The following is a 230,686-nucleotide window of genomic DNA, read 5'->3' on the forward strand; positions in this document are numbered from 1 at the left end:
CTTTTTAGAAGAAGAAAATCTGACAAAGGAAGAATTGAAACAACAATTTGCAGAAGCAAGTAAGATCGATGAATTCCTTGAAGACCTTGACCAAGAAGACCAGGAAGATAACCTAGAGACAGACTTAGAAGATGACTCAAACTTGGAAGTCGAGGATGCCACAGAAGAAATGGAAGAGGATGAAGACCAAACCATTGATTCAGAAGATGAATAAGAAAATGACAAATTGGTAATGTTTAGGGAGGATCATGGCAAAGTTAAAAAAAACACCCATGCGACAATGCATCGGTTGTCATGAAAATAAAGAAAAGAAAGAATTAATACGCATTGTTAAAACCAATACCGGAGAAATCTTTGTAGATAAAAGCAATAAGAGCAATGGTAGGGGAGCGTATTTGTGTAATGACATTAATTGTTTAGAGAAAGCAATTCGTTCAAAGGCTCTGAATCGGTCTTTAAAGATTGAAGTGCCAGAAGAAATATTACACGAGTTGGAGGATTCAATGAAAGAGTAATGTCCTAGTTTAAAGGAGGTGCGTCCAATGGCGAAAATTAGAGTTCATGCATTGGCAAAAGAATTGGGTATCAGTAGTTCAGACTTGTTGAAGGTACTTGAAAAGATAAATATACAAGCAAAGAGTAATTTAAGTTCTTTAGATGAAGAAGAAGTAAGCAAGGTAAAGAAGGCAATAAAATCGGAAAAACAACCGACTAAGTCTAAGTCGACTCAAGGTAAAAAGACTTCGGCTAAAGACGGTCAGGCAAAAAAAACTATTGATCAACCAAAAAAGAACAAAGAAAAGTCCTCCCATCATCAAAACACGCCAAAAAAACAAAGGGATCTAGACGACAAAACTTCAGGTGATGGTAAGAAAAAGGAGTCTAAAAAGTCTCCACAAAAGCCCCACCAACAAAATGAAGCTAAAAAAAATAAGCCAGTAGACAATAAAAAGCAAGATAAAGCAACAAACCAAGCGCATAAAAAAGCAGGAAACAATGGCAAGCAAGCTACTGGAGAGACGAATAATGTAAACGACCAACGTCGCAAAAAAAGAAGACCCCATAAAACCGGGAAAACTGCTAGAGAAAAACAAAAACAAAAAGAAAAAGAATTGAGAGAAAAGGAAAATACGGAAATTAAAATTCAAGCACCAATTTCAGTAAAAGACTTTGCTGAGGAAATCAAAACACCAGTAGCTCAAGTAATTACAAAACTTATGGGTCTTGGACTCATGATGACTCAAAACGAATCTTTAGATGAAGATTTAGTTATCTTACTAGGCGATGAGCTGGGCAAAGAAATTACAATTGAAGAACCGGAAGAAGCTGAAAGCATCGAAGAAAGTTATAATTTAGACTATGAGGACAATCCAAACTTCTTAAAGTCAAGACCTCCTGTTGTAACGGTTATGGGACACGTTGACCATGGTAAGACTTCCCTGTTGGATGTCATTAAGAAAAGCCGGGTTACTGAAGGTGAAGCAGGTGGAATTACCCAACATATTGGTGCCTATATGGTTAATGTAGGCAATAAAAAGGTAACTTTCTTAGATACTCCAGGCCACGAAGCCTTTACTGCCATGCGGTTAAGAGGAGCTCAATCAACAGATATTGCTATTTTAGTAGTAGCCGCTGATGATGGGGTTATGCCTCAAACAGTAGAAGCGATTAACCATGCTAGGGCTGCCAATGTACCGATTATAGTAGCTGTTACAAAAATCGATAAGGATACAGCCAATCCGGAAAGAGTCTACCAAGAATTATCTGAATATGAGTTAATTCCAGAGGCTTGGGGCGGAGACACCATTATGGTTCCCGTTAGCTCCAAAACCAAGGAAGGGATTCAAGAGTTACTTGAAATGATTCTTTTAGTTGCGGAAATGCAAGAGTTAAAGGCAAATCCAAACCGTAAGGCCGTAGGCACAGTCGTAGAAGCTCAATTGGATAAGGGGAAGGGCCCCATGGCCACTATTTTGGTCCAAAAGGGGACCCTACGTTTTGGCGACAGCATTGTTTCAGGACAGGCTCATGGTCGGATTCGAGCCATGCTAGATGATAAGCATCGAAATGTTAAAAAAGCAGGCCCATCTACTCCGGTAGTTGTACTGGGCTTAAATGAAGTTCCTAATGCTGGGGACCAAATTTATGCAGTGGAAGATGACAAGCTTGCAAGGGAAATTGCTGAAAAGAATATTGCCCAAAATCGGGAAGAAAAACTTTCTGCCTCCAATAAAGTTTCCTTAGACAATCTTTTTGACCGGATTAAAGAGGGTGAACTTAAGGATCTGAATATTATTGTTAAGGCAGACGTTAAAGGGTCTGTGGAAGCAGTTTGTCAATCCTTATTAAAATTATCCAACGAAGAAGTTAAGATTAATATTATCCACCAAGGAGCCGGTGGAATTAATGAGGGGGATATTAACCTAGCCAGTGCATCCAACGCCTTGGTTATAGGCTTTAATGTAAGGCCCAATATCAATGCCTTAGACCTGGCAAAAGAAGAGGAAGTTGATGTAAGAACTTACCGGGTTATTTATGATATTATCAACGACGTCAAGGCAGCTGTAAGCGGTATGTTGGATCCAGACATTGTGGAAGAGATAACTGGTAGGGCAGAAGTTCGTCAAACCTTTAAACTTCCAGGCCGCATTATTGTTGCGGGAATTTATGTAGTAAAGGGCAAGATGGTTCGCAACGGTCGTGTGAAGATCCTAAGGGATGACATAGTCATCCATGAAGGAGATATTGCATCCCTGAAAAGATTCAAAGACGACGCCAAGGAAATAGCAACAGGCTTTGAAGGTGGATTGGGTATAGAAAACTTCAATGATATCAAAGAAGGCGATGTTTTGGAATGTTATATCTTAAAAGAAATTAAGAAAGAGTTATAATATGAAAGAAAAGCGTTTAAATCGCATTACAGAAGAAATTAAAAGGGAGCTATCCGATATCATACAAAATAAGCTTAAGGATCCACGAGTCCATTCTATTGTCAGTGTCAACCAAGTTGACCTGGCGGGAGACCTATCTCAGGCGAGAATTGGGATTTCAACTCTAGGTACTCCAGACCAACAAAAAGAGACTCTAGAGGGGATTCAAAGTGCCAAGGGATTCATCAAAAAAGAATTGGGAAGGCAAACAAAGTTAAGAGCTATTCCGGAATTAATTTTTTACAATGATACCTCTATTGAAAAATCCATCGAAATGTTTGAACTAATCCAAGAGGTAAACCATGGAAAAAATGAATGAATTAAAGAAAGAAATTTTAGAAGCTACATCGATTGGTGTAGCTTCACACATTGACCCGGATGGGGATAACCTAGGTTCCATTTGTGCCTTAAAAAGGTCTTTGGAATTGTTTGGCAAGGATGTTTGCCTATACATTGATGATAAGATTCCTAGGTCTTACCAATTTTTACCGGGGGTAAAGGAAAGCTCGGAAATAGAACCAGGGAAGGTCCATGATTTATTTTTCGCCTTAGATTGTGCTGACCAAGGACGCTTGGGAGAAAGAGTGGGCAAACTCTTTGAAGGTGCGAAAACAAGGGTTGTTATTGACCACCACCTAACCAATCAAGGCTATGGAGACTTGAACTTTATCGAAATAATTTCAAGCACAGGAGAATTGTTATATGAACTCTTAAGTGCTATGGAGCTTCCTATAGATAAACAAGTTGCTACTTGTTTATACACAGCCATATCCAGTGACACAGGATCCTTTAAATATGACTCAACCAGTCCCAGGACCCATGAGATTGCAGCAGATCTTTTAAGTCACCACATCGACTTGAATGAAATTACAATCAACCTCTATCAAAGAAGGTCTTTGGCCAAAACCAACCTGCTTATGAGGGCCATGGAAAATTTAAAGATTTTAGAGGATGGGAAAATAGCCTTAACCCGGATTTCTTTAGATGACCTTAACAATGTCAAAGCGGAACACTCAGATACAGATGGAATTGTCGAATTTATTCGGGATATTGACGGAGTGGACTTGGCCATTTTCTTAAAAGATAGTAAGCGGTCTGGTAGTAAGATTAGCATGAGGAGTAAGGGCGATATCGATGCCAGTAAAATTGCTATGAAATTTGGTGGAGGGGGCCATAAACGCGCTGCTGGAGCAAGTTTTAATGGGAATTTAGACCAATGTCAAGAAGCGATTTTAAAGGCGGTAAATGATGAAATCAATGCAGGGAATTCTATTAATTAATAAAGACAAGGGATTTACAAGTCACGATGTCGTAGCTCTATGTCGTAAGCATTTAGGCCTGAAAAAAATTGGTCACACAGGCACCCTGGACCCTATGGCTAGGGGAGTTTTGCCTATCTTAGTTGGGAAAGCAACTAAGATATCAAACTATCTAATGGGGCAAGACAAGGTTTATGAAGGCACCATGCAGTTTGGCTATCGAACAGACACCTTGGATGCAGATGGAGAAATCTTAGAAGTATCTCCCAATAAAATTTTTACCGAAAAAAACCTTTTAGAAGCCATGAAACTTTTTACAGGGACAATAGACCAAGTTCCACCCATGTATTCTGCCATTAAAATAAAAGGGAAAAAGCTTTACGAATATGCCAGGCAGGGGCAGGAGGTCGAAAGAAAAACAAGACAAGTTGAAATTTATTCTTTCGATTTATTAGACCTATCTGGGGACCAGATATCCTTTCGGGTGTCTTGCTCCAGTGGAACCTATATCCGGTCTTTAGTAGATGACCTGGCCAGGGAATTAAAAAGTTTGGCTACGCTGGTTGACTTAAACAGGGTGCAAGTTGGCAATTTTAGCCTAGACCAATGTCACAGTATCTCAGATTTGAAAGAAGGAAAATTAAGTGCCGGGGATTTAATTCCCATGGATCAAGGCCTGGACTTACAAAAAATAGAAGTACAAGAGGACTATTTTAATGCCCTGATGTTTGGTCAATCCGTTCCCTGTTCCCAGTCCCTGGATAAAGAATTTAAGGTTTATTGCAAGAATCAATTTGTTGGAATTGGGATTTCTCCCTACCCCGGATTCATTCGTATAAATAAGTGCCTACTGGAAGTGTAAACTGGAGGTTTCATGGAGATTATACAAATACATCCACAAGATAAAATAGATAAGGAAATTGTTGTTGCTTTGGGGAATTTTGATGGGATTCATTTAGCCCACCAAGAGCTTATCCGGCAGGCTATAAAAATTGCCAAGAAAAAAAAGCTAACAGCAAGCGTGTTGATGTTTACTGAACACACAAAAAAAGCCCTCCTTCATACAGAGCAAAATCTTTTAATGAGTCGCAGGCAAAAATTAGATCTTCTAGAAAAGCTAGGAATAGAGCTTGTTGTAGAAATTGAATTTTCTGAAATCATGAAGATGAGTCCGGAATATTTTGTCAATGAATTTTTAGCTAAACACTTAAAGGCCAGGGCGATTGTTGTAGGTTATGACTACCGCTTTGGCTACAAGGCCAAGGGAAATATAGACCTACTTCTTGCATATGCAGAAGATTTGGGCCTGGATGTAAAGGTTGTTGAAGCTATTAAAAAGAAAAAAAATATTATTTCCAGCACTCGAATTCGAGATGGAATTCAAAAGGGAAAGATGGGCCTGGCTAACGCTTTGCTAGGAAGACCCTTTACCATCCAGGGACGAGTGGTTCATGGGAAGAGTCTTGGCAAGAAAATGGGATATCCAACAGCTAATCTACAGCCCCTGGCCCACTATGTTGTTCCTAAATATGGAGTTTATGATACCAATGTCTTGGTAAATGGACATTTATACAAGGCTGCGACTAGCGTTGGAACCAATCCCACCTTAAAAGAATCGGGTTTAAAAATCGAAGCCCATATCCTAGATTTTGACCAAGATATTTATAATCAAGAAGTGGACTTACAATTTTTAACTTTTTTGAGAAAAGAGAAAAGCTTTAAAAATGTAGATGAACTATTTAAACAAATCGAGAAGGACACCAACCGGGTCCGAGCTAGAAAATAAGCTTGTAAAAATTCTCTATCTATGGTAAAATCAATATGTTCCACAACTAGGTAAAACGATCCTCGACGTCTACTCAGTTGTGGTGGATAAAAATTTTAGGAGGAAATTATGATTTCAAAAGAAGTAAAAGAAAAAATTATTAATGATTACAAGTTATCTGAAAAGGATACTGGTTCACCAGAAGTTCAAATTGCTATTTTAACACATAGAATCAATAGCCTAAATGAACATTTAAAAGATCATAAAAAAGACCACCACTCACGCAGAGGTCTGTTGAAGATGGTTGGTACACGTAGAAATCTTTTAAGATACTTACAAAAGAAAGATATTGAAAGATATCGTTCATTAATTGAAAGATTAAATATCAGAGGTTAGTAAGAGCGGGGAATCCGCTCTTTTATTTTATACAAAGGAGGTAAGAATGGAAAAAACATTTGAGTATAACTTGGCTGGTCGCCCATTCAAAGTTGTTATTGGAAAGGTAGCTGAACAAGCCAATGGGGAATGTTTCATCTACTATGGGGATACAGTAGTTTTGGTTACAGCTACAGCATCAAAAGAAGCAAAAGATGGGATTGACTTCTTCCCATTAAGTGTTGATTATGAAGAAAAAATGTATGCTGTGGGAAAATTACCAGGAGGCTTTATAAAAAGAGAGGGAAGACCTAGTGAAAAGGCCACTCTAACAGCTAGGCTCATTGACCGCCCTATTCGACCCTTGTTTCCAGAAGGATTTCGAAACAGCGTACAAGTGATAGCAACAGTATTTTCTGTAGAACAAGACTGTCCGCCAGAAATAGCTGCTATGATTGGTTCATCCATTGCCCTGTCCATTTCGAACATTCCCTTCAATGGACCGACAGCTTCTGTTCATGTTGGCTATATTGACGGAAACTATATTATTAACCCAGATGTTGAACAAAGGGCCAAGTCAAAAATTGACTTAACGGTATCCGGAACCAAGGATGCCATTATGATGGTAGAAGCAGGATCCGATATTGTCAGTGAAGATGAAATGTTGGGGGCTATTTTATTTGCCCATGAAGAAATTAAAAAAATCTGCCAATTTATTGAGGGCATTATAGCAGAGTTTGGTCAAGAAAAAATGACCTATACTGTGGCTGAACCCAACCAAGAAATCTATAATAAAGTTTATAATTTTGCAAATGAGCTTTTGACGGATGCTATCCACCAAAAGACAAAAACAGAAAGAGAAGAAGCCCAAGAAGCTGCCAAAGAAAAAATATACGAAGAATTTAAGGATGACCTGGAAGAATATGAAAAAGACATCAACGAAGTCATTGATGAGATTATCCGAAAAGAAGTTAGGGTAGGAATTTTAAATGACAGACGGCCGGATGACCGAGCCATGGATGAAATTAGACCCTTAAGTGCTGAAGTTGGTATCCTTCCAAGAACTCATGGTTCAGGTTTATTCAAAAGAGGCCAAACTCAAGTCCTATCTGTGGCAACTCTAGCAGGACTTTCTGAAGTTCAAATTATTGATGGTCTGGGGGATGATACGCCAAAACGTTATATCCACCATTATAATTTCCCACCCTACTGTGTAGGGGATACAAGACCCATGCGGAGTCCTGGACGAAGGGAAATTGGCCATGGAGCCTTGGCAGAAAGAGCCCTAATTCCTGTTCTACCTACAGAAGATGAATTTCCTTATACTATCCGGGTTGTGAGTGAAGTTTTAAGTTCCAATGGATCATCTTCACAAGCAAGTATTTGCGGGTCTACTCTCTCCCTTATGGATGCAGGGGTTCCCATTAAGGCGCCTGTTGCAGGGATTGCCATGGGACTCATTAAGGAAGGGCAAGACGTAAAAATCTTAACAGATATTCAAGGCTTGGAAGATCACCTTGGAGATATGGATTTTAAAGTGGCAGGAACAAAAGAAGGAATCACTGCCTTGCAAATGGATATAAAAATTGATGGAATCAATAAAGAAATCTTAGAGGAAGCCCTATTAAAGGCAAAAAAAGCAAGAATGACCATTCTTGAGACCTTAACAAATACAATAGATAAACCAAGAGAGGACCTTTCTCCCTATGCACCCTTGATTTATACAATTAAGATTAAGCCTGAGAAAATTGGTGAAGTTATAGGGTCTGGTGGTAAGGTGATCAACAGTATTATTGAGGAAACCAATGTTAAAATTGACATTGAGGATGACGGAAGAGTTTCCATCCTAAGCCAAGATAAAGACTGTGCCCTAGCAGCCATTAGCCGGATAGAAGAAATTGTCAAAGATGTTGAAGTGGGCGAAACCTACAAGGGCAAGGTCAAAAAAATTGTTAAATTTGGTGCCTTTGTAGAAGTTTTAAAGGGCCGTGAAGGTCTCCTCCACATTTCCAACATATCCAAAGACCATGTGAAAAATGTGGAAGATGTATTAAAAGAAGGCCAAGAAGTAGAAGTCAAGGTCATAGGCATTGATCAACAAGGGAAAATAAGTTTAAGTCGAAAAGAGTTACTCAAGGATTCTGAGGATCAAAGCGAGCACCAATAAAGATTGATAAAGCATGAACCCTTGGTTCATGCTTTTTTAAGGAGAGATAAAATGGAAATTAAGATTTTAAATAAATCTAAACACCCCCTGCCGACCTATAAGACCAAGGGGGCCAGCGGCGTTGATTTACATGCAAATCTTGATAAAGCAGTTTGTTTAAAGTCATTAGATCGGGCCTTAATTCCCACAGGCTTATATGTTGAAATACCCCAAGGGTATGAGGCACAAGTACGGGCCAGGTCAGGTTTAGCCCTAAAAAAAGGTTTGAGCCTGCCTAATGGAATTGGAACAATTGATTCAGACTATCGGGGAGAATTAAAAGTTATTGTGGTGAACCTGGGTAGAGAAGATCTGGTCATTGAAGATGGGGACCGTATAGCTCAAATGGTTATAATGAAAATTGAACAAGCTGATTTTATAGAAGTCAAAGAACTTTCAGACAGCGAAAGAGGAGAAGGTGGATTCGGACATACAGGTGTATAAAAACATGTGTTTGTGTTATAATAATTTTAGAAATTTTGTGAGGATGAAATTATGGCAAGGAAAAGCAATAAAAAGGCTCCAAAAAGGAAAAATAAAAAGAATAGACAAGTAGATTTTTCTTTTACTAAATCAGACCTTGAGATGCTAGGTCTATTTCTAATTGTGCTGTCAATCTTGAGCATCATTAGTCTTTTTAGTGAAAATATGGGGATTTTTGGCGATATTTTGAATCGAATCCTAATTGTTTTAGGAGGGAGAGGCCGAGCCCTTCTAGCCATTTATCTTGGAGTCATTGGGCTTATGTTAGCTATTAATGAATACGGCTTTTCCAAGCGAAGATTAATTCTCTTGATTTCTTGGTTCATTATGTCCCTTTTAATTTATTATGAAGCCAAGGATGTTAGCACATTTTCAATGCTGGAAAAAGCACAATTTATTTTAGGTCAAAGCGCACCGATCTATGGTGGATTAATTGGTGTATTTTTTGGTTCTTTCTTCTATAAAATTTTTGGCAGCACAGGAACAGCTATTGTCTTAAGTATCGTTTTTATTGTTCTTTTCCTTTATTTCTTGCCGTTTTCTCTGAAAAGCCTCTTTACTTATCTTAAACTAAAAAGTGATCAAAGGAATCAAGACAGGGCCATAAGGAAAAAAGAAAAAGAGAAAAGAGACAAGATAAAAGCAAATAAGATTAAAAAGCAAGCTAAAATAGAACCTGAAAAGAAAGAGTTTACGTTAAAAAGGGATACAGAATTAGAAATTAATGATTATGCAAAAAAAGAAGAAGAGGAAGTTGTACAGAAGGTCAGTCCTTTGACAAAAAGTGAAATCAAAGATTTTGAAAAAGAAGTGGCCTTGAATGAGACGATGACCCAGTACACCTTTCCCCCAAAAAGTCTTTTGAATCCCCCCAAGAAAAGTAAGGGGATTGGTCAAAATGCCATGCGACACCAGGCCCAAGTCATTGAAGAAACCATGAATGAATTTAACATTGAATGCCAGGTTGTGGCTATTAATCGGGGGCCGGTAATTACCTGTTATGAATTACAGATTGCGCCGGGGGTGAAGCTCAATAAAATTGTTAGCCTACAGGACAACTTGGCCCTAGCCTTAGCTTCTTCGGATATTCGTATCGAAGCTCCTATTCCAGGCAAGTCTGCAGTGGGTATAGAGGTGCCCAATGAAGAAAAGGACAGTGTATCTTTCAGTGAGATTCTGGATAGTCCTGGCTTTAAAAAGTCTACAACTACTCCCTTGGCCTTAGGAAAGGATGTAAGTGGAGAAATTGTCGTTTCTTCTATTGATAAAATGCCCCACCTCCTTATTGCAGGAGCAACAGGGTCAGGGAAAAGCGTCTGTATTAATACTATTATTACCAGTATTTTATATCGGTCTAGGCCAGATGAAGTAAAGCTGATCTTAATTGACCCCAAGGTTGTAGAATTGAGTGTATATAATGGAATTCCACATCTACTGATTCCGGTGGTAACAGACCCTAAAAAAGCCGCCTTTGCCTTAAAGTGGGCTGTAGATGAAATGGAAAAAAGATATAAGCTCTTTGCCCAGGAAAAAGCTCGTGATATGAAGTCTTACAATTTAAAAATGCAAGAAGAAAACAGGCTATCTGAAATTATGCCTAAAATTATTGTTATTGTAGATGAGTTGGCTGACTTAATGATGGTGGCAGCCAATGAGATTGAAGATTATATTGCCCGACTGGCCCAAATGGCCAGGGCGGCAGGAATTCATATGATTTTGGCAACCCAAAGGCCCTCTGTAGATGTTATTACAGGGACGATTAAGGCAAATATTCCTTCAAGGATTGCCTTTGCTGTTTCATCAGGTGTAGACTCTAGAACAATTCTTGATTCTAATGGAGCCGAGGCCTTATTGGGACAAGGGGATATGCTTTTCTATCCTAGCTTTTATAGTAAACCTCGGAGACTGCAAGGGGCTTTCATTAGCGACAAAGAAGTAGAGGCGGTTATTAGTTTTATCCGAGATAGCTCAGGGAAAGATTATGACCAAGAAGCCGTTGAGGCCATTGAAAAAACAATTAACACTAGCGTAGAGAATCAAGATGATCTTTATGTCCAGGCAGTTGAATATGTATTGAATGATGGGCAGGCCAGTATCTCCTATCTTCAAAGGAAATTAAAGATTGGCTATTCAAGAGCTGCCCGAATTATTGACATGATGGAAGAACAGGGAATTATAGGCCCTCACGAAGGGACAAAACCCAGGAAGTTGGCCATGAGTGAAGAAGAAATAAAGGAGTTTTTACAGATTGATCAATAAAATATATTTCCATACCCTGGGGTGTGCCAAAAATGATGTGGATACCCAGGTTATGGAAGGCATATTGGAAAAAAACAAGTATGAAATAGTTTCTAAACCTGATCAAGCAGATGCTATATTTGTCAACACCTGTGGTTTCATTGAGTCGGCAAAAGAAGAATCTATTGATTGGATTTTAAACCTGGCCCAGTATAAAAAGCACGGTAGGTTGCAGAAACTCTACTTAACAGGATGTCTGGCTCAACGGTATCCAGATGAGTTGCGTGCCGAAATTCCGGAAATTGATGGGATATTAGGGCCGGGCTATATACAGGATATTGCCAGCTATATTCAGTCGGATGACGCTAGGTCTTTAACAGAGACCGTGTCTATGGACTATATTGAAAATTCCAGACGAATAGAGGGAACTAAAACGGCCTATGTTAAAATTTCAGAAGGTTGCAACAACCGATGTAGTTACTGTATTATTCCCTATTTAAGGGGAAATAATCGGTCTAGAAAAATTGAAGACATTGTGGATGAGGTAAAAAGATTAGCAGAAGCTGGTACAGAAGAAGTTATTTTAGTGGCTCAAAACACAACAGATTATGGGATTGATTTATATAAAGAGTATTCCTTGGCTGCCTTGTTAAAAGAGCTAGTAAAGATAAGACAGATTAAATGGATTCGCCTCCTATATGCTTATCCAGACCACTTTACAGATGAGTTGATTGACCTTATGGCCGGGGACAACAACCTAATTCCCTATATCGACATGCCTCTTCAACATGCATCCGATAGAGTTTTGGAAAGAATGAATCGGACATCCAGGCAAGAAGATATTCTTAAATTAATCACGAAACTTAGGAAAAAGATAAAAAATTTAGTCCTTCGGTCAACCTTCATTGTAGGCTTTCCTGGGGAAGAGGAAGAAGACTTTCAAGAACTACTTTCCTTTATTGAAAGGGTTAAGTTCGACCGTCTAGGAGTCTTCACTTATTCTAAGGAAGAAAATACAAGGGCCTACAGCATGGATGGTCAAGTAAGTGAAAGCTTAAAAATCGATCGCTATAATAAACTTATGATGAAGCAACAAAAGATATCGGAAGAAAAGCTCAGAGAGAAAATTTCTTCCAAGCTGGATATTTTAGTAGAGGATAGGTTAGAAAAAGGCCTCTATTTAGGAAGATCCTATATGGATGCACCGGATGTAGATGGCCTAGTATACTTATCCAGTCAAGAGCCGTTAGAAATCGGAAAATTTTATCTTTCCGAAATTACAGATTCTACAGAATATGATCTACAAGGAGTTGTCCTATGAATATCGCCAATAAATTAACCCTATTAAGAATTTTACTCGTTCCTTTTTTTGTTGTTTTTGTCCTAGCTGAAGCAAGGGGGCTCAAATTGCTTGGCAGCTTGATTTTTGTAGGGGCAGCCTTAACAGATATGCTGGATGGCCATCTGGCAAGATCCAGGAACCTAGTGACAACCTTCGGCAAGTTCTTAGACCCCCTGGCGGATAAGATATTAACGTCAGCAGCTATGATTTTATTGGTAGAATTAGGTGTCATTAAAGGCTGGCTTGTTATTATCGTAATTTTTCGAGAATTTGCCATTACTGGACTTCGTGTAGTGGCTGCCAGTGAGCAAATTACTATAGCAGCAGGGACTTTAGGGAAAATAAAAACAATTTTTCAACTGGTTTCTCTCACAATTATTCTATTTGCCTTGCCCCTATCTATAGCTTGGATGCTTAGTTTGGGGAAAATTTTATTTTATATTTCCGTCTTTTTCACGGTATTATCCGGAATTGAATATATAGCTAAAAACATTAAAGTTTTCGATTTAAGCAATATATAGGTGAGACAATGAGAGCGATGATTATCAGTGTTGGCAAGGAGCTTTTATTAGGCGACATAGAAAATACCAATGAGGTTTATATTGCCAGAGAACTAAGGAAAAGAGGGGTAGAAGTTATCAAGGAAATTACTCTAAATGATAACTTCAGCCAGTTAAGAAGAGAATTTCAGCAAGCGGTTCAGAAAATAGATTTGTTGATTATATCCGGGGGCCTTGGACCAACAGAGGATGACCTAACAAAGGAAGCCTTGGCTGGGGCCTTGAACCTAGACTTGGTATTCAATGAAGACTTATATACTTCTTTTGTAGGTGAGAGAATAAAACTTGGGAGGAAAATAACCTCCAACTTAAAAAAACAGTTTTACACCATTGAAGGATCAGAGATTCTTTCAAATCAATGGGGAACAGCCCCAGGTGAGTATCTTACTTTTTTAAATTGTCATATTTTCTTGCTCCCTGGTCCGCCTTACGAACTAAGGAATATGTTTTCAAATTATGTTAAAGACTTTGTTAGGACAAGGGATTATATAGGACTACGGTCTTTATCTGTTGTAAATATGGGAGAAAGCCAGGTTGAGACTCTCCTTCGACAAAAACTTAATCTACCTGAGCTGGAAGTAAACACCTATGTTCATGACAAACTTGTAGAAATCAAACTTCTTTCCAAGGGGCAAGATGAAAACAAGGTCAACAAGCGATTAGACCTGGCAGAAGAACAGCTATTGGAACTGTTTAGGGGAAATATTTATTCTTTTAAAATAGAAAATTTGCAAGAAAGAGTCGTGAAACTTTGTAGGGAAAAGAATCTTTTGATTTCTTTTGCAGAGTCAATAACAGGAGGCTTTCTGGCAAAGACAATTACAAGTTGCAGCGGAGCCAGCCATATCTTAAAATATAGTATAGTAAGCTATTCCAATGAAGTGAAACATGAAGAATTAAAGGTAGATCAAGACACTCTGGACCAACATGGTGCTGTCAGTTATGAGACAGCCTTGGAAATGGCAAGGGGGCTATACCAAAAAGGCTATTGCGACATTGCCATTGCAACAACGGGAGAGGCAGGCCCTTGCCCTGCAGAAAAAGAGGTTGGGAAGGTCTTCGCTGCTTTTTATTCGAAGGAAAAACAATTAATTCAGGAGTTTAATTTTTCAGGGAACCGGGAAGAAATCCAGGAGCAAACAGTTAGACAAGTCTTATTTTTATTAGTAAAAGAATTTTTGGAGGGATAAAAATGGATGAACAAAAAAAAGCTGCTTTAGAGAAAGCTTTAGCGTCAATTGAAAGACAGTATGGAAAAGGATCTGTTATGAGGTTGGGAGAACAAAAACACCTGGATATTGATGTAATACCAACAGGAAGTTTAGCTCTTGATTTAGCCCTTGGGATTGGAGGAATTCCAAGAGGACGCATTATTGAAATCTATGGTCCTGAGTCTTCTGGGAAGACAACCCTGGCCCTTCATATCTTGGCAGAAGCTCAAAAAAAAGGTGGGATTGCCGCCTTTGTTGATGCAGAGCATGCCTTGGATCCAGTTTATGCTAAAAATCTAGGGGTAGATACAGAAGAGTTGATTATTTCTCAACCGGACACTGGGGAACAAGCCTTGGAAATTACGGAGTCTCTTGTCCGCAGTAATGCCCTGGATGTTATTGTGGTGGACTCAGTAGCGGCCTTGGTTCCAAAGGCTGAAATCGAAGGCGAAATGGGTGACTCTCATATGGGATTACAGGCCAGACTCATGAGCCAAGGACTTAGAAAGCTCACAGGGGCCATTAATAAATCTAAGGCATCCGTTATTTTCATAAACCAACTAAGAGAAAAAATAGGTGTTATGTTTGGAAATCCTGAAACGACTACTGGGGGACGTGCCTTAAAATTCTTCACTTCTGTTCGTATGGATATTCGGCGAATTGAAATCATTAAACGCGGGGATGAAATGATTGGGAACCGAGTTCGGGTTAAGGTAGTGAAAAATAAGGTGGCTCCGCCTTTCAAACAAGCAGAGTTTGACATTATGTATGGGAAGGGAATTTCTAAGCTTGGAAACCTTCTGGACGTGGGAACGGACTTAGATATTATCAATAAGGCTGGTGCCTGGTATAGCTATAATGGAGAAAAGTTAGGACAAGGACGGGAAAATTCCAAAGAATTTTTAGCCCAAAATCCAGAACTGGCCAAAGAAATTGAAGATAAAATACGGGAGACCTTCCATTTAAATCAAGAAGGTCCAGCCGATAATCCCCAAGAAGAGACAGACAAGTGAAATTTCTATATCTGACAGACTCTCATTTACGGGCGACATCTCCCAAGAGTCGCCTGGATAATTTTTTTGAAAGCTCCCTCTTAAAGCACAAGGAAGTATTTGATCTAGCTAATAAATATGAAGTTGATGCAGTCCTTCACGGGGGAGACTTGTTTGATCGCCCGGATGTATCTATTGCAGTTGTTAGTGAGTTCTCAAAACTCCTAATGGATTTAAAGGCACCTTTTTATATTGTCAGTGGCAACCATGATATCTATGGACACAATCCTGAAACGATTCCAAGAACCATGTTGGGCCTATTGGATAGCATAGGTCTGGTTCATTTAATTAAGGATAAGCCGGTGGTCATAGAAAAAGATAAGAAGGTAAAAATATATGGGACTCCCTATATCTATGGTATGGATCGAGATGACCATAAGGACGCTTACATTGTTCAAAACCGGTCAGATGAAGACTATATACTTCATATTATTCATGGGTTTTTAATCGATAAACCCATAAATGAGGTAATTTCCCATACCTTGATTTCTGATATTGTTGAAACAAAGGCCGATATAACCTTAGCAGGTCATTATCACACTGGCTTTAAAACACAGTGTATCCAGGGAAAATACTTTATAAATCCTGGGGCCATTGTTCGGATTTCCAACAATCTGGTGGAAATGAAAAGACGCCCCAAGGTAGTCCTAATTAACTTGGAAGATGGAATACAACTGGAAGAAATTTATCTTAAGTCCGCCAAACCTGGGCCGGAAGTTTTGGACCGGTCAGAAATTGAACAACATCAATTTAAAAAGGCAAAGCTCCATGAGTTTCAAGAGCTCATTGAAGCAACGACAGACTTTTCAAAAACAGATGTCTTTGAATTAATTGATGAAATTTCTTCTACCAATGAAATCAGCCAAGAGATTCGAGAAGAAGCCTTAAAAAGAGTAAGTCAAGTTCAAGAGTCAGAAAGTAGCCAATAAAATGAAAAAACAAATTAAGAGCCTACATTTAAAAAATTTTCAATCTCATGAGGATACCGTGCTTGAATTTTTACCAGGTTTGAATGTTATATTAGGCAATTCTGACTCTGGGAAATCAGCTATCGTGCGAGGTTTACGTTGGTTATTCTATAACGAACCAATGGGAGCAGACTTTCTACAAAGAGGCAAGACCCAGGTAGAGGTAACAGCAGAATTTTATGATGGGACTATCCTAAAAAGATCTAGGCATAAGGGAACCAATGCCTATGATTTAACCTTGTCCACGGGAGAAGCGATGCATTTTGAAGGCTTTGGGCGGACAGTCCCTAAAGAAATTGTAGATTATTTAAATTTAAAAAAATTTCCCTTGTCGCCGACGGATGACTTAACCTTGAATATTGCAGACCAGCTGGAAGGGCCCTTTCTATTACAGGAAAAGGATTCAAATAAGGCCAATGCAATAGGTAGGCTGGTAGGAATCCACTATATCGACCAAGCCCAGAGAAATGTCAATAGAGATATAAAATCTCTAAACCAGGACCTAAAATATGAAGAAAATTCGCTAGAAGAATTACTGGAAAAGAAAAAAGAATATGACTTTATTGAGGACAAGACAAGACTTTTAAAGAATCTTCAAGAAATTATTGAAAAAGGCAAAAAGGCAGAAGAAAAAAAGGAATGCATTGAAAGCCATCTAAAAACCTATCAAGCCATAAGGGAAGATATTGACCAGTGTCAGAAAAGGCTTATTGACTACAAGGGAATCGACCAATTAAAAGCCCACCTCCTGGACTTGAAAGAAGCAAAAAAAAGGCATAGTCACTTACTAAGGATATACACTAGTTATGGGCTCATACAAGATAAAATGAGTCAATGCAAAGGTCTTTTAGACCAAGTAAAAGATTTGGACCGCGCAAAGGATAGCCTAAAGAAAACCCAACTTTTGGACAAAGACTATAAGCAAATAATGACCCTAACAAGACTTTACCAATCCAATCAAGAGTCCCTAGAAGAGGTTCAAGGTCAATTAAAAGAGGCTAAAGAATTAAAAAAGGCGAAAAAGTATTTGGAAGAAGGGAAGGGGACCTATGAAGGATTGGTCCGGCTAAAGGGATATGCAGAGACCCTAAGGGACCTCAACCAAAGATTTTCTATAGCAGACCAATACTTTAAGAAGTTTGCTGATTTTGATAAGGCAATAACATTGACAGAAACAATTAAGTTAAATGTAGGCAAACTGGAACAGTTGAAAAATCTCGAAGCTTCTTTAGTCAAATTAGGGGCAGAAAAACAAACAAATTTAATCCAATTGAAGTCCATGGAAAAATCTATTACAGGGGATAAGGCAAAATTAGAAAATATCCTAACCGAGTTAAAAATATGTCCCATCTGTAAACGACCAATGGATCAACACACGATAGAGACAATTATTTCGAATTAAAATGAAAGGGCTTAGCTATGAATTATGAAGAACAAATCAGTGCTTTAGAACAAAAAATTTCTTATGCAACAGAACAGAAGAATAAGGCAGAAGCTCGCTTGGAAAGCTTACAAATTCAAGAAAAGGACTTGCTAAACCAGCTAGATGAAATTGGTTTAAAACCAGAAGACCTGGAAGGAGAAATCCAAAGACTGGAAAATGAAATTAAGATGAATTTAGAGGCAGCAAACCAATATTTACCCAAGGAAATTTAGCCATGTCCAGTGCTTTTAAGTTTCTTGAAGACTTTAAAGAAAAAGAACAATCCAGCCTGGACCAAGCCATTGGTCAAAGGAAATATATTGAAGATAGGATTGATCTTGTTCAAAAGAAGATTGATGATATTGATAAAAAAATTGTCCTCTATTCCAATGTTGTTCTTTTGTTGCAAAAGACAGCTACATATGCCAGGACTCAAGCCAAGGCTCAAGTAGAAGATATGGTTACCAAGTGCTTGCAATATGTATTTGAAAAAGATATTGAGTTTGTAATAGATTTTCAAGAATTAAGAAACAATCCCAGTGCAGAATTTTACATTTCTTCCATATTTGATGAAGAAAAGATACTAACAGATCCCCAATCAGCCCATGGAGGCGGAGTTGTGGATGTTTTAAGTCTAGCCTTAAGGACAGCCTTTTTAGAACTTCAAGATCCGCCCTTTGAAGGCCCCTTAATCTTAGATGAACCTGGCAAACATGTTAGTAGCGATTATATTTTTAATCTGGGAGAATTTATTCAACAGTCAACAATAAGTTTTGGACGACAAGTTATCATGGTTACCCACAACAACCACCTGGCTCAAATGGGAGATTGTACCTATTTAGTGGATATACGTAACGGAAAAAGTATCGTTAAATTAAAGGAAGAGGACCAGGCAGAAGCCAAGTCTAGCCTGACAAATATGGTGAGTGAATGAGGAGTCTTTAAAGGGAGAATTCTAACAATATATTTTTCAAGAAAGCTTGAATTAGTCCTCAGTCACTGCAATGACTAAAATTATAAAACAAACAAATAGGATAAAGAATAGAAATGCCTAACTAAGCTTCTTGACTAATCTTGTTAAAAACGATACAATTTAATTGTATGATTTTTACAATGTATAATGAAAACTAAATAGGAGGTGCATGCTTTTGCCAGCTATTTTACAATGGGTACTCTATATTTTAGGCATATTATTAGCCTGCTTTGCCGGCTACTTAATCCGAAAACATATAGGGGAAGGTAAAATAAACCAAGCGGAAGAGCAAGCAAAAAATATCCTCATTGATGCACAAAGGGATGCTGAAACTACAAAAAAAGATCTTTTAAATGAAGCAAAAGATGAAATTCATCGTTTACGAAATAAAGTTACCGATGAAAACAATCGGCGGCAACAATCTTTAGAAGATATGGAAAAACGTCTTCTTAAAAAAGAAGAAACCATTGATAGGAAAAGTATTTCTTTAGAAAAAAAGGAAGAGCATTTAATTAAAGAAATTGAACAAACCAATACTTTGAAAGAGGAAGCAGAAGAGCTTATATCTCAACGATTAAAAGAGTTGGAGCGAATTTCTGGACTTACTCAAGATGAAGGGAAACAGCTTTTATTAAATGAGCTGGAAAGCGAAATTACCCAAGAATCTGCCTTGATTATTAAGGAAAAAGAGCAAGAAGTTAAAGATGAAGTTCAAAAGTATGCAAAAAATGCCATTGCTCTAGCAATTCAACGAATTGCAGCGGATACAGTAACAGAAGCTACTGTATCTGTAGTGAACCTTCCTAATGAGGAGATGAAAGGCCGAATTATTGGTCGAGAAGGCCGGAATATTCGTGCCATTGAGTCACTGACTGGTGTAGATTTAATTATAGATGATACGCCGGAAGCAGTTGTTTTATCTTGCTTTGACCCGATAAGACGTGAAGTTGCTAAGATTGCTTTAGAAAGACTTGTAACAGATGGTAGAATCCATCCTACAAAGATTGAAGAAGCGACAGAAAAAGCAAAACAAGAGGTAGATGCAACCATTAAAGAAAGTGGGGAACAGGCTGCTTATGATACAGGTATTCACGGTCTTCATCCAGAACTTATTAAGTATTTGGGAAGATTAAAATACCGTACAAGTTATGGCCAAAATGTTCTAAAGCATTCTGTAGAAGTTGCACATATTGCAGGCCTTTTGGCAGAACAAATTGGTGCTGATGTTAAGACGGCAAAACGTGGCGGACTACTGCATGATATTGGCAAGTCCATAGACCATGAAGTAGAGGGGCCCCATGTTGAATTAGGTGTAAATCTAGCTCGTAAGTATCGTGAAAACGAGGCTGTGATTCATTGTATTGAAGCCCACCACTATGATGTTGAATTCCATTCAGTAGAAGCCATCCTAGTCCAAGCAGCAGATGCAATTTCTGCAGCAAGACCTGGGGCACGGAGAGAAACAGTGGAATCCTATATCAAACGTCTTGAACAATTAGAAGCAATCGCCAATAGCTTTGATGGAATTGAAAAATCTTTTGCTGTACAAGCAGGGCGTGAAGTCAGGATTATTGTTAAACCTGAACAAACCAGTGAAGCCGAAACTATATTAATGGCTCGAAATATCAAAAAGAAAATTGAAACTGAATTAGATTATCCGGGACAAATAAAGGTTAATGTAATCAGAGAAACAAGAGCTGTTGAATATGCAAAATAAAACCTGCTAAGCAGGTTTTATTTTTTTATCCATAGTGGTAAGGTCCTAAAGCTAAAGGAAGATCTTTTATTTGAAAAAAACTATGTGATTATTATTAAGAGGGGTTTTTGTGAAACTATCATATATTGATGAATTTATCAGCTATTTAAAGTCCATCAAGGGACATAGTCCCTTGACCATCAAAGAATATTATTATGATATTCAAGGCTTCTATAAATTTATTTATCCCAAACTATATCCTGACTTTGATATGGAAGACTTTACAGCGGACCAGGTAACAAGCCAGGACTTAAATGCGGTAGATAAGCAAATGGTCTATTCCTACATATCTTATTTAGATATTGTTAAGAAGAATTCCAACAGAACAAAATATCGGAAGATATCCAGCTTAAGGGCTTTTTATAAATACCTATCTACAGTCATTGATGTTTGCAGTTACAATCCTGCTGAAACCATCGATATGCCCAAGATCGAAAAGTCTCTTCCGGTTTATTTGACCCTAGAAGAAGCCAAGAGACTTTTACAGACCATTTTATCCTCTAAACAAAAGGATATCTATAAGTATAGGGACTATGCCATGGTAACCCTCTTTCTAAATTGTGGAATGCGGTTGTCGGAATTAACAGCAATTGATCGCAAAGATATCACAGATGATGCTCGACTGAGGGTTGTGGGTAAGGGCAATAAAGAACGTATGATTTATTTAAATGAAGCCTGTATGGATGCCGTAAATAGATATTTAAGCTATCGAAATGGGATTCTTTCCGATAATGATGCACTCTTCTTAAGCATGCGAAGAAATCGGATGAGTCATTCCGCTACACAAAGAACCATTGAAAAGCATTTAAAAAATGCCGGTTTCGATACCGATAAGTATACGGTCCATAAATTGAGGCATACAGCTGCTACCTTAATGTACAAGTACGGATCTGGAGACCTAAGAGCCCTACAAGAAGTTTTAGGCCATGAGTCTGTTACTACTACACAAATCTATACCCATGTAGATAATGAAGAAATTCGTCAAACAACTTTGGACAATCCCTTGTCTCATGAAAAAGCTGATTAAATTTTCAATATCTCTTATATAAAGAAAGAGAGAGGGAGTTAAAAGGCATAAAAATAATAAAAGAAAGCATACAAAAATAGCAACAAAATAATAATTTTGTTGCTATTTTTATGTTTCGTTTGGAATAAGAGAATAGGCTATTTAGCAAGCTTTTAATGATAAAATATAATTTAAATTTTATTTCATCTTATTTTTTATCTAGATTTTAAAGTCTACTGGCATGGTTTTTATGAATGAATTCTTTACTTAAACTTTTGAATCATAGTTTTAAGATTTTAAAATAATTTCAGCTGGTATGTCGTGGATATTTTTTATTCTTTGAATCTTTATTTTTATTTTGGCTTCATTTATTGATATGCTTCTAGATTAGGACGTCTCTGTTTTTTAATTAACTCAAAGAATTTTTATACTCACCAATTTTTATCTAATAAATGGACTTAAATAAACATTAAAAGATCCAATACACCTAAATCAGACCACTATAGAGAAATTTACCTACAAATAAAGGCCTAAAATCCACGTTTTCTGATTTAAGGCCTTTATTTGTCGAAATTAGGTAGATATATACATATTTAATAGATTTGTATTAATAGATAGAAATGAGGCCCTTAAAATCGATTTTGAGGCCTCAAATTTATCATTACTATTTATCCGAAGTTAAATCACTAATAAGTTCACTGGGTATTAAAATTTCATCTCCAGGATAAATAGTTTTTGAATCTAGGTTATTATAGGTTTTTATTTTATCTAAGGTAACAAGGGTACTTTCATTTTCCATGGAGGAGTTCAGGGCGATGGACCACAAGGTATCTCCGCTGGTCACTGTATAGGGCACCCAGACTTCGAATTTATTTTCTTGGGCAATTAGGCCTCCAGATAATAAAAATCCCAGTAAAATAACAGCTGCAATACTTTTTATTTTTTTTAGCTTCATTTGAAATCACCTCAAAAAATATTTTTATGTTCTAAACAATATAGAACATATATTCAGAATATTTGTTCTATATATAGAATATACGAACACAACTTAATTGTCAAGAGAAAAAGAATATTTGTTTGAAATGTTTGTTCTTTTTTGATATAATACAAACATAAAGCTATGAGGTGATAATGATGTATGAAGATTTAAAGCAGCGAGAGATCGATATTTTATTTTTTATAAAAAAACAAATTGAACAAAATGGTTACCCTCCTACTGTTCGTGAAATTGCAGATGGAGTTAATGTGAAGAGTACATCTACGGTTCATAGCGCTTTAAGCAGTCTGGAGGAAAAAGACTATATTCGAAGAAATCCTACAAAGCCCAGAGCTATTGAACTTTTAGACCAGGAAGATGACTTATTAATGTCTAAAAAAAGGACAGTGGATGTCCCTATTTTAGGTCAAGTTACGGCTGGTGCCCCCATACTAGCTGTAGAAAACATAGATGATACTATTCCCCTACCTATAGACTATACACAAGATCGGGACTTATTTGTTCTAAAAGTAAGAGGAGAGAGTATGATTAATATTGGGATTATGGATGGAGACTATGTCATTATAGAACGTAGAAATTTCGCCAAAAATGGAGATCATGTTCTAGCCTTGTTAGATGATGAAGCGACAATAAAGACATTCTACAAAGAAGATGGCTGCGTTCGCCTTCAACCTGAGAACGACTTTATGGAGCCTATTTATGCACAAGAAGTAGCTGTTCTAGGCGTTATTGTGGGCCTGTATCGGTGGATGTAATATCACAAGCATTATTTTTAAAAATCAGGGTGGAGCTGGACTCCACCTTTTTTAAGAGTTTCTTCTAAAATTAATTAATTTTAAATATAGCTTTACATTTATCTCATTCTTTTATAGTTACTTAGTTTTATTGGGGCAAGTGTATTTTTATTCGAAAAAAATAAATGCCAGGGTTTAGGACAACTCTGGCATTTATTGATGTTTTTTACGCTTTGTACTTGTGTAGATGAAGGATTAAATTTTTTCCCTAGGAGTGTAAGTTGTATGCAATAATTCATGTGCTTTGGCTCCATAAACTTCACCCAAAAAGTCTTTATAAATCTTTTGAATCATTGGGTTTTCATGACTTTTACGGATAGGTTTATTTTTATCGATTTCATACAGCGCTTCTTGGCGTCGCTTGATAATCTCTGAATTACCATGATGGTAGGGCTGGCCAGCTCCTCCGATACAACCACCTGGACAGGCCATGATTTCGATGGCGTCGTATTTATTTTGGTCCTCTTCTACTTCTTCTAATAATTTTCGTGCATTACCGAGTCCGTGGGCAATTCCAATGGTAAAGTCTCGATTGCCTAGTTTTATGGTAGCACTACGAATTCCTTTAAGTCCCCGTAATTCTTTAAAGTCGACATTTTCCAATTCCTTGCCAGTTAATAATTCGTAGGCTGTACGTACGGCTGCTTCAATAACACCACCGGTTGTTCCAAATATGGTTCCTGCACCTGTGGATTCACCCATCAGGTTGTCAAATTCAGATTCTTCTAAATTATCAAAATCAATTCCATAATAACGAATCATTTGACCTAATTCCCGGGTGCTGATTACGTAGTCTACATCGCGGAAGCCGTCATTGGATAATTCGCTTCTCCTTGCTTCGGCCTTTTTAGCTGTACAGGGCATGACGGAAACAGTAACGATATTTGCAGGATCAATTCCCGTTTGCTTGGCATAGTAGGTTTTAACCATTGCCCCCATCATAATTTGGGGAGATTTACAGGATGAAGGAATATCTAATAGATTAGGAAAGTTTGTTTCAATGAATCGAACCCATGCGGGGCAACAACTGGTTAAGATGGGCATTGTTTTGTTGTTAACCACTCGATCGACAAGTTCAGAGGCCTCTTCCATAATAGTCAGGTCTGCTGAAAAATCGGTATCAAAAACAGTATCAAAGCCAATGTCTCTCAAGGCGGTAACGAGTTTTCCTGTAGTAATGCTTCCGGGGGCCTTATTAAATAATTCCCCTATAGCTACACGGATAGCTGGAGCTATTTGGACTACGACATGTTTATTTTCATCTCGGATGGCCTTAAGAACTTCATGGGTTTCATCAACCTCTACAATAGCTCCTGTGGGACAAACAGCAGCACATTGGCCACAAAATGTACAGGAGGATTCATTTAATTTCATTTGAAAGGCTGGAGCCACAATGGCATCAAAACCTCTATTTAAAGCAGATAGAGTTCCTACCGTTTGAACTTCATTACACATAGTTTCACAACGACGGCACATTACGCACTTTTCGGGAGTTCTAAGCAGAGAGGCACTTGACTTGTCAATTCGATGAGTCATTCTTTCTCCAGGATACTCTACCATGCGGATACCTAAGCGATTGGCTAATTCCTGCAACTCACATTCTAGGTTTTTAGGGCAGACCAGACAATCTTTAGGATGGTTTGATAGGAGTAATTCCAGATTTGTTTTTCGAGCTTCAACAGCACGAGGGGTATTGGTTTTTATAACCATACCCTCAGTAATTTCTTCTGAACATGCGGTACAAAGAGTTTTTCTCCCCTCCACTTCAACCATGCAAAGACGACAGCTGGAAGGTTTATTTTCATAACAAAAGTTATCCAGCTTCATATGGCATAGGGTAGGAATTTCAATACCTATTTCTCTAGCAAGGTCCAGAATCGTTGTTTTTGGCTTTACTTCTCTTTCTATACCATTAATATAACATTTCATGACAACCTCCTAAAGTTTTGATATGGCATTGACTGGACAGTTGTGATAGCATGTCCCACAAGCAATGCACTTATCTAGATTAATAGAATGGGGCTTTTTAATTGATCCAGAAATGCAATTTACAGGACAGAATCGGGCACATTTTGTACACCCAATACACTTGTCCGGATCAATAATATATCCCTTTTTCACAAGATGGTTGGCATAATTTACATACTCATCTTCAAAAAATTCAAGAGTAGATAAGACCGGATTGGGTGCTGTTTGTCCAAGACCACAAGCGGCGGTATCCTTAATGGTTTGAGACAAGACCTTAATTTTTTGGACCAGGTCTATACTCCCCTTTTGATCCATTAATTTTGTTAACATTTCAAGTAAGCGCTTGGTACCAATTCGGCATGGTGTACACTTACCACAACTTTCATCTTGCGTGAATTCCAAGTAAAATTTTGCAATTCCTACCATGTCGTTGTCTTCGTCCATTACAATTAGGCCGCCAGACCCCATCATAGCATTGATTTTTTTTAAATTTTCATAGTCAATGGGGGTGTCGAGGTTTTCTTTTGTAATCATAGCCCCGGAAGGACCACCAATTTGTACAGCTTTTAGTTCTTTGTCATCGGGGATTCCTCCTCCAATATCATAGACAATTTCCCGGATGGTAATTCCCATGGGGACTTCCACCAGGCCTACATTATTCACATTTCCAGCTAGGGCAAAAACTTTGGTTCCACTGGAGGATTCAGTGCCAATGGAATTAAACCATTTTGCACCTTTTAAAATAATTTGAGGGATATTGGCATAAGTTTCTACGTTATTAACTGTTGTCGGGTAGCCTAGGTAACCGGATACACTCGGAAAAGGAGGCTTACGGGTTGGCTCTCCACGCTTTCCTTCAACAGAGTGAATCAAAGCAGTTTCTTCCCCGCAAACAAAGGCTCCTGCACCAAGACGAATTTGGATGTCAAAGTCAAAGCCGCTGTTGAAAATATTTTTTCCAATAAAACCATATTTTTCTGCTTGAGAAATAGCGCGTTTTAGTCGGTTGATAGCTAGAGGATATTCTGCACGAATATAAATTTTGCCGTGGTTGGCTCCTGTAGCATAACCTCCAATAGCCATAGCTTCCAGAACACTATGGGGGTCCCCTTCTAAGATTGAACGGTCCATAAAGGCACCGGGGTCTCCTTCGTCAGCATTACAGAAGATAAATTTTTCTTTTGATTTGGATTTGGCTGTATTTTCCCACTTAATTCCTGTTGGGAAACCTCCACCACCACGGCCTCGAAGACCTGAATCTTTGATGACTTGGACAACTTCTTCTGGAGTCATAGATTCTAAAGCTTTTGCCAATGCTTGGTAACCGTCTTGAGCAATATACTCATCGATATTTTCAGGGTCAATGAGTCCACAGTTTTTCAAGACAATCCGCATTTGTTTTTTGTAGAAATTCATGTCGTCCTGGTCCGGTATATAACCTCCAGCATTGGACTTGTATAGTAACCGCTTAACAGGACGGCCATGCATAATGTGTTCATCTAAAATTTCTTCTACATCTTCAGGTTGAACTTTTACATAAAAGACATTGTCCGGATAAACTTTTACAATGGGTCCTTGTCCACAAAAACCCAGACAGCCTGTGCGTTTTGCTTCAACATCGCTGATAAACCGTTTTTTTAGGCCAACTTGAAACTCATCAAGTATTTCAATACTCCGAGCAGATGTACATCCTGTATCTTGGCAAACTAAAATTTGTTGTCGTATGTTAGAGGTCATTTTTATCACCTACTTGTCTCTGGCTGTCCTTTGCAGAAGTTTTGTTTGAAAGGGTCTCTGGTTTATCTGCTTTTTTCTTGTTTTCTTTTTGTGAAGGGGATTTTTTTTCATTTTTTGAATCAACAAGGTCATTATCTGTAAGATTGGGGTCTTGTTTTAAAGCGTTTTTAACAGAGCTGTCTTTGGAGCGCAGAGTATAAATTTCTTGAATTAAATCTCTAATTTTTTTGCTATAGATACTTGTTGAGTCTACATCAATGGAAAATTTATAAGTAATATGAAAATTAAAATTTTCTTTTTGCTTAGGATCATCTTCATATAATATTTTTGCTCGATCCCCATTTAAACTATTTACATATTTCCGCAATTCATAGATTGCACGAGATACCTCTGTGTAATCAGCCTTTTCGTTGCCTTTAATGCAGATAGTTACAACTTCATCATTAGCCATATTGCCAATACTTCTAGGGGCCATCAAATCTTGGTACTTATCCTTAAGCTCAAGTAAATGTTTTCCACTATTAACTTTCATCAGCCTTCTCCTTTTCTCGATATTCCACAATAATATCGTCTACCATATCATTGGTAACGTGGCTAAAGATTTTATCATTAATTTTAACAACCGGCCCTAGGCCACAGGCGCCTAGACAGCGGATACTGTTTAGAGTAAATAAGCCATCTTCGCTAATTCCCTCTTCATTGACCTTGAGTCTTTCGCTAAAGATATCGTAAAGATTTTGAGATCCCTTAACGAAGCAAGCAGTACCTCTGCAAACGTCTACAATATACTTAGTTACCTGCTTTTCACTAAAAAAAGAATAAAAGGATACAATTCCGTTGATTTTTACTGCAGGCATATCAATTTTTCGAGCAATGTGCAGTTGCAATTCTTTAGGCAGATATTCAAAAACACTTTGGGCATAGTGTAAAATAGTAATGATGTTTAGTTGCTTATCTTCAAAAGTGTCAATATAGGCATCTAACATGTCAAGTTTCTTCTTTTCTAAGATGCTCATGTCTAAATCAGACATCAAATCACCCCTCTCTACTATTAGGATACACCATAATTATAAAAAGTATAGTATATTAAGAATAAAATGCACAAACTAAGACTATTTTTTTACATATATTTGACAAAATTAAATATAATTGGGCATATTAAAAATAAAAGACGAAAAATGGACTAAGAAATCCAGTTTTCGTCCTTAAATCTTTTAAGGACATTTCTTAAACTAATTCGACAATGAGCATAGGTTAATCCGCCTTGGAAGTAGGCAATATAGGGTTGACGCATTGGGCCGTCAGCTGACAATTCAATAGAGCTACCTTCAATAAAACCACCTGCTGCCATAATGACAGGATCTTCGTATCCAGGCATATCCCAGGGTGTTGGGATGAAGTGGGCGTCAACAGGTGAACTTTTTTGAATCTCTTCACAAAAAGCTTTTAATTTTTCGGGATCCTTAAAGACAATGGATTGGATAATATCGGACCTTGGATCCTTGGCTTGAGGAATACATGGATAGGATAAGGATTCAAAACATTTGGCAAACAACAAGGCTCCCTTTAAGGCTTCAGAAACAACATGGGGGGCCATAAACAAGCCTTGGAGAATTTGCCGGGTCATGCCAAAGGAAAGGCCACATTCTTTACCAATTCCTGGTGCAGTTAGGAGGTTGGCTATATGGTCAATGTACTTGGCCTTACCTACAATGTATCCTCCGCAATATGCCAAACCACCACCTGGATTTTTAATAAGAGAGCCAGCCATAATATCCACACCAAGGTCAGTTGGCTCCAGAATTTCTGTAAATTCACCATAGCAGTTATCTACAAAAATCGGAAGCTTAGAATTGATTGATCGAATCCGGTCGACAGCTTCTTTTATTTCCTGAATTGTGAAGGCTCTTCTTTGGCTATAGCCTGTGGATCGTTGAATGACAACCAAACTTGTTTTTTCGCTAATAAAGTCTTTGAACAGATTAAGATTCATTTGACCATCTTTTAAGGGGACTTCTTGATAGGAAACACCTCTGCTAAGCAAGTTTCCACTTTCCTCCCCTGTTAATCCAATAGCCTTTTGCATGGTGTCATAGAGGGGGCCACACAGGCTTAAAAGCTCGGAACCTTGTCTTAGAAAGGATGAAACAGCTAGGAAGATGGCATGGGTACCAGAGACGATATTGGGCCTTACAAGGGCATCTTCTGTATGAAAGACATCCTTATAAATGGCCTCCACCTTATCCCGGCCACCATCTCCATATCCATAGCCTGTAGTCCAATGAAAATCAGATGCAGCCAACTTATTTTTCTGCATGGCTTTTAGGATTTTTTCTTGATTCAGAAGGGTAATTTTTTCTCTTAACTGAAAAAAATCCTTAGCTTCTTCTTCCATCCTATCTATTAACTTGTCTATTTCTTTATTCATGTTCCCTCCAATGTGAAATAATTTGGTCTAAAGCGTCTCCTTGATTCAGATTGCTTAAATTAAGCCAAAATCCATTTTCATAGCGCCGGAACCAGGTTAATTGTCTTTTTGCATAGCGTCTAGAATTTCTCTTAATGAGGTCTATGGTTTCTTCATAGCTTGTATGGCCTAGAAAATACTGGTAAATTTCTTTGTAGCCAATGGCTTTCATGGCTTGGTTTTTGTTATTTAAGCCACGGTCTATCAAAGCCTTGACCTCATCAAATAAGCCTTCTTGAACCATTCCATCTACTCTTTGGTTGATTCGCTCATATAGTTCTTCCCGGTTGCGGTTTAGGATAATTAAACAGGGATCATAAAAGAGACTCTCCACATTTAAACCGGCAGAAGCTTGTTTAGGGTTTTGGATTTCAATTTCTAAGGCCCGCATTAATCGCTGGGGATTTTTTTTATCCAAGCTTTCTAACTTTAAGGGATTGAGCTCTTTTAATAAATCAGACAGACCTTGACTTCCCTTGGTTTCATAAATTTTTTCTAAATTTTGTCTTAAGGACTGGTCTTTTTTTGTCTTAAAGAAATCCAATTGGCACATGATACTGTGTAAATATAAACCAGTCCCCCCAACTAAGATGGGAAGCTTGCCCTCTTTTTCAATTATCTCAATATAGGACCCCACGTCTTCAGAAAATTCTGCAACACTATATTCAGCAAAGGGGTCTACATGGCTTAAACCGTAATGAGGAATACCGTCTGTTTCATCTAGTTTAATTTTCCCAGTTCCAATATTAAAATCTTTGTAGATTTGCATGGAATCTGCAGAAATGATTTCTCCATTTAAAGCCTTGGCCAGGTCTATGGATAGGTGGCTTTTCCCAACTCCTGTAGGCCCAGTTAGAATGAGTATTTTCTTTTTCATGATTCGACCCTTAAAAATAACTTTTCCAATTCTCGTTGGCTTATTTTTAATACGCTAGGACGACCATGGGGGCAGGTATAGGGATCATCACAAGCAATCAATTGTTGAATGAGGGCTTCTACTTCGATACCTATTAGGGGGTCATGGGCCTTTATAGCACTTCTGCAGGCCTTGCGCATAATGTCATAGCGATTAAAGTCGTATTTATTAGAAACAGTGGATAAATGGTCAATCAGGTTTTGAATAAAGGAAATAGAACCTGGCTCTCCAAAGATAAAGGGAACCTCTCTAAGTAGGATACTATCTTCGCCAAAAAAGTCATAGACAAATCCCAGCTCTTGGAAGGAAGTTTGGTAGTTTTCTAAGAGAGTTCGGGCATATTGCGAAGTCTTAATAAGCTCAGGCGTTAAAAGAATTTGCCGGTCTATAGCCTCGTTAGAAAATTCATAAAGATACTTTTCGTAGAGAATACGTTCATGGGCAGCATGTTGGTCAATTAGATAAATATCTGTTTTTCCTTGGAAAAGCAAATAAGTTTTAAAAATTTGTCCAATATATTTTGTTTCCAAGAGGGATTGGATCCATGTTTTTTCCGGATCAAGCCTAGAATAGTCATCCTCTTCTTCTGAGGCGTAGTCCAGATATTCAGCCTGGTCAGTTAGGTCTTGGTCCGAAGGTGGAAGGAGGTCCACTTTATTTAAAGAGTCATCTCTAACAAAGTTAATCTCTTCTATATCTTCTTTTTTTAGAGTAGGGTCTTCTTTTTTAGACTGACCATATAGGCTCAAAATGTCCAAAGGATCCTTTTGAGGCATGGTGTTTTTAATATTTTGGACATCGGGAATTTTAGATCCATTAAAGCTTTGACTTAAAAGTTCTTGAAGAATAGGGATTAACTTATTTTCGTTAGATAACTTGACCTCGTGTTTTTTTGGATGAATATTCACATCAACAAGTTGGGGGTCAATTTCAATATATAAGACAAAGATTGGAAATTTCTGCAGGGGAATTTTTGACCGATAAACTCCCTCAATGGCCTTGGATATTTGTAAATTACGAACATATCGGCCATTAATATAGATATATTCATGGATTCGGGAAGACCGATAGAGTTGGTTGTCTCCAAAAAATCCTTGGATTTTATAGGAGGAAGATTTAAAGGAAATTGCCTGCAAGTGTTGGACAATTTGTTTCCCTAGGATGGAATAGAGGTGGTTTTCATGGTTCTGGCTATTAGAACTTTTAAAAACCTGACGATGGTCCTTGCTTAAGGAAATAGAAACACCGGGGACACCTAAGGAGATTTTTTCTACAACCTCTACGATATTTGCCCATTGTATTTTACTGGCTTTTAAAAATTTTTTACGAACAGGCAAATTTTCGAAAATATTTTTTACTTTTATCGTGGTTCCGATAGGAGCTCCTATTTTCTCCCGTAAAACTTTTTTTCCAAATTGATAAACCAAGCGGATAGCATAGTCCTGGTCACAAGACCTGCTGATTATTTCCAGTTCGCTGACCTGGTTTATACTTGGTAGGGCCTCGCCACGGAAGCCGAGAGTTTTTGAATTATTCAAATCTTCGATAGATTGAATTTTTGATGTTGCATGCCGTAAGACTGAAAGTTCAATTTCTTCTTGGCTCATGCCTATGCCGTTGTCTGTAATTCGAATATAGCTGGCAGGACTGTTTAAAATTTCAATTTGAATTTGACTACTTTGGGCATCAATGGAATTTTCTAAAAGCTCTTTGACAACACTGGCAGGTTCTTCAATGATTTCGCCAGCAGCTATTTTTGAAATTGTATCACTTGTCAGTTGATGTATCATTCAAGACCTCTTTTACTTCTATTTGCAAGTTTTGTACTTGGGTTAAAGTTTCCAATGGTGTTTGGCTCAACAAGTCAATTCTAGCTAATTTTTTTAAAATATTCTTATAATCCTCTTCCCTGTCAAAAACCTTGTCCTCCTTCTTTTCATAAAGAGGAGGAAGACTTGGAGTTTTTTCTTTTTCGTCAGCTTTTAATTTTAAGAAGATTTCCTTGGCTCTTTGGATGAGTCTTGGGTCAATACCAGCCAGTTGGGCTACATCAATCCCAAAAGATTGGTTGGAATACCCATGACTTATCTTGCGCAAGAAACTAATACCATGTTCATTTTCTTCCGTTAAGACCGTTAGGTTCACAAGCCCCGGAATTCGATCCGCCAGGGGAATTAATTCAAGATAGTGGGTTGCGAACAGGGTTTTAGCCTTAATTTCCTTAGCAATATATTCGATTAAAGCCCAGGCAATACTTAGGCCATCAAAGGTTCCTGTTCCCCGCCCTACCTCATCTAAAATAACCAGAGATTGGCTGGTGGCTTCCTTGGTAATGGTAGCCACTTCCTTCATTTCTACCATGAAAGTACTTTCTCCTCCACTTAGGTTATCAGAAGCGCCAATTCGGGTGAAAATTCGGTCTATGGGTGGAATTTTTGCCTGGCTTGCAGGAACAAAAGATCCTATATGGGCTAGAATGCAAATTAAGGCCACTTGACGCATGTAGGTGGATTTTCCGGCCATATTGGGCCCTGTAATGAGGGCAATCATCTCATCATCCTGGTTTAAATAGGTATCATTAGGAACAAAGAGTTCAAAGGCCTGGTTGGCTTCCACCATGGGGTGGCGGCCTTCTTTTATTTCTAAAACCTGGTCCTCTTGAATAAGAGGTCTTACATAGCCATAACTATGGGCAAGGCTGGCAAAGGAAGAGTAGATGTCCAATTCTGCTATTTTTTGTGCTGTATATTGAATGCGAGACAAATAGTCCTTGGTCTTGTTTTTTAAGTTTAAGAAGATAGAGCTTTGAAGACTCAGAGATTCATCTTTAGACCCAAGAATTTGAGACTCCATCTCCTTTAATTCAATAGTAAAAAATCGTTCACTTCCAACAAGGGTTTGCTTTCTTAAATAATAATCCGGAACAGCATCGGCATTGGACTTGGTTACTTCAATAAAATAGCCCAAAATTTTATTATATTTTATCCGGAGGTTTTTGATGCCTGTTTTTTCCTTTTCCTTTTTTTCTAAGTCAATGAGCCATTTTTTCCCATGGGTTCTGGCATCAATGAGTTGGTCCAGCTGTTCATCGACTCCTTGTTTGATAAAGATTGTATCTGTTATTAGAACAGGAGCATCTTCAATTAAGGTATTTTCAATAAGGTTAATTAGGTCTGATAAATCAGGGAAATTGGAAACGAACTTGAGGCATTCGGGCTTTTGCGAGGCAAGGAGCTTTTCTTCAAGATCCTTGCTGGTAAGAAGGGTATTTTTCAAGCAAATTAAGTCCCGGGGACTAATAGACCCTGTAGCGATTTTTACAGATAGTCTTTTTAAATCATAGACGTCCTTTAAAGAGGTCTTTATTTGGTCTAAAAAGATTAAATCATTGAATAAGAGTTCAACAAAATCCAGTCTTTGGTTGATTTTAACGGGATCTCTCAAGGGATGGTTAATCCAGTATCGCAGGAGTCTGGATCCCATGGAGGTTTGGTTCTTGTTTAAAACATGGTAGAGAGAACCTTCTTGATCTCCACGACCTAGAGTTTCAAAAAGCTCCAGGTTTTTTTTTGCTGTTTCATCCAAAACAAGCTCTTCCCCACTATCTACAGAGATAATCTCTAAAATATGATCCATATTGGTTTTTTGAGTTAGGCTAATGTAGTTTAAGAGAAAAATTGCCGTAGAATAGGATAGAGGATGACGCATGTTTAGTTTTAAAAAAGATTCCTCAAGTTCTTTAGTAATGGAAAGCTTTTTTTGAACCATAAAATCATCCACAACTTGGATGGATATCTTTTCGTTCATAAATTCCAATTTTTCTAAAAGGTCTGGGTGGATCAAAATTTCCTTAGGGTCGTAGGTAGCAATTTGGTCTTGAATCCATAAAATGGCCTGGTCTTCGTCTTGGAAAAAATTCTCCAAACTAAAGAATTCTCCTGTTGAATAGTCTAAAAAAACCAAAGCTGTACTGGATTCTATAAATTGGATGGCACAAATATACCGGTTTTCATCCTTTTTCAAATAGGCTTCATTGGTAAAGGTTCCAGGAGTTACAACACGGATGACTTCTCTTTTTACAATACCTTGAGCTTCTTTAGGGTCTTCAACCTGGTCACAGATGGCAACCCGGTAGCCCTTAGCAACTAATTTAGCCAGGTATTGATCGGCTACATGATAGGGCACCCCACACATGGGGATATTTGTATCCTCCGTTTTGCCACGTTTTGTCAGGGTAATATCTAGTTCTCTGGAGGCAATTTTTGCATCCTCAAAAAATAATTCAAAAAAGTCCCCTAGCCGGAAAAATAATAGACAATCCGGATAAGCATCCTTTGTTTTTAAATACTGTTGCATCATAGGGGTGTATTTTGTGTAATCTTTATGAACCAATAAACTCACCTTCTAAATTAAAGGAATTTGCAGAAGTAATCGTTATAGGAAGAATCTTTCCAATAAGTCTATCCCCTCCTCTAAAATGGGTTAATTTAAAGCCTTCTGTACGGCCTGTCAGCATGGACTTATCATGCTTAGAATGATCTTCTACTAGAACCTCAAGGGTTTTCCCAACCAAAGCCTTATTTTTTTTCTCAAAGATAGGATAAAGAGTGTCTGTCAAGCGATTAAAGCGGTCTTGCTTGATTTCCTTTGGAATTTGGTGGATATTATTAGCTGCAGGAGTCCCCTCTCTAGGAGAGTACAAAAAGGTAAAGGCACTATCGTATTGAACATACTTAACTAGGTCTAGGGTATCTTGAAAGTCATCTTCACTTTCTTCAGGAAAGCCAACCATAATATCTGTACATAGGGCAATATCAGGAACCAAGTTTTTAACCTTGTCTATTTTTCTCATATAGTCCTCCCGACTATAGCGTCGGTTCATCTTCCTTAAAACAGAATTAGACCCGGCTTGGACGGGCAAATGTAAAAAGTTACACAGGGAGTCCAAATCTTTAAAAGCCATTAGGAGGTCGTCTGAAATATCTTTAGGATGGGAAGTCATAAAACGAATTCGTTTTAAACCCTGAATTTTTGCCAAATCATAGATTAAGTGGGTAAAACTGTACCCATTTTCCAGAGCTGGTGCATAGCTATTTACATTTTGTCCCAGGAGGGTAATTTCCAGAACGCCACTAGCAACCAGGGCTCGAACTTCATTTAGGATGTCTTGTGAAGGACGACTTACTTCCCTTCCCCGGGTGTAGGGAACGATGCAATAGCTACAGAAATTATTACATCCGTACATAATATTAACGAAAGATTTGTAGGGGTAGTAACGATTTGCCAAAAGCTTATCATCAATGGATTGGAAGGGCTCATCAATGTCAATGGTTCTTTTCTTAGTTTCATAGTGGTCTAGGAGCAAGGCCGGGAGCTTATGAATATTATTTGTTCCAAAAATAATATCTACGTGCTTACATTTCTCCAGGACCTTGTTCCTAGATTCTTCCCTTTGCATCATGCAGCCGCAGACGGCAATGGTTAAGTCTCTTTGCTTTTTTTGGTGTTTGAGCTCTCCTAACTTACCATAGACTTTATCTTCTGCAGAATGACGGATTGAACAGGTATTTAGTAAAATTAAATCCGCTTCTTGAGGGTCTGGAGTAGCATGAAAGCCCACTTGCTCCAGAATCCAAGAAATTTTTTCAGAATCATGCTCATTCATTTGGCAGCCATAAGTCATAATGTGATATTTAGCCTGGCTGGGTAATTTATCTTTTAATATATGGATAACTTGTTCTTCTTGATCTATAAAATTCAAAAATATACTCCTTTAAAATATTAGAATATCTAACTTAATATTATACCATAATTGCCGGGGGAAAACTAAAGAAGAGAAAAACATAGCCTAATCCAGATAAAATTTTATGTATAAGAAAAGAGTAAGTCTTTAAGACTTACTCTTCATAAATATAATCCTTCATATTGTTTCCTGCAATCATTACTGTCGATGTATTATGCAAGAAAGAGGACGTAGTGTTGGATATAATATTAAAGGCTCCTAGGGCAATTAAAGAAGAATTAACCAACATAATTTCTTGATGATCGGCCTTCATCCGCTTTAACATAGACCGGCCTAGTTTCACAACATTAACTAGACTGTACAATTCATCAGTTCCAATTGCAATGTCAGAGATTTCTTTTGCAATATCTGCACCCTTATGCATGCTAATACCCACATCTGCCATAGAAAGAGCAACAGAATCGTTAATTCCATCCCCAATCATAACAACAGTATGTCCCTTGGCCTTCATAGACTTAATATAGTTAGCCTTATCCTCCGGAAGAACTTGAGACTGATATTCATCAAGTGATAGCTGTTGAGCTATACTTCGAGCAGCATTTTCTGCATCTCCCGTTAACATGACAATGTGCTTAAATCCAAGGTCCCTAAGTTGGTCTACTGTTTCCTTAGCATCACTTCTTAGAGGATCTGAAATACATAGAACAGAAATTAATTCGTTGTCAAGGGCCAAGTAAAGTAGAGAATATTCTTCCTTGAGTTCATCAATTAAAGACTGGTCTTCAGCATTTAATCGGACTCCCTCATCGTCAAAAATGAAATGAGCAGAACCAATTAGGGCCTTTTGTTTCCCAATATAGGCTGAAATGCCATGGGCTACAATATATTCAGGCTCTGAATGCATCTCTTCGTGCTTGACATTTTCTTCATGAGCCTTATTAACTACCGCATTGGCAATGGAATGGGGGAAATGTTCTTCAAGGCAAGCAGCTATTTTTAAACAATCTCTTTCATCATAGTCAGGATTGAAGGTGATAATTTTTTCAACCATAGGCTCACTTTTTGTTAGAGTGCCTGTTTTATCAAAAATAATGGTGTCTGCCTTGGCTAGATCTTCTAGATACTTTCCGCCCTTAACCAGGACATTGTTGTCTGAAGCTTGGTTCATAGCCTTCATAACAGCAATAGGCATGGTTAGTTTTAAGGCACAAGAGAAGTCTACCATTAAAAAGGCCTTGGCCGCTGTAAAGTTTCTTGTCAAAAGATAGGTAATTCCAGCGCCTAAAAAAGAGTATTTCACAAGACCATCTGCCTTGTTTTCGGCATTTAACTGAGCTAAAGCCTTATTTTCTTCAGAAGAATTAATCAAGTCAATGATATAGTTCAATCGAGTTTCATTGTGTTTTTTCGTCGTTTCAATAAGCAGTTGGCCTTCTTCCAAGACAGTTCCGGCAAATACTGTTTTATTTTTAGTCACCTTGACAGGCTCGCTCTCTCCAGTAAAACTGGATTGGTTGACTAAGCCTAAGCCGTCAATGACTTTTCCATCTACAGGAATAACCGATCCCATATTTACATAAACGGCATCGCCTATTTCGACGTCATCTAAAGATTTAATTATTTTTTCATGGCCATCTTTAACAAAGACCTTATCCACTTGAATAGCCAATGATTTGGTTAAATTTTGCTTGGACTTTTTCAGGGTCCATTCTTCTAAGTCTTCACCCAAGCCTAATAAAAACATAATGGATGAAGCTGTAGCAAAGTCACCAGAAAGCATAGATACACTTATGGCTGTCATATCCAAGACATCAACACTTAAGCGTCGATTCCACAGGGATTTTAATCCACTCTTTATGAAAGCTCCACTCTTATACAGGGTTAAGACAGTCCGGATAGGCATAGGTAACAAGCGGATTAAAAGTCTTGTTTCAAAAGAGTCCCTTACAATATCAAACAGGTCATTTTCTTCCAAAGATAAGAAATTTTGGTCGTCAATTACTGTTTGATCAATTGTTTCTTCTTTTAGGGACAAGAGATATCGACAAATGCTTGGAAAGTCTTCTTCCTTATATTCTAGACTGATGCTAGAATTTTTTTTGTAAATTTTATAAGTGAGGATTTGGTCGTTTTTATCCAATAAATAGCTTAGTTTATCCAAAAAATCAATGGAATACAACTTATTGGATATTAGACGACACCTTCCCGGTATTCTATGGGCTATTGAAATATCCATTTTAAAACTCTTAGTCTTCTAGATCTGCTTCACTAGCAACTTCTTCTATGTCGTTTTCTTTTTCTTCTTCTTCTCTTTCGATGTCTTTTTCCATCTTTAATACTTTTGCTTCAGCAACGATGTCGTCTGCATTTTCTTTTACTTTTTCTACAGCCTTATCAACATCGTCTTTAATTTTTAAACCGCCGGCAACTGCACCTACAGCTAAATCCTTAATCTTTTGAGATTGAATAATTTTACTACCGATAGCACCTGCTAATACACCAAGTCCGATTCTAATTAATTGTTTGTTCATTTTGTTTCTCCTCTCATAAAATGATACAGTTTCTCAATTTCATTATATAACCCTGTTGCCTTAAAAGCAACAATAAAGATTGATGCCAGAGGTACTCATTCCAAGCATCTCTGGCCTAAATAATACAGTCTTTTAATTTATAAGGACAGCAAAAGCTTGATCTTAGAAATTAGTAAGCAATAAATGCCTTTGCCTTAGTATGACAAATTGGGCATGCTTCTTCTGTCTTATCAAAGGTGATGTAACCACATACTGGGCAAAGTAAAATATCTTCTTTGTCTAAATCTTTTCCAGCATCGACACATTTTTTAGCTTCTTCATAACGTTCAGCATGAACCTTTTCAGCTTCAATGGCATATCTCATTGCTTTAACAGCTTCTTTTTCACCTTGTTCTTCAGCTACACAAATAAAAGCTGGATACATTTGAGTAAATTCAAAAGTTTCTCCATCGATTGCAGCTTGAAGATTTTCAGAAGTCTTATTGATGCCAAAACCAGCCATGCTAGTTACAGCAAAGTCGCCGTTTACATCTTTAAGGGCTTTAAAGTGTAAGCGAGCGTGAACTTCTTCAGCGTCAGCAGTACAATCAAAAAGTCTTTTAACATTTTCAAATCCTTCTTTTTTAGCAGCGTCTCCCCAAACTCGATAGCGCATGTGAGCTTGGCTTTCGCCACCAAAAGCTGATTGTAAATTTGTTTGAGTCATTGCATTCATAATCATTTTCCTCCTTAAAAATCTTACTATTGATTAACTATCTTTAGTATAAGATATAATTTATAAATTTTCAAGAAATCCAGATAATATTAATAAAGCAAAATACCCCACCGGGTAAGATGAAAGGCTTTATCATAATTAAATGGCTATTTTTCAATATCTTCATTGATTTTAAGAATAAAGAAAGCTTAGGTTTCCCTAAGCTTTTTAAATATTTTTTACTTTTTCTGCCTGATCATAAGCTGTTAGAGCATCAATTAACTCATCTAAATCCCCATCGTTAATGGCGTCAATTTGATGGGAGGTAAAATTAATTCTGTGGTCTGTAACACGACCCTGAGGATAATTATAGGTTCGTATTCTTTCAGATCGGTCCCCACTTCCAATTTGAGACTTCTTTTCAGCTGAAATTTCCTTATTTTGTTCAGCCTGCATTTGGTCATAGATCCTAGACTTTAAAATAGTCATGGCCTTAGCCTTGTTTTTAATCTGACTTTTTTCGTCTTGACAGGAAACCACAATGCCTGTAGGAATGTGGGTTAAACGGACGGCCGAATCTGTGGTGTTAACGGATTGGCCCCCATGACCGGAAGATCTAAAATAGTCTACACGAATTTCTGTTTCGTCAATCTCTACTTCAATATCTTCAACTTCAGGTAAGACAACAACTGTAGCTGTAGAAGTGTGAATTCGTCCAGAGCTTTCTGTTTCAGGAACACGTTGCACCCTATGAACTCCAGACTCATACTTTAACCTTGAGTAGGCGCCCTTCCCTTGGACCATAAAAATGACTTCCTTATAGCCACCGATTCCTATTTCATTGGTATTTAAGACGTCTGTTTGCCAGTTGTGTTTTTCTGCATAGCGTAAATATTGTCGAAATAAGACACCTGCAAATAGGGCTGCCTCATCCCCTCCTGCCCCGGCTCGGATTTCAATAATAACATTTTTATCGTCATTCTTATCCTTAGGAACCAGCAAAATTTTTAATTCATTTTCCACCCTGGCTAGGTCTTCTTCATTTTGTGTGATTTCCTCTTTAACCAGTTCCTTCATTTCTTCGTCAAGAGGTTCGTTAAAGAGACTTTTCGCAGAAGCAAGGTCTTCTGAAAGCTTGCGGTATTGCCTGTACTTTTCTACGACAGGCAATAGTTCCCCGTGTTCAATGGCATATTTTTGAAAACTTTGAGAATCGCTAATGACGGCAGGGTCTATCATTAAGCCTTCAAGCTCTTTTAAACGATCTTCAAAAACAGATAATTTATCGTACATTTATTTCCTCCTAGTTGCTATAATTACCCGGTCATGACCACCATAGTCTTGGATGCATTTGCCGGTAAAATGAATGGCATCAAGTAAAGCAAATATTTCTTCTTTTTGATTATAGCCAATTTCCAACACCAAGTAGCCAGTTTTATTTAGGTAGTCAGGGGTGTCTTTAATAATTTTTTTATAAAAGTCCAGGCCGTCTTCTCCCCCATTTAAGGCAAGGTGAGGCTCATATTTTTTTACTTCATCTTCTAAATCATCCATATCTTTTGCCTTAATATAGGGAGGATTTGAATAAATTAAGTCATAGGAAGGGGCGACTTTTTCGAAAAGGTTGCTTTTGAAAAAATGAACTTGTGCCAAATGCTTTTTAGCATTCAATTCAGCAACTTGAATGGCTTGGTCGCTAATATCTACACCATCCACAGATAAACTGGGCCTTTCAAGTTTCATTGTAATGGAGACGCAACCAGATCCGATACCAAGTTCCAAAAAGCTATTTCCAGGCAATTTTAATAGCTCCTGAATGGAGAATTCCGTCTCAAGCCTGGGAATAAGCACGGAGGAGTTTACAAAAAAATCTCGGCCATAAAAGCTTCTTTTATTAAAAATATAGGCCAGGGGTTGGCCCAATTTTCGCGCTTCTATTACTTCCTCTAGTCTCTTAAGAATATTTTGGTCTACTGGCAAATCATCGTGGGCATATAAATAAGAAATATCCCTCTTAAATAGGTTTTCGAGAATTTCTCGACTCTCATGTTCATGGCCAATGGATTCAAGTTCTTTACGTAGATGGTGAAGCAATGTTTTTACATCCAACGGTCATTTTCTCCTTCTCTGGGAAGAACTGCCTTTAGAGAGGCGATGGCCACTTCAATTTGATCCGGGTCTGGTTCCTTAACTGTGGCAATTTTTTGGATGTAGAGTCCTGGCCGTCTTAATAATTTACTCAGGGCGGAGTCACTTTTTCCAATCCAGCGATTGATTTCATAGGCAATTCCCGCAATAACTGGGAACATTAAAATACGAATAAGGACCCTTAAGATGGGGTTGGGCCATCCAAAAAAAGATAGGACCACAATGCTAATGGCCAGGACCATAAACAAAAAGCTGGTCCCGCACCGGGGGTGTTCACAGGGATATTTTTGAACATTTTCTACAGTGAGTTCGTCTCCATGTTCATAGCAATGAATGGACTTGTGCTCAGATCCATGGTATTGGAAAACTCGGTAAATATCGTCAATTTTTGAAATATAAACTAGATAGATAAAAAAGACCACAATTCTTAAGATTCCCTCTAAAAGATTTAGGGCAAAAACAGAATCTGTAAATTTTTGAAGGCCACTGGCAATTAAATTTGGCAATAAAATAAAGAAAACAATAGCCATGGCTACAGAAAGGGACAGGGTTAGAAAAATCTCTTTATTGGATAAGAAAGTTCCTTCGTCATCGTCCCAAAAAGAAGCCGAATAGGTCATGGCTTTTAAACCTATCACCATAGCTTCGATTAGTTTAACTGCCCCTCTTAGGATGGGGAGATTAAAAATTGGGAACTTATCAGCAATAGAAAAGTTTTTATTTATTTTTAATTCAATTTCTCCATTAGGCTTCCGAACGGCAATGGCTGTTTTTGAAGGGCCCTTCATCATGACGCCTTCAATGAGTGCCTGGCCACCAATAGAGGTTTTAAATGTATTATTCATAGATTCTCCATATGAAAATTGGTTAGTGTAAACACTAACCAATTTCTTAATCTCTTTTGTACTTGCGATTGAATTTTTCAATACGTCCACCTTGGTCTGAGAATTTTTGTTTCCCAGTGAAGAATGGATGGCATTGTGAGCACACTTCAACTTTTAAATTTTCCTTGACAGAACCTGTTTTAAAGGTATTCCCACAAGCACAAGTGACTGTAGCTTCCTTATATTCTGGTTGAATATCAGTCTTCATCACTTATCACTCCTTTATTTAAATTACTTAGGCTCATACTTAACTTCTATAGTATACCATAGGGACAAGCCGATTTCAATAAAAACTTATGAGGATTTATTGAGCGTAGTCAGGCTTTTGATCCAGTTTATGGGTACTGGAAATTTTACGGATAGTTCCACTGGGTAATCTTAAAACCAAGGTGTCGGTATCTGCAATATTATTGGCGTGGTAGCTTACACCTCGTAAAAGCTCTCCGTTGCTGACTCCTGTTGCAGAAAATAAGACCTCATCTCCCTTAACCAGGTTATCAATGTGATAAATTTTGTCTAAATCACTTTTTAATTCTTTACAGCGAGCCAATTGGGCTTCATCAGATGGCATTAATTTTCCTTGGAAGTCGCCACCCAAACATTTTAAAGCAGCGGCGGCAATAACCCCTTCTGGAGCTCCACCAATCCCCATAATTAAATCAACACCAGAATCTTCAAAGCAAGAAGCAATGGCAGTAACAATATCTCCGTCATTGACAAATTTAATTCTTGCTCCTTCTGCCCGAATTTCATTGACTAATTTTTCGTGGCGTTCACGTTTTAAAACGGAAACAGTTAGGTCGCTAATATCTTTTCCCAAAGCTTTGGCTACATTTCTTAGATTTTCTGCAGTACTGGCATCCAGTCGAATGGCTCCTTTTGCTTTAGGGCCACAAGCAATTTTATCCATGTAGCAGTCAGGGGCATTTAAAAGGCATCCCTTGGGAGCTACAGCAACTACGGCTATGGCGTTTGGCATACCTCCAGCAATGGAGGTTGTTCCATCGAGAGGGTCTACAGCAATATCTACTTGGTTTTCGTGGTTGGCGCGACCAATGTTTTCCCCAATATAAAGCATGGGGGCTTCATCGATTTCCCCTTCTCCAATAACTACTGTTCCATCAATATCTATGGTATCAAACATACGACGCATAGCATCAACAGCTGCACCATCTGCCGCGTTTTTATCACCCTTCCCCATCCATTTTCCAGCTGCTAAGGCAGCAGCTTCTGTAACACGTGCTAAATTTAAACCTAAATCACGATTCACTTTGTATCCCCCTTTAAGTATTTGTTCCAATCCTTATTAAAACCCTCTAGACCACTATCTGTCAAGGGGTGTTTTAGCATTTGTTTAAAAACCTTGTATGGTATTGTTGCAATATCGGCACCATTGATTGCAGCATCTAGAACGTGTTTAGGGTGTCGAATACTGGCAGCTATAATTTTTGTAGGTATATTTCCTTGGGTAAAAATTTTCTTTATATTTTTAATTAAGTCTGCCCCATCATAAGAAATATCATCAATCCGTCCAATAAAAGGACTGACATATTGGGCACCTGCCTGAGAGGCTAATAAGGCCTGGTTTGGAGAAAAAATTAGGGTCATATTCACTTGAATTTTTTCTCTTGTTAAAATCGAAGTGGCCTTGATTCCCTCTTCTGTCATAGGTAGCTTAATAACAATATTTTTATCTAAACAAGCAAGCTTGCGGGCATCTACAACCATCTTTTCAGCAGTATCTGATGGGACTTCTGCACTGACAGGACCATCCACCAAAGCAGCAATTTTTTGAATAATCTCTTCAAAATTTTCCTTGGATCGATAAATCAAGGATGGATTTGTAGTTACCCCGGAAAGAATTCCCCAGGTATGAATTTCTTCTATTTCTTCATATAAAGCGCTATCAATAAATAAATCCATGATTACCTCATTTTCTACTTTCTATCAGGCAGACACATTGGCTGGTGATGCCTTCTTTACGACCCTCATAACCAAGTCGCTCTGTGGTTGTAGCCTTAATTGAAATTTGACCAGTTGAAATTTTTAAGTGCTTACTCAGGATTTCTTTCATTTCTGGTATATATGGAGCAAGTTTTGGCTCTTGGGCAGAAATAACGCAGTCAATATTTCCAATCCGATAGGCGTGTTTTTCAAGTAATGCAATAACCCTATCTAAGAGGACCAAACTGTTAATATCCTTATAGGCGGGGTCTGTATCCGGAAAGTGTTGGCCAATGTCGCCCAAGGCCATAGCCCCCAAGAGAGCGTCCATAATACTGTGAACCAGAACATCTGCATCGGAATGGCCTAAAAGACCCCTGTCATATGGAATTTTCACTCCTCCCAGGATTAAAGCTCTCTGGTCTGCAAAAGCATGTACATCAAATCCAAATCCTATTCTCATAAATTTTCTCCATATCCATATTTCTTTAAAATTCTTCCAGGTTCTTCTTGTAATATTTCAGCAAAAAGCAGGTCTTCAGGGGTTGTAATTTTTATATTAGTGTATTCCCCTTGGACGATTTTAACCTTGTATCCAGCCTTTTCCACCAAGGAGCAGTCATCTGTTCCCTGGTAGTCTTCATCATAGGCTTGTTTATAAGCAGACTCTATAATATCTCGATAAAAGACCTGGGGAGTTTGAACTGCCCATAAAAGTTTTCGAGCGGGAGTATACGATACATATTGACCATTGGCTGAAAATTTGATGGTATCTTTTACTGGATGGGCCAAAACACTGGCTCCTGTGTCTTCAACAGCTGCAATGACTTCATCAATAGCGTGAACAGATACAAAGGGTCTAGCTCCATCATGACTTGCAACGATATCTACCGATTGGTCAAGGGCCCTTAAACCATTTAAGATGGAATCTTGCCTGGTCTCTCCTCCAGCTACCAGCTGATAGGGAATGTTAATTTCCTTGAGAAGGTCATGAATCAAGTCCAGCTCTTGTTCTTGCCCAATAACCAGGATGCAATCTACATATTTACTGGACGATACTTGTTTAATTGTTCGAGATAGGACAGATTGTTCCCCTAAAGAAATAAACTGCTTATTCATCTTTAGTTGCATTCGAGAACCACTACCTGCAGCTGCAATCAGCATTGCAACTTTTTTATTCTTTAACATTTAGGCCTCTTTCTAATTTACGATAACATGTTTATTTGCATATCTAAGCAAATCTCTGGCAATAGGTGCTGCAACTGTTCCTCCGTAGCCCTCTGTTTGCTCAACAATCACAGCAATGGCAAATTTAGGGTCTGAGGCAGGTGCAAAACCAACAAACCATGCGTGATCTTTACCAGAAGAGTTTTCGGCAGTTCCTGTTTTTCCAGCAATTTTTAAGCCCTTGGAATAGGCCTTAGATCCATTTCCGTTTCGAACGACATTAATCATTAGGTCCTTGACTTGGTCCGAAACTTCTTTTTTCGTTACCTCTGATAGGACCTTGGGTTCATGTTTGTCAATGGTGACACCATCAGCAGATTCAACTTCTGCTACCAGATAGGGTTCCATCATCTTGCCATCGTTGGCAATGGCAGCAGAAACTAGGGCCATTTCCAGAGGAGTTGCTAGGACCTTTCCTTGGCCAATGCTGGATGCAGCTAGCTGGGTGTTGTCAAGAGAATTAGAATAATTAAACACTGATTTTTTTACAGGCAGGTCAAAGTCTATTGTCTTATTAAACATAAAGCGGTCGGCAACATTTCCTAACGTGTTGGCTCCAAGTTTTACTCCCTTACTGACAAAATAGGTATTTAAGGATTGAGAGAAGGCGGTTTTTAGGTTGATTTTTCCATATTTTCGGTCTGGAACAGCATTTTTAAAGACCCGGCCATTGATGGTTTGAGTTCCCTCATCAACGTAACTTTGGTCAATATTTGGATTTTCCAAAAGCCCCACACTGGTTAAAATCTTAAAGGTGGATCCGGGAGGATATAGACCCTGAGTTACCCTGTTGACCAAGGGACCGTCTGCCCGACTGGAAATATCCGACCAGTCTTCCACAATGGTCGAAGCATCAAAATCAGGTAGACTAACCATGGAATAAATTTCACCTGTCTTGGGATTTAAAATAACAGCTGCACACTTGCGGTCTGTTTCCTCCAAGACCTTATGGGCATAGTTTTGTAGGTTTGTATCAATGGTTAAATTTAAATTATTACCTAATTTATTATTGCTTAAAAAGTTCTTAAGACTATTAAAACGCATAAAGGAACCCTTGTTTAAAAGTTGGTCATTGTAAGATAATTCCAGTCCCCCCTTTCCTAAAGAAGGATTGGCATAACCAACAATATGGGAATAGATTCGAGGGTAGTTGTAAAAACGACGATAGTCGCCCTCATGCCCTTTAGAGTAGGCAATAACTTCGGCATTTCGATCGCGGATAATTCCCCTTTGAATTTTTGCTTCTTCAATCCAACTTCGACGGTTGGCCGAATGTTTTTTTACTGCATCGGCTTGGAAAAACATGAAGTATGTTAGATAGAGAATTAAAGATAGGCTTAAAAAGGTTAATCCTGATAGAAGGACTAAAATCCTACGATGTTCTTTAGGATTCATTGCTGTTCCCTCCCTCATATTTAAAGGATAAATCTTCGCTCGTTACTTGAAGAATACCTAGGCAGATAAAGCTTGACAACATAGAGCTTCCTCCATAACTAATAAAGGGTAAAGTTAATCCAGTTAAAGGAATCAGCTTGGTTACACCTCCGATATGGACAAAAGCCTGGCAACAAAACAAGACGCTAACACATAGGGCTAAGATTCGATAAAAAGTATATTCTTGGTCCAAGGCAATCTTAATGCCACGATATACTAAAATCATATAGAGCATAATAATTGCAATCCCCATGGCAGTGCCCATTTCTTCACAAATTAAGGGGAAGATAAAGTCGCTATAGCTATATGGGATTAAATTTGGATATCCCATGCCAATCCCGCTGCCAAAAAATCCACCTTCTGCAATGGCAAAGAAAGATTGAACAATTTGCCGACCTGTACTATAGGCATCGCTCCAGGGGTCCAGCCAAATATGAACTCGGGTCTGAACGTGAGTAAACAATTTAAAACCTAAAAAAGCACCTATAGCAATCAAGACAAGGTTGAGAATAATCATTTTTCTATTTTTTTCGTAGACAAATTGAATGGCCAAATACATGGCCAAAAATAAAACGGCTGTTCCCAAGTCTTTTTGAATAAACATACATAAGATAAAGAAGTAGATAATCCCCATAATAATAAAGGGAGCATATTTTAGATTCTTGTACTTATTGTAATTTGCATAAAAACTGGCCAAGATAAACATGATTAAGATCTTAGACAACTCCGAAGGTTGGACAAAAATATTTGAGGATATTTGAAGCCAGTTTCTAGCTCCGTGCCGGGTTGTTCCAAAAATTAGGGTGGTCAGGGTGAAAATGGCGGCTAATAAAACATATAGGTTTCCAAACTTGTCTAACTTGGGAAAATACTTTATAAAAAAATAAGTAGCATAAAAAAGCAAGATACCTGCAATGGACCAGACCATTTGCAAAATACCATAGCTTGGTTTAATGCGAAATTCCATGACAATTCCAATGGTTAAAAGCATAGAAATAATCAAAAAGATGTAATTATCCCCACTGGAAATTTTCCCTAGGATGAAGTTAGAAACATAAATAATAGCTATTAGACCAATGGCCTTATAGGCAATGGCTGCATCAAAGTTAGAATTTGTGCGGTAAAAAAAGAAAAGTAGAACGATACAGAGAATTTGAAAAACCAGTAAAAGATCTCTTGGCCGTCTACTTTTCGTTAAGCTAGTAAACATTTTGACAAGTCTCCTATTCTACAAACAAAAACTGGATAAAGCCAATCCCAATCCGATCACCATTTCTTAATTCGATGATATCATGGATAAGCTCTCCATTTAAATAGGTTCCATTGGCGCTGTTTAAGTCTTCAATAAAATAGGTTCCATTCTGATCTGTAATTTGAAGATGTTTTTTTGAAACAAAATTGTCCTTAATGACAATATCATTTCTAGATGACCGTCCAATGGTGATGGTTCCCTTTAAAGTATAGTATTCTTGCATTTTAAAATTTAATGTATCCAGGCGGTTGACAACCTTTAAGTAGGCTCCATCCTTCATCATAGTCATTTTACTCATAGATTTAATATCTAAATAAATCATACGGATAATACTAAATATAAAGAGATAGATAATTAAAGTTGCAATGTATTTTACACCTTGAGAAATTATTATAAACATATTGCACCTCATAAATTTACTGCATTTATACTATCATATTAATAGCTTATTTTCAATAAAAACAGCCTTTACCCCCCCCTGATAAATTATTGAGTCTGGTCTCTATTTCTGATACAATTCAGATAGGAGGAAGCATGAAGAAAATAGAATCAATTTCCTTTCTCAAGGGGACCTATAAAATTACTACAAAAGACCAAGCCTTTCTCTATTTAAATGAGGAGACCTTTATACATAGTGGCCTTTACAAGGGCTGTGAGATTTCCGAGGATGCTTGGACTCAACTGGAAGAGGAAAATCAATTTTATGAAGCTAGAGATTTGAGCTTGAACTATTTGAGACGGAGACGGACTAGTGGTGAAATTAAGCACCTTTTAAGCCAGAAGGGTTTCAACCAGACCTGCTTAGATCGAATTATTAAATACCTAAAAGACTATCAATTGATTAGTGATGAGGATTACATTAAAGACTTTATCCATGACCAATTTTATTTAGAAAAAAATGGGCCACGGAAAATTAAATTCAAACTAATGAATAAGTTTCTTGATCCAAGTTTAATTGATTGTTATCTGGCCGACCTTCCCCGAGAGGATTTAGAGGCTATGGTCAAGGAGTTAATTGAAAAGAAATATGGCCAAGGCCCCTTTTCTCTAGTAGAAAAACAAAAAATAAACCGCTACTTACAAAATAAAGGCTATCCCTACTCTTCTATTTCAAAGGAGCTATTCTAATGGACTATGTCTATATTGTCCAATGCCGAGATAAGACCCTATACACGGGCTATACCACGGACCTTAAAAAGAGAATCCAGGTCCATAATGCCGGAAAAGGAGCCAAATATACCCGGGGACGCGGACCGGTAACTCTTGTATATTGGGAAGAATGCGAAAATAAGTCCCTGGCCCTTTCAAGAGAAGCGAAAATTAAGAAGTTACCCAGGAATAAAAAATTAGAACTGGTGGAATCAAATGTTGAAAAAGTCAATAAATTATTGCAAGGATAAGGCTTATGCCCAAAAGGTTATGGCCATGGCCCTGTATTTAGGCCAGCTTTTAGTTAAATATGGTGCAGAAATTTACCGGACGGAAGATACGATATCTAGAATTTGTGAAAGCTATGAAAACTTAACTGCCATTGATGTATTTGGTCTAAGTAATGGTTTGTTTATTTCCTTGGAATATAACAATGAAGTCATTACCATGTATAAGAATGCCAGTGTAGGAAATTTAAATTTAGAAAAGATTAACCTCTTAAATACTTTTAGTCGAAAATTTGTAAAAGATCCTCAAGATGTTCAAGCGGCCATCCAAGACTTAAGAGCTATTGAGGATAAGGACGAGTACAGTTTCCCTCTTAAGTTTTTGGCTTCGGGCCTGGCAGCATCCTTTTTTGCCCTCTTATTTGGAGCCGATACCATGGATGCAGTATGTACTTTCTTTGTGGGAAGCTTAAGCTATGGGGGCGTTTTTCTCCTGTCCAAGTATGACTTGACCTTTTTTATAGAAAGTTTTTTAGGCGCCTTCTTCTCTTCTTTTTTTGCTATGATTTGCATCCTTTTGGGAGCGGGGCATAATATCGACCATATTATTATTGGATCTATTATGTTATTTGTGCCGGGGGTTGTTATGACGAATGCAGTACGAGATATTATGTCAGATGATTTTTTATCGGGACTAATAGGTCTTGTTAAGGCTATTTTCATTGCCCTGGCCATAGCAATCGGGGTTGGTATTGTTTTAAGTTTCCATTTAAAATAGGGAGGAATTTATGATTTATCTCAAGGCCTTCATTTATTCTTTCATAGCAAGCCTGGGTTTTGCCCTAATCTTTAATGCGCCCAAGAGGTCCATTTTACCTGCTTGTCTAGTTGGAGGAATTAGCTGGGTTGTTTATGAATTTTTGCAGGTTCAAAATTGTAACTATATATTTTCAGCCTTTTTAGCAGCTTTTATCATTGGTATTTTGGGAGAGGTTTTTTCCAGGTGGCTAAAAAATCCGGCAACTCTTTTTATCCTTCCGGGGTTAATCCCCCTGGTACCGGGGGCGGGAATGTACTACTCTATGAACCATTTAATTGCTCAAAATTATAATTCTTTTATCGCTGTTGGAGCGAAAACTTTTTTCACTGCTGTTGCCCTGTCCATAGGTATTGTTGCCTCATCAATCTTTTCAAAAAGCCTAAGGCGGGTAAGGATTCGGAAGCAAGACAACGGCCTTTAAACCTTATTGCGTAAAAAAATGAAGCGAAACTTCTCTCGCTTTATAAATCAGATAATCATAACCACCGGCTTAGCCGGTGGTTTGTTCTGCCCCTATAAGGGGCTGTTACCGGCAGCATTCCATGCTTTGAATTTTCTTACTCGTGCACCCTTCTCTCAGCGAGTGCTAAAGCACTTTATTTCTTGCTTTTGTTTACCGGCTCACCCGTAAACGGGTCTATAAATTCTTTCATACTGATTTGATCTGCCATATAATCTTCTTTCAACTGATTTTTTATATAGTCTTGTATTTTTTTCGCATTTTTCCCGGCTGTATCTACATAGTACCCGCGACACCAGAAATGTCTATTCCCGTACTTATACTTTAGATTTGCATGGCGATCAAAAATAATCAAGCTGCTTTTTCCTTTTAAATACCCCATAATTTGGGATATGCTATATTTGGGTGGAATCTCCAACAACATATGGATGTGATCTGGACAACACTCTGCTTCAATAATGTTGATCTCTTTTCTTTCGCATAAATCTCGTAATATCTTTCCTATATCTTGCTTTAGTTTCCCATAGATTATTTGTCTTCTGTATTTCGGAGCAAATACTATATGATACTTACAATTCCAAGATGTATGTGATAAACTATTTTTATCCATGTGGATGCCTCCCTTTTCTAAATATGCTACTGCCAGTAACTTATTTAGTATATCATGGGAGGCTTTTTTACTTGAAGCTAAAGCTTATTTTCCTACCACCAGCATAGCTGGTGGTTTTTTCATGCTAAAGCGTACAAAAAATAGAAAGCCTTTTTTATTGGCCTTCTATTTTTTTATCATTTTTGATTAGTTGATAGCCCAGATTTGCCACCTGAGCCCAGTGGTTTTCTGTATTGGATATATCTCGCAAATAGTAATTTTCAGAGCTTTCCTTGTCGATAACGCTCATTAAAATTCCAGATGGTGTAAAGTATGAAAATGCAGTCCTATCTCCCATTTCACATGTGATAAAGTAGATTTTAGAATTTTCAAGATAGGCTTTAAACATCCCCTTGGAACTATCTGTAGAAAAAGCCTTGGCTACAATAGACAGGTGGTCTAAGCCATAACTATAGGTATCCCATAAGAAGCTTCCCTTTAAACTAATGTCATTCATAGCCTGCTTGGTATCGCTGTGCATTTGAGCCTTTTCGTCTTTCAGCCAGACACCTTTCTTAAGCTCTAAGTCTGGATTCTTAATGGGAGATTCGATAGATAGAATGTCGTTTATATAGTCCTTTAAGGTAGCTGTAACTTCCATTTGATTCCCCATGGATTCTAGGACTTGACTCAACTGGGGATTTTTATTGTAGTGACCATTCATAATGGCGTACCAAGACCCGGGGTTTTTAGTATTACAAAAATATTCAATTGCCCCCATCCTTCTTAAAATTGCACTGTTGGCAGCAAGGGTGGTTTCTAGGTCTATTTTTTTTAAAGATCCCAGAGTTTGGTAGATGGCAAGAGATTGGGATAGGCCATCCATTTCTCCAAGGCTATAAAAGGGCGAATCCTTATCTGCCTTAATTTGCCGGCTAGCCAAGACAGGATAATGGGCCAAAGAGGTATCGAACAGATAGGAATTAAGTTGAGAGGAGCTAAAATTGGGTAATTTAATTTTTTGCCAGGTGTTTTCCAAATGAACCAGTTGGTCAATAGCCTCCTGTCCCTGGTGAATTTCTTCTAGGAGAGAGGTTGTTTCAATTTTTTTGTAATTCAAATCTCTTTCTAGTTGTTTGACACTCTTCTTTAACTGGCCATAGTTCCCTTCTTTAGGATAGAGATAGACTCCAAAGACCAGTATAAAGAGACTGAATAAAAAAAGAACAAGCTGGATCCCCTTTTCCTTACTTTTCTTCTTCATTGTTTCTTAACTCCTCTAATTGGTTTAAAATTCCTTCATATTTCAAATATTGACTATAGAGTTTTTCAAATTGGTCTTGATAATTTTTAAGCTTACTTGGGTTAAAGGCTTCAATATTGTAGCCCCTCTTTCGCAAAGACTCAACCCCATCAAGATATAAATCAAAGGCTACCCGGCTATCATCGAGATTTTTCAAATTAATTTCAGATAACTTATAGAGGTCATAACCTAGAGAAACTTGGTGGAGTATGCCTACCCTTAAGTCAGGGTTGTCTGTGGGATTTTTTTGGTAAAAAGAATGATAGAGTGGGTCCTCTAAGACAAGATTTAAAATATTATTGGCTTTAAGGTCTTGCCAAAGATTCGGATTTAGTTTATTATTTTCCGTTTGATTTGATATATCTGAGTATTTTCCTAAGAAAATAAGAAGGTCATCATTTTCATAAAAGTTCCTTCTAAAGTCTTGGTCCATTAAAATTGTATGTACTTGTTGAATAATTTCTTCTTGCTTTCGCCTAAAGGAGTCGATTTCTTTTTTTATGGACATGCTATTTAGGTCAGTTACCGGAAAACCATGCTGAGCCAGGAAGTTTTGAGATAAGGCTTCCTGGCTCTTTTTTATTTTTACATTGTCTGCTTGCAAAGAGGCAAGTTTTTGATCCTGGTCCCTTACAAGTTCCTTATATTTTTTATAATCACTTAATAGTTGTTTTTGGCTCAAGTTCAATAGGTAGGAATAGGCCAAAAAACAAGTGGATACTACCAGCATGAATATAAGGATAATCCTTGTGTATTTTTTCCAATCAGTTTCCATAAACCACCTACAGAATCTTCACCATTTGAATTGGACTATGGCTTAATTGTGATTTGCGGTCCAGTCTTGAAATGTATAGGTAGCTTGCTAGTAAAGTAACTAGACCTATAAAAAAGCCAAAAAGCTCGTATGATGGTACATTTAAGGCTTTGAAGACATAGGTTCCTATCAGAGATCCTACCAGCAATCCAAGTAAAGGAAGTCCATACACTAAAAATATATAGGATAAGACACGCTTGGCGTCTGCTTCCAATTGAACATAATCCCCTACCTTGGCATTTAAATTATTAATGATTTGAATATGTTCTACCTTTTCTTCACAACTAGCATGACATGATTCACAGCTGGCTCCACAAGCTCCAACACGTCTTACTTCTAAATCAGCTAAACCATCTTGAACAGCTGTAACATAACCAACTTGTTCCATTTATTTCACCTCAATATTTAATTCATCTAGTTGTTTGTCAGAAACTTCAACAGGAGCTCCTGTCATGAGGCAAGTGGCAGATTGAGTTTTCGGAAAGGCAATGACGTCGCGGATATTGTCAGCACCAGTAAAAATCATGGTAAGACGGTCTAGTCCATAGGCAATGCCTCCGTGAGGAGGGGCTCCATATTTAAAGGCATCTAAAAGAAAACCAAATTTTTCTTCTGCATCTTCCTTGCTAAATCCGAGAGCCTTAAACATTTTTTCTTGAAGGTCACTGTTGTTAATCCGAATACTTCCTCCCCCGACTTCATCTCCGTTAATAACCAAGTCATAGGCCTTGGCTCGGACTTCTGATGGATCTTCTTCCAATTTTGGAATATCTTCTTCAAGTGGATGGGTAAAGGGGTGGTGCATGGCTACATAGCGATTTTCTTCTTGGCTGTATTCAAATTGAGGAAAGTCAGTAATCCATAAAATTTCATCATGATTTTCATCAATTAAGTTAAATTCTCTAGCAAGGTGGAGGCGTAAAGCACCTAAAGCAGCCAATACAGTAGAGTCTTCATCGGCAACAATTAAAATGATGTCCCCTACTTCTGCTTCTAGACTTTCAATAATGGCGTCTAATTCTTTGTCTAAAAATTTTGCAATGGGAGATTGAATTCCATCCTTATTGATTTTAATCCAGGCAAGGCCCTTGGCCCCATAAGTTTTGACAAAGTCTTCCAACTTATCAATCTTCTTACGACTTAGGTCCTTACCCAAACCCTTGGCTAAAAGGCAGCGAACAGACTTCCCGTCTTTTGTTGCTTCCGAAAACACCTTAAAGGATGAATCTTTTACAAGCTGGGATATATTTTGAATTTCCATAGCAAATCTTAAATCAGGCTTATCGGATCCAAAACGGTCCATAGCTTCATTATAAGGTAGCTTTTTAAAGGGACGAGACAGTTCAACTCCCTTTATTTCCCGATAGAGCATTTGGATAAATTCTTCGTTTAAGTCCATAATCTCTTCTCGGCTCATAAAGCTCATTTCCATATCGATTTGGGTGAATTCAGGTTGTCGGTTGGCTCTTAAATCTTCATCTCGGAAGCACTTGGTAATTTGAATATAACGGTCAAATCCCCCAACCATTAAAAGCTGTTTCATAAGTTGAGGAGACTGGGGCAAGGCATAAAACTTGCCCTTATTTATACGGCTTGGAACCAAGTAATCCCGAGCCCCTTCTGGAGTAGGCTTGGTTAGCATAGGAGTTTCAATTTCAACAAAATTGTGGTCGATAAAGAAATTACGAGTAAGCTGACTAATTTTGGATCTTAAACGCAAATTTCTTTGCATTTCAGGCTTTCTAAGGTCCAAGGTACGATACTTCAAACGCATGGTTTCATCGACATTATCTCCATCTTTAACATAAATGGGTGGAACCTCAGATGTATTTAAAATTTTAAGTTCATCTACAAGAACTTCAATATTTCCTGTAGGAATATTAGGATTTTTATTTGAACGTTCTCTAGGCTTACCCTTTACAGCAATAACAAATTCAGACCGCAAACCTTGGGCCGTTTCATAAAGGGCGGAATCTGTATCATTATTAAAGACAAGTTGAACGATTCCAGAAAAATCTCTCAAGTCAACAAAGATTAGGGAACCCAAGTCCCTTTCTTTTTGGACCCACCCCATTAAACAAACACTTTCACCTATATTTTTTTCGCGCAAGACACCACAATAGTGACTTCTTGACCAATTACCTAAATGATCTAACATATTTACCTCCTAGTTCTGTCTAAGTCTATTATAATCTTCTATAAAAGCCATTTCAAGCTAACAGGACCGGTCTTGGACTCTTTGAGTCAGTTCTTCCTGGTTTAAACGCGGATTTTGATTTTTCGTCAATAGAAAACCAGCGTGGTCCATTCCTTGGCAACCAGCTAGAAGGAGTAGGTCCCCATCTTCAACAAATTCAAGTCCTCGGTTTAAGGCATCCTCTAAATGGTCCATTAATTCTACCTGGATTTTTTCTTCCTCCATAACTTTTAAAAAGACCTGGCGTTCTTCATCATGGACCCAATCTTTTTGAGACACACAATCTTGACTTAGGCTGGCAATAAATTTTTTTAATTTTGCCTTCTTTAAAAATTTACTCATGGTTTGGGAAACTTCTTCATTTAAATGGACTCCTCGATTTCCCCGAATGGCATAAACCATCACTAGAGACTTATAGTCCATTTTCATTAGAGTTTCCATGGTAATTTCAATATTTCGACTGTTTGCAAAGTGGTCATCAATAATTTTAAAGGGGCTTGTTTGAATCATTTCAAAGCGTCTTTCCACTCCAGTAAAATCTTCAATTCCCTTTTTAATGATGTCTTTTTCAATGCCCAATAAAAGAGCCAGACTAATGGCTACAAGGCTATTCATGACAGATGAGTAACCTGATGATGAAAGCTGGATATCCATTTCAAATGGCTCAAGAGTCTTATTCTTTAGCTTGATTTCTTTATTTAGGACATAGGTGTAGGATCCAAACCCTGTCGATAGGTCTAAATTTTTGAGGTAAATATCCGCCTTATCTTGGTAGGAAAGATGGAGCACCTTCCCTTGTGTTTCTTCTTCCAACTTAGCAATGAGGGGTTCATCTTGGTTTAGGAGGACAAAAGAATCCTCTTTTGCTTGGGTAATCAGTTTTTTCTTTTGCTTGTAGTAATTTTCAAAAGACCCATGCTGGTCAATATGCTCTCTTGAAAGATTATGAAAGCTAACCAGGTCAAAATCACAGTCAACAACTCGATCAAGCTCTTGGGCTGAAGAAGAAACTTCCATAATGCAAGCATCAATCCCCTCTTGATCCATATGGTAAAAGTGCTCTTGCAGGTCATAGGATTGGGGGGTCGTTAGGATGCTGGCTTTTTCATAGCCTGGATACTTAACTTTTACAGTACCAATTAGGCCCGTTTTCATTCCCTTTTCTTCCAAGATATGATTCAACATAAAGGATGTTGATGTTTTTCCGTTGGTTGCTGTAATCCCCACAAGGGGAAATTTCTTTGAAGGAGAAAGAAAGAACTTGGAGGACAACATGGCCAGAGCCCTCCTAGGATTCTCCACTTTAATTTGGGGAATATTATCTTCTGTAAATTTTGAACAGACAACGACACTAGCTCCATTTTTTATCGCATCCGGAATATACTTGTGGCCATCTACCAGCTCTCCCGGTATGGCTACAAATAAATTTCCCGGTTGAACCATTTGGGAGTGATAGTGGATGCCAGTAATTTCTGTCGGAAGAACTCCCCTGGAATCTAAAACATCAATAGCTCCCAGTAATTCCTTTAAATTTTTATTTACCATTTAAAATCCTCCATATAGGCTTGCTTTAATGAGTTTTTATCTTGCCAATGCTCTTGGTAGTCTCTAAGGTTTTTATACTGCAATACTTTTTCCAGTCTATTTGACTCCGGATAATAAAATTTTGAACTACTGCTCATTCCAAAACCCAATATACTTTGTTGTTCATCCATCATAAGCATATTATAAATAGATTCTCTACCCTCTTTACTGTACCCTGCATTAAACCCATTTCCCAAGGTTCTTTTTTGGCGGTACATATAATAGGGCTTATAGCCCTTATTCCCCAAGCTTTGATAAACATGGTTAATTAGCTTGGAAATTATTTCTGAATTTGTATAATATTCTTGCTCTTGAAAGAGGCGAGATCCATTTTTTAAAGATAGGGTATGGACTGTAATATTATCAGTATCCAAGGCCATAACACGATTTAAAGAATCCATCATCTCCAAGGAATTTTCACCTGGTAGACCTAAAATTAAATCGACATTAATGGAAAAATCTAATTGTTTTGCTTCATAAAAGGCCTTTAAAAATTCCTCCACACTATGCCTTCGATTTAGGCGAGATAGGGTTTTATCCTGCATAGTTTGAGGGTTGATACTTATCCGGGTGACCCCATACTCTTTCAGGCAAGAAAAAATTGGCCCTGTTAGGGTGTCTGGACGTCCCGCTTCAACAGTAAATTCCATTCCTTGGCCAAATACTTGCCTGCTAGTCTTTAGTATTCTTTCTAACTGGCTTTCTCCTATGGAAGTTGGCGTTCCTCCACCTATGTAGATGCTGGTGGGGGGTTTTTTTAAATGCCTATAACTTTTTATTTCACTTAGAAGAGTATCCACATAGGCCTGTAGCTTGTCCTTATTTGAACTTTTGATAATGGGATAGGAGCAATAGTCGCATCGGCTAGGACAAAAAGGAATATGGATATAGACAGAATACCCCTTGGGATCAATGGAATCAAAATAGGACTTTTCCTTTAAAGCGACGGAAATTAAAAAGCGAGCCATTAAGTCTTCTATGCAATAATAGTCTTTTAGATAATTTAAAAGTTGATCAGGAGAGAATCTGTCCAATAAGCCTATAATGAGCTTAATGGGCCGTACTCCTGTTAAGATTCCAAATTTTGAACTTACTCTTTCTTGTATTTGCAAGGAATTTAAGATATAGCTTTTAATCCTCCGTCTTCTTTCTTGAAAATCTATGCCTTCCGGTAGATGGCATACCTGATTTAAACCCTGGCTTAAAAAAGTTATTTTCCCAGAGCTATTGATGACTTCTATATCTTTTCCGCTGACAAATTGAGGATAAAGCATACGGATTAATTCAAAATAATCATGGGCTTCGGCCTCACTAAAATTCTTAAATCTTATCATCTTAGGCCAAAAATGGGTTCATCATTTTTTCTTGGGAAACAAGACTTCTAGGACCATGACCAGGCAAAATGATGGTGTCCGCTGGATAACTAATCAATTTGTGGCAGGAGGCGATAATTTCTGGATAGTTGCCACCTGGGAAATCCGTCCGTCCAATAGACCCATAAAACAAGGTGTCTCCCGTGAATAAATAGGGTTTGATATAAATACTCATGCCTCCCGGTGTATGTCCAGGACAATGGATAAAGCGAATTGTCTCTTGACCAAAAGTTATTTCCTGGCCATCTTCCACTGGAACAAGCTGGGAGGATTTTTCTGGTATATTGGTATTCATTAAAGAGCTTAGGCTCATTCTTTGGTCATAAAGGGTAGTTAGTTCATTTTGATGGAGATAGACCGGTACCGGATAGGCCTCCATCAGCTCAGCTAAGGCACCAATATGATCTCCATGGGCATGGGTAAGGACCATAAATTTCAAATCTAAATTATGGGAATCTAGGCTTTCTTTTATCTTGTCCGCATTGGTTGCAGGATCAATAATAAAGGCCCCCTTATCTTCATTGTAAACAATATAGCAGTTGGTTTCATATAGCCCTAGGACCAGAGTTTCAATCTTCAAAGTGCCGCCTCCTAACTTTCCATTAAAATAGTGACAGGACCATCATTAATGAGAGATACAGCCATATCCGCACCAAATTCTCCTGTTTGTACAGGAATATTCATTTCCTTGACTTTAGTGATAAATTTTTGATAGAGGGGTTCAGCTACATCTCCCTTAGCAGCCAATTGATAACTGGGTCGATTTCCTTTTTTTGTCTCTGCGTATAGGGTAAATTGGCTAACCACTAAAAGCTCTTTCTCTTGGTCAATTAAGGATTCATTCATGACTCCATTAGAATCATCAAAAATTCGACAATTCACAATCTTTTTTACTAGATAATCGATATCTTTCTCACTGTCATCTGTTTTGATGCCCAGAAAAATCAATAGGCCACTTTTTATAGATGAAATTTTTTCTCCAGCTACAGAAACTTCTGCAGATTTTACTCGTTGAATTAATGCACGCATTTTTTAACTCCCTACTCGATAGGCATTGTAAATCGACTTTAGCTTTTTAAGCCGTTTAATTAGTAAGTCCAATTCGTCGATATTGTGTAACTCTACTTTAACATTGATGAATAAAATATGGTCCTTGGTATTTTTTGCAGTAAGACTGACAAGATTAAGCCTGGAATCATTGATTCGATTGGCTACATCTCCAATAACCGTCGATTTATCCATGGCTTGGATTTCTATTTGAGCTGTATACTGGCCATTTTCTCCAGTATCCCACTTAACTTCTAAATATCTGGACTTGTCATCGTTTTGAGCAATATTTAGACAGTCCATCCGGTGGATGCTAACACCTCGCCCCATGGTAACATAGCCGATAATATCATCCCCTGGAACGGGATTGCAACATTTGGCAAAGCGAATTTTAGCATTGTCCAGCCCCTTAACAATAACACCGGAGTTGTTTTTCGGTTTTTTATTTAGGGTTTTACCTTCACTTAAGTTTAAGCTAGAGAGGTCAATGGGCTCCTTGTGCTCTTTATGGTAGAGGTCTACCAGTTTAGCCATAACTTGGTTGATTGTAACAGATCCATAGCCTACAGCAGCATACATATCCTCTAAATTGGGAATTTTTAGCTTATCTAAGGTTTCATTTAACCAGTCATCTCGCAAGATATCTCCAACCCTATAGCCTAATTTTTTGGCTTCTCTTTCAAGGCTTTCTCGACCGCGCTCGATATTTTTATCTCGGTCTTTCACTTTGAAGTATTGCCTAATTTTTGACTTTGCTTGGGAAGACTTTACAATATTGAGCCAATCCAAGGATGGCTCTGCATTAGACCCGGTAATAATTTCTACAATATCTCCATTCTTTAAATGATGATGTAGAGGGACGATTCGCCCATTTATTTTTGCTCCCATACAGGTGTTTCCTACACCGGTATGGACCCTGTAAGCAAAGTCAATGGGTGTGGATCCTTCAGGAAGATTAATGACATCTCCATTAGGAGTAAAGACATAAACTTCATCTGCTAAGAAGTCAATCTTTAGGGTTTCCATAAAATCATTGGGGTCATTTACATCTTTTTGCCATTCCAAGAGTTGTCTTAACCAGGTTAGGTTTTCATCAAAACTTGTGGCCTTGTTGACGCCTTCCTTGTACTTCCAGTGGGCGGCAATCCCGTATTCAGCAGTCCTATGCATGTCATAGGTTCGAATTTGTACTTCAAAGGTCTCCCCTTGGTCGTCCATAACTGTTGTATGGAGGGATTGGTACTTGTTGGGCTTAGGCATGGCAATATAGTCTTTAAAGCGTCCAGGAATCGGTTTAAAAAGAGTATGAACAACACCTAGGACTGCGTAGCAGTCATTGATGGATTCCACTAGAACACGGATGGCACTCAAGTCATAGATTTCATCAAAAGCCCTTCCCTTAAAGTGCATTTTTTTATAGATACTATAAAAGTTTTTGGGACGGCCATGAATATCTGCCTTAATATTGACATCGATTAGGGCGATTTGCAAGCGGTCAATCATGCGATTAATAAAGTCCATTCTCTCTGTTCGCCGTTTGTTGACCATATCTACCAGCTTGTAGTAATTATCTGGATCCAAATAGCGTAGAGATAAATCTTCCAATTCCCATTTGATCCGGCTCATACCAAGTCGATCTGCTAAGGGTGCATAAATTTCTATAGTTTCTAAGGCCTTTTCCTTCTTTTTGGCTTCATTCATATATTCCAATGTTCGTAAGTTGTGAAGTCGGTCCGCCAATTTCACAATAATAACTCGAATATCTTTCGCCATGGCCAAGACCATCTTACGAATGTTTTCAGCTTGTTTTTCTTGCTTTGTTTGATAGGATAATTTTTTTAACTTAGTGACCCCATCAACTAGGTTGGCTACTTCTTCACCGAAAAGTTCCTTAACATCCTCATAGGTAACATCAGTATCCTCTACTACATCATGGAGCAAGCCTGCAACAATTGTGGCAGGGTCCATGTTCATTTCAGCTAAAATTAAGGCCACATGGTAGGGATGAATAATGTAGTCTTCACCTGAATTTCTCTTTTGACCACGATGCTTTTCTTCGGCAAATTCAAACCCCTTGCGGATAAAAGCTTCATCAATATTTGGATTGTAGGATTTTATTTTTTCAAGTAAGGTCTCTAGCATTTTACACCCCTTTAAATCGGTAGGATTCGACAACCAGCTGAATTGTTTTTTTCTGGTTAAATTCGTTGATACTTGGTTTATAGACCAGGTCAATTAAAATATTATTTTCTCTATTATAGTACAAATTTTCAACCTCTTGTGGAGGATAGGATTCATTGAGTCGATTAAAAAATTTTTTATAATCTTCAAATAGAATTGCTTCCTGATAAGAATTCTCCTTGTGGACAAAGAATTTGATAACATTTTTATTTTTACCCAATATCTTTAAATTTGAAATCTTTAAATTCAAGTCTCCAAAAGAAGGCTGTGGGTTGGCTACACCAAAGGGCTCTAGTTTTGTTAAAGAGTCAATAAGCTCCATAGAAATCATTTGAATGGGTACCTGGGCATCTAAATAAACTTTTTTTGTAAAGTCTTCCTGGGTTAAAGGGCACTTGTCTAAAATTTTTTTGTAAAAGACATCAAAATTCTCTGACTTTAAAGACAGGCCACAAGCCATAGCATGGCCTCCAAAACTTAAAAGGTCTTGGCGAAATTTTGAAAATTCCTCGGACATGTTATAGGTCTCAATGCTCCTACCAGATCCCTTCAAGCCCTGGTCTGTCTTGGTTAAAACAACAGTTGGATGGTTGGTACTTTCCTTAATACGGCCTGCGATAATTCCTGCAATACTTTCGTGGAGGTCTTCTTGAACCAGCATAAGAACCTTGGGAAGTTCAGGGTAGCTTTTCAACTTTTCTTCAATCTTTGCAAGGCCTTGGTTGGTTAATTCCTGCCGGTAGCTGTTCAGTTCTTTGAAGCTTTGGGCTAAGGACCTTGCCTGGTCCCAATCACTGGTTAAAAAAAGCTCTACAGCCTGGTTGGCATCTTCAAGGCGGCCCACAGAGTTAATACTGGGACCTAGAATGAAACCTAAGTGGTAGGGTTCAATCTCCCTGCCTTTCAAGTTGCAGGCTTCAATTAGGGCTTTTAGACCCAGGTGACTTGTTCGGTTGATTTCTTCCAGTCCTTCTTTAACCAAAACCCTATTTTCATCAATTAAGGGCATGACGTCACAAACTGTAGCCAGGGCCACATAGGCTAAAAAGTCCTCCTTGAGATAACTTTCCAAACCGTGAATGGTATAAAGGGAATGCATGAGTTTATAGGCTACTGCTCCACCACAAAGACCTTGAAAGGGATATTTATCCTTTTCTTGTTTTGGGTTCACCACAGCATTGGCTGTGGGAATTTTATCCCTATCCCCTTCTTTAACAAGATCGTGGTGGTCTGTAATAATAAGGTCAATATCTAGTTCATTTGCTTTTTCTACAGCATCAAAGGCTGCAACCCCATTGTCACAAGTAATAATTAAGTCAACACCATCTTCATGGGCTTTTTGGACAATGGAGGCATTGATTCCATAGCCATCACGAACACGGTGGGGAATAATATAGTCAACATTTCCCTTCAAGCGCTGCAAACCACGCATTAAAATAGTTGTGGACATGATTCCGTCTACATCATAGTCTCCAACAATCCGTATTTTTGAGTTTTTAGACAAGTGTTTGGAAAGGATGTTACCACTTTGAATAATATCCTTCATTAAAAAAGGTGAGTATAGGTCATCAAAGCCAGCATTTAAAAAATATTTTATTGCTTTAAGGCTGGAAATTTTTCGATTCAATAAAATACGATATTCCAGCTCTGTTAAGCCTAGACTTTGATAATTTATTTCTTCTGTAGGTAAATTACTGCGAATATACCACTGCATCTTCTCACCTGCCTTCAGATTTATCCTTCATTTGCCAGAATCGATATGGCCGCTTCTAATCGTTTCTTTTCCATTTCACAACCTACCTTATAGGGTTCTAAAATAGACCCATTGGCGTAGTAGGCATTGGCATGGCAACCACCAGAGCAATAATATTTCGCCCAGCATTCTTGACAAGCTTCCTTGGTAAATACATTTGAACACTTAAAATTCTCAATGACTTCCGTATTGGTCAAGCCGGTGTGGACATTGCCCAAACGAAATTTTGTCTCTCCAACAAATTGGTGGCAAGGATATATATCGCCAGTTGGAGTAATGGCCACATATTCAGAGCCAGCCCCGCAACCAATGGACCTTTTAATGGCACAGGGTCCTTGTTCCAGGTCTACCATAAAGTGGAAAAATAGAAAGTTGGGGTCTTCTTCTCGTATTTTTAAATAGATCTCACTTAAAACTTCATATTCTTTTAAGATTTGATCTAGGTGTTCTTCTCGAATAGCATACTCTTGTGTACTTTCTGCCACAACAGGTTCCATAGAGGTTTTCTCAAATCCTAAATCATGGAAGAGTTTAACATCCTTGGAAAAATCTAAGTTGTGGTTGGTAAAAGTTCCCCGAATATAGTAGTCTTTATCCTTTCTCTTTGCAACTAGTTTTTGAAAGTTTTCTACAACTAGTTCAAAGCTTCCTTTTCCATTTGAGGTCGGTCTCATTTCATCATGGATTTTTTTACGACCATCAAGGCTTAACACCACATTATCCATATGGGTATTTATGAAGTCAATATTTTCGTCATTGAGTAATACCCCGTTAGTTGTAATGGTAAAGCGAAAATGCTTATTGTACTTTTTCTCTAAGTCTCGACCATAAAAGACTAATTTTTTGACTAGACCGAAGTTCATAAGAGGTTCTCCACCAAAAAAGTCTACTTCCAGGTTCTTTCGATTGTTTGAATGAAGGCATAAAAATTCCAAGGCCTTTTTTCCTGTTTCTTCATCCATTAGAAGCCTTTGGTCATCATAGTCCCCTTGAGAGGCAAAACAGTACTTACAACGTAAGTTACAATCATGAGCGACATGAAGGCACATGGCTTTAATGGTATTGTCGGGATTATAAGGAGCCTTTAGCTCGATATCATCTTCTGAAAATAACAATTCTTGGTCGATTAAAAGTTGAATTTCATCAATTGCCCTGGACAGGTCTTCCTGGGGATATTGGTCTTTATATTTATTTATAATTTCTGATTTGTTTTTCTTTGGGATATCATCAATAATTTCATAAATCATAGGATCTACCACATGGACAGAGCCACTTGGTCGATCTAAGAGGACATATTGATTATTTAAATGAAATTTATGAATTGAAGTCATGCAGAATTTACTCCTTTAAAAAATAAAAGGCGTGGAGCACCACCGCCTTTTACCTGTTTTTTTGTTCACATTTTTGATTTCCGACTGTACAAGATGTCTTACAAGCAGATTGGCAAGATGTTTGGCATTCGCCACATCCACCATATTTCAAGCTTTGCTTTAAATTTCTTTTTGTCATGGTTTTTATGTATTTCATAAAAATCCTCCTATTTATTTACTTTTTGTTACAGAATGGACGCCCCACTTCATGACGTCGATTCGAGTGTTTAATCCAGAGCTTTCAATAACAACATAATCTTCCTTAACCATGATAATCTTACCCATAAGACCACCAATTGTAAGAATTTCATCTCCAACTTTTAAGTTGTTTCTCATGTCGTCCACTGTTTTTTCACGTTTCTTTTGTGGTCTCACCAAAACGAAATAGAAAAAAGCCAGCATAACGACCATGGGAATGATGCTACGGATAAATGGAGATTGCAAACTACCTATTAAGTCCATATGTCCTCCCTTCAAATAATACTACTATTATTATAACCGTATTTCTTATAAAAGTCACTCTTAAATTCAAGAAAATAGTCATTTGCAATACTTTTCCGAATTTCTTCCATCAAGTGAATTAAAAAGTGTAGGTTGTGAATGGTGGCCAAGCGTAAGCCTAAAATTTCGTCTACATTGAATAAATGTCTTAAATAGGCCCTGGAATAGTTTTGGCAAACCTCACAATCGCACTCATCATCCGGTTTAGAAAAGTCGTCCTTGTATTTTGCATTCTTAATAACCAAACGACCCTTACTTGTCATTAGGGTTCCGTTTCTGGCAATTCTAGTGGGAAGGACGCAGTCAGCCATGTCAATCCCTCTTTCTATCGCTTCAAATAAATAGTCCGGAGTTCCCACTCCCATTAAATAGCGGGGCTTATTTTCAGGTAAGTAGTCACTGGTATAATCCAGGATTTCATTCATTAAATCCAGGGGTTCCCCTACACTTAAACCACCAACAGCATAGCCCGGAAAATCTAGACTCACAAGATCTTGGGCACTAATTTTTCTTAAATCCTTGTACATCCCTCCTTGGACAATTCCAAAAAGAGCCTGGTCTTCTTTATCATTGTGATATTCCTTACACCGTTCAGCCCAGCGACTGGTTCTTTCCATTGAATTCTTGATATAGTCATAGCTGGAAGGATAGGGTGCACATTCATCAAAACACATCATAATATCTGACCCTAAAACATGCTGGATTTCCATAGATTTTTCGGGAGTCAAAAATTGCTTTGATCCATCAATATGGGAGCGAAACTCTACCCCTTCTTCCACAATATTTCGAATGTTGGCCAGAGAAAAAACCTGGAAGCCACCACTGTCGGTTAGAATCGGTCTATCCCAGTTCATAAATTTGTGGAGACCGCCTGCTTTTTCAATGACTTCTGTTCCCGGACGCAAATAAAGATGGTAGGTATTCCCTAAGATAATTTGAGCCTCTAGATTCTTTAATTCGTCCGTTTTCATCGTTTTAACAGTGGCCTTAGTCCCAACAGGCATAAAAATTGGCGTTTGGATTTCTCCATGGTCTGTTGTAATTTTTCCCAATCTTGCCTTAGTGCGGCTGTCTTTTTTTATAAGTTCAAAAGAAAACATTAGTCATCCTTCCTGATAAACATGGCATCACCAAAGCTAAAAAACCGATAGTTGTTTTTCTTGGCTTCCTCGTATGCATGTAAAATTATTTCTTTGCTGGAAAATGCAGAAACCAACATTAAAAGGGTAGATTGAGGCAGGTGAAAGTTTGTAATAAGTCCATCCACAATTTGAAAGTGAAAGCCTGGATAGATAAAGATATCCGTCCACTTGTGCCCGCTGGTTAATTTTCCGTCATCTGCCATGCTTTCTAAAGTCCGCATGGAAGTGGTACCTACAGCGATGACCCTTCTCCCCTCTGCCTTGGCCTTGTTGATTTCTTCTGCAGCCTGGTCGCTTACCAAGCATAATTCTGAATGCATGTGGTGGTTTTCCACATTATCCACAGAAACAGGACGGAAGGTTCCTAGCCCAACATGGAGGGTTATGGGGACTATTTTTACCCCCTTCTCTCCTATTTTTTTCAAGAGGTCTTGGGTAAAGTGTAGGCCTGCTGTGGGTGCAGCAGCTGACCCAATATATTTTGAATAGACTGTTTGATACTCTTCTTGTCGGTCTAACTTTTCCTTTATATAAGGTGGAAGAGGCATTTGACCAATTTCTTCAAATACCTTTTCAATGTCTTTCTCGGTCCCCTTAATTTCAAAAGAAATATGCCTAGACCCATCTTCTGTAATTCCTACAACAGTTCCCTTTAAGATATCTTGAAAATAAATTTCCGTATCAAGCTTCATTTTTTTTCCAGGCTTAACTAGGCATTCCCAGACCTTTGCATTTAAGGGTTTTAAAAGTAGAACCTCAATCTCTTCTTCTTTTCCCTTTCGGTGGCCATAGAGCCTAGCCGGCCGGACCCTGGTATCATTAACAACCATGACATCTCCAGGGCGTAATTCATCAAGAATATCATAAAAAATCTTATGTTGTATTTCTTTACTATTTCGAGATACCAGCATTAATTTTGCATGGTCCCGGGGAGAAATTGGACGTTGGGCAATAAAGCTTTCATCCAGGTCATAATTAAAATCAGATGTTTTCATAGTCAGTAGTTCCTTAATTCAATGGCCGGATAGTAATACAATAAAATATCTCGATAATTTTTTCCTTGTTTGGCCATTTCTACAGCTCCGTATTGGCTCATGCCAACACCATGTCCATAGCCTCTTCCTTGGACAACAAAGTCATCCTTTGAAGAAAGGGATCCAAGTTGATTCTTGGCTTCCTTGTGAATCCATTCCTTGGCCGTTGTATAGATGGAGGCTTGTTTTTTCACTCCTTGGGCAGATAGGACATAAAAATTGCTATCTTCGTTGGATAAATCGGAAGAGTTAAGGGTGAACCAGGTGCTTTTTACCTTGGTATTTCCTAAAATAGACCGAAATTCACTGGCCTTAATGGTTTTTGAAGAGCGACTCCCCATCAAAGATAGGGTTTTTACCCTGCGGTTATTATAGGTGTCCTGAATTTGGATGTCTTCCAGGCTACCAATTTCTGGGTAGGCTTTTTCAAAAAGACTTTTTACTTTATCGCGACTTATTTTATAGGTCCACTTTGCAGCTCGAGTATTAACGGAATAGGGGTCTTCTATGGCAACTAAATAGGGAACCATCCTTCCACCCCAGGCTTCATTTGCCGCAACAGTATAGCCACCACTTGTGGCATGAAAGATTGTTTCAGCATAGTTGTTCATATAAAAGGGCACAATACCCCTAGTTTCATCCACTGCTTGGTTAGTACGACTTGTTTCAGACTTCATACCTTTATAGACTTGAGAGTTTGTTGTGTCATCTAAATTGTAGCCGTACTTCATATATTTATTTTTATTGGACAAGGCAAAACCTCTGGAAGCAACAGCTTGAGCCTTGAGGGCTTCAAGAGGAAAAGAGGCACTCATTTCATAGGGGATAACCCCTCGTATATAGTCCTCTAAGTTAATTCGATTGCAAACAAAGACATCTGTGCCAGAGTTTAAAAAAACGAAGTCTCCCCGGTACTTATTGTCCTTATATCCAATAAAGCTTCCTTGGGTGGATATTTGGTTAATGGCCTGGCCATTTACCTTGATTTGTCCATAGTCATTAGTCAATCGGACTGAATTAGATAGGTCTGTCCAGTCATTGTACAAAGATCTGTCAGAAGTCATTTGAATTTCCTGACCGTTTCTAATTGTAGGACCAATCTTTATAAGTAAGTCTTCACTTGCTCCATAGTAGCTTGTTGGAAGCAAGATTCCACAAAGTAAAATGAGTAAAAAAAGATATTTTTTCATAGCTTCTCCTTAATTTTCCTGGAAGGGAATATTGAAATGGTCGTAGGCTTTTTTGGTAGGGATTCTTCCCCGAGGGGTTCTTTGTAAAAAGCCTATTTGCATCAAGTAAGGCTCATAAACGTCTTCGATGGTTATTTTTTCTTCTCCCACACTGGCAGCAATGGTGTCGATGCCAACCGGACGGCCCGCAAATTGTAAAATCATGGTTTCTATGATTCTTCGATCTAGGCGGTCTAGGCCGTAGTTGTCAATTTCCAATAGTCTTAGAGCCTCATCTGCCTTTTCTCGGGTGATGATTCCCTTGCCTAGGACCTGGGCATAGTCTCTAACTCTTTTTAAAAGACGGTTGGCAATTCTAGGCGTTCCTCTAGACCTTTTGGCAATTTCCAAGGCTCCCTCTTCATCAATAGGAACATTTAAAATTCTAGCTGACCGGTGGATGATTTCCAGAAGACTTTCTACGCTATAGAGCTCCAAATTAATGGGAACTCCAAAGCGATCTCTTAGGGGAGAGCTAAGCTGTCCAGCTCGAGTGGTGGCTCCAATTAAGGTAAAATGATTGATGTCCAAACGGATGCTTTGGGCAGAAGGCCCCTTGCCAATCATTAAATCCAAGGCAAAATCTTCCATAGCTGAGTAGAGAATTTCCTCAACCGTTCGATGAATTCTATGAATTTCATCAATAAACAAGACATCATTTTCATTTAAATTCGTCAAAATAGAGGCTAAGTCTCCTGCCCTTTCAATGGCAGGGCCAGAGGTAACCTTCATTTGAACTCCCATTTCATTGGCCACGATACCAGCCAAGGTAGTCTTCCCTAATCCTGGCGGCCCATGCAGTAAAACATGGTCCAGGGGTTCATTTCTCAACTTGGCTGCTTGGATAAAAATATCTAATTTTTTCTTGGCCTTGTCCTGCCCTATGTATTCATAGAGCCAGCGGGGTCTTAAATTTGATTGTTCCTTATCTTCCAGTAATTCTCCTGAATCGACGATTCGTTCCATATGAACTCCTATCTATTCTTTAAGGCTTGTCGTAAAATCAATTCGATGGGTTGGTCTTTATCAATTCCTTGTAACATTTTATTAGCTTCTTTTTCTTGATAACCCAATTGAATCAAGGCTTCAAGGGCAGGATTATCTAGGCTGTGGATTTGTTGAACTTCTACATCCGATGGAACAAATGAATCCATCTTAGATAGCTTGTCTTTTAATTCTACAACTATCCTTTGGGCTGTTTTTTTCCCCACTCCAGGAGCCTGGGTTAATATGGAAAGATCTTCCAGTAAAATGCTCTTTTGGAGGAGGTTAGAATTCATTCCTCCTAAGATATTCATGGCCACTTTGGGACCAATCCCAGATACCGTAATTAAAAGTTGGTACATTTGTCTTTCGTGGAGGTCAATAAAACCATAGAGGGAGATGTCATCTTCCCTAACCACAAGGTCGGTATAAATTGTGGTTTCTTGACCCTCAGAGAGTTTTTTTAAAGAAGTGGATGGCATCAAGACCTTAATGCCAATTCCGCCCTTGTCTATGACCACAGCATCATTTGTAATTTGATAAATACTTCCCTTTATATAATCAATCATTCTTTACTCCATTAAATACTGTGACTTAAACTTATCCGTATGACCATGGGTTAAGGCAATGGCCAAGGCATCTGCTACATCATCAGGCTTAGGTATTTCCGGCAAATTTAATAAAATTTTTACCATGTGTTGGATTTGCTTTTTATCGGCCCGACCATAACCCACTAAGCCTTGCTTAACCTGCAAGGGTGTATATTCATATATGGGAATATTTTTGATTTGAGCAGAGAGAATCTCCACCCCCCTAGCCTGGGCAACGGAAATAGCCGTTTTTACATTCTTGTTAAAAAAGAGTTCTTCAATAGCCAATTCATCGGGCTGATAAAGATCAATCAACCTAGTCATTTCCCTATAAATATGCTCTAACCGTTGACTACTAGGCATTCCTGCCGGTGTTGTAATCGCATCATAGTCAATAACCTTATATGAATTGCCAATTTTTTCGATAAATCCATAGCCAACAATGGCTAAACCTGGATCCAAACCCATTATAATCATTTTATCATACTCCTTGCTATTTACCAGTCTAAAGAAGATTTTTAAGGCAAGAAATTGCCCGCCTTAAGGATTTATTCTTTTCTAATAAAAAAACTAAGTTATCCCAGGATAACTTAGTCAATGATATCTCTTCATTACTTGATTGTTCATTCCATCCCAGTAGGCCTTTTGATAGACCCGCATACAGTCACGGGCCAAAAATTTAAGCAGCCTTTTATACATACAGGAAATATCACGAAACCTTAAGGGTAAATGAGCTTCTATAAAGGATATTTCGTCAGAATCATAGTCAATCATAAGTTGACGATCCAAGTATTTATTAATGTGGAATATTTTTGACCTTAAGACCTTTTTAGAATAAACGTGGACCAGGTCAAATAAAAATTTTTGAACCTTTTCATCATTTTCAACAATGTCGTCTAACTTCTTACGGAAAAGGTAAATTTCTTTGCATTGGTCTAAATATTTGGGACCAAAGGCTGATTTATAAATATCCTCAACTGAAACATGGTTAAAGGTTAAAATTTCAAGCTGGTTGGGCCATTTTTTAGACTTGTAGCCCATTCGATAGCCTTCTAAGTAAACACAAAGCTCCAGTCTTGTAATATCTCCATGGATTAGGTTTGTTACATTTTGCGCTACAAGCTCCCGACCTTGGTTGGGATTTAGATAGCGAATAATGTCGGACTTTAGGTTTTTCATGGAAATATAGCTTGGCAAGACATTTTCAATGGAATCTTCGATATTGTACAGATTCAAGAGGATTTGTAAGCAAGTACTATCATCTTCAAAGAGAAATTTATTTAATAAAGTTGCTTTAATGTCTTTGTTTTTTTGAACAGTATGTAAATTTACTTGTTCTTTTTTTTGAACAGAAAACATAAATTCCTCCTTGCTGATGTGATTGAAAATATTATACCAAAAATATCTTAGCTTTTGGTAAAGGATTCAAAGGCAAATAATTCTCACAGAGAATGAAAAGCCTTAATGCTGGTAATAGGACAAGGCTCCCTTTATTGCTTATGGATAAGCCCAATAATCAAGGCAAATAGGAGGCTGCAAATCCCTGCAGTTAGGCAAATAACAGTAACAAGAATGTTGTTTAAACTTGCTGAATCAAAGAGATGGTTGAGAACACTTAAGAGAGAAACGACTCCTATAAGGATAAAGACCAAGGAGGGTAGGTATTTTAAAAAGGTCAAATCCTTGGAAAATAAATTCATAATAAAGGTAATGAATATTGCAAGAAGGATTGTAATAATACAAATAACAATAAACTCATAATGGCCACTAAGGGCAGTTAATATTTTGTCCATTTTAACTCCTTTTCATTTTTACTATAGAAACTGGGCTTGCAGAACTGCTAGGAAAAGTTTTCGATGTCCTTATCTGTTACCTGGTCAGAGGTTTTCTTTATTTGCATAAATATCCCATTGATATTGATATAGGCCAGGTCATCTTTTTCTCTGTAAACTTCAAAGCACTTGTTTTCATTGTCATAGATGTCAATGATGTATAAATAGTCCCCCTTAATCCCCATGGATTCCTTTGTGGTATTGAATTCCCTTTCTAAGAGGAGGTTGCTATTGACTCTTCGAATTTGAAAGGACGGTTTATGGATTACAGCCTTGTCGATGATAACAGCCTTGGAACTAATGATTAGGTCATTGCCGATGTATTTTTTATAGGAAAAATCATCCAGGCGGTTTTCTGGGGTAAAAATTGTCTTAATGATTGTCCACTTTCCTTCAATGGGAGCGCGAGTAATTCTTGGAGGATCGTAGGCATTGTTAACCTGTAAGGTGACGTCCTTGCAGCCGGTTAATAGTAAGATTAAAGCCAGTGCCATGAATCTTTTAATCTTCATTTTTCACCTCTACATTCTTATCATAGGGAAGGGATATTTTAATGGTTGTACCTACATTTTCTTCTGAAAAGATATCCATATGGCCGCCATGTAATTTGACAATTTCATCAGCTATGGATAAACCAATGCCGCTGTGGCTCTTGGAATGTTTCCCCTTGTAGAATTTTTCTTTTACATGGTCCAACTCGTCCTTAGACATACCAACTCCATTGTCCGATACGAGGATGATATAGTTATCTTCATCAACGTAACTTGTCAATTTAATCCATCCATTTTCTTCTGTAAACTTAATGGCATTATCTAAAAGGTTGATAAGAAGTTGCTTAATCCTGTTTTCATCCCCAATATAAACCATAACAGAATTTTGTATTTCTAGGCTCAATTGAACATGGGCAATATCTGCCTTGGGCTCCATTTGCATACAGACATTGCTACAGGTTGTGGCCAGGTTAAAGATATCCTTGTCTAGGGTAATTCGACCGGAAATATATCTGGAAAAATCCAACAATTCTTCCACCATTTTTGCTAGGCGGTCTGATTCATTTTGAATGATATCCAGCCCCTCAATATAAAGTTGTTTTTCATCTTCATTTAAGTTCATTAAAATAGATGCCCAGCCCTTAATAGAGGTTAAGGGGGTTCTAAGTTCATGAGATATGGATGAAATAAAGTCATTCTTAATTTGATCTTTTTTTAAAATCTCTTCTGCCAGAGTGTTTAAAGTAAAGCCCAACTTACCCAATTCGTCATTGCTGTCCAAGTTGGCCCGAACCTTATAATGACCATTGGCCATCTCTTCCGCTACAGAAGTAAGCTCTTCAATCGGGCGAACAATGGATTTGGCCAAGACAACACCCACCAACAAGGAAATGCTGATAATTAACAAGCTAATGATTACTAAGAAAAAGGCCACATAGCGAATTTGGCTATTTACTCTTGCCAAAGAAACGTTGAGCCGGACTAAGCCGCTAATATCTCCATTTTGGTCTTTCAGGGGAGCAGAAAGACTCATGACGGAATCATCGGAATACTCCACCGTTCCAACCCTGGAAGTAATTTTTCCATTTAAGGCCTTCTGTACATCTGTGTATAGAAGTACATTGTCTTGAAAGACGCCTAAGGAATCTGACAGAACATTTCCCCTGGTATCTATGATTTGTACTTCTGCCTTCACATAATCTGGAAGCAGGTTGATATTTTCCAGGGCAAAGTCTTCAATAGAGTATTGCTTATAATTTTCTTGGTAAATTCCTTGGGCATTATCAATGCGGTATCTGAGATTATTTTCGATGGTATTGTAGTAGTATTGCCGGTAACCAGTAATTAAGAGAATATCAATAATGGATACAGTCAGGAGGATAATAATTAAAAAACTATTAATAATCCGACTTCCGATAGACTTTTTCACTGTTCATCCTCTGCAATAAACCACCGATAGCCCATTCCCCAAACCGTTTCGATAAAACGAGGTTTTGCAGGATTTTGTTCGATTTTTGACCGTAAGCGCCGAATGTTTACGTCCACAATCTTACTATCTCCTAAATATTCATTGCCCCAAACCCTAGTAAGGATCTCTTCCCTTTTTAGAGCTTTTCCTGGATTTTCCATAAAGAGTTTCATAATAATATACTCCGTAGGAGTTAATTCTACTTCTTTAGATTGATAGTAAAATTTTCTTGCATAGGTATCTAATTCAAAGGGCGGATGGTTTATAACACTTGCCTGGGGTATTTTTGTATTCTTGGCATCCAGACGTCTTTCCAAACTTTTGATTCGGAGGCTTAACTCTGTCGGGTTAAATGGTTTTGTCATATAGTCATCACTGCCAAATTGTAGGCCCATAATCTTATCCAGGTCTTCAGCCTTGGCAGTTAACATAATAATCCCCAAGTCTGGGAATTCTTGACGCAAAATTCGACAAACTTCAAAGCCGTCAATACCAGGTAGCATAATATCTAAAACCACGATTTCAGGATGTTCCTTTTTTGCTAGATCTATCCCATCTTCTCCGCTACCAGCTTCAAAAACCTGGTAGCCTTCTCTTTCCAAGTTTATTTTTACAAACTTACGAATTGCATCCTCATCTTCAACTAATAAAATTTTTCGAGCCATCTTATCACAATCCTTTATGTTTATTAAAATAATCGTCCACGATATTGCAAGCGTAGGTCCAAAGTTGATTAGAAATCTCCTTTATGGGCCCCAATCTCTTATAAACCATCTCTCGATTAATGGGATATAGGGCCCAGGTTGCAATTTTTCCATAATAATTCATCATAATGGGTTGCAGGCGGTCCATAGCATTGGCGTAAAGGGAATCATTTGTTTTCATTTCCTCAAATTCAAGCCAGAGGTCAAAAAATTCTTTTCCCTGGTCTTCTTTTAAAAGACCATAGAGCCTTTTTGCCGCCTTTAGCTCCCTTTCATTTTTATCCTCATAGCCCTTGGCATCATAGGCAAAAGTATCTCCTGCATCAATTTCCACCAAATCGTGGGCCAAGAGCATTTTACAAACTCGATCTACATCAATGGGCCTATCGGCATAATCCTTTAATAGGTGGGCCATTAGGGCAATGTGGAAGCTGTGCTCCGCATCATTTTCTCTGCGATCTCCAGATAGGATATAGGTCCGGCGGTAGACAGACTTCATCTTATCCAGTTCAAGTATGAATTTAATTTCTTCTTCTAACATGGCCCCTCCTATACGGCAAAATTATAAAAATTAGTCTGGTCAGCCTTGTAGCCATCCAAGGCATCTGGTAAAAAAGCTCCTTGGTCTGTAATAATTTCGCTAACTAGACTTGGGGGTGTAATATCAAAAGCCGGATAGTAACCCTTTACTCCTTCTAGGGTATGCTTGATATGGTGGGCTGATAGGGTTTCTTCAGGATCTCTAAACTCGATATCTACACTCTTAGCATCAGGATGGTTTAAATCAGGGATTCCCGTGCAATAGTAGGGGATGTTGAAATATTTAGCACAAATAGCAATTTGTAGAGTTCCAACCTTGTTTATAATGCTTCCATCCATACAGATGACATCTGCTGCCGAAGTAAATAAGTCGACCTTTTCGTGCGCCATATAAAAAGCCGGCATATTATCTGTTATTACGGTGACGTCAACGCCCATGTCTGTTGCACAAGACGCAGTAAAGCGAGCTCCTTGTAAAAAGGGTCTAGTTTCCGGACAAACCATCTTCAAATTAATTCCATTTTTTTGTGCCTGACGAATCATCATCCCAATAATGGTTTCTCCAAAACATTGGGTCATAACCCGAGCATCTTTTGGCATCTTTTTGATGAGTTCACAGGCCACCCTGTCAATTCTCGCATAGCGATTGTTCATAGCTTGCAGGGTATATTGAAAAATTGCCTGGTCACAATTTTTTCCCAAATTGTCTTTGGCGACAGATAAACAACCCGTAACCACTTGTTTTAATCGGTCTTTGGTGGTGGGCCGAGCCGAAAAAATGCATTCTGCTGCATTTAGCAAAAACTGATATTGGCCTTTTTCATTAAGAAGTCTTGCCTCATAGGCTGCCAGAGCCATGCCCATTCCTGCAGCGGTATAGGGGCCAGCACTTTGGGTCACCATGTCGGAAATAGCCTGGGCCACTTCTGTATAGTGGTGACATGTTACAAATTTCACTTCAATTGGATAGATTCTACGATCTAATATTTTAACGCAACCTTTTTCATACCAGGCCACATTTTCATATTGCAACATCCTGGCAAGGCCTTCATCCATTCGTTTTATATTCATGAAACCCTCCTATTGCTTCTATTATAACTGAAAAATCTTGACATTTAAATAAAGAGTCCATTTTTAATCCTCTTTTGTTATAATTAATTTCAGGAGGTTGATCTTATGTTAGCTTTAATTGCAGGAACCGGTTTTGATCGATTTTTAAAACCTGAGGAAGAAAAAATAGTTGAAACACCCTTTGGATCCAGGGCTATTTATAAAATACAGGCCCAGGATCAAAGTTTTTACTACCTGCCCAGACATGGTCTGGACCATTCTGTAGCCCCCCATTTGATTAATTATCGGGCCAACTTGTGGGCTCTGAAAGACTTGGGGGTAGATAAGGTTCTAAGCCTATGTGCAGTAGGTTCTCTAAATAAAGACTTTAAACCAGGAAACTTTGTTGCCGTCAAGGATATTTTAGATTTCACCAAAGGACGAACCAGCACTTTTTATGATGGACAGGACCGTGACTTAAAGCACTTAGACGTCTCAAACCTTTATAGCAAGTCCATGGTCCAAGAAATTAAAAACTTCTTTAGCCAAAGACCAGAATCCTTCCAGGAAGGAATTTATGTTTGTACGGAAGGTCCTCGCTTTGAAACGGCAGCTGAAATTAAATTTTATCAAATGATTGGAGGCGATCTTGTGGGCATGACCGGGTCTCCCGAAGTCTTCCTTGCCCGGGAGCTCTCTATGAACTATGCCAGCCTGGCCCTGGTAACTAACTTTTGCACAGGGGTCGCCAGTGACTCCATTGAATTTGTTTCCTCTTTTGACCAATATCAAGACCTCATAGAAAGTCTTTTAAACTATTTAAGTCGGAAAAACATTTCAAAGCAAGAATCGATTTTTGTTTAATAGACAAGAAAGAACCTCTCACATTGCTCGGTGAGAGGTTCTTTAATAGGGGTAATTAAATATGTTTTTATTTACAGCCTCTTCCTCTGAAATGGGAGGTAGACCGTCATTTCAGAACTGTAAATTGAGCAATAAAAAAATTCCTCGCTACAGTAGGAATTCTCGGTGTTACTATTGACGTTTTTTAATAGTAGCATTTCCCACCGAAAGCTTAACTTAATGTCCATAGGTAGGTCTCCTGACTTATGATCACTTTACTTTCAACGTCTTCCCGATTTCTCAGTGACTTTCTTGTTGATTTCATCTCAATTACAGTAGCGGGGGCTGTATTGGATTTTCACCAATTTCCCTTTTCCTAAGACAACTATTAAGTTATGGATACATTATATCATTGTTAATTCTTTATTTCAATCTTATTTTTCCATAATCTTATCAAAATATTCTGGACGAGGCCTTTGAACCATAATAAGATGATGACTTCTAGGATGAACGAAAGACATTTGTGTTGCCGCCAAGGCTTGAGAGTCCAATCCATAAAAGGGTGGATGTGAATAAGTTTGGTCTCCGATTATGCTGTGTCCAATGGATTTTAGGTGGACGCGTATCTGGTGGGTCCTTCCTGTAACAATAGAAACTTCCAATAGACTTTTATTCTTGCCCCAACCAAGGGGGCGAATATGGCTGATAGCTTTTTTCCCCCTAGAATCGGTGGTCATTTTTTTCCGATCTATTTTGCTACGGGCAATGGGATTGTCAATAGTTAAGGGTTCTTTTATTAAGCCGTGAACAATGCATTGATATATTTTTTTTACCCTTCTGCTCTTAAAGTCTTTCATCAAGGCAGTCATGGCAAATTCATTTTTAGCTACAAGTAAAAGACCTTCTGTATCCTTGTCTAAGCGATGAACAATTCCGGGACGCAAGGAATCATCTAAAACAGGCAAGTCCGGATACTTATATAAAAGCCTGTGGACTAAACTATCTTCTTCCTCCCCTGCTCCAGGATGGACAACCAAATTTTTTGGTTTATTGACAACCAAAAGGTCTTCATCTTCATAGTAAATATCAACTTGCTTGTTTACCGGGAGAATTTGATAGGACTCCTTTAGAAAAACATGAATTTCATCTGTGGCGGATAAAAGAAACCCTGCCTTGACCTCTTGATGATTAACAAGAATCCTCTTTTCCTTGTTCATTTTTTTGATTTGGGATCGAGTTAACCCCAGCTTTTCTGATAAATAGATATCCAGGCGAAGGCCCTCTCGGCCCTGAATTATTTTTTCCATGAAGCTTCCTTGTCATCACTTTTTAAAATAGTAAAGCATAGGAAAATGGCCCCAACAACAATCATACTATCTGCCAGGTTAAAGACGGCAAAATGATAGCTTTTAAATTTTAAGCTAATGAAGTCCACAACATAACCCAATCGAACCCGGTCAATAAAATTTCCTATGGTTCCCGCTAAAATTAAAACCAAGGACCAATAGGCTAAGGAAAATTTTTTAAGCCTGGGTAGATTATAGATAATGGCAGCAACCACCACTAGGGTGATGGCTACAAATAAAAGAAATTTATTTTGTAAAATACCAAATGCAGCACCTGAATTTTCTAAGTACATTAACTTAAAAAAGCCTGGTACAAGAACCAGATCCCTGGATAGAAGATATTTTACCACTAAAAGCTTTGAAAGCTGATCCAATAGTGTAAGTAATAATACAAGTAAAAATGTCATATAGATCCTTTCCTATTTTTGGTATAGAATTCTGACCCTGTAGCGTTCTTTTTTGGTCTTTTTTATCATTCCATCAAAAATAAACCGTCCCTTTCTACGAACGGAAACCATATCTCCTTGGTTTAGAAGAACAGACGGCTTGGTCTCAAGACAAAAGTTCACCTTAACAAGCTCTTTTTGCAATAAGAGACTACTTTGCTTCCTGGATAGGTGGAAATATTCGCTAATAACTGCATCTAACCTCAAGGAAGAGACAGTTAATTCTCTAACTTCATAGTTAATTTCATCTAGAACGATATTTTCTGCACTAGTCCTTTTCAAGGCAACAGGATTTCTTCTTATCTTTTTTAGATTAAACTCTAAAAAGTCTGCCAGCTCATTTTTTACAGCAAAATAAAAGGCATCTCCAGAGAAAAAAATATCACCAATCTTTTTTCTTTCAATGCCTAGAGATAGGAGACTGCCCAATACATCTCGATGGGAAAACTGTCCATCCCAAGGGCCCCGGATTAACTGTAGGCCTGAATAATCTTCTAGGTTGAAAAAATCAGGCGCAATTAAAATAATCTTTTGTTCACTGGGTTCAAACCCACCGTCAAGGCGAAAATGAAGGTCATGAAATTGGGAGACTAAACTAGCGGCAAGTTTTTGTTCATGGGGATTTAGAAAATCAGAACTATAGATAGACTTATGTTTTAGGGCCCCTTCAACATAGTCTAAAATTCTCCGTGCAGTTTTCTCGTCTTCAGGATTCTTTAAGTGGGATATATACTTAGCCTTATCAAGCATTACCAGGGAAAAACGCCTGAATTTTGAAGTTCTTCTTTCAAGCCATCAATTTCAACAGATGGAGGTGCTAGGATAAAGATGTCCTTATTTACTTTTTGAATTTTACCTTCAATAGCGTAAAGGGCTCCATTAACGAAGTCAAAGATTTCTCTCTTTACATCCAAGTCTAATTGTTCAAAATTTAAAACAACTGCCTTGTGGGCCTTAAGGTCATCTACGATGCTTGGAGATTCATCATAGTTTAGGGGTTCATGAACAGAAATAACCATGTTTCCTGAAGTGTGCATATGAATGTTTCCATTTCTACCCATAGTTTTGCGGGTTTTTAAACTTCTTTGTTGGTCTCTTTCTGGCACAATAGAATTTTCTTCTTCGTATTGGTCATCATGAAGTTCTTCTTCATAATCTTCGTAGTCATCTTCATCATAACCAAAACCAAAAGCTCGCATAAATTTTGAAAACATATTACTCATAACTTTCCTCCTAATAATATCTTTTACTATAGTCTCGCTGACCAAACAGGGATCGTCCAACGCGAACAATATTGGCGCCCTCTTCAATCGCTATTGTATAGTCATTTGTCATACCCATTGACAAATATTTCATATCTAATTCATTATACCCTTTTTTTGAAATCTTTTCTCGCAAATTTGATAATTCTCTAAAAATTTTTCGGATATAGTCCCTATCGTCGGTATGAGGAGCCATGGTCATGAGTCCTTGAATTGAAATATTGGGGTATTCTAAACACTTTTCTAGAAAAGCTTCAACTTCTTCCAGATAAAGTCCAGACTTGCTATCTTCTTTAGATACATTGACTTGGATTAAGCAAGGCATTTTTTGGTCAATGGCCTTGGCTCTTTTATTTATTTCCTTGGCCAGGCTCAGCCGGTCAAGAGAATGAATCAAGTCTACCTTATCTATAATATATTTAACCTTATTGCTTTGTAAAGACCCTATTAAGTGATATTCCAACTTGTCCGTTCGGTCTTTATAGGCATTGTACTTGGTCAAGAATTCTTGCACCCTATTTTCTCCAATGCAATACTCCCCATTGTCTAAAACAGCTTGAACAATGGATGGATCGTGATTTTTTGTGACGCATACCAGCTTGACTTCTTGCTGGTAGGGGCTTTTTTCTTTTGCTTTCTGTATGTTTTCCTGAACACGTTTAAACTGGTCTGAATAATTCATAAGTCACTACCTTCTAATTAATTAACTGTTTTTCTTGGACTGAAGCGGGATCTAGGACGATATTATCTTCATAGGTAATCGTCTGTACCTGTTTTTCTCCATTTTTTTCATCAAGAGTGATTTTATTTTTCATATCTCCCTTTTCCAAATAGGCCCAGTCGTCGTTTTGAGCAAGAATTTTTACTGGGACAAAGCGAACTAGGTTATGGATATCCTGAACATAGACCCCCGTCTTCTTCTTTTGTTCTACAATAGCCTTGGCTGGCACTGTGTAGGCATCTTCTTGTTTCAGGATAATTTCTGCATTTTGCTTGGCTTTTGTATAGTTTTCTTCAAAGCCCTCTTCCATGGAGATGATAATTACGCCTTCCTTGTCCTGACTTTCTTTGATTTCTTTTATAATCCCCTTAATGGCTTCTTTTTTATTAAGAACTAGGCTGACTTCCTGACCAGCTTCCAGGTCTTTTAATTTTGAATTATTGTGGACACTCACAGCTATATACCACTGGAGGTTGTCAATAATTCGAAAAATGGGCTTGCCTTTCTTAACCCTGACGCCAGATTGCTGGATGGGGTTAAAATGTAGTTGATCTAAGTAAGCTAGGCTAAACTTGTCAAAAGAGCCTTTGTAGTTCAGACTTTTCCCTGCCGGGAAGATATAGGAAATTACTCCTGGAACAGTGGAGATATATCTTGATCTGGTTTGGGATAGGGCCTTTGATAGGGCCTCTTTTTTTTCTTCTAAGGCTTCCAGAGGCTCATTCAATAGTTCACTTAATTCTGAAATATTCACATTATGAGGCGTAATCAAGTCTAAATTATTGATGTCAGAAACCATAGATTGAAAGTCATTGTCTTTAATCGAGGTTTGGATTTTCTCAATAGTCTTTTTTATTTCCGGAGTTTCTTGGTAGCTATCTTTCCCGGCCGCCTTTTTATTACTCTTATAGTCAATAGCTGCTTGGATACGGATTAAATCATCCTTTTGCGAGGAAAAGTCATCTTGAAAGTTAACTGTAGCAATTTCATAATCAACAGGGACCCTTTCTCCTTCCTGGGCTCCATAGACCACAATGCCATCATTTTTTGCATAAAATTGGCTTTGACTTAAAATAGTATATCCCTGTCCCCGAATTACATTTTTATAAGTCGTCATTTTTGGACGGGCAGTGGTTAATTTTTTATAACCAATTGTAAAAATGGGGCGAATCAAAAAAAACAAGACTAGGATGAAAAGCAGGAAAGCTAGGAACCCCTTTAGGGGTTTTCTTTTTGACCTTTTATTTTTTCTAACCACAATAGCACCTATAAGAAAAAGACTTCTTCAATTTCGTCTTTGGAATCTCTTGCCATTAAGATTTTAACTGCCTCTAAGGGGTTCTTTCCTTCATATAAGACCCCATACAACTTGTTGGTAATGGGCATGTCCACAGATAATTTTTTGGCCAAATCATAAGCAGACTTGGTGGTCTTAATCCCTTCAACAACCATGCCAACTTCATGACTGGCTTCTTCAACGCTTAAACCTTGACCAATCAAAATTCCGCATCTTCGATTCCTCGAGTGCATACTGGTACATGTTACAATCAAGTCCCCCATACCGGCCAAACCGTGAAAAGTTTGAGGGTTCCCTCCCATTTCAATGGCAAGCTTGCTAATTTCGTACATTCCTCGAGTCATGAGAGCAGCCTTGGTATTGTCGCCAAATTGAAGACCATCACTGATGCCTGCCGCCAAGGCGATAATATTTTTTAAAGCCCCACCTAATTCCACACCTACCAGGTCATGGTTTGTGTAGACTCGAAAATTCTTGGTTGAAAAGATATTTTGTATCTTATAAGCATAGGACATATCCTGACAAGCTACGGTTACACAGGTTGGAATATCTTTGGCTACTTCTTCCGCATGGGATGGACCCGATAGACAAACAAAAGGAAGGTCTCCTAAAATTTCCTTTGAAATTTCAGATACTCTCTTAAGGCTCTTGTTTTCAATTCCCTTGGCCAAATTTACTAGAATAGCATCTTCTTTTAAAGAATATTCTTTGATTTTGCCCAAGACTTCTCGGCAGGCTGATGTGGGCACTGCTAGGACAATCACTTCTGCTTCTTCAACACAAGCTAAATTAAGCGTATAGGATAAGTTTTGGGGTAGAGAAATACCCGGTAAATAATCAGGATTTTCCTTAGATTCTTGCAAAACTTTATATTGGTCTTTGGAATTGGTGTACATGACCAGGTCATGGCCCTTGTTTGCCAGGAGTCTTGCAATGGCCGTACCCCAACTTCCAGCACCGAGAACTGCTATTTTCATAATCATCCTCCAAGTTTCTTTTCTTCGCCGTGGAGCAACCTCTTAATATTTTCTTTATGGCGATATATTCCCAAAAGACAGGTTAAAAATAAAAAGACAAATTGGACATCATTGAAGAGTCCCTTGCCCAGGAAAAAATAAAGTACAGGCAGCAGACAATATAAAATAACCGACCACAAACTAATTAGACGAGTGGCTAAGGCTCCAATTCCCCAAATCAAAATACTAAGTATAGTGGGAAGAAAGCCAATTAACAAGCTAGAACCCATCGTTGTCGCAACCCCCTTGCCTCCTTTGAAGTGCATATAAAAGGGGAAATCATGACCTATAACGCAAAAAAACATGGAAAGATAGATATAGGATGGGCCGAAAGTATGCTTTACCAGGTAAATAGTTAAGACTCCCTTTAAAAAATCAATGAGAAAGGTTAAAAAACCAAACTTAATACCCATAACCCGGATGGCATTTGTCGTTCCTGCATTTCCACTTCCTTTTGTCCGGATATCCATATTAAAATGGTATTTCCCGATCAAAAAGGACCCAGAAATAGTTCCCATTAAGTAAGAAAATATTACCACAAATAGTGTTGCCATCTTAGTCGGAGTCCTTTCCTCTGGATTTATAATTAAAGGTCAAGGGGACTCCATCAAAAGAAAAGGACTTGCGAATTTGATTTTCTAAAAACCTACGGTAGGTAAAGTGAAATAATTCAGGGTCATTGACGTAAAAATTAAATTTAGGAGGCCTTGTGGAAACTTGAGATCCATAAAACAGCTTCCCTCTTCTTCCCTTGTCTGATGGCGGTTGATTCATCAATACCGCTTGATTTAAGAGGTCATTTAAGACCCCTGTAGGAATTCTCAAACTATAATTATTGTTGACAATATTAATAAGGTCTAAAAGTTGTGTAACTCTTTGGCCTGTTTTGGCAGAAATAAAAACAAGAGGGGCATAATTGGCAAAGGACAACTTTTCCCTAATTTCCTTTTCATAGGCCCGCATGGTATTTGTTTCTTTTTCAACAGCATCCCATTTGTTCACTGCAATAATCAAACCCTTATTTTGGTCATGGGCATAGCCCATAATTTTGGTGTCCTGTTCTGAAATGCCTTCTGTTGCATCTACCATCAAGACACAAATATGGGACCGATCAATGGCGGACAGGGTTCGAACAGCAGAATACCTTTCGATTTTCTCTTCAATCTTCTTCCTTTTCCTAAGACCTGCCGTGTCTACAAAGATGTAGTCTGTGTCCCTGTAAGTGAAATAGGAATCAATAGAATCCCTTGTCGTTCCCGGAATATTAGTTACAATATTTCTATTTTCTCCAAGAATATGATTAATCAAGGACGACTTCCCAACATTGGGCTTGCCTATAAAGCTGACACGAATTTTGGGGTCATCTTCATCGGGATCCACGATAGGAAAGTCTTCAATTACCTGGTCTAGGAGGTCCCCAATTCCTTGTCCTTGCTCTGCGCTGACAAAGACAGGTTCGCCAAAACCCAACTCATAAAAGTCATACATATTTTCTTTTGTTTTTTTAGAGTCTAGTTTATTAACAGCCAAGATCACTTTTTTATTGGTTTGTCTCAAGCGGTTTGCCAGGTCTCGATCCATGGCAGTAACTGATTCTACACCATCCACTAGAAAGATAATCACATTTGAAGTTTCCAGGGCAATATCGGCTTGAAGGCGGATATTTTTCATAAAGGTATCGTCGGATTTGACATCCAAGCCACCGGTATCTATTAAGATGAATTCCCGCCCCAACCAGGAAGCCCGTCCATAAATCCGGTCTCTAGTTACACCTGGGGTATCCTCTGTAATGGATATTCTTTGCCCCACAATTTTATTAAATAAAGAAGACTTCCCTACATTAGGCTTTCCTACTATACATACAATTTGATCACTCATTATCGATCACCTTTTCTAATTCATTTATAAATTTAAACCCATCCCATGGTCCTAGATAGATTTCTTGTTTTAACTGTTTTGATAAAGATTCATCTGTTTGGTCATCCAAAGTAATGAGCATATCTTCACGAAACATATTCCTGGGTAACATTATAGCATCTGCCTGGACCCCTTTCAATTGGTCCAAGACATCATAGCCGGTTAACAAGCCCGAAACATTTACAGACTGGCCAAAAAAGTTATTTTTCACCGGATAGACTTCTATGGATAAGTTTGAAATGGCCGATTCCAGCCAGGCCTTCACCTTTAGCATGGTTTCCTTGGACAGGGTGGAAGTTACAAAGGCTATTGTTACTTTTTTTCCGGAAATTTTCTTGTTGAGTTTGTTTTTGTGCTTTTGAATTCCTTGATAGACTTCTTCTAAAAAAGATCTTGTCATCCCAACGCCATTTTCTATTTGGGGGTAGCCCTCATAGGCTTCCTCACTGGGAAGAGGTCTTTTGGCCTTTAAATAAAATTCATCTGACAAGAAAAAAAGCCTTGTTCCAATGGTTTCCAAGCATTTTTTTTGCATCTTTTCAACTTGATCAATGACTTTTAAAAGTTCATTCTCTCTAAATTCCCTCAAGGAGAATAAATTTTTCCGATGCCTTGTAAGGCCTACAGGGACAATGGCAACAGATTGGAGGGTTGGGTAAAGATTATAGAGGTCCTCCATGGTCCTGTCCAACTCTTCCCCATCATTCATCTCCGGAATCAAAACAATTTGTCCATTTATTTCAAGATTGACTTCATGAAATCTTTTTAAGGTATCTAAAATCTTACCTGCTTCCCGATGTCCCAACATTCTCCTTCTGAGATTGGGATTTGTTGTGTGAATGGACACATTTACTGGGCTAATCCGGTATTGGATCATCCGGTTTATTTCATCTTGGGACATGTTTGTCAGAGTGATGAAGTTCCCTTGTAAAAAGGATAGGCGAGAATCGTCATCTTTAAAGTAGAGGGTTGACCTTAAGTTTTTGGGAAGTTGGTCGATAAAGCAAAATACACAATGGTTGGAGCAAGACTTGGCATGGTCGATTAAGGGGTTGGAAAAATCCAGACCCAGGTCTTCGTCATAGTCTTTCTCGATGTCAAAAATAATGGCTTCTCCAGATTTTTTCTCAATTTCCAGCTCAATCTGTTCATCGTGAATTAAAAATCTATAGTCAATAACATCCTTTATCTTTTGACCATTAATGGATATGAGTTGGTCTCCTTCTTCTAATCCAATTTCAGAGGCAATGGTATCTGGAAGAACTGTTTGAATTGTGTTTTGAAAATTATAGCTGTTTTTTATTTCCATTCATTGTCTCCTAAACTTTTTATTTATAGAGAGGGTGTTTTTGACACAAGTCTTTGACCATCTTTAGGGATTCTTGACAAGACAAGCGATCCTTTAAGAGGCCCGAGATAATTTGACCTACCACGGTAAAGTCTTCTTCATCAAATCCCCGACTTGTCATGGCTGCTGTTCCAATCCGGATACCACTGGTTACAAAGGGAGATTGGGTTTCGTTAGGAATGGTGTTTTTATTGACAGCCAGGCCACCCTTACCCAAGAGAGCTTCTGCATCTTTACCTGTAATTCCCAAAGAGGTTAAATTCATTAAGATTAAATGGTTGTCTGTTCCCTTAGTACAAAGGTCAATGCCATCATCCATGAGGCTTTTGGCCAGGGCCTTAGCATTTTTTATCACTTGTTCTTGGTAGTCCTTAAAGGATGGATCTAAGGCCTCTTTAAAACTAACAGCCTTGGCAGCAATAATATGCATCAAGGGCCCTCCTTGAAGACCTGGAAAAACCGCCTTGTCAATGGCCTTGGCAAATTCTTCCTTGCACAGGATAGCCCCACCTCTTGGCCCTCTCAAGGTCTTGTGAGTGGTTGTTGTTACAACATCTGCATAGGGAACGGGGCTCATGTGGTGCCCCGTAGCAACAAGGCCTGCAATATGGGCCATGTCAACCATTAAAAGAGCACCTGTTTCATGGGCAATTTCGCCAAATTTTTCAAAATCAATTTTTCGTGGATAAGCAGAAGCTCCAGCTACGATTAATTTTGGCTTATGCTTTTTAGCTGCGGCATAAACTTGGTCGTAGTCAATTCTTTCTGTTTTTTCATCTACCCCGTAGTCAACAAAGTTAAAATATTTCCCGGAGATATTTACAGGACTTCCATGGGTTAAGTGACCTCCGTGAGATAGGTTCATGCCCAAAACAGTATCTCCCGGATTTAACAGGGCCACATAAACAGCCAAGTTTGCATTTGCTCCAGAATGGGGTTGGACGTTGACGTGGTCTGCTTGGTAGAGTTTTTTCAACCGATCTCGAGCCAATTCCTCTGCCAGATCAACTACCTCGCAGCCCCCATAGTATCTTTTACCGGGGTAACCTTCTGCATATTTATTCGTTAAGGCACTTCCCATAGCTTCTAAAACGGCCTTGGATACAAAATTTTCAGATGCAATTAATTCAATATGGTTTTCTTGTCGGTCAACTTCTTTTTGAATAATTTCATATATTTCCTTGTCTACCAATTGTAAATTTTGGGTATTCATGCTTAATCCTCTCTTCCATTAATATGTATCATTGATGTATTTAGAAATTAGTGAAGGGCGTTTATTGATATCAAATAGGCCCTTGTCGCATAAAATCTTGCGTATCTTTGGAGACATTGAGTGAAAAATAGCTTCCTTCTGTCTAAGCGCAACAATTTCAAAGAGTTTATTATCCAGCCTCTTAGAATCCGTCCTTATGGGATAGGCCTGAATAAATTCATAATTTAAAAGTTCTAAAATCCGGCAGACAACACCATCTTTTTTTTCATAAAAAGAATTCCCTAAAGAGGAATAATGGTTGTAGGACCTTTTGTTTTTCTTATTTTTTTTGCATTGGCCAGCAAGCATGGAGTAGTGCTTGGCCATGCAATTATAATATTGGTAATTAAAAAGCGCTTTTTCAAAACTGTCGACCCTTACATAGGGACCACTCATTTGATGGGCCAGTTGAAAGTTATTAAGGATGAATTCTCGTTTTGACATTTCGCCCCTGGTATAGTCTGCAATTAACTTAGACCTTCTCTTATAAAATTTTAAGGCCTGTCTATTCTCTGTATCCATAGTTTCCCCAATTAATAAATTGTTAAAAGTATCGGCACAATCATACTTAAGGCAATTAACACTGCCAAAATACGAACAATTAACTTATGGTTGCTCATCATCCACCCCCCCTGCATATAAAACCGAAAGACCGGGATAACCCGGTCTTGATTAATCTTCTAAAGTTACCTCTTCAGAACATGCTTGTAATTTTTCAGGCAGGTCTTTTGTCAAGCAATCCACGTTAATGAATATTCGTCTTTCTTTAATCTCTTCGATGGAAGAAAGTTTGTCATAAAGTGTTTCAAGATTGTCCTTGTTTAAGTCAATAATCTTATAGACGCTATCAATATAAATTTTTTCCAAGTCAAAGTCCATTGCCATTAAACCACATATAAACCCACAAAGGGAGTCAATATTGGTTAACTTATAGTCTTGGGCGTTAATTAAGCGAATTTGATAGTCAAGGCTGAAGATGTGGTCATCATCAACATCTACAAAAGCAATGTTTCCATTGCCAGACTTTAAGTCTTCATTTGCATTATCAATGAGCCATTTTGTTTTTCCTGATCCTTTTGCACCTACAATAAATTTTATCATGGTTATCCTTCCTTTCAATCCATTCTATCTAATAGAACTTCCCTGTTCTATAGATTGCATATTCATTTGATCGATAATTTCATCTCGAATCTTCCACCAAGATTCTCCAAAATTACAAAAGCGACTTGCTTCCTTTGGAGCCCGACCAATAATCCTTTGGACAACAATATTCGGGTCCAAATGAGACAAAAATAGAATCACCCTCTTTTGAAAGGTCTCCTTGTTTAAAAGGGCAACCTCCCCGTTTAAAAGCATTTTTTCCAAAGTAGTATTTTTTAGTACATAAAGTGAATGCAACTTCACCTCATCTACTTGCAAGGCATTTAAGATTTTAGCAGCCTCGATAATATCCAATTCATCATCCCAAGGCAAGTCCATAATTAAATGAACCCCTATGCGAAAGGGATACTTTTTCAATCTTAGAACTCCTTCAATGAAATCAGATAGGTAGTGGCCTCGGTTGAGGATTTTTAAGGTGTGGTTATTTACACTTTGTAGGCCCAGTTCAAAACAAACGTCCAAGCCTTGACAAGTCTCTTCAGTTGCCAACAAATACTCCTCCCCTAAAAAGTCGGGACGGGTGGATATATTGACTCCAACAATATTTTCCAGACGACAATCGGCTAAAGCTCTCTGGTAAGAAGCTAAGGGTTGGTAGGTATTTGTAAAATTTTGAAAATAGGCGATAAACTTATTAGCATGATACTTCTTGCCAATGTAAGCCATATTTGTAAGAAGCTGGTCCCGGACACTTAATTGCTCTAGGTTTTCAAAGGACCCACCTTCTTCCCCGCAAAAGATACAGCCCCCATAGGCGCAAGTTCCATCTCTATTGGGACAAGTCAAATTTAGCTTAACTGGTAACTTATAAACCTTTTGACCATACTTTTCTTTTAGGTAGTCACTATATTGTCTATAGGGTACCTTATTCTTCTTCAATTGGGAATTGTCTTTCAAACTCATCCGCTACTGAATCAAAGTCCTCTTCGTCAATTAATCTCAGGTCAATTTCGTCATCATCTAATTCCTCATATTCATATAAAAGAAGACCTTCTTCTTCCTCCATATCATCTTCAGGAACCAAAGCGATGTAAGATTTTCCGTTAAAATCAAAGGTTGCATAAACAATGCAATCTAGACTTTCCCCATCTTCTAAATCTAAATGAATAACAGGATATTCTTCTTCATGGTGGTTGTGGCCACCACAGCATTCATGGTTATGATCGTGGTCATGGTCATGGTGACAGTTTTCGTGATTTGCCATAAAATTCTCCTTTAAATATACTAAATTTGTTTGAAATTAGATAGCTCCTATAACTATCTCTTATTTTTATTATACTAAAAATAGAGCAAATTATATAGCTATTTCAGTAAAATATTCAGGGGATTAATAATAAGTTACTGTGTATTCTTTTTTCAGGTCTTCGATTTTGTTCAAATAAGCCTCTTTTTGCTTTAACCTCAAGGCCTCTTGCATGCAAAGATCTTTCACTTCATCGAATTCTTTTTGACGACCGTCTTTACGGTCATGTAATTGAATGATATGGTAGCCAAATTCAGTTTTAATTGGCTCAGAAATGGTCCCAACTTCCATGGAAAAGACCGCTTCATCAAAAGGTTTCACCATTTGACCCGGTCTAAAAGTGCCTAAATTCCCACCATTTTCCTTAGAAGGACAAGTTGAATATTCTTTGGCCAATTTTTCAAAGTTTTCTCCCTTATCCAAGGCCGCCTTAATTTCCTTAGCCTTTTCTTCTGTTTCCACTAGAATATGGCTAGCTGTAGCCGAAGCATCTTGATTGAATAGTTTTTTATTCTTCTCATAATAATCCCTTGCTTCTTCTTCGGTTACATGAATCCCTTCTAATACTTTTGAAAAAGAATAGGATTTCAATAAATTGTCCTTTGTAAGTTCAAGGGCGTCCTTGAATTCTTTTTCTTCTTCATAGTTGTGTTTTTTTGCATCTAAAAGCAAGAGTTCTTGGTGGACGAGTTCCCCAATAACATTTGCAATTCCATCTGTATTTTTAAACTGTTGAACCAGGTTAGAGTCCATCCGTTTTATAAATTCCACTACTTGGTCTTCATAAATACAAGCATCTTCTACCTTAGCCAATAATTTTCTTTCTTCAGCCATAGAACCTCCTTAAATAAAAACCTCTTAGAATAGTCTAAGAGGCAAGTATTACAAAATTTCGATATTTTCAGCTTGAAGGCCTTTTTCGCTATCAACAACATCAAAGCGAACACTTTGTCCTTCTTCTAAGGTTTTGAATCCTTCTTTTTGAATTTGACTAAAGTGGGCAAACACATCTGTTCCCTCTTCTGTTGTAATAAATCCAAAACCCTTTTCAGCGTTAAACCATTTAACAGTTCCGTTCATTTGATTCCTCCAAATTTTATTTCCTAAATGTTAAAATTTGAAGTGCTTCAAAAATAACTGTCAAATTTCATTGATTTAGGCTATTCATATCATAACATGGATAAAACATTTTCACAAGTTGATTTTGAGAATTTATCAGGACTTGGCCCGGAGAGAATCCCCTAATTTTAGCCTAAAATTTACAATCATTGTTGAATATGATATAATTTTATGTCTAGAGATAAAAATCATTATAAAGCGCCAGAACCAAATGGTTGACGAGGGATGGAGTGATCGAAAATTCGGCGGATGCTCCAAGGGTATCACAGCCCCAGCACTTAACAAAACTTTTACAGACAAAAATAGTGCAGTGAGTCTCTAAATAATTATTTTGGAGGTAGCCTATGTGTGGTATAGTAGGATACTGCGGCCTTGAAAATGCAGAAGAAAGAATCATCCAAGGCCTAGAAAAACTGGAATATCGTGGATACGATTCTGCAGGAATTTCTGTCATTAATTCAAATAAAGAGATAACGACCGTTAAGCGAGTTGGGAAATTAAAGGCTTTAAAAGAAGCCCTAAAGGATATTCCTCTAGATGGGAAAGTTGGTGTAGGTCATACTCGTTGGGCAACCCATGGTGTACCCAGCAATGTCAATAGCCATCCCCAATTGAGCCAAAACGGCAAGTTTGCTGTTGTTCATAATGGAATTATCGAGAACTTTTTAGACTTGAAAAAGAAATTACAAGATCAAGGATACCAATTTAAATCCGATACGGATACAGAGGTCATTTCTAACCTATTTGAATTTTATCAAGAAGATGACTTCTTGGCAACGGCTTTAAAGGTATCAAGGGCTCTTGAAGGGGCCTATGCTATTGGTGTTATTTGCCAAGACCACCCCGACCAACTCATTGCGATTCGTCATGAAAGTCCTTTGGTTATTGGAGTTGAAAATAACGGATATATTATTGCATCCGATATTCCAGCCCTTTTAAATTACACCCGTGAGGTCATTAGTTTAAAAAATGGAGAACTTGCCTTAGTGGAAAAAGACTCCATCCACTTCTATGACTTTGAGGGCCATACCCTTAAAAAAGAAACAGAACATATAGACATAGATATTGAGGCTGCAAGCAAGGATGGCTATGACCATTTCATGCTTAAAGAAATCTATGAGCAACCCGATGTGATAAAAAAATCTTTGGATAATAAATTTCCCCATGGCAAGTTGAACCTTACGGACCAAAGCTTCAGCAAGGAAGAACTTTTATCTATAGAAACCATCTACTTTACCGCTTGTGGTACAGCCTACCATGCAGCTGAAGTAGGTATGCGGGCTATGGAAAAATTACTTCACAAAAAGTGTCAAAGTGAAATTGCATCTGAATTAAAGTACTACCAACCCTTCATTGATGAAAAGACTCTGCTAATTGTTGTTTCTCAATCCGGTGAAACGGGTGATACCTTGGCTGCCATGAGAGAAGCCAAGGAAAAAGGAGCAAAAATCTTAGCAGTTACAAATGTAGTAGGGTCCTCTATTGCCCGAGAAGCGGACAAGGTTATCTACTGCAATGCCGGACCAGAAATTAGTGTTGCCTCTACCAAGGCCTATACGACCCAATTAATCTCCCTTTATGCCTTGGCCATTGATTTTGCACAAAAACTCAACTGTATCTCCGACCAAGACGTGGAAAAATATATCAAAGAGCTCTATACTCTTCCCTCCAAGGTCCAAGAACTTCTAGACCATAGGGAAAAATATAAAGACCTTGCCGAAAAAATAAAGGGAGCAAAAAGTATCTTTTATTTAGGCAGAGGAATTGACTATTTAAGTGCCAAGGAGGGGGCTTTAAAGTTAAAGGAAATTTCCTATATCAATGCTGTTGCCTTCCAATCTGGTGAATTAAAACATGGATCCATTGCTCTTTTGGAAGATGGCCTGCCGGTAGTTTGTATTATTAGCCAAGAAAACCTAGTGGACAAGTCCATTTCAAACGTAAAAGAAGTCAAGGCTCGTGGAGCCTATGCCTTGGCCATTGCTCAAAAAAACTTTAAAAATGTCCAAGAGGTTAGTGACGACACTATTTTTATCCCTGAGACCTTGGATATCTTTACTCCCGTTTTATCTGTCCTTCCCCAACAACTTCTGGCCTATGAAACCAGTCTAGCCTTGGGTAATGACGTCGACAAACCAAGAAACCTAGCAAAATCTGTTACGGTAGAATAAAAATGTATAAAAAAATGTCTTAGAAAATCAGGATTCTAAGACATTTTTTTATACATTTATTTAAGATTTACAATCCCATAAGCAACAATTAAAGCTTCTTCCCTAGAGGATGTTTTTTGGGGTAAAAATTGACCCTTATATCCCTTGATGAGACCTAGGGATTCCACCTTGTAAACACCTTCTTTAGCCCAAGAAGAAATGGATTCATCATCTTTGAACTTTTCTTGGGGCTCTTGAGCTTCTTTTCCTAAAGTTTGACATAACTTGGCCACCATTGTAGCCATTTCTTCCCGAGTAATCTTTCCCTTGGGATTAAAACGATTGTCACCAACACCTTGGATAAAGCCTAATTCTTTAGCCTTTAAGATATAGGATTGCTTTGCATCCGAAAATCCATTACTACTTAAACTGGCAACCTTACCGGCTTTTTTTTCATAGGCTAAGACTAAAGCATTGGCGAATTCTTCCCGACTAATGGGTGCCTTGAGGTCACTTTTCACGCTATTGGGTACCAGGCCTAATTTATTGGCCTTATTTAAATTTTCCAAAGCCCAAGAGCTTACATTTTGTAAGTTGGGCCTCAGTCCTACACTTACATAGGATGAAAAATCCGATTGGTCTTTTCCCAACCGGTAACGGACCCTAAAGGAGTAGTTGGATAAGAATACATTGAATTCCTTAACTGTGGCAAAGCTATTTTCATCCAAGATAATTTGGCTTTTAGCTCCCTTTTCCAAGGGAATTTGCACCAAGGGTTTTTTAGCTTCCGAGTGCCAAGAATCTCCATTATTCTTTAAGTCAATTTCTGCCACAATGGGAAGTCCCTTGTTTATCTTGTCCTGAATTGACTTGGGATTGGACCAGGATAGGGTAAAGTGACTATATTCTTCCATTTCATTCTTTTGTATGAATATGTTTAAATGCGTTGGCTTTTCATAGGCCCCTTTAGCATAACTAGTCATGGGGATACAAATTAAAATACACAAAAATAAAATAAGTATTTTGCTTAACTTTTTCAAAATATCAACCTCCTTGACTATTGTAGCAGATATTTGGGAAAAGTATCATTTTGTTACTTATTTGTAATTAATTTGTAAGATTTGAGTAAAGCCGCCTTCTACCCTTAGGCTACTTAGGCTAGCATTCTCTATAAAAAAATTAAAATAGCTTTCTCTCTTTCCTACTGCCAAGGCTAAAAAGGCCCGAATAACTCCTTCATGAGTGACTGCAACAACATCATGATCCTTCTGGATCCAAGAATGCAATAAGCCTTCTACACGGTCTAATAGTTGCTTGATACTTTCCCCTTGAGGCGGACCATTGTCAAAAGGGTTTTCCAGCCAAGTTTTTACTTCCTGAGGATAGGAGTCCTGACTTTGAGAAAAAGTAAGCCCTTCTAGGGCCCCATAGGAAATTTCCAAAAGTCGATATTCAATTTTTCCGGGTCTGGAAAAAATTCCCTCTGCTGTTTGAATTGCTCTTTTAGCCGGGCTAACATACAGGTCTCCTTGGGGAGGTTTTTGAGCTAAAAACTTTAAACTTTCTTGGCCCAAACTGGTTAATGGAGTATCTATACTTGCATAGACCCCCTCTACATTTGCCTGGCTTTGGCCATGCCTTATTAAAGATATTTTCATCTTAAATCAACCCCAATACCAGCAAAGCAAATGCTTCTGCTAATTCTACATTGGCTCCATAGATGTCCCCGGTAACTCCCTGGATTTTTTTTAAGGAAACAAGAGAGGTTAAGCCCACAACAAGAAGTTGGATAAGCAAAACGAAAATCAACTTCTTATCTGTTAAAACCAAATAAACTAGGAATAAAATCCCTGAGACAAGGATATAGGGAAGAGGTTTTGTTTTTTGGAACATTTCCCCCATTCCCCCGGGCCGAGCAGATGGAAAAGTCCCGACAACTAGAGCATTAGCCAGCCTGGCGCCTGCTAGAATACCAGGTAATGAATATAGGGTCAGTTGAACCTTACTAAGTAAAACATATTTTGCTAATAAAACCAGAATCAGAGAGATAACACCAAAAGCCCCCACCCTGGAGTCTTTCATAATTTCTAAAATTCTGTCCCTGTCTCTATTTGAAAAAAATCCATCTGCCGTATCGCTTAAGCCATCTAAATGCATGCCCCCAGTAAAAGAAATCCAGAGAACTAAAATGACCAAACCTGAAATGTCCTGGTTAGGAATGACCTTTAAGGGAATGGTTAAGAGGTAACCCAAGAGCAGACCAACCCATGGAAAGAAAAATAAACTATGGCGTAAATTTTTATCCGAAAAATCTACCTGGATTGGAATATAAAAGCGGGTTAAAAATTGTAAAGCCAGTATAAATGCCTTCATCCCTTAATCAGAACTCCTTGTCCACAAATTACGATATAGGCCCTATCTGCCAGTTCAGCTGCATATTGGTTAATCCGTCCCTGGATATCCCGGAAAACTCTAGATAGGTGGTTTTCTGGAACAATGCTATATCCCACCTCATTGGTTACCATAATCAAATGACTGGAAGTTTTACGGACATCTTGACAGAGGGCAAAAATTTCCGCCTTAATCTTTTTTTCAATCTCTTCTTGCATTTCAGGGCTGATATGATCTCCATCCTTTAAAATGTCAAAGGTGTGGTTTGTCGTAAGCAAGGTTAGACAGTCCAATAGGTAATAGGAAGCCTTGTAGGGGCAGTCTCTTAATTTTAAGGGACTTTCCCAGGTATTCCACTCTTGTGGCCGTCTAAGTTTATGTTGCCTAACCCGCTCTTTCATTTCATCATCATAGACCTGGGAAGTGGCAATGTAGGTAACATTACTTTTCCCTTCTAGTAAATTTTCCGCAAAAGAGGACTTTCCGCTCCGGGCCCCGCCGGTAATAAGAGTAATCATTCCTTAACTCCATCTCTAATATTAACTAAAAGGGTGTTTTCAATAGCATTTGAATCAAAGGTCCCCATGTTCTTCATGGCATAGAGGGCATGGTCAAAAATTGTAAAGGTAAAGGGACACCCCGACCCTTCTCCCAACCGCATATGAAGGGAGACAAGGGCTTCTTTCCCTAAAAGATCCAAAGACCTAGCCATGGCTTTTTCCATAGATAGGTGGGATGCAAAGAAAAACTCTTTGGCCCCAGGGGCAATATGGTCGGCGCAGAGAGCCGCTACAACGCTGATAATTCCATCAATAACCACCGGCACACCATGCCTTGCTCCAGCCAGGAAAACTCCTACTAGGCCACAAATATCCAGACCTCCAACGCAAGAAAGAATGGTAAAAACATCTTGATTGTATAAGTCATATTTTTCAATGGCCCTTTTTATGACATTTACCTTGTTAACCAGTTGCTGGTTGGTAATTCCTCCTCCAAGTCCTACGCAATCTTCCACTTTATACTTGGATAAGGCCGCTAGAACAGCAGAAGATGTCGTCGTATTGGCAATGCCAAGTTCTCCGGTGCCCAAGATCTTATAACCCTTTTGAATGTAATCTTCTGCAACATCAATCCCTGCTTGAATGGCCTTATAAACATCTTCCATAGGAATTGCTGGTTCCTTCATAAAGTTTTTCGTGCCCTGACTTACCAGTTTTTGAATAACATTGTCTTCGTAGGGTCCTTGATTGATAATCCCAATATTAACAACAGCCACATCACTGCCTTGACATTTACACAAGGCCGCCACGCCAGTTTCTCCCCTGGCCATAGCGTTGGTCAACATATGGGTAAAGACTTGCGGGGAAGAGCTGACATCCTCTTCGTAAATTCCATTATCGGAAGCCATGACAATAACCACTTTTTTGTCCAAATTATTGGTGGGGTTTCCGGTTATTTTAGCTAGTTGGATGGTCATTTCTTCCAAGCTACCTAGACTACCTATGGGATGGGTCCTGGAATCCCAAATTTCTCTAGCTTTTTTGCCAGCTTCTTCATCAAGAGGATGTAGCGGAAAATTTTCGAATTGATTCAAAATTTTTCTCCTTTCAATTACTTAAAAGATCTTTAATAAGCCTATTTAAATCATGGTAGCCGTCTTCTTCAGTTTGTCTTTTGATAATAATCGGACAGACATCTGCTTGTTTACAAGCAAGAATTTTTTCTTCTTGTCCTCCTTCTTTCCCACTTTCCTTCATAACGCAATATTTAACCTGATATTGCTTAAAGAGGGCTATATTTAAGTCCAGGGAAAAGGGGCCCAACATGGCGACAATATCCCTATAGGACACCTCTGCATCAAAGGCAAGTTGTAAGCTTTCCAGGGTTGGTAAAATCCGATAAATAAATTGCTTGTCCCCTCGTACCGGTTCAAAATCCTTGATATTTTTGCTTCCTGTTGTAAAGAAAACAGGTCCCCCATCGATTTTTTGTAAAAGTCTACAGCACTCCTCTATGGATCCTACAATATATCCATTTTCCATGTGAATCTCAGGGCGAATATACCTATAATAGGGAATCTTCATCTCCCTTGCTACTTGTCTTGCCTGGTCGGTGACAATAGTTGCATAGGGATGGGTTAAATCTACAATCTTATCTATCTTGTTTTCTCTAGCAAAATCTACCATTTGCTCTTTCGTTAATCGGCCCACATGAACGTGTTTTGAGTGGGTACTTTCCGCTCCACTTTCTGTAGCTACAGTAATGATATGGTCGTCATCACCTAATGATTCTAAAAGCTTATTGACCTCGGTGGTCCCTCCTAAAATCCAAATCATTTGTTTTCATACCCTCTAGGAGTCACCATCCAACCATCTTTAATATAGGTGTTTGAATTCCCAATAATAAGACAGGTCAACATATCTACTTTTTCATAATCTATTGAATCCAGTTGAGTGATGGTTCTTTCTGTTCCAGGTCGTCCTGCATTTTTTACAATACCTACAGGTGTTTTGGAGTCCTTCACTTCCAATAGAATATTTACTATTTTTTCAAGATGGTCAGGACGCCCCTTGGACCTTGGATTGTAAATAGTAATGACAAAATCCCCTTCAGCGGCCTTTCTAACTCTCTTTAGAATCGTTTCCCAAGGGGTCAAAAGGTCGGAAAGACTAATACAGGCATAGTCATGCATTATGGGAGCACCCAGTTCAGCCGCTGCTGCAAAATTAGCAGAAACTCCAGGAATAACCTCTATATCTTGACCCGTGCTTAATTCGAAAATGGGTCCTGCCATTCCATATAGGCCTGCATCTCCTGTAGAGATAATGGATGTTGTCTTACCTTCATCCACTTGTTGAATAGCCTCTTTGCAACGGTCTATCTCACTTTTCATTCCTGTTGAATAGAGAGTCTTCCCTTCAATTAGAGAACCCAAATAGTCCAAATAAGGACCATAGCCAATAATAACCTCTGATTCATGAATTGCGTCAATCATTTTCTTGGTAAAAAGCCCCTCTCCTCCGGGACCAATTCCAATTACATATAGTTTTGCCATTTATACCTCCCTTGATATAGATACTGTGAATCCCTTATAAGCTTCTTTTTCAAGGATTAACTCTCCGCCCAGTTTTAAGGCAGATGTTGCTGACACTGAGGATACCCCCACTGTCTTTTTAACAAAATCTGACCCTTGAACCTTGTCTTCAAAGGGACTCAATTCTTCAGCCTTAAAACAGAAAAAGTCAATTCCTAAGTCTTTAGATAGCTGGTTAAAGGCAACTTCATCTTTCTTTATGTCAATACTAGCCATATCTTTTATACTGGCTAGACTCAGATTAAGTTTCTTTAAGATGCTTTTTAATAAAAGCTTTAATTCTTCATAGTTTGCACCCTTTTTACAGCCCAAGCCCAGATGCAAGATTTGGGGCCTGAGATAAACGGTATATCCCGGTAAGTCCAGCGACTCTTCATCTGTAATAGCCAGGCTATAGCCTATTTCCGAATCCATATCCTGTGTAAAATTTGGATATTTTGGCTCCTGAAAATTGTAGGGATTGTAAAGAAAAATTTTCTTATCATCCACCATGGCTCCCGTTAAAGGGGTTAAATCATGGATGGATTGGTAGTTAAAGTGCATTTTTTTCGCATAGAGGTCCAGTCCCTCATAACCCCTTCCATCTGTAGCTGTAGTGATTACCGGAACTGCCCCAATTTTTTCCGCAATACTTCGAGCTAGGTCGTTCGCTCCTCCCAGATGCCCTGAGCAAAGACTAATAACAAAACGTCCCTGGTCATCAATAACAAGAACGGCCGGGTCTTGCTCCTTATTGTTTAAAAAAGGCGCGATAAAGCGAACAGCAATACCTGTAGCTGAAATAAAAATCAAGTCTTCATTTTCTTTAAAGGCAGCTTGAACAACCTCTTGGGTCTTAAAGGCCTCCTTGTATTTTGAATAAATACTGATGGGAAGACTTTCTTCCAGCTTCAAAGCTAGATCATAAGCTTTTTTTGAATAGCATAAGACCTTCAACGCTTTATCCCTTCGCGGTATTCCGTTGTAAAATACTTGTCATATAGTTTGGACAATTCATAGTCCGTATCTATAAAGTCTCCCACTAAAATTTGGGCTTGCTTGATGATATTTTCATCTTGAACTTTTTGGCAAATATCCTTTAAAGTTCCGAAAATTTTCTTTTCGTCCTTCCAAGTGGCCCGGTAAACCACTGCCACTGGCACATCATCTCGACCATATCCCTTAATTAGGGATTCAATAACTTTTTCAATGTGACCTACACTTAAAAATAAGGCCATACTGGCTCCATGGGCAGCCAAGGATTCAAGATTTTCCGATTCAGGAACTCCAGTCCGCCCCTTAACCCTGGTTAAGATAACTGTTTGTGATACATTTGGTAGGGTAAATTCCTTTTTAATGGCTGCAGCCGCTGCCACAAAGGAGCTTACTCCAGGAATAACTTCAAATTCTATTCCCAACTTTTCCAAGGGATCCATTTGCTCTTGAATGGCTCCGTAAATTGATGGATCACCTGTATGGAGGCGGACAATTTCCTTGCCTGCCCGGTGTCCTTCCACCATAACATCCAGAACTTCATCTAAGTGCATTTTTGCAGAATTATAGATTCCACAGCCCTCTTTGGCATGAGCTAAATGTTCCGGACTAACCAAGGATCCAGCATAAATAATAATATCTGCTTTCTCAAGGGCCTTGCGCCCCTTAATCGTAATTAAATCCGGATCCCCAGGACCGGCTCCAACAAAAGTTATCATTCTTTAACTCCCTTCATGATATAAATAGGATTTTCACCCTTCATCAATCCTAAATGATCCAGTTTTGCAGTTTGTACCAGTTCAACATCAATATCTTGGTAGTTATGTTCTTTTAAAAGTTCATACATTTTCCAAGTATTTTTTAGGGTGATATAGTTTCCCACTAAAATTCCACCCTTTTTTAGGTGTTTATCCAAGTAGGCAAAAATCTCTGCTAAATTTCCGGCACTTCCTCCGATAAAAACTCGGTCGAACTCTTGGTCCGGAAGGTCTCCCGGAGCTAGTCCATGGATTGGCTTAAGGTCTACTCCATGCCGCTTGGCATTTTCCCTTAGTAGCTGAACCCCTTCCTCTTTACGCTCGATAGACGTTACCTTAGCACCTAAAAGAGCCGCTTGAACTGAAATACTTCCCGTTCCGCTGCCTATATCCAATAAGGATAGTCCTTCTTCTAGGTCCAGGTAGGATACAGACAAGACCCGGATGGCCTTTTTTGTCATTGGGACTTTTGCCCGGATAAAATCTTCATCATTTAACCATTTCAATTTCTATCACCGCCACTGCAAGGGCATCCACATCTGATGCCTCTTGTCCTATTTCTATTTCTTCAATCATTTCATCATCATAACTCAACCGATAGCCAACAATTAGTTTTCCTGAAAAGCCCTGGTTTTTCAACTCTTTGGAAAGCCAACCCGGGCTATGGTCCTTGTCTAAAAGACTAATGGCTAAGGGATTTTTCTTAAACTCATGAAAATTAAAATCTCTCCCGTGAAGAGAAATCAACCTATAATCATTCCAGGGTTTTTTCAAGCGACAAGCAAAATATTGTAGACTGGAAATCCCTGGATAAACTTCTTTCACCGGGATTCCAATGGACATCAAGTACTTGGTCACCCCATAAAATAGGGGGTCTCCACTAGCCAAGACCAAAACCTGGTCCTTGCCTTCAATCTCATCCTTTAAATCACTAACTCGAGTCACCTCAATAATATCTGGTCGAATGGACGCCAAAGATTGACTCACTCTGCCAAAGGCAATAACATGTTGAAAGGATTCAATAGCTTCTTTAACTTGAACTGTTAAAAGCTTTGGATTCCCTGGTCCGACACCTGCCACAACAATCATAACTTCACCCCGTGGTTCATAGAATAGATATGGGTCGAAACCTCAACAGAGTCATCTCGAAGGTACTTGATAATTCTTTGGTTACAACCTTCTTCCATGTTTTTTATAATTTCTTCATACCCCTCTTCAATACAAAGATCTAGGGCTTTTTCAGCTGTCAATAAATTATTGATTCTTTCTAGGAAGCTTTTTTCCACACCCATCAAGGCTAAATAGTAGACAAAGGCCTCCATACGGGTGTCTGCCGTAGATGAATGGGTTTGGAATATTCCTACTGCCAACTTACAAAATTTACCAATATGGCCAATTAGGTGAAATTTTCTAAAGCCTAAAGAATAAGCATACTTTAGGGCCTGACCAACATAGTTTGACACTTCTACAACTGGAAGATCTAGACCTGATTTTTTCACAGCTTCTTTGCCATAATTTCCTGGGGTTAAGAGAATTTCCTTGGTGGATTCTGCTGCCACCATGTCCATCTCCATATAAATGCTCTTTAATAGGGCTTCGGCACTCATGGGGTAGACAATTCCCTTCGTTCCTAAAACAGAAAGACCACCTTCAATACCAATGTACCGATTAAAGGTTCTTTTAGCAACTTCTTGGCCACCAGGAATGGAAATATAGCAGGTTAGACCGGTTTCAGAATATTTTTCCAGACTTTCCAACAAAAGTTTTTTGGGTACGGGATTAATGGCTGGATCTCCAATCTCTCCAAAGAGTCCCTTGCGTTGAATCCTGCCTACTCCTTCTTTTGCATCCAAAACAATACGGCCATCTTGCCTTTTATAAACTTCTGCATAAATGGACAGGCCATCTGTGGCATCCGGATCATCTCCGGCATCTTTGACAATACAGCACTTAACCCAGTCCTTTCCCCTGGTAATATCACATACATCCAGCTGGAGTTCTATCCCTGCAGGAGTAAGAATATTGACCTGCTCAACTTCTTGACCAGATTTTAACATAAGACAAGCAGCTGTTGTTGCACCAACTGCACAGCTGCCTGTCGTATATCCGAGACGTAATTTTTGTCCATCTTGAATAATATATTCATCTAATTTCATCGTGGGTAAACCATATACAGAAGTGCATTAATAATAGATGCCGCAACATTGGAGCCACCCTTTGTTCCAACAGTTGAAACACTAGGCACTTCTACCTCTCTTAAGGCTTCCTTGGACTCAGCCGCACCTACAAAGCCCACAGGAACTCCTACAACAAAATCAGGATCTACCTTGCCTTCTTTAATAAGTTCTAACAAGCGGAAGAGGGCTGTGGGTGCATTGCCGATAACAAAGCCCTTAACACCATTTTCTACAGCCTTTTCTAAGGCACAAGCTGACCTTGTGGTTCCCTTGGCCTTGGCTGCCTCTCTTACATCTTCATCGTCAATATAGTAGACCAATTCACAAGAACTTTTTTTCAATGCAGGCTTGTTGATTCCTTGATAGGCCATTTTTGTATCTGTAAAGATTTTAACGCCCTTTTCAATAGAAGCCTTGGCTTCTTCTAAGAAATTATCCTTAAAGACAATGATCTTTCGATACTCAAAATCTCCTGTCGTATGAATCATCCGTTTTGCCACTAGCATTTCTTCATCAGAAAAGTCTACATCTCCCATTACTGAATCTATAATATCCATACTTTTGTCTTCGATTTTCATAGGTTCCTTAATGTACATCTTCATCCTCCTTTAAAAAGTCTTTAAAGACTTGAACTAACTGACTGTTTTCTTCATGGCTTTTTACGGCGACTCGAATATGAGCCCCGTCTAGGCCTGAAAAACTATCACACGTTCTTATTAAAATTCCCTGGGCCAAGAAATATTGCAAGGCCTGGTTTTCTGTTTTATCGAATAGCTTGACCAATATAAAATTTGCATGGCTTGGATAGACGTAAAGCCCCTGGATGCCTCCTAATTCCTTGAGTAAATAGTCCCGCTCATTGGAGATATATTCTTTTGATTTTTCAATATATTCAAAATCTTTAAAAATATAGTTTCCTGCAATTTCAGCAAAGCAATTAATGGACCAAGGATTTAGTTGCCCTCGAATGGCTTCTGCTCGTTTTTTGTTACCACAGGCATAGCCCAGGCGAATTCCCGGCAGGCCGAAAAACTTTGTAGCCGCTCGAATGATTAAAATATTTTCATATTCATAGGGCTTAAAAAGCTCAATGGAATCATAGTCTTGCGGGCAAAATTCATAAAAGGCTTCATCCAAGACCAAAAGGCCCTTCTTGTCCCGGATTATTTGATAGAGCTTAAGAAGTTTATCCTTGGCCAGGCGTAGGCCTGTAGGATTGTTGGGATTTCCCACTATAAGAAGACTCTCTTCTTTTAAGCTTTCTTCTAAAATATCAAAATCAATGGTCATGGATTCATCCGTGGCTATAGAAATAATGCTTTTATTCCGAATTTTCGCCCTTTCTTCATATTCGCTAAAGGAAGGAACAAAAAATTGTACTATGGAATAATTACAAATCACTGCATCAATAATCTCCATAGACCCATTCCCTACGATTACTTCATCTGGCCCACAACCTAGATAGTCTCCTATGGATTCTCTGAGCCGACTGTATTTAATGTCCGGATAGACATTGGTCAGTTTAAAGTCCTTAATCCATTCAAATTCCAGGCCCTTTGGATAGCCTAGGGGGTTGATATTGCTGGAAAAATCAATTAAATTTTTTTCATATAATTTAGAATAGGTATAGGTATCTCCACCATGTTTCATCGTCATATTTTGGACTTCCTCGCTAGTAATAGACTCATATAGGTTTTTTCCTTTAAAATGTCTTGACGTTTAGTTAGGACTAGCTCTTGGTCAAAACTTACATATTTAATATAGTAATACTTAAATCGGTGGGCTTCCAACTTATCCAGAGTTGCCTCTAAATTTTTTGAGGTCTTTAAAATTGCTACAGAATCCACATCAGTTAGGTTCATCTTTTCTGCATCATCAACTAGTAAAAACCTCTCCCCCTTTTCAACGACATTCTTTAAAATTGAGTTGGCTCCAGCTAGAAATGCTGGAATACCCGGAATGCATTCAACCTCTATGTGGTCATGGACTTCTGCATTAATCATATTCATAAAGGTTGAATAAATCATAGAATCTCCAATCGTTAAAAAGACTCCTGTTTGTCCATCCTTTATATTTTCATCAATCTGGTCCATAGCTTCTATATAAGTCTGTCGGGTGGTCTTCCCCATAGGGAAATCCAAGAGGACAACTTTTTGCTTCTTGATATAGGGTTGGGCACTATCCAAGGCCATGTTCCGACCCTTGTTGTTAGGGGCAAAAATTACATCCGCTGATTCAATTAGGCGGACAGCCTTTACTGTTAATAGTTCCGAATCCCCTGGTCCAGTTCCAATTCCATACAATTTTTTCAAACTTAATCTCCCAATAGTCCTTCGACTCGCTCTATAAATTCTTCGACAATTCCTGGCTCTTCCCCAAGACCTTTCATGACAACTTCTGTCTCAAGACCAGCCCTTTCTAAAATGGACTTTAAAGACTCAGGATCATCTGAAGCCATATCATTTTTTGCATGGTCTCCAGCCACAATCATAAAGGGTTTTAAAATAACCTTTTTCCCGCTGGCGACCAATTCATCTAGAATATCTTCGATGGTCACAGATCCTTCAACTGTTACGACATAGACATTGTCATGGCCTGTAGAGTCTAAAATTTCTTGGGCCTTTTGGTAAAAGTCATCACTTTTATGGTAAGACCCGTGGCCAAATAAGACGAGGTTCCCCTCCTCTTTATCCGGAAAACTTAGTCTAGTTAAAACTTTTCTTATACTTTCCTCATCATATAATAAGGGTTCACCTAAGTGGCCAATCTTTAGGGCTGCAAGTTTCTCGTACTCAACACCTGGAATCATATGGAGGGGTTGGATATAAATATCTTCCTCTTGAATTCCACTATCTAAAAGAGCTTGAATTGCTTCCTTTTCGTTGAAAATGGAAATCCCTTCATTTTCTTTAATCCGCTTTACAACAATCCTGGATGTAAAACACCTTAGGCAGTTTACATCCGGAAAATGGTCTGCAATCGACTTTTCAATATTTTCAATGGCCTTTTCCCGAGTGTCTATATGGGTAGTGCCAAAGCTTGCTAAAATTAATCCCTTCTTCACAAAAACCTCCTCTTTTACAGTCCCTAGGACTCCTTCCCTCCGAAGTTAACTCAAGACAGGTTTCCTGACTCACACCTTTAAAGCCAAACCTTCCCAATTTCTCAGTGGTCTTTATGGCCGACATGTTTACAGTAGCGGGGGCTGTATTGGATTTTCACCAATTTCCCTACATCTTGATAGATAGTATGAAAAGGATGCAATAAATTGCAATAAACAAAACTTCCGTCCCATACATTACGCGAATTGTTTGATCAATATCGCTAGGAGAGATTTCTTTCTTGGAATCACCTATCATGGGCTTATCAATATATTGGCCAAAATAATAGTGACCACCCCCTAAAGAGACATCTAAAATGCCTGCAATAGCAGCCTCTGGATAGCCTGCATTGGGGCTCAGATGGGCATACTTATACTTTTTAATTGAGGCCATTGTCTCCTGATAGCGGCCATAAAAAATGGCCATAATTCCCATTAGTAATCCTGTAATTCTGGCAGGTAAATAATTCATCACATCATCTACTTGGGCTGCAACCTTGCCTAAATATTCATATTTCTCTGTATGGTAACCAATCATGGAATCCATGGTATTGATGGTTTTATACAGGTAGCCACCAATGGGTCCCAGAAGAAAAATATAAAATAAGGGAGCGATAATTCCATCGGATGTATTTTCTGCAACTGTTTCAATGGTTGCCTTGTAGACTTCACTTTCATCCAATTGACTTGTTTCTCTTCCCACAATATAAGACAGTCTCTTCCGACCTTCCTCAAGGCTTCTTGCCGTTGCTTTTTTTACTTGAATAGCCTCATAGTGCAACATTCTAGCACTAATGGCTTGGTAGATACTGTAGGTGAAAAACACCCAGTAAGCCCAGCCCCTTAAAAAATATAAAATAAGGCCGGGTACAGAGACAGCCAAGATACAATTTATTAAAACCATAAATGTCCCAGCTAGATACTGTCCTTGACTTGTCTTAAAATGCTTAAAAACAAGTCTCTCTTCCAAGCTTATAATGTTGCCCATTAAGACGACAGGATGGGGAAAAAAATAAGGATCTCCTAATATCCAGTCCAATAAAATTGCAAAAATTAAACAGCTTAAGACCATTCTTTCCACCTACCTTACTATACCTTTTAAGTTTATCAAAATATGGCCTATATTTCAATCATATATGAATAAAAATCAATTTCAAATCCACCATAAGATATACAAAATCTTGATTTTAGGATATAATGGCAAAAAGATTTTAAAATTTCTCATTGAAGAATTGGACCTAAGATAATGAAGTCTCACATAGGAGGTTTGCATGAAAAAATTTAAACGTATTTTAGTGGCTAACCGTGGTGAAATAGCTATTCGTGTTTTTAGAGCTTGCCGGGAACTCGGAATTCGATCTGTGGCAATTTATTCTGAAGAAGACCAACTGTCTCTTTTTAGGACCAAGGCGGATGAATCCTACTTAATTGGTAAGGATAAAACACCCCTGGATGCCTATTTGGATATTGATGAAATTATTGCCCTGGCAAAAAATAAGGGGGTAGATGCCATCCATCCTGGCTATGGATTTTTATCTGAAAATCCTGAATTTGCTCGCAAATGTCAAGAAGCCGACATCACCTTTATTGGGCCCCACCCCAATGTTATGGAAAAGCTAGGGGATAAAATTTCATCAAAAATTGTCGCCCAAGAAGCAAAGGTTCCTACCATCCCCGGCATTGAAAAGCCAATCCACTCTGACCTTGAAGCCAAAGAATTTGCCGATAAGGCAGGCTATCCTGTCATGGTAAAGGCTGCTGCTGGTGGAGGCGGTCGAGGTATGCGTATTGTCCGGTCTGAAAAAGACCTGCTGAATGAATTCCACTCTGCAAGAAGTGAAGCGAAAAAAGCTTTCGGCAACGACTCCATGTTTATTGAAAAGTATTTAGAAAAGCCCAAGCACATTGAGGTACAAATCCTGGGAGACGAACATGGAAATGTAGTCCACCTTTATGAAAGAGATTGCTCAATTCAACGGCGCCACCAAAAAGTTGTTGAATTTACACCAGCCTTCTCTCTTCCCGAAAAAGTGCGCGAAGATATTTGTGCTGATGCCCTAAAAATTGCAAATTCCATTGGATATTCCAATGCCGGGACTGTTGAGTTTTTAGTAGACAAGGACTTAAACCACTACTTTATTGAAGTGAATCCCAGAATTCAAGTGGAACATACCGTCACAGAAATGTGCACGGATATTGATATCGTTCAAGCTCAAATCCTAATTGCCATGGGCTATCCCCTAGACAGTCCTGAAATTGGCATCAAGGGACAAGATAGCATTGAACACAAGGGCTTTGCCATCCAATGCCGGGTGACAACAGAAGATCCCTTAAATAATTTTGCTCCCGACACAGGTCACATCAACCTCTACCGGTCCAGCTCCGGTTTCGGAGTTCGACTCGATGGTGGAAACGGCTTTGCAGGAGCTGTTATCTCACCCTACTATGACTCTCTTTTAGTTAAGGTTATTACCCATGGTCGTACCTGGAAGGATACCATCGCCAAGTCTGTTCGTTCTCTGAGGGAGTTACAAATTGGTGGCGTAAAAACCAATACTGGCTTCCTGCTCAATGTTTTAAATACTAAAGAATTTTCTGAAGGGTCCTGCGATACCAGCTTTATCGAAGAGCATCCAGAGTTGTTTGAAATTGTTACTAAGCCTGACCAAGAAATGCGGCTAATGCACTTTATCGGCGACAAGGTTGTCAACGACCCCAATGCTCTCCAAAAACATTTTGATGTACCTCAAATTCCAACTTTTGATAAAATACCCTTTAAAGGAAGCAAGCAAATCTTAGAGGAAAAGGGCCCCGAGGGTTTAAAAAATTGGATTCTTGACCAAAAAAGTCTCCTCTTGACAGATACTACCATGCGAGATGCCCACCAGTCCCTAATGGCTACCCGGGTTCGAACAGTAGACCTAATTAAAATTGCTGAAGCCCTAAACTACAATATGCAAAAGCTATTTTCCGTAGAAATGTGGGGCGGAGCCACCTTTGATGTCTGCTACCGTTTCTTACAAGAAGACCCCTGGGACCGACTGGAGCGTTTGAGAGCCCTTATGCCCAACCTCCTTACCCAAATGCTCATTCGTGGAAACAATACTGTAGGCTATAAAAACTATCCTGACAATGTCGTTAAGCGCTTTATACGTCAATCTGCAGAAAGTGGCATTGATATCTTCCGTATTTTTGACGCCTTAAACTGGCTTCCTGGTATGGAATTATCCATTGATGAAGTTCTATCCAATGGAAAAATTGCCGAAGGAACCATGTGCTACACTGGAGATATCTTAGACGAAAAAAGAGATAAGTACTCTCTGAAATACTATGTGGACCTGGCCAAAAAATTGGAAAAAACCGGTATTCAAATCCTGGGGATTAAAGACATGTCCGGCTTGTTGAAGCCCTATGCTGCCCGGAAGTTGATTTCTGCCCTTAAGGATGAAATTACTATCCCTATCCATCTCCACACTCATGATACAACTGGAAATGGTGTGGCTACCATCTTAATGGCCACCCAAGCAGGGGTAGATATTGTGGATACTGCTGTAAACTCCATGAGTGGACTCACCTCCCAACCTGCCCTGAACTCTGTTGTCGCCGCCTTAGAAAATACGGAAAGGGAAACAGGTATTGACCTTGAAAAAGCCGATGAAATTTCCAGGTATTGGGATGCCGTACGGCCAGTTTACCAAAATTTTGAATCTGATTTAAAATCTGGAACTACAGAAATCTACCGCTATGAAATTCCCGGAGGCCAATACTCCAACTTAAAACCTCAAGTCGAAAGTTTTGGTTTAGGCCATAAGTTTAAGGAAGTTAAGGAAATGTACAAAAAGGTCAATGAGATGGTTGGCGACATCATCAAGGTAACCCCTTCTTCCAAAATGGTTGGAGACCTATCCATCTTTATGGTTCAAAACAACCTAACTCCAGATAACATCCTAACAGAAGGATTAAACTACGACTTCCCAGATTCTTCCATTAGCTACTTTAAGGGTATGATGGGCCAACCCTATGGAGGTTTCCCAAAAGACCTACAAAAAGTTATCTTGAAAGACGAAGAAGCGATTACCTGCCGCCCTGGTGACTTACTTGAAGACGAAGATTTTGATGCCATTTATGACCACTTGAAATCTCTAGATATTGAACCCACAGAAAAAGATGCCCTGGCCTATGCCCTCTACCCCAAAGTTTTTGAAGACTACCTTAAAAATTTGAAGAAACATGGTGAGGTTTGGCGGATTGGCTCAGATGTCTTCTTCCACGGTCTCATGGAGGGTGAAACCGCTGAAATTTCCATTGATGAAGGGAAAAACTTAATTGTTACCTTGGTTGAAGTTGGTAAACTTCTGGAAGATGGAACCCGTAATCTAACCTTTGATATCAACGGATCTCGTCGAACCATCAATATCGAAGACTCCACCATCCCACAAGCTGCTTCTCATAAGAAGGCTCTAGTACTAGCTGACCCAGATAATCCTATGGAAATTGGATCCTCCATTCCCGGTCAAATTGTAAAGATTAACGTAAAGGTTGGAGACCCAGTAAAAACTGGTGACATCCTCTTTATTGCTGAAGCTATGAAGATGGAAACAAATATCCTATCTACTGCAGACGGAGTTGTAGATAGCATTTATGTAGAAGAAAAAGAATTTGTTGAAAGCTCTCAATTACTTTTAACCTTAAAAGAATCCTAAAAGGACATAAAAAAAGGTTCTATAATAAATGTTGGGGTCCCCCTAGACTCCAACATTTATTTTTTGCCATAAAAAATGCACTTATCTCTTTTTTCCTTTACAATAAAGTTACCACAACAAAATGAAAGGGTGAGATAAGTGCATAACTATACTAACACAAATCTATTGAATTTAAAAGGTGTCTCTATTGACGAGGTGGTCTCTTTTGATGATCACATTGATGTAAAACTCCATTCTTTATACAAGGAGGGACTTTGTCCTGTTTGTGGTCATAAGACCTCTCGCATCCATGATTATCGTCTGCAAAGGATCCAACACACGCCTATTGGCTTACGGAAGGTCTTTCTTTTTCTTCGGAAGAAGCGCTTTGTTTGTCCTCATTGTCAGAAGCGCTTTTATGAGTCTTTGGATTTCTTAGCTCCTTATTCTAGACGGACTAAGGATCTCCACTTCTTTATCCAAGACCAATTAAAACAGGTCCGGTCTTTATCTTCTATTGCCAAGGACTTGGGTTTATCTTCCTCTTGTCTCACAAGCTATCTAAAGTTGGCTCCAAGGAGGCGGCCAAATCTTCCTCGGGTCTTAAGTATGGATGAGTTTAAGGGAAATGCTGGTGGGGATAAATACCAATGTATTTTAGTGGATCCAATCCATCACCAGGTACTGGATATTTTACCCTCTCGACGAAAAAAAGCTTTAATGGACTACTTTTCTTCTTTTCCCAAGGAAGAACGAAGAAGGGTGAAGTATGTGGTTATGGATATGAGTCATCTTTTCTACGCCGTCTTAAAGGAATTCTTCCCTCAGGCAACCTTCATTGCGGATAAGTTTCATTTTGCCAGACAAGTCTTTTGGGCCTTAGAGAATGTCCGCAAGACACGACAAAAGACAAGGGATGCAAAGTATCGCCTCTACTTTAAACGGTCCAAGTCCATCCTACGGAAAAAAGGCAGTCGGCTAAGCCCCGAAGAAAAAGAAAAATTGGAGCTAATGCTTTGGCAAGACAAGGAAATCAAAGAAGCTTATCTTTTAAAAGAACGCTTTTATGACGTCTTAGATGCCTCCAGCAAAGAAGAAGCAAGACAGGCCTTAGACAAGTGGCTGTGGGTTGCTAAAGAAAGTGGATTAAAGGAATTTAAAGCCAGTATTCGGGCCTATGAAAACTGGAAAGAAGAAATCCTAAACGCCTTTTCCACAGGCATCACCAATGGACAAACAGAAGGCTTTAACAACAAAATCAAAGTGATTAAACGGGTTTCCTATGGGTATCGGAATTTTGAGAACTTTAAGAGTCGTATTTTAATGGTCTTTCGGGCATAAGAAAGGGGCGAGAACGAATCTCACCCCAACATTTGACAAAGAACCTAAAAAAATAGACCAAATTTTCATTTGGTCTATTTTTTTATGTCCTTAAAGACTGGAGCCTTAAAATAGAAACAGCTTCCTTCATTTACTTTGGACTCTACTCCATAGCTAAAGCCATGGAGGTCCAGAATACTTTTTACAATAAACAAGCCTAGACCTGTACCAACGATAAACCTGGAATGGTTTTTTTGGACCCGGTAGTAGCGGTCCCATATATACTTTTGCTGGTCCTCAGGAATCCCCTTGCCGTGGTCAATAACCTGACAAAGAACCTGGTCGCCAGTTTCTGTAATTTTAATCAGAACTTGCTTATCCAATCCGGCATAATTTACAGCATTTGCTATGAAGTTGTATAGGACCTGCCTCATTTTACTTTCATCGGCCAATATCACCACGGTTCCCTTAACCTCCAGGTCAAAGTGGTAGCCGTTATATTGCTCCATCATTTTAAAACGATTTAAAACTGATCGGGCAAGTTTTTCCAAGTCCAGGGGATATTTTTGCAAGTGGCTGAGTTCTGATTCTACCTTGGATAGGTCCAATAAATCATTTACCAGCAGGGTCAAATTATCTGCTTCCTGAATAATGGTATTGACATGTTCTTTCCTTAGTTCAGGATTGTCCCCGGAAATATCTCGAATCATTTCCCCATAAGATTTAATCACTGTCAGAGGAGTTTTTAAATCGTGGCTAACATTGGCAATTAAGTCCTTCCTCATTTCTAGGGTCTTACTTAATTCATCCGTTGCATGGTTTAGGGTGTCGGCCAGTTCGTCAGCTTCCGTATAGTCTCCCTTTGTAAATTCCACATCAAAGTGTCCATCCCCTAATTTTTTAGCAGATTTTGCCATCCTAACTAAGGGCTTGGCCAGGTGGTTGGACATAAAAAAAGAAAGAACTAGGGCCAAGGCCAAGGATAGGCCCGAAATAATAATCAACTGATTTTTCAAGATGTCAATGGTAGATTCCACAGGCTCCAAGGGCGTGGTCATGAGTAAGTACTCTATCTTGCCATTTTTTTCACCTAAAATACTGCTATAACTTAGCTGAATTTCATCCGATCCCAAAAAACTCTGGGTGAAGATTTTTGACGGCCTGGTCTTTTTATCTAACTTGGCAAAATACTGGTTAAAGTACTCCCTAGGTAGAGACTTGGGCTGGGAAAATACATTGTTATCTGATTTCGGAAAGGTAATATAGCGGTCTTCATTGACGATGCTAATGTCAATCCCCTTGGTAAAGGCTGTTAGTAGGACTGTTTGTTTAAAGTGTTTACTGTTATATTGTTTGGTTAGGCTGTAGCCTATCTTTTCAATTTCTCTTACCTTCATGGACTCGTAAAATTGGTTTAAAAAAACAATCTGTAAGAGCCATAGGATCAGCAAGAGAATTGTAGCAAAGCCAATAAAGCTCAACCAATATTTAAATCGAATGCTTTTAAAGTCAATAAAAAACTTACTATGGTCTTTCTTCTGAGTCTTGTGCTCTTGTGTCAAACTTATATCCTACCCCCCTTACCGTTACGATAAATTTTCGATAGTCCCCTAGGCTATTCCTCAGCATTTTAATGTGGGTATCCACTGTCCGGTCGTCTCCATAAAAATCATAACCCCAGATTTGGTTTAAGAGCTTTTCCCTAGATAGGGCAATCCCGTCATTTTTAGCTAAAAATAAAAGAATTTCATATTCTTTCGGTGTTAGCTCAATCCGGTTATGGTCTACATAGACCTCCCGACCATCTTGGTCAATTTCCAAGCCTTCAAACTTGAGTTCATGACTTGGCCTAAGTTTTTGATGCCTGGAAACAATGACATTTAAACGAGCCAATAACTCCTTGGGAGAAAAGGGCTTGACCACATAGTCATCAATACCAATTTCAAAACCAAAGAGTTTGTCATACTCCTCATCCCTTGCTGATAGCATTAAAACCGGAATATCTTTGGTCTTTTTAATTTCCTTATAGGCAGAAAATCCATCTAGGTGGGGCATCATAATATCCATAACAATAACATCAAAGTCATTTTCCTTACAGAGCTGGATGGCCTCCAAACCATCCTTGGCCTCCATAACTTCATGACCTTCGAATTCAGCATAAGTCTTAATAACCTCCCGAATCCTCTTCTCATCATCCACAATTAAAAGTTTAAACATCTTAGTCTATATTCCCCTTTAATCCAGCCTTTTCAGCCTGGTCTTGTAGGGCCTTTATGGTGAGTTCCATGACTTCATCGGCACTATAGTCCAAGTGCTCAATCCCATTTTCAATAATGGCCCGGTCACAACCTGCAGCAAACTTTTTATCCTTGTACTTTTTCTTTAAAGACTTCAGCTTCAAGTCCAAAACCGACCGGCTTGGTCGTAAGAGACAAGCTGCATTGATAATTCCTGTAAGTTCATCAATGGTATATAAAATTTTTTCCATCTTACTTTCCGGTTTCACATCACAACACATGCCATAGCCATGGGATTGGATGGCCCGAATGATTTCTTCAGGGTAATCGTGAGCCTCTAGGATTTCCCTTACCTTAATGCAATGTTGATCAGGATATTTTTCATAGTCCAAGTCATGTAAAAGACCTACAGTTCCCCAACGATCTACATCCTCATCATTTATCTTTGCAAAATACTCCATGACCACTTCTACTTGGTGGCCATGTTGTCTTAGGGCTTCTGATTCCGTATACTCATACAATAATTTTTCAGCATCTTGTCTTGTGGGCATTATAAGTCTCCTCCACTTTTTTCCATAATTTTTAATTTCAAGTTAACTTTCTCTGCCAGATAGGCAATATCCACATCTGTCGGATAGTCCTTGGTCAGGTCATAACGCATAAGACTGGCCTTGGTCAAGGGATGCTTCAGGGGTCTTTTAGCCTGCTTTTTTGCCTCCACTCTAGCCTGGTCTAAACCTCCCATGGTAATAAAGCTTCCAATACACCGTGCTCCATGATCTTCTACAGCCTGGATGGCATTGGTCCGGACCCTATATGCGTGGTCCGAATCATCATAATAGGCCAAGGTCCCAAATACATAGACATCTTTACCCTTTAGCTTGTCCAAAATTTTTTCAACACTAGGGTCAATGGTGGCCTTATAGGCCCAAAAACCTAAGAAAATTGTATCGTAGGCCTCTATATTAGGCTTGTCTTTAATATCTTGGATATCTACGTCCCAGTCCTTTAAATTCTCGTAAAGGCCCCGGGCTAATTTTCTTGTTCTCCCTGTTCGACTTGAATATAAGACTAAACCTTTCATCTCTCACCTCTTTTACTCAATAATACCACATAATTGATTCTTCTTATAGGGAAGTCTTCAATTTGTCAATCGATTTGTCATTTGCTATAATAAATTTAACTTAAAGTTAAAGGAGGAGCTATGAAATTTTTATTCGATGGCCAAGCTGCCATTCAAGTTTATTTAACCAGCAAGGATCACCCTTGTGACTCTTTTATTGAAAAACACTATTCAAACCAGGTATTTAAAGGAGATGTGGGAGAAATTTACTCCTGCTTGGATCTGGAAAATCCTAAAATCTATTTAGGCCTTGGAGACTTAAGCAAGGCAAGCTACAACCAACTGAGAGATTCTTTGGCTGAACTAAGCAACTTTGCCAATAAACACAAGATTGAAGCCTTAAATATCGATCTTTTAAATGTAGATGGCCTATGTAGCCGCAGAACAGTTCATGCCTATGTCGAAGGTCTAAGAGCCGGAGAATATAAATTCGACCGTTACCTAAGTGAAAAGCACACCACCAGCCTAAAAGAAATCTACCTTAAAGTCCCTGAAAATAAAAAAATGACTGTAGTGGAAGATGCCATTGACGAAGCCAATACCCTGGTTGATAAAATCTTTGTTACTAGAGACCTGGTAAACACTCCAGCTATGGATATGTATCCAAAAATCATTGCCCAAACAGCCAAGGACCTCTTAGAAAAAGATGGGGTTCAAGTCAGTATTTTAGGAAAAAAAGAAATTGAAGACTTGGGAATGACTGCCTTTTTATCTGTAGCTCGTGGTTCTGCCAAGGAACCCCAACTTCTAATCATGAACTACCAAGGAGATCCCTCTTCTAAAAAGACCATTGCCTATGTTGGTAAAGGTCTTGCCTATGACTCCGGTGGATACTGCATTAAAACCCCTGATGGCATGAAGACCATGCAATGTGATATGGGTGGATCTGCCACAGTTATCGGGGCTATTTCTGCCATTGCAAAAAGAAAGTTAAAGGCCAATGTCGTAGGGGTTTGTGCCCTTTGCGAAAATATGATTTCTGGAGATGCCTATAAGACAGGAGATATTATTGGATCCCTTCGAGGTCTTTCCATTGAAGTTGGCAACACCGATGCAGAAGGTCGTATTACTCTGGCTGATGCCTTGGCTTATGCTGTAGATACCTTCCATCCAGAATTTGTTGTAGACTTAGCTACTTTAACCGGCGCTTGTATCGTAGCCCTAGGAGACCTTGCAGCTGGTGCAGTCACAAACTGTCCGGATACCATGGCCTTGGTTAAAAGAGCCAGCGAAATTGCCGATGAACAAGTTTGGGAACTTCCCAACCTCCCGGGCTACCAAGAATATATTAAATCTGATGTAGCAGATGTTTACAATACTGGTAAAATCAAAGGTGCCGGAACCATTACCGCTGGTCTCTTCTTAGAAAAATTCGTTGACCAAACTCCCTGGGTCCACTTGGACATTGCAGGAACTGCTTGGTTAGATCGGCCTGTTGGAGCCCTTCCCAAGGGAGCTACTGGATCTCATGTAAAAACTCTTTACCACCTAGCCAAAAGATTTTCTAAAACTAAGGAAGATGATGAATAAAATTTCCTAACATAAACAGATTTTATTTCTTTTGTAGATTTTAAAAAAGGAACTCTTAGATGAGTTCCTTTTTTCGTCTTATTTTATTTCTTCCCTTTCCAAAAGTCTGGCCAGGCCATAAAAAACAAGACCCGCCCCTAATAAAAGAAAAATATTAAAAATTAAATTAATAACGACTCCAACTACAACATTTTTTCCCAGCATACCTCCTTGCCCTGAAAAGACCATTTGATACTCTGGTTGGTAAAATTTTCCTATTAAAACTAAAATCGTCATAGGAATAGATAAATAAGCAAAAATTTTTAAGGTTTTCGATAGAACGTTCATTTTATCCCCTCCATACCTTAGCAACTACCAGGAAATATAACTTACAAGCGTCAAGGGCTCCGTCTTGACTTTAAAATCCATGGGATAGGAAATAATATCTCCTCCCACTAAAAAACTCGGCTTGCTAATAATAAATTGACCTCTAGCTGAAAATCGCGCAGATTTTGGAGAGGTCCGATCAATGCTAAAACCACCATGTTGGAATTCTGATTGGCAATCAGAAATACTGACATAGGGAGACCCAAAATCTTTAACCTCTAAAATCTTTCCTGTATCCTTGCTGCGAAGGACCCTAGCTTCTGTTGTAACCCTAAAAGATACTTGCCCCATTTTACTAGAAATTTTTTCTAGCGGGCTTGATTTTGTAACATAGTCGGAATATTGATTTTGATCTTCCAATGAGGAAGCTTTAGCTAAACTTGTCCTTGCTAGAACAAGACAAAAACATAAAATAAGTACACTTACTAAAATTTTTTTCATTTTATATTCTCCTTCTAGGAGCTTTATTTAACGTTTCCAAGTCAATATTCTTTTAAAAAAATATTCTTGTCCCCATTTTTATACCTGGCAGGATAAAATATTGTACTCTTCATATTCGCCTCCACATATTCATCTCTTTATATTTCTATTTATAGTTACCCATATATATGTGTTAAATAAAATATTTTTTAGGCAGAACCCTTATTTTTTACTCACTATACATAGTAAAAGGCCCTATTCTTGACTTGTTAGGAATAGGGGCTTTTAGTATTTTTAGGCTGTTTTTAAGGATTGGTTGATGGTTTCATAATAGAGCTCTTCCAATTCTACTTCTGTCAAACCCTGGGTCTTTAGGTCAAACATAAGCTGGCCATGGTTCAGCATAATAACCCGGTCTGCAAACTGGACTGCATTTCTTAAGCTATGGGTGATCATTAGGGTCATCATCTTTTCTCTTTCTATGAGCTCCACTGTCTTTTCCATAATGACTTGACTCGTTTTAGGGTCTAGGGCTGCAGTATGTTCATCAAGAAGTAGGAGGTCTGGCTTCACAAGGGTTGCCATGAGAAGGGATAGGCTTTGTCTTTGACCCCCAGACAGGTATTTCACCTTGGTGTTTAATTTATTTTCCAAGCCTAGATTTAGGGTCTTTAGCTCTTCAATAACAACTTCCTTGTCCTGATTTTTTAAGAGGGATTTTAGGGTAAATTTTTGTCCTTTTTTCCTGGCAATGGTCATGTTTTCTAAGACCGTTAAGTTGGGACTGACTCCCTTGCTGGGATCTTGCATGACCTTACCGATATAGCGGGCCCTATTTTCTTCGTTTAAGTCGCTTAAATTTACATTTTCCAATTGGATGCTCCCTTGGTCCTCTTGAATTTTTCCAGAAATCAGGTTAAACAAGGTAGACTTTCCACATCCATTGGGTCCCAAGATTGCTGTACATTCTTCTCCCCTTATGTCCAGGGAAAATTCATTGAACACTTGATTTTCTTCTTCGGTTCCAGGATAGAAGGTTTTGGATAAGCGGTTGATTTTTAACATACTTTGACTCCTTTTTTTAAGACCTGCTTGCTAAGATTATTATAAGCAATAAAGACAATAACCAAGAGGCCCGTAACGGCCTTTAAATCATCTGGAGCTAGCCCAATATAAAGGGCTAGACCATAAATAATTCGGTAGACAATGGCTCCTAAAATACACCGGCTAGTTCCACGGATGGGAAGCCTTTGAAAACTGGTTTCTCCAATAATCAAGCTGGCAAGAGCTGTAACAATCATGGATTGTCCCATGGAAATATCTACATAACCTTGGTATTGAGCTGCCAAACATCCAGCCAGAGCTGCCAGGCCATTGGATAAAACGAGGCCCAGGCAGTAGAACTTATCTGGCTTTTGACCCAAGGACTTCACCAGGTCCTCATTGTCCCCTGTCACCAAGAGTAAATAACCCTTTTCTGTTTTGAAAAACCAATCCAGGGCCACTTTAATGATTAAGGCAATCAAGGCTAGAGAGATTAATTTACCCCAAGTACCACTAAAAAAGTTAAACATGGAAGGGGCATCCATTAGGGGAACATTGCTTTGTCCTGTTAGTCTTAAGTTCACCGTATAGAGGATGGTCATGGTTAAAATTCCTGCCAGGATTGGTGCGATTTTTACTTTTTTATAGAGAAAGTAGGTAAAATAACCGGCCAAACAACCTGCAACAAATGAGAGCACCATGGATACTGGAGGCAAAAAAACATGGGCAAACTTTGCAAAGACAAAGGCTCCTAGGGGAAAGGTCCCTTCAACAGACAAGTCTGCGATATCCAATATTCTAAACGTCAACATAACTCCTATAGCTAAAAGGGAAAAGATAAACCCTTGCTCTATGGAGATTAAAATCATTGCTCCCATTTTTTACTCCTTTTAATCCGCTAATTCTTATTCGTTAATGACGACCACATTGTCCCCTTGGGGATATTGGTCTTTAGACAGTTTTAACATGCTTGCTGTTTTTTCATTAAAGACTGTGTGCATACTTGCCGGCTTTTCGATGGGCAAGTCTTCAATTTTAGATCCTTGCAATAGCTTGTCCACCAAGTCTGCTGCTTGCTTTCCACTTTCCAAATAGTCAACTCCTGAGGCCATTAAAAGGCCCTTTTTAGCCTGACCTTCTTCTGAAGAAAAGCTGGGCAATTGACTTTCGTTTAATGACTTAACCAAGAGGGGGACACCAGAGGCAACATAGTTGTCTGACAAAGCAAAGTAGCCATCAATTTTTTTAGACAAGATGGTCATGGCTTGTGGGATGTCGTTGATGTTGTTAATCCCCATGGCCTCTAGTTTTAAGTTCTTGCTGGCACAAGCTTTTTCTAGTCGTTCTACTTGGACCCTGGAATTTTGTTCCCCAGTATTATAGAGGGTCCCTATGGTTTTTATGTTGGGGAACAATTTGATGTACTGGTCAATTTGTTGGCCAGGGTCTACCTCATCGGTGACTCCTGTGCATTTCCCTTCCAATCCAGCCCCCTTTGGATCTGTTACTGCCGCAAAGACCAGGGGAATGTCCCCCTTAGTGGTCAAGGCCCCTTGGGCAGCAGGTGTGGCAATGGCCAAGATAACATCTACCTTTTCTTGGACCATTTTTTGCGTGATTTGTGGAATATTTCCAGCTTCTCCTTGGGCATTTTGGACGATAATTTCTGCCCCTGGATACTTGCTTTTAATTTCCTTTTCAAAGCCTTCTCTTACTGCATCCAGACTAATTTGATCAATAAATTGGATGATACCAATTTTAGGAGAAGTTCCCTCTTGACTCATTTTCGTATTTTCTTGAGCTGCTTCTTCTTTCTTGTCATTGGTCGGTGCTTGTTGGCAGGCGACTAGGGCCAAGACCAAGCACAGGGTTAAAATAATTCTTTTCATCTTTTCTCCTTTCAAAATAAAAAAATCTTTCATCCAATAGGACGAAAGATTCGCGGTACCACCTAAATTATAGTATAATTACTATCTCTTATCAGGATCAAATTAATCCATAGCCTAAGATAACGGTGGCTTCCGAAATTGTCTACATTTTCAACAACCCTACTCCAGAGTGAATATTACATACCTTATTTCTTCCTGGCTTTCACCACATCCAGGTCTCTGTAAAGAACATCCAGTATCTTTCTCTCCATCGAAGTATTTAAGTATATGGATATATTACACTAGTTCCTGAATAAGTGCAAGAACTTTTTTTCAAAAAATTTCATTTCTCCCAAAGAAGATTCTCAAAACAGTTTTAACTAAAAGAAAGATGCCCTTGTGGGCACCCTTCTTTTTTTACTTATTCATTGTCATAATTTTCTGACAGTCTCTTATAGTGTTCATATCGGTCTTTAGCTTGCTCTTCTGCCATACCAAAGAGGTTTTCTGCTCTTTCTGGGAAGAGTTTTTTCAAGGAAGTATAGCGAACTTCTCCATCCAGGAATTCCCGATAGGGTCTGGAAGGTTCTTTAGAATCTAGGATAAATGGATTCTTGCCTTCTTTCTTCAGGCTTGGGTTGTAGCGATAGAGGTTCCAATATCCTGTTTCAACAGCCTTCTTTTCTTCTTCAATAGAAGTTCCCATTCCTGTCCGGATTCCATGGTTGATACATGGAGCATAGGCAATGATTAGGGATGGCCCTGGATAGGCTTCTGCTTCCTTAATGGCCTTAAGGGCTTGGTTTTTATCTGCACCCATGGCAATGGAAGCTACATAAATATATCCATAGCTGGTCATCATTAAGCCTAAGTCTTTTTTCTTAGTGGTCTTTCCGGCAGCTGCAAATTGAGCTACAGCTCCTGTTGGGGTTGCCTTAGAAGATTGACCTCCTGTATTGGAATACACTTCTGTATCTACAACAAAGATGTTAATATCTTCTCCTGAAGCCAAAACATGGTCTACCCCGCCAAAGCCAATATCATAGGCCCAGCCGTCACCACCAATAATCCATTGGCTTCTCTTGATAAAGTAGTCCTTAAGGCCCTTCAGTTCTTCTAATTCTTTTTGGCAATGACCACCATAGGATTGGTCCAAGAGAGGAAGAATTTTAGCTGTAGCAGCCTTGGATTCTTTGTAGTCATCCTTACCTTGGATCCATTGGCCTAGAGCATCTGAAAGTTCTTGGTCCACCTTGGCTTCAATCACTTCTTCTGCCAAGAGTTTGATTCGGTCTCTGACTTGGTTGGAACCAACCTTCATTCCATAGCCATATTCTGCATTATCTTCAAATAGGGAGTTGGCCCAAGAGGGTCCATTTCCACATGCATCTGTGCAATAGGGCATACTTGGAGCAGATCCACCCCAGATAGAGGTACATCCTGTTGCATTGGCGATCATCATGTGGTCTCCAAAGAGTTGAGTAATTAATTTAATATAGGGAGTTTCTCCACAACCAGCACATGCTCCTGAGAATTCCAGGTGAGGCATGAAGAATTGTGAGTTTTTAACATTATTTGCTTCGAATTGGTCTTGTTTAGAGGCCACTTCGTCAGAAGCATAATCCCAGTTGACACTTTGTTCTTCAAATTCTGATTCAAAAGGAACCATAAGCAAAGCTTTTTCCTTAGCAGGGCAAACTTGGGCACAGTTTCCACATCCCGTACAGTCTAGGGGAGAGATTTGAATTCTAAAGTCTAGTCCTTCTGTTCCCTTGCCTCTAGCCGGAATTGTTTCAAACCCTTCCGGTGCCTTCTTGGCCTCTTCTTCATTTAACAAGAAGGGACGAATAACAGCATGGGGGCAGACATAAGAACATTGGTTACATTGGATACACTTATCCTTTTGCCATTGGGGAACATTAACGGCAATACCACGCTTTTCAAAGCGACTGGTTCCATTGGGGAAGGTCCCATCTTCACGGCCTACAAAAGCAGATACAGGCAGGTCGTTTCCTTCTTGCCGGGTCATTGGAATGACAATGTCATTGATAAAGTCTGGAGCTCCTGGAATTGTATAATCTTCTGGCTCATCTGCTGTCTTCCAGCTTTCCGGTACTTCAATTTTAACAATGGCATCCATACCTCGATCGACAGCCTTATTGTTCATTGCAACAATATCGTCGCCCTTGTGACCATAGTCCTTCACAATGGCTTCTTTTAGTTTTTCCCGAGCTTCTTCAATGGGAAGAACTCCGGAAAGTTTAAAGAAGGCTGCCTGCATAACCATATTGGTCCGGCCACCTAGGCCTACTTCTGCTGCAATTTTAGTTGCATTGATGGTATAAAATTCAATATCATTTTGAGCAATGGCTCTTTTTAAAGAAGATGGCAGGTGGTTCCCCAATTCTTCCTCGGTCCAGATGGTATTTAATAGGAACTTACCACCCTTTTTAATCCCTCTTAGAAGGTCATATTGGTGGACATAGGATTGCTTAGAACAGGAAATAAAGTTGGCTTCAGTAATTAAATAGGTTGAAGTTATCTTCTTATGTCCAAATCTCAAGTGACTCATGGTGACGCCACCAGATTTTTTTGAATCGTAGTCAAAATAACCTTGAGCGTACATGTCAGTTCCATCACCGATAATTTTAATGGCACTCTTGTTGGCCCCAACAGTTCCGTCTGACCCAAATCCCCAGAATTTACAAGCAATGGTTCCTTCGGGTTCTGTGTGGACAATTTCATCCAAGGGCAGGGACAAATGAGTTACATCATCTTCAATGCCGATGGTAAAGTTGTGGCTGGGTTGGTCTTGGTCCAGGTGTTTGTAAACAGCTAGGATTTGTGATGGAGTCGTATCTTTTGAACCCAGGCCGTAGCGACCACCAATAATAAGAGGTCTATCTTCGAGATCATAATAAATATCTCTTACGTCCAAGTATAGGGGTTCTCCCATGGCTCCTTTTTCTTTTGTCCGATCCAAGACAGCAATTTTTTCAACTGTCTTTGGCATATTTTCTAGGAAAACTTCTCTGCTAAAGGGTCGATAGAGGTGGACTTTTAAGAGACCTACCTTTTCTCCCTTTTTATTTAAGTAGTCAACAACTTCTTCAATGGTTTCAGTGACAGATCCCATGGCAACAATGACCTTTTTGGCATCTTCTGCCCCATAGTAGTTAAAGAGGTCATAATGGCGACCTGTCAAATCACTTATCTTCTTCATGTAGTCTCTAGTAATACCTACAATGTCTGTGTAGAAGTGGTTTGAGGCTTCCATGGATTGGAAATAGATGTCAGGATTTTGTGCTGTCCCACGAATCTTTGGATTTGAAGGACTTAAGGCCCTTTGCTTGAAGGCAAGAATCGCTTCATGATCCACTAATTTATCTAGGTCTTCATAGTCCAAAACTTCAATTTTTTGAATTTCATGACTTGTGCGGAAACCATCAAAAAAATGTACAAAAGGAACCCTGCCCTTGATGGCAGACAAGTGAGCTATTCCGGCTAAATCCATAACTTCTTGTACCGATCCCGATGCCAAAAGCGCAAAGCCTGTAGCCCGAGTGGCCATAACATCTTGGTGGTCGCCGAAAATGCTTAGGGCCTGGGTTGCCAAAGATCGTGCAGCAACATGGAAGACTCCCGGCAATAATTCCCCGGAAATTTTATACATATTTGGAATCATTAAAAGCAAACCTTGAGAAGCAGTAAAGGTTGATGTCAGCGCTCCTCCTTGTAAAGATCCATGGACCGCTCCGGATGCACCACCTTCTGCTTGCATTTCTTTTACAAGAACTTCTTGTCCAAATATGTTTTTCCTCTCTTTTGCAGCCCAAGCATCAATATGTTCGGCCATTGGAGAGGACGGCGTAATGGGGTAAATACATGCCACATCTGAAAATGCATAGGCTACATGGGCAGCCGCTTCATTTCCATCCATGGTTTTCATGAATTTTGCCATAAGAATACCTCCTTATTCTCTATATCTATGATTTAACGTAGGTCTGAATACCTTTAAATTTATGATATCAAATGGATTTTTATAAAGCAATAAGTTTCCCCTAAAGATTTAAAATATTGCCCTTAATATTTTGAAAAGATCAGGCTCTTTTCTTGGATAATGGACATCCCACCAGCCCTTCCCGCCTGCCTTATCATTAGGTTACGCTAACTTTTTTAGCTATTTTTCTTCCGTCGACTTATTTCATTCATAACCCTGTCATTTAAAGCCACAGCTGCATTATAACCCAGGTCTTTTAACTTAAAGTTTTTAGTGGCCACCTCGATAACCATGGAAGTGTTTCTTCCGCTCTTTACCGGAATGGTCATCATGGGAACCTCAATGCCCAAGTATTGGCCATACTGACTTTTTTCTCCCAAGCGATCATAGGAAATATTTTCGTTCCAGGGCTCCAGGTGGACAATGAGGTCAATTTCTTTTTCCTCCATAACACAACCCACGCCAAAAATCCTTTGAACATCAATGATTCCCACGCCCCGAATTTCCATAAAGTGTTGGGTCACCTTGGGGCTCGTTCCATGTAATTGCTCGTCCAAACGACGGATAATTACAGAGTCGTCACTGATTAACTTGTGTCCGTTAACCAATAAGTCCAGGGCAGTTTCACTCTTTCCTACCCCGGAAGGTCCGGTAAGTAGGACACCAACGCCGTAAATATCCATTAATATCCCATGGACCCGCATGCTGGGAGCCAGCAAAACATCCGTATAGTTAATAAGCTGGTTAACTAAACGACTGGTGGTGGCCTTGGTGGTTAAAATGGTTCGATCATATTTTTTTGCAAGGTCGACGGCCTCTTTAAAGACTGCATTTCCTCTAGAAAAAATCATAACAGGAATATGGCTGGCAAAAATAGGCTCCAAAACTTGACAGCGCTTTTCATGGGTCAAGTCATTGCAAAATTGCCACTCTGCCCCTCCAATAATTTGAATTCGTTCCGAAACGTATTTTCGAAAATAACCAAACAATTGGAGACCTGGACGATTTAGTTCATTTGATTCAATTTCTACTTCTTCATAATCCTTAGCCAGATAAACAACCTCAAAACCCATATCATCAATCAGTTGTTTTAGAGAGAAAGATCCATTCATTAGCTGTTCTCCTTCCAATAATTCTTTAAGCTTTCTGCTGCCTTACTGTTCATGCCATCCACTTCTTTTAGCTCTTCAATAGAGGCTTCCTTAATTTTTTGAATACTCTTAAAGTGCTTCATCAAGGCCTGCTTCCTCTTGGGACCTATGCCGGGGATATCATCCAGTTGAGACTTGAACATGGACTTTGTGTGTAAACTCTTGTGGTAGTTCAAGGCAAAGCGGTGGGCCTCTTCCTGGATGGAAAATAAGAGCCTATAGAGCCTTGAAGCAACCTTGAGACGGATTTCCTTTCCCTGGTAGACTAGCCCTCTTGTTTTATGGAAGTCATCTTTTACTAGACCCACAATGGGAATTTGTATCCCCAACTTGTCCAAGGCCCTTGTTACCACATTGACTTGGCCCAGGCCCCCGTCAATCAAAAGTACATCTGGATAAATGTAAAAAGAATTGATTTTGCCATCTTTTTTATCTGCCTGTCCCCGTAAAAAACGTCGGGTTAAGACTTCCTCCATACTCTTGTAGTCATCCGGCCCCTGGACTGTCTTGATTTTAAATTTCCGATAGTCACTTTTCTTGGCTAGACCATCTTCATAAACCACCATAGACCCTACAGATTCCACTCCGGAAATATTGGAAATATCATAACATTCCAGGCGGTGGGGAAAATCTTTTAAATCCAAGATATCCTGCAGATCCTCCAAGGCCATCTTGCGTTCATTCTTCTTCCTCTTATACTTGTCTGAGTTTTTACTCAACATATCTATGGCATTTTGCTTGGCCAGGCGAACCAGGTCTCTTTTTTCTCCAATTTTAGGAGACTGGATATGGACCCGGCTCTTTCTTTTTTGGCTCAGCCAATCTTCAATGGTGGAGTCACTTAGGTCTTTTTCAACGAGGATCTCCTTGGGAATATGGGCTGTTCCACTATAAAATTGCTTGATAAAGGTCTCGGTAATTTCCTCTGTAGACTCTTGGTTAAAGTGGTCCAACAAAAAGTGCTCCCGGCCAATGATTTTTCCGTTCCGAATGAAAAAGATTTGCACCAAAACATCATTGACATCTCGAGCAATAGCAATGACATCTTGTTCCTTGTCCGAATTTGCCTCGGTAATCTTCTGTTTCTCACTTAGAATCTCCAAGGACCTTAGAGAATCTCGATATTTAGCCGCCTGTTCAAATTCTAAGTTTTCAGAAGCCTTTTCCATGGCTTCCCTTACTTTTTCATAGAGGTCTGTCTTCTTTCCGTCCAAAAAATTTTGAATATCCTCTATGTGCTGCTTGTAGTCTTGAGAAGAAACCTCTCCAGTACAAGGGCCCATACAGCGATGGATAAAGTAGTTTAAACAAGGTCTCACCTTGCCTATGGACTTTTCAATATTTAAATGACAGTCCCTAATGGGATAGAATTCATGGATCCGATCAATGGCTTCATTCACCGCTGTGGTATTGGGAAAGGGGCCATAATATTTAGATCCATCCTTGCCCAGACGTCTTGTTTTTAAAACGCGAGGAAATTCTTCCCCGCGAGTTATTTTAATATATGGGTATTGTTTATCATCCCTGAGGAGGACATTGTACTTGGGCCGCTTTTCCTTAATCAAGTTTTGTTCTAGGACCAAGGACTCAATTTCATTTTCAACAATGATATATTCATAGTCTTCAATGTGGGATACCATAGCCCGCACTTTTGAAGAGCTTTGACCATAGGATCCAAAATATTGGCGGACTCTCTTTCTTAAATTTTTGGCCTTACCAACATAAATTACCGTATCCGAAGCATCCTTCATCAAATAGACTCCCGGATTGTTGGGAAGTAGGTCTAATTGTTCCTTACTAACCATTATTTTTCCGAAAAAGGTTCCGTTTGGATGGAAAGGTAGGCTTCTTCTTCCTTGTTTAAATTAGGAGCCAACAAGTCATAAACTTGTTCATTGTAACGATTTAACCATTGTCTTTCTTCCCGGGTTAAGAGGTCTGGATTGATACACTTCCGATCAAAGGGAATATAGCTTAGCATGTCGAAAGAGTAAAAAGTTCCATCAGGAGCTGTTCCATCTAATTTTACAGCCACGTCATTTTCCAGGCGGATGCCGTACATGTCTTCTTTATAAATGCCCGGCTCAATGGTAACAATATACCCTTCTTCCAAGGGACAATCCTCTGTCCAGCGACTAATCCTATGGGGACCTTCATGGACATTTAAAAGATAGCCCACCCCGTGACCTGTTCCACACTTATAGTCCATATGATATTGCCAAATAGGTCTTCTGGCGATGGCATCCAATTGACTTCCCTTGGTCCCTTCCAAAAAGATGGTGTTGGCTAGGCCGATATGACTCTTTAAAACCAGGGTGTAGTCTCTTTTTTCTTCTTCTGTAGGTTGACCAAAGTGTAGGGTCCGTGTAATATCTGTGGTTCCCCGTAAATATTGGCCACCACTGTCGATTAAATAGAAAGAATCTTTTCCAATGACTGCACTTTCCTTTTGGGCTGAATAGTGCATCATAGCCCCATTGGATCCATAGGCAGAAATCGGTGTAAAGGAATCTTCAATATAATCTACAATATTTTTCCTAAAAGAAATCAGCTTGTTTTGCGCTTCAAATTCAGTAATGGTTTTTCCTGCCAACACTTCTTGGTTTAACCAGGAAAAATATTTAACCAAGGCCACCCCATCATCAACATAAGCCGCCTTTACATTATTCAACTCTACCTTGTTTTTTACGGCCTTTAACATGGTTGTAGGGTTAATAGCCTCAATCAGCTGGTTCTTTTCCTTGATGTTTTTATAGACCAAGGCATTTGTCTTGCTGGGGTCCAACAAGATCTTCTTACCCTTAAGTTTTTTAATGTCTTGGTAAAAATCATGGTATTCCTTGACGACAATCTTTTGTTGTTCAAAATACTCTACGATTTCTTGGTCAATTTTCTTTAGGTCAATATAAAGGACCAGGTGCTTCTTGTCTAAGGTTAAAAAGCTCAAGAAAACAGGGTTGTTTGGAATATCTCTTCCCCGAAGATTGGTGAACCAGGCAATGTCATCCAAAGAAGACAAAACCAGAGTATCTGCCTCGTGTTTTTTTAATTCCTCCATAACCTGGTCTCTTTTTTCCAGGGTGGAAAATTTGGTATAGGCGTTTTTCAAAATAAACATGGGTTCTTGGGGCAGGCCGGGTCGGTTTTCCCACAAGTCTGTCATTAGGTCCACAGCCTTAAAGTTTAGGTCTGGTCTTTGACTTTCCAACTTTTGCAGGTCCTTCATCATTAAAAGTTCCCCATGGAAGCCAACTGTGTCCCCCTCTTTGGCCATTTTAATCACATAATCATAGGGAGATAAAATCTCTGGTTGACCATCCTTTTGTAGGGCAAAACCGGAACCTTCCAATTGTTTCCCAGCTTGAATATAGTAACGACCATCCGTCCAGCAATAAGCTTCATCCTTAAAAGCCACTGCGACCCCAGCAGATCCGGTAAATCCAGTTAAAAATGTCCGATACTTATAGGCGTCTGGTGGATATTCACTACCATGAGGGTCCCCAGTAGGAACCAAGTAAATATCTATTTTGTTTTCTTGCATTTTATTTCTTAATTTTTTTAAAACTTCCATCATACACGACCTTTCTTTATATGTTTATTTTACAATAAAGAGGGAAAAAAAGCACCTATTGCCGCGACTTTTCCCTGGCTTTTATTTTCCCAAGCCTGACCTGCAAGCAAGCTTTCTAATTCTTGCCAGTTTGATATTTCCCTGCACAAGAAAAGCCACTAGTATGGCTAAAAGCTTACTAGTGGCCTTTGTTTACCCTAAACAGACTGCTTTAATTTGTATTCATCCATGACTTGAGCCATAGTTTTTAATTTAATCGCATCGTATTGGGCAAAAATTTTTTTAGAGAAATCGACATTTTGATAAACGCACCAATAGCCCTTAAACTTACATTTCTTCCCTCCCAGGGTGGAAAAACCTAGAACATCACAGGTTGGATAACCTAGGAAAATTCCAACTTCATGGGGACAGGAATTTTGAAAATGTCTTTTTAGCGTCTTTAGGGCCTCGGATAGGTTTGCGGGATCTTTATACTTGTACTTTTTTAAAAACAATTGAATTTCTTCTTGCCCCAAATGGGCTTCCAATGATTCTTTTTTATAAAAGTAAACCAAAACCCCCTGCTGGGACTCTTTTAAAATAAAAGATTGCACTCCAAGAGCCTCTTCAAAGTATTTTTTCTTGGCTAGAAAAATTTTATGTAGGGGCAAGTGGGTCATGGATAAATTTAAGAGGGTCCCAGCCTTGTTGCAATAGAGGGTTGGGGCCAGCTGGACCCTTAAATATCCGTAGAGATAGGAAAATTCGTCCAGCTGACCCAACTTTTCAAAAAAAGACAGGAGACTTTCCTTGGGCATCTTAAGACCGCGCCAAGTCTCGTCCCAATAATTTGCAGTCATAAAGGGCATCTTCGTCTGGATCATCATAAGCAATTAAACCGTCTGCAACCAGTCTTGCTCCACAATCTTCCATTTCTTCCACCCATTCTTTCATCCATTGACCGTCAGCCCACTCATAGGATCCAAATAAGGCTGTAGCCTTGCCAGACAAGAGGGGTTTGATTTCATCAACAAAGGGTCGGAAGCAAGTTTCTTCCAATTCTTCAGCTCCCATAGCTGGGCAACCAAGAGCTACAGCATCAGCAGACTTTACATCTTCTGCTGTGGCATCTGTTACAAAGAGTAGGTCTACATTTGCTCCCTCTTCCTTGGCTCCTTCAACAACAGCATGGGCCATTTTTTCAGTGTTTCCTGTTCCGGTCCAATAGATTACTTTAATGGTTTTCATAATTCCTCCTAAATTTCATTGATATTTGCTATCATTTATATTATTATTATAGTAGCTTTGATAATTCATTGCTTTTCATTTATCGCCTATTTATCATATAAAAAAAGGAGTTCTTATGTACGATTATCTTAATTTAGTTAAAAAATTAAAAAATTCCACTTTAAAAAATGCAAAAGATACCCTCTACCGGGAACTTATGCCCTATAGTGAAGACCTAGCCTCTCTTCAAAAGTATCTGGACCATTTAAATGTTTATTTATGTACATATTTTTTACTTAGATACAAACTACATTTAGAAAAAATTGCCGAGATTTTTGACCAAAAAATCCAAGAAGTAGAAACCTTTGAACAAGCTTTTCTTCTTGGCGAAGACATCTTAAATGAGTATAAAAACCGCTTTGGAACCGTCCTCCTATCTGTGGACCATCAACTGATTAAACAAGCCTTAACCTATATTCAACAACACTTCCATGAAAAAATCACCCTGGATACTGTATCCAAAAAGCTCCATCTTTCTAAAAACTACCTCTGCCACCTCTTTCAAGAGGAAACCGGCCACAAGTTTTGTGAATATATTTCTCTTCTTCGGATCCAACATGCCAAAAAGTTAATTGAAGAAGGAAAAGATTCCTTTACCTCGATTTCTTATACTTGCGGCTTTTCAAGTCAAAGTCATTTCTCTACAACCTTTAAAAAATATGCCGGTTGTACCCCTAAGGAATACCAGAAAATAATTCTAGCCAAGTAAGTTTTATAGATAAAAAAGGAGGACAGGTTAACCTGTCCTCCTTTTTTATCTACTTATAGCTATTTTGAATGGCTTGTCTATAAAGCTTAATTCAATTCTTGACCATCTACCACATCTTCTTCAATAAAACTTTCTTCTGTGGCATCTTCTTCTGCCGCTACTCTTTGAAATTCATTGATAACGGCTTCTTCAAGCTCATTTCTTGTTTTTGAATTAATTGGGTGTGCAATGTCTCTAAAGGATCCTGATGGAATGCGACGACTTGGCATTGCTAAAAAAAGTCCATCCGTTCCTTCAATCACTTTCATATCATGAACGACAAAATCTCCATCAAATGTTACGGAAGCAATTGCCTTCATTCTGCCCCCATCTTTAATTTGCCGAATACGAATATCCGTAATGTTCATGGTGTCACCATCCTTTCCTTTTACCATTATACTATATTATAAGAATAAAAGTAAACACTTATGAACTTTCTTCGATATAAATAGAAATTTCTTTTCCCTCAGACTTTGTGCTATAATTATCCTATATGAGGAGGACCGTCTATTGATTGCATTTGATTTTAAAAATAATAAGCGCCATGTCCATTTTATCGGCATTGGCGGTATTTCTATGAGTGGCCTGGCAGAGATACTCCACCACAATCACTTTATCGTTTCCGGTTCTGATATGAAAGAATCCAAAATTACCCAACATCTAAGAGAAATTGGAATTCCTGTAACGATTGGACATAGCAAGGAAAACATCCAGGGGGCTGATGTGGTGATTTTTACCGATGCCATTAGTCTGGATAATGAAGAGCTTCGAGGGGCCATTGAAGCCAAGGTTGACCTAATTGACCGGGCCAGTTTTTTAGGCATGCTCATGAAAAACTATAAAAAATCCATTGCCGTTTCTGGAACCCATGGCAAGACCACTACGACTTCCATGATTTCCTGTATGATTCGAAATCTAAAAGAAGACCCTACCATCTTGCTAGGCGGCGAATTGGATGAAATAAAGGGAAATGTCCGTTTTGGCAAGAAAGAACTCTTTTTAACCGAAGCTTGTGAATACAAGGCCAATATTGTCAAATACTTCCCCACTACAGCCATTATTTTAAATATGGACGAAGACCACCTGGATTATTTTGACAATATGGACCACATTTACCGTACCTTTCTCCAATATGGTCAAAATATCCCCCCGGAAGGTTATCTTGTTTTAAATATGGACAATGCCTATGTTCAAAAATTAATTCCGGAAGTACAGGCTCATGTTGTGACCTTTTCCATCCAGCAAGAAGCCGACTACCAGGCAAAAAATATTCGCTTTTCCGAAGCCGGTCTGGCCAGCTTTGACCTCTACTATCACGGAGACTTTATCCGTCCCATTCATTTAAAGGTCATGGGCCTGCACAATATTTATAATGCTCTGGCAGCCATTGCCAGCGTCCATGAAAATGGTCTGGACTTTGATCTTGCTATCCAAGGCCTGGAATCCTATCGAGGCGTCCACCGTCGTTTGGAATACAAGGGAAGTAAAAACGGCATTAGCGTTATTGACGACTATGCCCACCACCCTACAGAAATCCAATCCACCCTCCACGCCTTAAGACAGGCGGCCCAAGGAAAGATTTATTGTGTCTTCCAACCCCACACCTTTACTCGGACCAAATTGCTCTTAGATGGCTTTGCCCATAGCTTCCATGAAGCCGATTCTGTTATTATTACAGACATCTATGCCGCCCGAGAAAAAGACTACGGAGACATCCACTCCAAGACCCTGGTAGATGCCATTAATAAGATTGGAGACCATGCCCAATACCTTGCCGACTTTGATGAAATTGTAGATTTTTGTAAAAAGAAACTTCAACCCGGAGATACCCTTCTAACCATGGGAGCTGGAGATGTTTACCTTATTGGCGAAAAGTTTTTAGAAAATTAAAAAATCCTAGAAGATGAAAAATCTTCTAGGATTTTTTATTGGATTTTTAATTTTTCCACTTTCCTTCCCGCATATTTTAAGGTTCTATAATAAATGTTGGGGTCCCCCTAGACTCCAACATTTATTTTTTGCCATAAAAAATGCACTTATCTCTTTTTTCCTTTACAATAAAGTTACCACAACAAAATGAAAGGGTGAGATAAGTGCATAACTATACTAACACAAATCTATTGAATTTAAAAGGTGTCTCTATTGACGAGGTGGTCTCTTTTGATGATCACATTGATGTAAAACTCCATTCTTTATACAAGGAGGGACTTTGTCCTGTTTGTGGTCATAAGACCTCTCGCATCCATGATTATCGTCTGCAAAGGATCCAACACACGCCTATTGGCTTGCGGAAGGTCTTTCTTTTTCTTCGGAAGAAGCGCTTTGTTTGTCCTCATTGTCAGAAGCGTTTTTATGAGTCTTTGGATTTCTTAGCTCCCTATTCTAGACGGACTAAGGATCTCCACTTCTTTATCCAAGACCAATTAAAACAGGTCCGGTCTTTATCTTCTATTGCCAAGGACTTGGGTTTATCTTCCTCTTGTCTCACAAGCTATCTAAAGTTGGCTCCAAGGAGGCGGCCAAATCTTCCTCGGGTCTTAAGTATGGATGAGTTTAAGGGAAATGCTGGTGGGGATAAATACCAATGTATTTTAGTGGATCCAATCCATCACCAGGTACTGGATATTTTACCCTCTCGACGAAAAAAGGCTTTAATGGACTACTTTTCTTCTTTTCCCAAGGAAGAACGAAGAAGGGTGAAGTATGTGGTTATGGATATGAGTCATCTTTTCTACGCCGTCTTAAAGGAATTCTTCCCTCAGGCAACCTTCATTGCGGATAAGTTTCATTTTGCCAGACAAGTCTTTTGGGCCTTAGAGAATGTCCGCAAGACACGACAAAAGACAAGGGATGCAAAGTATCGTCTCTACTTTAAACGGTCCAAGTCCATCCTACGGAAAAAAGGCAGTCGGCTAAGCCCCGAAGAAAAAGAAAAGCTGGAACTAATGCTTTGGCAAGACAAGGAAATCAAAGAAGCTTATTTCTTAAAAGAACGCTTTTATGACGTCTTAGATGCCTCCAGCAAAGAAGAAGCAAGACAGGCCTTAGACAAGTGGCTGTGGGTTGCTAAAGAAAGTGGATTAAAGGAATTTAAAGCCAGTATTCGGGCCTATGAAAACTGGAAAGAAGAAATCCTAAACGCCTTTTCCACAGGCATCACCAATGGACAAACAGAAGGCTTTAACAACAAAATCAAAGTGATTAAACGGGTTTCCTATGGGTATCGGAATTTTGAGAACTTTAAGAGTCGCATTTTAATGGTCTTTCGAGCATAAGAAAGGGGCGAGAATGAATCTCACCCCAACATTTGACAAAGAGCCTATTTTAATGATAAACCGCTTCAAATTTAGGATAGGTCTCTCCCTTTAACAGTAGCTCTCGCGTTTTCTTATCCCTTATCTGAGCATCTAGGTTTTCCCTCAACCATAGAATCTGATCCTCTTTTACATTCAGTCCCTTGAAGACCTTGTCTCCTTCCTCTTCTAAAAGTTTGTCTACTAGCTCATGGCCATTGGAAAACTTATAGTAATTGTCCACTTGGGTAAGCCACATGGCCATGGTTAGGTTAATTTCATCCTCTTGTTTTGAGTCTGGAAAGACTTTTTTAAAGGCTTCTTTATCGTAACTTAATTCTGCACTCCTTACTTCCATTCCAAGAGTAATGGGTTTAAAGAATTTAAAAGTTTCCGTGTCTTCCGCCTCAACCTGATAGACATGTTTTCCCATTCCTGCAAGCTTCATTCCCCAATAGGACCTGCCTGTGTAAATATTTGTGATTAAAAGTAGGACAATTAACAAATAAAGAAACTTTCGACTTTTAAAAAATTCTTTCATTTTCTTCCCTCCTATATGGAAATCTTGACCACCCTAAACATTGGTCTCAAGAACTCCTTTGACTAAATATTTTTCCTTTCCATCTCCCAGTAAAAATCTAGAAAGAATTTACCCTTCTCCCATAAGTCCATTCTACTCCTTTTTTCTCTTAAATGTAAAAAGATGTAGAACTTACATTTTACATGTAGATTTAGCAAGAATCTTCCTTTAATAGGGAATTTGAATACATACTGTAAACAAGTTATCGTCCACAGAGGTATCCATTTTCCCCTTGAGCTTTTGAACTTCTTCCTGGGTAATTACCAGGCCCAATCCCCTAGCAACTTTTTTATCCCGTCGATAAAACCGTCCTCTTCTAGTTAGAGGTTTTTCCTTAAAAGAATTTTCAATTTTGATCTCCAAGCCTTGGTTCTTTGAAATTTCTAAGGATAAATACTTATTCTCTGCTCCTTCTAAGGCTTCCAGGGCATTTTTTAAAAGATTTTCTAAAATAGTATAGAGGGAAAAGTTAATGGACTCTCTTTTTCCGATGGGTTCAACATCCCAAATAAGTTCTGTCCCCAGGTCCAAAAAGGCCTGTCTTTTTTCCTCTAAAAGATAGTCTAAAAGAGGGTCTCCTAGCCATATTTTTTTAGAAGTCTTTTCTAAATTATTAAGATGGCTTCCAATAGCTTCCCGAGCTAAATCACAATCTCCCTCTTCCAGAAGGTATTGGAGTTTAGTTAAATCATTAATATACTCATGGCGAAACTTTCGTATCTCCATTTCGCTACGCTCCTTTTCTTCTAAGATTTTCTCCAGACCATCTCTTTGATTTTTAATCCGGTCTTTTTGTCTAGTCTCTTCTATGTATTTTCCTATGCCTTCATAGAAAAAGAGCAAGGCCATATTTATAACTAACAGAGCCAGTAAAAAGGAATCAAAATTATAATAAGATACTGCTTGTTTATTATATAGGTAGTTATATAGTAAACAAAATATAGAGATCCCTGGAATTAAAATAAACGCAAAAATATATCTATGAGGTAAGTTTTTCCATTTAATATCAATATATTTTTTTATAAAGTTTATCCAGAAGAAATCCCAAAGAACAGAAATTGCAAATAAGTACACAATTTTTATTCCTGTTCTTTTAAAGACTGCGTAACTCAAAACATCTGTTATCATTAGAAAAGAAAGTATTAAGAAATTAGAAAGAATTATTTTCTTTATACTTCCTCCATAAATTTTACTAGATAGGATAAAAAAGATAGATATATTTACTATTAAAGTAAGGCCTGGAGATGTTTCAAGAAAAATCATCGTCATTTCTATGAACCATACTACTATACCCAATGCAAGTAAGATATTTTCTTTATAGTCATTTCTTCCTAAAAAAAGTCCAAAAAAGGAAAATATGCAGTAAACGTAAATAATCTCACTTACTCCAAATAAAATAAGTTCTCCTTTAGTCATTTACCCACACCCCAATAATCCTTTTGATAAGACCTGCCTACTGTAAAAACTTTTCCATCCTGCATTTTCACCCTATAATTCCCCAAATCTTTAGCATAAAACCGTTGAATGACAAGATCCTGGCGAATTTGCAAAAACCTATCTCCCAAGTCCTGGGTGACTGTTTTTAAATTTCCAGAAATCCATAGGACCTGGTAGCCTTCAGGGCTTATGGTTTGGATACCAACCTTTCTCCCCTCTTTAAAAAAGTAGAGGATTTTTTCTTTGTCAATAGATCTTTTTTGCCTATTTTGAAAAAATTCATAGTATTCTGGGGTTTTTTCCAACTTTTTAAGTGCCCTTTTTAAAACAAGCTCTACATCTTCTTTGCAATAGGATGCCTTGTCTATAAATCCAATCACTTCATTGTTGATGGCCTTATAGGCCAGGTCTGGAAAGGCAGAAACATAAACCATCTTTACCCGATTATCTCCTAAACTCCGAATTTTTTCTCCTAACTGAATCCCGTCTAAGTCCTTCATTTGGATGTCTATAAATAATAGGTCAAAATAATAGCCATCTTGGTACTCTTCCAATAGGGTGGAAGCCTTGGTCATGGATTGAATTTTTCCTTCTTTTCCTAAGCTTAAAAGAATCTCTTGGAGGTCTTTTTCTAATTTTTGAAGCCAAATTTCCTGGTCATCTATAAGAGCTATTCGAATCATATCTTTCCCTTTCTTTTTAGGACTGTGAATTTCAGGGTTTTATCTTCCAATAGTTTAAAAAAAATATTGGGACTTTTCAGGGCCCCAATATCTTCAAGTCGATTTTTATTTTTGTGATTCATAGGGTTTTCCATTGGCTGTTGGGCCATTTGCTTCTCCTACAAACAAGATTAAGACGATAATTGTTAAAACATAGGGGAGCATATTTAATAAGTCTGGTGGAATATTGTAGCCGGAATAGCCCAAGTAAACTACAAGGCCTTCTGCCGCTCCAAAAAGAAGACAGGCAACCAAGGCTCCAATTGGTTTCCAACCACCGAAAATAACGGCTGCCAAGGCGATAAACCCTTGACCAGATACCAGGGTTTCTTTAAAGTTGGCTACAATGGCTAGGGAAAGACTGGCTCCTCCCAATCCAGCTAAAAAGCCTGATGTCAAGACCCCAATGTATTTCATCTTATAGACATTAATCCCCACAGTTTCTGCGGCTCTGGGGTGTTCTCCAACAGATCTTAAACGCAAGCCTGACCGGGTCTTATTTAAATAGATATAGACCATGGCTACTAGGATAAAGGCCAGGTAGACTGTAGCGTATTGTTTGAAGATTAAAGATAAGGGATTTGTTGGCTCAAAGGTATTTGAAAATAATTGAGGTAGTTTCTTGTCAAAGGGGATGGGCTTGGTCATAGCGGCTCCGTCAAAAAAGATTCGTGCAATAAAGACGCTAAGACCGGGGCCGATTAGGTTAATGGCTGTCCCTGAAACTACATGGTCGGCGCCAAATTGAATGGTGGCAATCCCATGCAAGAGGGCCAGGGCCATTCCTGCTAAGCCAGCACAGAAAAAGGCTATCCAGGGGTTTTGGACATAGTAACCAACAGTGGCCGCAACAACAGCTCCTATGGTCATCATGCCTTCTAGGCCGATATTTACAACGCCTGAATTTTCACTAATTAAGCCCCCCATAGCTGTGTAGATTAGTGGGGTGGAATACATTAATGTAATTCCTAAGATTCCTGCAATATCATTCATTGACTTTGACCTCCCCAGTTTTTTTCATGCCCTTGCTTTTATTTAGATAATTTTTAATCAGCTGGAAGAGTTTTGGCATGGCTATAAAGAATACAATAATTCCAATGATTATGTTGACAATTTCTGATGGTGTATTAAGTTGGGAATTCAGTTTTCCACCACCATAGGTCAGGGCTGCAAAGAGGATTCCTGCCGGTATACAAGCCAAGGGAGCATTAGCTCCAATTAAGGAAACGGCAATCCCATTAAATCCGTAGTTTTGTTGGCCTGATAGCATGGCGATATTTTCATTAACCCCTAAGACCATAACGGCTCCAGCCAGCCCACTTAAGGCTCCGGCTATGGCCATGGATACGATAATACTTTTTTTAATATTAATCCCGCCATATTCTGCGGCATCCTTGTTAAAGCCAACAGCCTTTAATTCATAGCCCAGGCTTGTACGTTTTAAAATATACCAGGCAGCAATAGCACAGATAATGGCTAGGACCAAGCCCCAGTTAAGGGGAGGGGTCATAAAGTCTTTTAGAATTTTATGGGCCCTTAAAAAGGACCTTCCTGCTTCGGATATCTTCCATTGGCCTAGGAATTTTATACTAGCAGATTCCAAAATGTCATAGGAGTTATCACTTTCAGGTTTTCTAATAAAAGGATAGGCCATACAAAGATTGCTTAAGTAAAGGGCCACCCAGTTTAACATAATGGAACTTACTACTTCATTGATGCCAAATTTAGCCTTGAAAAGGCCTACTAGACCGCCCCAAATAATTCCAGCCAACATCCCTGCCAAGATAGCTACAATAGGATGGATCACAGGTGGCAAGGGTACAAGGGCCCCCACAATAACAGCAGCTAAGGACCCTACAACAAATTGTCCTTCTCCTCCAATATTGAAGAGACCTGTGTTAAAGGCAAAGGCCACACTTAAACCTGTTAGGATTAAGGGGGTAGCTTGGACTAGAGTCCAGGAAATATATTTGGGTTTTTCAACAGCTCCTAGGATAATGACCTTTAAGGCAGCAAGAGGATTTACCCCAATGGCCAGTAGGAGGATTCCCCCTACCAAAAGGCCCATTAAAATACTCAGGACGGTGTTAAATAAATGACTTCTCCTATTCAGCTTCATCTCTTCCACCTCCTGCCATATAATGGCCTAGTTCTCTCTCATTGGTATCTTGTCTTTTGGTTAGGAAGTTAATCTTTCCTTCGTAAATAACCCCTATCCGGTCCGACAGGTTCATAATTTCATCTAATTCAAAACTCACTAGTAAAACCGCCTTGCCCTTGTCTCTTTGCTCTACCAAAAATTGGTGGATGTATTCAATGGCTCCTACATCCAGTCCCCTGGTAGGTTGGGCTGCAATTAAAACATCAGGATCGTTGGTTATTTCCCGAGCAATAATAAGTTTTTGTTGGTTACCTCCGGATAAGTCTCCTGCAATGTAGTTGGCATTGTTGGGGCGAACATCGAACTTGGTCATGAGTTGGTCTGCATGGTCTCGAATGACTTCTTCTTGCAAGATACCCTTTTTACAATAGGGAGCATGACGGTACTGTTCCAAAACTAGGTTTTCCGCCGTTGTAAACTCCAGGACCAAGCCTCTTTTTTGCCGGTCTTCCGGAATGCAATTCATACCACTTTCCTGTATTTCTCTGGGAGATTTATTGGTAATGTCCTTGTCTTTCAAGTAAATTTTACCGGAATCTGTCTTTCTTAAACCAGTCAAAATATCTAGGAGTTCTGATTGCCCGTTTCCATCAACTCCAGCAATTCCTAAAATTTCTCCATAGTGGAGGTCCAGGGAAAAATCATTTAAAATCTTGACCTTCCGTTTATCGGTATAGTTTAACTGGTCGACTTTTAAGACCACATCTCCAGTTTCTGCCGGTTTTTTTGCAATACAAAAGTCCACATTTCGACCAACCATCTTACTGGCCAGTTCTTCCGGAGAAACTGTGGCAACATCTACTGTATCAATTTTTTGACCCCGCCGAATGATGGTGCACCGATCGGCCATGGCCTTGATTTCCTTTAACTTGTGGGTGATGATAATAATGCTTTTACCTTGGGTGGCAAGGTTACGCACAATTTCGATAAATTCATCAATTTCTTGGGGAGTTAAAACAGCTGTGGGTTCATCAAAAATTAAAATTTCCGCTCCCCGATAAAGGGCCTTTAAAATTTCCACTCTTTGCTGCATACCGACACTAATATCTCTGATATAGCTGTCCACATTAATGGAAAGTCCATATTTTTCAGATAGGTCCTTTACCTTTTCTCTTGCCTTTTTTCGATGAATAAACATACCTTGCATGGGTTCAACCCCCAATATAATATTTTCATAAACCTTAAAGGGTTCAATGAGCATAAAATGTTGGTGGACCATACCCAGACCGTGGGCAATGGCATCGTTTGGATTAGAGATGTTTGTTTTTTCTCCATTGATGAAAATCTCGCCCTCTGTGGGTGTATACAGGCCATAAAGTATATTCATTAAAGTTGATTTGCCGGCGCCATTTTCTCCCAAAAGGGCATGAATTTCTCCCTTTCTTAAATCGAAATTAATGGAGTCATTGGCCGTAAAGTTGCCAAATTTTTTTGTTATTTGCCGCATTTCAACTGCTAAGTCATGATCTAAATTAACCAAAAGATACCTCCTTATGTAAATATACTATACCATAAAATAGTCCCTATGGACACATGTTTAATGGCCTTTCTTCCCTCTTTCTTTTATGTAAAAAGAGGCAGGTTCCCCTGCCTCAAATCCTAATTTATTAAAGAGTTTTTTCGAATTCTTTATAAGTTTCTGCATTGTAAGGAACTTTGATTTCGTCTTTAATAATTTTTTCTTTCAATTTAGGAATTTCTTGCAAAATTTCTGGTTTAACATTTTTGTCTGAAGATGGAGCAATATCTACTGCATCGCCATCTTTTAAGCTGTAGGTAATGGTTTGACCGCCTGGGAATGGTTTACCATCTGCCATGTCTTTTAATATATTATAAACGGCAACATCTGCACGTTTCATGGCAGAAGTTAGTACGTTTTCAGGTGCCAAGCTGTATTGGTCTTTATCAACACCAATAGCCCATTTTCCAGCTTCTTTAGCTGCTTCAATAACTCCGGCTCCTGCATCTCCTGCTGCATGGAAGACAACATCGCATCCACCATTAAACATGGTTTGTGCAATGGATTTACCCTTTGGCACGTCTTTAAAGTTTCCAACATATTGTTTGGTTACTTCAATTTCTTTACCAAGTTCTTTTGCTGCATATTTAACTCCAGCTTCATAGCCATAGTCAAATCCCCAGATTACATTTCCTTCTTGACCTCCAACGAAACCAACTTTATTGGTTTGGGTTGTACGTCCGGCAATATAGCCCACTAGGAAGGATGGTTGTTCTGCTTGGAAAACAATTCCCACTAAGTTTTTGGGGGCCTTTTCATAGGCAAAGTCTACAATGGCAAAATTAACATCAGGATTTTCTTTGGCTTTCTTTTCTACGTCGTCAGCCAACTTAAATCCTGCTGCAACGATTAGGTTGTTGTCTGCATCAAGTAGGGTGTCAATATTTTTTGCATAGTCTGCAGCAACATTGGATTCTTGGTAGCTTTGTTTGATTCCAAGATCTTTTTCTGCCTTGATTAGACCTTCGTGAACGCCTTGGTTAAAGGATTCGTCATTGACTCCACCTTCATCTGTAACAAATCCTACAGAGATGTCTACCGCTTTTGTGTCTCCTTCTCCTGCCCCATCGTTGGCTCCCTTGTTGTTTGTTCCTCCACAGGCAACCAGCAAGGTGGAAAGTACCATGATTAAAGCAAGTACAAGTGATGTTTTCTTCATAATTTTCCTCCATTTCTTTTTATATTCTTATTATACTTTATCCATAATTAATTAACAAGCATGTAAAGGTTTTCTATTTTGGCCATAAGGCCCTTCTTTTTTGTAACATGAAAAACCTCCCAAAATTCCACTTGGAATAGAGTGACCCCATAAAGTTGGACCTAATCGAGTAAGCATTTCGCTTGCTCGATTTTGTTTTTACATAATATTCGTTCTATGCGGATTGCATGCGTTCACGGTATTGTTTTGGACTTAGACCTCCTAACTTTTCTTTGATTCGATCTTCGTTGTAATAACGGATATATTGCTCAATTGCCTGCACCAGTTCTTTACGACTACGGTAATTGTGGCCATAGTAGATTTCTCTTTTCAATAAGCTAAAGAAGTTTTCCATAGGTGCATTGTCATAGCAGTTGCCTTTTCTTGACATACTTTGGAAAATATGATGTTTTTCTAACATGGCTTGGTATGTGGTCATTTGGTATCCCCAACCACGATCGGAGTGAAAGGTCCGTCGATAAGGACAGGCCTTTGTTCGCTCAATGGCTACTTCTAAACCTTGCAGCATGGTGACTCCATTGGGCTGATCGGATAGGACGTAACTGATGATTTCCAGGTTGTACATGTCCATGTAGGGATCGAGATAGAGTTTCTTTGTTTGAAGTTTCCCGGTCTTATCTTCTTCATAGTATTTGAATTCCGTGGTGTCGGTGGTGATTTTTTGCAAGGGGATGCAGGTATTGAACCGGCGGTTGATTCGGTTCTTCTTGATTTTGCCCACGACTCCTTTGTAGGAGTTGTATTTTTTGTATTTCCTGCCATAGGAGTGGACTTGAAGGCCCATGATTTGAACTAGTCGTTGTACTTTCTTTTTGTTCACCACCCGACCCTGGTTCTTTAATTCCAGATGAATGCGGCGATAACCATAGTCTTTGTGTTGGCTCCGAATGGCAAGGATTTCGTCTTTTAAGGATTGATTCTTGTCTTCTTCGGACCATTTTTTCTGCCAATACATAAAGGTGGACTTTGGGAAATGGATGGCGGCAAGAATCTCTGTTAGTTGGAATTGTTCTCGGAGTTTGGAGACAATCTTCGCCTTTTGTTCATTGCTTCTTCTTTCTCCAAACTCCTGAGCTGTTCCCAGAACATCTTTTGAATGGTAAGTTTCCGATTTTCTGTCTCTAATTCTTTGATGCGATTTTCCAATGCTTCGCGTGTGGAGGCGTCGATAGATTCGCTTTTCTTTACAGTTTTTGGTGGTTGGTTGTGGTCATTTTTCTTTGTCACAGGTCTCCCTCGCTTGTGCGGGAGCAGCCCCTCGATGCCCTTCTCTCGGTACTGTCTTCGCCAATTGACAATCATGGACGGATTCGTCAAACCGAGTTCGAGGGCAAGTTGTCGGTAGCTGCATTCGCTCGTTTCATAGCGTGTAATGGCTTCTAACTTAAACTCTACACTATACGCACGATTATTTCTAGAGCGCATTAAGCCTTCATCGCCATAATTTTTGTAATTGCTAATCCATAGCCTGAGAACGGACTTCTCGATTTGGTATTTCATTGCTAAGGCTTGATAACTTGTTTTACCACACAAGTACTCCTCGACGATTTTCTTCTTCAATTCGTAACTGTATTTTGCCATTAAAAGACCCCCAAAGGTTGGATTTCTTGGTCCAACTTTTGGGGGTCAGTGCAGAATTCTTAGGAGGTTTTTCAAATCTTTAAATTAAAAGGCTCTGGGTAAAATAAAAATCACCATGTTTAAAATAAAGAATACTATTGTAAAGGCAAAAGATTGTTTTAAATCATTGGTGGTTAATTTGACCTGATCATAATGCATTAACTTAGATGCCAAGGCTGCAATAAAGGCCAATAGAGGATATAGCAACAACATGGCCAGGGTCGATACCCCTACATCCATTAGAGGATAGAAGGACGGAATCATAATCATCATAAAAATCATGGCTCCGTAGAATAGTTTATTCTTGTCCAACCAAATAAACAGGGCAGAGGCAATTAGAGAAACAATAAATAATACTGTGCAGATATTCTTTCTTAGGGAAATATTATTTAACTTTCCTTCATCGATTCTTTCCAAGTGGTTTACATAGGTTCCAGCTTGAGAATCTGCCTTGGTATTTACCTTTAGGCTAGATCCCTTTTTGGCTATATTGGAATCTGTAAAGCGGTCCATCCGAGCATTGGTAATGAAAACACTCAAGTCGGCAAGCTTATCGTAATTCCTGGAATATAGAGGAATTGGTTTCTCATAAACTGTAAAAGCATAGTCTGCCACCTTGCTGGATAGGGGGACTCTCATTTGAGAAATAGCCTTAAAACTTGAAATCCCTTCTTTTTTTAAGAGGTTGTTGGTGGAAAGTTTTTCAAATAAATTTTGATTAATCTTGTCATATTCGCCCTTAAGGGTAACATTGCTCCTGTGGGCTTGGACCCCTTCCGGTAAATAAACATGCCGGTTGGGTACTCCCAAAATCCGCATATTGGAATTATCCCCAGCATAGGTGAATTGAATATCATAGCGCACCAAGGGGTCTTTTTCGTTTTGATCAATGGACCGAACAACATTTAAATTACTGACATTTGTCGGGGCATCAAAAATCAATCCGTGAAAATTTCCCTGGTCTTTATCAAGTTGTGGCCATTCATACTGGTGGCCAAAGGCGCCGGTAAAAGTACTCACAAATAATATTACTAAAAATAATGCGAGAACTACCAAGTTTTTTAGTTTTCTATTCATTGCACAATCCTCCATCTTCTTTCAATGGTTTTACTTTAACTTATCATACCATGAATGAAAGAAAATAAAAAGCATCAAGCTTTTAAATTTGGAAATTCCTTTTTAAATTCGTCAATAGAAATATGGTTAAAGACAGCATTTTTTAACTTTGTTTTTTCTTTGGTATTTCCTGAAAGGATTCCCCCCACTAGTTGGCGGTCTTGGACAAAGACCCTAAGTTCATATTCAGGCGTGTCTTCTCCGTAAACTACCAGTTCATCACCAGTTTGCCCCACACTAAAGACCTTGATATCTCCAACGGATAGTTCCGTAAAGTTTTTAGGTGTTTCGTAGCTTTTCATCGGGCCATCTGTAGATAGGTTGTATCCGGCAATTTTCCCATTTTCCATACTTGCTGTCCATAGGCCTAAAACTACATTGCCAAATTGGGCACAGTCTCCAGCAGCATAAACATCCGGTAGGTTTGTCTTCATGGTTGGATCTACTTTGATTCCCCGGTCAATTTCTAGGTTACTTCCCTTGAAAAGACCTAGGTTGGGCCGAACACCTGTGGATAATAAGACCAGTTCAGATTTTATTTGACTGCCATCTTCCAATTCGATTCCACTCACTTGGTCTTGGCCTAGGAAGTGGGCAGTATTTTTTCCACAGTGGACGTCCATGCCCATCTTCTTCAGGGCTTCTTCCACCTTTCTTCCCTCTTCTGTATTAAGTTGCCGGCCCAAGAGGTGGTCAAAGGTTTCAATAATATGGACTTTTTTCCCTGTTTGATGGATGGAATAAGCTGCTTCAATTCCTAAAAGACCTCCACCGATTACAGTTACATCTTCGGCTTTTTTTAAGGCTTCTTTAAAGCTTTTCAGGTCATCCAAGCTTCTGATGGTCATAATATTTTTCTTGTCTACCCCTGGAATAGGAGGCACAAAGGAAGAAGCCCCTGTTGTAATTAAGAGTTTGTCCCAGTTAAATTCCTTGTCCTGGCTTGTTTTTAAGCTCTTTTTATCAAAGTCCACCTTGTCTACTTCTGTATTCAAAAATAGGTCGATTTTCAAGCGGTCATATTCTTCTTGCTTGCCCATATATAGGGAATCATCAATGTCACTGCGAATCAGCTCTGTTAATTTAATCCTGAAATAAGTAGGATACCCTTCATTGCCAATAAGGGCAATGGACCCTTCTGGGTCATTTTTCCGAATTTCCTTTGCAGCAGCATGACCTGCAATTCCATTTCCTAAAATTAAATATTTGTAATGCATTTTACTACACCCTTTCCTTTCATAGCATCCTAAGAAGCAGCTTGAACTTCAGCCCATAGATCATAGTAAAGATCCGCAATATCTGAAGAATCCTGGTAGACTTCTAGGGGGGGCAACTTACTTAAATCCGGATAGGCTGCCGGGTTCTTTTTAATCCTTGCCGGCAAGCCCTCATAGGTTTCTTTAATAGGCGTTGAATAGCCCTGAACTTCATCTACATTTAACCGGGCAACGTCCGGTCTGCACATGAAGTTGATAAAAGCCTCCGCTCCCTTTAGATTTCTAGCGTTTTTAGGAATCATAAAGGAATCCATAAATAGGTTGGAGCCCTCTTTGGGAACAAAATAACGCAAGTCCTTATTTTCTTCCATCATCAAGACGGCATCCCCGCTGTACATGGCACATAAGTCTGCATCTCCTTGAACCACGACATCCCGACTTTCATCTGCCAAATAAGCATAGACAAGTGGCTTTTGCTGGATTAAAGAATCCTTGGCTTGGACTAACTCCTGGATTTTTTTTGAGTTCATACTAAAACCCAACCTCTTCAAGGCAATGGCAAGACTGTCTCTTTGGGAGTCATACATGAGAATTTTTCCCTTGTATTTTGGATCCCACAGGCAGTCCCAGCTGTCTAATTTTTCCTTGATGTTTTTTCCATTATAGACCACTCCCAGGGTCCCCCAAAAATAAGGGACCGAATATTGGCTTCCGGGATCATAAGAGGGATTCTTCAAGGAATCAAAAATTCCTTTAAAATTGGGAATGGCTTCCTTGTTTATTTTTTGCACCAGCCCCTCCTTGATGCAACGTTGAATCAAATAATCCGACGGAACCACTACATCATAGGCCTCAGTGGAAGAAGACAACTTAACATAAAGGTCTTCATTGGAAGCATAGGTTTCATATATTACTTTATACCCAGTTTCTTTTTCAAATAACTTTATTGCTTCATTGCTCATATATTCTCCCCAATTATAGACATGGACAGTATTTTCTTCAGATCCTTTACAGGATGTTAGAAGGAACAAGCAAGCCAGCAGAACAATTAATTTTTTCATTTTACTCCTTAGGACCAGTGTAAGCCATCAAACTTCTTATTGATGATAAATAACAGGACAAAAACCAAAACCAGCATAATGGTGGACAGGGCATACATAGAGGGGTCTATCCCCTTTTTTGCCATGGAATAGAGGGATACACTTAAGTTGCTCACTCCGGATCCTGTAGTAAAAAAGCTGATGACAAAGTCATCCAAGGAAAGTGTAAAGCTCATTAAGGCTCCAGACAGGATTCCCGGCTTGATTTGATAAATCACTACCTTACTTAGGGTTTGCAAGGGGGTTGCCCCGAGATCCAGAGAGGCTTCAATCATTCTGGGATTTAACTGTTTTAGTTTAGGCAAAATACTTAGGATTACATAGGGGGTGCAAAAGACTACATGGGACAAGATTAGGGTAAATAGCCCCAACCTCAGGTGCATGAGTTGGTAGATACTCATTAACCCAATGGCTGTTACAATGTCTGGATTAAAAACTGGTAGTTGGTTTAAGTTGATTAGTATGGCCTGGTGGGGTTTTTTTAAGAAATAATAACCTAGACTTGTAATGGTGCCCAATAGAACGGAAATCAAGGTAGCCACTAGGGCCGTAATTAAGGTATAGTAAAAACTGGTTAAGATCTCTTGGTTTTGAAATAAATTTAGATACCACCGCCCCGTAAATCCAGCCCAAACCCCTCTGAGTTTGGTGTCATTAAAGCTGTAGCCAATCATGACAAAAATGGGACCATAGAGAAATAAATAGGCAAAAAATAAATAACACCGTCTAAATATTTTCAATTTGCTTATCCCTTCCCTTCAATCTAGATTTATTTACCAAGGCTCCTATAAAGATAAATAGGATTAAAATAACAATTAAACTAACCGACAAGGCCGACCCAAAGGACCAATTTCCCGTGAAGCGAAACTGTTGTTCAATAAAGTTTCCAATAAAGGGGTACTTGTTCCCTCCCAAGAATCCAGGAATCACAAAGGTAGAGATGGCCGGAATAAAAACCAGACCAATACCACTGGTTACGCCGGGAATAGATAGGGGGAAAATAACCTTTGTAAAGACCATCCTATTGGTGGCTCCCAAGTCCCTGGCTGCTTCAATTAAGTCCTTGTCCATCTTTAAAAGGACTGTGTAGATAGGCAGGACCATAAAGGGCAAAAAGTTATAAATCATGCCGACAAAAATGGCCCCCTGGTTATACATAAAAGAAAATGGACCGAGGCCCAAAAAGCCCAATAGGTGGTTTAAAATACCATGTTTCCCTAAGAGGGTAATCCAGGCATAGGTTCTTAATAAAAAATTCATCCACATAGGAATTAGGATTAGTAGGATGTAAAAGTCTCTTTTATTTTCCGGTAATTGACTAATAAAATAAGCAATCGGATAGCCGATAATTAAACAGGCAATGGTGGATAGGACAGCAAATTTAATGCTTCTGGCCAAGATATTTAAATACATGGGAGAAAAAAACTTTTCATAGTGGTCCAGGGTCCATTTCATATGGGCTAGGTCAAAACTTTTCCCCTCTTGTAGGCTCAATAAGACAATCAAAATAAGGGGGAAAACAACAAAGACCAGTAACCAAAAAAAATAGGGCAAGGTTAACTTACGCATGGTCTTCCTCCTTCATAACATGTATATTATCAGGGTCGATATAGACCCGAATTTCTTCTCCTTCTTTCCATGGCCGGGTGGATTGACTTAACCATTGTTTTCCCATAATTTCCAGGACCATTTCATAGTGGATCCCCTTAAAAACTGTAGAAAGGACCCGGCCTTGAAACTGCCCCCTGGCCTTGGATATCTCTACGTCCTCAGGACGAATAACTACTTGAACTCTTTCATTTTCTGCAAAACCCTTGTCTACACAATCCAGGTCGATTCCCTTTATGTTAACCAAAAAGTCTCTTTTCATGGTGGCCTTTAGAATGTTGCTTTGGCCCACAAATTTTGCCACAAAAGAATTCTTGGGCTCATTGTAAATTTCAACAGGAGAACCTACCTGCTGGATCCTCCCTTCATTTAAAACCACAATTTGGTCACTCATGGTTAGGGCCTCTTCTTGGTCATGGGTTACATAGATAAAGGTAATTCCCACTTGTTGTTGCATGGTTTTTAATTCCAGCTGCATCTTTTTTCTTAAATTAAGGTCTAGGGCTGCCAGGGGTTCATCCAATAAGAGGACCTTGGGTTCGTTCACTAGGGCTCGGGCTATAGACACCCTTTGCTGTTGACCCCCGCTGAGGCTTTGAATGGTCCTATTTTCATAGCCAACTAGGTTCACCAACTCTAAAATTTTCGATACTTTTTCTTTAATTATCTTGCCTGGTAATTTTTTTAATTTCAAGCCAAAGGCAATATTGTGGTAGACATTTAAGTGTGGAAATAGGGCATATTGTTGAAAGACAGTGTTCATGGGTCTTTGATAGGGAGCCTGTTTACTAATATCTTTACCTTCAAATAAAATTTTACCGGAGTCCGCCCTTTCAAAACCACCTAAAATTCTTAATAAGGTTGTTTTTCCACAGCCGCTGGGCCCCAATAAAGTTAGGAATTCATCTTTTTTGACCTGTAAGTCAATATGGTCTAAAACCTTTTTATCCTCGAAAGTTTTAGAAATATCTTGTATGTGTAAATAATTCATCACTTCCCCCCTATCTAAAGTGTTTAAGCTAACGTTATTATATGGATAGTAAATTTACTTGTCAAGAGAATACGACCTGGTTAAAAGCTCCATTATTTTTATTGCAAGTCTAGCTATTGTGTGGTAAAATAAGGAGTATTGAAAAACACGAAATTGTAAATTTGGGATAGGAGGTGTGCTCTATGGCAAAAACATGTGAAATCTGTGGTAAAGGTAAAATATTTGGAAACACTGTTTCTTTCTCTCATCGTAGAGGAAATAGAACTTGGTCTCCAAATGTACGCCGCATTCGTGCTATCGTAGATGGAAGTCCAAAGAGAATTTATGTTTGCACGCGTTGTCTACGCTCTCGTAAAGTAAAAAGAGCTCTTTAATCCCAAGATTTTTAAAATTAAATCATTTATAAAAGGTGAGTTCCTAGGAACTCACCTTTTTTTATCATTCGAATGGATTAAATATGCCTTTCCCTTGTGTAATTTTATAGTTCCCTCCTGGTCTAGAATCTCATTACTAATGCCTTGACTTTTTTTTCGATAGAGATTTTCCCTTTCCAGGGGATATTTCATATGGTATAAGCTCACAGTAATGGATTCTGTTACAGGCACTAGGCTTAAGTATTGGTAGCCATCTTTAGAGACTTGGTATTTGCCTGGACTTAAAAATTCCACCTTATTTTCCTGGTCCACTAGAGAGCAGGTAATCTTGTAGTCATGGGCTATTTCAAGCAGGGCCAAGTGGGCCAAAGTTTGATCAAACCGTCTACCAAAGCAGGCAAGAATATGAATGGATTCAGCCTGTAATCGGATTGCTTCCAAGAGGCAAAGATGGGTGTCTGTTTCATCTTTTTCCTTGGGAAAGCTCTTGATTTTAATCCCCTTGTCTTCAAGGATTTTTAAGTCCTGGGAATCAATGGAGTCCAAGTCTCCTATGACTTGCTGGGGGTCTATTCCTGCTTCTAAAAGACAATGGACTCCGGAATCTGCCGCAATAATATACCAATCCCTATATTGTTGAAGAAATTCTTTAGAGGGGGCCTGGCCTCCCGAAACAATGGCCACCTTCATTGGATGTCCTTAAATTCTTGAATCCGTTTAAGGGGGTCTGGAGCGTTAAAAACTGCACTTCCGGCTACCAAGATATCTGCCCCTGCGTTAAGAACTTCCTTGGCATTATCCAGCTTAACCCCGCCGTCTACTTCAATTTTAAAGGAGTAGTTTCCCTGGGTCCGGATGTCCTTTAACTCCTTAATCTTATCCAAAACCTGGGGCACAAAGGATTGGCCACCAAAACCTGGATTTACACTCATTAAAAGGACCAAGTCCAAGTCTCTTAAAATATATCTGATTTCTTCTGGGCTTTGGGCCGGGTTTAAGGCTACCCCTGCCTTTAGACCCATTTCTTTAATTTCTTGAATAGTCCTATGGAGGTGGATTGTGGCATCCGTATGGACAGTTAAAAAGTCTGCTCCAGCTTCTTTATAGGCTTTCAAGCTTCTTTCAGGTCGGTCAATCATCAAGTGAACATCAAAAGGTTTTTTAGTCAAGGGTCTTAAATGACTAATAACAGGAGGACCAAAGGTCAGGTTGTTGACATAGTGGCCGTCCATAACATCAATATGGATGTAGTCACAGGCACTTTGGTTTAAAAGGTCAAAGTCCCTTTCTAAATTAGCAAAATTAGCCGATAAGATTGACGGTGCAATTAGCGCCATTTGTTCTTCTCCTTTTCTTTTAATTCCTTGAACAAGTTGCAGTAATTCTCATACCTAGATTGGGGAATTTCTCCTTGGGCCAGCTTTTCTTTAATAGCGCAACCCGGTTCATTGATGTGGTTGCAATCCAAAAACTTACAGTGCCCCAAGTCTTCTTTCATTTCCGGAAAATATAAGGCCAAATCTTCTGCCTGGATGGATTCAATATCCAAACGACTGAATCCCGGTGTATCCAAAAGATAAAAACCCTGACCAGGATAAAGTTCCACATGCCTTGTCGTGTGCTTGCCCCTTTTTGTTTTTTCGCTGACCCCTCCTGTTTTTAAATTTTGATTAATGCATAGGCTGGTAAGAGTGGACTTTCCTGCACCAGAAACCCCTGCCAGGGCCGTTGTCTTTCCCTCTAATAGGGGTAAAAGTTTTTCCTTGCTTTCTTCTTCCTTTAAATTCATTAGGTAGCAGGAATAATGGGCCTTACTATAAATTTCTTTTAACTTTTCTGCCTCTTGGGGGTTTAAGTCCGCCTTGCTAACCAAGATAAGGACTGGGAGTCCCTCCAGGGCATAATGAACCAATAAGCTATCAATCAGAGGTAGGTTGTACTTGGGATCTTGAACCGGAATACACAATAAAACTTGGTCTATATTGGCCACCGGTGGGCGGATCAGGGTGTTTTTCCTTTCTTCAATGGATTCAATATAGGCTAGGTTGTCAACTCCCTCCTTGTGGTCAAAGGAAATAGTGACCCAATCTCCCACCAGGGGTTTATAACCAAAGTGTCTAAAATTTCCCTTGGCCCGAGCCTCTAGGCAGCCTAGATCTGAGTCTATTGTATAAAAGCCCCCTAGAGACCTGATGATTTTTCCCCTGGTCATTGACCCACCGTGTAAGAATTTACAATATTTCCATCGACATAGACTTCAAAGACATCTCCGTGTCTACCCTTCAATTTTAAATTTGATGTTTGTCCGCTTTCTACCGTTCGGTCCACAACTGTTTCACTACCATCCTCCGACTTTCTTTGGACAGTTAAATTGTGGGATTGGTCGTCATCCGGGATATTTACATTTAGTTTGAAGTTTCTAAGCTTATTGTCTGTTTTTTCTCGACTATCAGAGTCATCTCTATCCTTGCGGATAATTAGGTTGACAGCTGTTCCCTTGGAGACCTTAGTTCCAGCTTCATAGCTTTGTTTTACTACTTCGCCTACATCCACACTGTCATCTGACTTTTCATCAACACTGCCAAGTTTCAAGCCAACTTCTTCCAAATACTTTCGGGCAAGTTCAACGCTATTGCCCCTAAGGTCTGGAACAACAACTGTTTCATTGTCTTCCCCCTTAGAAACAATCAGGACAAGAGAGCTTCCATTTTTTACGGAAGTTCCAGCCTGCGGATTTGTGCCAATAACCATCTTTTCAGGAATATCCTTGTCAAATTGATAGTCAACAGAAGCAATGGTCAATCCAGATTTTTCCAAGATAGACCTAGCCTCATCATAGCTACGACCATTGACTGAAGGAACAATCACTTCACTGGACGCCGTAGAAGCCACTACATAAACAGTATCCCCCTTGTTCATGTGGGTTCCCTTGGGAGGATTTTGTTCCAAGACAGTTCCTGCAGGGACTTCATTGTCTTCTCTTTGCTCACTGATTTCGAAAAGAAGTCCCATGGCCTCTACTTTTTCCTGTACTTCTGCAACGGGTTGGTTGGTATAATCTTCCAAGACAAGGTCTGTAGACTTGTCTCTGGTTAAATACTTATATCCCCCAAAAATCACACCTACAAAAATCAAAATTGCCACCAGGACCCCTAAAAGTGTCCCCAGGATATTGGACTTTTTCTTATTTCTCCGTTCCGGGTCTTTTCTAGCTTCATTGGGTCTTCGCGTAGGACGGGGTCTATTGTCAACTTGGCTTTGGGCTTGAAGTATTTCAGTTTGACTCAAGGGTTGTGTTTCACCTTTTTTCATTTGGCTAACCTTCTTTTTCTGTGCCTTGGGATTTAAAAGGTAGTCTTTTAAGACTTGGATTACATCTTCTACCTTTTGGATTCTTTCCTTTGGATCCTTCATGGTCATTTTTCGTACAATGTCATCCACTGCCACATCCACATTGGGATTGATGTCTGAAGGAAGGGGCATGTGGTTTTGTATATGCATCAAGGCCACAGAAATTGGATTTTCTCCATCGAAGGGAACATCCCCTGTCAACATTTCAAATAAGACAATTCCCAAAGAATAAATGTCCGACCTGGTGTCAATTTTGGACCCTCGGGCTTGTTCTGGAGAAAAGTAATGGACACTCCCCATAACAGAGTCTGTCATGGTTACTGTGGAATTTCCTACAATTCGGGCAATACCAAAGTCGGTTACCTTGACCCGGTAGTCTCTGGTTACCATAATATTTTGAGATTTAATGTCCCGGTGGACAATGTGCTTGGCGTGGGCTACCTTTAAGGCCTCAGCAATTTGCAGGGCAAAATGGAAGGCTTGCTTGACAGGAAGTGGTCCTTCTTTTTGGATGACCTCTTTTAGGGTCTTGCCATCAATATATTCCATAACTATATAATAGTAGGTCTGCCCTTCTAAAATTTCAGACCCTACATCGTAGATGCTGACGATATTGGGGTGGGAGATGCTAGCTGCTGCTAGGGATTCCCTCCTGAATTTTCGAACAAAAGATTCATCTTCGTTGTATTCAGTTTTTAAAACCTTTAAGGCCACAATTCGATCTAATCGTTTATCATAGGCCTTATAGACATCGCCCATGCCTCCGCTACCAATTTTTTCTAAAATTTCATAGCGATCTGCTAAAGTACTACCAATCATTGGGCACCTCCTTTTATGGTTAAGACAATCACAGTAATATTATCTTTTCCTCCCCGATCCAAGGCCTGGTTAATTAACAGGTCAACTGCTTTTTCAGCCTCATTGGAAGAGATTATTTCTTGAATTTCCTCTTCCTCCAGCATATTTGTTAATCCATCTGAGCAGAGTAAATAAAGGTCATCCTCTTCCCACTGAACTTCTTGGACAAAAACCTCAATATCCTCCGTTGTTCCCAAGGCCTTTAATAAAACATTCTTTTTGGGATGGTCCTTGGCCTGGTCCGAGGTGATGGCTCCAACTTCCAATAAGTAGTTTACATAGGAATCATCAATGGTTAATTGGATTAAATCCTTGCCCTTCAAGCAATAGATCCGGCTATCACCAATGTTGGCAAAATACAAGTGGTCGTCCAGGATTTTTATCAGGGATAGGGTGGTTCCCATTCCAGATAAATTTTCATCCTCCAGGGATTTTTGGTAAATTTTTCGGTTTACTTCTTCAATGGCCTCTTTGATTTCTGCCTTGTCCTTAACATCAACCAAGAGCTTTTCCAACTCTTGCACAGCCATACTTGAAGCAAATTCACCACCCAGGTGACCTCCCATTCCGTCTGCCAGTAAGTAAATCTTATCCTTGTTTGATATCTTAAAGGCATCTTCATTATTTTTACGAACCTTTCCAACGTTCGTAGCTCCGTATGCTATCATAATCCTTCCTCTTCCTCAAATTTTTGTCTTAACTGCCCGCAAGATGCGTTAATATCGCCGCCTTGCTCCCGCCGAATGGTTACATTTAAGCCCATGTCCTCGCATCTTTTTTTGAAATAGAGGACCTTGGCCCTTTCCGGACGGTCTTCCCCATATTCATCAATAGGATTCAAGGGAATTAAGTTTAAATGGTGGAGACGGTTTTTCAATAATTTTTTCAACTCTTCCAGGTCCTCTTCCCTATTATTAACTCCGTCAATTAGGGTATATTCATAGGAAACCCGACGCCCCAATTGATCCGTATATTGGTCCAGGGCTTGAAAAATTTCTTTCAAGTCATAGCGCTTGGCTATGGGCATCATACCTTCCCTAACCTTTTGAAAAGGAGAATGCAGGGAAAGGGCCAGGTTTACCTTGCGGTCCTGGTGGGCCAGCTGTAAAATTTCCGGCACCAAGCCACAAGTTGAAAGAGTCATATTTCGATAACTCATGGGATATCCCAAGGGGCTATTTAAAATATCCATAAAAATAAGAACATTTTCTAAGTTGTCCAAGGGCTCCCCACTACCCATTAAGATGATACTATGAATTTTACCATATCTTCGTGTAGTTTCATATATTTGACCCAGCATTTCATAGGGACTTAAATTTCTTACCAACCCATTTTTAGTCGAAGCACAAAAATGACAACCCATGCGACACCCCACCTGGGTGGATATACATTGGCTATAGCCATAGTTGTTTTTCATCAAGACCCCTTCAATAAGCCTTTGGTCTTCCAGGCGAAAAAGAAATTTTTTCGTTTGGTCTTTTTTTGATGCAAAGGTGTGGGCTATGTCCACACTCTTCAGGGGCAGGTCCCCTAAATTCTCTCTGAGGCTCTTAGGCAGGGTGCTGCAAGTATCAAGATCTTTTCCTAACTGTTTATGGAAGTATTCAAACAATTGTCGGCCTCTAAAACTTGCCTGACCTAAGTCTTTAAGGGTCTTTTCCAAGTCCTCCAGCCTTTGTTCATTTAGGGCTAACATGTTTTCACCAATTTAAACATTTTAAATCCATCCGTCTCTTGGTTTAAGGGAAGGGATTTTTGATCCACAAGGGTAAAATCTTCCCGGTTTTTCAAAAAGTCTTCCATTAAGTATTCATTTTCCTCCTTGCTTATAGTGCAGGTGGAATAAACCAGGATTCCCCCAACTTTTAAGCAGGTTGCCGAAGCCTCTAGTAAGGATTTTTGTAGGCTTACCAGGCTCTTAATATCCTTTAAGGTCCGCTTATATTTTATTTCAGGCTTTCTTTTTAAAAGACCAAATCCGGAACAAGGAGCATCCAATAAAACCAAGTCAAAGGCTTCTTTTTCATCCTTTGAAGGCCTCTGTCCATCTCTTAATTTAGGGTCTATATTTTTTAGGCCCAGTCTTTGGATGTTGTCTTGGATTCTCTTTACTTTTTTTATGCTGACATCGCAACATTGAATCTTCAAGTCTGGTCTCATTAAAGCCAGACCAATAGACTTTCCTCCTGGAGCTCCACAGACATCCAAGGCCTTTTTTAACTCCTTTTCTTGGCCCTTTAAGGCAAAGTCCGCCACTTCCATGGCAGCCTGGTCTTGGACATAAAAAAATCCTTCCTTAAAGGCCCTAGTGGAAAAGATATTTCCCTTTAAAACCCTTAAGCCATCCAATCCAGGGATTTCTTTACATTGAATCCCTTCTTTAGCCAAACTGTCCAGTAGGTCTTTTGTTGAAATCTTAGATGTATTGACCCTTAAATCCGTGGCAGGGATTTCTATGGAATGACGGGCAAAGTCCAAGGTCCAATCTTCTCCATAGGATTTAATCAAATAAGAAGTTAATTCCATGGGGAGGGAATATTTAATATTGATTTCCTCCTCCAAGGAAGAAAACTTCCAGTCTTCCGGATGAATTTTTTCCTTGGTAGCCTTCCTCAGAACCGCATTGACAAAAGCTACGGATCCCTTGTGGCCGACTTTTTTAGCCAAGTTTACACTTTCATTGACAATGGCATGGGCCGGAACCCGGTCCAGGTAAATCCATTGGTAAAAAGCCATTCTAAGAATCATTTCAATGGGCTTGTGGAGTTTTTGATTCTTCCGATTCATAAAGGATTCAATGGCATAGTCCAGGGTAATTTTATGACGAAAAACCCCTTTTACAATTTCTCGATAAAGACCTGCATCTTTTTCATTTTGACCCCCTACATTTAAGACCTCCTCCAAAGATTCTTCTCCGGAGTCAATGGCCAATAGGGCTTTTAAAACTTCCTCTCTTAGCATATCAATCTCTTCTACTTCCACTTAAGGCCAAGAGGCGAAGGAGGGTTCCTAGGGCTGTTGCTAGGCTGGCTACATAGGTTAGGGCCGCTGCATCCAACATAGTATTAACCCCTTGCATTTCATTCATTGGCAAGAGGCCGCCTAGAATTTCCTTGGCCCGGTGGCTGGCATTGTATTCTACCGGTAGAGTTACCAGGGTAAATAAAACGGCTATGGCATAGAGGGCAATCCCTAGGTTCATTAAAAATTGACTAAAGACCAAGCCTGCAAAAAATAAGATAAAGGCAAAATTCGACCCAAACTGGGCTGCCGGTACAAGATAAGACCGTAACTTCAAGGGAAAATAATCCCTTGCATCTTGGATTGCATGGCCACACTCATGGGCGGCAATGGCCAAAGAGGCCACTGAAGACCGACTATAAACCCCTTCACTTAAATGAAGTGTTTGATCTGATGGGTTATAAAAATCACTTAGGTTCCCTGACACCCTATGGATGGACACATGGCCAAGACCATGGTCGTCTAAGATTTTTCGGGCCAAGCTGGCTCCGGTAAAGCCGGATCCAGTAAAAATTTGCCCATACTTCTTATAGGCATTTTGAACCTTGGCCTGGGCATAGAGGGCCAAGAAAAACCCCGGCAAAATGTACAGAATATAGGATGTATTAAAATAATAATAAGGCATCTTTCTTCCACAACCCTTCTAATTTATAAACTTAGACTATTTCCTCTTAAATAGTCCCTGGTATTCATTCTCTTTTTTCCAGGAGCCTGGATTATTTCCACTTGAATGCAGCCATCTTGAGCCTTCAAGTAGAGGTCTCCATTTACAAGTAAGAGGTCCTGGATTTGTCTATCCACTCTTTTCGCCTTGAAGACCTTGTAATTTCCATCTTTTGTTGTAAAAAAGGCCCCCTTGTAGCCATCCATCCCTTGAATTTTTCTAAGCATTTGCAAGACACTATCTTGCCCCAGCTTTAATTGACCATCCTCCTTGCCAATCTTATGGGCATAAGTAGCTAGTTGGTCATCTTGGGCCTTCAAATTTAAACCCTTTGTTTCAATTAAAGCTACAAGGTCCAAAATAAGTTTTGCTCCCAGATGACTTAACTCTTCTCTTAATTCCAAAGAAGTTTTTTCGGCAATTTCTACGCTGGCTGTCAGGGCTACAGGCCCGTCGTCCAACCCCGGTCCCATTTTCATTATAGAGATCCCCGTTTCTTCTTCTCCCTCTAGGATGGCCCTTTCAATTGGAGCTGCTCCCCGGTATTTGGGAAGCAAAGATCCATGGATGTTAAAGCATCCATACTTGGGGATATCTAAAACTTCCTGGGATAAAATTTTACCATAGGCGACAACCACAAAGAGGTCTGCCTCTTGGTCTCTTAAAAGGTCCAAAATATCTTTTTCTTTTAAACTTTGGGGTTTAATCAGGGGAAGACCTAATTTTTCCGCCAAGTCTCCTACTGCTGATTGTTTTAATTTTTTCCCTCGCCCTGCCGGCGCATCCGGTTGGCTTATAACCAGGGAAACTTCGTTGGATTCATGAAGACCCTCTAGGGCTGGACAGGCAAAGTCAGGTGTCCCGAAAAAAATAATTTTCAAAGCTCTTCCTCCTCTAGCCCTTCTCCTTCTGCTTCTTTTTGCATGGCTTCAATTTCCTCCATGGTATAGACCCTACTGGCTCGATCTGTATATAAAATCCCATCCAAGTGGTCATATTCATGTTGGATAATCCGCCCTAAAAATTCTTCCGTTTCTAGGACTTGTTCTTGGCCGTCTCGGTCCAAAAAACGGACCTTGACTTTCTTTTTTCGGCTGACAGTCCCCTGTCTATCCGGAACGGATAGGCAGGCTTCATAGGCCATAACATCTTCTCCGCCAAGTTCCAAAACGGGATTAATAAGGGCCAACTTATTTCCTTCTCGGTCATCAACAACGAAAATCCTACGCAGGACCCCCACTTGGGGGGCTGCAATCCCCACTCCTTCTTCTTCATACATGGTGTCAAACAAGTCATCAATCAATTGACGAATGTGGTCATTCACTTCCTTAACTTCCCTTGATTTCTTTCTTAGCAAGGGGTCTCCATCTATTCTTACTTGTCTTAAGGCCATTTCATCACCTCTCAAAAATAATATCTATATAAATTTTTCCCTTATTTTCTTTCATATGTTTCTTAAATACCCATTCCAGGGAGTCTCTTAACAAGGCTAAGTCAGCTTTATTGGATTTTAGCTGAAACTTAAAGGTATATTTATTTTTAATCTTGGGATTTTCAATAATTTTAGTTCCTACAAGATGTAAAGTCCGGGTAGCCCCTGTTAAATCCCGATAAAAATTTCTTGTTGCCTCATAAACCTCTTCCTTATCTGGTCCCGTTAGCTGGATGCTAATGAGCTTTTTAAAAGGAGGATAGTCATAGGCCTGCCTTTGCTTGATTTCCATATCATAAAAATCTTGATAGTCTCCCTGACAGGCAGTCTTTATGGCATAGTTGTCGGGATTATAGGTTTGAAGAACCACTTCTCCTGGATCTTTTCCCCGGCCCGAACGCCCAGAAACTTGGGTCAAAAGAGAATAACATTGCTCTTGCGCCTTGTAGTCCGATATAAATAAAGATGTATCCGCCGCCAAAATTCCCACCAGGGTTACATGTTCAAAGTCCAGGCCCTTGGCCAGCATTTGAGTTCCAATTAAAATGTCAATTTCCCTATTTTTCATATCCTCATAGAGGGAAAAATAAGTCTCTTTCTTATTGGTTGTATCCCGGTCCATTCGATGGACTTTTGCTTGGGGAAATAAATTTTTTACCAGCTCTTCTACCTGCTGGGTCCCGACTCCAAAGGGCTTAATAAGTTTTGATCCACAAACAGGGCAAGTCTTTGGTAGTGGCTTTGTAGACCCACAATAGTGGCATCTTAAGCGGTGGATGGTTTTATGATAGTTCATGGAAATATCACAAGAATCACAACGGATAGCCGTCCCACAATGCCTGCAGGAAACGAAGTTTGAATACCCCCTCCGATTTAAAAATAAAATAACTTGCTTACCTCGACTTAGGGTGTTTTGAATTTTTTGATGCAAGACATTACTTAGGATGGACAGGTTTCCCGTAGAAAGTTCTTCCCGCATATCCACAAGATGGACCCTGGCCAAAGGCCGGTCCATGATTCGATTTTTTAACTGGATAAGCTTTATATTCCCTTTTTTTGCCCGATAAAATAGGGAAACTTCAGGAGTAGCCGACCCGTAAACCAAGCGGGCCCCTGTAATTTCAGACCGCATTTTGGCAACTTCTCTCACATCATAACGAAGGGACTGGTGGTATTGATAGGATGCTTCCTGCTCTTCGTCCAGGATGATTAGGCCTAGATTTTCCATGGGAGCAAAGATTCCCGACCTAGCTCCAACAAGGATATCCACCTGACCATTTCGCATCCTAGTCCATTCCAACTTTCTTTGGCTATCTGTTAACTTGGAGTGCATAACGCTGGTTCTAGACCCAAACCTGGCCTGGACTCTTTCCACCATTTGAGGCGTTAAGGCAATTTCAGGCAGAATAATCAAAACTTTTTGGCCCCTTTCAATGCAATCCTGGGCCCAATGAAGGTATAGCTCCGTTTTTCCACTACCGGTGACACCAAAAAGTAGGGTCTCCAGGTTCTGGTCTTGGTAAAATTCTTGGTAGGCCCTTTCTTGGTCTGGGGTCAACACTTGCGGGGGCTGGCAGGTCTTTTCTTCTTTAATCGGACCGATGACCCCATTTTTAATCAGGGTTTGGATGGGGGAGGCACTAATATCTAGTCGGTCTAAAATTTCTGACTTCAACAAGGGACCCTGACTCTTTAAAAGGTTCAAGACCTTTTCTTGGGAGGGGTTTTTCCCCTGTCCTTGTAGATAACCATAACGGTTCAGGTCCGGTAAATTTTCAACTTTAAATTCCCCCTGGTCATAAAAAATCCCCTGACCATTGCTGGGAGGTAAAATGTAGGCCAGGCTAGTAAAGGGTCCAATAAAATACTTTTCAGACATTTTTTCAGCCAAAACCATCAGGTCTCTGGGAAGAAAGACTTGGTCTTCAAAAATTCCTAGTATTTCTTTAGCTTCAAAGCCTGAGGTGTTTTCGACATCAATGGCTAGAACAATCCCCATTAAAATCTTTTTACCAAAGGGAACCTTGACTCTTTGTCCAAGGAAAAGGTCATTTTTACTCAACTTGGTTGAATAGGTGTAAACCTGGTCAAAGCCTATGAAATTTTGTTGAACACAAACATCAATATACAAACAAGCCCTCCGATAAAAAGAGCTAGATTCCTCTAGCTCATCCTAACAACTTTACGATTTTGTTTAAAATAATCTCTGCCAAGTCCTTTTTTGTCTGTTTGGCATAGTCTATAGCAGAGTCCTTGTCAATAATGGTGACAATATTTGTGTCTGTAGCAAAGCCTGCATCCTTCTTTTTAATATTATTGGCTACAATAAAATCTACATTTTTGGATTCTAGCTTTTCTTTTGCATGCTCGACCAGGTTCTGACTTTCTGCTGCAAAAGCCACCATTATTTGTTTCTTCTTTCTCTTGGCCAGGTTTTTAATAATATCTGGGTTAGAGGTTAAATTTATGCTTAATGCTTCTTGGTCCTTGTGCTTGATTTTTTGATCAAAGTAGTCCTTGGGCCGGTAGTCTGCCGGGGCTGCCGGAGAAATATAAACATCGCAGCTATCAAATAAGCTGCTGGCTTCCCGGTAGAGTTCTTCAGTCGTTTCAATGGGAATATAGTCTATTCCCTCTGGTACAGGAAGGGAGGAATTTGCCGAAATCAAGTGGACCCGAGCCCCTCTTTTTTTAGCTGCTTCTGCAATGGCATAGCCCATTTTGCCGGAAGACCGGTTACCAATATAGCGAACTGGATCAATGGGTTCTCTTGTGCCTCCTGCTGTTACTACAATGTCTACCCCTTCCAAGTCTTTGACTGTAAAGTGGTCTTGGATGGCTTCTAAAATTTTTTCAGGAGCTAAAAGTTTGCCACTTCCGGCATCTCCACAAGCCAGAAGACCTTGGTCACAGGGCAAGATAATATAGCCATTTTTTTCTAAGTTTTTTAAATGTTCTTGGGTGGCCTTGTGGTTAAGCATATAGGTATTCATGGCCGGCGCAATCATAACTGGCGACCTCTTGGCCAATAATACCGTTGTAAGCATATTGTCCGCCAGGCCCAAGTCAATTTTGGCAATGGTGTTGGCTGTAGCCGGTGCAACGAGGATTAGGTCTGCCCATTTAGCCAGGCTGATGTGCTCTACGTCCATATTGCTTAGGCTAGCAAACATATCGGTATAGACCACATTTTTTGAAAGAGTTTGGAAAGTCAATGGCGTGACAAATTTTGTTGCATGTTCTGTCATAATGACCTTGACTTCAGCCCCTTGTTTTTTCAAGCGACTAATAAGGTCCACAACCTTATAAACTGCAATTCCACCTGTAACGCCAATTAAGATTCTCTTATTCTTCAATCTCTTCAGCTTCCTTTTCCTTTTCCATTTCAGCTTCCAGCAGCAATTCTTCTTCCAGCTCTTTTTGTCTTTCAAGCTCTAATTGGGCTTGGTGCTCTTCTTCTGTAGCAAAGGTAATCGCCCCTTCCACAGCTTCTTGGATAGCAATGGATACCGGTTTTTTCAAGTCCGTATCTATTAAGGCCGGCTCCCCATCTACCAACTCTCTGGACCGTTTGGAAACAAGCATCACAAGAGCGTAGCGACTATCGGTTATTTTATCAATGGTTTTAAAACTTGGAATGTTCAAATGAATCCTTCCTTCCCTTCATCATAATCTTCTTAATATCTGAATGCCTTTTAACCCTAAGTTTTTCTGCTGCAATAATAGATTCAATATCTTTAACAGCTTGATCTACAGAGTCATTGACAACAAAGTAATCATATTCTCCAACAAAGTCCAATTCCTTAAAGGCATTGGAAAATCTTGTTTCAATATCTTCTTCTGTTTCAGTTCCTCTCTTGCGGATCCGGTCAAGCAATTCATCCATAGACGGTGGCAGTAAAAAGATGAAGACCGCTTCCTTATATTTATCCTTTACTTGAAGGGCTCCTTGTACATCAATTTCCAAAAGTACAATTTCACCTTGATTAATTTGATTGAAAACAAACTCCTTGGGTGTCCCATAATAATTTGTATGAACATGGGCATGTTCCAGTAATTCATCCTTTTCAACCATCTTTTCGAATTCTTCCATTGTGGCAAAAAAGTAGTTTTCGCCATTGACTTCCCCCGGTCTAGGGGTCCTGGTCGTCACAGAAGTCGAATACTTAATTTCTTTGTTTTTCTCCATCAAAGCTGCACTAACTGTGCCCTTGCCAGACCCACTAGGTCCAGATAATACAAGTAAAAAACCTTTTGACATTCCTGTCTTCCACCATCCTTATCAAATTCTGTGTATTTTTCAGACAGGCTGCCTCCAAATAAGTGTATATTTTCTTCCTTTGAAAGACACGCCTACTGTCTCTATAGTGCTTTCTTTTTATTATAACATGGAAGACGAATAAATGGGAGAAATTAGGCAAAATTCTTTCAAATCCCCGGGCCTTTTTCGGCCTTATTTTTATAAGATATTGCCTTTTCCCAGGAAAATTTTCTTCAAGTCCCGGCTATGTTATAATAGGCAAAGGAGGAATTACTATGTCATATGATGGAATGATGCTGAAAAGCGTCCTTGAAGAATTAAATAGCCACTTACTTTCTAGTCGGGTGGATAAAATTCACCTACCCACCCACCATGAACTTTTTATGAGCTTTCGCAAGACCCAGGTCAACGAAACCCTCTTAATTAGCGTATCTTCAAACCACCCTAGAATGTATTTAACAAAAAATAAATTGGAAAATCCCATGCATCCCCCTCTCTTTTGTATGGTCTTGAGAAAACACCTCCAGGGGTCCAAACTCATCCAGGTCAAGCAAATTGGCCAAGACCGGATTGCTGAATTTGTCTTTGAAGGCTATAACGAATTGGGGGACAGTGTCAACCTCTCTTTAATCGTTGAAATTATGGGAAAATATTCCAACATTATCCTAATTGATACAGATAGTCGCCAAATTATTGACTGCCTTACCAAGGTGGGGTCCAGTATGAGTTCTGTCCGCGAAGTCTTACCTGGAAAAATTTACTCATCTGATGTCATCAGCCAAAAAAAATCCATCCTGGATGAAAGCTACCAAGACTTTGCCAAGTCTTACCTGGACTCTCCTGAAAACAAAAGTTTTCAACAATTTTTAATCACAAACTACATGGGGATTTCCAAAACCCTAACCCGGGAGATCAACTTCCGGGCCGGTCTTGATGAAGGCTTGCCTAAATCAGCCCTAGGTCCAAAAGACCAAGAAAAACTTTTAAAAATAGCCTATGATTTTTTCCAAAAAGTAAAGAAAAAAAACTACTTCTTTGCCATCTACCAAGACCAGGCAGACGAAAAAATTCTCGATTTTTCCAACCTTCCCCTAACCATGTATGGTCACGGAAGTCAAATTTATGACTCCCCTTCGGAACTTTTGGAAAATGTCTACACCCAAAGAGCTGAAAAAGACCTCATCCAGCAAAAGTCAGCTGACCTAAGAAAAAATTTAAAAATCCAACTCAACCGAGACTATTCAAAGTTGGGCAAGCTTAGGGATGAATTGGATGCTGCCCAAAACCGAGAAAAATATAAGGTCTACGGAGACTTGATTTCTGCCAACCTTCACGCCATTGAAGCGGGTCAAAAAGAACTCTTGGCTGAAAACTTTTATGACCCGGACCTTAAAACCATTAAAATTCCCCTGGACATTAAATTATCCCCTGCTCAAAATGCCAACAAAATGTATAAACGCTATCAAAAGTTGAAACATGCTGCCAATATTTTAAAAGACCAAATCCAGGAAACCTTAGAAAAAATTCAGGCCTATGAAGAAATTTCCCTACAAATTGATTGGGCTGAAAATCCTAGAGACCTGGACGAAATCAAGGACTCCTACCGGTTAATTTCGGGGCAAAAGTCTCGGAAAAATAAAAAGAATAAGTCCTCCAATCCCATGGTCTTCCAAGGAAAGGCAGGCCTCATTTATGTAGGTAAAAATAACCGGCAAAATGATGAAATCACCTTTAAAATTGCCAATAAAGATGACCTATGGTTTCATGTTCGTAACAATCCCGGTTCCCATGTCCTCTTAAAATCCAATGGTCAAGAGTTTAAAAATGAGGATATGCTGGCTGCCGCCGGACTCGCCGCCTACTTTAGCAAGCTGCGAGGGTCTAAACATGTTGATGTTGACTATACCCTGAAAAAATATATTAAAAGGCACCCTTCAAACAAGCTGGGCCTAGTCCATTATACAAACTTTAAAACAGTCCACGTTTCAGGACAAAATATTCCCAAGTCCTTGACTCGACAAGGCTAAATTCCAATCTTTTTATCCAAATTTTGACCCACATCAGCAAAATATCCCCACATCCTTAAGAATGTGGGGATATTTTTGATTGCTCTTTTATTTTATATAGTCCAGTCTTTCCAAAACAAGCTTATAGCCATCTGCCCCATAATTTAAAGCCCGGTTAATCCGACTAATGGTGGCTGTACTAGCACCTGTTTCCTCTTCGATGTCATGGTAGGTTTTTTTAGATACCAAGAGTTTTACAACCTCTAGCCTTTGGGCTATGGATTGTAGTTCCTTTACTGTACAGATGTCTTCAAAAAACCGATAGCATTCTTCCTTATTTTTTAAACTTAGAATTGCATCAAAAAGAGCATCTGTATTTTCTGATTTAATTTTTGATTGATAAGCCATGTTCCCTCCTTAAAATAGTCCTGTAATGCTTCCATCTTTATCGATATCCATATGGTTGGCTGCCGGATCCTTGGATAGGCCAGGCATGGTCATAATATCTCCGGTTTTTGCCACAATAAAGTTGGCCCCAGTTTGTGCAATAAGTTCACGAACCGTTAGGTTAAAACCTGTTGGGGCTCCTAATTTATTGGGATCATCAGAAAATGAATATTGGGTCTTTGCCACACAAACCGGTAGATGGTCCAGGCCTTCCTTGCGAATTTTTTCCATTTGTTTTTTTGCTTGGTCCGAATAAATCACATCCTTGGCCCCATAGATTTCTCTTGCTAGGCAAAGTAATTTTTCTTCCAAGTCCATGTCCTCGCTTAAAAGAGCTTTGAAATTAGACTCCTTGTCCAGGGCTTCCAAGACCCGATCTGCCAGGTCTAAGGCTCCTTGACCACCTTGAGCAAAGCAAGTAGACCTTGCATAGGCCAGGCCTTCTTCTTTTAATATATTTTCCAAAGTTTCCAATTCTTCTTCTGTATCCGTCGGGAAGGTGTTGATACAAACAACCAGAGGAAGTTGATATTTCTTTAAATTACTTATGTGGCGTTTAAGGTTGACTGCCCCATCCTTTAGGGCTTGGATATTTTCTTGGCCTAGGTCGGATTTAGCCAGGCCTCCATTGTATTTTAAAGCCCGAATTGTAGCTACAAGAACTACACAATCAGGTTTTAAGCCGCCGGCAGGGCACTTGATGTCTAAGAATTTTTCAGCCCCTAGATCTGCACCGAAGCCTGCTTCTGTAACGGTAATATCCGCCAACTTTAAGGCTGTTTTTGTTGCAATTAAGGAGTTACAACCATGGGCGATATTGGCAAAGGGCCCTCCATGAATAATAGCCGGTGTATTCTCAATGGTTTGGACCAGGTTTGGCAAGAGAGCATCCTTCATAAGCATAGCCACTGCACCTTGAACTTTTAAATCAGCAACAGTAACCGGTTGGTCATCTACTGTATAAGCTACCGTAATCTTGGCCACTTTTTCCTTAAAGTCCATCAGGTCATGAGACAGACATAAGATGGCCATAATTTCAGAAGCAACGGTAATATCAAAACCATCTTCTCTAGGGAAGCCATTTTTTTCCGATCCCAGTCCTACAACAATTTGTCTTAAGGCCCGATCATTCATATCCATAACTCTTTTCCAAATGATTTTTCTCAAATCAATATTTAGAGCATTGCCTTGGTGGATATGGTTATCAATACTTGCAGAAATTAAGTTGTGGGCACTGGTAATGGCATGGAAGTCTCCGGTAAAGTGGAGGTTGATATTTTCCATGGGTAAAACTTGGGCATATCCCCCACCACAGGCTCCCCCCTTGATACCAAAAACAGGTCCTAGGCTGGGTTCTCTTAGGGCTGTGATGGCCTTCTTCCCTCTTTGGCAAAGAGCCATGGCAAGACCAATATTCGTAGTGGTTTTTCCTTCTCCTGCCGGAGTTGGGTTAATGGCTGTTACAAGGACAAGTTTCCCATCCTCTTTTTCTTGGCATTGATCCAAGGTTTTTTTGGATATCTTGGCCATATGCTTGCCGTATTCAATTAAAGAATCTCTTGATAGGCCTAGTCCTTCAGCAATTTTTTCAATGTTTTCTAGTTGAGCTTCCCTTGCAATTTCAACATCAGTTTTCAATGACTTCCCCCCTCTTGTAAAATAAATTATAGTTCCTTATTCATTTCGTCAACTTCAGCTGCTAATTCTTCTTTATAGGCCCTTAATTTTTCCCTTAGGCTCTTGTCTGCCACTGCTAAAATCTCTGTAGCTAAAATTCCTGCATTTTTGCCCCCGTTAATAGCAACTGTTGCCACAGGTACCCCTGTTGGCATTTGCACTGTAGCTAAAAGGGCATCCAGGCCTTCTACTGAGCCTGCAACAGGTACCCCAATAACTGGTAAAGTTGTATAAGCAGCTAAGACTCCTGACAAGTGGGCAGCCTTTCCGGCAATTCCTATAATGACCCCATAGCCTTCTTCTTCAGCTTTTGATGCAAACTCACTGGCTGCATAGGGGGTTCTATGGGCTGAAATAACCTTGGTGTCATAGGCCACACCAAACTTGTCCAGCATCTTTTGCACCCCTTCAGCAATGTTACGATCTGAAATACTACCCATTATAATTGCTACCTTCATCTCTCTACCTCCTGGTTTAATTTTAGTCTTTTTATCTATTTACTATACTAACAACGGGAAGTTTTCCTGTCAAGAAAACACTTTTGAACAATAAAATCGCAAGACCCATAAAGGACAGTTCTTTCCTGCTTAAACAGGTCCTGTAACTTTTCCAAGACATATTTTTCACTGTCATAGTGGCCAATGTCAATGAGGCAAAAATTCTTTTCATAGGCATCTTGGCCGTCATGGTATTTAACGTCCCCAGTGATGAAAAGGTCGGCTCCTGCTTGAATGGCCCTATCAAGAAATTCTGCTCCACTACCTCCTAGAATAGCAATTCTTTCTACGGATTGGGGGGCCCTTCCATAGACGATAGGCTCCCGGTATTGGGTCAAGTCCTCCAACCTGGCCAAAAGATCTTCCATGGTCTTAAATTGCCCCTTAGCCAGATAACCCATATTTCTTCCCTGGTCATCCAAATAGAATGGAGCCAGGTCTTCCAGGCCTAACTTTTCAGCTAGGGCATCATTCACTCCATTCTTAGCTCGATCCAAGTTTGTGTGGGCTGATAAAATAGATATCTTTTCTTTCAGGGCCTGGTAGACTAGGCCGGACTTGTAGTCCTCCACATCAATTCTTTGTAGGCCCTTAAAAAACATAGGATGGTGGGAAACAATCACATTACAGTCCTGCTTTATCGCTTCTTCCAAGACCCGGTCTGTCACATCTAGGCAAAGTAAAATTCCCCGAACCTTTTCTTGAGGAAAATAAATTTGAGGCCCTACAGGGTCCCAATCCTCCGCCAAATTTTCCGGAGCAAATTCACATAGGCCTTGATAGATTTCTTTAACAAAACGCATCCAACCACTCCCTTAACTTCAATAATTTCTTTTCCACTTCTTCTAACTTTTCCTCTTGCCTTGAGGGGTCTTGAGCCTTTTTTATGAAGCTTGATAGATTTTCCAAACGCTTAATTTCATAATCTATCCAGGCTTTTTTTATGGGGCTCTTGTCTTTTAAAAAGGCCCTATAGGGGTCTTGGTTTTCCTTGCACAGGTCAGGATTATAAAAGACTTTAAAAATATGATAATACTTCCCTCGTTCATAGGCCATGTCTTCCTTTTCGATATAAAAGCCTAGGTCTTCTAAATTTTCTCTTAAAAAGTCAACAGCCTGCATGGGCTGAAGAATTAAATATTTGCAGGATTTTGCAATTTCCATTCCCTCTTGGAGGATTGTATAAATCAAGTTTCCACCCATACCAGCTATGACAATGGCCTGGCACTCTCCTGGCTTCAAAGGAGCTAGACCATCGCCCAAACGGCATTGAATTTTTTCACTGCCCCAGGAGCTACAAAGGGCCTTGGCCTTTTCCAGGGAAGGGGCAGAAATATCTGTAGCAATGGCAAAGTTCGCCTTTTTTTCTTTTAGAAATGTATAAGGCACGAACCCATGGTCCGTGCCAATATCTGCCATTGTGTCAACTGGATCCGATAAGGATAGGATTTTTTCTAGTCTCTCCATTATTCCAAGTAGTCCTTTAATTTTTTGCTGCGACTGGGGTGTCTTAATTTCCTCAAAGCCTTGGCTTCAATTTGTCGAATCCTTTCCCGGGTCACATCAAATTCCTTACCTACTTCTTCCAGGGTTCTGGCCCGGCCATCTTCCAGGCCAAAGCGTAGGGTTAAGACCTTCTTTTCCCTTTCTGTTAGGGTGGTTAAGACCGTGTCTAACTGTTCCTTTAAAAGGGTAAAGGTCGCTGCATCTACAGGAGAGAGAACTTCGTCATCCGGAATAAAGTCTCCCAGGTGGGAATCTTCTTCTTCCCCAATGGGCGTTTCAAGGCTGACTGGCTCTTGGGCAATTTTTTGAATTTCCCGGACCTTTTCCACATCCAGATTCATCTCTTGGGCAATTTCTTCCGGAGAAGGATCCCGTCCCAAGTCTTGGACCAATTGTCTTTGAACACGGACAAGCTTGTTGATGGTTTCTACCATGTGAACAGGAATCCGGATTGTCCTAGCTTGGTCCGCAATGGCCCTTGTAATGGCTTGACGAATCCACCAGGTGGCGTAGGTTGAAAATTTAAATCCCTTGGTGTAGTCAAATTTTTCCACAGCCTTCATAAGGCCCAGGTTCCCTTCTTGAATCAAATCAAGAAAGCTCATGCCCCGACCTACATAGCGCTTGGCAATGCTAACAACCAAACGAAGGTTGGCTTCAGCTAATTCTTGCTTGGCCAGCTCATCGCCAGTTTCCATTCTCTTGGCGATAGCTACTTCCTCATCCGCAGTTAAAAGAGAAATTTTTCCAATTTCCTTTAAGTACATTCGCACAGGGTCGTCAACGCTAACACCCTTGGGAACAGACAGGTCATCTTCCCTGTCCTTTTTGTCCTCATCTTCTTTTTCTTCCTTGTCTTCATCGCCAATTAAGTCAATTCCATGATCTTCAAAGTTTTGATAAAGGTCATCTATTTCATCGCTATCCAGCTCTTCGCATTGGTCAAGAGCTTGGGCAATGGTTTCATAGCTTAACTTACCATCCTTCTTCCCTTTTTTCATTAACTGGTCGATAATGATCCCTCTTGAGTTTTCGGGTTTATTCGTTAGTTCTGTTTTCATATCGATCCCCCTCTAAAATCTGCTTATTTATTTCATTAAATTCTCGAATTAAGTCTGAAAGATCCCGGCTACTGTCAGCCTCAGCATCATCGATGTCTTGAATCAATTCCTGCCTTCTCTTCTTTAAATAGTTTATCTCGAGTCTATGCAGGGCTTCTTCTGCAATTTGGTCATTCATTGTCGGGTTAATTTCCAAATTCTTTAAAAAATAGCCCTCTTCCCTGGATAAATAATTCTTTTCAACCCACCGGTCCGCAGTCCCCTCTACATCCAGAGGGAAGTCCAGGTTTTCCAAAGTCTTTAAGTCTTCAAAGGCCCGTTCATAACCCGTGTTGTTCCAAATTATTTTTCTTTTTTGAAAGTCATCAAAAAGATTCTTATCCATTAAAAGAACCCGCATCAGGCTCCTTTGGTGGATATTGCTGCCAATGTCCGAATCCGGTCCTGTTCGAATTGTAGGCGCTTTTTCCACAACATTCTTCCTGGCTTGGCCAGATTCAATTTCCGCCTTCAAGCTTTCCCGGCTAATTTGATAGTTTCTAGAAACCTGGTCAATGTAGATGTCTCTTTCCACAGGACTTTGGACTCCCCTTAAGAGTTTAGAAACTTCTTTTAAAAAACCTATTTTACCCTCTGCTGAGTCTAATGTAAAGTTTTTTTTCAAATCTTCAATAAGATATTCAATGGCATCCTTGGCTCTTTTTACTTCCAACTCAAAAGCATCAGGTCCCTGACTTTTTATAAAGTCATCCGGGTCCATCCCATCCTTGAGACAGATAATTTTTGCCTTAATTCCCACAGAAAAAAGGATGTTGATTGCTCGCTTTGTCGCCCGAATTCCAGCTTCGTCCCCATCATAGCAAACGAAAACCTCCTGGCCATATTTTTTTAGCAATTGTCCCTGGTCCTTGGTTAAGGCTGTTCCCAAACTGGCTACAGCATCATAAATCCCTACACTTCCCAGGGCAATGACATCCATGTAACCTTCAACAAGAATAATCCGGTCCCGGTTCTTTTTTTGCTGGATGATATTTAAACCATAGAGATTGTTCCCCTTGTGAAAGATTGGGGTGTCCCTGGAATTTAAATATTTAGGGCCATAATCACTGTTAAACTGTCTGCCACCAAAGCCAATGACCCTACCCCTAGAATTGATAATGGGGAAAATAATCCGATTTTTAAAGCGGTCAGATGCCTCACCACTGGTTTGATTGATAAAAACTAAATTGCAGTCTTCAATCTCATTTAACTTATACCCCAAAGAAAGTAAATGTTCACACAAATCTTTTTTCCGCAAGGGAGCGTAACCCAGGCCATACTTTAGGATGGTTTCTCTTCCCACTCCCCGATTTTCCAAGTAAAGCAAGGGGCCCTTTTCCCTGGATAAGTTTTTCATGTAAAAAAAGGCGGCTTCTCGATTGATTTGATATAAGTTTTCTAAGTACTTTTTCTTGGCTTGATCCAATTTATTCTCTTCTTTTAACTGGACCCCATACCGCTTGGCCAATTCCTCTACCGAATCCACAAAGCTCATATGGTTGTGTTCCATCATAAAGCTAAAAATGTCCCCTGTGGCATGGCAGCCAAAGCAATAATAATACCCTTCTCTTTCGCGAACGTGAAAAGAAGGTGTTTTTTCATTATGAAAAGGGCACAGGCCTACATAGCCTGAGCCTGTTTTTTTTAGCTGGACATACTGTCCGATAAGGTCGACAATATTGGCCCGGTCCTTTATTTCATTTAACACATCGTCATCAATTCGATAAGACATTTTTATCCCTTCCAATGTTTTGGCATAAATAACTCCGTCCAACATTGCATGGCAAACCGATCCGTCATTCCAGCGATATAATCACATACTTGGTCTGCGCGAGAGTCTTCTCTATCCTTATATAGGGCAATATGCTCTTGGGGAAGATCTTCTTCCATATAATAAGTATACAGGTCTCCAATAACCTTTTTAATCTTGTCTTCGTCCCCCTTGGCCTTGGGGTTTAAGTAAACCCGCTTAAACATAAAACTTCTCAGACCCATCATCTCTTGGTAGATATCTTCTACCATACCCACTTGTCCATTTTGGTCAAAATAATCCAAAATCCCCCGGATAAGACTTGTAATCCTCTGACTTTTTGTCTCACCGAGATACTTCCGACTGGACCTGGGTAGATCGTCTTGGTCAATAATTCCTGCTCGAAGAGCATCTTCAATGTCATGATTAATATAGGCAATCCGGTCGGCAAACTTGATAATTTTTCCTTCTGGAGTCTTGGCCACTTGGTCCCCTGAGTGGTTGACAATGCCATCCCTAACTTCCAGGGTTAGGTTTAGCCCTTGCCGGTTGTCCCCGTGCTCTAAAAAGTCTACGACTCTTAAACTTTGTTGATTATGCTTGAATCCCCCGGGGTGGATTTCATTTAGGACCTTTTCCCCACTATGACCAAAGGGGGTGTGACCTAAATCATGTCCCAAAGCCATGGCTTCTGTTAAGTCTTCATTTAAGGCCAGGGTCCTGGCAATGGTTCTGGCAATTTGTGACACCTCTAGGGTATGGGTAAGTCGGGTCCGGTAATGATCTTGCTCCGGAGCTATAAAAACCTGGGTCTTGTGTTTCAAACGTCGAAAACTTTTGGAGTGTAGGATTCGATCTCGGTCTCTTTGAAAGTCAGTCCTCCACCGACAAGGCTCTTCCGGCCTTAAGCGACCTTGGCTTTTTTTGGCAAGACTTGCTTGCTGGCAAAGAATCTCTTCTTCTAATGCTTCTAAGGCAAGACGATTTCTTAACATAATTCACCTCATAGTTCAGGATGATTAATGTATTCCAAAATTAACTCAGCAGTTTCTTCTATGGCCTTATGGGTTACATCAATAATGGGACATCCAATTTCCTTCATAACCCGAGTAGAATAATCTATTTCTTCCTGGATTCTCTTAAGGTCTGCATACTTGGTAGAGGAATGCAGTCCCAAAGACTTCAACCTCTCTTCTCTGATGGAAAAAATCTTATCCGACCCGGCAATGAGACCCACGATTTGTTTAGGGTCTTTTTTATAAACTTCTGCTGGTACTGGTACTTCCGGTACCAAGGGAACATTACAAACCTTGATTAATTTATGGGCCAGGTACATAGACAAGGGTGTCTTTGATGTTCTGGAAATACCAAGAATCAAAAGGTCTGAATCCATAATTCCCCTGGGGTCCTTACCGTCGTCATATTTTACCGCAAATTCAATGGCCTCTACCTTTTTAAAGTAGTTTTCATCCAGACGACGAATGAGTCCCGGTTCCCTAAGGGGTCCATAACCCAAGGCTTGCTCCAGGGCCTTCATGGGAGGGCCCATGACATCCACTGTGGGGATATTCAACTCTTTTGTCCTGTTTTCAATGTACTTTCTGGTATTTTCTTCCACATTTGTATAAATGAGCGCCTTTTTTTCCTTTGTAATCATGTCTTCAAAAACAGGCTCAATGGCTTCTATGGAGTTATGATAAGGAAATCTTAAAATTTCATAATCCGAAGCTTCAAATTGCTTGGCTGCTGCCTTGGCGATTAATTCTCCAGTTTCCCCAATGGAATCTGAAATTACATAAATCATTAATGGATTGTCTTTCATACTCTCTCCCTTAATCATTTCCTACCACTTCTACAAATAGTTTTGCAATATTCGTTTTCGTATAGCGTCCCACCACGAGATATCCGCCTTCCTGCTTGGATACGACAGGAATGGCATCAATGTCGTGTTCTACAATGAGTCTTGTCGCCTCCAACACTGAGGCATCCTTATCAACTTTTATAATCTTGGGTTCTCTTGTCATTAGGACCCCTACCGGGGTTGTTTGAGTTTGCCCTCCCAGAAAGGACCTTAAGAGGTCTTTTCTGGAAACGACCCCAGTGAGTAGACCTTCATTTGTGACAAACAAGGTGCCAGCATCTTCTAAAAATAAAGATACCACGGCATCATAAATGGACGTTTGCTCATCAACCAGGGTGGGTAGACTCATCACTTCTTCTACGGACATACTTAAAGATTCCCTGCGTTGATTCACAGATCCATTGTGGCCTAGATAATAGTAACCTACCTTGGGTCTTGCTCCTAGAACTTCCACCATGGTTAAAAGAGTAAAGTCTGGTCTAAGGGTTGCACGAGACAAATTTAATTTGCTTGCTATTTTCTCCCCCGTAATGGGTTGAAATTCCTTTACAATATCGATAATTTTTTTCTGTCTCGCTGTAAACTTCATGGAATCATCCTATTCTAAAACTAATTGGTTGATATCAAGAATCCCCTTAACTTCTTCATAAATATTATGAAGCATACTTAACCGGTTAGAGGACAAGATTGGATCTTCTGTTAAGACCATGACTTGGTCAAAATAATCATGGATGGTGTCTGTCAGTTCATTTAGACTTTGCATCTTGGCTAGGTAGTCTGAAGGTTCAATTTCTTCATCCATTTTCGCCTTAACCCTTGTAAATTCTTCATACAATTTCTTTTCTTGGTCTTCCAGGAGCTGGTCTTGAGAAAATTCCATAGAGTCTTGGTATTTTACAGCCAAATGTCCCAAGCGGATATAGGCTTCAAAGAAGTCTTTAGGCAGGTCCTCAAGGGCAACTTTTAGGTCTTGGCAGCGTTTAAAGATGTCTACAACATCATCCAAGCCTGTAGCTAAGACGGCATCAATAAGGTCATAGCGGTAGCCTTCGTCCAAGAGCATTTGTCGAATACGTCCCAATAAGAAATTCATAATGGCTTCTTTGACGATATTGTAGTCAAAGACCAATTCTTGGCGACCTACATAAATATATAGGGCATAGTCAACGACAATGGACAAGGGCAGGTGCCAATTTTTATTTTTAATAATGTTAATTAAGCCAATAGCCTGTCTTCTAAGTCCAAAGGGGTCTTGGCTCCCTGTAGGAATCAGGTCAATGGCAAATAGACCTACAATGGTATCTAACTTGTCGGCTATGGACAAAATAGATCCTGTTGTTGTAAGAGGCAGGTCTCCGTTGGCCTTACGAGGCATGTATTGCTCATTTAAGGCAGTGGCTATAATATCCGGTCTTCCTTCATTTTTGGCATAAATTGCCCCCATAAGGCCTTGAAGTTCTGTAAACTCTTGAACCATATTGGTTACCAGGTCTGTCTTGGCTAGATTTGAAGCTTTTCCTAGGGCAATTTTGGTTTCTTCAGCCACTTGCAAGTAATCGCCAATTTGTTCAGTCAAGGCTTGAAGACGACCAGTCTTATCATAGAGGGTTCCCAGTTTGTCATGGAACATAACACCCTTTAAGTCTTCCAGTCTATCTTCTAGTTTTCTCTTTTGGTCTTCTTCATAGAAAAAGACGGCATCTTCCAGTCTGGCTGCCAAAACTTTTTCATTCCCTTGGGCTACAATTTCCTCATAGTCGCTATTTCCATTTCGGATGGTAATAAAGTAGGGTTTTAAGGCTCCCTCTGTATCATAAACAGGAATATATCTTAGGTGCTCCCTCATGGGTGTTGTAATGACTACAGGGGGTAGGCTCATGTACTTTTCATTGACATTTCCTACAATGGCTGTTGGGTATTCTACGATATAGGTTAGTTCTTGGAAAAGATCTTCGTCTTCCTTGATTTCCCCACCCAGAGCCTTGGCCTTACGCGTGGCTTGGTACTTAATTTTTTCATACCGCTTCTTTTGGTCTACCAAGACATAGTTTTCCAAGAGCAGGTCTTCATAGGAGTCCACATTTGGGATAAGAAGAGGGTTTTTACCCAAGAAGCGATGACTTCTGCTTTCTTGTCCCACAGGAATTCCTTCAAAATCAAAGGCAATGACCCGGTCATTAAAGAGGGAGACAATCCAACGGATGGGTCTGGCAAAGCGGATATTCTTTCCGCCCCAGCGCATGTTTTTAGGAAAAGAAACTCCTCGAATGGATTCAGGAATAATCTCTTGTAGGATACTTTCAACATCCTTGCCTCCAGTTTGGATTTTTGCATAGATGTAGTCCGTTCCCTTGAGGTTTTCTTGGTAGAGGTCCTCTTCTGTTAAGCCCTTGCTCTTCATGAAACCTAGGAGGGGTTTGGTGGGCTGGTGGTTTTCATCATAAGAAATCTTTACAGATGGCCCCTTGACAATTTCTTCCATATTTTTTTGCTTGTCAGCAAGGCCCTTGATGATGATGGTCAACCGTCTAGGTGTTGCTAGACTCTCAATTTCATCATAGTCTACAGCTTGTTCATCTAGACGTTTTTTTATTTGATCCTTTAATTGACCTAGCCCCATTTCAACAAATCTAGCCGGAAGTTCTTCTACTCCAATTTCAAGTAAATATTGATTATTCATGGTCTGCACCTGCCTTTAAAAGTGGAAAGTCCATTTCTTCTCTTTGTTTTAAATATTCTGAAGCAACCTTCCTTGCCAAATTTCTTACTCTTGCAATATAGCCTGTCCGTTCAGAAACAGAAATCGCTCCCCTGGCATCTAGGACATTAAAGGTGTGCGAACATTTTAAAACATAGTCATAGGCCGGCATAACCAGTCCTTTTTCAATAACTCTTTCTGACTCTTTTTCATAGGTGTCAAAGAGACCTCTAAGCATTTGAACGTCTGCCAACTCAAAACTATAGACTGAATGTTCATATTCTGCCTTGTGGAAGATATCTCCATACTTTAATTGGTCGTTCCAGCTAATGTCATAGACATTGTCCACATCTTGAAGGTACATGGCAATCCGTTCCAAACCATAAGTCAATTCCGCTGATTCCAGGTCGCAGTTGATGGATCCTACTTGTTGGAAATAAGTAAATTGTGTGATTTCCATTCCATCCAACCAAACTTCCCAGCCCAAGCCCCAGGCACCTAGGGTTGGTGACTCCCAGTTGTCTTCTACAAAACGAATGTCGTGCTTTTTCACGTCAATCCCAATCATTTGTAGACTTTTTAAGTAAAGGTCTTGGACATTTTCCGGTGATGGTTTTAAGATGACTTGCAGTTGGTGGTGTTGGTAGAGACGGTTTGGATTCTCCCCATAGCGGGCATCTGCAGGCCGTCTAGATGGTTCAACATAGACTGTTTTCCAAGGTTCAGGCCCTAAAGCCTTTAGGAAGGTAAAGGGATTCATGGTTCCTGCTCCCTTTTCTATGTCGTAAGGCTCCATAATAATACAGCCTTGTTCTTTCCAATAGCTTTCTAAAGTTTGCATTAGTTCTTGAAAATGCATAAGTTCTTTATCCTCCTCAAAATGTGGCTAGTAAGTCATAGCTGTTAATTTTCGTAAGGTCTAAGTGTGTGTAAAGAAGGTCCATTAAAAGATCAAAGACCCAGTGTTCATCACAAGTGTTAGGCCCTGGTAGGTCATCCAAGGGATTATATAAAATCTTTTCTATATAGTCTAGGTCCTCCTCTTGGATAATTCTTCCTTTTCCAGCTTTTAAGCCATATTCTATAATACCACTTTTTGGGTCAAAATACCTAGTACTATTGCCTATAAATTTTGATTTTTTCCCAATCATTGGCCGGTAGCCCAAAAAGGTCAGACCCTTAATTAAAAAAGCATTTATCAGGGTTTTTGAAAATCCTTCTTCCAGCTGACTTAGGGTCTTATCCACCAAGTCATACATTTTTGTATTGACCTGGCCATATTCCAAGCTTTTATCCAAAACTTCTAAAATAAATGTTCCGGCCACCATGGCCCGAAAGTCATTTTTTAACTTATAGTGGTCCTTGATAATCTTGCCTTCGTGGATGTAGGCGAAGGTCTTACCCATGGAAAAAAGATAGTCCCCTTCCAACATAGGTTGGCTTAAAGATAGGATTGAGCTTTTTGCCCTCAGGGCCCCCTTGGCCATAACGGCTAATTTTCCCCGGTCCCGGGTGAAAATCCGCAGGATTTTACTGGACTCGCCGTAGACCTGTTCATCAAGGACAATCCCCCGACTTCTAAATCTATTGGTAGCCAAATCGCTCAACCTGATTTTCTTTTTCCCGCCAATCCTTGGACACCTTGACCCACAATTGTAGGTTGATTTTTGTATCCAACAACCGTTCCAAATCTAGGCGACTGGCAGATCCGATTTTCTTTAGAATACTCCCTGATTTTCCAATGATAATTCCCTTGTGGCTCTTTCTTTCCACAAAAATTGTGGCTTCAATATCCATCAAATTTTTATTTTCTCGCATCTTCATGGATTCAACCACCACCATGACCCCATGGGGCACTTCCTCTTGGAGGTTTTCCAGGGCCTTTTCTCGAATGAACTCAGCGACAATAAATTTTTCCGGCTGGTCTGTAATCATGTCATCGGGAAAATATTGGGGTCCTTCAGGTAAAAAGCTCTCCAGGGTCGATAAGTATTCCCCTATATTCTCTCCATTGATGGCTGAAATTGGAATAATTTCTTCAAAAAGATTTAACTTGGCATATTGGTCAATCAAGGGTAGGATATCCGGCTTTGGAATTTCATCAATCTTGTTGATGAGTAGGATCATTGGAGTCTTATCCTTAAATCCCTCTAATTCTTTGAAAATCCATTGGTCCATGCTTCCTATTTTCTTAGAGGCATCCACCATGGCTGTAATCACATCCACCTCTCCCAAAGTTTCCCTGGACACTCCCAACATATAGGTCCCCAGCTTGTTTTTTGGCTTTTGGATTCCCGGTGTATCCATGAAAATAATTTGAGCCTCTTGAGTTGTGTGGATCAATTGAATTTTATTTCTTGTGGTTTGAGGTTTATTGGAGGTGATGGACAATTTTTCACCTACAATCCGGTTGATTAGGGTCGACTTTCCTACATTGGGCCGACCAATAATTGTAACAAATCCTGACTTCATCTCGTCTCCTTTTTTAAATCTTTTTCCGAAAAACTAAAGGGCAAAAGTTCTTCCAAAGAGTATTCTTTAAACTCATCTTCCTTGTTGACAATGTATATCTTCATATTTGGGTCTGCAAATTCTACCATGACCTGCCTACAGACTCCACAAGGCATGGTATCTTTGGCATCCCCTGTAATAGCAATAGCTTGAATGGATTGGGCTCCGTCAGAAATAGCCTTGAAGATGGCCACTCTTTCTGCACAAATTGTAGGAGAATAGGAGGCCGTTTCAATATTGCATCCCCCATAAATTTTGCCATTGTCTCCTAGGGCACAAGCCCCTACGTGAAAATGAGAATAGGGGACATAGGCCCGGCCTTTCATTTTTAAAGCTTCTTTAAATAGGTCTTTTTTATCCATAATATCCCACCAATCGATAGATGATAAAGGCCACTAGGCTCCCTACCAGAGCTCCTAGAACAACTTCCGATACCTTGTGAATCTTTCCCTCTACCCGAGACTGGGCCACAAGAAAGGCGATAAAGTAAGCTAAGCCTATAACCAGGCCTTTGACAACAATTAGGCTGATAATGGTGGCCATGCAAAAAGCCAAGGCTGTATGCCCACTTACGGCGCCCCCTTGAAAGAAGGTCCCTCCACTACGGTGCATCCACAGGAGTTTGCCTGCCACCACGAGAACAATCACCAGAAAAACTGCCACAAAGGCCAAGTGGGGGTTGGAAGACCTGAGTTTAAAAACCAGGAGTTCCGTTCCTGTGTTCAGTCGATCAAAGAAGATCAGGTAGCCCACCACCAAGGCATTTAAAGAAGCAATTAATACTGCTCCAGCCGCAATGTCCTTGGCCAATTTGGCAACAGGATTGTAACTCTGGGTTACCAGGTCTACTGTTCTTTCAATGGCGGTATTGATTAACTCACTGGTTAAAACAAAGGTCACCGCAAAGAAAAGAAGCATAAATTCTACCCGGGTCAGGTTAAAAAACAAGCTCCCCACAATAACTGCAATGGCTGCTAGGTAGTGGATTTTCATATTTCTTTCCGTCCGGAGAGACGAGATAATCCCCTGAACTGCATAGTTAAAGGAGCTGATAAAATTACCCCTCTTCATGGTCTACCTCATCCCCATCAAGACAGGCCATAATTTCTTTTTCCCTAGCCCGCATGACCTTTTTATCCTCAGGATCCATATGGTCATAACCTAGGCAGTGTAAGATGCTATGGACTGTCAGATATTGCAATTCATGTTTAAAGCTATGGCCATATTCTTGGGCCTGGCTGGCAATCCGGTCCAGGTTGATAACCACATCTCCCAATTCCAAATGGCCATCAAAACTTTCGTTAATGGGAAAGGATAGGACATCCGTAACTGAATCCACTTGACGATAGGTCCTATTTAGCTCTTGTATTTCTTCAGGAGATACAAGAGATAGGCTGATTGCCACCTCATCTTCAATTCCTTCTTGGCCCAGAGCCACTTGACAAGCCTCGACTATGGCCTGGTAGTCATCCTCTTTTATATCACAATCATTTAAATTTAAGAAGATTTTTTCACTCTTTAGCTTGTTCATCAACCTCTTCCTCTTTCTTTATTTCATCCTTTTTGGCCTTTTCCTTGGAGTCAAACCGGTCATAGGCGTCGATAATTCTTTGGACCAAGGGGTGTCTCACAATATCATAGCGGGTTAAATACACACTGGAAACTCCTCTTACATCTTTTAAGATTTGTAAAACTGTCTTTAAACCCGATTTTTTTCCGGCAGGTAGGTCAATTTGGGTAATATCCCCTGTTATAATTGCCTTGGATCCAAAGCCCAGACGGGTTAAAAACATCTTCATCTGCTGGGTCGTTGTATTTTGGGCCTCATCTAAAATAATATAGGCATTGTCCAGGGTCCGCCCCCGCATATAGGCCAAGGGTGCCACTTCAATCAGGCCCTGTTCTACGTATTTTTGATAGGTGTCATGGCCCATTAAATCAAACAAAGCATCATATAGGGGCCGTAAATAGGGGTCCACCTTCATTTGTAGGTCTCCCGGTAAAAATCCAAGGCTCTCTCCTGCTTCAACAGCCGGCCTGGTTAAAATAATTCTAGATACCTTTTGTTCCTTAAAGGCCTTGACTGCACAAGCCATGGCAAGATAGGTCTTTCCTGTTCCCGCCGGTCCCACACCAAAGACAACATCATTTTTTTGGATGGCATCCAGGTATCTTTTTTGACCCAGGGTCTTGGCTCGGATGGATTTTCCCGTTGCCGTATACACAAAAGTTTCACCATATAAGTCCACCAAGTTTGACTCAATCCCGTCTTTTTTTAAATTCATTGCATACAGGATGTCTTGCTTGTCCAGTCTTTTTTGTTTTTGCAAAACTTGAAGAAGTTGGTCAATGAGGTCTTTAACCTGGTCTGCCTTGTCCTGGGGCCCCTTAATTGTTAAAGTCAATCCATCCAGCTGGATTTTCACGCCAAAATTTTCTTCAATTAATTGTATGTTTTCATCCAACCTCCCCAATAAGGAGGAAACTTGATCGTTGGATTCAAATTCAACACTTGCTCTTTCTTGCAAAAATATCCACCTTTCTTTTTATCTTCTTGGATGTCGATATTTATTTCTAAACCTGGGTCTTTCAAAAATTGTCTGATAGACCATTCCTCGAGCCCAATAGGGAAGGTCCTCCAGGTCTAAAAACTCTTCCTGGGCTCCCTTGTCTCCAGGATTAGTCCGAAGGTCCTCTTGTCTTTTTTCTTGAATCTTTTGGCCAAATCCAGGGTCTTTTTTCTTTTTCTTCTTCATGGGCCTATCTTTTTGTCGACTTGTCCCTTTTTTTCTGACTAAACCTTGTCCTTCTTGGGCTAATTTTAAATCTGCTTGGTCCAATTTCACAAGGTTTTCTTCCAAAAGGTCAACCAGGTCTTTTATGGATTGGTGTTTTAAAAAAAGGCCCATTAGTTCTTATCCTTGTCCCTAGAGGAATCTTTTTTAATCATCTTTTCCTTGGGGTCTGTCGCCTTTGAAATGGCTTCTCTCATGGAGGTGTCGCTAAGGACATTTTGCATTTCATAGTAATCCATGACTCCCAGGTGGCCTTCTTTTAAGGCTTCTGCCAAGGCCAAAGGAACTTGAGACTCAGCTTCTACAACCTTGGCCCGCATTTCTTGTTCTTGGGCCATGGCCATGGCACGACGTTCTGATGCCTTGGCTTCGGCAATCTTCTTGTCAGCTTCCGCTTGGTCTGTTTGAAGTCGGGCCCCAATATTTCGAGCAACATCCACATCAGCAATATCGATGGATAAAATCTCGTAGGCTGTTCCTGAATCCAGTCCCTTTTCCAAAACCACCTTTGATATGGAGTCCGGATTTTCCAAAACGGCCTTGTAACTTGCTGCCGACCCTACTGTTGTTACAATTCCTTCCCCAACCCGGGCAATAATTGTTTCTTCTCCTGCTCCACCTACCAGGCGGTCAATGTTGGCCCGGACAGTTACCTTTGCCTTAACAATCACTTCAATTCCGTCTTGGGCTACAGCAGAAATATTGGGGGTTTCAATAACCTTGGGATTAACAGATACTTGGACAGCCTCTAAAACATCCCGACCAGCTAGGTCAATGGCTGCCGCTTGTTCAAATTCTAGATTGATATTGGCTCTTTGAGCTGCAATTAATGCATCAACCAGGGTGTTGACATTTCCTCCAGCTAAATAATGAGCCTCTAGGTTTTCGATTTTCAGGTCCAAGCCTGCCTTTGTGGCCTTAATCATGGGGTTGACAATCCTCCTAGGCCGAACCCTTCTTAGCCGCATTCCCACAAGGGTTGTAATTTTTATAGAAACACCAGAGAAAAAGGCCGTAATCCATAGACCAAGGGGGACAAAATTTAAAAATAAAATCACTCCTAGAACTACAAGAGCCACTAAGCCCAAAATCAAATACTCCATCTTTTACTTCCTCCTTACCATAATTTTTGATCCCTGGACCTTAACTACTTCCACGGGATTCGATTTTTCAATAAATTCACCATCACTAACGGCATCCAGTTTTTCTCCCTGGACGGAGATAAAGCCCGATGGCCTAAGACTTGTCAGGGCGATACCCAAGTCTCCAACTTGGACAGGGCTTTGGGGGTTTGAACTATACCCTCTTTTTTTATTGTTGGTAATCTTCAAAGTAACCCGGTCTAGCCAGGGGGAGCGAACTCCTTTTTTAATCAAAATTAAAATACTCGCCAGGGTGAATAAAGTGGCAACAGTTAGACTCTCAAAAGCTGCGTTGACAGAGTGCATGGCCGTCATTAGGCCTAGAAAAATGGACAAGATTCCCAAAACTCCCGGAATGCCAAAACCAGGAATAAAAGCCTCTACAAGCAAGAGAAAAACTCCCAGGATAAAGAAAAAAATAGATATGGGGCTGGCATAGCCTGCCAAAATATTTCCTATAAAGAAAAAAGCGAAGGATAGGGCACTGACTATCCCCCATAGGGCAAATTTGGGCCTGAATAATTCCAGGACAAGGCTAACCATCCCTAAAATAAGGAGGGAGTCCACAATCCATGAATTGGTCATAAGCTCTTGCATGGTTTTTTGAAGCTGGGTCTGGCCCCCTAATTTATCCTTATCTTGGATAAATAGGGTCAAGTCCCTACTAGCAGAAGGCTTTACCCCCTCTTCTTGCAGGGATGATGTCCAAAGTTCCCGAGACCAAGTCTGACCTTCCAGGGGACTTGCATATGTAATTTGTCCCCAAAACATAAAAATGGTCAAAAGATAAATAATTTTTTTCACTTTTACCACCACCTACTTATATATACCCAGGAAAAGTATTTATAAAAAAAGACCCGGAAAGTCCGGGTCATTATTCTTCTGTGAAGAATTCTTGCGCAAGACGATTAATGGTTTGACCATCTGCTTGCCCTTTAATACGGGGCATAATGTCTTGCATTAAACGTCCCATGTCCTTTTTACTATGGATACTTAAGCGGGAAATTGTCTCTTGCACAATGTCTTTAAGTTCATCTTCTGATAATTGTTTTGGCAAATAATCATACAAAATTTCAATTTCAGCCTCTGTGGCGTCTACTAAATCTTGTCGATTGCCTTTTTTAAATTCGTCGATGGACTTTTTCTTTTCCTTGACTTGCTTGGATATAATGGCTAAAACATCTTCATCCTTTAAGTCAACTCGTTCATCAACTTCTTTTTGTTTTATGGCTGCACGCACCATAGTAATGGTGTCTTTGCGTTGTTTGTCTTTTTCTTTCATCGCCTTTTTTAAATCGGCCATAAGTTCTTCTTTTAAAGACATATTCACCATTCCTTAGTATTTACGTTTTTTACGACGTGCTTCTTCAGACTTCTTTTTACGACGTACGCTGGGTTTTTCATAATGTTCTCTCTTACGATATTCCTTTAATACACCGCTAGTAGCACATTGACGTTTGAAGCGCTTTAAAGCATTGTCCAATGATTCATTTTCTCCTACACGGATTTCTGACATAATTTCCCTCCTCTCATTTCTAAGAGTTAAGCCTATGGCTAATACTGTATCATTATACACGATTTCATCAAAAATAGCAACGATTTTCCCTAGGCTAAAGTTCTAGGCCATCAACCTGGTGGCCATTGCAAAGATCTCTGTCCTAAAATATGGAAATGAAGGTGGTCTACGCTTTGTCCCCCGTCTTCCTTGCAGTTGTTGACAATCCGGTAGCCATTTTCACAACCTAGGCTTCTGGCGATTTCTGCAGCCTTTAAGAAAATATGACCAATTAATTCTGCATCTTCTTCTTTTAAATCGTCAGCACTTTTGATGTGCTTTTTTGGGACTAAAAGAAAGTGTACAGGAGCTTGGGGGTCGATGTCCTTGAAGGCAAACATCTCTTCATCTTCGTAAATTTTTTCGCTGGGAATCTCCCCTGCTATAATTTTACAAAATAGGCAGTCCATTTTTACCTCCTTATTTGGAATTCTACAGGTTCCACTGTCTTGTCTTTTATTGTACCATGATAGATTTTATTTGTTAAGTTCTCTTGACTGGAAGCCGCCACCCGGATGTAGTTGGTGGTATAGCCATGATAGAGGCCCCTTTCCTCTTTTTCAAACAAGACTTCCAGGTCTCGATTCCTATTTTGTTCAATAAAATCCAAAGAAAGCTCTTCTCCAACCTCCATTAGGGCCTTGGACCTCATCTGCTTTATGTTACCATCTATCTGTTTCATACCAGCAGCCTTGGTTCCCTCTCTTGGAGAATATGGGAAGACGTGGATCCTGGAAAAACCAACTTTTCTTACAAAGTCTTTTAAAATTTCAAAGTCCTCTTCTTCTTCACCTGGAAAACCTACAATACAGTCTGTTGTCAGCCCGGCATAGGGCATGTATTTCCGGATAATTTCCGTTTTTTCGAAAAATTCTTCCTGGCTATACTTTCGGTTCATGGCCCTTAAAATCTTATTGGATGCATGTTGCATGGACAGGTGGAAATGGTCACAGACCTTCCCTGTTGCCTGGAGCCTTTGAATAAAGTCCTCCGTCACCAGTCTGGGATCTACACTGGACAGGCGGATCCGCCTTAGACCGGGAATCCTGGCGATCCGCTCAATCAAATCAATTAGGCGAATTTCTCCTAAGTCTACCCCGTAACTAGCAACATGGATTCCTGTTAAAATCACTTCTTGGTAGCCCCGGTCCACTAAGGATTGAATTTCTTCCAGGGTTTCTTGGGGATCTCTAGACCGAATGGGCCCCCGGGCATAGGGAATGATGCAATAGCTGCAAAATTGATTGCAGCCATCCTGGATTTTCACATAGGCCCGGGTGTGGTCCTTTTGGTCTTCTATGGAAAAACTTTCGAATTCTCTATGCTTTGAAGAATCTGTAACATGGACTATTTTTTGTCTCTTGGTCAAAATTTCTTCGACATAGTCCACAATTTTATTCCGGTCCTTGGTCCCCATGACCAAGTCCACATCTTCCATGGCCTCTACTTGGTCCGGAGAAGTTTGGGCATAGCAACCCACCACAGCCACCACTGCCTGGGGGTTGGCCCTTTTACTCCTACGAATAAATTGCCGGCTCTTCCGGTCCGACAAGTTCGTTACTGTACAAGTATTGATGATGTAGATATCCGAAACTTCCTCAGGATCGTTGTGAACTGTGTAGCCGGCCTTTTTAAATAGCTCCAGCATGGCCTCGGATTCGTAGGCATTTACCTTACAACCCAGGGTCAAAATATGGACACTCTTTCTATGATTTGTAGAGATAAAATCACCTCTCTTCCATTAAGCAATATACTCGGTCTCCAGCAATTAAAGGAGCCGTTTCCGTTCTTAAGATGTTTTTTCCCAGACTTACTGGATGACCGCCTCTGGCCTTGATTAGGTCAACTTCTTCAGAATCTAGACCACCTTCCGGACCAATGATTAGGGCAATGTTTTTTTCTTGACCCTGAATATAATCTTTCATAAAGTGGTCTTTTTCTTCTTCATAACAAACCAAAATCAAGCTATCCTTGGGAAGAATTTCTAGACCTTCCTTTAAGGTCATGGGAGGGTAGACCTGGGGAATGTCTACTTGTTTCGATTGTTTTGCAGCTTTTTCCACAATTTTTTCCCAGCGATTTTTTAGCTTGTCCCATTTATGGTCGACCTTCCTCAGGCTTCTTTTCATTTGAATGGCCACAAAGGCGTCAATACCCACCTCTGTTCCATGCTCTAAAACTTCTTCCCACTTTTGCCCCTTAGCTAGGCCCTGTAAGAGGAAGACCCGGTAGTCTTTTTGCCTGGCTTCTAATTTTTCTTCCAAGGCCAAGCTCCCATCTTGAGCACTGTTGTCTGTCAGCCTCGCCCTATAGAGGTCCCTCTTATAAACTGCCTCCAGGGAATCCCCAGATGTCATCCTTAACACATGAAAGAGGTGGTGGAGGTCTTCCGGGCTTAGTTTTTGGTCGTCATTTAAAAATACCCTAGTCATTTTTCGCCCTAGCCACAATGACAGACCAATCATTTTTGTCCTGGTCCTCTAGAAGGGTAAATCCTTGTTCTTTTAAAGCCTCCATAACGGCAGGCTTTTTTTCTGTAAGGATTCCTGAGGCAATAAAGATTCCTCCCTTTTTCAAACATTGGTCCAAGTCTCCCAAAAAGCCAATGATAATTTCAGCAAAGATATTGGACACCACCAGGTCTGCCTTTTCTTTGAAGTTAGCCAGGAGGTCCCCCTTGGAAAACGCACAATTTTCACAGGAGTTCAACTGACTATTATGGTAGGATGCCTCAATAGCTAGAGGGTCAATATCCACTCCTTGGACCCGACTTGCTCCTAAAATCGAGCTGGCCACAGATAGGATCCCCGATCCACAGCCTACATCATAAACCAGGTCTCCCTGGCGGACATATTTTTCCAGCATTTCCAGGCAAAAATAGGTTGTTTCATGACTCCCTGACCCAAAGGCCATGCCAGGATCAATTAAAATTTTCTGCCGGTTGGTCTCATAGGAGCTCCAATAGGGAACAATGGCCAGATTTTCCCCTAAATCAAAGGGTTGAAAGTATTTTTTCCAATCATTGGCCCAGTCAGATTCTTGTAGTTGTCTGACCCCCACTTCTCCCAGGTCATTTTCTACAATATAGCTTTCAAACTCTTTAATTAGACCCTTTTCCTCTTCCGATGGATAGAACTGGATAAACAATTGTCCTTTTTTTGTATTTAAAAGGTTGTCATCAACATAGTCCCATTGAATTTCACTGAAATTTAATTCATCCACTAGGGCGGGAGTTTCCTCCCTAAAAGTGTCTACACCATGGTCCAATAGCCAGGATAAGACTTCATTATAATCTTTTTCTTGTCCAAATAGGCTTACTTCATAATATTGCATAGTCTCTCCTATTCTTCAAACCATTCCTTGACCCGGTCAAAAAAGCCCTTGCGTTCCGTCTTGGCTTCGCTGGGGCTTTCTCCCCTTAATTCTTCCAAGAGCTCCCTTTGTCTCTTGCTGATTTTTTGAGGAACAATAATTTCCACCCTAAAGTAAAAGTCACCCCGCCCTACAGATTGGAGCTTGGGTACTCCCTTGCCTGGCAAGCTAAATATCTTTCCTCCTACCGTTCCTGGGGGAAGGTCAAAACTTTCAATGGAATCCAGAGTGGGTACTTCAATTTTTGCCCCTAGGACTGCATCCATATAAGAAACTGGCAGGTCAATATAGATGTCATGGCCCTTTCTCTTAAAAATGGGATCCTCTTTTACAGAAATATAAATATAGAGGTCTCCTGCCGGTCCCCCATTTTCTCCATGGTTCCCTTCTCCAGGCATGGAAAGGATGCTTTTGTTATTGACCCCTTTTGGAATATGGACATGGATTTTTCTCGAAAAAATTTCTCGTCCACTTCCATGGCAATGAGAACAAGGAGTCTCTATGACTTCACCCTTTCCTTGACAATCCGGACAGGGAACCACTTGAACTACACGGCCAAAGGGGCTTTGCCGGCTTTCTCTAACCTGACCGGACCCATGACACCTTTCACACTTGTGGATTTCTGTTCCTTCTTCTGCCCCACTACCTTGGCAGCTCCGACAGGTTTCTGTCCGGCGAATGTTTACATCTTTTTCACAGCCAAAGACAGCTTCTTTGAAGTCAAGCTGGACATCAGCCCGAATATCGCCACCTCTTTTTGGAACCTTTTGATTGTTTGAAGCATAATTTCCTGAAAATCCGCCACCAAAAATATCAAAAAGATCTCCAAAAATATCGCCAAATCCACCAAAACCTCCTTGGCTGGCAAAACCATCTTTTAAAGAGTCTTCTCCATAGAGGTCGTAGTTTTGTCTCTTGCTTTCATCGCTTAAAACTTCATAAGCCAAGGAAACCTCCTTGAACTGTTGTTCCGCTTCCTTGTCTCCGGGATTCAAGTCCGGATGGTATTTTTTTGCCTGGATCCGGTAGGCTTTTTTGATTTCTCTTTGTGTTGCTTCTTTTTTGATTCCTAAAATTTCATAAAAATCTCTCAATCCAATCCCACTTTCTATCAATTTAAATGATATTATTGTACCCGATATTCATAAAAAAGGGAATACTTCTCCGCAAAAAGCCCCTAGTCCTTAAGATCTTGGACTTTTGGGCCTAACTTGGAAAATAGAATCCTTCTTCTGCTTTTTCCAAGCCTTAGAGTCTTCTTTATTTTTCCGAATACTCTGCCTTAAAGGGCTTGCCCTTGATCTTCTTACCCTCTAAATCCTTGAGGACCTTTTTAATGCTAGCTTTAGGCATTTCTACAAAAGTGAAGTTGGGCATAATGTTAATTCTCCCAATATCCTTGGTTGCCAGGTCTGTATATCTTCTAATGAGGCGGATGACCTCTCTTGAATCAACCCCATCTCTCTTCCCCTTGTTAATGAAGATTTTTGGCCCTTGGATCTTTTTATTTGCCCGGTCCTTCTTGTCCTTTTTGCCAAAACCAGCTGATTTTTTTGACCTGGATAATTCAAATTTTCTGCCAAAATCCACCCTGTCCAGTTCGGTCATGGTCTCATTATTGGCTTCTTGGTTAACCATCTTTAAAAGAGATGCTCCAATATCATAGAGGCTGTGGCCTTGACCTAAAAGTCTGTTTAACAGTTTTGTATATTCTTCTTGGTCTTCTGATGAGACTATGCTCTTATTGACCCTTTCATACAAACTTTCCATATTTTCTTTTTCAACGTCTTTTTTTGTAGGCAGACCCATCCTGTCCATTTTTATATTGGCATAGTCTTCAATTTCTCTAAATTTGTCATAGTCCTTATTGGTCACAAAAGTAAAGGAGATTCCCTTTTTCCCCGCCCTGGCTGTCCGGCCAATCCTATGGACATAGTATTCAGATTGTTGGGGCAGGTCGTAGTTAAAGACCAGGTCAATATCGGATATATCCAAGCCTCGAGCCGCTACATCTGTTGCAATTAATAGGTCAATGCTACCGTCTCTAAATTTTTTCATGACTTGGTCCCTGGAAGATTGTCTCATATCTCCATGGAGAGAGGCCACCTGGTAGCCCTTTTGGGCCATTTCCACTTCCAGGCTATCCACCATTCTTTTGGTGTTGCAAAAGATAATGGACTTACTGGCCCTATGCATTAGCAGGAGTCTGTTTAAAATCTCCGTCTTCATATTCCTATTTAATTCCAAATAGTATTGGTGAATTTTTTCAGCCGTTAATTCCTTCTTTTCGATAATGACCTTTTGAGGCTTATCTTGGTAGAGCTTGGAAAATCCCTTGATATTGTTGTCAAAGGTAGCAGAAAAAAACAAGGTTTGGCGGTTGGGATTGGTCTTTTCAATGATGGTCTTCATGTCATCCCTAAAGCCCATATCAAACATTTCATCCGCTTCATCCAAGACTAGAAAGTCCAGTCTGTCCAGCTGAAGGCTTCTCCTCTTCATGTGGTCCATAATTCTACCAGGAGTTCCAACAACAATACTTGCCCCACTTTTAAGTTGGCTTAGCTGTTTTCCCATATCAGCCCCACCATAAATGGCCACTACCCTAATAAACTTTTTATACTTGGCAAGTTTTTTTAATTCCTCCGTCACCTGCCTTGCCAGTTCCCTAGTAGGAACTAAGACTAGGCCCTGAGGGGCTTTTGATTGCTTATCTTGGATTTTTTCCACCATTGGAATTCCAAAAGACGCTGTCTTTCCCGTTCCTGTTTGGGCTTGGGCTAAAATATCACTGCCCTTTAGAATGTGGGGAATCGTTGCCTCCTGAACTTCTGATGGTTTCTCAAAGCCCATATCTTCAATTGCCCGTAAAAGATCTTTCGATAAGTTTAATTCATTAAATCTCAATATATTCTCCTAAATGTATTTTTTAAACAAAAAAGGCCGAGATTCACCCGGCCTTCAAGTTCCTTCTTTTTTTATTATACCATAAATCAAGCTAGATTTCTTGCTTTCTTACCTTATATTTTCTTTTCCCCTTATCGAACATGATGAAAAGAGGGACCCATATCTTGAGCCCCTCTTACCTTTTCTAAAAGCCGATCCCTCTCCATGAGGGTCCATCAGGCTTATTCTTCATCTTCATCGACAACTTCATAGTCTGCATCACTTACATTTTCTTCAGAATTTCCTGCTTCTCCCGGATTTCCTTGGCCTCCATTTTCCTTGTAGAGCTTTTCGGAAATTCCATAGAAGGCTTGGGTTAATTCTTCAGTTTTTGCCTTGATTGCATCAATGTCGTCTGAGTCTTTTACTTCTTTTAAGGCTGCAATAGCATCTTCAACCTTTTTCTTATCATCATCACCAATCTTACCTTCAACTTCTTTCAAGGTATTTTCTGCTTGGTAGATCATGGAATCTGCATTGTTTTTCACTTCAATGGATTCTTTTTTCTTGCTATCTTCTTCTGCATACATTTCTGCTTCTTTAACCTTTTCTTCAATTTCTTGGTCTGTTAGGTTGGAAGAGGAAGTGATGGTAATGTGTTGTTCCTTTCCAGTTCCTAAATCTTTAGCAGAAACATTTACGATTCCGTTGGCGTCAATATCAAAGGTAACCTCGATTTGAGGGATTCCTCGGCGAGCTGGAGCAATTCCGTCGAGTTGGAAACGACCCAAGGTCACATTGTCTGCAGCCATTTGACGTTCCCCTTGTAGAACATGGATGTCTACGCTGGTTTGGTTGTCTGCAGCTGTTGTAAATACTTGAGATTTTTTGGTAGGAATGGTTGTATTTCTTTCAATTAAGCGTGTAGTAACCCCACCCATGGTTTCAAGACCTAGGGACAAGGGAGTTACGTCAAGTAAAAGTAAGTCTTTTACATCTCCACTTAAAACTCCCCCTTGGATTGCAGCACCTAGGGCTACACATTCATCTGGGTTGATGTCTTTTTGTGGGTCTTTACCGATTAATTTTTTAACTGAATCTTGAACAGCAGGAATCCGAGTGGATCCACCAACCAATAGAACCTTATCAATATCTCCTGCAGATAGGCCAGCATCCTTTAAGGCTTCCTTAACTGGTCCTTCTGTTGCCTTTACAAGGTCCTTGGTCAAGTCATCAAACTTAGCCCTGGTTAGGTCCATATTTAAGTGAAGGGGACCTTCTGCTGTTGCAGTAATAAAGGGAAGGTTGATATTTGTAGACATGGTTGAAGACAATTCTTTTTTAGCCTTTTCAGCAGCTTCTTTTAAACGTTGTAGGCTCATCTTGTCAGCCTTTAAGTCAACACCGTGTTCCTTTTTAAAGGATTCAGCAATAAAGTCAATGACCCGGTTGTCGAAGTCATCCCCACCAAGTTTGTTGTTGCCTCGAGTTGCATGGACTTCAAAGACTCCATCGGATAATTCCAGGATGGACACGTCAAAGGTTCCTCCTCCAAGGTCAAAGACCATAACGGTTTGTGAATCCTTGTCCTTGTCTTCTCCATAGGCCAAGGCAGCGGCTGTTGGTTCATTGACAATCCGTTTAACTTCCAGGCCAGCAATTTTTCCTGCATCTTTTGTAGCTTGTCTTTGGGCGTCAGTAAAGTAAGCCGGAACGGTAATAACGGCGTCCGTTACTTTTTCTCCTAGGTAGCTTTCAGCATCTGCTTTTAATTTTTGAAGGATCATGGCTGAAATTTCTTGAGGAGAGTATTTCTTTCCATCAATTTCTACGCTGTAGTCACTTCCCATGTGCCTTTTAATAGAAGATATTGTCCGGTCAGGATTTGTAATTGCTTGACGTTTTGCTGTTTCCCCAACCAATCTTTCCCCATCTTTTGTAAAAGCCACTACTGAAGGAGTGGTACGGTTCCCTTCAATGTTGGGGATAATAATGGCGTCTCCACCTTCCATTACAGCTACAGCTGAGTTTGTTGTTCCTAAATCAATACCAATAATTTTGCTCATAATTTTCCTCCTTATTGTGAAACCTTGACCATGGCAGGTCTCAATACTTCATCATTTATCATATAGCCCTTTTGAACGACATCGATGACAACTCCTTCTTCCACACCTTCTTTTTCTTCTACTAAAACAGCGTGGTGCCGGTTGGGATCAAACTTTTCATTCAGAGCTTCCATTGGACATATATTGTTTTTCTTTAACAGGTCTAAAAGTTGCTGGTAAATCATTTCAACCCCTTCTTTAAAAGAGGATTCTTCATCTGAGTGGTCTAGAGCCCGCTCAAAATTGTCAATGACTCCCAATAAATCCAGGGCAACCTTTTTAACCCCCAGGGCTAAAAAGTCCTTTTTTTCTTTTTCAACCCTTCTTTTGTAGTTGGTAAAATCTGCCGTTAACCGAATGAGTTGGTCCTTATAGGGGTCTTCTTGACCTTCCGATACTACTTTTTCTTCCGGACAAGTTTTTTGCTCCTGGTCCAGGTCTTCCTCTAAAAGACTCTCCTCTTCCAGTTCCAAATCTTGCTTCTTTTTTTCTTTCGCCATTTCATCACCTTCTCTACATTACTTGAATACTTTTAGAAAGATTCTTTGCAACAGTGCTGACTATATCTATAATCCAGGGATAATCCATACGAACCGGCCCAATAACACCAATTTGTCCTATGCGGTTACTGTCAATAGCATAGGTTCCTGTTACTAAAGAGTTTTCGTGTAAAACTTCTTCTTTATGTTCCGAGCCGATAATAACATGCACATCTCCTAAATCCGTATCCTTAGGAAAGATTTCCACAATGTTTCTGGGATCTTCCATAAATTTAATTACATTTCTTGCCTTGCTAAAGTCTTGAAATTCTTCCATATCTAAAATACTTGTCAGCCCTTGGCTGTAGACATCCACCTTTTCGACCTTTTCCGTCAAGTGGATGGCTAGGTCCACAATGGCTGTAATTAGATTTTTATATTCCACCATATCCCCTTTTAATTGAATGTGGACGGAATCAAAGGAAGAGAAGTCAACACCGCATAAGTTTTTATTCAAGCTGTACTTTAAAGACTTTAAGTCTTCCTCAGAAATTCTATTCGGCAACCTTAAAATATTTTTTTCAACAATTCCCTGGTCACCAACAAGGATGACTAACAAAAACTTATCATGAATTGGCAACAATTCAATTTGCTTTAAGATACGATCTTGACGGCTGGGGGCCAGAACAAAAGCCGGAAACTTGGTAATTTCATTCAGCAGCTTTGCCGTTTGACTAAAAAGCTCCTCTGTTGAATACATGGCTTTTTTTAGCAGGTCAACAATATAGAGCTTTTGGTCTGAAGCAAGAGCCCGCTTTTGGTCCTTCCATTCCTCTACAAAAAACCTGTAGGCCTTGTCAGAGGGAATCCTCCCTGCAGAGGTATGGGGCTTGTTCAGGTAACCCAAGTCTTCTAAGTCGCTCATCTCATTGCGAATTGTAGCAGAACTCACTCCCAAGTCATATTCCTTTGAAATCTTTCTGGATCCTACAGGAATAGGGATTTCCAAGTAGGAGTGAATGATGGCATTTAATATTCTAATTTTTCGCTCATCCATCTTCTTCACCCTTTCTTATTAGCACTCAATTAAAGGGAGTGCCAAACCTTCTGTCTATATGTTACTATGGTTTTGGCACTTTGTCAATAGGACTGCTAATCTTTTCTAAAATATTTTTTTCTAGAAAAAAAGAGCCCCTAAAGCTCTTTAAAAAGTTCGATAAAAATCCAATTCAACTTGGTTGGCCACATCTTGTCCATAGCTAGTAAGCCGGTAGGTTCCTTCTACTTCTTCCAGGCTTTGGGCCTGGATATTTTTTTCAATGGCCCGGGAAAAGACTTTTTTAAAATCAATTCCATAGTCTTCTTCAAGGTCTTTAACAGGAATTCCAGAATTGAGTCTTAGGGACAAGATAATTTTTTCCATCAGCCGGTCTCTATCACTTAGCTTTTCTCTTTGATCAATAGGTTTTTTACCCAGGGCAAGATCCTCCATGTAAGAAGTAAGACAAGGCGTGTTGGCCCAGCGTTGGTCCCGGTAACTTGAATGGGCACTTAAGCCCAAACCCAAATAATCCTGGACCTGCCAATAGGCTAAATTGTGGCGACAGGGATTTTTCTTGGTAAAATTAGAAAGTTCATATTGTTGGTAGCCAAGTTCTGCCAGCCGGTCTTGGATATAGTGGTCCATTAGCCGGTCCTCTTGGTCCTTGGGCAACTTTTTCAAGCCAGAAAGGACTTCTTCTCCCAAAGGAGTTCCCTCTTCTGGAATAAAACTATAATAGGAAAGATGGGTCAAGGCCAAACCTTGAATATAGTCTAGGTCTTTTTTAACATGGGTCAAGGCCTGGCCAGGAAGACCAAAAATAAAATCTCCATTGACTTCTTCTATAGAAGACTTGGCCAATTGATTGAGGCAGGCATCCACATCTTCCAAGGAATGAATCCGTCCCATTAGGTCCAAAAATTTCCTTTGTCCCGACTGGATTCCCATGCTCACCCTATTTAGGCCCAGCTGATTTAAGGCTTGAAAGTCCAAATCTTTTCCAGATTCCGGGTTGACCTCCATGGTCCATTCCATGTCTTTAGTCAAGTTAAAAGACTCTTGAATTTTTTCAAACAAGGGGACCAAGCGCCCCTGACCCAAGACACTGGGAGTCCCTCCTCCCAGATAAATGGTCCGGATTTCTTGGTCCCTTAACTCTTCCTTATAAAGATTTATTTCTCGGTCTAAGGCTCTTAGGTAGGCGTCCATGTCCCCTGTTTTACTCGTTGATGCAAAGTCACAATAGGCGCATTTTTTCCGACAAAAAGGCAGGTGGATATAGAGAGAAATCATGATTCTTCGTCATATTTAAGAACAGACAAGAAGGCTTCTTGGGGAATGTCCACATTCCCAATAGACCGCATCCGTTTCTTTCCTTCTTTTTGTTTTTCCAAGAGTTTCTTCTTCCGAGAAATATCTCCTCCATAGCACTTAGACAAGACATCCTTTCTCAGTGCCCGAATGGTTTCTCTGGCTATAATCTTTGACCCAATGGCTGCTTGAATGGGAACGGCAAATTGGTGTCTTGGTATGGCATCCGTCAGGCGTTCACATATTTTACGGCCCCGTTCATAGGCCTTATCTCTATGGACGATTAAGGAAAAGGCATCTACAACTTGTTGGTTGATGAGGATGTCCATTTTTACCAGGTCACTTTGTTGGTAACCCTTTAAGTCGTAGTCAAAGGAGGCATAGCCCCTGGTCTTGGACTTTAAGGCATCAAAAAAATCATAAATGACTTCATTTAAGGGAAGGTCATAGGTAATTTGAGCCCTGGTTTCTTCCAGGTACTGCATGTCAATAAAAACCCCTCGGCGATTTTGACAAAGCTCCATAATGGCCCCTACATAGTCTGTTGGTGTCATAATTTCAGCCCGGACAATGGGCTCTTCCATGTATTCAATTTCAGATGGATCCGGAAGGTTGGAGGGATTTTGGATTTCTAAGAGTTCATGGTCCGTGGTCATGACATGGTAAATTACAGAGGGCGTCGTGGTAATTAGGTTAAGGTCAAACTCCCTTTCCAATCTTTCTTGGATAATTTCCATGTGTAAAAGACCCAAAAATCCGCAACGGAAACCAAAGCCCAGGGCTGCCGAAGTTTCTGCTTCAAAGTCCAAGGCTGCATCGTTGACCTTTAATTTTTCCAAGGCATCACGAATTTCTGTATATTCTTCCCCCTCGGCTGGATAAATCCCACAATAGACCATGGGGGAAACCTTCTTATAGCCCTTTAGGGGCTTATCGGTGGGGCGGTTTTTCAGGGTGATGGTATCCCCTACTTGGGCATCCCGAACTTCTTTAATGCTGGCAGTAATGTAACCAACATCTCCGGCTCTTAATTGATCTAAGGGAATGTGCCCGTTGGCATTGACACCTACTTCCACCACTTCAAAAGATTTTTTTGTATTCATCATTTGAATGGTATCCCCTACTTTTACTTGGCCATCGAAAATTCGAACATAACAAATAACCCCCTTGTAGGAGTCATAGTTTGAATCGAAAATCAAGGCCTTTAAGGGGGCATCTTCATCTCCATTAGGTGCTGGAATATCCCGGACAATAGCCTCTAGGACCTGGTCGATATTTAAACCAGTCTTGGCAGATACCCTGGGGGCATCTGCTGCCGGTAGACCTATAATATCTTCAATTTCTTGAACCACTTCGTCGCAACGTTGGCTGGGCAGGTCAATCTTATTTAAAATCGGAAGAATTTCCAAGTCTTCATCCAAGGCCAAATAGACATTGGCCAGAGTTTGAGCCTCCACCCCCTGGGTAGCATCCACTACCAATAGGGCTCCTTCACAGGCTGCCATAGACCGAGAAACCTCATAGGAAAAATCCACATGGCCCGGTGTGTCAATGAGGTTAAAGGTATATTCATGACCATCTTGAGCCTGGTAGATCAAACGAACAGCTTTTAATTTTATCGTAATTCCCCGCTCTTTTTCCAAGTCCATACTGTCCAGGACCTGCTGCTCCATTTCCCGCTTGGTCAGCATCCCAGTGGACTCAATCAAACGATCAGCCAGGGTGCTTTTTCCGTGGTCTATATGGGCAATAATGGAAAAGTTGCGTATATAATCTTGTCTTGCCATACTACTCCTATCCTATTTTATAATTTTCCAACTTTGTTAAATGGGAAATAGCGGAAAACAACAATCCCCTTGATGGCCTTCTTCCCAACGGGTCCAAAGGCTCTGGAGTCCATACTTTCTCCCGGTAGACGGTTGTCTCCCATGACAAAGTAATCATCCGGCCCCAGGGTCCAGGTATTTTCATTTTCTACCAGGGTTTCTGTCCCTTGGATATAGGGTTCATCAATTTCTTTTTCATTGACATAAACCCTGCCGTTGAGAATTTGAATCGTGTCTCCAGGTAGACCAATCAACCGCTTAACATACCTTTTATTTTCAAAGGGACTTTGTATAATGACAATTTGTCCAGGCTCCGGATCCCTAAAAAATAGAGGAAAAACCAGGCTAATGACATGGTCATTTTGGTGGAGGGTTGCCTCCATGCTGGGTCCTTTTACATTTGATGTATTAAAAATGAAATTTCTAATGAACAGGGCCAATACAAAGGCCACTGCAATGGTTATAAGCCAACTTTTTATTGATTCTCTATCCATATAAACCTCCTGTTATCTAATAAGGTATTTTATCATATCCTGGTAAGTCCTTGCAATATCGGGACAAATTGGACTGTGAAAACTTCTTGCAAAAGCCTTTAAATCGTGGTAGAATACAAAGAGTTAAAGAGTGCATGGAGGTGAAGATATGGCAAATATTAAATCAGCAATTAAACGTGTGGATATTGCTCGTAAAAATGAAGCTCGTAATCGTTCCTTAAATTCTGGGGTTAAAACTGCAATCCGCAAATTTAACGAAGCAATCCAAGCTGGAAATAAAGATGAAGCAAAAGACTTATTAAAAGCTGCCGATAAAAAAATCAAAAATGCTACTAAAAAAGGTGTTATGCACAAGAATAAAGCTGCTCGCACCCTTAGCAAGATGGCAAAAACTTTAGTAAAATAAAAATAGAAGGTCTAGGCCTTCTATTTTTTATGCTTATTTTTGGCTCATCATCTCTAAAATTTTTACTTCCACCAGGTATTGGTCTGGAATGGATAGACTCTTCAGATCCTGATCCAAGTTAATGAGGGCATCCAGCATATTTTTTAATTCTTTTAGACTAAAACGCCCCACCTCTTGGCAAAGTTTTTTGGCCACAAAGGGGTGGACTCCCATTCTCTGCCTTATGGCCTGTTCTTGGTAGCCTTGGTCCAATAGAATTTTTGCCCGATAGAGGTTTTCAACCTGGCGGTTTAAAAGGCCCACAATTTGATAGCTGTCAATGTTTTGATCTTTAAGGCTTTTTATGGCCTCAAAGGTCTTTTTTACATTCTTAGCTACAAAGGCATCTGTCAGGGCAAAGATGCTCTTTTCTTTTTCATAGGAGATGAAGTAATCAACATCCGCTTTTTCTACTGGCCGTCCGGAACAGGCCTGTAAAATTTTCTCCCATTCCAGCTTAACTTCTAGCAGGCTGGCATTGTTTTGGAGGTAGCCCATAAGGTCAATAAAATATTGAAAGACCCCGTAGGCAATCTCTCTTTTTTCCGGATCCTGTTTTTGGAGAAATTGAAGCAATTCTCTGGCCTGTAGGGGCTTACAGGGGATGACTTTCCCATGTTTTTGGATGCTCTTATAGACTTTTGTCCTCTTGTCCAGGGCTTTTTTTGATTCAAGACAAAGGAGAACTGTCCCCTCTTGGATCTTTTCCAAATTGTTGAAAAACTCCTTGGACAAGTTTTTCCCATTGGTAAATTCCTCAATATCTTGGATGACCACAAGTTTTCTAGGGCTCATTAGGGGCAGGGTCACCAAGGCATCAAGAACCTTGTCCTCTGTTGCCTCCCCTTTAATGTAGACTACATTAAAGTCCACTAAATTTTGTGGAACCCACCTCTTGGCAAAGGTGGTGGCAATTTCTTCCATTAAAAATTTTTCTTCCCCGGACAATAAAACCAGTTGATTTTTAGCAATTTCTTCTTCTATTTGTAAGTAATTCATGGTCCTTAAAAACCTTTCTTAATCCATACATATATCCATTTAAAACAAGAAAATAGCCCAAGAGCTCATACTTGCTCAAGCCCATTTCTTGCCCTGTTTTTACTATTTTATCACTCTTGGCCCCATAAAATAGACAGCCCAGGTCCTTGAGACAATAGGTTGCCACACCATGGTTCTTTAGCCGGTCCAAAACCTCTTGGTGGGGGTGGCCAAAGGGATTATTTTTCCCTGAGGAAATCACGGCTATTTTGGCTTTGATTTGATCTAGAAATTTTTCTCCGCTAGATGTTTTAGACCCATGGTGGCCAACCTGGTAAACATCTGTGGGATAGGCTTTTAACCTGTCTTCCAATTCTTTTTCCCCATCTCCCGTAAAGAGGATTTTTTTACCATCCAGATAGGCGTAAAAAACCAAAGACCGGTTGTTTTCTTGGTCCTGTACAGTATTTCCGGCCAAGACATCCAAAAAGAAACCCTCATCCATAGGATACTTGTACCCCGCCTCCATATAGGTCCCGGAAATTTTTGCCCCCTGTAAAAACCTGACCCACTTGGGATAGATATGGGAAAAGTGGACTTGACCTATACTAAACTCTTTTGCCAAGTCTCTCAGACCGTCACAATGGTCTTCATCCCAGTGGGTAATGATAATGTGGTCTATACGGCTGACCCCCCTGGCCTTTAAAAAGGGAACCAGGTACTTCTTGGCCGGTCTGGACTTTCTCGCCCCACCAGTATCCACCAGGCATATCTTATGTTTGCTTTTTATTAGACTGCTATCCCCCTGGCCTACATAGATAAAATAAACCCCTTCTTCCCTAGCCTGTAAAAAACTTGTAGTTAAAAGGCCCAGGGTGAAAATAAGGCAACAAAAGCTAAAGAGCCTGCGCGTATTTCCCCTGAATTTATTTCCCAAATAGGCAAGATAAAGCACAAGGTAAAAGAGGATTTGTGCCTCCAGGCTGGCCTTGCCAAACCTGAGCTTGAGCCTTGTAAAAACCATCAAAATCTGGTTTCCCCACAAGAGAAAATTCGACAAACTATTTAAAAGAAGGGTAAACAGATAGGGCTTGATGCCCAAAAGTTGCCCCAGTCCATAGAGAAAGCTTGCGTTGATAAATAAACTATAAAAGGGCAACAAGAGAATGTTGGCCAAAAATTGAGCCAGGTTGATTTCAAATTGCATGGTCAATAAAAGAGGTAGAATCCCAATGTTTACAGCGATAGAAGCCGTAATTAATTGGAAAAATCCTCCATTGAAGGGGTAAAAGGCCCTATCCAGGTAGGGCTTGATGAAAATCAAGCTAAAATAGGCCCCATAGGAAAGATAAAATCCCATGGAATATAGGTGGAGGGGAAAAATAAGAAGCTGGAGGCAGGCTGCAAAAACAAAGAGTTTTCCATAGTCAAATTTAATGGCCTTGAGCTCACTTATTAGGGTAAAGAGAAGGAAAAATAAAACTCGAAATCCCCCAATGGATCCCCCTATCAATAAAAGGTAGAAAACTGCCGACAGATAGGCCAGGCCTAGAGCCTTTCGCCTTGGTAAAAATTGAATGAGAAGACCTCGAACGCTCCCATAGAGGAGGCCAATATGTAGACCGGATATGGCCAGGATATGAGCCAGGCCCAGGTCTTTTAATTGGTCAGACCAGAAATTGCTCTCCTTTTTAGACAGGAGGACTTGTTGAAAAAGTTCTTTGGCCTGGGGATCCAAGTCCTTATTTACTAATTTTTTTTGGATTTTGTCCTGGAGCTGGTAAAAGAAATTTCCCTTCTTTAAAACCCTAACCCATCTTCCACGTCCCTGGCCCCGAATGCCCTTGGACTGCAAGTAAATCGGGTAGGACTCCGTAGACCAATCACTAGCCTCTTCCCTAGCCTGAATTTGTCCTTGGAAAATGGCCCGACTCCCTGGAGAAAGGTCTTTTTTACTATAAAAAATAATTTTCGGTGATCCCTTCTCTTCTAGCTTTAAAGTCAGCTGGTAGGAATTTTCCTTCTTTTCACTTACCAGAACCCTTGCTTGAAAAGTCCCCTTATATCCTTGAATGGGACTTGTATCCACCAAGGAGGACCTGGCGAAAAATAAGGCAAATAAAAGAAAACAAGCTAAGACCCTTTCCTTTATCTCCCCATCTATATAGGGATATAGGTAAAAAATTGCCATTACCAGAACAGGCAATAAGATGAAAAAATTTTCATAATGAAAGCCTGAAAATAAACCCATTAAAGAACTTATTAAGTAGACCATATGCCCCTCCTACCATACCATTGTAGCCGAAATTATGGTAAAATAAAAGTAGTAAAGGATGGATGAAAAATGGATAAATTAGACTATAGACCCTATCGTAAAACCCTTGACCTGGCCCTCCAAGCAAGGGAGGAAGAAAATACATATGCCGTTGAAGATACAATCTTTTTAGAAAAAACTCCCCACTATGACCAACAGTTGGGGCAAGTTGGCGGTGCCCAAGTTTTGGACTTAAAGAAATCTCCTGAAGGCTACATTCTCCACTTGGCTAACCAGGCAAAAAATAATCTCCAAGAAATTGACTGGCAAAAACGCCTGCGCTTTATGCAGCTCTCCCTGGGCCGGGTTCTTTATAGCTTGGCCTTTAACCACCTCTTGAATATCCCCACTTTGGACTACCATATCCATGACCAACATGGACAAATTGTCCTGGACGCCCAGGATATTCCCTTCCGGTCCCTGGACCAGGTTGAAAGTCTGGTGAATTATACAGTTTTGGCCAACCTCCTGGTCCACCAAACAAAAATAGACAACGGAGTTCTGGTGCGGGTTGGGGACTACCCCCTACAAAAATCCATGGGACCCCACCTGGTGCGAACTGGCGAGGTGGGTGAAAGTCGAATTTTCGACTTAAAAAAAGTTGACCAGGGAATCGAAATTTCCTTCATCAGTGGTCAATTGGCCCATGAAAACTATGTGGACCTTGCCAAAACCATGGACAACTTGGCCCAAATCTTAAATTGTCCTGTAGACAAGGTCCCCAGCAAGGTCAAACAGCTTCTTTTAAAAAAAGACCACTACCGGTCTGAAGTAAAGAAAACGGAAAAAAGCAAGCAAAATGACCTGGCCCAAAAGCTCATGGCCCAAGCTTCCGACTTCAAGGGGGTTAAGGTAATCTATAAGAGCATAAGTCATGTGCCTTTTAACGATTTAAAAGAGGCCTCAGCCCAGATTATGGACCAAGATGATTATTTGCAATTATATGGCCTACCCTCTCCTGACCAATCCCAATTTTTAATTTGCCTGTCTAAAAACCGCAATGAGGACTTAAAAGAAATCTACGATGGTTTAAAAGATAGCTATAAATTAGAGGGTGGCGGAAACTATTTAAGAGTCCAAGGAAATGTTCAAAGTAAATATCTGCCCGAACTTATGGAAAAGTTCTTAATCAGCTTTCAAACAAAAATAAAGCAGTAGGAAAACCTACTGCTTTATTTTTGTTACCCCTTCTCCATCCACAGTTACTTCTAGGATTTGAACCCCTTCCTGGGCCAAATCTTCCAAGTCTTGCAAGGTGGATTCTTTCGAAATTATCAAACTGGTGGACCCGGCTCCGGAAATATGGACACAGGCCCGGTCCTTTAAAGATTCTTTCAGGTCTGAAAAATAAGGAATATATTTTGCACGATATTGTTCATGTAAGCGGTCTTGGGAAGCCACTTTTAAAAGATTAAAGTCCCCCTTTTCAAAGGCTTCAATGAGAAAAGGTAGGTGGGAGAGGTTGAAAATGGCATCCTCCATGGGAACTTTTTTTGGCAGTAAGTCTCGGGCTACATCCGTTAAGAGCTCATCTTGGGGAATTAAGAGGGTGAAAACCAAGTTGGAAGAGACAGAAACTTTTTTATAGTAAAGGCCCCCATCCCGCATGGCGTAAACCAGGCCCCCTAAAAGAGCTGGAGCTACATTGTCCGGATGGCCTTCCATTTCCGTTGCAATCTCTAAAAGCTGTCCTTGAGACAAGCCCAATTTGCCCAATTCATTGGCTGCAGTAATTCCTGCCACAATACAAGCTGCACTGGATCCTAGACCCCTGGATCTTGGAATGTCTCCGTAAAAGTTGAAGTTTGCTGCTAGAGGGTCTTTTCCCACATGGGCAAAAGTTTTGACATAGGCATCGTAAACCAGGTGGCCTGTTTTTAAATTACTTTCCCTAGCCTCTTCCACTTCCAAGTATTGGTAGAGGGATAGGGCCAGACCTATGGTGTCAAAGCCGGGACCCAGGTTGGCCGAAGTTGCCGGAATCCTTAGTTTCATTCTCCATCTCCTATTTTTTCTACAATCTTCTTCATCTCCTGACAAGAAATCACTTCCTCCGGCTTTTGCGTCTTGACCCAAAGGTTCCTAATTACCGATGGAACTTCCTTGCCGGTAAGGTCTGCCAGGTGGTCAATGGCTTCCTTGTCCGTCCAATCCCCTTCTTGTCCCAGAGCCTTTAAAACCGTATGGGGGAACTTATAGGGGCTGGCTGTAGACAAAATCAAGGCATGCCCTTGGGGGGCAAAATCCCTTTTGTATTTTTGATAGCAAAGGCTGGCCACAGCTGTATGGGGGTCCATGAGATAATTTTTTTCTCGATAGATTCGACAAATTTCCTCTTGAACTTCTTCCTCTTGGGCAAAGTATCCATGCCAGGAGGCCATCTTATCTTTCAAATCTTGGTCCACTTCATAACGCCCCTTTTGAGCCAAGTCTTCTTGGAGCTTCTTGACCTTCTTGGCATCCCCAGTTAAAAAGTAAAGGAAGCGTTCAACATTGCTGGATACCAGGATGTCCATTGAAGGAGAGCTGGTTTTGAAAAAGGGTCTATTGATGTCATAGACTCCTGTCTCTAAAAAGTCAGATAGGACATTATTTTTATTAGAGGCGCAAACAAAGTCTCCCAGGGGCAGGCCCATCTTTTGAGCCAAATAACCGGCTAAAATATTGCCAAAGTTTCCTGTCGGAACGACGACATCCAGCTTGTCTCCATAGGCCAAGGTACCTTTTTTTACCAATTGTAAATAGGCGTAAATGTAGTAGATGCATTGGGGCAAGAGCCGACCAATATTGATGGAATTGGCTGAGGACAGGTGGACTTGGTTTTTTTCTAGATGACTTTTTAGATCCTGGTCTAGGAAAAGTTCCTTGACCCCCCTTTGGGCATCGTCGAAATTTCCTTGAATAGCAAGACTATGGGTATTGTCCCCTTCTTGGGTAGCCATTTGAAGGTATTGGATTTCACTGACCCCTTGGTGGGGATAAAAAACTACAATATCAATCCCTTCAACATTCTTAAAACCCTCCATGGCAGCCTTGCCAGTATCTCCTGAAGTAGCTGTAAGAATCAAGAGTTTCTCCTTAGACGCCTCTTTCATAAACTGGGGTAAAAGAGCCAGGGCAAAGTCCTTAAAGGCCGCTGTTTGGCCATGGTACAATTCCAAAACACTAAAATCCTCCTCTTGGTGGAGGCCAATTAGGTTTTCCTTAAAAAAAGAGTTTTTATAGCCTTGAAGGACACATGATTTGATTTTATCTCGGTCCTCAGGGTCTACAAAGAGGCTCAAAATCTCTACTGCCAGGTCCCGATAATCCAGGTCTACATAGTCATGAAAGTCTATGGTCGGAAGCTCTTCCGGAACATATAAGCCCCCATCTGGTGCCAGTCCTTGGAGGACTCCCTGCCAAAAAGTCTTTTTTTCTTGATTTCCTCTTGTGCTAATATAGTTCATTTTCTCACTTGTCCATTTCCATAAATAATATACTTATAGGAGGTTAATTCTTCCAGACCAACAGGTCCCCGAGCATGGATTTTTTGGGTTGAAATTCCCATTTCAGCCCCCATACCAAATTGACCTCCATCGGTAAAACGACTGGATGCATTTACATAAACACAGGCTGAATCTACCTTTTGTAAGAATTTTTGACTGTTTTCATAGCTGTTGGTCACAATGACTTCGCTGTGGCCGGTGGAATATTTGTTGATGTGGTCAATGGCCTGGTCTACGGAATCTACAAACTTACAGGAACATTCCATGGCTAGGTACTCCCTTCCCCAATCCTCTTCTGTGGCTTCTTCCGCATCTAAAATCTGACAAGTTCCCGAATCTCCATGAACCTTGATTCCATGCTTTTCCTGAATTTCTTTAAAGGCCCTTAAAAAGTCTGCCCCAATTTTTTTATGGACCAGGAGACTTTCCATGGCATTGCATACACCAATTCTTTGGGTTTTAGCATTTTCCACAATGGCTAGGGCCATATCTAAGTCGGCTGTTTCATCTATATAAATATGACAGTTTCCTTCTCCAGTTTGTAGGACTGGGACCTTGGCCTGGTTTATACAGGCCCGAATCAAGGAAGCAGACCCTCTGGGAATCAAAAGATCCACATAACCCACAGCCTCCATCAAGGCCTTGGAACTTTCCCGGGTGGGGTCGTCAACGAATTGGACAAAGTTTGGATCCAAATTCTTGTCTTCCAGGGTTTTTCTTAAAATTTCAACTAATTTCCGGTTGGAGTGGATGGCCTCCTTGCCCCCTCTTAACAAAAGAGCATTGCCACTTTTAAAGGTCAGGGCTGCACAATCCACTGTCACATTGGGTCTTGCCTCATAAATAATGGCAATCACTCCAATGGGTACCCGCATCTTGCCTATCCTCAAGCCATTTTCATTTTCAACCATCTTGTCCACTGATCCAATGGGGTCTTCCAAGCCGGCTACAACCTTTAAACCGTCAATCATTCCCTGGATCCGGTCTTCATTTAAACGTAACCGGTCCATGAGACCTGGATTTAATGCAATTTCTTCCCCATAGGCCAGGTCTTTTGCATTGGCCTCAATGATTTCTTCTCGTCTGGCCCAAAGGTCTTGACCCCAGGCCTGGAGAATTTCATTTTTTTCTCTACTAGATAAGTCTCTTAACTTGGTCGCTGCTTTTTTTGCATTTTTAAACAAGTCCAGCATTTTTACCTCCTACGAATAAGGTTCCCACATCTTCTCCATCCATGATTTTACGGATAACCGATAGGTCTTGACTGTCGGCAATCACCATGTCAATTCCCCGCTCCATACAGAGCTTGGCTGCATCCAACTTGGTAATCATACCTCCTGTGCCAGCAGATGAAATGGCATTGCCCGCCATCTTATAGAGGTCTTCATCCACCTTTTCCACCAAAGACAGGCGCTTGGCCTGGGGATTGGTCTTGGGATTGGAATTATAAAGTCCATCAATGTCTGACAGCAGGATTAAGAGGTCAGCTTGGATAATCCGAGCCACCACTGCAGACAGCTTGTCGTTGTCCCCAAATTCAATTTCCAAGGTAGATATGGCATCATTTTCATTGATGATGGGCACTACATTTAAGTTAAAAAGTTCATCAAAGGCATTTTTTACATTGACCCCCATGGTGGTATTTTCTTCAATCATCCGGGTCAATAAAAGTTGGGCCACCTGGTAGTTGTAGTTGTGAAAACTTCGAGCATAAGTGTTCATTAGGGCCACTTGGCCTACTGCTGAGGCAGCCTGCTTTCTAGGTGTATCCTTGGGCTTTTCACTCAATAGCATCCGGTGGGCTCCTGCAAAGATGGCTCCAGAAGAAACCAGGGCCACCTCGATACCCTTATTTCTCAAATTAGCACACTCCCAAGCCAGCTGGTCTATTTTTTCTAAATTAATTTCCCCAGTTTCATGGGTAATGGACGATGAGCCTACTTTAATAACAAGTCGTTTTATATGGTTAAAATTTGTATTCATACTTCCCCCTAAACTTTATCCTATTATAGCAAAGATTATTTAATAAGAAAAGAAAAGCCCACTTTGACTTTCTCTAAGCTTATTTTCAAATAAATTTATACAAAAGTCTCATAATCGGTTATAATATAGAATACGTTCATTAAGAAATCAAGACTACTTTAAGGAGTTTTCCATGTTTGAGATTATAAAGAAAAAAACTCTCGCAGCCAATATTGTCGCTTTTGATGTTTTAGCCCCTCGGGTGGCCAAAGCAGCCCTTCCGGGACAATTTGTCATCATCATTGCAGACCAGTATGCCGAAAGAGTTCCACTTACCATTACAGACTATAACCGGGAAAAAGGCACCGTCCAGGTTGTCATCCAAGCCCTGGGACCTTCAACCCAAAAGATCAACCTATTTAACGAAGGAGATAGTTTCCATAGTTTTGTCGGTCCCTTGGGCCAAGCCAGTGAGTTTGTCCATATGGATTTGGAGGACTTAAAAAAGAAAAAATATCTTTTCGTTGGAGGAGGCCTGGGGGCTGCCCCGGTCTACCCCCAAGTAAAATGGCTCCACGACCACGGAATTGCCAGCCAAGTCATCATCGGTAGTAAGTCCAAGGACCTGGTTATTTTGGAAGAAGAAATGAAGCAAGTGGCCGAAAAAGTCTATATTGCTACAGATGATGGATCAAAAGGTTTCAAGGGTCTGGTTACCGACTGCTTGGAGGACCTGGTTAAAAAGGGCCACCACTATGACCATTGTGTTGCCATTGGTCCCATGGTTATGATGAAATACATATCCCTTTTAACCAAAAAATTAGGGATTCCTACAACGGTGAGTTTAAACCCCATTATGGTAGATGGTACGGGCATGTGTGGTGCCTGCCGGTGCACCGTGGCCGGCAAGACAAAATTCGCCTGTGTCCATGGTCCGGAATTTGACGGTCACCAAGTAGATTTTGACGAAGCCATGCAAAGGCAAAGACAATACGCCGATGTGGAAAAATTAAAAGGAGGGGATGGCTATGGACAATAAATCTCCGCGTTTCCAAAAAATCCCTGTTGCAGAATTGGACCCCGAGGTTCGCAAGAATAACTTCCAGGAGGTCTGCTTGGGTTATACTAAGGCAGAAGCCATCAAGGAAGCCCAACGTTGCCTCCAATGTAAGGTTGCCCGTTGTCGGAAGGGCTGTCCTGTTGCCATTGATATTCCTAAGTTTATCCACGGCCTGGCCAACGAAAACTTTAAAGAGGCCATTGAAAGCTTGTGGGAAGATACTTCCCTGCCGGCTATTTGCGGCCGGGTCTGTCCCCAAGAAAAACAATGTGAAAAGAATTGTGTCTTGACCAACCGAGGCGATAGCGTATCCATTGGTAAGCTGGAACGTTTTGCTGCAGACTATGCCAGAGAACAAGGTTGGCGTTTAGAGGGAAAAAAGCCGGCCAACGGCCATAAAGTTGCCATTGTTGGCGGTGGCCCCGGTGGTTTAACCTGTGCCGGCGAACTCGTCAAAGAAGGCTTTGAAGTCCATGTTTTTGAAGCCCTACAAAGACTGGGAGGCGTTTTAATCTATGGGATTCCCTCCTTCCGCCTGCCGGATGATGTGGTTGAAGCTGAGGTGGAAAATTTAAAGGCCCTGGGAGTCCATTTTGAAACCAATGTAATTATTGGCCGAACCGTAACCATTGACCAATTAAAAGAAGAGGGTTTTGAAGCCTTCTTTGTCAGTTCAGGTGCCGGCCTTCCTAAGTTCTTAAATATTCCCGGCGAAAATTTAAATGGTGTTTTTTCCGCCAATGAATTTTTAACCCGAGCCAACCTTATGCGGGCCAATGACCAAAACTATGACACCCCTATTAAGCTAGGGAAAAAAGTTTCTGTCATTGGTGGCGGCAATGTTGCCATGGACGCTGCCCGGGTGGCTAAACGTTTGGGATCTGATGTAACCATTGTCTACCGCCGTGACCAAGATAGCCTTCCTGCTCGAGCCGAAGAAGTCCACCATGCCATTGAAGAAGGTATCCACTTTGCCTACCTAACCAACCCCAAGGAAATTTTGGGCAATGACCAAGGCTGGGTTGAAGCCATGAAATGTATCAAGATGGAGTTGGGTCAAGCAGATGCCAGTGGCCGCCGTCGTCCCTCCCCTATCGAAGGGTCTGAATTTATCCTGGAAACCGACTCAGTCATTATGGCCCTGGGAACCAGCCCCAACCCCCTAATTGCCATGACTACAGAGGGTCTTGAAACAGAAGATTGGGGTGGCATCGTAGTGGAAGAAATGGGCCAAACATCCAGAGAAGAAGTTTTTGCTGGAGGAGATGCCGTTACAGGAGCCGCAACAGTTATCTTGGCTATGAGTTCCGGTAAGATTGGTGCCCAAGGTATTAAAAACTACCTTTTGAAGGAATAAATTTTTTAGGAAAGCCCTCAATTAAGTAAGAAAAAACTTTTAATGACAAAAAAACTTCCTGCAAAGTGCAGGAAGTTTTTTTCGTTAAATCAATAGTTCATCAAGATCTTTAAGAAGGTTTTTTCAAAATATTCTTTCTTAACTCTTATGGGACTATTATATATGAATTGATATTATTTATCAATAGTATTTTTCGATTTTTTTCTTTTTATTTTTATCAAAGTCCTCTTAGCGGATTCTTAAACTTTCCCCTTGGACTAATTCCGCCGCTTCAGGATAAAGACCCTTCTTCACAGCTTCTTTTAAGTCCTGTTTATTTAATTTCCGTTCAATCTTAAAGTATTCCTCCGGAATTTTACTCTCATCTAAAATCTTTAAAGAAGGGGCATTTTTTTGAATGGCAAAAGAAAACAATCTTGTTTTGAATTTTAGCTTGTTAACATCCTTCATGGCCTCTTCAAGGTAGGATTTTAAGTTCTTCATCCTATTTTCTACCCTTTGCTTTTTCAGGGTCATCCGTTCAATTTCTTCCTTGTAGGCTTCTGCTTCGGCATTCAAGTCCCTTAAAACCTTGGCAATATTTTCAGCCTTAGTTTCAATGGCGTCATTGATATTTTTCAAGTGGACTTGAAGGTCCTCGTCCTCTAGATCTAAATCCAACAAATTTTGATAAATTTCCGTTAGCTCATATAAGTTCATCATTTCCCTCCCATTTTACTGCTTATAGCTCCATCTTGACCTATGTAAAAGGACGTAAAGATAAAATCTTTACGTCCTTTTTAATGTATATTTTACGCCATTTGTAAAGATAGGTAAAAATACTAGTATGTATGGTGCAGAAGAAGGGATTTGAACCCTCACAATGTCGCCATCACAGGATTCTGAGTCCTGCGCGTCTGCCAGTTCCGCCACTTCTGCATAAGATACATAATAGTATACACCTTTTTTTATCAATCGTAAAGCTTAAATTTAGAAAGAATTTCCTCCATAAATCAAATAGCGTACTAGGCAAAGAATCAAAAGATGGACTGGGTAAAAGGCGTAAAAGAAATACTTTGGCAGGCCCAAGGCCCCCCTCTTACCATTATAAAAATAAATCGGTAGACAGGCCGACATTCCCCAAAAACCCTCGAAATAAAAGCCCGCCAAGGTTGCCGGTAGGCGGTAAATCTTTTTATAGGGATGGACCAGGCCAAATAAGAGGATGGCCAAGTAGCCCCTTAGGTCGTAGTCTGCCTGAAAATAATACGAAGCCAACCCCAAAGCCACCAGGATCAAAATTTTTAAATACTTACTCATCCCTTCCTTGTACATAACCCATAGGCCCATAAAACCCAAGGCCAGGGTAAAGAACACATTTTGAGAAAAATTTGCTAAGACTTCATGATTAAATAAAAGGTCAAAGGGAATTTCAGATAGGATGGCAAAAAGACAAAGGTCTCGAAACATCCTCTTCCGATTTCTGGTATGGAAAAACCCCTCTACCAAGAGGAAGCAAAAGATAGGAAAGGCCCACCGACCCAGGTTCCTCCCCATATCGTAGACCTTCCAGACATCTATCCCCATAATTTGAGGATTATCTTGATAAAGATAGATTGGTTCCACCAGGGCCACCGTAGCATGGTCTATAAGCATGGACAGCATGGCCAACCATTTTAAACTGCTTCCTGTAAGTCCATCTTGTTTATTCATCTGGTCTCCTTAATATTTTGTCGTGTCTTCTAAAACTTGTTGGTAAAGTTCTTGACTTCTAGCCAGGTCTTCTTGAGATATTCCTGGAATTTTTCCATCCATCACATCCTGGCAAGCAGCCACTTGGGCCAAGCCCTGTCTTCGAACAACCATGGTTGCTATTTCTTTTAAGCCAATAACTCGAGTTTTCTCCCTCTTACTCAGGGTTAATTCCAAGGCCAGGCCTCCCTCAACCCTCTTGGTATTTTGGAAAGCTCGTTTTTGGTTGGATAGGCTGTTGCCCAAAGAATAGGCAATAAATTTTCCATCATTTCGCCGCTCTAGACCTTGGACCACATGGGGGTGGGACCCAATAATGGCATCCGCCCCATAGGAGAGGATTTCATTGGCCATGGCCTTGATGTGGTCACTGGGCCCTTGGGCATATTCTGTTCCCCAATGGGGCAGGACAATTAAGTAGTCACACTGGGGTCTCATTTTATCAATATCCGCCTTGACTTGGTCCAGGTTCAAGGGAGAAATCAAGTAGGGCTCATTTTTCGCCAGGCTGTCTAGGCCATTAAACATTTCAGAATAGGCTAAAAATCCTACTTGAATCCCATTGATATCTACCAAAATTCCTTTTTTATCCTGGTCCTTATAGGTTCCAAATTGGTAGAGCCCCTTTTCCTGGCAAAGGTCTATAAGCTTCTTGGCTCCATCCACTCCTCCGTCCAAGCAATGGTTGTTGGCTGTAGACAGGGCATCAAAACCATTGAGCTTTAAGGCGTCTATGGTTTCATGAGGGGCTCGAAACATGGGATAGGAGTGGGTTTGTCCATCAGGAGATACAGATCCCTCATAATTGGCCAGGGCAAAGTCTGCCCCTTGAATATAGGGTTCCATGAGTTCATAGTGGGTCCGAAATTGTGTTGGATTTTCATTCCTGGCTAGATTTTTATAAATAGGATAGTGGTAGATCACATCTCCTACAAAAAATAAGCGGGCAAGTTTTGCTTCTTTGACTTCTTCCTGACCCTGGGTCACTTTTTGCTGGTCTTCTTTCTTTTCCCCAGGTCCCACCTGCTGGCAGGCACAGAGGAAAATTACAAGGAGTAAGACCAAGGACTGGTGGATTTTTTTCATCTTTTTCTTCCCTCTCTTTATCTTTTTCATTCTCTTACTCCCTATTATACTAGAGCCGGCAGAATTTTCCACTAAAAAAATCCCTGGTAGCGGCTGGCTACCAGGGACTTGAATCCGTCTTATAGGTTTCTCAATTTTCTTAAAATCATCTTTTGTTCTACTTGGGCAACCAGTCTTCTTGTATAGTCTACAGTATCTGGGTTTACACTCATGGAGGTAATGCCTGCTTCTACCAAGAATTCTGCAAATTCTGGATATTGGCTTGGTCCTTGACCACAAATAGAGCAGGTTGTGCCATACTTGTTACAAGCATCTACCAAGATCTTAATGGCCCGTTTAACAGCTTCATTTCGTTCGTCAAAGTAACCCATGTTATTTAGGACGCCATTGTCTCGGTCAGCCCCCATAACTAATTGGGTTAAGTCATTGGATCCAATGGAGAATCCGTCTACTAATTGGGCAAATTCTTCAGCTTGGAAGACAACAGAGGGAACTTCTGCCATGATCCAAATCTTAAAGTCCTTACCTTGTTTTAGACCTTCTTCTTCCATGATGCCCTTAACGACTTTTAATTCTTCAGGAGTCCGGACAAAGGGAAGCATGGCCACAACATTGGTCAGGCCAAATTCTTCGCGAACCTTTCGCATGGCCCGGCATTCCAAACGGAAGCCTTCTTCGTATTCAGGAGAGATATAACGAGATACGCCCCGCCATCCAATCATGGGGTTGGCTTCGATGGGTTCTACTTCGTCCCCACCCTTTAAGCCTCTAAATTCATTGGTTCTAAAGTCACTCATCCGGACAACAATTTGTCTTGGATAGATAGCACTTGCTACAGTGGAGATCCCTTCAGCCAACTTGTCAATCATCATTTGTCCTTGACCGGTTTTAACCAGGTACATAGGATGGGCACCAATCATGTTGGTAAAGATAAATTCTGTCCGCATCAGGCCAATTCCATCAAAGGGAAGGTCCTTGTAGCGTTGAATTAGGCTGGGTTCTCCAAGGTTCATATAAATCTTGGTTGCTGTAACAGGAGCAACGGCTTTTAAGAATTGTTCATTGGCAATGCCGCCAGCTTGGTTTTCTGTCTTGGCTTCTTCTTTTTCTTGAAGAACATGGCCTTCATAGACAACTCCCCGAGTTGCATCTACAGTGATTTTTTGGTCTTCTTTAAGAATCTTTGTTCCATTCTTAGACCCAACAATACACGGAATTCCCAATTCTCTGGAAACAATGGCCGCATGGCAGGTCCGTCCACCTTCATCGGTTACAACGGCTGCAGACTTCCGCATAGCAGGAACCATGTCTGGGTTGGTCATGCCGGTAACTAGGATGTCGCCCTTTTGAATCTTGTTGATTTCATTGACATCTTTGATATGACGAACAACGCCGCGACCGATTCCGGGACTGGCTGCAAGACCTCTTAAAAGTGCCTTTAATTCTTCTTTTTCTTCCACTACTTCCACCTCTCCTTTATCTTCTTTTTTCAAAGTTGTAATGGGTCGAGATTGAAGAATGTAGAGATGTTTAGTATCTCGATCAATACCCCATTCAATATCTTGTGGTTTTTTATAGAGTTGTTCGATTTTTTGCCCTTGGTCAATTAGGATGGTTAATTCTTTTGGTGTCAAGCATTCCTTGTCTACAAAGTCCGGTCCTAGACTTTCTGCAATGGAAATTTCTTCTGTTCCAACACCGGATGCCTTTTTAACAACCATGGTGTTCTTTTCAGCAATATGTTTTTCAACAATGGTGTTTTCTACCTTGTCAACGGTGTATTCGTCTGGGGTTACCGTGCCGCTTACTACGGCTTCTCCTAGACCCCAAGATGCGTTGATCATCATTTCATTGGTGTTTCCGTTAATGGGGTTGGCCGTAAACATAACACCTGATTTTTCAGAGTTTACCATTTTTTGAACGACAACGGATAGGGAAACATCAAAATGGTTATAGCCCTGTTTTTCCCGGTAGTAGATAGCCCGGCTTGTCCATAGAGATGCCCAGCACTTACGGACATGGTTCATAAGCTCATGGTCACCATGGATGTGTAGATAAGTATCTTGTTGACCGGCAAAAGATGCATCGGGTAAATCTTCTGCAGTTGCTGAAGACCGCACAGCAACTTCCGGATCCTCAATGCCAATATTTTTAGAAAATTCTGCATAGGCCTTGATAATTTCATCTTCCAAAGGCTTGTAAATTTCACCGTTGACAATGGTGTCCCTTACTTCGCCACTGACAGCTTGTAGGTCGTCAACATTTTCGACATCCAAGTCCTTCATAAGTTCTTGGACCTTGTCCACGAGACCTGCTTCTTTCATAAAGACATCATAGGCTCCGGCAGTAACGCAAAATCCTGGTGGTACATCCACGCCCATGGAGGTTAATTCTCCAAGGTTGGCTCCCTTACCACCTACAACATTTACATCTTCCTTTTGAATTTCTGTAAACCACTTAATATAAGAGTATTGTGACATACTTAATCCCTCCTTTGTTATTTATTATAACATATTTGTTGTCTATGTCACTCTTTATTTTGTTTTTTCACCAAACTTTTTAGTTGGGCTATGGACAGGGTGGATACGGCATGCTTTGGAATTTCCAGGTCATCCAACATTTGATAGAGGGTCTCCTTACTTGGGGCTTCAATTTCTACATAGGCTTCCGGGTAGGTTTCTGGATCCCATTGGTCAAAGTCAAAGCGACAGTTTTTATAAGTGTAGCTCCGTCTTTTTTTATAGCCCCTATCAAAGCGATCAAAGCCTGTTGCCTTTAAAATCTCAACCAGGGCAGCAGGGTCATCAATATGGGTGGTGTATTCATAATTGTCCCGGACTCCTTGGTTGGAAACTTGTTTTTTAAAGGTAAACTCATGGACTTCTCCTTGGTCAGTCTTGATGGTTCTAAGACGTAGGTAGCCTTGGTCTTGGGGCCAATATTGCCTTGTGGACCAGATATTGATGTTTCTTTGTTCTTCTTCGCCTAAAAAGTTTCCCCCTAGATTTTTCAACCTTTCTTCCAACTGGTCAACATCTATTCCCAACAGTTTAACTTCTATTTCTCTTTCCATAGAATCTCCTTACATTGAAAATTTAAATAGTCTGCCGCTACACAAGTATATTGGATTCCATCTCTTTCTCCCTCATAGATAAAGCGGTGACCTGCCCCATGGAGGTGGCCGTAAAGGCAAAGGCTGACAGGATAGTCTTGGAGGGTTTTTGTATAGGCGGAATCGTCAAAACTTTGTAAGAGCGGAGGGTAGTGGATCATGGCAATAATTTCATTGCCCGGAGGGACCTGGTCCAAGGAATTTTTCAAGCGTTGGTTTTCCCTTAGGGATATTTTCTCATCCTTTTCATCAAAGTCTTTTGCATCCCTGGGAATCCAACCTCGAGTCCCGGCCACATAGAGGCCCTCCCGGATTTTCACGGCTGTATTATGGATAAAGTGGAGACTTTTAAAATTTGCTCCTTCCATTTTTGCCAGACTGGTCCACCAATAATCATGGTTGCCCTTGGATAGGACTTTTTGTCCCGGAAGTTGGTCTAGGGCATGGAGGTCTTGAAAGACTTCTCCCCACTTTAGGGCCCAGGAAATATCTCCCGGAACCAGGACCCAGTCCTCAGGGCCCACATGGCTTTGCCAATAGTCGAAAATTTTTTGATCATGGTCCTTCCAGTCTTGGCCAAAGATGTCCATGCTCTTGTCTTTTGTATAGTCTAAGTGTAAGTCTCCAATGGCCCAAATTCTACTCATTCACACCTCCTAAATAAATTTTATGACAGGGAAGGTTTGGAATTTCTTCCCTACGACTTGTAAAGTAAATAATTTGATGTCTTTGACCCAAGTCAGCCAATAGGTCCCAGGCCCGGGTCAGGCGGTCTTGGTCAAAGTGGTTGAAGCTATCATCCAGAGCAATAAACATTCCTGTATTTAAACAGTCGCCCATGGCCAGCCTGGTGGCTAAGAAGACCTGGTCCTTGCTTCCTTGGGATAGGTACTTATAGGGAATAGTAGGGCCGTCCTTCATCTGGACTTCCACCTTTTCAGCCAGCCCCTGGATCCGCACATAGCGTCCCTGGGTTAAACGCTTTAAATAAGTGGATGCTTTTTGAAAAACTTTATCTTGGTCCACCCTTTGCCTCCGGCTCAACAAGTCTTGGAGATTTTTTTGAATTTTCTCCAAGGCTCCTATATCTTGTCTAATTTTAACCAGGTCTTCTTCTAGCCTTTGTCTTCTTTCTACGGTTTCCTGGAGTCTTGCAATTTTTGTCTCCTCTTGCCGGAAGATGTGTTCATAGTCCTTAATTTCTCCCAAGATTCTTGTTCTTTCTTCCATTCGATCCCTAAGCTGCCGGTTAATCCGGGCCACTTCTTTCAACTTGGAATTTTCCATTTCAAGACTATTTTCTTCAATTAGGTAGGGATATTTATTTTCCAAGACTTCCATTTCTTCCAGGCAGCGAGAGTAGTCCCGCCTTAATTCCTCCAGTTTCTTATCCCTGTCTAACTTGTTCCTAGCCAGGTCTTGCTTGATTTGAGAATAGGAAAGCCCATAATACTTTTCCAGTCTTCCCTGTAAAAACCGGCCTAATAGGTAGGTCCCCAGGCCTAAAAAAACCAGAAATACCCCCACGAACATCAAGATTTTTTTCGACAAGCCTCCCTGTCCCAAAAAGAGACCTAGAAAGGCCAGAACAAAAACCAGCGGCAGCCCCTTTAGCAGGCCGATTCCTTTCACTAGAGTCCGGTCCTTTTCCCTGTAGCTTTCTTCAGATTGGCGAATCAGGGCCAGCTGGGCTTGGTAGTTTTCAGCCTTTTCTTTCTTTTCTAGGTAGGCCACTTTCACTTCCTGGCTTTCCTCTTCTTCCTTAGGAGCCTCCTGATTTTCTAAAAGTCTTAAGACTTCCTCCAAGTTTTCCATTTCTTCCCCAACGCTTTTTTCCCGGTCTCTTAATTTTTCAAAATCATCTCTTTTACCATAGTCCTTGTATAGGCCAATCTTCAACTGGCCCTCCAGGTCCTCCAAGTCTTGGAGTTCTTTGATTTTTGACCCCAGGATTGACCGCGACTGGCCCTCTGTCCCATAGGAATCTATCTTTTCTTGAAGGGCCCTTTGAAAGGCTGCCAATTGGCTATTGGATTGTTGGTAGTTGACCTGGTAAAAAAAGTTTAAAAGGTCATTGGACTCAATGTCCTTCTGTTCCAGGGCCAATTGGGGAATAAAATAAACCTCTCGGAAGAGTTTTTCATTCATTCCCAGGAAGTAGTCCCCCATATTTGGTGTCCTAGACCCCCGATAAAAATCCACATGGTCTACCCTGCTATTTTCTGTTAAATTAAAAAGCTTCAAGTCTTCTTGCTTCTTGCTAAAGTCCCTCTCTGCCCGGTAGACCACACCCCCATCTTCAAACTCTATGGCCCCTGCATACTGCCGGCCATGCCAGGGAGCATAGAGGTCTTGCTCTTGGCGGTAGCTGTGGCTTTTGGTCCAATACTTGCTAAAGCCGTAAAAGACTCCCAAAATAAATTGGTGGATAGTGGACTTGCCGGATTCATTGGGACCATAAATGACATTTAGCCCCTCTCCCAGGTCCAGGCTTTTTTGATGAAATTTACCAAAAGACCATAGTTCAAGTTTTTTTATCTTCATAGGACTTCCCTGGTTAGGTCGATAAAAAGTTCCCTGGCCCGTGGATAAGAGGGGTCTTCCTTATCCAACAAGCTCCGATAGAGGTCTCCAAAAATATCTTCCCTTTTCATAAAATCCACCGCATCCTCTTGCCTTTCTCTTTGGTCTACAACTCTTACTTGGTAGGCATTCTTATGGAAAAAACTCTCAATTAACTTCCCATTTAAATCCAACTTTTCTGGCCCCTCTAGGATTAACTCATAAAAATCTTCTTGCTTCAGGCCATATTTTTCAATCCACTTACTGGGATAGGTCTCTTCATCTCTTAAAACCAGTCGATGACACCTTCTCTTGGCAGCAGGAATTTTTTCAACCCTCAAGGGTCTCAGGTCTACCTGCAAAAATCCATGGTCCCCCTCTTCTGAAATGTCCAAGGGCTCCGGAGATCCTGGATAGTAGGCCCGGTCTGTCAGCTGGCCTCCCTTGTGGATATGGCCCAGGGCCAGGTAGTCCATCTTCTTAAAAAAATCTTCCGCTTTTTGAAAATCCCTGGCCTGGAAATCCCCATGTAAGAGGCAAACCTTGTAGCCATCTCCTTGGACATCCAGGTCCCTAAGACGACTTAGGTCAGGTTCTAGGGGACCCGTCCAGGAAAGGCCATAGATTGTCAAATGGTCTTTTGGAAAGTCCAAGACTTCTAAATCATCAATTAGGTGGATATTTTCCCCCTCAAGATTTCCCAACTTATAGTCGTGGTTGCCCTTAATAACAATGACATGGTCCACAGGGGAAACAATAGAGGCAAAGCGTTTTAAGTCAAAATAGCTGGTATAGTCTTGTTCAAAGATATCCCCTGCCAATAAGAGGTAGGATATCCCCCGGTCCAAGCAATAGGCCACCTGGTTTTCCAGGGCCAACCAAAGTTCTTCCCGTCGGGCTTCCGCCATTTGACCGGTCAGGTTTGAAAAGGCCCGACCCAAATGTAAATCTGCACTGTGCACAAGTTTCATTTTTTTCTCCATCTAAAAATAGATGGCCCAGGCCACCTATTTAATTAACTTTTGCATTTCTTTAAATTCCGGCGTCCCACTTACCCTGGCGATTTCAAATAAGATGGACTCGGTATTACTAATGACCGCCCCATATTCTCTCATTTGGTCTAAACCATTGGTGTAGCGCATGGGGTTTCTTGAAGAAACGCAATCCCTGGGAAGGAAGACCTCATAGCCTGCATCAATCAGGTCCCTAACAGATGCTAAAACGCAAATATGACTTTCCATTCCTGTAACGATGATTTGCTTCTTTCCCTGTCTCTTTAATTCTTCTTGGACTTCAGCCTGGGTCCAGACACTGAAGCCATTCTTGTCAATACTCTTGGCATCTTTTGCATATTGACCCAGGGACTCAGAAAGGTCTCCCAGGCCCTTTTTATATTGGGTTGTAAAGAGGACAGGAACCTTATAAATTCCACATCCTTGCAGTAAAATTTGATTTTGCTTAATCAAGTCTTCTGCATCGTACATTCCTTGAATCAGACGGTCTTGAAAGTCTATAGCCAAAAGTAGGCAGTCTTCTCTTTTCAATTTCCAACGATTATTCAAATTTTCCCTCCTTAATTGATAGGTCCTTCATCCTTTGTTTTAAATCGGCCAGGTCAATTTTATCTACCGACTGGCTGTCAAAAGCCCCCAAAGCCCGGGCAAATTTCAAGGTCATTTCCAGGTCATATTTCTTTTCATACGCCCCAGATAGGCCAATGGTAACCAAGGTTAGGTCTTGCCGAGTCAGGTCTTTTGATTGGATGGTCCAATAGGAATGGTCCCTCATATAAATAGAGGTCTTTCCCCTACCCCCGATAAAAAGTCCCTTGACCCCTGCAGCCAAAACCATCTTGCCGGCCTGGATAACCTCATGACTAAAATTACACTTTAATCCACTGTAGTCTTCCAACTGTTCCTTACTACACACCAGGTTAAAGGGCCGTTCCTTGACACAATCTTGAATTCTCCCGTTTAGGCAGACAAAAACAGGATAGGCCAGGTCATGGGACCTTTTGATTAAATAGGGGTACTTTTCTTCAATGGCTTCTGTCCCCCCTAAAAGTAGGAAATTTTTAACCTCTTCCTGGTAGCTGGTCAGAGTGGAGAAGAGTCGGTTAAACTCTTCCTGGGTCGCCCGGGTGGGTTTCGATTGAAGAATTAGAGGGTCTTCTAGGCCCAGTCTAACCTCCTCCATAGACTCATCTCGAAAATCAATATCCACCAGACCCAGTCCTTCAGCCTTAGCAATTTTCTTGATTTTTTGACCAATCTTTCCTCCAATAGGAGCTAGGAGTAGGGGCTTGGCATCGTGCTGCCTAAAAATTCTTGCCGCCAAAATTCCCGGGGATGCAATATCCACAAATTTTTCTTTAAATTGGTTGACCTGTCCCATTTTTACAGGGTCCATCTTGTACTGGGTCACTAATTTTGGGCTGGCTTCAAAGATTAAAATCATTGGACTTCCTCAATTTCTTTAAAGATACCTGCTAGATCTTCTTGAATAGCCTCTAAGCGTTTATCAGCAACTTCTAAGTCATCATCTACTAGGTAAATATAAATCTTTAATTTCGGTTCCGTTCCAGAAGGACGGAAGAAAATTTTTCCACGGTCTTTTAAGACATATTGGATTAGGTTTTGTGGCGCCAGGTCAATTTTTCCCTTTTGGCCATGGAGGTAGTCAATGACTTCTCCCACTTCTTCTTGGGCAATTTTTGTCAAAGGATTCTTCCTTAACTGGTCCATAATCCGCCCCATGGTTCCTAGACCCTCTTGTCCCTCATAAATAATACTGTAAAGAAGTTCCCTGTGGGGTTTATACCGGGCATAAAGGTCCAATAATTGGTCATAGAGGTCCCGGCCCTGACTATCATAATAGGCCGCCATTTCACACAAGATCATGGAAATAATCACGGCATCCTTATCAAAAACATCATTGCCGTAGATATAGCCTATACTTTCTTCATAGCCAAAGACAAAGGTGTAATCTCCATTTTCTTCCCAGTCCACAGCCGGTGCACAAATATTTTTAAAGCCTGTTAGGGTGTTGAATCTTTCCAGGCCTAATTCTTTGGCCACTTCAAAACCCAGGTCTCCTGTTACGATGCTCTTGACCACAGCTGGCCTTTCAGGTAAACGATTTTGCCTGTCTAATTCGTGGAGGATATAGTCCATCAAAAGAGCACCGATTTGGTTGCCGTTTAGATGGATCCATTCTCCATCATGCTTAATGGCCAGGCTCACCCTGTCACTATCCGGGTCTGTTGCCAAAATAAAAGAACTTCCCTCTTGGTCGGCCTGTTGAATGGCACAGTCAAAGGCTGCAAAATTTTCTGGATTGGGATAGCCCACAGTGGTAAAATCAGGGTCAGGTTTTTCTTGAACCTTGACCACTTGGACCTTCTTAAAGCCTCTCTCTTCTAAAATATGACGGACAAAAAGATTGCCCACCCCATTCAAAGGAGTGTAGGTAATGGAAAAATCCTTATTGATGTCCTCCCTTAACTTTCTCTTGAGATGGTTGGCAAAATAGGATTCTATGGTCTTTTCAGGAACCAGGAAAAACTCCTCTTCCTTAGACTTTTTTATCTCGCCAAAAGACAGTTGGTCCATCTTTTCTAAAATGCCATGGGCCCAAGAAGCGTCAATTTGAATTCCCTTGTTATTGTAGACCTTGAGGCCATTGTATTCTTTAGGATTGTGACTAGCGGTAATCATAATGCCGGCCGAGGTCTTTAAGTCCCGGACACTATAGGCTAAAAGGGGCGTTGGAACAGGAATCTTAAATAAGTAGGCCTTAATTCCATGACCCTGTAAAATTTCTGCCGTTTCTTTGGCAAAAACATCGCTTTGGTGGCGGGTGTCATGGCCAATAACTACAGACAGGTCCTTCTGGCCCCTTTCTTGCAAAAATTGGGCCAGGGCTTCCACAGCCAAGCCCACAGTATAGATATTCATCCGGTTGCTACCCGGACCTAATTTCCCCCTTAAGCCGGCTGTTCCAAAGGTCAATTTTTGATAAAAGGCATCTTCCCTTTCCTCCGGAGACATCCTGTCAATGGCTTCTTTAATCCTAGCATCGATTCCAGAATCTTCCAACCAGTCTCTTAAATTCTGATTCATGGCTACTCCTTTACAATATCCCCCCAAGTAAAGCCGCATTTTTCCACCAGCTCTCTTGGATCCAGCTTAATTTGCATTCCCTTTTTACCAGCACTAATACAAATAGGACCCTCCTGGATTTCTTGAACAAAGGTTGGAAAGTCCTTCTTCATCCCCAGGGGACTGACTCCCCCGCGGATGTAACCTGTCACAGCCCGCAGGTCTTTCATAGCCAGCATATCTAGCTTCTTTTCCCCAGTAAGCCGAGCTGCTTTTTTTAAGTCCAAGTGGTCATTCACCGGGATGCAAAAAACATAATAGGCATGGTCTTGGACCCCTTCAATCACTAATGTTTTATATACATGTTTTGGATCTTCATGAACAACACTGGCAATGACCTCTCCATCCACCTCCGTATTTGCATCATACTCAATGGCCTGGTAGTCGATTTTTAACTCTTCAAGTTTTCGCATTGCATTTGTTTTTTTCATTTAGATACCTCCCCCCTTATTGTAACATGGACCCAGCTTTTGGACAATTTCCTTTTATAAAGAGATTGCAAAAGATTATTATTTGTTTTATAATATAGTTATAGTGATTTCACTAAGGAGGTAATTTAATATGACAGAAAATCTGTTAGAGGATCTCTTACGAAAAAATGGCCTAAAGGTCACGAAAGGTCGTAAAGAGGTCCTAAGGCTCATGGAAAAAAGAAAAGATGAGCCTATGAAAGCCGAACAAGTCTATGACTTGGTTCCTCGTGAGATATGTTCCAGTTTATCCACTGTCTATCGTATCTTGAACCAGCTATCTCAAAAAGGACTTTTAAAGTCGACGCTTTACCAAAACGGGATTATGTACTACCAATATAATTCCGGTGAACACCGCCACTATATTGTCTGTTCCAAGTGTGGTAAGGTGGCCGCTTTAGAAAATTGTCCCATGGATGCCTTTGATAACTACATCCGTAAGGATACTGGTTTTGATATTACAGGCCATGTGTTTGAATTAACTGGCCTATGTCCCGACTGTAAAGAAAAATTAAAGTCCGGAAAGTAGGTTGCATATGCTCAGTATTATTGTAGGAATCGTCCTAGTTGGAGGCCTTTTACTCTTCCTTGGTTTCTCCGGCATGGACCAATTCTAAAAAACCACCCATAAGCCTCTAACCTTCCTCCTAGAATCTAGGCGGAATTGCTAGAACTTATGGGTGTTTTTTATTGTCATCAAAGCTTGCTGAATTTCTAATTTATTTAAATAAAAATTTTTTATAAACTGAATTCCCTAGTCTTCCAGTAAATATTTTAGACTAACGGCAGCCATGGCCTTGGCTGCAATAACCATGGCATCTTCCCGAATATCAAACTTGGGATGGTGGTGGGGATAGGGGGCATCCTCTTTGTGGGCTCCTACATAGAAAAAACAGGAGGGTCTTTCTGCAGCATAGTAGGAAAAATCTTCTGAGGGTGGCTGGGGTCCTCCATCTGAAATATCCACTACTCCAGGAATTTTTGCTTCTGTTATTGCATCCACCACAAGTTGGGTCATGGCCGGATCATTGTAGAGGACAGGATAGTCGTTGACATAGTCAATGTCCACATCCATGTTAAAGGTAAGTCCAACCCCCTTGGCGATGCGTTTAACTTCTGCTTCAATTTTATCCTTTGTTTCATCAGCCATGGCCCGGACATCTCCCATAACGGTAACCGAGTCCTTGATAATATTAAAGCTTCCCTCTCCGGCAAAGGATCCAATGGTTACCACACCATTTTCAAAGGGAGATAGGCGGCGGGAGATAATGGTTTGAAGGACTGTGACAAAATAAGAGGCCGCTACAATAGAGTCATTAGCCTGGTGGGGCATGGACCCATGCCCACCCTTGCCTTGAAATTTGATGGTAAATTTTGCCCGACCGGTTTGGGTATTGCCCTTGTGGTATTGGATGCTACCAAAGTCCATGGCAGACATGACGTGGATGCCAAAGACATTGTCTACCCCCTCCAAGACCCCAGCTTCAATCATTTGCTTGGCTCCTCCTGGAGGGGCTTCTTCTGCATGTTGGTGGATAATGACGATTTTTCCCTTAAGCTGGTCTTTCTTTTCTAAAAGAATATCTGCCAAGACCATAAGGTAGGCTGTGTGGGCATCATGGCCACAGGCATGCATGACTCCTGGATTTTTTGAAGCAAAGTCTAGACCTGTTTCTTCCTGGATAGGGAGAGCGTCAAAGTCTGCCCTTAAGGCAATGGTCTTTCCAGCTTTCCCGCTGTCAATAAGGACCCGGAGACCGTAACCTCCCATATTTTTTGTAACTTCTACATCCTTCCCCTTGTAATAATTGACAATATAGGCCGCTGTTTCTTTTTCCTTAAAAGACACTTCGGCATTGTGGTGAATATGGCGCCTATGTTGAATCATTTCATCTTTTCGTTGGTCGATTTCTTGAAAAATTTCTTCTATTAACATGGTCATCTCCCTTTCTTGATTTTTATAGAAAAACAAAAACACGCCTAGGCGTGTTTTTTAGTCTTCTTTATTGTCTTCTCCAGCCAGCTTATCGGCAGACTTTTTTTCACTTTCCTTGAGAGCTTCCTTGGCTCTTTCAGAAATATCTTCTTCCTTAAAAATGTCTCCCTTATCAGGGTCGTAACTGGGTTGGGCTTGACCTAAAAACAGGTCTTCAAATTCTTTTCGATTGATGGTTTCTCTTTCCAACAAGGCCTCGGACACTCTTAGGAGTTTATCCATATTTTCCTTTAAGAGGTTTTCACAGGTGGTATAGGCATGGTCAATAATGGCCCGTACTTGCCGGTCAATCATGCTGGCCGTTTCATCAGAGAAATGGCGTCCCCGGCTAAAGTCGCGACCCATAAAGACTTGCTCGTCATCTGTACCATAGGTAATGGTTCCTAGCTCCTTGGTCATCCCATATTGGGTTACCATGGCCCGGGCAATTTTGGTAGCCCGTTCAATATCATTGCTGGCCCCAGTGGAAATATCATCCAGGACTAAAGATTCTGCAACCCGTCCTCCTAATAAGGATACCAGGTGTTCTTCCATTTGTCCCTTGGTCATAAAGCTTTGGTCTTCATCTGGAAGATAGGCGGTAAAACCACCAGCTGCCCCTCTGGGAATGATGGTAATCATATGGACAGGATCGTGGTTGGGCAATAGTCTAGAAACTACAGCATGGCCCGCTTCGTGGACTGCTGTTAACTTTCTTTCTTTTTCTGAAACCACCTTGGACTTTTTGGCCGGTCCAGCTTGGACCTTGATGCTTGCTTCTTCAATGTCATCCATGTCTATGGAGGACTTATTGAAGCGGGCAGCTAGTAGGGCCGCTTCATTCATCAAGTTTTCCAGGTCTGCCGGAGTAAAGCCCGGTGTTCTTTTGGCCACAACTTTTAGGTCTACATCTTGGGCCAGGGGTTTTTTTCGGGCGTGAATATTTAAAATTTCTTCTCGTCCCCGAATGTCCGGCCTACCTACAGTGACAGTCCGGTCAAATCGACCAGGCCTTAAAAGGGCCGGGTCTAAGATGTCCGCCCGGTTGGTGGCCGCCATGACAATAACTCCTTCGTTGGTGCCAAACCCATCCATTTCAACTAAAAGCTGGTTGAGGGTTTGTTCTCTTTCGTCGTGGCCACCGCCAACGCCGGCGCCCCGAATGCGACCTACGGCATCAATTTCATCGATAAAGATAATACAGGGGGCCATCTTCTTTGCGTTTTGAAAGAGGTCCCGAACCCGGCTGGCTCCAACCCCTACAAACATTTCAACAAAATCCGACCCACTGATGGTGAAGAAGGGAACTTTTGCTTCTCCGGCTACTGCCTTGGACAAGTAGGTTTTACCGGTTCCCGGAGGCCCCACCATTAAAACGCCCTTGGGAATGCGGGCGCCCATTTTAACAAATTTTCTTGGGTTCTTTAAGAAATCAACAATTTCTTCTAATTCTTCTTTTTCTTCATGGAGTCCAGCCACATCTGCAAAGGTGACATGGTTCATTTCGTCGTCCTTTAATTGCTTGGCCTTGCTCTTGCCGAAATTCATCATCCGGCCGCCGCCACCCCCTTGGGCGTTTTGCATAAAGACGAACCAGAAAAAAACCATCACCCCTACCAGGAGTAGGCTGGGCAAGATTGAAATCCACTTAGAGGTGGTTTCTTCAGGAATCCCCGTTACCTTTAAACTTGCCTTTTCCACTTGCGGTTGGACATATTTATTGTAAAATGAGTCTTCAGCCCCTTCCGGTATAATGGATTGGAAGGACTTGTCCTCCTTGGTAACCCCACGGACAATTCGATTATGAATTTCTATGGATTTTACATCTCCATTTTGAATGCTGGTAACCATAGTGTTGTAGTCCATCTCAGGTACAGCTTGTCTGGGAGGACTGATAAACCTATAGGCCATTAGTAACATTAAGAGCAGGACAAGATAAAAACTCACCCCACTAAACCTTCTTTTCAATCGTCTTCCTCCTTACTTTTCCAATATTTTCTATTATAGCATACTTTCTTTAAGAGCTTCAATATCGGAATCCAGTGCTTGGGTCCGGTCCATCCGGCCGGACTTCTTATGAATATACTTCAGGTTTTAAAATTCCAATGTAGGGGAGGTTCCGGTAGGTTTCATTAAAGTCCAGGCCATAACCTACCACAAAGTGGTCCGGAATGGATTTGCCAATGTATTTAACCTCAATATCCCTAGTCCGGCGGTCGGGTTTATTTAAAAGAGTCACCAATTCAACAGACTTGGCCCCCCGACTCAAGAGGAGATTTTTTAAATAAAAGAGGGTATTGCCCGAGTCAATAATGTCTTCAACAATGATAATTTCTCGGTCCTGGACACTGGTGTCTAAGTCTTTTAAAATCCGAACCTCCCCTGTAGAGGAAGAGCTGGCCCCATAGCTTGAAACAGACATAAAGTCCAGGCTAATGTCAATGGGCATGGCTTGCATCAGGTCACACAAGAAGGGGCAAGCTCCCTTTAAAATCCCAATTAAAAGAGGCCGTCTTCCCTTGTAGTCTTCTGTAAGCCTATCTGCAAGTTCCTGGGTACATTGTTGAATTTCTTCCTTTGATACTAAAACATCTAAAATATCATCTTCTAATTCGTGTTTCATTGATTTTTTCTCCTAATAAGTATCCTTGGACCATCTTTCACCCAATGGTCACTATAACAACCGGCCACTGCATAAATCTCTTCACCCACTAAAACAGGCATCCGCTCTCTTAGGGGTCTGGGAATTTTCTTTTCTTGAAAAATTTCCTTGACCTTGACCCTTTTCCCTCCTAGGAGGATTCGGTCCCCCTTTTTCCAAGGCCGAAGCCAGAGTTCTTCTCCCTCTTGCCAGGGAAGCCCCCTGGTCCCCTCCTGGTCAATAAGCTTGACAGAATAAGATCCAAAGTCACAAACCTGGTCTCCCTCTCGGAGCTTGTAGGGCTGGTAGATTTTTTCCTGGAAAAAAATGACCTGGTCATAAGTTCTTTCAATCCGTAGGCCATGGATGTCAATCCCCTTGCCAGATGGCAGGGTCAAGAGCTGGTCTATGGCCAGCAAGTGCTTGTAGGCCAGGTCCTTCATCCCCTGGCTCGCATAAGCGTTGCAAACTTCTCGATAGAGGCGAAAGCGTAAAGCTGGCGGGAGTTTTTTAAGGTCCTGGATTCCTAAAAGACCATAGTCCGGCCCCTCCTGGACTAAATTATGGTAAAGTCCTTGAACTTCTTCTTGAAAATAGGCCTTGTCCAGGGCTGCAAGGTCTGCTAACCGGGCCAAAGAGGCTTTAATTTGCGGATTTAAAACCTTTAATTCCTTTAAAATATGGTGGCGGATATAGTTTCTCGTATAATCATCTTCCAAGTTTGTAGAATCAAGACAATAGTCCTGACCCCTTTTTCTTAAAAATGCTAAAATCTCCCTCCTGGAAACCCTTAAAAGGGGCCGGAGGATGGGGCCATTTTTTTCCACCATGGCCTGGAGACCATCAGGCCCTGTTCCCCGAATAATCCTATGTAGGACAGTTTCCGCCTGGTCATCCTGGCTGTGGGCCAAGGCCACTAGACCATCTTTTCCCGCCTGGTCCAAAAGGGCCCGTCTTCGTAAAATTCGACCGGCTTCTTCCTGGGACAACTTGTGGTCCTGGGCATATTGGTCCATCTTGACATGTTTTTCCACAAAGGGAAGTTGGTGGTCCCGGGCCCAAGCCCTGACAAAATTTAAATCCCGGTCTGCCTCCGGGCCTCTTAAGCCGTGGTGGATGTGCATAATAACCAGGTCATAAGACAAGTATTCTTTTAGGTCATATAGGATACAGGCCAAGGCCATGGAATCTGCCCCGCCAGATACTCCCGCCACCAAACGGCTGCCTTCTTTTAGCCAGCCCCGGGATAAAATTTCATCAATGACTTTTTTCATTTTTCCCTCGAATAGAAAAAGTGATAGCGAACTATCACTTTTTCTTTACTTTCTCCATTTTCCATTGCCGCGACTATTATTTCTTTGTCGAACAGACTCAATTTTTTCGTTGCTTTCTTTTAAGAACTTGGCCATCTTATCTTCAAAGGAAAGATCTTTTTGACTATCCTTCTTCAGCCAATTGATATCCACGGGCTTATTATTGCTTTTAGGAGGTTGGGCTTTTTTAATGGACAGACCAATTTTTCCATCCTTGTCAATATTGACCACCTTTACCTTGACCTTTTGACCCCTTTCTAAAAAGTCCGATGTCTTTTCCACATATTCATCCGATATTTCAGAAATATGGACAAGGCCACTGGTTTCTTCATCAATTTGAACAAAAGCACCAAAATTGGTGATTCCTGTCACTACACCTTCAACAATCTCATTTACTTTAACTGACAAGCTTTATTTTCCTCCTTCTTCCACTTGACTTTCCTGACTGGGAGCCTTGGCCCCTTCGTCAACAAAGATAATCTCCCTGGGTTTTACCATTCCTAAATCTTCACGCGCAACTTGTTCGACATAATCCATTGAATTGGACTCTTTAATTTCAGAGTGAATGTTCTTAATTTCACTCTTGAGTCCTTGGATATTTTCCTTGTTTTTGACAATTTGTTTTGACCGGTCATAGCGTAAATTACTCGATGTATATACTCGATATGTAAGTCCTATACAAACGACTAGGCTAAAGGCCAGCAAAAAAATTCCTTTTTTTGAATTTTTCATCCTATCACCCATTCAAGTCTATTATCACACGTTTAATGGGAA

General features: G+C 40.1%; 230 protein-coding genes, 1 tRNA gene, 2 riboswitches and 1 other annotated feature (1 of these 234 only partly in view). Of the genes, 41 read left to right on the forward strand and 190 right to left on the reverse strand.

The genetic code is table 11. The features are described from left to right. The 21 genes from nusA to BQ7400_RS01600 all read left to right on the forward strand — a co-directional run. Nucleotides 1–214: the end of a transcription termination factor NusA gene (nusA, locus tag BQ7400_RS01500; RefSeq protein WP_034438557.1), read on the forward strand. It extends 1,040 nt beyond the left edge of the window; 214 of the gene's 1,254 nt are visible here — the last part of the coding sequence; its start codon lies beyond the left edge, outside the window; it ends in the stop codon at nucleotides 212–214. Nucleotides 215–248: 34 nt separating this feature from the next. After that, on the forward strand, nucleotides 249–515 hold the full coding sequence (gene rnpM / locus BQ7400_RS01505; RefSeq protein ID WP_034438554.1) for an RNase P modulator RnpM: 267 nt from the start codon (nucleotides 249–251) through the stop codon (nucleotides 513–515). Nucleotides 516–542: 27 nt separating this feature from the next. Further along, nucleotides 543–2,891 carry a translation initiation factor IF-2 gene (gene infB, locus BQ7400_RS01510; protein ID WP_072469220.1) on the forward strand — a complete coding sequence of 783 codons (2,349 nt, stop codon included), beginning with the start codon at nucleotides 543–545 and terminating at the stop codon, nucleotides 2,889–2,891. A gap of 1 nt (nucleotide 2,892) precedes the next feature. After that, nucleotides 2,893–3,249: a 30S ribosome-binding factor RbfA gene (gene rbfA / locus BQ7400_RS01515; protein WP_072469221.1), complete on the forward strand. Its 357-nt coding sequence runs from the start codon at nucleotides 2,893–2,895 to the stop codon at nucleotides 3,247–3,249. Continuing rightward, on the forward strand, nucleotides 3,233–4,210 hold the full coding sequence (locus tag BQ7400_RS01520) for a DHH family phosphoesterase (RefSeq protein WP_072469222.1): 978 nt from the start codon (nucleotides 3,233–3,235) through the stop codon (nucleotides 4,208–4,210). Before rbfA ends, BQ7400_RS01520 begins: the two co-directional genes overlap by 17 nt. Continuing rightward, on the forward strand, nucleotides 4,179–5,051 hold the full coding sequence (gene truB, locus BQ7400_RS01525; protein WP_180371936.1) for a tRNA pseudouridine(55) synthase TruB: 873 nt from the start codon (nucleotides 4,179–4,181) through the stop codon (nucleotides 5,049–5,051). Before BQ7400_RS01520 ends, truB begins: the two co-directional genes overlap by 32 nt. Before the next feature lie 12 nt (nucleotides 5,052–5,063). After that, nucleotides 5,064–5,975: a bifunctional riboflavin kinase/FAD synthetase gene (locus tag BQ7400_RS01530; RefSeq protein WP_072469223.1), complete on the forward strand. Its 912-nt coding sequence runs from the start codon at nucleotides 5,064–5,066 to the stop codon at nucleotides 5,973–5,975. A 108-nt stretch (nucleotides 5,976–6,083) separates the two neighbouring features. Continuing rightward, nucleotides 6,084–6,350: a 30S ribosomal protein S15 gene (rpsO, locus tag BQ7400_RS01535; RefSeq protein WP_072469224.1), complete on the forward strand. Its 267-nt coding sequence runs from the start codon at nucleotides 6,084–6,086 to the stop codon at nucleotides 6,348–6,350. A 46-nt stretch (nucleotides 6,351–6,396) separates the two neighbouring features. Then, nucleotides 6,397–8,496: a polyribonucleotide nucleotidyltransferase gene (locus BQ7400_RS01540; protein WP_072469225.1), complete on the forward strand. Its 2,100-nt coding sequence runs from the start codon at nucleotides 6,397–6,399 to the stop codon at nucleotides 8,494–8,496. Between the two features lie 51 nt (nucleotides 8,497–8,547). Continuing rightward, on the forward strand, nucleotides 8,548–8,979 hold the full coding sequence (gene dut, locus BQ7400_RS01545; RefSeq protein WP_072469226.1) for a dUTP diphosphatase: 432 nt from the start codon (nucleotides 8,548–8,550) through the stop codon (nucleotides 8,977–8,979). 51 nt (nucleotides 8,980–9,030) lie between these two features. Further along, nucleotides 9,031–11,277 (forward strand): FtsK/SpoIIIE family DNA translocase, encoded by a 2,247-nt coding sequence (locus BQ7400_RS01550; protein ID WP_072469227.1) that lies wholly within the window; start codon nucleotides 9,031–9,033, stop codon nucleotides 11,275–11,277. Further along, nucleotides 11,267–12,577, forward strand: a complete 1,311-nt coding sequence (gene rimO, locus BQ7400_RS01555) for a 30S ribosomal protein S12 methylthiotransferase RimO (RefSeq protein ID WP_083553233.1) — start codon at nucleotides 11,267–11,269, stop codon at nucleotides 12,575–12,577. The genes BQ7400_RS01550 and rimO overlap by 11 nt, the downstream gene beginning before the upstream one ends. Beyond that, nucleotides 12,574–13,119, forward strand: coding sequence for a CDP-diacylglycerol--glycerol-3-phosphate 3-phosphatidyltransferase (gene pgsA / locus BQ7400_RS01560; RefSeq protein ID WP_072469228.1), 546 nt, complete (start codon nucleotides 12,574–12,576; stop codon nucleotides 13,117–13,119). Before rimO ends, pgsA begins: the two co-directional genes overlap by 4 nt. Before the next feature lie 8 nt (nucleotides 13,120–13,127). Continuing rightward, nucleotides 13,128–14,348 (forward strand): CinA family nicotinamide mononucleotide deamidase-related protein, encoded by a 1,221-nt coding sequence (locus BQ7400_RS01565; RefSeq protein ID WP_072469229.1) that lies wholly within the window; start codon nucleotides 13,128–13,130, stop codon nucleotides 14,346–14,348. Nucleotides 14,349–14,350: 2 nt separating this feature from the next. Then, nucleotides 14,351–15,382 carry a recombinase RecA gene (recA, locus tag BQ7400_RS01570; RefSeq protein ID WP_034438527.1) on the forward strand — a complete coding sequence of 344 codons (1,032 nt, stop codon included), beginning with the start codon at nucleotides 14,351–14,353 and terminating at the stop codon, nucleotides 15,380–15,382. Then, nucleotides 15,379–16,350 (forward strand): metallophosphoesterase family protein, encoded by a 972-nt coding sequence (locus tag BQ7400_RS01575; RefSeq protein WP_072469230.1) that lies wholly within the window; start codon nucleotides 15,379–15,381, stop codon nucleotides 16,348–16,350. Before recA ends, BQ7400_RS01575 begins: the two co-directional genes overlap by 4 nt. Before the next feature lies 1 nt (nucleotide 16,351). Continuing rightward, complete coding sequence (locus BQ7400_RS01580) at nucleotides 16,352–17,791, forward strand: AAA family ATPase (RefSeq protein ID WP_072469231.1); 1,440 nt, start codon at nucleotides 16,352–16,354, stop codon at nucleotides 17,789–17,791. A gap of 17 nt (nucleotides 17,792–17,808) precedes the next feature. Next, the gene (locus BQ7400_RS01585) at nucleotides 17,809–18,045 is read left to right on the forward strand and encodes a hypothetical protein (protein ID WP_034438521.1); all 237 of its coding nucleotides are present in this window, start codon (nucleotides 17,809–17,811) and stop codon (nucleotides 18,043–18,045) included. 2 nt (nucleotides 18,046–18,047) lie between these two features. Continuing rightward, nucleotides 18,048–18,746, forward strand: a complete 699-nt coding sequence (locus BQ7400_RS01590) for a P-loop NTPase family protein (protein ID WP_072469232.1) — start codon at nucleotides 18,048–18,050, stop codon at nucleotides 18,744–18,746. 208 nt (nucleotides 18,747–18,954) lie between these two features. Continuing rightward, the gene (rny, locus tag BQ7400_RS01595; protein WP_072469233.1) at nucleotides 18,955–20,502 is read left to right on the forward strand and encodes a ribonuclease Y; all 1,548 of its coding nucleotides are present in this window, start codon (nucleotides 18,955–18,957) and stop codon (nucleotides 20,500–20,502) included. 109 nt (nucleotides 20,503–20,611) lie between these two features. Further along, nucleotides 20,612–21,568 (forward strand): tyrosine recombinase XerC, encoded by a 957-nt coding sequence (locus tag BQ7400_RS01600; protein WP_072469234.1) that lies wholly within the window; start codon nucleotides 20,612–20,614, stop codon nucleotides 21,566–21,568. Nucleotides 21,569–22,211: 643 nt separating this feature from the next. On the opposite strand, the gene BQ7400_RS01605 is transcribed toward BQ7400_RS01600, so the two are convergent. Continuing rightward, complete coding sequence (locus BQ7400_RS01605) at nucleotides 22,212–22,502, reverse strand: LysM peptidoglycan-binding domain-containing protein (protein WP_034438509.1); 291 nt, start codon at nucleotides 22,500–22,502, stop codon at nucleotides 22,212–22,214. A gap of 179 nt (nucleotides 22,503–22,681) precedes the next feature. Between BQ7400_RS01605 and lexA the strand changes: the two genes are divergently transcribed. Next, nucleotides 22,682–23,299 carry a transcriptional repressor LexA gene (gene lexA / locus BQ7400_RS01610; RefSeq protein WP_034438584.1) on the forward strand — a complete coding sequence of 206 codons (618 nt, stop codon included), beginning with the start codon at nucleotides 22,682–22,684 and terminating at the stop codon, nucleotides 23,297–23,299. A gap of 234 nt (nucleotides 23,300–23,533) precedes the next feature. On the opposite strand, the gene BQ7400_RS01615 is transcribed toward lexA, so the two are convergent. The 23 genes from BQ7400_RS01615 to BQ7400_RS01725 form a co-directional block, all read right to left on the reverse strand. After that, nucleotides 23,534–25,267 (reverse strand): NADH-dependent [FeFe] hydrogenase, group A6, encoded by a 1,734-nt coding sequence (locus BQ7400_RS01615; protein ID WP_034438487.1) that lies wholly within the window; start codon nucleotides 25,265–25,267, stop codon nucleotides 23,534–23,536. A 9-nt stretch (nucleotides 25,268–25,276) separates the two neighbouring features. Next, on the reverse strand, nucleotides 25,277–27,043 hold the full coding sequence (locus tag BQ7400_RS01620) for an NADH-quinone oxidoreductase subunit NuoF (RefSeq protein ID WP_072469235.1): 1,767 nt from the start codon (nucleotides 27,041–27,043) through the stop codon (nucleotides 25,277–25,279). Then, nucleotides 27,033–27,575: a hypothetical protein gene (locus BQ7400_RS01625; RefSeq protein ID WP_072469236.1), complete on the reverse strand. Its 543-nt coding sequence runs from the start codon at nucleotides 27,573–27,575 to the stop codon at nucleotides 27,033–27,035. Before BQ7400_RS01625 ends, BQ7400_RS01620 begins: the two co-directional genes overlap by 11 nt. Then, entirely contained in the window at nucleotides 27,565–28,074 is a 510-nt protein-coding gene (locus tag BQ7400_RS01630; protein ID WP_034438479.1) for an NADH-quinone oxidoreductase subunit NuoE family protein, read from the reverse strand. Before BQ7400_RS01630 ends, BQ7400_RS01625 begins: the two co-directional genes overlap by 11 nt. A 152-nt stretch (nucleotides 28,075–28,226) precedes the next feature. Continuing rightward, nucleotides 28,227–29,471, reverse strand: coding sequence for a methionine gamma-lyase family protein (locus BQ7400_RS01635; protein ID WP_072469237.1), 1,245 nt, complete (start codon nucleotides 29,469–29,471; stop codon nucleotides 28,227–28,229). Continuing rightward, nucleotides 29,464–30,387: a tRNA (adenosine(37)-N6)-dimethylallyltransferase MiaA gene (gene miaA / locus BQ7400_RS01640; protein WP_072469238.1), complete on the reverse strand. Its 924-nt coding sequence runs from the start codon at nucleotides 30,385–30,387 to the stop codon at nucleotides 29,464–29,466. Before miaA ends, BQ7400_RS01635 begins: the two co-directional genes overlap by 8 nt. Then, nucleotides 30,384–32,216 (reverse strand): DNA mismatch repair endonuclease MutL, encoded by a 1,833-nt coding sequence (gene mutL / locus BQ7400_RS01645; RefSeq protein ID WP_072469239.1) that lies wholly within the window; start codon nucleotides 32,214–32,216, stop codon nucleotides 30,384–30,386. Before mutL ends, miaA begins: the two co-directional genes overlap by 4 nt. Further along, nucleotides 32,194–34,818 (reverse strand): DNA mismatch repair protein MutS, encoded by a 2,625-nt coding sequence (gene mutS / locus BQ7400_RS01650; RefSeq protein WP_083553234.1) that lies wholly within the window; start codon nucleotides 34,816–34,818, stop codon nucleotides 32,194–32,196. Before mutS ends, mutL begins: the two co-directional genes overlap by 23 nt. Continuing rightward, nucleotides 34,808–36,193 (reverse strand): tRNA (N6-isopentenyl adenosine(37)-C2)-methylthiotransferase MiaB, encoded by a 1,386-nt coding sequence (gene miaB / locus BQ7400_RS01655; RefSeq protein ID WP_072469240.1) that lies wholly within the window; start codon nucleotides 36,191–36,193, stop codon nucleotides 34,808–34,810. Before miaB ends, mutS begins: the two co-directional genes overlap by 11 nt. A gap of 130 nt (nucleotides 36,194–36,323) precedes the next feature. Further along, the gene (locus BQ7400_RS01660; protein ID WP_072469241.1) at nucleotides 36,324–38,405 is read right to left on the reverse strand and encodes a heavy metal translocating P-type ATPase; all 2,082 of its coding nucleotides are present in this window, start codon (nucleotides 38,403–38,405) and stop codon (nucleotides 36,324–36,326) included. A 10-nt stretch (nucleotides 38,406–38,415) separates the two neighbouring features. Continuing rightward, nucleotides 38,416–38,700 (reverse strand): DUF6110 family protein, encoded by a 285-nt coding sequence (locus BQ7400_RS01665; RefSeq protein WP_034438463.1) that lies wholly within the window; start codon nucleotides 38,698–38,700, stop codon nucleotides 38,416–38,418. A 169-nt stretch (nucleotides 38,701–38,869) separates the two neighbouring features. Continuing rightward, on the reverse strand, nucleotides 38,870–39,415 hold the full coding sequence (locus BQ7400_RS01670; protein WP_072469632.1) for a rubrerythrin family protein: 546 nt from the start codon (nucleotides 39,413–39,415) through the stop codon (nucleotides 38,870–38,872). A gap of 207 nt (nucleotides 39,416–39,622) precedes the next feature. After that, nucleotides 39,623–40,687 carry a peptide chain release factor 1 gene (prfA, locus tag BQ7400_RS01675; protein WP_034438459.1) on the reverse strand — a complete coding sequence of 355 codons (1,065 nt, stop codon included), beginning with the start codon at nucleotides 40,685–40,687 and terminating at the stop codon, nucleotides 39,623–39,625. After that, nucleotides 40,688–41,503 carry a peptide chain release factor N(5)-glutamine methyltransferase gene (gene prmC, locus BQ7400_RS01680; RefSeq protein WP_072469242.1) on the reverse strand — a complete coding sequence of 272 codons (816 nt, stop codon included), beginning with the start codon at nucleotides 41,501–41,503 and terminating at the stop codon, nucleotides 40,688–40,690. Then, the gene (locus BQ7400_RS01685; protein WP_072469243.1) at nucleotides 41,494–42,387 is read right to left on the reverse strand and encodes a DUF1385 domain-containing protein; all 894 of its coding nucleotides are present in this window, start codon (nucleotides 42,385–42,387) and stop codon (nucleotides 41,494–41,496) included. Before BQ7400_RS01685 ends, prmC begins: the two co-directional genes overlap by 10 nt. A 46-nt stretch (nucleotides 42,388–42,433) precedes the next feature. Next, on the reverse strand, nucleotides 42,434–42,634 hold the full coding sequence (rpmE, locus tag BQ7400_RS01690) for a 50S ribosomal protein L31 (RefSeq protein WP_009430333.1): 201 nt from the start codon (nucleotides 42,632–42,634) through the stop codon (nucleotides 42,434–42,436). A 96-nt stretch (nucleotides 42,635–42,730) separates the two neighbouring features. Next, nucleotides 42,731–43,696, reverse strand: coding sequence for a class II fructose-bisphosphatase (gene glpX, locus BQ7400_RS01695; protein ID WP_072469244.1), 966 nt, complete (start codon nucleotides 43,694–43,696; stop codon nucleotides 42,731–42,733). Continuing rightward, nucleotides 43,693–44,349 carry a fructose-6-phosphate aldolase gene (gene fsa, locus BQ7400_RS01700; RefSeq protein ID WP_072469245.1) on the reverse strand — a complete coding sequence of 219 codons (657 nt, stop codon included), beginning with the start codon at nucleotides 44,347–44,349 and terminating at the stop codon, nucleotides 43,693–43,695. The genes glpX and fsa overlap by 4 nt, the downstream gene beginning before the upstream one ends. A 7-nt stretch (nucleotides 44,350–44,356) precedes the next feature. Continuing rightward, on the reverse strand, nucleotides 44,357–44,833 hold the full coding sequence (gene ispF, locus BQ7400_RS01705; protein ID WP_072469246.1) for a 2-C-methyl-D-erythritol 2,4-cyclodiphosphate synthase: 477 nt from the start codon (nucleotides 44,831–44,833) through the stop codon (nucleotides 44,357–44,359). Then, nucleotides 44,830–45,558 carry a 2-C-methyl-D-erythritol 4-phosphate cytidylyltransferase gene (gene ispD / locus BQ7400_RS01710; protein ID WP_034438445.1) on the reverse strand — a complete coding sequence of 243 codons (729 nt, stop codon included), beginning with the start codon at nucleotides 45,556–45,558 and terminating at the stop codon, nucleotides 44,830–44,832. Before ispD ends, ispF begins: the two co-directional genes overlap by 4 nt. A gap of 12 nt (nucleotides 45,559–45,570) precedes the next feature. After that, nucleotides 45,571–46,992, reverse strand: coding sequence for a peptidoglycan D,D-transpeptidase FtsI family protein (locus tag BQ7400_RS01715; RefSeq protein ID WP_072469247.1), 1,422 nt, complete (start codon nucleotides 46,990–46,992; stop codon nucleotides 45,571–45,573). Further along, on the reverse strand, nucleotides 46,982–48,241 hold the full coding sequence (locus BQ7400_RS01720) for an FtsW/RodA/SpoVE family cell cycle protein (RefSeq protein ID WP_034438440.1): 1,260 nt from the start codon (nucleotides 48,239–48,241) through the stop codon (nucleotides 46,982–46,984). The genes BQ7400_RS01715 and BQ7400_RS01720 overlap by 11 nt, the downstream gene beginning before the upstream one ends. A gap of 13 nt (nucleotides 48,242–48,254) precedes the next feature. Beyond that, nucleotides 48,255–48,683 (reverse strand): FHA domain-containing protein, encoded by a 429-nt coding sequence (locus tag BQ7400_RS01725; RefSeq protein WP_009431796.1) that lies wholly within the window; start codon nucleotides 48,681–48,683, stop codon nucleotides 48,255–48,257. A gap of 134 nt (nucleotides 48,684–48,817) precedes the next feature. On the opposite strand from BQ7400_RS01725, the gene BQ7400_RS01730 reads away from it, so the two are divergent. From BQ7400_RS01730 to BQ7400_RS01745, 4 genes are read left to right on the forward strand one after another with little or no spacing between them, the layout of a single operon-like run. After that, nucleotides 48,818–49,411, forward strand: coding sequence for a regulatory protein RecX (locus BQ7400_RS01730; RefSeq protein ID WP_034438437.1), 594 nt, complete (start codon nucleotides 48,818–48,820; stop codon nucleotides 49,409–49,411). Continuing rightward, on the forward strand, nucleotides 49,411–49,683 hold the full coding sequence (locus tag BQ7400_RS01735) for a GIY-YIG nuclease family protein (protein WP_034438435.1): 273 nt from the start codon (nucleotides 49,411–49,413) through the stop codon (nucleotides 49,681–49,683). Before BQ7400_RS01730 ends, BQ7400_RS01735 begins: the two co-directional genes overlap by 1 nt. Next, nucleotides 49,649–50,437, forward strand: coding sequence for a threonine/serine exporter family protein (locus BQ7400_RS01740; protein WP_052099007.1), 789 nt, complete (start codon nucleotides 49,649–49,651; stop codon nucleotides 50,435–50,437). The genes BQ7400_RS01735 and BQ7400_RS01740 overlap by 35 nt, the downstream gene beginning before the upstream one ends. A gap of 10 nt (nucleotides 50,438–50,447) precedes the next feature. Then, complete coding sequence (locus BQ7400_RS01745; protein WP_034438433.1) at nucleotides 50,448–50,900, forward strand: threonine/serine exporter family protein; 453 nt, start codon at nucleotides 50,448–50,450, stop codon at nucleotides 50,898–50,900. Nucleotides 50,901–51,075: 175 nt separating this feature from the next. Here BQ7400_RS01745 and tnpA read toward each other — a convergent pair whose 3' ends face one another. From tnpA to BQ7400_RS01880, 27 genes are all read right to left on the reverse strand, one after another. After that, on the reverse strand, nucleotides 51,076–51,549 hold the full coding sequence (tnpA, locus tag BQ7400_RS01750; protein ID WP_072469248.1) for an IS200/IS605 family transposase: 474 nt from the start codon (nucleotides 51,547–51,549) through the stop codon (nucleotides 51,076–51,078). 154 nt (nucleotides 51,550–51,703) lie between these two features. Continuing rightward, nucleotides 51,704–52,792, reverse strand: coding sequence for a hypothetical protein (locus tag BQ7400_RS01755; protein ID WP_072469249.1), 1,089 nt, complete (start codon nucleotides 52,790–52,792; stop codon nucleotides 51,704–51,706). Then, nucleotides 52,776–53,606: a hypothetical protein gene (locus BQ7400_RS01760; protein WP_072469250.1), complete on the reverse strand. Its 831-nt coding sequence runs from the start codon at nucleotides 53,604–53,606 to the stop codon at nucleotides 52,776–52,778. The genes BQ7400_RS01755 and BQ7400_RS01760 overlap by 17 nt, the downstream gene beginning before the upstream one ends. A gap of 7 nt (nucleotides 53,607–53,613) precedes the next feature. Then, nucleotides 53,614–54,033 (reverse strand): SoxR reducing system RseC family protein, encoded by a 420-nt coding sequence (locus BQ7400_RS01765; protein WP_072469251.1) that lies wholly within the window; start codon nucleotides 54,031–54,033, stop codon nucleotides 53,614–53,616. Further along, a complete protein-coding gene (gene aspS / locus BQ7400_RS01770) occupies nucleotides 54,034–55,803 on the reverse strand; it encodes an aspartate--tRNA ligase (RefSeq protein WP_072469252.1) in 1,770 nt (589 codons plus the stop codon). 57 nt (nucleotides 55,804–55,860) lie between these two features. Further along, on the reverse strand, nucleotides 55,861–57,387 hold the full coding sequence (locus BQ7400_RS01775; protein WP_072469253.1) for a Mur ligase family protein: 1,527 nt from the start codon (nucleotides 57,385–57,387) through the stop codon (nucleotides 55,861–55,863). Beyond that, nucleotides 57,381–58,760: a coproporphyrinogen dehydrogenase HemZ gene (gene hemZ / locus BQ7400_RS01780; RefSeq protein WP_072469254.1), complete on the reverse strand. Its 1,380-nt coding sequence runs from the start codon at nucleotides 58,758–58,760 to the stop codon at nucleotides 57,381–57,383. The genes BQ7400_RS01775 and hemZ overlap by 7 nt, the downstream gene beginning before the upstream one ends. A gap of 1 nt (nucleotide 58,761) precedes the next feature. Beyond that, nucleotides 58,762–59,379, reverse strand: a complete 618-nt coding sequence (locus BQ7400_RS01785) for an MBL fold metallo-hydrolase (protein WP_072469255.1) — start codon at nucleotides 59,377–59,379, stop codon at nucleotides 58,762–58,764. Between the two features lie 11 nt (nucleotides 59,380–59,390). Continuing rightward, nucleotides 59,391–59,828 (reverse strand): D-aminoacyl-tRNA deacylase, encoded by a 438-nt coding sequence (gene dtd / locus BQ7400_RS01790; RefSeq protein WP_072469256.1) that lies wholly within the window; start codon nucleotides 59,826–59,828, stop codon nucleotides 59,391–59,393. Nucleotides 59,829–59,831: 3 nt separating this feature from the next. After that, complete coding sequence (locus tag BQ7400_RS01795; protein WP_072469257.1) at nucleotides 59,832–61,988, reverse strand: RelA/SpoT family protein; 2,157 nt, start codon at nucleotides 61,986–61,988, stop codon at nucleotides 59,832–59,834. A 1-nt stretch (nucleotide 61,989) separates the two neighbouring features. After that, nucleotides 61,990–63,741: a single-stranded-DNA-specific exonuclease RecJ gene (recJ, locus tag BQ7400_RS01800; RefSeq protein WP_072469258.1), complete on the reverse strand. Its 1,752-nt coding sequence runs from the start codon at nucleotides 63,739–63,741 to the stop codon at nucleotides 61,990–61,992. 20 nt (nucleotides 63,742–63,761) lie between these two features. Further along, complete coding sequence (scfB, locus tag BQ7400_RS01805; protein ID WP_072469259.1) at nucleotides 63,762–65,111, reverse strand: thioether cross-link-forming SCIFF peptide maturase; 1,350 nt, start codon at nucleotides 65,109–65,111, stop codon at nucleotides 63,762–63,764. A 49-nt stretch (nucleotides 65,112–65,160) separates the two neighbouring features. After that, nucleotides 65,161–65,307 (reverse strand): six-cysteine ranthipeptide SCIFF, encoded by a 147-nt coding sequence (scfA, locus tag BQ7400_RS01810; protein WP_009431221.1) that lies wholly within the window; start codon nucleotides 65,305–65,307, stop codon nucleotides 65,161–65,163. 14 nt (nucleotides 65,308–65,321) lie between these two features. Beyond that, the gene (gene yajC / locus BQ7400_RS01815; protein ID WP_009431404.1) at nucleotides 65,322–65,612 is read right to left on the reverse strand and encodes a preprotein translocase subunit YajC; all 291 of its coding nucleotides are present in this window, start codon (nucleotides 65,610–65,612) and stop codon (nucleotides 65,322–65,324) included. Nucleotides 65,613–65,623: 11 nt separating this feature from the next. Continuing rightward, the gene (gene tgt / locus BQ7400_RS01820) at nucleotides 65,624–66,751 is read right to left on the reverse strand and encodes a tRNA guanosine(34) transglycosylase Tgt (RefSeq protein ID WP_072469260.1); all 1,128 of its coding nucleotides are present in this window, start codon (nucleotides 66,749–66,751) and stop codon (nucleotides 65,624–65,626) included. Beyond that, complete coding sequence (queA, locus tag BQ7400_RS01825; protein WP_072469261.1) at nucleotides 66,751–67,788, reverse strand: tRNA preQ1(34) S-adenosylmethionine ribosyltransferase-isomerase QueA; 1,038 nt, start codon at nucleotides 67,786–67,788, stop codon at nucleotides 66,751–66,753. Before queA ends, tgt begins: the two co-directional genes overlap by 1 nt. A gap of 2 nt (nucleotides 67,789–67,790) precedes the next feature. Then, nucleotides 67,791–69,017: a SpoIID/LytB domain-containing protein gene (locus tag BQ7400_RS01830; RefSeq protein WP_072469262.1), complete on the reverse strand. Its 1,227-nt coding sequence runs from the start codon at nucleotides 69,015–69,017 to the stop codon at nucleotides 67,791–67,793. Nucleotides 69,018–69,026: 9 nt separating this feature from the next. Further along, nucleotides 69,027–70,022, reverse strand: a complete 996-nt coding sequence (ruvB, locus tag BQ7400_RS01835) for a Holliday junction branch migration DNA helicase RuvB (RefSeq protein ID WP_072469263.1) — start codon at nucleotides 70,020–70,022, stop codon at nucleotides 69,027–69,029. Between the two features lie 8 nt (nucleotides 70,023–70,030). Further along, a complete protein-coding gene (gene ruvA / locus BQ7400_RS01840) occupies nucleotides 70,031–70,609 on the reverse strand; it encodes a Holliday junction branch migration protein RuvA (RefSeq protein WP_072469264.1) in 579 nt (192 codons plus the stop codon). 3 nt (nucleotides 70,610–70,612) lie between these two features. After that, the gene (gene ruvC / locus BQ7400_RS01845; protein ID WP_072469265.1) at nucleotides 70,613–71,107 is read right to left on the reverse strand and encodes a crossover junction endodeoxyribonuclease RuvC; all 495 of its coding nucleotides are present in this window, start codon (nucleotides 71,105–71,107) and stop codon (nucleotides 70,613–70,615) included. A gap of 117 nt (nucleotides 71,108–71,224) precedes the next feature. Continuing rightward, on the reverse strand, nucleotides 71,225–71,989 hold the full coding sequence (locus BQ7400_RS01850) for a hypothetical protein (protein WP_034439709.1): 765 nt from the start codon (nucleotides 71,987–71,989) through the stop codon (nucleotides 71,225–71,227). Between the two features lie 131 nt (nucleotides 71,990–72,120). Beyond that, nucleotides 72,121–72,423 (reverse strand): cytochrome C biosynthesis protein, encoded by a 303-nt coding sequence (locus BQ7400_RS01855; RefSeq protein ID WP_072469266.1) that lies wholly within the window; start codon nucleotides 72,421–72,423, stop codon nucleotides 72,121–72,123. 47 nt (nucleotides 72,424–72,470) lie between these two features. Further along, complete coding sequence (locus tag BQ7400_RS01860; RefSeq protein WP_072469267.1) at nucleotides 72,471–72,974, reverse strand: hypothetical protein; 504 nt, start codon at nucleotides 72,972–72,974, stop codon at nucleotides 72,471–72,473. Beyond that, nucleotides 72,964–74,382 carry a sensor histidine kinase gene (locus BQ7400_RS01865; RefSeq protein ID WP_072469268.1) on the reverse strand — a complete coding sequence of 473 codons (1,419 nt, stop codon included), beginning with the start codon at nucleotides 74,380–74,382 and terminating at the stop codon, nucleotides 72,964–72,966. The genes BQ7400_RS01860 and BQ7400_RS01865 overlap by 11 nt, the downstream gene beginning before the upstream one ends. After that, complete coding sequence (locus tag BQ7400_RS01870) at nucleotides 74,379–75,086, reverse strand: response regulator transcription factor (RefSeq protein WP_072469269.1); 708 nt, start codon at nucleotides 75,084–75,086, stop codon at nucleotides 74,379–74,381. The genes BQ7400_RS01865 and BQ7400_RS01870 overlap by 4 nt, the downstream gene beginning before the upstream one ends. A gap of 4 nt (nucleotides 75,087–75,090) precedes the next feature. Next, nucleotides 75,091–75,666, reverse strand: a complete 576-nt coding sequence (locus tag BQ7400_RS01875; RefSeq protein ID WP_072469270.1) for an HD domain-containing protein — start codon at nucleotides 75,664–75,666, stop codon at nucleotides 75,091–75,093. Between the two features lie 8 nt (nucleotides 75,667–75,674). Further along, nucleotides 75,675–76,736 carry a s-methyl-5-thioribose-1-phosphate isomerase gene (locus BQ7400_RS01880; protein WP_342741505.1) on the reverse strand — a complete coding sequence of 354 codons (1,062 nt, stop codon included), beginning with the start codon at nucleotides 76,734–76,736 and terminating at the stop codon, nucleotides 75,675–75,677. 105 nt (nucleotides 76,737–76,841) lie between these two features. Here BQ7400_RS01880 and BQ7400_RS01885 point away from each other — a divergent pair, with 105 nt between their 5' ends. Next, nucleotides 76,842–77,579 (forward strand): MTAP family purine nucleoside phosphorylase, encoded by a 738-nt coding sequence (locus tag BQ7400_RS01885; RefSeq protein ID WP_072469271.1) that lies wholly within the window; start codon nucleotides 76,842–76,844, stop codon nucleotides 77,577–77,579. Between the two features lie 211 nt (nucleotides 77,580–77,790). Next, nucleotides 77,791–77,970: riboswitch (cobalamin riboswitch) on the reverse strand. Between the two features lie 22 nt (nucleotides 77,971–77,992). On the opposite strand, the gene BQ7400_RS01890 is transcribed toward BQ7400_RS01885, so the two are convergent. The 17 genes from BQ7400_RS01890 to BQ7400_RS01970 all read right to left on the reverse strand — a co-directional run bounded on the left by BQ7400_RS01890 (nucleotide 77,993) and on the right by BQ7400_RS01970 (nucleotide 91,647). Further along, a complete protein-coding gene (locus BQ7400_RS01890; protein WP_072469272.1) occupies nucleotides 77,993–78,865 on the reverse strand; it encodes an RluA family pseudouridine synthase in 873 nt (290 codons plus the stop codon). Beyond that, the gene (gene lspA / locus BQ7400_RS01895; RefSeq protein ID WP_034439721.1) at nucleotides 78,853–79,311 is read right to left on the reverse strand and encodes a signal peptidase II; all 459 of its coding nucleotides are present in this window, start codon (nucleotides 79,309–79,311) and stop codon (nucleotides 78,853–78,855) included. Before lspA ends, BQ7400_RS01890 begins: the two co-directional genes overlap by 13 nt. Before the next feature lie 12 nt (nucleotides 79,312–79,323). Further along, entirely contained in the window at nucleotides 79,324–80,100 is a 777-nt protein-coding gene (locus BQ7400_RS01900) for a YlmH family RNA-binding protein (RefSeq protein WP_072469273.1), read from the reverse strand. Continuing rightward, the gene (locus BQ7400_RS01905; RefSeq protein WP_072469274.1) at nucleotides 80,100–80,573 is read right to left on the reverse strand and encodes a cell division protein SepF; all 474 of its coding nucleotides are present in this window, start codon (nucleotides 80,571–80,573) and stop codon (nucleotides 80,100–80,102) included. Before BQ7400_RS01905 ends, BQ7400_RS01900 begins: the two co-directional genes overlap by 1 nt. 10 nt (nucleotides 80,574–80,583) lie before the next feature. After that, complete coding sequence (locus BQ7400_RS01910) at nucleotides 80,584–81,294, reverse strand: YggS family pyridoxal phosphate-dependent enzyme (RefSeq protein WP_072469275.1); 711 nt, start codon at nucleotides 81,292–81,294, stop codon at nucleotides 80,584–80,586. A 13-nt stretch (nucleotides 81,295–81,307) separates the two neighbouring features. Next, complete coding sequence (locus BQ7400_RS01915; protein ID WP_144019915.1) at nucleotides 81,308–82,450, reverse strand: biotin/lipoyl attachment domain-containing protein; 1,143 nt, start codon at nucleotides 82,448–82,450, stop codon at nucleotides 81,308–81,310. Nucleotides 82,451–82,599: 149 nt separating this feature from the next. Next, nucleotides 82,600–83,607, reverse strand: a complete 1,008-nt coding sequence (locus BQ7400_RS01920; protein WP_034439729.1) for an NAD(P)H-dependent glycerol-3-phosphate dehydrogenase — start codon at nucleotides 83,605–83,607, stop codon at nucleotides 82,600–82,602. Between the two features lie 2 nt (nucleotides 83,608–83,609). Then, nucleotides 83,610–84,200 carry a glycerol-3-phosphate 1-O-acyltransferase PlsY gene (plsY, locus tag BQ7400_RS01925; protein ID WP_072469277.1) on the reverse strand — a complete coding sequence of 197 codons (591 nt, stop codon included), beginning with the start codon at nucleotides 84,198–84,200 and terminating at the stop codon, nucleotides 83,610–83,612. Nucleotide 84,201: 1 nt separating this feature from the next. Beyond that, nucleotides 84,202–85,524, reverse strand: a complete 1,323-nt coding sequence (der, locus tag BQ7400_RS01930) for a ribosome biogenesis GTPase Der (protein WP_072469278.1) — start codon at nucleotides 85,522–85,524, stop codon at nucleotides 84,202–84,204. After that, on the reverse strand, nucleotides 85,517–86,872 hold the full coding sequence (locus BQ7400_RS01935) for a DUF512 domain-containing protein (protein WP_072469279.1): 1,356 nt from the start codon (nucleotides 86,870–86,872) through the stop codon (nucleotides 85,517–85,519). The genes der and BQ7400_RS01935 overlap by 8 nt, the downstream gene beginning before the upstream one ends. A gap of 19 nt (nucleotides 86,873–86,891) precedes the next feature. Beyond that, nucleotides 86,892–88,124 (reverse strand): serine hydroxymethyltransferase, encoded by a 1,233-nt coding sequence (locus BQ7400_RS01940; RefSeq protein ID WP_072469280.1) that lies wholly within the window; start codon nucleotides 88,122–88,124, stop codon nucleotides 86,892–86,894. Nucleotides 88,125–88,142: 18 nt separating this feature from the next. Continuing rightward, nucleotides 88,143–88,685, reverse strand: coding sequence for a DUF6648 family protein (locus BQ7400_RS01945; protein WP_072469281.1), 543 nt, complete (start codon nucleotides 88,683–88,685; stop codon nucleotides 88,143–88,145). Nucleotides 88,686–88,835: 150 nt separating this feature from the next. Continuing rightward, complete coding sequence (locus tag BQ7400_RS01950; RefSeq protein ID WP_034439741.1) at nucleotides 88,836–89,264, reverse strand: hypothetical protein; 429 nt, start codon at nucleotides 89,262–89,264, stop codon at nucleotides 88,836–88,838. A gap of 24 nt (nucleotides 89,265–89,288) precedes the next feature. Then, entirely contained in the window at nucleotides 89,289–90,227 is a 939-nt protein-coding gene (gene mnmL, locus BQ7400_RS01955) for a tRNA modification radical SAM protein MnmL/YtqA (protein ID WP_052099227.1), read from the reverse strand. Beyond that, the gene (locus tag BQ7400_RS01960; RefSeq protein ID WP_083553235.1) at nucleotides 90,190–90,528 is read right to left on the reverse strand and encodes a DUF1292 domain-containing protein; all 339 of its coding nucleotides are present in this window, start codon (nucleotides 90,526–90,528) and stop codon (nucleotides 90,190–90,192) included. The genes mnmL and BQ7400_RS01960 overlap by 38 nt, the downstream gene beginning before the upstream one ends. A 123-nt stretch (nucleotides 90,529–90,651) precedes the next feature. Continuing rightward, on the reverse strand, nucleotides 90,652–91,401 hold the full coding sequence (locus BQ7400_RS01965; RefSeq protein WP_034439747.1) for a peptidylprolyl isomerase: 750 nt from the start codon (nucleotides 91,399–91,401) through the stop codon (nucleotides 90,652–90,654). 48 nt (nucleotides 91,402–91,449) lie between these two features. Next, complete coding sequence (locus BQ7400_RS01970; protein ID WP_009430319.1) at nucleotides 91,450–91,647, reverse strand: cold-shock protein; 198 nt, start codon at nucleotides 91,645–91,647, stop codon at nucleotides 91,450–91,452. 383 nt (nucleotides 91,648–92,030) lie between these two features. Here BQ7400_RS01970 and glmS point away from each other — a divergent pair, with 383 nt between their 5' ends. Next, nucleotides 92,031–93,857 carry a glutamine--fructose-6-phosphate transaminase (isomerizing) gene (gene glmS / locus BQ7400_RS01975; protein WP_034439750.1) on the forward strand — a complete coding sequence of 609 codons (1,827 nt, stop codon included), beginning with the start codon at nucleotides 92,031–92,033 and terminating at the stop codon, nucleotides 93,855–93,857. 56 nt (nucleotides 93,858–93,913) lie between these two features. Here the strand turns inward: glmS and BQ7400_RS01980 are convergent, their stop codons facing one another. From BQ7400_RS01980 to cbiB, 17 genes are all read right to left on the reverse strand, one after another. Next, on the reverse strand, nucleotides 93,914–94,876 hold the full coding sequence (locus BQ7400_RS01980) for an S-layer homology domain-containing protein (RefSeq protein ID WP_072469282.1): 963 nt from the start codon (nucleotides 94,874–94,876) through the stop codon (nucleotides 93,914–93,916). A 57-nt stretch (nucleotides 94,877–94,933) separates the two neighbouring features. Next, nucleotides 94,934–95,494, reverse strand: a complete 561-nt coding sequence (locus BQ7400_RS01985; protein ID WP_072469283.1) for a histidine phosphatase family protein — start codon at nucleotides 95,492–95,494, stop codon at nucleotides 94,934–94,936. A gap of 1 nt (nucleotide 95,495) precedes the next feature. Beyond that, nucleotides 95,496–96,209, reverse strand: a complete 714-nt coding sequence (cobS, locus tag BQ7400_RS01990; RefSeq protein ID WP_072469284.1) for an adenosylcobinamide-GDP ribazoletransferase — start codon at nucleotides 96,207–96,209, stop codon at nucleotides 95,496–95,498. Continuing rightward, nucleotides 96,206–96,745, reverse strand: coding sequence for a bifunctional adenosylcobinamide kinase/adenosylcobinamide-phosphate guanylyltransferase (cobU, locus tag BQ7400_RS01995; RefSeq protein WP_072469285.1), 540 nt, complete (start codon nucleotides 96,743–96,745; stop codon nucleotides 96,206–96,208). The genes cobS and cobU overlap by 4 nt, the downstream gene beginning before the upstream one ends. Then, nucleotides 96,742–97,821, reverse strand: a complete 1,080-nt coding sequence (gene cobT / locus BQ7400_RS02000) for a nicotinate-nucleotide--dimethylbenzimidazole phosphoribosyltransferase (RefSeq protein WP_180371937.1) — start codon at nucleotides 97,819–97,821, stop codon at nucleotides 96,742–96,744. Before cobT ends, cobU begins: the two co-directional genes overlap by 4 nt. A 13-nt stretch (nucleotides 97,822–97,834) precedes the next feature. After that, nucleotides 97,835–98,563: a precorrin-6A reductase gene (cobK, locus tag BQ7400_RS02005; protein WP_072469286.1), complete on the reverse strand. Its 729-nt coding sequence runs from the start codon at nucleotides 98,561–98,563 to the stop codon at nucleotides 97,835–97,837. Beyond that, nucleotides 98,560–99,282 (reverse strand): precorrin-3B C(17)-methyltransferase, encoded by a 723-nt coding sequence (gene cobJ / locus BQ7400_RS02010; RefSeq protein ID WP_072469287.1) that lies wholly within the window; start codon nucleotides 99,280–99,282, stop codon nucleotides 98,560–98,562. Before cobJ ends, cobK begins: the two co-directional genes overlap by 4 nt. Continuing rightward, entirely contained in the window at nucleotides 99,283–100,215 is a 933-nt protein-coding gene (locus BQ7400_RS02015; RefSeq protein ID WP_144019916.1) for a cobalt-precorrin 5A hydrolase, read from the reverse strand. Nucleotides 100,216–100,253: 38 nt separating this feature from the next. Further along, nucleotides 100,254–101,012 (reverse strand): precorrin-4 C(11)-methyltransferase, encoded by a 759-nt coding sequence (cobM, locus tag BQ7400_RS02020; RefSeq protein WP_072469288.1) that lies wholly within the window; start codon nucleotides 101,010–101,012, stop codon nucleotides 100,254–100,256. Beyond that, a complete protein-coding gene (cbiT, locus tag BQ7400_RS02025) occupies nucleotides 101,009–101,557 on the reverse strand; it encodes a precorrin-6Y C5,15-methyltransferase (decarboxylating) subunit CbiT (RefSeq protein ID WP_072469289.1) in 549 nt (182 codons plus the stop codon). The genes cobM and cbiT overlap by 4 nt, the downstream gene beginning before the upstream one ends. Beyond that, on the reverse strand, nucleotides 101,541–102,140 hold the full coding sequence (gene cbiE, locus BQ7400_RS02030; RefSeq protein WP_072469290.1) for a precorrin-6y C5,15-methyltransferase (decarboxylating) subunit CbiE: 600 nt from the start codon (nucleotides 102,138–102,140) through the stop codon (nucleotides 101,541–101,543). The genes cbiT and cbiE overlap by 17 nt, the downstream gene beginning before the upstream one ends. Then, complete coding sequence (gene cbiD, locus BQ7400_RS02035) at nucleotides 102,137–103,207, reverse strand: cobalt-precorrin-5B (C(1))-methyltransferase CbiD (RefSeq protein ID WP_072469291.1); 1,071 nt, start codon at nucleotides 103,205–103,207, stop codon at nucleotides 102,137–102,139. The genes cbiE and cbiD overlap by 4 nt, the downstream gene beginning before the upstream one ends. Next, nucleotides 103,204–103,824: a precorrin-8X methylmutase gene (locus tag BQ7400_RS02040; RefSeq protein WP_034439780.1), complete on the reverse strand. Its 621-nt coding sequence runs from the start codon at nucleotides 103,822–103,824 to the stop codon at nucleotides 103,204–103,206. Before BQ7400_RS02040 ends, cbiD begins: the two co-directional genes overlap by 4 nt. After that, the gene (locus BQ7400_RS02045) at nucleotides 103,814–104,884 is read right to left on the reverse strand and encodes a pyridoxal phosphate-dependent aminotransferase (RefSeq protein ID WP_083553237.1); all 1,071 of its coding nucleotides are present in this window, start codon (nucleotides 104,882–104,884) and stop codon (nucleotides 103,814–103,816) included. The genes BQ7400_RS02040 and BQ7400_RS02045 overlap by 11 nt, the downstream gene beginning before the upstream one ends. Next, on the reverse strand, nucleotides 104,881–105,540 hold the full coding sequence (locus BQ7400_RS02050; RefSeq protein WP_072469292.1) for a precorrin-2 C(20)-methyltransferase: 660 nt from the start codon (nucleotides 105,538–105,540) through the stop codon (nucleotides 104,881–104,883). The genes BQ7400_RS02045 and BQ7400_RS02050 overlap by 4 nt, the downstream gene beginning before the upstream one ends. A 2-nt stretch (nucleotides 105,541–105,542) precedes the next feature. Next, on the reverse strand, nucleotides 105,543–106,292 hold the full coding sequence (locus BQ7400_RS02055) for a sirohydrochlorin cobaltochelatase (RefSeq protein ID WP_072469293.1): 750 nt from the start codon (nucleotides 106,290–106,292) through the stop codon (nucleotides 105,543–105,545). Between the two features lie 37 nt (nucleotides 106,293–106,329). Further along, a riboswitch (cobalamin riboswitch) is annotated at nucleotides 106,330–106,483 on the reverse strand. Beyond that, nucleotides 106,459–107,400 (reverse strand): adenosylcobinamide-phosphate synthase CbiB, encoded by a 942-nt coding sequence (cbiB, locus tag BQ7400_RS02060; RefSeq protein WP_180371938.1) that lies wholly within the window; start codon nucleotides 107,398–107,400, stop codon nucleotides 106,459–106,461. (Overlaps the previous riboswitch by 25 nt.) Before the next feature lie 199 nt (nucleotides 107,401–107,599). Here cbiB and BQ7400_RS02065 point away from each other — a divergent pair, with 199 nt between their 5' ends. Together BQ7400_RS02065 and BQ7400_RS02070 are read left to right on the forward strand one after the other, a co-directional pair. Then, nucleotides 107,600–111,031 carry a pyruvate carboxylase gene (locus BQ7400_RS02065; RefSeq protein WP_072469294.1) on the forward strand — a complete coding sequence of 1,144 codons (3,432 nt, stop codon included), beginning with the start codon at nucleotides 107,600–107,602 and terminating at the stop codon, nucleotides 111,029–111,031. 165 nt (nucleotides 111,032–111,196) lie between these two features. After that, nucleotides 111,197–112,351, forward strand: coding sequence for an ISL3 family transposase (locus tag BQ7400_RS02070; protein WP_165478613.1), 1,155 nt, complete (start codon nucleotides 111,197–111,199; stop codon nucleotides 112,349–112,351). 74 nt (nucleotides 112,352–112,425) lie between these two features. Here BQ7400_RS02070 and BQ7400_RS02075 read toward each other — a convergent pair whose 3' ends face one another. Genes BQ7400_RS02075 through BQ7400_RS02090 form a run of 4 tightly spaced genes read right to left on the reverse strand, consistent with a single transcriptional unit; the run spans nucleotide 112,426 to nucleotide 115,651 of the window. Next, nucleotides 112,426–113,892 (reverse strand): HAMP domain-containing sensor histidine kinase, encoded by a 1,467-nt coding sequence (locus tag BQ7400_RS02075; protein ID WP_072469296.1) that lies wholly within the window; start codon nucleotides 113,890–113,892, stop codon nucleotides 112,426–112,428. Further along, nucleotides 113,855–114,547 carry a response regulator transcription factor gene (locus tag BQ7400_RS02080; RefSeq protein ID WP_072469297.1) on the reverse strand — a complete coding sequence of 231 codons (693 nt, stop codon included), beginning with the start codon at nucleotides 114,545–114,547 and terminating at the stop codon, nucleotides 113,855–113,857. Before BQ7400_RS02080 ends, BQ7400_RS02075 begins: the two co-directional genes overlap by 38 nt. A gap of 1 nt (nucleotide 114,548) precedes the next feature. Next, nucleotides 114,549–115,118 (reverse strand): HD domain-containing protein, encoded by a 570-nt coding sequence (locus BQ7400_RS02085; RefSeq protein WP_072469298.1) that lies wholly within the window; start codon nucleotides 115,116–115,118, stop codon nucleotides 114,549–114,551. Next, on the reverse strand, nucleotides 115,118–115,651 hold the full coding sequence (locus BQ7400_RS02090; protein ID WP_072469299.1) for a flavodoxin family protein: 534 nt from the start codon (nucleotides 115,649–115,651) through the stop codon (nucleotides 115,118–115,120). The genes BQ7400_RS02085 and BQ7400_RS02090 overlap by 1 nt, the downstream gene beginning before the upstream one ends. Nucleotides 115,652–115,771: 120 nt before the next feature. Here BQ7400_RS02090 and BQ7400_RS02095 point away from each other — a divergent pair, with 120 nt between their 5' ends. Next, entirely contained in the window at nucleotides 115,772–117,220 is a 1,449-nt protein-coding gene (locus tag BQ7400_RS02095) for a leucyl aminopeptidase (protein WP_072469300.1), read from the forward strand. A gap of 78 nt (nucleotides 117,221–117,298) precedes the next feature. On the opposite strand, the gene BQ7400_RS02100 is transcribed toward BQ7400_RS02095, so the two are convergent. From BQ7400_RS02100 to BQ7400_RS02150, 11 genes are all read right to left on the reverse strand, one after another. Further along, the gene (locus tag BQ7400_RS02100; RefSeq protein WP_072469301.1) at nucleotides 117,299–117,547 is read right to left on the reverse strand and encodes a hypothetical protein; all 249 of its coding nucleotides are present in this window, start codon (nucleotides 117,545–117,547) and stop codon (nucleotides 117,299–117,301) included. Nucleotides 117,548–117,571: 24 nt separating this feature from the next. Continuing rightward, nucleotides 117,572–118,027 (reverse strand): hypothetical protein, encoded by a 456-nt coding sequence (locus BQ7400_RS02105; RefSeq protein WP_072469302.1) that lies wholly within the window; start codon nucleotides 118,025–118,027, stop codon nucleotides 117,572–117,574. Nucleotides 118,028–118,300: 273 nt separating this feature from the next. Beyond that, a complete protein-coding gene (locus tag BQ7400_RS02110) occupies nucleotides 118,301–119,071 on the reverse strand; it encodes an ABC transporter ATP-binding protein (RefSeq protein ID WP_072469303.1) in 771 nt (256 codons plus the stop codon). Then, nucleotides 119,065–119,928, reverse strand: coding sequence for an ABC transporter permease (locus tag BQ7400_RS02115; protein WP_034439658.1), 864 nt, complete (start codon nucleotides 119,926–119,928; stop codon nucleotides 119,065–119,067). Before BQ7400_RS02115 ends, BQ7400_RS02110 begins: the two co-directional genes overlap by 7 nt. Before the next feature lie 27 nt (nucleotides 119,929–119,955). Beyond that, a complete protein-coding gene (locus BQ7400_RS02120; protein WP_180371939.1) occupies nucleotides 119,956–120,939 on the reverse strand; it encodes an ABC transporter substrate-binding protein in 984 nt (327 codons plus the stop codon). Nucleotides 120,940–120,973: 34 nt separating this feature from the next. Continuing rightward, nucleotides 120,974–121,202, reverse strand: a binding site (T-box leader). A 137-nt stretch (nucleotides 121,203–121,339) separates the two neighbouring features. Continuing rightward, nucleotides 121,340–124,879 carry a pyruvate:ferredoxin (flavodoxin) oxidoreductase gene (gene nifJ / locus BQ7400_RS02125; protein WP_072469305.1) on the reverse strand — a complete coding sequence of 1,180 codons (3,540 nt, stop codon included), beginning with the start codon at nucleotides 124,877–124,879 and terminating at the stop codon, nucleotides 121,340–121,342. 215 nt (nucleotides 124,880–125,094) lie between these two features. Continuing rightward, entirely contained in the window at nucleotides 125,095–126,030 is a 936-nt protein-coding gene (gene hprK / locus BQ7400_RS02130; RefSeq protein WP_034439655.1) for an HPr(Ser) kinase/phosphatase, read from the reverse strand. Continuing rightward, entirely contained in the window at nucleotides 126,030–127,874 is a 1,845-nt protein-coding gene (gene uvrC, locus BQ7400_RS02135) for an excinuclease ABC subunit UvrC (RefSeq protein ID WP_072469306.1), read from the reverse strand. Before uvrC ends, hprK begins: the two co-directional genes overlap by 1 nt. Continuing rightward, nucleotides 127,874–129,640 carry an aminopeptidase P family protein gene (locus BQ7400_RS02140; RefSeq protein ID WP_072469638.1) on the reverse strand — a complete coding sequence of 589 codons (1,767 nt, stop codon included), beginning with the start codon at nucleotides 129,638–129,640 and terminating at the stop codon, nucleotides 127,874–127,876. The genes uvrC and BQ7400_RS02140 overlap by 1 nt, the downstream gene beginning before the upstream one ends. A 197-nt stretch (nucleotides 129,641–129,837) precedes the next feature. Then, the gene (locus BQ7400_RS02145; RefSeq protein WP_180371940.1) at nucleotides 129,838–130,503 is read right to left on the reverse strand and encodes a DUF3793 family protein; all 666 of its coding nucleotides are present in this window, start codon (nucleotides 130,501–130,503) and stop codon (nucleotides 129,838–129,840) included. Continuing rightward, nucleotides 130,439–130,867, reverse strand: coding sequence for a flavodoxin (locus tag BQ7400_RS02150; RefSeq protein ID WP_034439648.1), 429 nt, complete (start codon nucleotides 130,865–130,867; stop codon nucleotides 130,439–130,441). Before BQ7400_RS02150 ends, BQ7400_RS02145 begins: the two co-directional genes overlap by 65 nt. A 115-nt stretch (nucleotides 130,868–130,982) precedes the next feature. On the opposite strand from BQ7400_RS02150, the gene BQ7400_RS02155 reads away from it, so the two are divergent. Next, a complete protein-coding gene (locus BQ7400_RS02155; protein ID WP_072469308.1) occupies nucleotides 130,983–131,615 on the forward strand; it encodes a helix-turn-helix transcriptional regulator in 633 nt (210 codons plus the stop codon). Nucleotides 131,616–131,701: 86 nt separating this feature from the next. On the opposite strand, the gene spoVG is transcribed toward BQ7400_RS02155, so the two are convergent. Then, the gene (spoVG, locus tag BQ7400_RS02160; protein WP_072469309.1) at nucleotides 131,702–132,022 is read right to left on the reverse strand and encodes a septation regulator SpoVG; all 321 of its coding nucleotides are present in this window, start codon (nucleotides 132,020–132,022) and stop codon (nucleotides 131,702–131,704) included. Between the two features lie 142 nt (nucleotides 132,023–132,164). On the opposite strand from spoVG, the gene murC reads away from it, so the two are divergent. Beyond that, complete coding sequence (gene murC / locus BQ7400_RS02165) at nucleotides 132,165–133,544, forward strand: UDP-N-acetylmuramate--L-alanine ligase (protein ID WP_072469310.1); 1,380 nt, start codon at nucleotides 132,165–132,167, stop codon at nucleotides 133,542–133,544. Nucleotides 133,545–133,774: 230 nt separating this feature from the next. After that, nucleotides 133,775–134,929 (forward strand): ISL3 family transposase, encoded by a 1,155-nt coding sequence (locus BQ7400_RS02170; protein WP_180371941.1) that lies wholly within the window; start codon nucleotides 133,775–133,777, stop codon nucleotides 134,927–134,929. A gap of 49 nt (nucleotides 134,930–134,978) precedes the next feature. Here the strand turns inward: BQ7400_RS02170 and BQ7400_RS02175 are convergent, their stop codons facing one another. The 15 genes from BQ7400_RS02175 to BQ7400_RS02245 all read right to left on the reverse strand — a co-directional run bounded on the left by BQ7400_RS02175 (nucleotide 134,979) and on the right by BQ7400_RS02245 (nucleotide 150,237). Next, entirely contained in the window at nucleotides 134,979–135,488 is a 510-nt protein-coding gene (locus BQ7400_RS02175) for a hypothetical protein (RefSeq protein WP_072469312.1), read from the reverse strand. A gap of 207 nt (nucleotides 135,489–135,695) precedes the next feature. Next, the gene (locus BQ7400_RS10555; protein ID WP_180371942.1) at nucleotides 135,696–136,253 is read right to left on the reverse strand and encodes a sensor histidine kinase; all 558 of its coding nucleotides are present in this window, start codon (nucleotides 136,251–136,253) and stop codon (nucleotides 135,696–135,698) included. Between the two features lie 686 nt (nucleotides 136,254–136,939). Then, nucleotides 136,940–137,647 carry a LytR/AlgR family response regulator transcription factor gene (locus BQ7400_RS02185; RefSeq protein ID WP_072469314.1) on the reverse strand — a complete coding sequence of 236 codons (708 nt, stop codon included), beginning with the start codon at nucleotides 137,645–137,647 and terminating at the stop codon, nucleotides 136,940–136,942. 105 nt (nucleotides 137,648–137,752) lie between these two features. Continuing rightward, nucleotides 137,753–138,679, reverse strand: coding sequence for an ABC transporter permease (locus tag BQ7400_RS02190; RefSeq protein ID WP_034439631.1), 927 nt, complete (start codon nucleotides 138,677–138,679; stop codon nucleotides 137,753–137,755). Then, on the reverse strand, nucleotides 138,672–139,805 hold the full coding sequence (locus tag BQ7400_RS02195; protein WP_072469315.1) for an ABC transporter permease: 1,134 nt from the start codon (nucleotides 139,803–139,805) through the stop codon (nucleotides 138,672–138,674). Before BQ7400_RS02195 ends, BQ7400_RS02190 begins: the two co-directional genes overlap by 8 nt. Continuing rightward, nucleotides 139,792–141,327 (reverse strand): ABC transporter ATP-binding protein, encoded by a 1,536-nt coding sequence (locus tag BQ7400_RS02200; protein WP_373455582.1) that lies wholly within the window; start codon nucleotides 141,325–141,327, stop codon nucleotides 139,792–139,794. The genes BQ7400_RS02195 and BQ7400_RS02200 overlap by 14 nt, the downstream gene beginning before the upstream one ends. 127 nt (nucleotides 141,328–141,454) lie before the next feature. Beyond that, nucleotides 141,455–142,525: a BMP family lipoprotein gene (locus BQ7400_RS02205; RefSeq protein WP_072469316.1), complete on the reverse strand. Its 1,071-nt coding sequence runs from the start codon at nucleotides 142,523–142,525 to the stop codon at nucleotides 141,455–141,457. Between the two features lie 214 nt (nucleotides 142,526–142,739). Beyond that, the gene (locus BQ7400_RS10270; RefSeq protein WP_245759391.1) at nucleotides 142,740–143,669 is read right to left on the reverse strand and encodes an IS3 family transposase; all 930 of its coding nucleotides are present in this window, start codon (nucleotides 143,667–143,669) and stop codon (nucleotides 142,740–142,742) included. Then, on the reverse strand, nucleotides 143,582–144,166 hold the full coding sequence (locus tag BQ7400_RS10760; protein ID WP_072469058.1) for a helix-turn-helix domain-containing protein: 585 nt from the start codon (nucleotides 144,164–144,166) through the stop codon (nucleotides 143,582–143,584). The genes BQ7400_RS10270 and BQ7400_RS10760 overlap by 88 nt, the downstream gene beginning before the upstream one ends. 84 nt (nucleotides 144,167–144,250) lie before the next feature. Continuing rightward, nucleotides 144,251–145,282, reverse strand: coding sequence for a hypothetical protein (locus BQ7400_RS02220; RefSeq protein ID WP_034439622.1), 1,032 nt, complete (start codon nucleotides 145,280–145,282; stop codon nucleotides 144,251–144,253). A gap of 74 nt (nucleotides 145,283–145,356) precedes the next feature. Continuing rightward, nucleotides 145,357–146,538, reverse strand: a complete 1,182-nt coding sequence (locus tag BQ7400_RS02225) for an NAD(P)/FAD-dependent oxidoreductase (RefSeq protein WP_034439619.1) — start codon at nucleotides 146,536–146,538, stop codon at nucleotides 145,357–145,359. Nucleotides 146,539–146,567: 29 nt separating this feature from the next. After that, on the reverse strand, nucleotides 146,568–147,599 hold the full coding sequence (locus BQ7400_RS02230) for an ABC transporter substrate-binding protein (protein ID WP_072469317.1): 1,032 nt from the start codon (nucleotides 147,597–147,599) through the stop codon (nucleotides 146,568–146,570). Nucleotides 147,600–147,607: 8 nt separating this feature from the next. Then, nucleotides 147,608–148,378, reverse strand: coding sequence for an ABC transporter permease (locus BQ7400_RS02235; protein ID WP_034439613.1), 771 nt, complete (start codon nucleotides 148,376–148,378; stop codon nucleotides 147,608–147,610). Then, a complete protein-coding gene (locus BQ7400_RS02240) occupies nucleotides 148,365–149,207 on the reverse strand; it encodes an ABC transporter permease (protein WP_072469318.1) in 843 nt (280 codons plus the stop codon). The genes BQ7400_RS02235 and BQ7400_RS02240 overlap by 14 nt, the downstream gene beginning before the upstream one ends. Continuing rightward, a complete protein-coding gene (locus BQ7400_RS02245) occupies nucleotides 149,200–150,237 on the reverse strand; it encodes an ABC transporter ATP-binding protein (protein ID WP_094230600.1) in 1,038 nt (345 codons plus the stop codon). Before BQ7400_RS02245 ends, BQ7400_RS02240 begins: the two co-directional genes overlap by 8 nt. Before the next feature lie 182 nt (nucleotides 150,238–150,419). Between BQ7400_RS02245 and rpmB the strand changes: the two genes are divergently transcribed. Next, the gene (rpmB, locus tag BQ7400_RS02250) at nucleotides 150,420–150,611 is read left to right on the forward strand and encodes a 50S ribosomal protein L28 (RefSeq protein ID WP_072469320.1); all 192 of its coding nucleotides are present in this window, start codon (nucleotides 150,420–150,422) and stop codon (nucleotides 150,609–150,611) included. A gap of 51 nt (nucleotides 150,612–150,662) precedes the next feature. On the opposite strand, the gene BQ7400_RS02255 is transcribed toward rpmB, so the two are convergent. Genes BQ7400_RS02255 through gmk form a run of 14 tightly spaced genes read right to left on the reverse strand, consistent with a single transcriptional unit; the run spans nucleotide 150,663 to nucleotide 164,198 of the window. Continuing rightward, nucleotides 150,663–151,301, reverse strand: coding sequence for a thiamine diphosphokinase (locus BQ7400_RS02255; protein ID WP_072469321.1), 639 nt, complete (start codon nucleotides 151,299–151,301; stop codon nucleotides 150,663–150,665). Then, complete coding sequence (rpe, locus tag BQ7400_RS02260) at nucleotides 151,298–151,948, reverse strand: ribulose-phosphate 3-epimerase (protein WP_072469322.1); 651 nt, start codon at nucleotides 151,946–151,948, stop codon at nucleotides 151,298–151,300. The genes BQ7400_RS02255 and rpe overlap by 4 nt, the downstream gene beginning before the upstream one ends. After that, on the reverse strand, nucleotides 151,939–152,823 hold the full coding sequence (gene rsgA / locus BQ7400_RS02265; RefSeq protein ID WP_072469323.1) for a ribosome small subunit-dependent GTPase A: 885 nt from the start codon (nucleotides 152,821–152,823) through the stop codon (nucleotides 151,939–151,941). The genes rpe and rsgA overlap by 10 nt, the downstream gene beginning before the upstream one ends. Further along, on the reverse strand, nucleotides 152,820–154,781 hold the full coding sequence (gene pknB, locus BQ7400_RS02270) for a Stk1 family PASTA domain-containing Ser/Thr kinase (RefSeq protein WP_072469324.1): 1,962 nt from the start codon (nucleotides 154,779–154,781) through the stop codon (nucleotides 152,820–152,822). The genes rsgA and pknB overlap by 4 nt, the downstream gene beginning before the upstream one ends. Continuing rightward, nucleotides 154,778–155,488, reverse strand: a complete 711-nt coding sequence (locus BQ7400_RS02275) for a Stp1/IreP family PP2C-type Ser/Thr phosphatase (RefSeq protein WP_034439598.1) — start codon at nucleotides 155,486–155,488, stop codon at nucleotides 154,778–154,780. Before BQ7400_RS02275 ends, pknB begins: the two co-directional genes overlap by 4 nt. Continuing rightward, nucleotides 155,485–156,516 (reverse strand): dual-specificity RNA methyltransferase RlmN, encoded by a 1,032-nt coding sequence (gene rlmN / locus BQ7400_RS02280; RefSeq protein ID WP_072469325.1) that lies wholly within the window; start codon nucleotides 156,514–156,516, stop codon nucleotides 155,485–155,487. Before rlmN ends, BQ7400_RS02275 begins: the two co-directional genes overlap by 4 nt. After that, nucleotides 156,510–157,781, reverse strand: coding sequence for a 16S rRNA (cytosine(967)-C(5))-methyltransferase RsmB (rsmB, locus tag BQ7400_RS02285; protein ID WP_072469326.1), 1,272 nt, complete (start codon nucleotides 157,779–157,781; stop codon nucleotides 156,510–156,512). The genes rlmN and rsmB overlap by 7 nt, the downstream gene beginning before the upstream one ends. A 1-nt stretch (nucleotide 157,782) precedes the next feature. Continuing rightward, nucleotides 157,783–158,466 (reverse strand): zinc metallopeptidase, encoded by a 684-nt coding sequence (locus tag BQ7400_RS02290; protein ID WP_034439593.1) that lies wholly within the window; start codon nucleotides 158,464–158,466, stop codon nucleotides 157,783–157,785. Nucleotides 158,467–158,489: 23 nt separating this feature from the next. Further along, on the reverse strand, nucleotides 158,490–159,386 hold the full coding sequence (gene fmt, locus BQ7400_RS02295; RefSeq protein WP_072469327.1) for a methionyl-tRNA formyltransferase: 897 nt from the start codon (nucleotides 159,384–159,386) through the stop codon (nucleotides 158,490–158,492). After that, nucleotides 159,383–159,898 carry a peptide deformylase gene (gene def, locus BQ7400_RS02300; protein WP_034439587.1) on the reverse strand — a complete coding sequence of 172 codons (516 nt, stop codon included), beginning with the start codon at nucleotides 159,896–159,898 and terminating at the stop codon, nucleotides 159,383–159,385. Before def ends, fmt begins: the two co-directional genes overlap by 4 nt. Nucleotides 159,899–159,902: 4 nt before the next feature. After that, on the reverse strand, nucleotides 159,903–162,068 hold the full coding sequence (gene priA / locus BQ7400_RS02305; RefSeq protein ID WP_072469328.1) for a replication restart helicase PriA: 2,166 nt from the start codon (nucleotides 162,066–162,068) through the stop codon (nucleotides 159,903–159,905). 37 nt (nucleotides 162,069–162,105) lie between these two features. Next, complete coding sequence (gene coaBC, locus BQ7400_RS02310) at nucleotides 162,106–163,302, reverse strand: bifunctional phosphopantothenoylcysteine decarboxylase/phosphopantothenate--cysteine ligase CoaBC (RefSeq protein WP_094230608.1); 1,197 nt, start codon at nucleotides 163,300–163,302, stop codon at nucleotides 162,106–162,108. Next, nucleotides 163,283–163,582 carry a DNA-directed RNA polymerase subunit omega gene (rpoZ, locus tag BQ7400_RS02315; protein WP_034439578.1) on the reverse strand — a complete coding sequence of 100 codons (300 nt, stop codon included), beginning with the start codon at nucleotides 163,580–163,582 and terminating at the stop codon, nucleotides 163,283–163,285. Before rpoZ ends, coaBC begins: the two co-directional genes overlap by 20 nt. Then, nucleotides 163,563–164,198, reverse strand: a complete 636-nt coding sequence (gene gmk, locus BQ7400_RS02320) for a guanylate kinase (RefSeq protein ID WP_034439575.1) — start codon at nucleotides 164,196–164,198, stop codon at nucleotides 163,563–163,565. The genes rpoZ and gmk overlap by 20 nt, the downstream gene beginning before the upstream one ends. Before the next feature lie 275 nt (nucleotides 164,199–164,473). Here gmk and BQ7400_RS02325 point away from each other — a divergent pair, with 275 nt between their 5' ends. After that, the gene (locus tag BQ7400_RS02325) at nucleotides 164,474–166,225 is read left to right on the forward strand and encodes an Rqc2 family fibronectin-binding protein (protein ID WP_072469330.1); all 1,752 of its coding nucleotides are present in this window, start codon (nucleotides 164,474–164,476) and stop codon (nucleotides 166,223–166,225) included. Nucleotides 166,226–166,312: 87 nt separating this feature from the next. Here the strand turns inward: BQ7400_RS02325 and BQ7400_RS02330 are convergent, their stop codons facing one another. The 35 genes from BQ7400_RS02330 to lepB form a co-directional block, all read right to left on the reverse strand. Further along, the gene (locus BQ7400_RS02330) at nucleotides 166,313–166,612 is read right to left on the reverse strand and encodes a YerC/YecD family TrpR-related protein (RefSeq protein WP_034439569.1); all 300 of its coding nucleotides are present in this window, start codon (nucleotides 166,610–166,612) and stop codon (nucleotides 166,313–166,315) included. A 9-nt stretch (nucleotides 166,613–166,621) separates the two neighbouring features. Next, nucleotides 166,622–168,289: a formate--tetrahydrofolate ligase gene (locus tag BQ7400_RS02335; protein WP_072469331.1), complete on the reverse strand. Its 1,668-nt coding sequence runs from the start codon at nucleotides 168,287–168,289 to the stop codon at nucleotides 166,622–166,624. A 26-nt stretch (nucleotides 168,290–168,315) separates the two neighbouring features. Next, the gene (purE, locus tag BQ7400_RS02340; protein WP_034439563.1) at nucleotides 168,316–168,786 is read right to left on the reverse strand and encodes a 5-(carboxyamino)imidazole ribonucleotide mutase; all 471 of its coding nucleotides are present in this window, start codon (nucleotides 168,784–168,786) and stop codon (nucleotides 168,316–168,318) included. 47 nt (nucleotides 168,787–168,833) lie between these two features. Continuing rightward, complete coding sequence (locus tag BQ7400_RS02345) at nucleotides 168,834–169,628, reverse strand: Nif3-like dinuclear metal center hexameric protein (protein ID WP_072469332.1); 795 nt, start codon at nucleotides 169,626–169,628, stop codon at nucleotides 168,834–168,836. Continuing rightward, nucleotides 169,615–170,292 carry a tRNA (adenine(22)-N(1))-methyltransferase gene (locus BQ7400_RS02350; RefSeq protein ID WP_072469333.1) on the reverse strand — a complete coding sequence of 226 codons (678 nt, stop codon included), beginning with the start codon at nucleotides 170,290–170,292 and terminating at the stop codon, nucleotides 169,615–169,617. The genes BQ7400_RS02345 and BQ7400_RS02350 overlap by 14 nt, the downstream gene beginning before the upstream one ends. After that, the gene (gene rpoD / locus BQ7400_RS02355; protein WP_034439558.1) at nucleotides 170,292–171,392 is read right to left on the reverse strand and encodes an RNA polymerase sigma factor RpoD; all 1,101 of its coding nucleotides are present in this window, start codon (nucleotides 171,390–171,392) and stop codon (nucleotides 170,292–170,294) included. Before rpoD ends, BQ7400_RS02350 begins: the two co-directional genes overlap by 1 nt. Then, nucleotides 171,370–173,163, reverse strand: a complete 1,794-nt coding sequence (dnaG, locus tag BQ7400_RS02360; protein ID WP_072469334.1) for a DNA primase — start codon at nucleotides 173,161–173,163, stop codon at nucleotides 171,370–171,372. Before dnaG ends, rpoD begins: the two co-directional genes overlap by 23 nt. A gap of 2 nt (nucleotides 173,164–173,165) precedes the next feature. Continuing rightward, nucleotides 173,166–174,176 carry a deoxyguanosinetriphosphate triphosphohydrolase gene (locus BQ7400_RS02365; protein WP_072469335.1) on the reverse strand — a complete coding sequence of 337 codons (1,011 nt, stop codon included), beginning with the start codon at nucleotides 174,174–174,176 and terminating at the stop codon, nucleotides 173,166–173,168. Nucleotides 174,177–174,184: 8 nt separating this feature from the next. Further along, nucleotides 174,185–175,003, reverse strand: a complete 819-nt coding sequence (locus tag BQ7400_RS02370) for a pyruvate, water dikinase regulatory protein (RefSeq protein ID WP_034439667.1) — start codon at nucleotides 175,001–175,003, stop codon at nucleotides 174,185–174,187. A gap of 10 nt (nucleotides 175,004–175,013) precedes the next feature. After that, nucleotides 175,014–175,631 (reverse strand): CBS domain-containing protein, encoded by a 618-nt coding sequence (locus BQ7400_RS02375; protein ID WP_072469336.1) that lies wholly within the window; start codon nucleotides 175,629–175,631, stop codon nucleotides 175,014–175,016. A 9-nt stretch (nucleotides 175,632–175,640) separates the two neighbouring features. After that, a complete protein-coding gene (gene glyS, locus BQ7400_RS02380) occupies nucleotides 175,641–177,722 on the reverse strand; it encodes a glycine--tRNA ligase subunit beta (RefSeq protein ID WP_072469337.1) in 2,082 nt (693 codons plus the stop codon). After that, a complete protein-coding gene (gene glyQ / locus BQ7400_RS02385; RefSeq protein WP_072469338.1) occupies nucleotides 177,715–178,599 on the reverse strand; it encodes a glycine--tRNA ligase subunit alpha in 885 nt (294 codons plus the stop codon). Before glyQ ends, glyS begins: the two co-directional genes overlap by 8 nt. A 16-nt stretch (nucleotides 178,600–178,615) precedes the next feature. Continuing rightward, complete coding sequence (gene recO, locus BQ7400_RS02390) at nucleotides 178,616–179,338, reverse strand: DNA repair protein RecO (RefSeq protein WP_072469339.1); 723 nt, start codon at nucleotides 179,336–179,338, stop codon at nucleotides 178,616–178,618. Further along, the gene (era, locus tag BQ7400_RS02395) at nucleotides 179,325–180,212 is read right to left on the reverse strand and encodes a GTPase Era (RefSeq protein ID WP_072469340.1); all 888 of its coding nucleotides are present in this window, start codon (nucleotides 180,210–180,212) and stop codon (nucleotides 179,325–179,327) included. Before era ends, recO begins: the two co-directional genes overlap by 14 nt. Continuing rightward, complete coding sequence (gene cdd / locus BQ7400_RS02400) at nucleotides 180,209–180,613, reverse strand: cytidine deaminase (protein WP_072469341.1); 405 nt, start codon at nucleotides 180,611–180,613, stop codon at nucleotides 180,209–180,211. The genes era and cdd overlap by 4 nt, the downstream gene beginning before the upstream one ends. Further along, nucleotides 180,606–181,322 carry a diacylglycerol kinase gene (locus BQ7400_RS02405; RefSeq protein WP_072469342.1) on the reverse strand — a complete coding sequence of 239 codons (717 nt, stop codon included), beginning with the start codon at nucleotides 181,320–181,322 and terminating at the stop codon, nucleotides 180,606–180,608. Before BQ7400_RS02405 ends, cdd begins: the two co-directional genes overlap by 8 nt. Continuing rightward, nucleotides 181,309–181,782, reverse strand: a complete 474-nt coding sequence (gene ybeY / locus BQ7400_RS02410; protein WP_052099196.1) for an rRNA maturation RNase YbeY — start codon at nucleotides 181,780–181,782, stop codon at nucleotides 181,309–181,311. The genes BQ7400_RS02405 and ybeY overlap by 14 nt, the downstream gene beginning before the upstream one ends. After that, nucleotides 181,763–182,779 carry a PhoH family protein gene (locus tag BQ7400_RS02415; RefSeq protein ID WP_034439537.1) on the reverse strand — a complete coding sequence of 339 codons (1,017 nt, stop codon included), beginning with the start codon at nucleotides 182,777–182,779 and terminating at the stop codon, nucleotides 181,763–181,765. The genes ybeY and BQ7400_RS02415 overlap by 20 nt, the downstream gene beginning before the upstream one ends. 18 nt (nucleotides 182,780–182,797) lie before the next feature. Further along, nucleotides 182,798–183,160, reverse strand: coding sequence for a hypothetical protein (locus BQ7400_RS02420; RefSeq protein WP_072469343.1), 363 nt, complete (start codon nucleotides 183,158–183,160; stop codon nucleotides 182,798–182,800). Then, a complete protein-coding gene (floA, locus tag BQ7400_RS02425) occupies nucleotides 183,160–184,149 on the reverse strand; it encodes a flotillin-like protein FloA (protein WP_034439533.1) in 990 nt (329 codons plus the stop codon). The genes BQ7400_RS02420 and floA overlap by 1 nt, the downstream gene beginning before the upstream one ends. Nucleotides 184,150–184,152: 3 nt before the next feature. Beyond that, nucleotides 184,153–184,992 carry an NfeD family protein gene (locus BQ7400_RS02430; RefSeq protein WP_072469344.1) on the reverse strand — a complete coding sequence of 280 codons (840 nt, stop codon included), beginning with the start codon at nucleotides 184,990–184,992 and terminating at the stop codon, nucleotides 184,153–184,155. 70 nt (nucleotides 184,993–185,062) lie between these two features. Next, nucleotides 185,063–185,512, reverse strand: a complete 450-nt coding sequence (locus BQ7400_RS02435; RefSeq protein WP_034439040.1) for a GatB/YqeY domain-containing protein — start codon at nucleotides 185,510–185,512, stop codon at nucleotides 185,063–185,065. A gap of 12 nt (nucleotides 185,513–185,524) precedes the next feature. Then, on the reverse strand, nucleotides 185,525–185,704 hold the full coding sequence (rpsU, locus tag BQ7400_RS02440; protein WP_009431570.1) for a 30S ribosomal protein S21: 180 nt from the start codon (nucleotides 185,702–185,704) through the stop codon (nucleotides 185,525–185,527). Nucleotides 185,705–185,814: 110 nt separating this feature from the next. Then, complete coding sequence (locus BQ7400_RS02445; protein WP_034439037.1) at nucleotides 185,815–186,153, reverse strand: histidine triad nucleotide-binding protein; 339 nt, start codon at nucleotides 186,151–186,153, stop codon at nucleotides 185,815–185,817. A 2-nt stretch (nucleotides 186,154–186,155) separates the two neighbouring features. Next, entirely contained in the window at nucleotides 186,156–187,433 is a 1,278-nt protein-coding gene (gene mtaB / locus BQ7400_RS02450) for a tRNA (N(6)-L-threonylcarbamoyladenosine(37)-C(2))-methylthiotransferase MtaB (protein ID WP_281245064.1), read from the reverse strand. Between the two features lie 37 nt (nucleotides 187,434–187,470). Continuing rightward, the gene (locus BQ7400_RS02455) at nucleotides 187,471–188,175 is read right to left on the reverse strand and encodes an RsmE family RNA methyltransferase (protein ID WP_072469346.1); all 705 of its coding nucleotides are present in this window, start codon (nucleotides 188,173–188,175) and stop codon (nucleotides 187,471–187,473) included. After that, complete coding sequence (prmA, locus tag BQ7400_RS02460) at nucleotides 188,168–189,076, reverse strand: 50S ribosomal protein L11 methyltransferase (protein WP_072469347.1); 909 nt, start codon at nucleotides 189,074–189,076, stop codon at nucleotides 188,168–188,170. The genes BQ7400_RS02455 and prmA overlap by 8 nt, the downstream gene beginning before the upstream one ends. Before the next feature lie 8 nt (nucleotides 189,077–189,084). Next, nucleotides 189,085–190,209: a molecular chaperone DnaJ gene (gene dnaJ, locus BQ7400_RS02465; RefSeq protein WP_072469348.1), complete on the reverse strand. Its 1,125-nt coding sequence runs from the start codon at nucleotides 190,207–190,209 to the stop codon at nucleotides 189,085–189,087. A 166-nt stretch (nucleotides 190,210–190,375) separates the two neighbouring features. After that, nucleotides 190,376–192,022 carry a DEAD/DEAH box helicase gene (locus BQ7400_RS02470; RefSeq protein ID WP_072469349.1) on the reverse strand — a complete coding sequence of 549 codons (1,647 nt, stop codon included), beginning with the start codon at nucleotides 192,020–192,022 and terminating at the stop codon, nucleotides 190,376–190,378. A gap of 221 nt (nucleotides 192,023–192,243) precedes the next feature. Beyond that, entirely contained in the window at nucleotides 192,244–194,067 is a 1,824-nt protein-coding gene (gene dnaK / locus BQ7400_RS02475; protein WP_034439026.1) for a molecular chaperone DnaK, read from the reverse strand. An 11-nt stretch (nucleotides 194,068–194,078) separates the two neighbouring features. Next, complete coding sequence (grpE, locus tag BQ7400_RS02480) at nucleotides 194,079–194,606, reverse strand: nucleotide exchange factor GrpE (protein ID WP_072469350.1); 528 nt, start codon at nucleotides 194,604–194,606, stop codon at nucleotides 194,079–194,081. Between the two features lie 13 nt (nucleotides 194,607–194,619). After that, nucleotides 194,620–195,642, reverse strand: coding sequence for a heat-inducible transcriptional repressor HrcA (hrcA, locus tag BQ7400_RS02485; protein WP_034439023.1), 1,023 nt, complete (start codon nucleotides 195,640–195,642; stop codon nucleotides 194,620–194,622). A 147-nt stretch (nucleotides 195,643–195,789) separates the two neighbouring features. Continuing rightward, nucleotides 195,790–196,920 carry a radical SAM family heme chaperone HemW gene (gene hemW / locus BQ7400_RS02490; protein WP_072469351.1) on the reverse strand — a complete coding sequence of 377 codons (1,131 nt, stop codon included), beginning with the start codon at nucleotides 196,918–196,920 and terminating at the stop codon, nucleotides 195,790–195,792. Continuing rightward, entirely contained in the window at nucleotides 196,917–198,725 is a 1,809-nt protein-coding gene (lepA, locus tag BQ7400_RS02495) for a translation elongation factor 4 (RefSeq protein WP_072469352.1), read from the reverse strand. The genes hemW and lepA overlap by 4 nt, the downstream gene beginning before the upstream one ends. A gap of 17 nt (nucleotides 198,726–198,742) precedes the next feature. Next, the gene (gene lepB / locus BQ7400_RS02500; protein ID WP_034439018.1) at nucleotides 198,743–199,258 is read right to left on the reverse strand and encodes a signal peptidase I; all 516 of its coding nucleotides are present in this window, start codon (nucleotides 199,256–199,258) and stop codon (nucleotides 198,743–198,745) included. A 148-nt stretch (nucleotides 199,259–199,406) separates the two neighbouring features. Here lepB and rpsT point away from each other — a divergent pair, with 148 nt between their 5' ends. Next, nucleotides 199,407–199,664 carry a 30S ribosomal protein S20 gene (gene rpsT / locus BQ7400_RS02505; protein WP_034439015.1) on the forward strand — a complete coding sequence of 86 codons (258 nt, stop codon included), beginning with the start codon at nucleotides 199,407–199,409 and terminating at the stop codon, nucleotides 199,662–199,664. A gap of 33 nt (nucleotides 199,665–199,697) precedes the next feature. On the opposite strand, the gene holA is transcribed toward rpsT, so the two are convergent. After that, the gene (gene holA, locus BQ7400_RS02510; RefSeq protein WP_072469353.1) at nucleotides 199,698–200,702 is read right to left on the reverse strand and encodes a DNA polymerase III subunit delta; all 1,005 of its coding nucleotides are present in this window, start codon (nucleotides 200,700–200,702) and stop codon (nucleotides 199,698–199,700) included. Continuing rightward, a complete protein-coding gene (locus BQ7400_RS02515) occupies nucleotides 200,668–202,956 on the reverse strand; it encodes a DNA internalization-related competence protein ComEC/Rec2 (RefSeq protein ID WP_072469354.1) in 2,289 nt (762 codons plus the stop codon). The genes holA and BQ7400_RS02515 overlap by 35 nt, the downstream gene beginning before the upstream one ends. A 69-nt stretch (nucleotides 202,957–203,025) precedes the next feature. Between BQ7400_RS02515 and BQ7400_RS02520 the strand changes: the two genes are divergently transcribed. After that, nucleotides 203,026–204,153 (forward strand): alanine--tRNA ligase, encoded by a 1,128-nt coding sequence (locus tag BQ7400_RS02520; protein WP_072469355.1) that lies wholly within the window; start codon nucleotides 203,026–203,028, stop codon nucleotides 204,151–204,153. A 6-nt stretch (nucleotides 204,154–204,159) separates the two neighbouring features. Here the strand turns inward: BQ7400_RS02520 and thrB are convergent, their stop codons facing one another. Genes thrB through proB form a run of 4 tightly spaced genes read right to left on the reverse strand, consistent with a single transcriptional unit; the run spans nucleotide 204,160 to nucleotide 208,466 of the window. Next, nucleotides 204,160–204,990 (reverse strand): homoserine kinase, encoded by an 831-nt coding sequence (gene thrB / locus BQ7400_RS02525; protein WP_072469356.1) that lies wholly within the window; start codon nucleotides 204,988–204,990, stop codon nucleotides 204,160–204,162. Beyond that, the gene (gene thrC, locus BQ7400_RS02530) at nucleotides 204,987–206,444 is read right to left on the reverse strand and encodes a threonine synthase (protein WP_072469357.1); all 1,458 of its coding nucleotides are present in this window, start codon (nucleotides 206,442–206,444) and stop codon (nucleotides 204,987–204,989) included. Before thrC ends, thrB begins: the two co-directional genes overlap by 4 nt. Next, entirely contained in the window at nucleotides 206,441–207,676 is a 1,236-nt protein-coding gene (locus BQ7400_RS02535; protein WP_072469358.1) for a glutamate-5-semialdehyde dehydrogenase, read from the reverse strand. Before BQ7400_RS02535 ends, thrC begins: the two co-directional genes overlap by 4 nt. Next, nucleotides 207,660–208,466 (reverse strand): glutamate 5-kinase, encoded by an 807-nt coding sequence (gene proB, locus BQ7400_RS02540; RefSeq protein WP_034439001.1) that lies wholly within the window; start codon nucleotides 208,464–208,466, stop codon nucleotides 207,660–207,662. Before proB ends, BQ7400_RS02535 begins: the two co-directional genes overlap by 17 nt. A 172-nt stretch (nucleotides 208,467–208,638) precedes the next feature. Between proB and BQ7400_RS10945 the strand changes: the two genes are divergently transcribed. Then, a complete protein-coding gene (locus BQ7400_RS10945; RefSeq protein ID WP_034438999.1) occupies nucleotides 208,639–209,484 on the forward strand; it encodes a sulfide/dihydroorotate dehydrogenase-like FAD/NAD-binding protein in 846 nt (281 codons plus the stop codon). Next, entirely contained in the window at nucleotides 209,474–210,862 is a 1,389-nt protein-coding gene (gene gltA / locus BQ7400_RS10950; RefSeq protein WP_342741509.1) for an NADPH-dependent glutamate synthase, read from the forward strand. Before BQ7400_RS10945 ends, gltA begins: the two co-directional genes overlap by 11 nt. Nucleotides 210,863–211,090: 228 nt before the next feature. Here gltA and BQ7400_RS02555 read toward each other — a convergent pair whose 3' ends face one another. The 13 genes from BQ7400_RS02555 to ybaK form a co-directional block, all read right to left on the reverse strand. Next, the gene (locus BQ7400_RS02555; protein ID WP_083553243.1) at nucleotides 211,091–211,561 is read right to left on the reverse strand and encodes a siphovirus Gp157 family protein; all 471 of its coding nucleotides are present in this window, start codon (nucleotides 211,559–211,561) and stop codon (nucleotides 211,091–211,093) included. Nucleotides 211,562–211,693: 132 nt separating this feature from the next. Next, nucleotides 211,694–211,780, reverse strand: a tRNA-Leu gene (locus BQ7400_RS02560). Nucleotides 211,781–211,831: 51 nt separating this feature from the next. Next, on the reverse strand, nucleotides 211,832–212,554 hold the full coding sequence (locus tag BQ7400_RS02565; protein ID WP_072469361.1) for a TraX family protein: 723 nt from the start codon (nucleotides 212,552–212,554) through the stop codon (nucleotides 211,832–211,834). 9 nt (nucleotides 212,555–212,563) lie between these two features. After that, on the reverse strand, nucleotides 212,564–213,709 hold the full coding sequence (locus tag BQ7400_RS02570) for a CapA family protein (protein WP_072469362.1): 1,146 nt from the start codon (nucleotides 213,707–213,709) through the stop codon (nucleotides 212,564–212,566). 89 nt (nucleotides 213,710–213,798) lie between these two features. After that, nucleotides 213,799–216,159 carry a phosphoenolpyruvate synthase gene (gene ppsA / locus BQ7400_RS02575; RefSeq protein WP_072469363.1) on the reverse strand — a complete coding sequence of 787 codons (2,361 nt, stop codon included), beginning with the start codon at nucleotides 216,157–216,159 and terminating at the stop codon, nucleotides 213,799–213,801. A 47-nt stretch (nucleotides 216,160–216,206) separates the two neighbouring features. After that, entirely contained in the window at nucleotides 216,207–216,752 is a 546-nt protein-coding gene (locus BQ7400_RS02580; protein ID WP_072469364.1) for a class IV adenylate cyclase, read from the reverse strand. Next, nucleotides 216,737–217,438, reverse strand: a complete 702-nt coding sequence (locus BQ7400_RS02585; RefSeq protein WP_072469365.1) for a metallophosphoesterase — start codon at nucleotides 217,436–217,438, stop codon at nucleotides 216,737–216,739. The genes BQ7400_RS02580 and BQ7400_RS02585 overlap by 16 nt, the downstream gene beginning before the upstream one ends. Further along, the gene (locus tag BQ7400_RS02590) at nucleotides 217,431–219,335 is read right to left on the reverse strand and encodes an ATP-binding protein (protein ID WP_072469366.1); all 1,905 of its coding nucleotides are present in this window, start codon (nucleotides 219,333–219,335) and stop codon (nucleotides 217,431–217,433) included. The genes BQ7400_RS02585 and BQ7400_RS02590 overlap by 8 nt, the downstream gene beginning before the upstream one ends. Continuing rightward, nucleotides 219,332–220,324: a metallophosphoesterase family protein gene (locus BQ7400_RS02595; protein ID WP_072469367.1), complete on the reverse strand. Its 993-nt coding sequence runs from the start codon at nucleotides 220,322–220,324 to the stop codon at nucleotides 219,332–219,334. The genes BQ7400_RS02590 and BQ7400_RS02595 overlap by 4 nt, the downstream gene beginning before the upstream one ends. Before the next feature lie 36 nt (nucleotides 220,325–220,360). Then, nucleotides 220,361–220,915, reverse strand: coding sequence for an isochorismatase family protein (locus BQ7400_RS02600; RefSeq protein ID WP_072469368.1), 555 nt, complete (start codon nucleotides 220,913–220,915; stop codon nucleotides 220,361–220,363). After that, entirely contained in the window at nucleotides 220,908–221,810 is a 903-nt protein-coding gene (locus tag BQ7400_RS02605) for a hypothetical protein (RefSeq protein WP_072469369.1), read from the reverse strand. Before BQ7400_RS02605 ends, BQ7400_RS02600 begins: the two co-directional genes overlap by 8 nt. Continuing rightward, complete coding sequence (locus BQ7400_RS02610) at nucleotides 221,807–223,474, reverse strand: phospho-sugar mutase (RefSeq protein WP_072469370.1); 1,668 nt, start codon at nucleotides 223,472–223,474, stop codon at nucleotides 221,807–221,809. The genes BQ7400_RS02605 and BQ7400_RS02610 overlap by 4 nt, the downstream gene beginning before the upstream one ends. Nucleotides 223,475–223,476: 2 nt before the next feature. Further along, the gene (gene ybaK, locus BQ7400_RS02615) at nucleotides 223,477–223,944 is read right to left on the reverse strand and encodes a Cys-tRNA(Pro) deacylase (protein ID WP_072469371.1); all 468 of its coding nucleotides are present in this window, start codon (nucleotides 223,942–223,944) and stop codon (nucleotides 223,477–223,479) included. Nucleotides 223,945–224,074: 130 nt separating this feature from the next. Between ybaK and BQ7400_RS02620 the strand changes: the two genes are divergently transcribed. Continuing rightward, on the forward strand, nucleotides 224,075–224,512 hold the full coding sequence (locus tag BQ7400_RS02620) for a Fur family transcriptional regulator (protein WP_034438971.1): 438 nt from the start codon (nucleotides 224,075–224,077) through the stop codon (nucleotides 224,510–224,512). A gap of 225 nt (nucleotides 224,513–224,737) precedes the next feature. Here BQ7400_RS02620 and BQ7400_RS02625 read toward each other — a convergent pair whose 3' ends face one another. The 6 genes from BQ7400_RS02625 to BQ7400_RS02650 form a co-directional block, all read right to left on the reverse strand. Further along, nucleotides 224,738–225,919, reverse strand: a complete 1,182-nt coding sequence (locus BQ7400_RS02625) for an amidohydrolase (RefSeq protein ID WP_072469372.1) — start codon at nucleotides 225,917–225,919, stop codon at nucleotides 224,738–224,740. Between the two features lie 57 nt (nucleotides 225,920–225,976). Continuing rightward, nucleotides 225,977–227,926, reverse strand: a complete 1,950-nt coding sequence (gene ftsH / locus BQ7400_RS02630; RefSeq protein WP_072469373.1) for an ATP-dependent zinc metalloprotease FtsH — start codon at nucleotides 227,924–227,926, stop codon at nucleotides 225,977–225,979. A 106-nt stretch (nucleotides 227,927–228,032) separates the two neighbouring features. Further along, on the reverse strand, nucleotides 228,033–228,581 hold the full coding sequence (gene hpt / locus BQ7400_RS02635) for a hypoxanthine phosphoribosyltransferase (RefSeq protein WP_072469374.1): 549 nt from the start codon (nucleotides 228,579–228,581) through the stop codon (nucleotides 228,033–228,035). Beyond that, nucleotides 228,578–229,873, reverse strand: a complete 1,296-nt coding sequence (gene tilS, locus BQ7400_RS02640) for a tRNA lysidine(34) synthetase TilS (RefSeq protein WP_072469375.1) — start codon at nucleotides 229,871–229,873, stop codon at nucleotides 228,578–228,580. The genes hpt and tilS overlap by 4 nt, the downstream gene beginning before the upstream one ends. 45 nt (nucleotides 229,874–229,918) lie before the next feature. Next, nucleotides 229,919–230,320, reverse strand: coding sequence for a S1 RNA-binding domain-containing protein (locus tag BQ7400_RS02645; RefSeq protein ID WP_034438962.1), 402 nt, complete (start codon nucleotides 230,318–230,320; stop codon nucleotides 229,919–229,921). 3 nt (nucleotides 230,321–230,323) lie between these two features. Continuing rightward, a complete protein-coding gene (locus BQ7400_RS02650; RefSeq protein ID WP_052099099.1) occupies nucleotides 230,324–230,644 on the reverse strand; it encodes an FtsB family cell division protein in 321 nt (106 codons plus the stop codon). Nucleotides 230,645–230,686 lie beyond the last annotated feature (42 nt).

Source organism: Urinicoccus massiliensis (assembly GCF_900120405.1).
GTDB lineage: Bacteria > Bacillota > Clostridia > Tissierellales > Peptoniphilaceae > Urinicoccus > Urinicoccus massiliensis.

Excerpts from the sequence above, each read along its gene's own strand:
- cbiB (WP_180371938.1), bottom strand. The coding sequence starts at position 107,400 with ATGGTCTTAAGCTGTTTAATTTTTGCAATTTTATTGGACTGGATATTA.
- scfA (WP_009431221.1), bottom strand. The coding sequence starts at position 65,307 with ATGAAATACATAAAAACCATGACAAAAAGAAATTTAAAGCAAAGCTTG.
- BQ7400_RS01720 (WP_034438440.1), bottom strand. The coding sequence starts at position 48,241 with ATGTTTACTAGCTTAACGAAAAGTAGACGGCCAAGAGATCTTTTACTG.
- BQ7400_RS02535 (WP_072469358.1), bottom strand. The coding sequence starts at position 207,676 with ATGCTGGACTTGTTTAAAAATGCAAAAAAAGCAGCGACCAAGTTAAGA.
- BQ7400_RS02290 (WP_034439593.1), bottom strand. The coding sequence starts at position 158,466 with ATGCCTTATTATTATTTTAATACATCCTATATTCTGTACATTTTGCCG.
- grpE (WP_072469350.1), bottom strand. The coding sequence starts at position 194,606 with ATGGCGAAAGAAAAAAAGAAGCAAGATTTGGAACTGGAAGAGGAGAGT.
- recA (WP_034438527.1), top strand. The coding sequence starts at position 14,351 with ATGGATGAACAAAAAAAAGCTGCTTTAGAGAAAGCTTTAGCGTCAATT.
- BQ7400_RS02445 (WP_034439037.1), bottom strand. The coding sequence starts at position 186,153 with ATGGACTGCCTATTTTGTAAAATTATAGCAGGGGAGATTCCCAGCGAA.
- thrC (WP_072469357.1), bottom strand. The coding sequence starts at position 206,444 with ATGAACTATATTAGCACAAGAGGAAATCAAGAAAAAAAGACTTTTTGG.
- prfA (WP_034438459.1), bottom strand. The coding sequence starts at position 40,687 with ATGTACGATAAATTATCTGTTTTTGAAGATCGTTTAAAAGAGCTTGAA.
- fsa (WP_072469245.1), bottom strand. The coding sequence starts at position 44,349 with ATGGATTTATTTATTGATAGCGCTTTATATGAAGAAATAGAAGAAATT.
- pgsA (WP_072469228.1), top strand. The coding sequence starts at position 12,574 with ATGAATATCGCCAATAAATTAACCCTATTAAGAATTTTACTCGTTCCT.
- BQ7400_RS02150 (WP_034439648.1), bottom strand. The coding sequence starts at position 130,867 with ATGAAAACCATTAAAGTAATCTATTGGACCGGAACAGGAAACACTGAA.
- lexA (WP_034438584.1), top strand. The coding sequence starts at position 22,682 with ATGTATGAAGATTTAAAGCAGCGAGAGATCGATATTTTATTTTTTATA.
- ispF (WP_072469246.1), bottom strand. The coding sequence starts at position 44,833 with ATGAGAATAGGATTTGGATTTGATGTACATGCTTTTGCAGACCAGAGA.
- mutL (WP_072469239.1), bottom strand. The coding sequence starts at position 32,216 with ATGATACATCAACTGACAAGTGATACAATTTCAAAAATAGCTGCTGGC.
- cobS (WP_072469284.1), bottom strand. The coding sequence starts at position 96,209 with ATGAAGGCATTTATACTGGCTTTACAATTTTTAACCCGCTTTTATATT.
- uvrC (WP_072469306.1), bottom strand. The coding sequence starts at position 127,874 with ATGGTTAGTAAGGAACAATTAGACCTACTTCCCAACAATCCGGGAGTC.
- BQ7400_RS01665 (WP_034438463.1), bottom strand. The coding sequence starts at position 38,700 with ATGAACAAACAATTAATTAGAATCGGACTTGGTGTATTAGCAGGTGCT.
- BQ7400_RS01735 (WP_034438435.1), top strand. The coding sequence starts at position 49,411 with ATGGACTATGTCTATATTGTCCAATGCCGAGATAAGACCCTATACACG.
- BQ7400_RS02240 (WP_072469318.1), bottom strand. The coding sequence starts at position 149,207 with ATGCGTAAGTTAACCTTGCCCTATTTTTTTTGGTTACTGGTCTTTGTT.
- glyQ (WP_072469338.1), bottom strand. The coding sequence starts at position 178,599 with ATGCATTTTCAAGAACTAATGCAAACTTTAGAAAGCTATTGGAAAGAA.
- BQ7400_RS02330 (WP_034439569.1), bottom strand. The coding sequence starts at position 166,612 with ATGGCTTATCAATCAAAAATTAAATCAGAAAATACAGATGCTCTTTTT.
- miaA (WP_072469238.1), bottom strand. The coding sequence starts at position 30,387 with ATGAAAAAGAAAATACTCATTCTAACTGGGCCTACAGGAGTTGGGAAA.
- BQ7400_RS02255 (WP_072469321.1), bottom strand. The coding sequence starts at position 151,301 with ATGAAGGTGGCCATTGTTTCGGGAGGCCAGGCCCCCTCTAAAGAATTT.
- glyS (WP_072469337.1), bottom strand. The coding sequence starts at position 177,722 with ATGAATAATCAATATTTACTTGAAATTGGAGTAGAAGAACTTCCGGCT.
- BQ7400_RS01885 (WP_072469271.1), top strand. The coding sequence starts at position 76,842 with ATGTTAGCTTTAATTGCAGGAACCGGTTTTGATCGATTTTTAAAACCT.
- ppsA (WP_072469363.1), bottom strand. The coding sequence starts at position 216,159 with ATGTCACAATACTCTTATATTAAGTGGTTTACAGAAATTCAAAAGGAA.
- tnpA (WP_072469248.1), bottom strand. The coding sequence starts at position 51,549 with ATGGATAAAAATAGTTTATCACATACATCTTGGAATTGTAAGTATCAT.
- lepB (WP_034439018.1), bottom strand. The coding sequence starts at position 199,258 with ATGGATAGAGAATCAATAAAAAGTTGGCTTATAACCATTGCAGTGGCC.
- BQ7400_RS01875 (WP_072469270.1), bottom strand. The coding sequence starts at position 75,666 with ATGTTAGAAGAAGAAATTAAATTCATACTTGAACTGGATAAGATGAAG.
- rpsO (WP_072469224.1), top strand. The coding sequence starts at position 6,084 with ATGATTTCAAAAGAAGTAAAAGAAAAAATTATTAATGATTACAAGTTA.
- BQ7400_RS02625 (WP_072469372.1), bottom strand. The coding sequence starts at position 225,919 with ATGTTAATAGAAGAAATTTTTCAAGAAATCGACCAACGAAAAGATGAA.
- gltA (WP_342741509.1), top strand. The coding sequence starts at position 209,474 with ATGGACAATAAATCTCCGCGTTTCCAAAAAATCCCTGTTGCAGAATTG.
- BQ7400_RS01745 (WP_034438433.1), top strand. The coding sequence starts at position 50,448 with ATGATTTATCTCAAGGCCTTCATTTATTCTTTCATAGCAAGCCTGGGT.
- purE (WP_034439563.1), bottom strand. The coding sequence starts at position 168,786 with ATGAAGGTAGCAATTATAATGGGTAGTATTTCAGATCGTAACATTGCT.
- dnaG (WP_072469334.1), bottom strand. The coding sequence starts at position 173,163 with ATGTCTTATCGAATTGATGACGATGTGTTAAATGAAATAAAGGACCGG.
- hpt (WP_072469374.1), bottom strand. The coding sequence starts at position 228,581 with ATGAAACACGAATTAGAAGATGATATTTTAGATGTTTTAGTATCAAAG.
- dtd (WP_072469256.1), bottom strand. The coding sequence starts at position 59,828 with ATGCGTGCATTAATTCAACGAGTAAAATCTGCAGAAGTTTCTGTAGCT.
- BQ7400_RS01685 (WP_072469243.1), bottom strand. The coding sequence starts at position 42,387 with ATGAATAATACATTTAAAACCTCTATTGGTGGCCAGGCACTCATTGAA.
- rpsU (WP_009431570.1), bottom strand. The coding sequence starts at position 185,704 with ATGTCAGAAATCCGTGTAGGAGAAAATGAATCATTGGACAATGCTTTA.
- aspS (WP_072469252.1), bottom strand. The coding sequence starts at position 55,803 with ATGTTAGATCATTTAGGTAATTGGTCAAGAAGTCACTATTGTGGTGTC.
- BQ7400_RS01635 (WP_072469237.1), bottom strand. The coding sequence starts at position 29,471 with ATGAATAAAGAAATAGACAAGTTAATAGATAGGATGGAAGAAGAAGCT.
- scfB (WP_072469259.1), bottom strand. The coding sequence starts at position 65,111 with ATGACTTCAATTCATAAATTTCATTTAAATAATCAATATGTCCTCTTA.
- BQ7400_RS01850 (WP_034439709.1), bottom strand. The coding sequence starts at position 71,989 with ATGTTTTCTGTTCAAAAAAAAGAACAAGTAAATTTACATACTGTTCAA.
- BQ7400_RS01590 (WP_072469232.1), top strand. The coding sequence starts at position 18,048 with ATGTCCAGTGCTTTTAAGTTTCTTGAAGACTTTAAAGAAAAAGAACAA.
- cobK (WP_072469286.1), bottom strand. The coding sequence starts at position 98,563 with ATGATTTGGATTTTAGGAGGGACCACCGAGGTCAATAAGCTTTTAGAA.
- BQ7400_RS01740 (WP_052099007.1), top strand. The coding sequence starts at position 49,649 with ATGTTGAAAAAGTCAATAAATTATTGCAAGGATAAGGCTTATGCCCAA.
- rbfA (WP_072469221.1), top strand. The coding sequence starts at position 2,893 with ATGAAAGAAAAGCGTTTAAATCGCATTACAGAAGAAATTAAAAGGGAG.
- BQ7400_RS02230 (WP_072469317.1), bottom strand. The coding sequence starts at position 147,599 with ATGAAAAAATTAATTGTTCTGCTGGCTTGCTTGTTCCTTCTAACATCC.
- BQ7400_RS01775 (WP_072469253.1), bottom strand. The coding sequence starts at position 57,387 with ATGGTAAATAAAAATTTAAAGGAATTACTGGGAGCTATTGATGTTTTA.
- BQ7400_RS01760 (WP_072469250.1), bottom strand. The coding sequence starts at position 53,606 with ATGGAAACTGATTGGAAAAAATACACAAGGATTATCCTTATATTCATG.
- lepA (WP_072469352.1), bottom strand. The coding sequence starts at position 198,725 with ATGGCAAGACAAGATTATATACGCAACTTTTCCATTATTGCCCATATA.
- prmA (WP_072469347.1), bottom strand. The coding sequence starts at position 189,076 with ATGCAATATTATGAAGTAAGCCTATTTGGACAAGAAAAAGATTATAAT.
- BQ7400_RS02325 (WP_072469330.1), top strand. The coding sequence starts at position 164,474 with ATGTCATATGATGGAATGATGCTGAAAAGCGTCCTTGAAGAATTAAAT.
- rny (WP_072469233.1), top strand. The coding sequence starts at position 18,955 with ATGCTTTTGCCAGCTATTTTACAATGGGTACTCTATATTTTAGGCATA.
- BQ7400_RS02095 (WP_072469300.1), top strand. The coding sequence starts at position 115,772 with ATGAAATTTTTATTCGATGGCCAAGCTGCCATTCAAGTTTATTTAACC.
- BQ7400_RS02650 (WP_052099099.1), bottom strand. The coding sequence starts at position 230,644 with ATGAAAAATTCAAAAAAAGGAATTTTTTTGCTGGCCTTTAGCCTAGTC.
- BQ7400_RS01755 (WP_072469249.1), bottom strand. The coding sequence starts at position 52,792 with ATGAAGAAGAAAAGTAAGGAAAAGGGGATCCAGCTTGTTCTTTTTTTA.
- BQ7400_RS01625 (WP_072469236.1), bottom strand. The coding sequence starts at position 27,575 with ATGAAAGTTAATAGTGGAAAACATTTACTTGAGCTTAAGGATAAGTAC.
- BQ7400_RS01615 (WP_034438487.1), bottom strand. The coding sequence starts at position 25,267 with ATGAAATGTTATATTAATGGTATAGAAAGAGAAGTAAAGCCAAAAACA.
- BQ7400_RS02110 (WP_072469303.1), bottom strand. The coding sequence starts at position 119,071 with ATGTTAAAAATCAACCGCTTATCCAAAACCTTCTATCCTGGAACCGAA.
- proB (WP_034439001.1), bottom strand. The coding sequence starts at position 208,466 with ATGAATACAAATTTTAACCATATAAAACGACTTGTTATTAAAGTAGGC.
- BQ7400_RS02620 (WP_034438971.1), top strand. The coding sequence starts at position 224,075 with ATGACAGAAAATCTGTTAGAGGATCTCTTACGAAAAAATGGCCTAAAG.
- BQ7400_RS02370 (WP_034439667.1), bottom strand. The coding sequence starts at position 175,003 with ATGAAAGACAATCCATTAATGATTTATGTAATTTCAGATTCCATTGGG.
- BQ7400_RS02175 (WP_072469312.1), bottom strand. The coding sequence starts at position 135,488 with ATGAAAGAATTTTTTAAAAGTCGAAAGTTTCTTTATTTGTTAATTGTC.
- BQ7400_RS02375 (WP_072469336.1), bottom strand. The coding sequence starts at position 175,631 with ATGAAGTTTACAGCGAGACAGAAAAAAATTATCGATATTGTAAAGGAA.
- BQ7400_RS02365 (WP_072469335.1), bottom strand. The coding sequence starts at position 174,176 with ATGTTAAGAAATCGTCTTGCCTTAGAAGCATTAGAAGAAGAGATTCTT.
- BQ7400_RS02120 (WP_180371939.1), bottom strand. The coding sequence starts at position 120,939 with ATGAAAAGAATTATTTTAACCCTGTGCTTGGTCTTGGCCCTAGTCGCC.
- pknB (WP_072469324.1), bottom strand. The coding sequence starts at position 154,781 with ATGATTGGTAGTACTTTAGCAGATCGCTATGAAATTTTAGAAAAAATT.
- BQ7400_RS01715 (WP_072469247.1), bottom strand. The coding sequence starts at position 46,992 with ATGAATCCTAAAGAACATCGTAGGATTTTAGTCCTTCTATCAGGATTA.
- BQ7400_RS01660 (WP_072469241.1), bottom strand. The coding sequence starts at position 38,405 with ATGGATATTTCAATAGCCCATAGAATACCGGGAAGGTGTCGTCTAATA.
- BQ7400_RS02115 (WP_034439658.1), bottom strand. The coding sequence starts at position 119,928 with ATGGGAGCAATGATTTTAATCTCCATAGAGCAAGGGTTTATCTTTTCC.
- BQ7400_RS01730 (WP_034438437.1), top strand. The coding sequence starts at position 48,818 with ATGAAGAAAATAGAATCAATTTCCTTTCTCAAGGGGACCTATAAAATT.
- thrB (WP_072469356.1), bottom strand. The coding sequence starts at position 204,990 with ATGAAACTAAGGATTCCGGCAACTTCGGCCAACCTGGGTCCCGGCTTT.
- BQ7400_RS02195 (WP_072469315.1), bottom strand. The coding sequence starts at position 139,805 with ATGAAGCTGAATAGGAGAAGTCATTTATTTAACACCGTCCTGAGTATT.
- cbiE (WP_072469290.1), bottom strand. The coding sequence starts at position 102,140 with ATGATTGTTGTGGCAGGTGTCGGACCAGGGAATCCAAAGCTTTTAACA.
- ybaK (WP_072469371.1), bottom strand. The coding sequence starts at position 223,944 with ATGAAAAAAACAAATGCAATGCGAAAACTTGAAGAGTTAAAAATCGAC.
- BQ7400_RS01670 (WP_072469632.1), bottom strand. The coding sequence starts at position 39,415 with ATGAATGCAATGACTCAAACAAATTTACAATCAGCTTTTGGTGGCGAA.
- BQ7400_RS01970 (WP_009430319.1), bottom strand. The coding sequence starts at position 91,647 with ATGAACGGAACTGTTAAATGGTTTAACGCTGAAAAGGGTTTTGGATTT.
- rsgA (WP_072469323.1), bottom strand. The coding sequence starts at position 152,823 with ATGACCAGGGGAAAAATCATCAGGTCTCTAGGGGGCTTTTATACAATA.
- BQ7400_RS01950 (WP_034439741.1), bottom strand. The coding sequence starts at position 89,264 with ATGATAAAATTTATTGTAGGTGCAAAAGGATCAGGAAAAACAAAATGG.
- BQ7400_RS02275 (WP_034439598.1), bottom strand. The coding sequence starts at position 155,488 with ATGATAGCATACGGAGCTACGAACGTTGGAAAGGTTCGTAAAAATAAT.
- hrcA (WP_034439023.1), bottom strand. The coding sequence starts at position 195,642 with ATGGATGAGCGAAAAATTAGAATATTAAATGCCATCATTCACTCCTAC.
- cobU (WP_072469285.1), bottom strand. The coding sequence starts at position 96,745 with ATGATTACTCTTATTACCGGCGGGGCCCGGAGCGGAAAGTCCTCTTTT.
- rpoD (WP_034439558.1), bottom strand. The coding sequence starts at position 171,392 with ATGAAAACAGAACTAACGAATAAACCCGAAAACTCAAGAGGGATCATT.
- ruvB (WP_072469263.1), bottom strand. The coding sequence starts at position 70,022 with ATGGAACGAATCGTCGATTCAGGAGAATTACTGGAAGATAAGGAACAA.
- BQ7400_RS01890 (WP_072469272.1), bottom strand. The coding sequence starts at position 78,865 with ATGGAAAAAATAATTCAGGGCCGAGAGGGCCTTCGCCTGGATATCTAT.
- BQ7400_RS02245 (WP_094230600.1), bottom strand. The coding sequence starts at position 150,237 with ATGAATTATTTACACATACAAGATATTTCTAAAACTTTCGAGGATAAA.
- BQ7400_RS02225 (WP_034439619.1), bottom strand. The coding sequence starts at position 146,538 with ATGCATTACAAATATTTAATTTTAGGAAATGGAATTGCAGGTCATGCT.
- spoVG (WP_072469309.1), bottom strand. The coding sequence starts at position 132,022 with ATGAACATTACGGATATTCGTATTCGGCAAATTAAAGATGGGGGCAGA.
- BQ7400_RS02185 (WP_072469314.1), bottom strand. The coding sequence starts at position 137,647 with ATGATTCGAATAGCTCTTATAGATGACCAGGAAATTTGGCTTCAAAAA.
- hprK (WP_034439655.1), bottom strand. The coding sequence starts at position 126,030 with ATGAATGGATCTTTCTCTCTAAAACAACTGATTGATGATATGGGTTTT.
- BQ7400_RS01550 (WP_072469227.1), top strand. The coding sequence starts at position 9,031 with ATGGCAAGGAAAAGCAATAAAAAGGCTCCAAAAAGGAAAAATAAAAAG.
- hemZ (WP_072469254.1), bottom strand. The coding sequence starts at position 58,760 with ATGATAAGATTTAAGAATTTTAGTGAGGCCGAAGCCCATGATTATTTT.
- BQ7400_RS01855 (WP_072469266.1), bottom strand. The coding sequence starts at position 72,423 with ATGGACAAAATATTAACTGCCCTTAGTGGCCATTATGAGTTTATTGTT.
- lspA (WP_034439721.1), bottom strand. The coding sequence starts at position 79,311 with ATGACATTTTTACTTGTATTATTACTTACACTATTGGATCAGCTTTCA.
- ruvA (WP_072469264.1), bottom strand. The coding sequence starts at position 70,609 with ATGATTGATTATATAAAGGGAAGTATTTATCAAATTACAAATGATGCT.
- BQ7400_RS02065 (WP_072469294.1), top strand. The coding sequence starts at position 107,600 with ATGAAAAAATTTAAACGTATTTTAGTGGCTAACCGTGGTGAAATAGCT.
- def (WP_034439587.1), bottom strand. The coding sequence starts at position 159,898 with ATGGCCTTAAGACAAGTAAGAATAGATGGAGACCCCTTGCTAAGAAAG.
- BQ7400_RS02140 (WP_072469638.1), bottom strand. The coding sequence starts at position 129,640 with ATGGAAGTTTTAAAAAAATTAAGAAATAAAATGCAAGAAAACAAAATA.
- BQ7400_RS02610 (WP_072469370.1), bottom strand. The coding sequence starts at position 223,474 with ATGAATCAGAATTTAAGAGACTGGTTGGAAGATTCTGGAATCGATGCT.
- rpsT (WP_034439015.1), top strand. The coding sequence starts at position 199,407 with ATGGCAAATATTAAATCAGCAATTAAACGTGTGGATATTGCTCGTAAA.
- BQ7400_RS01540 (WP_072469225.1), top strand. The coding sequence starts at position 6,397 with ATGGAAAAAACATTTGAGTATAACTTGGCTGGTCGCCCATTCAAAGTT.
- glmS (WP_034439750.1), top strand. The coding sequence starts at position 92,031 with ATGTGTGGTATAGTAGGATACTGCGGCCTTGAAAATGCAGAAGAAAGA.
- rnpM (WP_034438554.1), top strand. The coding sequence starts at position 249 with ATGGCAAAGTTAAAAAAAACACCCATGCGACAATGCATCGGTTGTCAT.
- BQ7400_RS02455 (WP_072469346.1), bottom strand. The coding sequence starts at position 188,175 with ATGACTAGGGTATTTTTAAATGACGACCAAAAACTAAGCCCGGAAGAC.
- BQ7400_RS01935 (WP_072469279.1), bottom strand. The coding sequence starts at position 86,872 with ATGGAAATAAAAAACAGCTATAATTTTCAAAACACAATTCAAACAGTT.
- BQ7400_RS01520 (WP_072469222.1), top strand. The coding sequence starts at position 3,233 with ATGGAAAAAATGAATGAATTAAAGAAAGAAATTTTAGAAGCTACATCG.
- BQ7400_RS02555 (WP_083553243.1), bottom strand. The coding sequence starts at position 211,561 with ATGAACTTATATGAGCTAACGGAAATTTATCAAAATTTGTTGGATTTA.
- BQ7400_RS01830 (WP_072469262.1), bottom strand. The coding sequence starts at position 69,017 with ATGAAAAAATATCTTTTTTTACTCATTTTACTTTGTGGAATCTTGCTT.
- BQ7400_RS01900 (WP_072469273.1), bottom strand. The coding sequence starts at position 80,100 with ATGCTTGATAAGGCTAAGTATATATCCCACTTAAAGAATCCTGAAGAC.
- BQ7400_RS02155 (WP_072469308.1), top strand. The coding sequence starts at position 130,983 with ATGTACGATTATCTTAATTTAGTTAAAAAATTAAAAAATTCCACTTTA.
- hemW (WP_072469351.1), bottom strand. The coding sequence starts at position 196,920 with ATGATTTCTCTCTATATCCACCTGCCTTTTTGTCGGAAAAAATGCGCC.
- rlmN (WP_072469325.1), bottom strand. The coding sequence starts at position 156,516 with ATGTTAGCCCTAAATGAACAAAGGCTGGAGGACTTGGAAAAGACCCTT.
- BQ7400_RS01725 (WP_009431796.1), bottom strand. The coding sequence starts at position 48,683 with ATGTTTATAATAATTTCTCAAGGTGTAAAATACATTGCAACTTTAATT.
- holA (WP_072469353.1), bottom strand. The coding sequence starts at position 200,702 with ATGAATTACTTACAAATAGAAGAAGAAATTGCTAAAAATCAACTGGTT.
- BQ7400_RS01605 (WP_034438509.1), bottom strand. The coding sequence starts at position 22,502 with ATGAAGCTAAAAAAAATAAAAAGTATTGCAGCTGTTATTTTACTGGGA.
- BQ7400_RS02570 (WP_072469362.1), bottom strand. The coding sequence starts at position 213,709 with ATGAAAAAGATAAAGAGAGGGAAGAAAAAGATGAAAAAAATCCACCAG.
- BQ7400_RS01905 (WP_072469274.1), bottom strand. The coding sequence starts at position 80,573 with ATGAGTAATATGTTTTCAAAATTTATGCGAGCTTTTGGTTTTGGTTAT.
- BQ7400_RS02145 (WP_180371940.1), bottom strand. The coding sequence starts at position 130,503 with ATGATCCAGACGAAGATGCCCTTTATGACTGCAAATTATTGGGACGAG.
- BQ7400_RS02045 (WP_083553237.1), bottom strand. The coding sequence starts at position 104,884 with ATGACGATGAAACATGGTGGAGATACCTATACCTATTCTAAATTATAT.
- BQ7400_RS10945 (WP_034438999.1), top strand. The coding sequence starts at position 208,639 with ATGTTTGAGATTATAAAGAAAAAAACTCTCGCAGCCAATATTGTCGCT.
- BQ7400_RS02590 (WP_072469366.1), bottom strand. The coding sequence starts at position 219,335 with ATGAAGATAAAAAAACTTGAACTATGGTCTTTTGGTAAATTTCATCAA.
- ruvC (WP_072469265.1), bottom strand. The coding sequence starts at position 71,107 with ATGATTATAATGGGTTTGGATCCAGGTTTAGCCATTGTTGGCTATGGA.
- BQ7400_RS01565 (WP_072469229.1), top strand. The coding sequence starts at position 13,128 with ATGAGAGCGATGATTATCAGTGTTGGCAAGGAGCTTTTATTAGGCGAC.
- BQ7400_RS02105 (WP_072469302.1), bottom strand. The coding sequence starts at position 118,027 with ATGAAAAAAATTTTAGTAAGTGTACTTATTTTATGTTTTTGTCTTGTT.
- BQ7400_RS02220 (WP_034439622.1), bottom strand. The coding sequence starts at position 145,282 with ATGAATAGAAAACTAAAAAACTTGGTAGTTCTCGCATTATTTTTAGTA.
- plsY (WP_072469277.1), bottom strand. The coding sequence starts at position 84,200 with ATGGCAACACTATTTGTGGTAATATTTTCTTACTTAATGGGAACTATT.
- recJ (WP_072469258.1), bottom strand. The coding sequence starts at position 63,741 with ATGCAGTGGTATATTCGCAGTAATTTACCTACAGAAGAAATAAATTAT.
- BQ7400_RS02585 (WP_072469365.1), bottom strand. The coding sequence starts at position 217,438 with ATGAGTAGAATTTGGGCCATTGGAGACTTACACTTAGACTATACAAAA.
- infB (WP_072469220.1), top strand. The coding sequence starts at position 543 with ATGGCGAAAATTAGAGTTCATGCATTGGCAAAAGAATTGGGTATCAGT.
- BQ7400_RS01530 (WP_072469223.1), top strand. The coding sequence starts at position 5,064 with ATGGAGATTATACAAATACATCCACAAGATAAAATAGATAAGGAAATT.
- BQ7400_RS01630 (WP_034438479.1), bottom strand. The coding sequence starts at position 28,074 with ATGTCTGATTTAGACATGAGCATCTTAGAAAAGAAGAAACTTGACATG.
- gmk (WP_034439575.1), bottom strand. The coding sequence starts at position 164,198 with ATGTCAAAAGGTTTTTTACTTGTATTATCTGGACCTAGTGGGTCTGGC.
- cdd (WP_072469341.1), bottom strand. The coding sequence starts at position 180,613 with ATGGATAAAAAAGACCTATTTAAAGAAGCTTTAAAAATGAAAGGCCGG.
- rpmE (WP_009430333.1), bottom strand. The coding sequence starts at position 42,634 with ATGAAGACTGATATTCAACCAGAATATAAGGAAGCTACAGTCACTTGT.
- BQ7400_RS01860 (WP_072469267.1), bottom strand. The coding sequence starts at position 72,974 with ATGAAGATTAAAAGATTCATGGCACTGGCTTTAATCTTACTATTAACC.
- BQ7400_RS01940 (WP_072469280.1), bottom strand. The coding sequence starts at position 88,124 with ATGAATACCCAAAATTTACAATTGGTAGACAAGGAAATATATGAAATT.
- BQ7400_RS01910 (WP_072469275.1), bottom strand. The coding sequence starts at position 81,294 with ATGAATTATTCAGACCAGTTTAAACGTGTTCAGGAAAACATACAGAAA.
- dut (WP_072469226.1), top strand. The coding sequence starts at position 8,548 with ATGGAAATTAAGATTTTAAATAAATCTAAACACCCCCTGCCGACCTAT.
- BQ7400_RS01580 (WP_072469231.1), top strand. The coding sequence starts at position 16,352 with ATGAAAAAACAAATTAAGAGCCTACATTTAAAAAATTTTCAATCTCAT.
- BQ7400_RS01620 (WP_072469235.1), bottom strand. The coding sequence starts at position 27,043 with ATGACCTCTAACATACGACAACAAATTTTAGTTTGCCAAGATACAGGA.
- BQ7400_RS02420 (WP_072469343.1), bottom strand. The coding sequence starts at position 183,160 with ATGGGCCTTTTTTTAAAACACCAATCCATAAAAGACCTGGTTGACCTT.
- queA (WP_072469261.1), bottom strand. The coding sequence starts at position 67,788 with ATGAAAACATCTGATTTTAATTATGACCTGGATGAAAGCTTTATTGCC.
- der (WP_072469278.1), bottom strand. The coding sequence starts at position 85,524 with ATGAGTGATCAAATTGTATGTATAGTAGGAAAGCCTAATGTAGGGAAG.
- rsmB (WP_072469326.1), bottom strand. The coding sequence starts at position 157,781 with ATGCTAAGAGAGGAAGTTTTAAAAGCCCTATTGGCCATTGACTCCGGA.
- BQ7400_RS01915 (WP_144019915.1), bottom strand. The coding sequence starts at position 82,450 with ATGACGACTTATAAAAATGTAATTCGGGGACAGGGATATACTATTTTA.
- ispD (WP_034438445.1), bottom strand. The coding sequence starts at position 45,558 with ATGTTAAAGAATAAAAAAGTTGCAATGCTGATTGCAGCTGCAGGTAGT.
- BQ7400_RS02190 (WP_034439631.1), bottom strand. The coding sequence starts at position 138,679 with ATGAATGATATTGCAGGAATCTTAGGAATTACATTAATGTATTCCACC.
- BQ7400_RS01585 (WP_034438521.1), top strand. The coding sequence starts at position 17,809 with ATGAATTATGAAGAACAAATCAGTGCTTTAGAACAAAAAATTTCTTAT.
- BQ7400_RS02565 (WP_072469361.1), bottom strand. The coding sequence starts at position 212,554 with ATGAATAAACAAGATGGACTTACAGGAAGCAGTTTAAAATGGTTGGCC.
- BQ7400_RS10555 (WP_180371942.1), bottom strand. The coding sequence starts at position 136,253 with ATGGAGATACGAAAGTTTCGCCATGAGTATATTAATGATTTAACTAAA.
- BQ7400_RS02605 (WP_072469369.1), bottom strand. The coding sequence starts at position 221,810 with ATGATTTTAATCTTTGAAGCCAGCCCAAAATTAGTGACCCAGTACAAG.
- BQ7400_RS01880 (WP_342741505.1), bottom strand. The coding sequence starts at position 76,736 with ATGAATATAAAACGAATGGATGAAGGCCTTGCCAGGATGTTGCAATAT.
- BQ7400_RS02520 (WP_072469355.1), top strand. The coding sequence starts at position 203,026 with ATGGATAAATTAGACTATAGACCCTATCGTAAAACCCTTGACCTGGCC.
- BQ7400_RS02345 (WP_072469332.1), bottom strand. The coding sequence starts at position 169,628 with ATGCGTTTTGTTAAAGAAATCTATCAAGGCCTATGTGAATTTGCTCCG.
- rpmB (WP_072469320.1), top strand. The coding sequence starts at position 150,420 with ATGGCAAAAACATGTGAAATCTGTGGTAAAGGTAAAATATTTGGAAAC.
- floA (WP_034439533.1), bottom strand. The coding sequence starts at position 184,149 with ATGGAGTATTTGATTTTGGGCTTAGTGGCTCTTGTAGTTCTAGGAGTG.
- BQ7400_RS02350 (WP_072469333.1), bottom strand. The coding sequence starts at position 170,292 with ATGGAGAGACTAGAAAAAATCCTATCCTTATCGGATCCAGTTGACACA.
- BQ7400_RS01960 (WP_083553235.1), bottom strand. The coding sequence starts at position 90,528 with ATGGCAAATCACGAAAACTGTCACCATGACCATGACCACGATCATAAC.
- BQ7400_RS01920 (WP_034439729.1), bottom strand. The coding sequence starts at position 83,607 with ATGAAAATAGCAGTTCTCGGTGCTGGAAGTTGGGGTACGGCCATTGCA.
- yajC (WP_009431404.1), bottom strand. The coding sequence starts at position 65,612 with ATGGACTTAATAGGTAGTTTGCAATCTCCATTTATCCGTAGCATCATT.
- BQ7400_RS01945 (WP_072469281.1), bottom strand. The coding sequence starts at position 88,685 with ATGGATACAGAGAATAGACAGGCCTTAAAATTTTATAAGAGAAGGTCT.
- BQ7400_RS01965 (WP_034439747.1), bottom strand. The coding sequence starts at position 91,401 with ATGGCTGAAGAAAGAAAATTATTGGCTAAGGTAGAAGATGCTTGTATT.
- cbiD (WP_072469291.1), bottom strand. The coding sequence starts at position 103,207 with ATGAAATTAGATGAATATATTATTCAAGATGGACAAAAATTACGTCTC.
- nifJ (WP_072469305.1), bottom strand. The coding sequence starts at position 124,879 with ATGGCAAAATTCATGAAAACCATGGATGGAAATGAAGCGGCTGCCCAT.
- BQ7400_RS02085 (WP_072469298.1), bottom strand. The coding sequence starts at position 115,118 with ATGCCCACAAGACAAGATGCTGAAAAATTATTGTATGAGTATACGGAA.
- BQ7400_RS02040 (WP_034439780.1), bottom strand. The coding sequence starts at position 103,824 with ATGTACATTAAGGAACCTATGAAAATCGAAGACAAAAGTATGGATATT.
- BQ7400_RS02515 (WP_072469354.1), bottom strand. The coding sequence starts at position 202,956 with ATGGTCTACTTAATAAGTTCTTTAATGGGTTTATTTTCAGGCTTTCAT.
- BQ7400_RS01870 (WP_072469269.1), bottom strand. The coding sequence starts at position 75,086 with ATGGCTCGAAAAATTTTATTAGTTGAAGATGAGGATGCAATTCGTAAG.
- BQ7400_RS02090 (WP_072469299.1), bottom strand. The coding sequence starts at position 115,651 with ATGAAAGGTTTAGTCTTATATTCAAGTCGAACAGGGAGAACAAGAAAA.
- dnaK (WP_034439026.1), bottom strand. The coding sequence starts at position 194,067 with ATGAGCAAAATTATTGGTATTGATTTAGGAACAACAAACTCAGCTGTA.
- cobJ (WP_072469287.1), bottom strand. The coding sequence starts at position 99,282 with ATGGCAAAACTATATGTAATTGGAATTGGTCCCGGAGGAGAGGGGCTT.
- ybeY (WP_052099196.1), bottom strand. The coding sequence starts at position 181,782 with ATGAACAAGCTAAAGAGTGAAAAAATCTTCTTAAATTTAAATGATTGT.
- truB (WP_180371936.1), top strand. The coding sequence starts at position 4,179 with ATGAAATCAATGCAGGGAATTCTATTAATTAATAAAGACAAGGGATTT.
- mnmL (WP_052099227.1), bottom strand. The coding sequence starts at position 90,227 with ATGAGTTTGAAAGACAATTCCCAATTGAAGAAGAATAAGGTACCCTAT.
- tgt (WP_072469260.1), bottom strand. The coding sequence starts at position 66,751 with ATGTTTTCTTTTGAACTTATAAAAAAAGACAGCCGCACTAAGGCAAGA.
- BQ7400_RS02405 (WP_072469342.1), bottom strand. The coding sequence starts at position 181,322 with ATGAAGAGGGGTAATTTTATCAGCTCCTTTAACTATGCAGTTCAGGGG.
- BQ7400_RS02080 (WP_072469297.1), bottom strand. The coding sequence starts at position 114,547 with ATGTTTAAACTTTTAATTGTGGATGATGAGAAGAGGATTCGGGAGGTT.
- BQ7400_RS10760 (WP_072469058.1), bottom strand. The coding sequence starts at position 144,166 with ATGGCAAAATACAGTTACGAATTGAAGAAGAAAATCGTCGAGGAGTAC.
- BQ7400_RS02595 (WP_072469367.1), bottom strand. The coding sequence starts at position 220,324 with ATGAAACTTGTGCACAGTGCAGATTTACATTTGGGTCGGGCCTTTTCA.
- BQ7400_RS02580 (WP_072469364.1), bottom strand. The coding sequence starts at position 216,752 with ATGGAAAGAGAAATAGAAGTTAAACTGTTGGGAATAGATGTTGACCAG.
- rpe (WP_072469322.1), bottom strand. The coding sequence starts at position 151,948 with ATGGCGCTAATTGCACCGTCAATCTTATCGGCTAATTTTGCTAATTTA.
- era (WP_072469340.1), bottom strand. The coding sequence starts at position 180,212 with ATGAAGTCAGGATTTGTTACAATTATTGGTCGGCCCAATGTAGGAAAG.
- cobM (WP_072469288.1), bottom strand. The coding sequence starts at position 101,012 with ATGATAACTTTTGTTGGAGCCGGTCCTGGGGATCCGGATTTAATTACG.
- BQ7400_RS02205 (WP_072469316.1), bottom strand. The coding sequence starts at position 142,525 with ATGAAGAAAACATCACTTGTACTTGCTTTAATCATGGTACTTTCCACC.
- BQ7400_RS02100 (WP_072469301.1), bottom strand. The coding sequence starts at position 117,547 with ATGAACGTTCTATCGAAAACCTTAAAAATTTTTGCTTATTTATCTATT.
- BQ7400_RS02435 (WP_034439040.1), bottom strand. The coding sequence starts at position 185,512 with ATGTCTTTAAAAGAAGAACTTATGGCCGATTTAAAAAAGGCGATGAAA.
- BQ7400_RS01765 (WP_072469251.1), bottom strand. The coding sequence starts at position 54,033 with ATGGAACAAGTTGGTTATGTTACAGCTGTTCAAGATGGTTTAGCTGAT.
- BQ7400_RS01985 (WP_072469283.1), bottom strand. The coding sequence starts at position 95,494 with ATGAAAATATCTTTAATAAGGCATGGCCAAAGCCAGGCAAATGTAGAG.
- BQ7400_RS01795 (WP_072469257.1), bottom strand. The coding sequence starts at position 61,988 with ATGCTAGAGACCTTACTTGAAAAAATAAAATCCTACAATCCAAATATT.
- tilS (WP_072469375.1), bottom strand. The coding sequence starts at position 229,873 with ATGAAAAAAGTCATTGATGAAATTTTATCCCGGGGCTGGCTAAAAGAA.